Genomic DNA, 226512 nt, shown 5'->3' on the forward strand with positions numbered 1-226512 from the left:
GTTGACCTCGGTTCCGGACGAGCCGTACAGCGTCCCAGCCGTCGCGACCGTCGCGGCGGCGAACGCGGCGAAGTCCGCCGAGGGGTGGAGCTTGCCGCCGGTCAGCGTCTGGTACCAGATCCGGCCGGCGCGCTCCCAGGCGTGCCCTCCGATCGCGGTGGCGGCGAGGTAGAACGCGTGGTTCGGGATGCCGGAGTTGATGTGCACCCCGCCCTCGTCACTGCTCGTGTTGTCGTAGTGGGCCATGTCGGCGGGCTGGGGGTCCTTGCCGAGCTGCGGGTCGTCGTAGGCGGTGCCGGGCGCCTTCATCGACCGCAGCGCCACGCCGTTCACGTGCGGGGCGAGCAGGCCCTGCCCGATCAGCCAGTCGGCCTGGTCGGCGGTCTGGCCGAGGTGCCACTGCTTGACCAGCGAGCCGAACACGTCGGAGACCGACTCGTTCAGCGCGCCGGACTGGCCGTGGTACTCCAGCGCGGCGGTGTACTGCGTGACGCCGTGGGTGAGCTCGTGCCCGGTGACGTCGAGCGGGCCGGTGAACTCGGTGAACAGCGTCCCGTCGCCGTCGCCGTAGACCATCTGCTGGCCGTTCCAGAACGCGTTGTCGTACTTGTCCCCGTAGTGGACGGTGGAGACCATCCCCAGCCCGGCGCCGTCGATGGAGTCGCGCTGGTAGGCGGCCTCGTAGAAGCTGAACACGACGCCCAGCCAGTCGTAGGCCTGGTTGACGACGGCGTCGGCGGTCGGGGCGGCGCCCTCGGTGCGGACGGTCCGGCCGGGCAGCGACTCGTCGTGGCCGGCGTCGTTGATGGTGCGGTGGGGGACGTTGTCGTGCGTGGCGGTGGGGGCGGTGACCGGCCGCACCCGGCGCTCGGTCCGGTGGGTGGAGCTGAGCACCAGGCTGCGCCGGGCGGACTCGCGCAGCGCGGGGTCGTGGGCGTCTCTGGCGATGTGGTCGAGGATGTGCGGGGGCACGATGGTGCATCTCATGGTCCAACGCTGCCATCCCCGAAGTGACTTGTACCACATCTTCGGCGACAGTCACCCGGCCTAATTCGGTCACTAAGTGTCATGATCTCGTTTCGGAGCGCCGTGGTGCGCCGGGTTCGCGCGGAGTGTGTGGAGATCGGGTGTTGTCGTGCGAGGGCACGTCCCGACGTGGGCGACAATGGGCGGGTGACCCTCTACCGCGACGAAGGCATCGTCCTGCGCACCCAGAAACTGGGCGAGGCCGATCGCATCGTGACCGTGCTGACCCGGCGCACCGGCCGGATCCGCGCGGCGGCGAAGGGGGTGCGCAAGACCAAATCCCGGTTCGGGGCGCGGCTGGAACCCTTCACGCACGTCGATCTCCAGCTCTACGAGCGGCGCTCGCTCGACCTGATCACCCAGGCCGAGACGCTGCGCCCGTACGGCGAGCGGCTGGTCGCCGACTACCCCCGGTACACCGCCGGGACGGCCATGCTGGAGACCGCCGAGAAGCTGACCAGCGCCGAGCGCGAGCCCGCGCTGCGGCAGTTCCTGCTGCTGGTCGGCGGCCTGCGCACGCTGGCGGACGGCTCGCACGACCCGCGCCTGGTGCTGGACGCCTTCCTGCTGCGGTCGCTGTCGGTGGCGGGCTGGGCCCCGGCGCTGGACGAGTGCGGCCGCTGCGGCGACCGCGGCCAGCTGCGCGGGTTCTCCATCGCGGGCGGCGGCGCGATGTGCGCCCGCTGCCGCCAGCCCGGCACGGCCACGCCCGCCCCGCCGACCTTCGCGCTGATGCTGGCGCTGCTGCGCGGCGAGTGGGACTACGCCGACGACTCCGAGCAGCGGCACCGGGTGGAGTGCAGCGGCCTCGTCGCCGCCTACCTCCAGTGGCACCTGGAGCACGGCATCCGCTCGCTCCGCCACGTCGAACGCGACACCGCCCCCCGCGACCCCGCCCCCCGCGACCCCGCGCCGCGCGACACCGCCCCCCGCGACGCCGCGCCGCGTGACGCTGCGCCGCGTGACGCCGGGCCGCGTGTCGCCGGGCCGCGCGAGGGCGGGGCGTGTGACTCCGGGGCACGTCGTCCTTCCGCGGACGCCCACCAGCACGCCCGTGACCACGCCGACGACCACGGACCCGAGGATCTCGCCGGGAGCGGCGGGACGAGCGACAGGGAGACAGTTTGAGCAGGGCCGCCGTTCAGCCGCCGTACCCCCACCCGACCGGGGTGCGCCCGCCCGCGATCCCGAGCGAGCTGGTGCCGCGGCACGTGGCGATCGTGATGGACGGCAACGGGCGCTGGGCCAAGCAGCGCGGGCTGCCCCGCACCGAGGGGCACAAGCGCGGCGAGGACTCGCTGTTCGACGTGATCATGGGCGCGATCGAGCTGGGCGTGCCGTACCTGTCGGCGTACGCGTTCTCCACCGAGAACTGGCGGCGGTCGCCGGACGAGGTGCGCTTCCTGATGGGCTTCAACCGGGACGTGATCCGCCGGCGCCGCGACCAGCTCCACTCGATGGGCGTGCGGGTGCGCTGGGCCGGGCGGCGGCCCCGGCTCTGGCGCAGCGTGATCAAGGAGCTGGAGGACGCCGAGGCGATGACCCGGCACAACGACGTCCTCACCCTCCAGTTCTGCGTGAACTACGGCGGCCGGGCCGAGATCGTGGACGCCGCCGCGCAGCTCGCCCGGGACGTCCGGGACGGCAAGGTCAACCCCGACAAGATCAGCGAGAAGACGTTCGCGCGGTACCTCGACGAGCCGGGCATCCCGGACGTGGACCTGTTCCTGCGGTCGTCCGGGGAGCAGCGCACGTCGAACTTCCTGCTCTGGCAGTCGGCGTACGCGGAGATGGTCTTCCTCGACACGCTCTGGCCGGACTTCGACCGCCGCCACTTCTGGCACGCCTGCGAGGTCTACGCCAGCCGCGACCGCCGCTACGGCGGCGCCGAGCCGAACCCCGTGCCGGTCGCGCCGTCCGCCTGATCCCGCGATCCGCCGCGTCACCCCGGTGGCGCGGCGGTACGACTGTACTCCATAATCCCTACCTGTTTGATTGACATTCTGGCGGCCGAGGGCTAGCGTCGAGCCATGGCGTACCGTCTGCTGGACCTGCCGACCGCCCGTCCCGCCCGGGCCCGCCACGCCGCTCGCGCGGCCCGCGTCGAACCCGTCGCCGGACGGATCGGCGCGGCGGTCACCGGCGTCCGGCTGTGCGGCGGCCTCGACGACGGGACGGCCCGCCTCCTGCGCCGCGCGCTGCTGCGGCACAAGGTGCTGTTCTTCCGGGGCCAGGGCCACCTCTGCGGCTCCGACCAGACCGCGCTGGCCGCGATCTTCGGCGAGCCGTCGGCGCCGGTCGTCCAGCCGGGTTGCGCGGTGTCCCGGTACGCGGGGGGCGGGGGCTGGCACACGGACGGCAGCGACACGATGCGTCCGCCGGGAGTGTCGGTGCTGCACGCGCTGAGCGTCCCGCCGTTCGGTGGCGACACCGTGTGGGCGAACACCGCCGCCGCCTACGACGGCCTGCCGGTCGAGCTGCGCGAGATCGCCGACCGGCTGTGGATCGAGCACGCCGGTCCGGACGGCGTCCTGGAGCATCCGCTGGCGACCGTCCACCCGGAGACGGGGGAGCGCGTGCTGCTGCTCGGCGCCCACGCCCGGCGCGTCGCGGGTCTCAGCGCCGAGGCGGACGCCGGCGCGCTGATCAGGCTCTTCCAGGACCACGTCACCGCGCTGGAGAACACCGTCCGCTGGCGGTGGCGGCCGGGCGACGTCGTCGTCTGGGACAACCGCTCCACCCAGCACCGGGACGTCCGCGACGTCGGCGAGGACGGCGCGGGCGAGCGGCGGCTCCGCCTCGTGACCTGCGCCGGCAGCGTCCCGCTTCCCCTCCTGCCGCGGTCCTGAACGGCCGGTCCCCGCCGCAGGGGCGGCGGGGACCGGCGGGCGGAGCGGTCAGACGAGCGCCGCGTCCAGCGTGATCTTCGTTCCGGCCAGCGCCTTGCTGACCGGGCAGTTGGCCTTGGCGTCCTGCGCGGCCTTCTCGAAGTCCGCCGCGGCCAGTCCGGGCACGCTCGCCCGGACGGTCAGGTGGATCCCGGTGATGCCCTCACCGGGCTGGAAGGTGACCTCCGCCTTGGTGTCCACCTTCTCCGGCGGCGTCCCGGCCCCGGCGAGGCCGTGCGAGAGCGCCATCGAGTAGCAGGTGGAGTGCGCGGCGGCGATGAGCTCCTCGGGGCTGGTGCGCCCGTTCGGCTCCTCGGCCCGGGACGGCCAGCTGACCTCGTACGTGCCGATCTTGGACGAGTCCAGCGACACCGTCCCCTGGCCGCCCATCAGCGGCCCTTCCCAGTGCGCGTTCGCGATACGAGTGGTAGCCATGGTCCGATTCTGCCAACCCGGCGCGGGACGTTCGTCAGCGGACGAGCTTCCCGGCGGTGGTCCAGTCGGTGACGATCGCCTTCTGGGCGGCGGCGAGCGTGATCTGCCCGGCGCAGAGGGCCTTGTAGAGCTTGAACTCGACCTGGTCCTTGGGGTTGGGCGAGCCGCCGGGCTCGGGCCAGAGGTTCTTGGGGTCGGTGGGGTTGCCGCCGATGGACAGCGGGATGAAGTGGTCCTCCTCGTAGGAGGCCGGGCTCGTGTCCTTGTAGCCGTACTCGGCGATCTGCTGCTTCTTGAGCGCGTTGGTGTAGGACACCGGCGGGCGGATCTTCTTGGTGTAGCCCGCGACGCAGACGGTCTGCTGGATGTTGGCCTGCGTGACGTCCGGGTTGGTCGCGCCGGGCGTGCACTTCGGGTCGGGGCGGGTGGTGGCCGGGTCCGTGCTGGTGGCGTGGCACGAGCCCGGCGCGCGTGTCGTCGGGAGGGACGTCGGGCTGCCGGAGCCTCCACTCGTCGGCTTCTTCGTCCGGTGGGAGGTGTCCGAGCCGGTCGTGCCGGCGTTCTGGCTACCGCCGCCGCCGCAGGCGGTCGCGGTGGCGAGGACGGCCGCGCAGGCGGTGAGCAGGATGGGGTTCGTGCGCCGGTTGAGGTTCATGTGGGTCTCCTTGGGAGAGACTTCGTTGGTTTTCTGATTTGACGCAGTTGACCACTATGACTCCTTCCTGTGCCCACGGCCATGACCGAATTGGTCTTTATTGCAGACCGAAGGGAAAGCCCCGTGCCCTGGTGAGGGGGCACGGGGCTTCCGGAACCGGCCGCGCGGACCGCGACCGCGGCGCGCGCTCGGCGGCTAGCTGACGTTCACGGCCGTCCAGGCGGCGGCGACCGCGTTGTACTGGGTGCTGCCCGCGCCGTAGAGGTCCTTGGCGGCGTTCAGCGTGGCGGCGCGCGCGGCCTTGTAGTCCGTGCTGGACGTCATGTACGTGGTCAGCGCGCGGTACCAGATGCGGGTCGCGGCGTCCCGGCCGATCCCGCTGACGGGCTTGCCGTCGAAGGTGGGGCTGTCGTAGGAGACGCCGTTGATCGTCTTGGGGCCGCTGCCCTCGGACAGCAGGTAGTAGAAGTGGTTCGCGACACCGGACGAGTAGTGCACGTCCAGGTTCTTGAGGTCGGCGGACCAGTTGTCGGGCGACTTGCCGTCCTTGCTCGGCCGGTCCATGAAGCGGAGCGCCGGCCTGCCGAAGCCGGGCAGCACGACCCGCTCGCCGACCAGGTAGTCGCCCGTCTCGGACGGGTTGTCCGCGTAGAACTCGACGGCCGCCGCCATGATGTCGGAGGTCGCCTCGTTCAGCCCGCCGGACTCCCCGCTGTAGGTGAGGTTCGCGGTCGCGCTCGTCACGCCGTGGGTCATCTCGTGCGCCGCGACGTCCAGCGCGGTCAGCGGCGCGAGCTGCTTGCCGTCACCGTCGCCGTAGGTCATGCAGAAGCACGAGTCGTCCCAGAACGCGTTCGCGTAGTTGTTGTCGTAGTGGACGCGGTTGGACGAGCCCTTGCCGTCGCCCTTGATGCCGGTGCGGCCGAAGACCTCCTTGTAGAAGTCCCAGGTCTCGTTGGTGCCGTACTGCGCGTCCACGCCCGCCGAGGCGCGGTTGGCGTTCGTCCCGTCGCCGAAGTGCGTGGTGGACGAGGTGAACACGTTCGTCGGCGCGCGCCACAGGCAGAACGTCAGGATGCAGAAATCGGACTGGTTCTGCGCGTCGCCGGTGAGCGTGCCCCCGCGCGTCGGGTCCTTCATCTGGTAGGACGACCCCGACTTGGTGAGCTGGAGCGGGACCGTCCCGGAGTACAGGCCCTTGCCGTCGCCCGCGTCGGTCTTGATGGTCTCCTCGCGGAACAGCACCCTGCCGGTCAGCGCGTCCACCGAGGTGTAGACGCGGCTCGGCGTGCCGTCGGCCTTCTTCCCCTCCGTCCTGAACCGCCAGGCGAGGTGCGGCTGATGGTCGGCGGTGCGCGCCTCGACGACCAGCGCGCCGTCGTCGCGCAGCTTGTAGTGCTTCGCGGCGGCGGACTTCTTCGCCTTCGAGGCCGGCACCTTGGGCGCGGTCGGGCTCGGCGCGGACCGCAGGGTCCCGCTCGTCCCCTCGTACGCGCCGGACCGGCTCTGGTGGACGACCACGTCGCCGCCGAGCACGGGCAGGTTCCGGAAGGTGCGGACCATGCGGGTGTGGGACGTCCCGTCCCGGTCCACCGCCACGCCGACGACCGTGAACTTCTGGTCCGGCGCCGCCTTCAGATCGGCCGCGTGCGCGCCGGTCAGCCCGAGCGCGCGCGCCGCGGCGACGGACGGCGCGGGCGCGGTGGGAGCGGGGGCGGCCGAGGCGGCGGACGGGACGGCGGCGGCGACCGGCGCGGCGAGCAGCGCGACGCCGGCCACCAGGCGGGGGGAGGTTCTCATGAACGCCCTCTCATGCGAGCGCCATGGCTCCCCCGTGGGGCCCGATCGGCGGGCCCGCCCTGGCTATGGGGACATTTATGACATGAGAGGTATTCGGTTTACTTGGTGAAAATTGTCAAAAAGTGGGACGAATGTTCCCCACCTGTCGCCCGTTACCGTGCGTCGGCGGCCGTGCATTCCGCGCAGCGGCCGAAGACCTCGACGGTGTGGGTGATGTCGCTGAAGCCGTGCTCGGCGGCGATCGCGTCGGCCCAGCGCTCCACCGCCGGACCGGCCACCTCGACCGTCCGGCCGCAGTCGCGGCAGACCAGGTGGTGGTGGTGCTCCTCCGAGCGGCAGGCGCGGTAGACGGCCTCGCCCTCGGAGGTGCGCAGCACGTCCACCTCGCCCGCGTCGCTCAGCGCCTGCAGCGCGCGGTAGACCGTGGTGAGGCCGATCTTCGAACCGTCCGCGCGCAGGTCGGCGTAGATGTCCTGGGCGCTGCGGAACTGCTCGCACCCCGAGAGCGCCTCCCGCACCGCGTTCCGCCGGGACGTCGTGCCCCCCTTGGTCATCCTCCGAGCACCTCCGCCTCGGCCTCCACGTGGGCGCGCGCCGCCGCGCCCCCTGCCGTCCCGCGCGCCGCGGCTCCCGCCGCCGCGACCGGGTCGCCGTCCGCCGTCAGGCCCGCCGGGCCGGGTGCGTCCGCGTCACCGCCCGCCGGAACGGGCGCGTCCGCCCGGCGGCGGCGCAGCGCCGCGCCCGCGACGACCGCGACCAGGAACACCGCCAGGGCGACCAGCACGATCGCCGGGCCCGGCTGGAGATCGTACTGGAACGACCCCAGCAGCCCCGACACCGCCGACAGTACACCGATCACCATCGCGCCCAGCATCGTGGCGCGGAAGCCCCGCGCCACCTGCTGCGCCGCCGCCACCGGGACGATCATCAGCGCGCCGACGAGCAGCAGCCCGACCGCGCGCATCGCGATCACCACGGTCACCGCGGCGGTCACCGCGATCAGCACCGACAGGAACCGCACCGGCAGCCCGGACGCGCGCGCGAGCTCCTCGTCCTGGCACAGCAGGAACAGGTCGCGGCCGAAGACGGCCACGATCGCGAGCACCGCGACCGCCAGCCCGGCGACCACGTACAGGTCGCCCATCGTCACGCTGCTGATCGAGCCGAACAGGTAGGACTGGAGGCTCGTGCCGCCGCTCTGCGCCTGGGTGAGCAGCGCGCCGCCCGCGAGGCCGCCGTAGAACAGCAGCGCGAGCGCCACGTCCCCGCCGCTGCGGCTGCGCGCCCGCAGCAGCTCGATCGCGAGCGCGCCGAGCACGGTCACGACCAGCGCGCCGAGGATCGGGGACGTGCCGGTGAGCAGCCCGAGCCCGATCCCGGTCAGCGCGATGTGCCCGATGCCGTCGCCGAGCAGCGACAGCTTGCGCTGCACGATGAACGTGCCGATCGCGGGCGCGGTCAGCCCGATCAGGATCGCCATGACCAGCGCGATCCGCATGAAGTCGTAGGACAGCACGTCGCTCATGCGGCACTCCCCGCGGGCTGCTCCAGCGTCTCCCGCCGCCCGGAAGGGGCCGGCTCGCGGAGCCGGGTCTCTGCGGCGATCCGGCCGTTCTCCAGCCGGACGGTCCGGGTGATCAGCGGCTCCAGCGGCCCGAGCTCGTGCAGGACGAGCAGCGCCGTGCGCCCCTCGGCGGCGAGCGTGCCGAGCGTCCGGGCGAGGGCCCGCTGGTTGTCGGCGTCCACCCCGGCGTTCGGCTCGTCCATGACGATCACGTCGGGCTCGCCCGCCAGCGCGCGGGCGATGAGCACCCGCTGCTGCTGGCCGCCCGACAGCAGGTGCGCCGAGTCGCGGGCGCGGTCCGCGAGGCCGACGGCGTCGAGGGCGCGGTCCACGGCGGCGCGGTCGGCGGCCGACGCGAGGCGCCAGCGGGACTGCCGCGCCGTGCGTCCGGACGCGACCACCTCCCGGACCGTCGCCGGGACGCCGCCACCCATCGGCAGCCGCTGCGGGACGTACCCGACGCGCGCCCAGTCGCGGAACCGGGCGGGCGTCGCGCCGTAGATCTCGGTCCGGCCGCCGCTCAGCGGCAGCAGCCCGAGCAGCGCCCGGACCAGCGTCGACTTGCCCGAGCCGTTCGGGCCGGTCAGGGCCAGGACGTCGCCGTCCTCGACCCGCAGGTCGATGCCGGACAGCACCTCCCGGCCGTCCAGGCGGACGCGTCCGCCGGTCATCGCGAAGGGGGGTGGGCTCACGGGAGAGGGGGACGAGGTCACGAGCACTCCAGGGCGGGACGGAGGGTGTCGAGGTCGCGGCGCAGCACCGAGAGGTAGTCGTCGGACGAGCCGGGCTTCACTCCCTCGACCGGATCGAGGACGGCGGTCCGCACCCCGGCCTCCCGGGCCAGCGCGCCGGCGACCTTGGGGCTGACCAGCGTCTCGGTGAAGACGGTGGTCGCGCCGCTCCGCCTCACCTGGTCGGTCAGCTGCGCGAGCCGCTTCGGCGACGGCTCGGCGTTCGGGTCCACGCCCGCGATCGGGACCTGGGTGAGGCCGTAGTGGTCGGCCAGGTACCCGAACGCGGCGTGCGAGGTGACGATCGTCCGGCGCTTGCAGGTCTTCAGGCCGGTCTGGAACGCCGCGTCGAGATCGCCGAGCTGCTTCACCAGCGCGTCCGTGCGGGTCCTGTAGCCGGCGGCGTTCTTGGAATCGACCTGCGCCAGCCGGTCGCCGACGCCCTTGGCGATGGCCGCCATGCGGCCGGGGTCGACCCAGACGTGCGGGTCGTAGTCGGTGTGGTGGCCGCCCTCCTCCTCGCCGAGGTCGCGGGCGGGGAGGGTCTTCACGACGGACACGGCGTCGAACGCCTTGTGCTTGGCGCGCTTGGCCACCGCGTCGTCCACGGCGGGCTGGACGCCCCGGACGTACAGGGTCAGCCCGGCGCCCTCCACGTCGGCGATCTGGCGGGGGGTGAGCTCCAGGTCGTGCGGCTCGGCGCCCGGCCTGGTCAGCGTCTCGACCTTCACGTGGTCGCCGCCGATCTTCTGGGCCAGCCACGCCATCGGGTAGAAGCCCGCGACGACCCGGGTCCGGCCGCCGCCTCCGGCGTCGCCGGAGCCGCAGGCGGACAGGCCGAGCGCGCCGGCGAGGGCGACGGCCGCGAGGGGCAGCGAGGAGGAGCGCATCGTGAACACAGCACAAGTCTGGACAAAATGAAAACGGTTGTCAAAACCGTCATCGCGGATGTGGCGGACGCAACAGGCGCACCGGACCCGGCGCACCGGACGCGGCGGGCCGGGCCGTGCTGGTCGGGTCGCGCGGGGCGGGTCGCGCGGGGCGGGTCGCGCAGGGCGGCGGCCTAGAGCACCTCCTCGTAGGCGCCCGGCTCGTCGATCGCCATCGCCGCGAGCGGGATCAGCCGGGTCCGGACGGCGGGGGCGCCCAGCGCGCGGCGGTAGAAGCCCGCGCCGTCCCACTCGGTGATGAGCGCCCACAGCTCCGGGTCGTCCACGGTACGGGCGAGCCGTCCGGCGCGGTGGCCCGTCCCGGCGGCGAGGTCGGACAGGAGGGCCGCCATCTCGGCGGCGAAGCTCTCGGCGCGCTCGGCCGGGACGCGGAACCGGGTGATCGCGATCATCTCGCCATCCTCCCAGCACGCCGAACCAAAGATCGGGTAATTCCCGGCGCGTCCCGCTGCCCGGCCCCGTCCCGGCCGGATCATGAAGACCGTGCGCCCGTGATCATCGGGCGTCCACCGGGGGAGAGGGATACGACGTGCGACCAGCCACCGCGCGGTTCGCCGTGCTCGGACTCGCGCCGCTGACCGCCGCGCCACTGCCGGCCGTGCAAGCGCCCGCGGCCCACACCGTGACCGCCCACGCGGCGCCCGCCGGCGTGCGGCCGGGTCCGCGCGTCACGCCGCCGGGGACCGACCCGTCCGCCGCGCAGGCCGCGCCCGGCGGGAGGCGCGTGGTGGCGTACCGCGGGCTGCGGGTGCCGGTCCCGCAGGGGTGGGAGGTGCATCGGCTGGACGCCGAGCCCGGCGCGTGCGTCCGGTTCGACCGCCGCGCGATCTACCTCGGGACGCCGCAGGAGCAGACGTCCTGCCCCGCGCGGGTGATCGGCGGGGCCGAGGCCGTGTGGGTCCAGCCGTCCGGGCCGTTGACGCCGTCCGCGTCGCCCTCGATGGGCCGCCACAAGGCCCCCGTCCGGGCCGACCAGCTGGCGACGCTGGCCCTGCCCGCGCGGGACGACGGCACCGTCCGCGTCCGGCTCCCGGAGGCGGGCGTCACGATCACCGGCGTCTACGGGGAGCACCCGGACGACCTGCGCGGCGTCCTGCGGGCGACCCGGCTCAGCGACACCTGGGCGCCCGACCCGGCGCCGGCGAAGCCCCAGGCTCCCGCTCCGGCTCCACCGGCGCACCAGGCGCCTGCCCCGGCTCCACCGGCGCACCAGGCTCCTGCTCCGGTCCCGTCGGGGCAGCAGGCGCCTGCCCCGGCGTCAGGGCAGCGGTGGGTGCCCCCGGCCGGGTGGACGCACGACCCCGCGCCGCGTCCCGCGTACGTCCTGCCCGCCACCGACCGGTACGCCGACAGCGGGGCGCCGTCCGAACCCGGCGCGCCGGGGGAGCGAGCGTCGCGGGAACGGGCGTCAGGCGGTCAGGCGGCCCTCGCGACCAGCCCGCCCGAAAAGCCGGGCGAAGGACCGGGGGACGAGAGCGACGGGGCGGGGACGACCGACGACACGGCACCGACGGGAGCCACGGCGAAGCCCGGCTGGGTCTCCGGCCCCGGATTCGACGCGTGCGCGGCGCCGTCGCTCAAGGCCATGCGGGCGTGGCGCGACACGTACGCGGTCACGAACATCTACATCGGCGGGATCTCGCGCGGGTGCGCCCAGCCGAACCTGGACGCCAGCTGGGTCAAGGCCGTCCGGACGATGGGATACCGGCTGATCCCCACGTACGTGGGCCCGCAGGCCCCGTGCACCCGGCACAAGGCGCGCTTCGACCGCAAGAAGCCCGAGAAGGCCGCCCGCGCCGCAGCGGCCGACGCCGTCGCTCGTGCGCGCGCGCTCGGCATCCCCAAGAACAAGCCGATCTACTACGACCTGGAGGGGTACCGCACCCGCTACGCCTGGTGCCGTACGGCAGTGCTGCAGTTCCTCCAGGCGTGGACGCTGTCCGTGACGGCACGCGGCTACCGCCCGGGTGTCTACAGCAGCGTCCGGTCGGGCATCCGCGACCTCGGCCGGGCGGAGGGCATCGTCAAGCCGCGCTCGATCTGGTACGCCCAGTGGGACCGTAAAACGGACGTCTACGGCAGCCCTTCGCTCTCCGACTCCTGGTGGCCTCCGCACCACCGGATCAAGCAGTACCGGGGCGGCCACAAGGAGACCCACGGGGGCGTGACGCTCTCGGTGGACAGCGACGCGGTGGACGGCCGGGTCTATTGACCGGGTATCGACCCGGTCTCGGGCGGCGGGATATCCCGTTCGGGCGCGGTGACCGGTGCCCTAAGCTGGGGAGGGCTGCCCGGAGCACCGCTCCGTGAGCATCGCAGCAGCTTGAGCACGGAACCAACGGGGATCACGCTCGTCGCCCTCCGCACCGCGCGGCAGGGCGCGTCACGAACAATCCCGCCGACCGCCAGCCGGATGGAGAAACCATGGCACGCCGTTCCGACGTGATGGACACGATCATCAATCTCAGCAAGCGACGGGGCCTGGTGTTCCCGTCCAGCGAGATCTACGGCGGCCTGCGCGCCTCGTGGGACTACGGCCCGCTCGGCGTCGAGCTGAAGAACAACGTCAAGCGGCAGTGGTGGAAGTCGATGGTGCAGGGCCGCGACGACGTCGTGGGTCTCGACTCGTCGGTGATCCTGGCCCGCGAGGTCTGGGAGGCGAGCGGCCACGTCCGCGAGTTCGTCGACCCGCTGACCGAGTGCCAGTCCTGCCACAAGCGTTTCCGCGCCGACCACCTGACCGAGGCGTACGAGGAGAAGCACGGCCAGGAGCCGCCGAACGGCCTGGCCGACATCACCTGCCCGAACTGCGGCGTCAAGGGCGCGTTCACCGAGCCGAAGATGTTCAACGGCATGCTCCGCACCTACCTCGGCGCGGTCGAGGACGAGTCGGGCCTGGCCTACCTGCGTCCGGAGACCGCGCAGGGCATCTTCATCAACTACCTGAACGTGCAGCAGTCCGCCCGGCGCAAGATCCCGTTCGGCATCGGCCAGATCGGCAAGTCGTTCCGCAACGAGATCACCCCGGGCAACTTCATCTTCCGCACCCGCGAGTTCGAGCAGATGGAGATGGAGTTCTTCGTCAAGCCGGGCAGCGACGAGGAGTGGCACCAGTACTGGATCGACGAGCGGTTCGCCTGGTACACCGACCTCGGCATCCGCAAGGACAACCTGCGGCTGTTCGAGCACCCGGCGGACAAGCTGTCCCACTACTCCAAGCGGACGGTCGACATCGAGTACCGGTTCGGCTTCTCCGGCAAGGAGTGGGGCGAGCTGGAGGGCGTCGCGAACCGCACCGACTTCGACCTGACCACGCACGCGAAGGCGTCCGGCACGGACCTGTCGTTCTTCGACCAGGAGGCCGGCGAGCGGTTCGTCCCGTACGTGATCGAGCCCGCGGCCGGTGTGGACCGCTGCACCCTGACGTTCATGATGGACGCCTACGCCGAGGACGAGGCCCCGAACGCCAAGGGCAAGCTGGAGAAGCGCACCGTCATGCGCCTCGACCGGCGGCTCGCCCCGGTGAAGGTCGCGGTGCTGCCGCTGTCCCGGAACGCCGACCTGTCGCCGAAGGCCCGCGACCTGGCCGCGCGGCTCCGCAAGAACTGGAACGTCGACTTCGACGACGCGGGCGCGATCGGCCGCCGCTACCGCCGCCAGGACGAGATCGGCACCCCGTTCTGCGTCACCGTCGACTTCGACACGCTGGAGGACGACGCGGTGACCGTCCGCGAGCGGGACTCGATGAGCCAGGAGCGCATCTCGCTGAGCCAGGTCGAGTCCTTCCTCGCCGCGCAGCTCGTCGGCTGCTAGGCCGCTCGGCCAGCCCGGGCCGCTCGGCCAGCCCGGGCCGCTCGGCCGGACCGAGTCGCACGACAGGACCGAGCCGCAGGCCAGGGAAAGGGGCCGTCTCCCGAGGGAGACGGCCCCTTTCACGTGGCGCGCCGCGGACGAGAGCGGGGTGGACGCGCCGGCTGAAGGCTCGGAGGCGGGAAGGCTGGGACGGGCGCGGGCTAGGAGGCGGCCACCCACAGCTGGAGGCTGTAGCTGCCCGAGCCGGGGGAGCTCTCGCCCTGGAGCTGGTAGGCCGCGGTCACCGTCGCGGTGGACGGGCACAGGAAGTTGCTGCCCGAGGAGATCTTGTTGACGGTGGCGTTGCTGAGCTTGATCTGCGCCTGCGCGACGGTGGTGTCGGGACGGTTGGCGTTGTTGGCGTTGTAGCCGTTGCCGGTCACGCTGCCGCCGTAGTAGCAGGTGATCCCGCCGAGGATGCTCGCGTCGGCGCGCACCTTGAACCCGGCGATGGTGACGGTGGCGTCGCGTCCGCCCGTGTGGCTCGCGTCGTAGGTGACGTTGCCGCCGGTCCAGGGCAGGTTCTGCGCGGTCACGGCGACGGTGCCGCCGCCGCCCGGGCAGGCCGGGCCGGGGTTGTTGGTGAACGACGCCGAGGCGATCTTCAGGTTGGTGCCGTCGGAGTTGACCGAGCCGAGCATCGTCGACTGGTTGCAGGAGCCGCCGCCCAGCGAGGTGCTGACCGTGGCGGTGCCGAGCAGCGAGCCCTTGACGTTGCCCGAGAAGAGGGGGCCGGTCGCCGACCCGGAGTGGATGCCGGTTCCGGCCGCCGTCGCCGCCGTGGCGGAGCCGACGACGAGCGCGGCCGCGGCCGCGCCCAAGGCGAAAGTTGTACGGATTTGCGCCACCGGATACTCCTTTGTCCGGTTACGGGGTGGGCAACGCGAAAGTAACTTCATCTCCGCCGCCCGAAAAGAAGTCTGACCGAGGTTGTTATGGCCGGAATGTGACATTCCTTCATGTTCATCGCCGGGTTACGGTAGGGGTTTGGGCGTTTTCGTGACACGTACGTTGAACGGTCCAGCCAGGCCGCGGCCCAGGCCCCGGTCGCGCCCGCCTACACGGGACAAAGCGAAGGCCGGGGCGGACGCGAGGTCCGCCCCGGCCTTCCGCCGGTTCTCAGGGATCCGAGGTCAGGCGAGCGGCGGCTCCTGCTCGCGCTGCTCGGCCTGGATCACCTGCATCACCGCGTTGATCAGCGCGAGGTGCGTGAACGCCTGCGGGAAGTTGCCGAGGTGCCGTCCGGTGTGGGGGTCGATCTCCTCGGCGTACAGCTGCAGCGGGCTCGCGTAGCTCAGCAGCTTCTCGCACAGGGCCTTGGCCCGTTCCAGCTCACCGATCATCACCAGCGCGCTGACCAGCCAGAACGAGCAGATCGTGAAGGTGCCCTCCTCCGAGTCGAAACCGTCGTCGGTCTCGCTCGCCCGGTACCGCAGCACCAGGTCGTCCTCGGACAGCTCGTCGGCGATGGCGAGCACCGTCTCGCGCACCCGCTTGTCGTCGGGCGGCAGGAAGCCCAGCAGGGGGATCAGCAGCGCCGAGGCGTCCAGCGAGGTGGCGCCGTAGTGCGCGACGAACACGCCCCGGTCGTCCAGCGCGTGCGCGAGGACGTCGGAGTGGATCGTGTCGGCGGCCTCCTGCCAGCGCCGCGCCCGGTCGTGGTCGCCGCGGATGCGGGCGAGCCGCGCGCCGCGGTCGGCCGCGACCCAGCAGAACACCTTGGACGAGGTGAAGTGCTGCGGCTCGCCGCGCACCTCCCACATCCCGGCGTCCGGCTGCCGCCAGTTGTCCAGGGCGTCCTCGACCTGCTTGACGACGATCTTCCAGAGCCGGTCGTCCAGCCGGTCGCGCTTGCGCACGAACATGTAGATCGACCCGATGATCGCGCCCCACACGTCGTGCTGGTTCTGCACGTACGCCTCGTTGCCGATGCGCACGGGACGGGCCCCGTCGTAGCCGCTCAGGTGGTCCAGCGTGGCCTCGGGCAGCTCCTCCCGGCCGTCCAGGCCGTACATGATCTGGAGCTTGCCCTCGGCGGCCTCGGCGACGTCGGTGATGAAGTAGAAGAAGTCGTTGGCCTCCCAGTCGTAGCCCAGCGTGTAGAACGCCCACAGGGCCATCGTGGAGTCGCGGATCCAGGTGAAGCGGTAGTCCCAGTTGCGCTCGCCGCCGGGCGTCTCGGGGAGCGAGGTGGTCGCCGCCGCCGCGACCGCCCCGGACGGCGCGAACGTCAGCCCCTTCAGCGTCAGCGCGCTGCGCTGCAGGTGGCTGCGCCACGGGTGGTCGGGGAACCGGCCCCGGTCCAGCCAGTGCTGCCAGTGGTGGACGGTCCAGACCAGCCGGTCCTGGGCCTCCTCGTAGGTGGTGGGAGGCTGGTGCTCGCTCCAGGACAGCGCGACGAACCGGGCGTCGCCCTGCTTGAGCAGCGTCCGGGACGTGGCGAGCGAGCCCTCGAAGCCCACGTTCATGTCGGTGGTCAGCCGCAGCGCCACGCCGTTGCCGCGGGCGATGGCCTCGTGGTAGCCGACGCCGGAGTGCTCCCAGCGGGCCGGGGTCTGGCCGTAGTCGAACACCGGCATGCAGTCGAGCCGGACCTGCGCCTGCCCGTTGACGCAGCGCACCATGCGCAGCAGCACGTGGTCGGCGTCGTAGTCGGTGGGGGCCCTGCGGTGGGTGTGGGACCGCTCGGTCTCGTGGTGCCAGGGGCCCATGAGCAGGGCGTCGGTCACCACCACCCAGCCCCCGTGGACCCACCACGTGGTCTCCATCACCATCGTGCCCGGGATGTACCGCTGCGCGGCGGGCACCTCCACGCCCGCCGGACCGACGCGGAAGTAGCCCGCGTCGCGATCCAGGATGGAGCCGAACACGCTGGGCGAGTCCATCTTGGGCAGGCACATCCACTCGATGTTCCCGCTGGGCGCGACCAGCGCGGTCGTCTCGCAGTCCGACAGGAACCCGTAGTCGGCGATCGGAGCGAACGGCTCTCCCGCCCGACCACCGGCGACCTTCGGCCTCACGGCCTCACCTCCTCTGTGATCCATCATTCCCTCCTCTCGGCAATGGCCCGGCCATGGGCCGGGCCGGTGCGGCCGTGGGATTCCCCACCGGAGAGGTCTGGCATGTCGTCATTGGTATAGGCCATTACAGCGGTGCTGACCTGCGAAAACGCCCCCGGGGGCGGCGGGCGGCGAGCGAGCGGCGCCTCCGCGGGTACAGTCCCCGCAAACAGGGCGAAGCTTCTACTGCCTGGACAAACGCGATCTTGCACCATGTCGCGGGCGCCACGGGCGGGGGAGACCCCGCCCTGTCGTTGGGTGGAACCCGGAGCGAGAAGGAGCTCCCCGTGCCGAAGTTCGTGTACGACTTCACTGAGGGCAACAAGGACCTCAAGGATCTGCTGGGAGGCAAGGGCGCCAACCTGGCCGAGATGACGAATCTCGGGCTGCCCGTGCCGCCCGGCTTCACGATCACCACCGAGTCCTGCCGGCACTACCTCGAGCACGGCACCCTCCCCGAGGGGCTCGAGACCGAGATCGACGAGCACCTCGCCGCGCTGGAGAGCGCGATGGGCAAGAAGCTCGGCCAGCCGGACGACCCGCTCCTGGTGAGCGTCCGGTCCGGGGCGAAGTTCTCCATGCCGGGCATGATGGAGACCGTCCTCAACATCGGGCTGAACGACGAGTCCGTGGCCGGCCTGGCGGCGCAGGCGGGCGACGAGCGGTTCGCCTGGGACTCCTACCGCCGGCTGATCCAGATGTTCGGCAAGACCGTCCTCGACATCGACGGCGACCTGTTCGAGGACGCCATCGAGGACGCCAAGCGCGCCAAGGGCGTGACGAACGACGTGGACCTCGACGCCGAGGACTTCCGCGGCCTCGTCGGCACGTTCAAGCAGATCGTCGAGCGGGAGACCGGCGACGGCTTCCCGACCGACCCGCGCGAGCAGATGAACCGGGCCATGCTCGCCGTGTTCGACTCCTGGAACGCCCCGCGCGCCGTCCTCTACCGGCGGCAGGAGCGCATCCCGGTCGACCTCGGCACCGCCGTGAACGTCTGCGCGATGGTCTTCGGCAACCTCGGCATGGACTCCGGCACCGGCGTCGCCTTCACCCGCGACCCCGCGTCCGGCCACCAGGGCATCTACGGCGACTACCTGCAGAACGCGCAGGGCGAGGACGTCGTGGCGGGCATCCGCAACACCGTCCCGCTGACCGAGCTGGAGGCCATCGACAAGAGCTCCTACGACCAGCTGCTCCAGATCATGGAGACGCTGGAGAACCACTACCGCGACATGTGCGACATCGAGTTCACGATCGAGCGCGGCAAGCTGTGGATGCTCCAGACCCGAGTAGGCAAGCGGACCGCCGCCGCGGCGTTCCGCATCGCCTGCCAGCTGCTCGACCAGGGGCTCATCGACGACGACGAGGCCACCTCCCGCATCACCGGCGACCAGCTCGCCCAGCTCATGTTCCCGCGGTTCGACGCGTCCGCCGCCAAGGACGCCGAGAGGCTCACCAAGGGCATGAACGCGTCCCCGGGCGCGGCCGTCGGCAAGGCCGTGTTCACCAGCGACGCCGCCGTCGCCGCCGCCGAGCGCGGCGAGGACGTCATCCTCGTCCGGCGCGAGACCAACCCCGACGACCTGGCGGGCATGGTCGCCGCGCGCGGCGTGCTCACCTCCCGCGGCGGCAAGACCTCGCACGCCGCCGTCGTCGCCCGCGGCATGGGCAAGACCTGCGTCTGCGGCGCCGAGGAGCTCGACGTGGACGTCAAGGCCGGCCGGTTCACCGCGCCGGGCGGCACCGTCGTCTCCGAGGGCGACGTGATCTCCATCGACGGCACCAGCGGCCTGGTCTACCTCGGCGAGGTGCCGGTCGAGGACTCGCCGGTCGTCCAGTACTTCGAGGGGCGGCTCGCCCCGTCCGAGGGCGACGAGCTGGTGACCGCCGTGGACCGCGTCATGGCTCACGCGGACGCCAGGGCCCGGATGAGCGTCCGCGCGAACGCCGACAACCCCGAGGACGCCGCGCGCGCCCGCCGGTTCGGCGCGCAGGGCATCGGCCTGTGCCGGACCGAGCACATGTTCCTCGGCGACCGGCGGCAGCTCGTCGAGAAGCTGATCCTCGCCGAGACCGGCGAGGAGCGGCAGGACGCCCTCGACGCCCTGGAGCCGCTGCAGCGCGCGGACTTCGAAGGGATCTTCGAGGCCATGGACGGGCTGCCGGTCACGATCCGGCTCATCGACCCCCCGCTGCACGAGTTCCTCCCCGACCTCACCGAGCTGTCGGTGAAGGTGGCCCTGGCCGGTGCGGACGCCGATCCGCAGGACCGCCGCCTGCTGGAGGCCGTCACCCGCCTGCACGAGCAGAACCCTATGCTCGGACTGCGCGGAGTGCGGCTCGGTTTGGCGATTCCAGGGCTTTTCGGGATGCAGGTCCGGGCGATCGCCGAGGCGGCCGCCGCGCGCCGGTCCGCCGGCGGCGACCCGCGCCCGGAGATCATGATCCCGCTCGTCGGCGCGGTGCAGGAGCTGGAGGCCGTCCGCGAGGAGGCCGAGGGCATCCTGAAGGCGGTCGCCGAGGACACCGGCGTGGACGTCCCGGCGCTGATCGGCACCATGATCGAGGTCCCGCGGGCCGCGCTCACCGCCGGGCAGATCGCCGAGGCCGCCGAGTTCTTCTCCTTCGGCACCAACGACCTCACGCAGATGACCTGGGGCTTCTCCCGGGACGACGTGGAGGCCGCGTTCTTCTCCCGCTACCTCGAACTGGGCATCTTCGGGGTGTCGCCGTTCGAGACGCTGGACCGCGAGGGCGTGGGGCGGCTCGTCCGCATCGCCGCCGAGGAGGGGCGCGCGACGCGTCCGGGGCTGAAGCTCGGCATCTGCGGAGAGCACGGCGGCGACCCGGACTCGGTGCACTTCTGCCACGAGGTCGGGCTCGACTACGTGTCCTGCTCGCCGTTCCGCGTCCCGGTCGCGCGGTTGGAGGCCGGGCGCGCCGCGATCGCCTCCGGGGGCAGCGACAGCCGGTGATTTTGTGTCCGGTCCGTCCGGGTTTATTACCGGGCGGGCCGGGCGAACCGTTCGCGTCTCCGCCGTCGTCTAACTAGCGTGTCAGGTGCGATGACGATGGAACTGGACGTGCCGGAGAACGAGCCGGAGACCGAACCGGTGGACGAGGCCGAGGCCCCCGAAGAGCGGGCCGGACGCGAGGACGGACGCGGGCGCGAGGGCGGAACCGGGCGCAGGCGCGGGCGCGGGCGTCGCAGGCCGCCCCGGCCGCGCTGGTTCGTGATCACGGTCGGGGTCGTCGGCGCGCTCCTCGGCATCGCCGTGCTGACCCCGCTCGCGGTCGGTTTCCGGGTCTGGTACCAGGCCCGGCAGGACGAGCGGCCCCGCTCGGACGCGATCATCGTGCTGGGCGCGGCGCAGTACAACGGCGTCCCGTCGCCGACCCTCAAGTGGCGGCTCCAGCACGCCCTGGACCTCTACCGGCACGGCGTCGCGCCGCGCATCGTCACGGTCGGCGGCAAGGCCCCCGGCGACAACTTCACCGAGGCCGACTCCGGCCGCCGCTGGCTGATCCGGGAGGGCGGCCTCCCGGCCGACAAGGTGATCTCCGTCCCGGTCGGCCGCGACACGCTGCAGAGCCTCAAGGCCGTCGGCGCCGAGTACCGGCGGCTCGGCCTGCACTCGGGCGTGATCGTCACCGACCCGTGGCACGAGCTGCGCGCCAAGCGGATGGCGTCCGACAACGGCATCGACCCCGCCGGCTCGCCGACGCGCAGCGGCCCGAGCGTCCAGACCCGTGACACCCAGTTCCACTACATCGTCCGCGAGACCGGCGGGTACCTCTCCTACGTCCTGTTCGGCAAGAGCGTCCACACGCCGGACGAGACCATCAAGAGCGTCGTCCCGGACAACTCCGGCACGCCGGCCACCCCGCCGAAGCACTGACGGGCCCGTCCTAGCGAGGCGCGGGCGCCTGCGGGAAGGGCGGCTGCGAAGGGAACTCCCGACCTTGCGCGTGCTGGCCCTGCGCGTGCTGGCCCTGCGCGTGCTGGCCTTGCGCGTGCTGGCCTTGCGCGGGGGAGGGCTGGCCTTGCGGGGGCTGAGCGTGTGCGGGGGCGGGCTGGACGGGCGCGGGTTGGACGGGCGGGGACTGCTGGGCGGCCAGGAACGCGGGCTGGTGTTCGGCCGGGACGCCGTAGTGCTCCAGGAACGCGCGCAGCTCGCCGGACGCGGCGGGGTTCGCGACGACGCGGGCGACGAGGTCCTTGACGTCCACCTCCGCGCCGGACGCGTCCCGCAGCGTGGCGGGGCCCTGCCAGGACAGGACCCAGCGCGCCTTGCCGGTCTCCACCAGCACGCCCTGCACCGCGCGGACCAGCACGTTCTCGACCAAGGCGCGGTCATCGCCGGTGCCTTGCCAGCCGAGCCGGCGCAGCCCGGCGGCGAGTTCGGCGAAGCGTCCCGCGGACACGGCGGCGAACGCTCCGCCGAGCGTCGGCGCCGGCGCGCCGTTGATCCGCTGCGCGGCCACCAGCAGGTCGCTGACGGCCTCGGCGTTGCCCGCGTTGTACAGCGCGCGGGCGGTCAGCTCCTCCCAGGGGACGGCGGGCAGCGCGCGCGCCTCCTCCGACCAGAGCTCCGCCTCGATGGCGCGCTCGGCCCCGGCGGGATCGCGCAGCACCGTCCACGCCGACCGGTCGTCCACGCGGACGGGGCTCTCGGGCAGCCGGGCGATCGCGGCGAGCCGGTCCGGCAGGCTCGGGTGGGAGTCGTACGCGGACGTCTCGGCGCTGTTCGCCTCGTTCAGGAACCGCTCGCGCTGGCCGTCCAGCAGGCGGCGCAGGCCCCCGTACAGCTCGGTCGGGCGGGCCTTGGCCGCGCCGATCATCGGCAGGTACTCCGACCCGTACGCCTGCCAGGCCGCGCCCGCGATGTGCACCTTCGTGAGCGCCTCGGACGCGGCGCGCCGGCCCGCGATCCGCACGGCGAACTCGTCCGCCTCCAGCTCCTGCCGCCGGGACACCGCCTCGGAGATCCGGAAGTACAGCTTGGCGTACCAGATGAACAGCCGCTGGACGAAGGGGTGGTTGCCGAGCCCGCCGATCGTCCGGACGAGCGCCACGCGCCCCCGGTAGGTCGGCTGGCCGAGCCGGGTGTGCGAGCCGCTGTAGTGCCCCAGCTCGTGCCCGAGGACCGACGCCAGCTCCGACCGGGTCAGCAGGCTGAGCAGCGGCAGCCCGACGAACATCCGGCGGCGCTTGGCCCGCAGGCCGAGCCAGGACGTCTCCTCCATGACGGCGGCGTTCACGTCCGGGACGATCCGGATCTCGTCCGGCGGCGCGGTGCCGACGGCCGCGGCGAGGGCGGTGACCTCGCGCCAGAGCTCCGGCTCCTCGTCCGGGCCGACGATCCGGCCGTAGTCGTCCGCGCCGTCCTGCTTGCGGCCGACCATGAACAGCGCGCGCAGCAGCGCGAGCGCCGCCACGGTCAGCACGATCACGCCCTTGAGCGCGGCGAGGTGCGACGGATGGGTCAGGAAGAGCGCGTCGGCGGCGACGGTCACCGCGATGACGAGCCCGACGAGGACGTAGAAGCCGGCGAGGAGGGTGAGCGCGAGCACGGCGCGCAGCGTGGTGGTCATGTGCCGGACCCTGGCAGCCTGGTGGTCATTTTCCCTGGCCTTGGTGATGTGGGGGAGTTGTTTGCTTCGGCGGGATCTCGGGTCTGGTGCGTACGCTGGGAGGAGATGAGCGTATACATCGACAGTGACCGCGCGCGCCGGGCCCCCGAGCCGCCCAAGCGCCGCGACCGTACCGCTTTCGAACGCGACCGGGCGCGGGTGCTGCACAGCGCGGCGCTGCGCCGGCTCGCCGCCAAGACGCAGGTCGCCTCGCCGGGCGAGCCCGAACCGTCCGGCAACCTGCAGATCCTCCGCACGCGGCTGACCCACTCGCTGGAGTGCGCCCAGGTCGGGCGGGAGCTCGGCCGGTCCCTGGGCTGCGATCCCGACCTGGTCGAGACCGCGTGCCTGTCGCACGACATCGGCCATCCGCCGTTCGGCCACAACGGCGAGGCCGCGCTGGACGTCGTCGCCGCCGGGTGCGGCGGCTTCGAGGGCAACGCCCAGAGCCTGCGCGTCCTGACCAGGCTGGAACCGAAGTCCTTCGCCCCGGACGGCTCCAGCGTCGGCCTGAACCTGACCCGCGCGGCGCTCGACGCCGCGATGAAGTATCCGTGGCCACAGTCGGACGCCGTCAACGGCAAGTACGGCATCTACCCCGACGACGTCGAGTACGCGCGCTGGGTGCGCGAGGGCGCCCCCGAGGGCCGCGCCTGCTTCGAGGCGCAGGTCATGGACTGGGCCGACGACGTCGCCTACTCCGTCCACGACCTGGAGGACGCGCTGGTCGCCGGGCACATCGACTTCGCCCTGCTCGCCGATCCCGCCGAGCGGCGCCTCGTGTGCGAGACGGCCGCCAAGCTGTACTGCAAGGGCACTCCGTCCGCGCCGAAACGCGGCATGGGCGGCGGCGCCGGACGCGCGGCGGCGGGTCCCGCGGATCGGGTGACGGGCGGCGTCACGGACGGCGAGGCCGAACGCGGTGTCGAACCGGTCGTCGCGGACGTGGCCGAGCTGGAGGAGCGCTTCACGGACCTGCTCGCCGAGCCGTACTGGCCGGACCGATACGACGGCTCCATGCGCACGCTCGCCGCGCTGAAGAACCTGACCAGTTCCCTGATCGGACGGTTCTGCGTCGCGGCCGAGCGGGAGACGCGCGCCGCCTACGGGGACCGTCCGCTCACCCGGTACGCGGCCGACCTGATCGTCCCGCGCGCGCAGCGGCTGGAGTGCGCCGTCCTCAAGGGCATCACCGCGCACCACGTGTGGATCAGCCACGAGACCGAGCGCGCCCGCCAGCGCGAGCTGATCATGGAGCTGGGGGACCGGATGGCGGCCGGGGCGCCCGGCACCCTGGACCCGATCTTCCGCGAGGCGTTCGAGGCCGCGTCCGACGACGCCGGACGGCTGCGCGCGGTCGTGGACCAGATCGCCTCGCTCACCGACACCTCGGCCGTGGCCCGGCACCGCGCCCTTGTCTCGAACAGGGAGTCGGCGTAGTGAGGTAGGGACGGCCCGTGTCCGCAAGCCCACGCGAGGAGGCCCTGCCATGCCCCTGGAGACGTTCGTCATCGTCGGAGCGAGCCTCGCCGGAGCCAAGGCCGCGGAGACGCTGCGGCAGGAGGGCTTCGAGGGCAGGGTCGTGCTGGTCGGCGAGGAGGTCGAGCGGCCGTACGAGCGTCCGCCCCTGTCGAAGGGGTTCCTGCTGGGGAACGACTCGCGGGAGTCGGCGCACGTCCATTCGGCGGAGTGGTACGAGGCGCACCGGGTGGAGCTGCGCGTGGGGACGGCGGCGACGTCGCTGGACCGCGCCGCGCACGAGGCCGTCCTGGCGAGCGGCGAGCGCCTCAGGTACGACCGGCTGCTGCTGGCCACGGGCGCGTCGCCGCGCCGGCTGGCCGTGCCGGGCGCCAAGCTCCAGGGCATCCACTACCTGCGGACGCTGCAGGACGCGGCGGTCCTGCGCGAGGCGCTGTCGCCGGGCGGACGGCGCGTCGTGGTCGCCGGGGCGGGCTGGATCGGGCTGGAGACGGCGGCGGCGGCCCGCACCTACGGCAACGACGTCACGGTGATCGAGCCCGACCCGTGTCCGCTGCACCGGCACGTCGGCCCGGAGATCGGCGGCGTGTTCGCCGACCTGCACCGCAGGCACGGCGTGAACCTCCGCTTCGACCAGGGCGTGGCCGGTTTCTGGGGCGCGGGTCAGGTGTCGGCGGTCGTGACGTCCGGCGGCGCGGAGATCCCGGCGGACGTGGTGATCGTCGGCATCGGGGCGCGCCCGAACACCGACCTCGCCGACGACGCGGGCCTGGAGGTCTCCGACGGCGTCCTCGTGGACGCGAGCCTCCGCACGTCCGACCCGGACATCTACGCCGCCGGCGACGTGGCCGCCTTCTACCACCCGGTGCTGGGACGGCGGGTCCGCGTGGAGCACTGGGCGAACGCCCTGGACGGAGGCCAGGTGGCGGCGCGCGCCATGCTCGGGCAGGACGTCGTCCACAGTTCGCTGCCGTACTTCTTCACCGACCAGTACGAGCTCAGCATGGAGATGTCGGGGCTGGCGTCACCCGGCGACTACGACGAGATCGTCTATCGGGGGGAGGTCGATTCCCTGGAGTTCATCGCCTTCTGGCTCGACGCGGGCCGCGTGGTGGCCGCCATGAACGTCAACGTCTGGGACGTCACCGACGACCTCCGCCGCCTCATCGCCGGGGCGGTCCGCCCCGATCCCGCGCGCCTCACCGACCCCAAGACCCCGCTCGCCGAGCTGGCCTGAGCCGCCCCCTCGGCGCGCCCGGAATTCGGGCGGCGCGCGCCCGGAGTTCGGGCGGTGCGCCCGGAATTCGGGTGGCGCGGTGCCCGGAAATCGGGCGGTGCGGACGGGGCGGATCGGATGATCTTGGTCATAAGGTGTGGGGGTGACCGCACTCGCCTCCGCCGTCCTGCCCGGCCTGCGTTCCGCGCGGCGCGCGGTGACCGTCGCGTTCCTCGTGCACGGGCTCGCCGCCGCGGCGTGGGTGGCGCGGATCCCGCAGATCAAGGAGCACCTCGGGCTCAGCGCGGGGACGCTCGGGCTGGCCCTGCTGGGATCGCCGATCGGCGTCGTGCTCGCCACCCGCGTCGCGGGACCGGCGGTCGCGCGCTTCGGCAGCCGGGCGACCGTGCTCGTGGCGGGGACGTCGGCGGCGCTGGCCCCGGTGGCGCTCGGCCTCTCGGTGAACCTGCCGATGCTGGTCGGCGCGCTGGTCCTGCTGGGCGCGTCCCTCGGCCTGATGGACGTCGCCATGAACGCGCAGGGCGTCGCGGTCGAGCGCGGGTACGGGCGTCCGATCATGTCCGGGCTGCACGGGGTGTACAGCATCGGGACGCTGGTGGCGGCGGTCGTCGGGTCCGCCGCCGCGCACGCCCACGTGCCCGTGGCCGTCCACCTGACCGTGCTGGGCGTCCTGTTCGCGACCCTGCTCCTGGTCGGCGCGCGCACCCTCCTGGACCGTTCCAGCGAGCATCTCGACGAGGAACCCGCCCCCACCGCGCTCTCCGCCCCACTTGCCGAGCCGGAGCCCGCCGACATCGAGAATCCGGAAGCCGGGCCAGGCGAGACCGCCTCCGTCTCGGGCACCGCCTCGTCCGGGGGAGGCGGTGCGAGCGCGGCCTCGTCTGAGCACGGGGCTGTGGCGGCGTCCGGGCGCCCGGGTTCCGGTGCGGCGTCACCCGGCGGCGGGGGTTCGGGTGCGGCGGCGTCCAGCGGGATGGGGGCCGGGATGTTGCTGGCTCTGCTCGGGGTGATCGGGCTCTGCTCCTTCGTCGGGGAGGGGGCGATGGCGGACTGGAGCGCGGTCTACCTGAAGGAGTCGCTCGGGGCCGGAGCCGGGTTCGCGGGGCTGGGGTACGCCGGATGCGCGGTCGCCATGACCATCGGACGGCTCGCGGGGGACCGCGTGGTCGGACGGTTCGGGGCCGTCCGGGTGCTGCGCATCGGGTCGCTGGTGGCCTGCGCGGGGCTCGGCGGCGGGCTCGCGGTGGGCGCGCCGTGGGCGGCTGTCACCGGATTCACGTTGTTCGGTTTCGGCGTCGCCGTCGTGGCGCCGGTCACGTTCAGCGCGGCGGGCAACCTGCCGGGGATTCCGGCCGCGCACGGCATCGCCCGCGTGACCGCGATCGGCTACCTCGGCCTGCTGGGCGGGCCTCCGGTGATCGGACTCATCGCGCAGGCGGTCGGGCTGCCGTGGGCGCTGGCCGTCCCGGCGGCGCTGTCGGGCATGATCGTCCTGCTCGCGGGGGCGACCCGGGCCGCCGATCGTTGACCTTCTGTGATCACCGTCTCCGCACCTCAGCGGGGCCGGTCGGGTAATGTTCCGGCAAGTGAGCACCTTGCAGCGGTCAAGGCCCGCGAAAGTGGCCCTGGCCGTGCGTCCCTACCGGCCGTTCCTGAGCGAACTGCTCAGTTTCGGCTTCGTGGGGTTCGTCGGCACGGTGATCACGATCGGCGGCGCGAACCTGCTGCGGGCCTGGCTCGGCGGTTCCCCGGTGACGAGCGTGGTCATCCCGACGCTCGTGTCGACCGTGACGTCTTACGTCGCCAACCGGTACTGGACGTTCCGGCACCGCGACAGCGACGGCTCCGGCCGCGAGTTCTTCGTCTTCTTCGCCCTCAACGGCATCGGCATGCTGATCCAGGTGCTGTGCACGGGCTTCGTCTACTACTCGCTGCACCTGCACGGCGGCATCGCCTACAACCTCGGCCTGCTCGCCGGCCTCGGCCTCGGCTCGTGGTTCCGCTACTGGTCGTACCGCAAGTGGGTGTTCACCCCCGCGACCGCCTGACCCCGGTCCCGCCGGGCGCCTCGGCCGTCCTCGAACCCCTTCCGGAGCGCCGGGAGGGGTTTTCCCGCGGGCTAACTCTACTAAAAAGGTAGGGAAAGTTGCGAAACGCCGGGACGCCGGTTACGGTCATGCCGCGCGCCCCGAACCCCCGAGGGCGCACGTCGGGAAAGAGGCACCACCCATGAGGCTGCGACCGTTCGTCCTGCTGGGATCCGCGCTGCTGGCGGCCACGTCCGCCGTGGCCGGCTGCGGCGGGGACTCCGGCTCCGGCGGCGACGCGGCGTTCGACCCGAAGACCTGCCGGGGCGGCACGCTGACCGTGCTGAACCAGGGCGGGCTCGGCAAGTTCGACCCGGCCACCCTCTACACCTCGGGCGGCGGCGCGCTGCCGTCCCTGGTCTACCGGACGCTCACCACCCGCAAGCGCGTCCCCGGCCAGGACGGCACCAAGCCCGCCCCGGACCTCGCCACCGACCTCGGCACCCCCGGCGACAACGCCAGGACCTGGAAGTACACGCTGCGGGACGGCCTGAAGTTCGAGGACGGCACCCCCATCACGTCCAAGGACGTCAAGTACGGCATCGAGCGCTCGTTCTCGCCGGACCTGCCCGGCGGCGCGCCCTACCTGCACGACTGGCTCGTGGACGGCACCGGCTACAAGGGCCCCTACAAGGGCGGCGACCTGAAGTCGATCGAGACCCCGGACGACAAGACGATCATCTTCCGGCTCCGCGCGCCGCACGGCGACTTCCCCTACCTGGCGACGGCGACCCAGTTCGCGCCCGTCCCGAAGGCCAAGGACACCGGCGTCAGGTACCAGAACGCGCCCGTCTCCAGCGGCCCGTACCGGGTCGAGAAGTACGAGGTCGGAAAGAAGCTGGTGCTCGTCCGGAACCCGTCGTGGTCGCGGGCCGTGGACGACCAGCGGCTCGCCTGCCCGGACCGGATCGAGGTCACCTCCGGCCTGGACGCCACCGTGATCAACCAGCGGCTGGCCGGCGGCACCGGCGCGGACGCGAAGGCGATCACGACCGACACGTCCGTCGGGCCGGAGCAGCTCGCCCGCATCGGCGGCGACCCGAACCTCGCCAAGCGCGTCGCGCGCGGCGTGTTCGGCGAGACCAAGTACCTGGCGTTCGACACCACGAAGAAGCCGTTCAACGACCCGCGGGTCCGGCAGGCCGTCGCGTACGCGGTGAACCGGCAGTCGGTCGTCAACGCGATCGGCGGCAGCGAGCTGGCGTCCCCGGCGACCACGTTCCTGCCGGACGGCAAGGCGTTCGGCCAGCAGCCGTACGACTACTTCCCGGCGGGCGCGACCGGGAACCCGGCCAAGGCCAAGGAGCTGCTCGCCCAGGCCGGGTACGGCAACGGCCTCACCGTCGAGCTCGCCTACCCGAACGCCGACACCGACGGCATCGGCCCGAAGGTCGCGCCCGCGATCCAGGACGCGCTGAAGCAGGCCGGGATCACCGTGAAGCCGAAGTCGTTCAGCGACGACGACTACCGCGACATCTCCGGCAAGCCCGCCACGCAGCCCGCGCTCAGCCTCCAGACCTGGGGCGCGGACTGGCCCGCCGGCGGTCCGTTCCTCATCCCGATCTTCGACGGACGGCAGATCCTCACCAGCGGCGGCAACTTCAACCTCGCGCAGCTGAACGACCCGGCGGTGAACAGCGAGATCGACCGGATCAACACGATCACCGACCCCGCGCAGGCCGCGCCGCGCTGGGGCGCGCTGGACGCCGCCATCGGCAGGCAGGCCCTGGTCGTCCCGCTGTACCACCCGAAGACCGTCGCGCTGTTCGGCAAGGGCGTGAAGAACACCTACGTGGACGAGTGGCGCGGCTGGTACGACGTCTCGTCCGTCTCGGTGAAGTGACCGCGCGGCCGTGACCCTGCTCGACACCGAACCCGCCGCCGGGCCGGACGCCCCTCCGGCCCGGCGCGTCGGGGCCTGGCGGCGGCTGCGCGCCGACCGCTCCGCCCTCGCCGCACTCGTCCTGGTCGGCCTGCTGGTCCTCGTCGCGCTCGCCGCGCCGCTGCTCACCGCCCTGGAGGGCCAGGACCCGGCCACCTTCCACAGCCAGCTGCTCGACTCGGCGCGCGGCGGCGTCCCGCACGGCTCGCTCGGCGGGATCAGCGCCGACCACTGGCTCGGCGTCGAACCCGGCACCGGCCGGGACGTGTTCGCCCGCGTCGTCTACGGCGCGCGCGTCTCGCTCGGCGTGGCGCTCGCCGCGACCGTCCTGGAGCTGGTGATCGGCATCGCGGTCGGGCTCGCCGCCGGGCTCGGCGGACGGCGCCTGGACGCGGTGTCCAGCCGCGCGATCGAGATCGCGATCGCGTTCCCGTCGCTGCTGCTGGCACTCGCGCTGATGGCGATCGTCCCGCCGTCGGTGCCGAGGCCGGTCCTGGTCGCGCTCGCGATCACGGCCGTGAACTGGGGCAACGTCGCCCGCGTGACGCGCGCCCAGGCGTTGTCGCTGCGCACCCGCGAGTACGTGGACGCCGCGCGCCTCGCCGGAGCCGGACCCCTGCGGATCGCGCTGCGCGAGATCCTGCCCGGCCTCGCCACCCCCGTCATGGTGCTCGCCGCGCTCAAGGTCCCGAGCAACATCGTCAGCGAGGCGGGCCTGTCGTTCCTCGGCGCGGGCGTCCGGCCGCCGACGCCGTCCTGGGGGCAGATGCTCTCCACCTCCACGACCTGGTTCCGGACCGATCCGGCGTACGTGCTGATCCCGGGCGGCCTGCTGCTGGTCACCCTGCTGGCCTTCGCCCTGTTCGCCGACGGCGTCCGCCGCGCCCTGGACCCCCGGAGCATCCGCGTATGAGACCGCATGTGAGAGCGCATTCGAGGCCGCGTCCGCGGGCCGTCCCCGTCACTGGCTCCGTCCCCGGCCTCGGCACCGGCCCTGGAAGGACGGGCGCGTGATCTGGTTCCTGATCCGGCGCGTCCTCGCGACCGTCGCGGTGCTGCTCGTCATGTCGGCGATCGTGTACGGGCTGTTCTACCTGATGCCCGGCGACCCGGCCGTGCTGGCGTGCGGCAAGCGCTGCGGACCCGACCAGCTCGTCGTCACCCGGCACAAGCTCGGTCTCGACCAGGCCGTGTACCTCCAGTACTGGCACTTCCTGGAGGGCCTGGTCGCCGGCCGCGACTACTCGTCCGGGCCGGACGTGAGCCACTGCGCCGCGCCCTGCCTCGGCTACTCCTTCCAGTCCGACCAGCCGGTGACGAGCCTGCTGCTGGACCGGCTGCCGGTGTCGGCGTCGCTCACGCTCGGAGCGCTCGTCCTGGCGCTGCTGCTCGGTGTCGGCGCGGGCCTGCTGTCGGCGCTGCGGCGCGGGACGTTCGTGGAGCGCCTGCTCACGGGCGTGACGCTGCTCGGCTTCTCGACGCCGGTGTTCCTGATCGGGCTGATCCTGCTGCTGGTGTTCTGCGCCTGGCTGAAGGTGCTGCCGTTCCCGAGCTACGTCCCGCTGACCGAGAACCCGGCCGAATGGGCGCGCAACCTCGTCCTGCCGTGGTGCTCGCTCGCGCTCATCGAGGCGGCGCTGTTCGCGCGGATCACCCGCGCGGGCACCCTGGAGACCCTCGCTGAGGACCACATCCGGACGTTCCGGGCGTACGGCGTGCCCGAGCGGCAGATCGTCCGGCGGCACGCCCTGCGCGGCGCGCTCGCCCCCGTCGCCACCATCACCGCCGTCGAGCTCGCCACGATCATCGTGTCCGCGATGCTCACCGAGAGCATGTTCGGCCTGCCCGGCATCGGCAAGCTGGCCGTCGAGGCCACCACCAGCGTGGACCTGCCCGTCATCACCGGCGTGACGCTGCTCGCCGGGACCGCCGTCGTGCTCGCCAACACCGTCGCGGACCTCCTGCACGCCGCCATCGACCCGAGAGCGAAACTCGCATGACCCCCGTCCTTTCGGTCCGCGACCTGCGGGTCCGGTTCGGCGACCGCGAGGCGGTCGGCGGCGTCTCCTTCGACCTGGAGGCCGGCCGCGCGCTCGGCGTCGTCGGCGAGTCCGGCTCCGGGAAGAGCAGCCTCGCGCTCGCCCTGGCCCGGCTGCACGTCGGCGCGGACGTCACCGGCGAGATCCTGGTGGACGGCACGGACGTGCTCGCCGCGTCCGACGCCGAGCTGCGGCGGCTGCGCGGCGGCCGGATCGCCATGGTGTTCCAGGACCCGCTCTCGTCCCTCGACCCGCACCTGCGCGTCGGCGACCAGATCGCCGAGGTCTACCGCGTCCACACCGGCGCGACCCGCCGCGCCGCCGCCGCGAAGGCCGTCGAGGTCCTGGACCGCGTCGGCATCCCGGACGCCGCCCGCCGCGCCCGCGCCCACCCGCACGAGTTCTCCGGCGGCATGGTCCAGCGCGCGCTGATCGCGATGGCCCTCGCCCTCGAACCGCGCGTCCTGGTCGCCGACGAGCCGACGACCGCGCTCGACGTCACCGTCCAGGCCCGGCTCCTCGCCCTGCTGGACGAGCTGCGCGACGCCACCGGCATGGCGCTGCTCCTGGTCAGCCACGACTTCGGCGTCGTCGCCGAGACGTCCGACGACGTCCTGGTCATGCACGCCGGACGCGCGGTCGAGCAGGGGCCGGTCGCGTCCGTCCTGCGCGCGCCGTCGGACGCCTACACGCGGGCCCTCCTCCAATCCGTCCCCCGGCTGGACGGCCCGCGCGCCGAAACGGCGAAGCCCTCGGAAGGGACGCGGGAACCGCTGCTCCGCGTCACCGACCTGCGCCGGGAGTTCCGGTCGGGGCCTCCGCTGCGGAGGCGGTCCGTCCCGGCCGTGGACGGCGTGTCACTGGAGATCGCGCCCGGCGAGGCGCTCGGTGTCGTGGGGGAGAGCGGCAGCGGCAAGACGACCCTCGCGCGCCTGATCGTCCGCCTGCTCGCGCCGTCCTCGGGGCGGATCGAGTTCGCCGGACGCGACGTCACCGGGCTCACGGCCCGCGAACTGCGCCCGCTGCGCCGCGACCTGCAGATGGTGTTCCAGGACCCCCTGGCCTCCCTCAACCCGCGCCGCACGGTCGGCGACAGCATCGCCGACCCGTTGCGCGTCCTCGGCGAGCCCGGCGCCGAGCGCACCGCGCGCGACCTGATGGACCGCGTCGGCCTCGACCCGGACCGCTACGACGCCTACCCGCACGAGTTCTCCGGCGGGCAGCGCCAGCGCGCCGGCATCGCCCGCGCGCTCGCGCCCGGCCCGCGCCTGCTGGTCTGCGACGAGCCCGTCACGTCCCTGGACGTCTCGACGCAGGCCCAGATCCTCGCCCTGCTCGCCGAACTCCGCGCCGAACGCGACCTGTCCCTGCTGTTCGTCTCGCACGACCTCGCCGTCGTCCGCCAGGTCAGCGACCGCGTGGCGGTCATGCGCGCCGGACGCGTCGTCGAGATCGGCGACGTCGACACGGTCTACACCTGTCCCAAGGCCCCCTACACGCGCGAACTCCTAGCCGCCGTCCCCAAACTGATCGCCCTGGACCCCGTTCCCTAACGAGCGGAAGTGGGGTGAGTGCGGCGTCCGGGATTGCGCGTTGTGAGTGAGGAAGGGTGCGTGAGGGTCAGAGCTCGCCGCGGACCATGCGGACGAGGCGGTCGAGGACCTGGCCGTCGCTGACACGCAGACCGTCGTGCTCCCATTCGTTGGTGACCCAGGCGCGGGCCTTGCCGACGGACGCGATCGTCTCCATGGAAAGGCCGAAATCCACGTACATGTCGTCGTGGTAGACGGCGGCGGCGAGCGGGACGTCGTTGCCGCGCAACCGGGCCGGGTCGTACAGGACGGGCCAGTCGTCCCGCTCGGCCAGCAGGTCGGCGGCCTCGCGCAGCGGCGCGAGGGACGGGTCGTCCGCGACCATCCAGGGATAGATCATCTCGCCGGTGAACAGCAGCGGATCGGGGCCGTCCGGGTCCGGGGCGAAGGCGGGGAACTCGGCGCGGACGCGCTGCGCCGCCCAGCGGGTCGCGCTCTTGCCCTGCCCGTAGATCGCCTCGTGCAGGACGATGTGGACGGGCGCGTCCGTGTGGCTCAGATGCGTCCCGACCTCCTCCAGGAAGGCCGGGGACAGCTCGGGGCCGCCGTCCGCGAAGGCGAGTTCGAGCAGGTAGTGTAGGTGGTCCGCGCCCACGCCCATGCCGAGCATGAGGCCGAGCGACTGGAAGCCCTCGACCGTGAGGCGGCGCCCGTTCGGCAGCCGCTCGTCGTGCTCCGCGAGGCGGCGGGCGATGTCGCGGACGAGGTCCACGTCGTCCGGATAGCGCTCGTAGAACGCCGCGTTCTTCGCGGCCACGCGCGGATACGTCCGGCGGTAGACGTCCTCGGCGGTGGCGGCCAGGCCCGGCGTCCCGCCCGTGACGAGCGCCTCCCGGACGCCCTCGGGCGCGAACGACAGGTAGGTGTAGGTGCAGAAGCCCCCATAGCTCTGGCCGAGGACCGTCCACGGGACGTCCCCGAGCAGCTCGCGCCGGATCAGCTCCGCGTCCAGGACGATCGAGTCCGCGCGGAACCGGGCGAGGTAACGCGCCTGCTCCTCCGGCCCGCCGAGCGCCGCCACCCGGCGCGCCGTCACCGGCGTGGACAGCCCGGTGCCGCGCTGGTCCAGCAGCAGGACGCGGTAGTCCGACAGCGCCCGGTTCAGCCAGCCCTCGCGCCCCGACGGCCGCGGCGCCCCGTACCCCGGCCCGCCCTGAAGGAACAGCAGCCACGGCAGGTCGTCCCGGCCGGCGTTCGCGGTCGCGACGACCTCACGCGCGAACACCTCGATCCGCGCCCCGTCCGGGTCGTCGTGATCGAGCGGCACGAGGAAGCGGTGGCCGGTGACGACGGTCCCGGCCTGGCGGAACGAACCCATGCCCCGACCCTAAATCTCCCCGGCCCCCACCCGAAACGCCACCCCGCCCGTCCGCGCCTCGAACACTCCGCCGCGCCCGCCCCGAGCACCCCTGAAGCCCAACGCCCACGCCAATCACGCGACCCGCCGACCACTCCCGCCCAGCGCGCCGACCACTCCCGCCCAGCGCGCCGACCACTCCCGCCCAGCGCGCCAACCACCCCTGTCCGGTGCGCCAGGCGTGCCCGTGCGGCGCGTGAGCTGCGCCTCTCCAACGCGTCAGCCACGCCCACCCGGGCGCGTCAGCCATGTCGGCGCGGCGCTTCAACCGGGTCTGGTGCGACGCGCCGATCACGCACGTGCGGCACGTTCTCCCTGCTCGTGCGGCGCGTCCTCCCTGCTCGTGCGGCGTGTTCTCCTTGCTCGTGCGGCGCGTACTTCGCGCCGTGGAGCGCGTGCGTCCGCGCCTGGCGCGTGGGCCGGCGAGGCGGCAGGCGCGGACGGATGCGCTGGCGGCGGCGGTCGGGGCGTCGGCTCAGCGGCCGGCGGGGACGAGCTTCTCGACCTCGGAACGGGCCTCGGCGAGGACGCTCGCGATGGCGGTGCCCGGACGCTGGGAGAAGATCACGTGATCGACGCCCGCCTCGGCGAGGCGTCCGGCGGCGTCCACGGCCTGGGACGCGGAACCGCCGTCCGGCAGGATCGTCAGGGCGGTCTTCTCGATCTCCGCGTAGTCGCGCCCCTCGCGCTCGCAGTGCTCGCGGAGCACGCTGAGCTTGTGGGGGAGCTGGTCGCCGTCGAAGATGTTGCAGGCGTCGGCGTACTTCGCGACGAACCGCAGCGTCTTCTTCTCGCCCATGCCGCCGACCAGGATCGGCGGGTGCGGACGGCGCACCGACTGCGGCGAGTTCAGCGGACGCTCCGCCGAGATGCGCGTCCCCTCGAACGCCGCCTCGTCGCCCTTCCACATCTGGTGGGCGAGCCGGAGGGTGTCCTCCAGCAGCTCGAACCGCTCGGCGGTCGGCGGGAAGTGCAGGCCGAGACCGCGCGCCTCCTCGTCGTTCCACGCCGCGCCGACGCCCAGCCAGGCGCGTCCGCCGGACAGGACGTCCAGCGTCGTGACCGTCTTGATCAGGAGGCTCGGCGCCCGGTAGCTCACGCCGGTCACCATCGTGCCGAGCGTGATGTGCTCGGTGAGGGCGGCCGCGTAGGCGAGCGCCGAGTAGCCCTCCAGCATGGGGTCCTCGGCGGGGCCGACCGAGTGGATCTGGAAGAGGTGGTCCATCACCCACAGCGAGTCCAGCCCGCCCTGGTCGGCGTCGCGGACGATCCGCGCGAACTCGGGCGCGATCCGCTCGGAGCCGCCGGGGAAGGTGAAGCTGGGTACCTGAAGTCCGATGCGCATGGGACGAGTCTCGGACCTGGAGCGCGCTCCAGGTCAAGCTCCGGAGTTGACCTGGAGCGGACTCCAGGTGAAATCCTGACCGGGTGAGTTCCTACTCCCCGGCCGAGACCGCCGAGAAGAGCGGCTTCAGCATCGACACTCTCAGGTACTACGAGAAGATCGGCCTGCTGGGCGGGATCGCGCGCAACGCGTCCGGACGGCGGGTGTTCAGCGACGACGACCTCAACTGGCTCGGCATGCTGCGCTGCCTGCGCGAGACCGGCATGCCCATCGCCGAGATGCTCCGCTACTCCGAACTCGCCCGCGGCGGCGAGGAGACCTTCGCCGAACGCCTCGAACTCCTCCAGGAGCACGACCGCCGCGTCGAGGCCCAGATCCGCCTCCTCCGCTCCCAGCAGAAGAAGATCAAATGGAAGATCTCCTTCTACAGCGGCCAGGAACCCGACGAGCCCTGATCGATCCCCTCGCGCCGCCTCGCCGGACGCTCGCGCTGCCGGGCGCGAAATGCCCGCCGCCGGCCCGGATCAGGCCGGACGCCAGGAGGGATCGCGGCCGAGGAGGGCGAGGAGGCGGTCGCGCGGATCGCGGCCGTCCGACGGCACGGACGGGGCGAAGGCCGCACCCGGCGCGCGGGATTCCGGATCGTCCGGAACGACCGCGGCGACCTTGAGGGACGCCGTGACCAGCTCCTCGTCGGGCTCCCAGGGCAGGCCGAGGGTGGCGGCGACGTCCCAGGCGTGCACGACCACGTCGACCACGTGGAAGGTGATCGCCAGCGCGCCGGGGAACCCGCCGCCGTCCCGTACCTCGGGCAGCGCGAAGTCCCGCGTGAGGACGCCGTCGTCGGCGAACGCCTCGGTCACCAGACGCCCGGACGCCACGACCGCCGCGTGCGGGTCGTCGCCGAGCGACCCGCTCCGCCACACCGCGAGACTGCCGCCCTCGCCCCGCGCCGCCGCCGCGAACCCGATGTCCTGGCTGACCTGGTGCCGCAGCAGGCCGTGCAGCGTCCAGTCCGGACAGGGCGTCGGACGGGCGAGGTCGGCCGGTTCGATCTTGGAGGTCAGGGAGGCGAAGAAGTCGAGCGCCCGGCGGTCCAGGTCGCGGAAATCCGAGGAGAGCAGTTCGGTCAGCACGTCCATGCCCCCACCGTAGGAAGCGGCAAAGGCCCATGTACAGATCCAATATCGCCCCGCCTGACTGAGCCAATCTAGACTCCTCCGGTGGACCTGCACATCACGCTGAACGACCGCCGCGATCTCACCGGCAGCCTGTACCGGCAGATCAGGGACGCCGTCCTGGACGGCCGCCTCCGCGCGGGCGACGCGCTCCCGCCCACCCGCGAGCTCGCCCGCCGCCTCTCGGTCTCCCGAGGCACGGTCACGGTCGCCTACGAGCGGCTCGCCGCCGAGGGCTACCTGACGGCACGCGTCGGTGCCGGCACCTTCGTCAGCGAATCCGCCGTCCCACCCCCGCGCCGCCGCCCCTCCGCATCCCCCACACCCCCAGCGCCCGCTAAACCGAGCGCGTCCGCTTCACCGAGTGCGTCCGCTTCACCGAGCACGTCCGCTACGCCCACTGCATTTGGTGCGCCCACCGCGCCGGGTGCGCTCCCAGCGCACCCCGCATCGGCCACGCCCCACGCATCCAGCGCGCCCGGCACGCCCGGCACGCCCGGCGCCTACGGCACGCAAGGCGCTTACGGCACGCAAGGCGCTTACGGCACGCAAGGCGCCTGCGGGACGCAGGGCGCGTCCGGCACGCCGGGTGCGCCACCTGTGGCAAGCACCCCCGGCACCGCTGGCCCGACTGGAGCACAGGACGTGGCCTGCGCGTCTGGCGCACCGATCGCGTCTCACGCGATCGGCGGCTCTGGCGGCGCCGGTGCATCGGCCGTGTCAGGCACATCCAGCGCGTCTGGTGCTTCGGGTGCGTCCGGCGCGTTGAGCGGCCCTGGGGCCTTCGGCGTGGCGGGTTCGGCTGGAGCGGTCGACGGGGTCGGTTCGGGGGAGGGGGCCGGTGGTTCCGGGGAAGGAGGGGCGTCGCCGCTTCGGCCGCGTCAGGTGTGGACGGATCTGCGGGCCTGGCCGTATCGCCTGCACGACGTCCCGTACGACCTGCGCGCCGGCCTTCCGGACACGCGCCTCTTCCCTTACCAGGCCTGGCGGCGGTTGATGGCGGCCGAGCTTCGCCCCAAGGACCATGACATCGGCGATCCCGGAGGGTTGCCCGTCCTGCGCGAGGCGATCGCGCGGCACGCCGCGGTGTCGCGCTCGGTGCGCGCGACACCGGACGACGTGATCGTGACGTCCGGCATCCAGCAGGCGCTCGACCTGGTCGGACGCGTCCTGCTCGAACCCGGCGCGCACGTCGCCGTCGAGGATCCCGGCTACCCGCCCGCGCAACTGCTGTTCCGTTCGCAGGGCATGCGCGTGACCGGCGTCCCCGTGGACGCCGAGGGCCTGCGCGTCGACGCCCTCCCGGACGACGTCCGCGCCGTCTACCTCACGCCGTCCCACCAGTTCCCGCTGGGCATGCCGATGTCGCTGGCGCGCCGCCACGCCCTGCTCGACTGGGCCCGCAGCCGCGACGTCGTGATCGTCGAGGACGACTACGACACCGAGTTCCGCTACGGCGGCCGCCCGATCGAGCCGCTCCAGTCCCTGGACGAGGACGGCCGCGTGCTCTACCTCGGCACGTTCTCCAAGCTGATGCGCCCGGTGCTGCGCCTCGGCTACCTGGTCGCCCCGCCCGCCCTGCGCGACGCGTTCCGGATGGCCCGCTACATCACGTCCTGGCACGGGGACCCGCCCGTCCAGGCCGCGCTGGCGCGGTTCATCGACGAGGGCCTCCTCGCACGCCATATCCGCCGCTCGCGCCGCGCCTACCAGGAGCGCCACGAACGCATCGCCGAATCCCTCGGCTCCGACTTCGCCGACAGCCTCACCCCCATCCCGTCCGCCGCCGGCCTCCACCTGAGCGCGACGCTATCCGGCCCCTCCGACAAACAGGCCGTCCGCGCCGCCGAGGCCGAGGGCGTCGCCCTCTTCCCGCTCTCGGAGTTCGCCGTCACCCAGCCCCCGATGAACGGCCTGATCTTCGGCTACGGCGCCATCACCCTGGACGAGATCCCCGAAGCCCTCCGCCGTCTCCGCGGCGTCCTCGCCTGAGCCGGCCCACCGGCAGGGCTCGGCAGGACGGCGGTCCAGGTGATCCGGCGAGGGGCGGGGTGCGGCAAGCGGCACGGAATGTCCGGGCGCGCGCCTAGACTCGTTCGCTGTGGCAGGCCGGATTCGCAATGAGGACATAGCGCTCGTACGCGAGCGGTCATCGATCGACGCCGTGATCGGCGAGTACCTCCAGTTGCGGAGCGCGGGCGGGGGCAACCTCAAGGGGTTGTGCCCCTTTCACGACGAGAAGTCACCTTCGTTCAACGTCACGCCGGCTCGCGGGCTCTGGTACTGCTTCGGCTGCGGGGCGGGCGGGGACGTGATCAAGTTCGTCCAGGAGATCGATCACCTCACCTTCACCGAGGCCGTCGAGCGGCTGGCCGCCAAGGCGGGCATCCAGCTCCGGTACGAGGAGGGCGGCGCGTTCGAGCCCCGGCGGGAGTCCGGGCAGCGGGCGCGCCTGGTCGAGGCGCACCGGGCGGCGGCGGAGTTCTTCGCCGAGAACCTGCGCGCCCCCGAGGGCATGATCGGACGGCAGTTCCTGTCCGGCCGGGGCTTCGAGGCCGCCGACGCCGAGCGGTTCGGGGTCGGGTTCGCGCCGCGCGAGTGGGAGGGCCTGGTCCGTCACCTGCGCGGACGCGGGTTCGCCGACGCCGAGCTGATCGCCGGTGGCCTCGCCAAGGAGGGCCGCCGCGGCCCGATGGACCGGTTCCGCGGCCGCCTGATGTGGCCCATCCGCGACCTGTCCGGCGACGTCGTCGGGTTCGGCGCGCGCAAGCTCTACGAGGACGACGACGGCCCGAAGTACCTGAACACCCCCGAGACGCCGATCTTCCACAAGTCGAACGTCCTGTACGGGGCGGACCTGGCGAAGAAGGACATCGCGCGGTCCCGGCAGGCGGTCGTCGTGGAGGGCTACACCGACGTGATGGCCTGCCACCTGTCCGGCGTGCCGACGGCCGTCGCGACCTGCGGGACGTCCTTCGGGGACGAGCACATCAAGATCCTGCGCCGGCTGCTGATGGACCAGGACGAGTTCCGCGGCGAGGTGATCTTCACCTTCGACGGGGACGCCGCCGGGCAGAAGGCCGCGCTGCGCGCGTTCGAGGGCGAGCAGAAGTTCGTCACGCAGACCTTCGTGGCCGTCCAGCCGGACGGCCTCGACCCCTGTGACCTGCGCGTCCAGCAGGGCGAGGCGGCCGTGCGCGACCTGGTCGCCTCCCGCGCGCCGCTGTTCGAGTTCGTCGTCCGGTCCAAGATCGGCGAGCACGACCTGAACACCGCCGAGGGACGGCTCGCCGCGCTCGACGCCGCCGCGCCGGTCGTCGCCCGCATCAAGGACCGCGCGCTCCGGCAGATGTACGCGGTCAGCCTCGACCGCTGGCTCGGCATCATGGACGAGCGGTTCGTGCTCCAGCGCGTCCGCGACCTGGCCCAGCGCGAGCACGCCCGCCGCAACGGCCAGGGCCGTCCGGGCGGTCCCGGGCAGGGCGGCGGCGGAGGCGACGGCCAGCGCGGCTACGGCTCCGGGCCGGGCGGACGCTCCGGATACGCCAACGGCGGCCAGGCGGGCGGACGCCAGGGCTTCGGCGGCGGCGCGTCCGGCCAGTACGGTCGCGGAGGCCAGGGCGGACCGGGTGGCCAGTACGGTCAGGCCGGCCGCCAGTACGGACCGGGCGGCGGCCAGTACGGCGGGGGCGCGGGCGGTCAGTACGGCGGCGCCGGGGGCGAGCACGGGCCGTCCGGGCAGGGACCGGGACGGGACGAGGCGGCCCCGGATTCGGGACGGCCCGAAATGCCGACCTACGATCCGCACGATCCCGACGTCGTGCTGGAGCGCGAGCTGTTGAAGCTGGTCGTGCAGCGTCCCGCCGTGGTCGGGCCGGAGTTCGACCTGGTTCCGGGCGAGGCGTTTCTGGTGCCGGCGTTCGCGACCGTCCGGGGCGTCGTCGGGGCGGTCGGCGGGGTCGCGTCGGCGGCGGATCCGGCCGAGTGGATCTCCCGGCTGCTGGAGCAGGGCGCGAACACCCAGGTCAGGGACCTGATCACCATGCTCGGAGTCGAGCCGACACAGTCCGCGTCCGAATCGGATGACCGTTATGCGGCGGCACTGCTGGCCCGAATCCAGGAACGCCTGCTCACCCGGCAGATCGCGGACGTCAAGTCTAAACTCGGACGGCTGAATCCGGCCGAGCAGGCCGAGGAATACCATCGGCTCTTCGGTGATCTTGTCGCGCTTGAGCAGCAGAGACGGGTGTTGCGGGAGCGCGGGCTTGGATAGCGGTAAGTCAAGAGACCGCAAAATGGGTCCTGTGATCTAGGCCCTCCATAACGCAGACTGTCCCCGTGGGCCCTTCGGTGCTGCCAAGCGAGGCGCCATCGGTTGACCAGGTGGCGGACCTCGTCGCACGTGGCAGAGAGCGCGGCGGTGTGACCGTCGATGACGTCGCTGCCGCACTCGACCGCTCGGACTTGCCGGACGACTCGCTCGAGCGGGTCGTCCGAATGCTCGCGGAACAGGGGGTCGAGGTCCTGGAGTCTCCGCAGGAGACCGAGGACGTCGCGCGAGCAGACGAGGCAGATCTCGGCAAGCGGGCGCCAACGAGCGACCTGGTGCGCATCTACCTGAGAGAGATCGGTCGCGTTCCGCTCCTCACGGCAGAAGATGAAGTCGAACTGGCGAAATCGATCGAGGCGGGTCTTTTCGCCGAGGAGAAACTGGCGCACACCGCCATCCTCTCCCCGGCGCAACGGCACGACCTCGAACTGCTCGCCCGGGAGGGAATCCGGGCGAAGCAACGTCTGATCGAGGCGAACCTGCGGTTGGTCGTCTCGATCGCCAAGCGCTACGTGGGCCGGGGAATGCTGTTCCTCGACCTGATTCAGGAGGGAAATCTCGGACTCATCCGCGCCGTCGAGAAATTCGACTACACCAAGGGGTTCAAGTTCTCGACCTACGCCACCTGGTGGATCCGCCAGGCGATCACGAGGGCGATCGCCGATCAAGCCCGGACCATCCGGATTCCGGTGCACATGGTGGAGACGATCAACAAGCTGGTGCGCGTCCAGCGCCAGCTCCACCAGGACCTCGGTCGTGAACCGATCCCCGAGGAGATCGGTCAGGAGATGGGCCTGACCGCCACCCGGGTCGTGGAGATCCAGCGGATCGCCCAGGAACCGGTGTCGCTCCAGTCCCCGATCGGCGAGGAGGACTCCGACCTCGGCGACTTCATCGAGGACTCGGACGCCGTCGTCCCGATCGAGGCCGCCGCGTTCATCCTCCTGCAGGACCAGCTGGAGGACATCCTCGGCACCCTGTCGGAACGGGAGCAGCGCATCATCCAGCTGCGCTTCGGCCTGACGGACGGCCATCCCCGGACCCTGGAGGAGGTCGGCCGGGAGTTCGGCGTCACGCGCGAACGCATCCGGCAGATCGAGTCCAAGACCCTGGCCAAGCTCCGTCACCCCTCCCGCGCCCAGATGCTGCGCGAATATCTCGACTAGTCCAGACCGCGCCTCCACCCCGGCGCACGGCCGTCCGGGCCGCGTCCTCCCCCGAGGACGCGGCCCGGACGCCCGTGCGAAGGGCCCCAGCCCACCCGCGCAAGAGTTATCCACAGAACGCCAGTCGACTTCCGTCCCACACCGCGAACCCCCGAAACTGACGGATGAGTCGGTGACTGCCCGAAACATGGTGAATTGTCGGCGGAGGTGCGGACTGGCCGCGCGTGTCGGAGAGGGACGGTAGCGTTTGGTGCCATGCTGATCGTGACGACTGACGCGCTGGCCGGGTACGCGATTCGCGGGATGCTCGGCGAGGTGCTGGGGGTGGCCGTCCAGTCCGATCAGGCGGCCGCGCCGGGGGACGGGTCCAGCGGGACGTTCCGCATGAGCACCGGGGAGCAGGTCGGGGCGGGGCTGCTCGCCGCGCGGCGGCAGGCGGTCGAGCGGCTGGCCGAGGACGCCCGCCGCAAGGGCGCGAACGCCGTGGTCGGCATGCGTCTGGACGCCGTCGCGCTCGGCCCCGGCGGAGGGCACGAGGTGTGCGCGTACGGGACGGCCGTGTGGGTCGAGCCCGTCCAGAACGTGCAGAACCAGCCGCAGCAACCGCAGCAGTACCAGCAGGGCGGCCCGGTGCCTCCGTACCCTGGCGAGCCCGCTCCCGGCGGCCCGCCGATGGCGGCCCGCAACCTCACCATCGGCCTCCGCGACCCTGGCCGCTGAGCACGCAGGCTCGTCCCTGACCAACGCACGCTGAGCGCGTTGGGCGCGCAGGTTCTCGTCTGACCATGGGCGCTGAACGGGCGGTTCGTACTGGTCACGGGGCGCTGGGCGCGCGGGCTTCTGGTTGAACGCGGCGCACTGGTCAGGTTCTTCGACGACACCATGGCCATGCCTGCCGTCCTGCGGGGCGGGGGCGCTCGGCTTGTCGGCGTGGTGCCCACACTTTCGCCTCGGTCCGCCTTGTTCTTTGCGCTCGGTAGGTCTGGGGCCGGCCCGAGGGGGCTGGTGGCGGGGTGTCTTGAGGGGCTGGGGAGGTTCCTGGGGTGGGTGGGGTGTGGGTTTTGGTCGAGTGGGGAGAAGCTGGGCGAAGTTGTCTGGGTTAGGTGGGGGATGGCCGGGGAGGGGTGGTTTTGCTCACTGTCCTGGGCGTGACTTGACGGCCTCTGGTTAGGTTCAGCTAATTTAGGCAAGCCTTACCAAAAGCCGTCCTGGAGTCCTCATGCGTCCCACCCCCGTGCTCGCTCTCGCGGGCGTCACCGCCCTCTCGGCGTCCCTGCTCGCGGCGTGCGGCGGTGGTGACGACGGCGGCGACGGCAAGGCCGGCGGCGGCGCGATCAAGGTGACCGCGTCCGACAACGCCTGCGACGTGGCGAAGAAGGACCTGGCGGCGGGCAAGATCACCTTCAAGGTGGCCAACAAGGGCTCGCAGGCCAACGAGTTCGAGATCCTCCGTCCGGACGGCAAGATCATCGCCGAGCGGGAGAACATCGGGCCCGGCACCACGGTCAACTTCGTGGTGAACCTCGCCGCCGGGGACTACAAGGCGCTGTGCAGCGCGGGGCAGACCGGCAAGGGCCCCACCCAGGACCTCAAGGTCACCGGGTCGGGCGGCACGGCCGGGTCCGCCGACCCGCGCCTCACCCAGGCCGCGTCCGAGTACAAGGCGTTCGTCCTCGCGCAGGTGGACGACACGGTCGTCAAGGCCCAGAAGTTTGCCGACGCCGTAAAGGCGGGCGACGTGGAGAAGGCCAAGCAGCTCTACGCGCCGTCCCGGATGGGCTGGGAGACGATCGAGCCGGTCGCGGAGAAGTTCGGCGACATCGACCCGCGGATCGACGCCCGCGAGGCCGACCTGAAGCCGGCCGAGAAGGCGAACTGGTCCGGCTGGCACCTGCTGGAGAAGGCGCTCTGGAAGGACGGCTCGGTCAAGGGCAGGGAGCAGTACGCCGACCGCCTGATGGCCGACCTGAAGAACCTCAAGGGCCAGATGGCGACGCTGACGCTCGACCCGGTCAACGACATGGCGCACGGCGCGAAGGAGCTGCTGGACGAGGTCGCCACCGGCAAGGTCACCGGTGAGGAGGAGGCGTTCAGCCACACCGACCTCTGGGACTTCAAGGGCAACGTGGACGGCGCGAAGAAGGTCTACGACCTGCTCCGCCCGGTCGTCCAGCAGAAGGACGCGCAGCTCGCCAAGGACCTCGACGACAACTTCGCCGCGGTCGAGAAGCTGCTCGGCAAGTACGCCAAGGGCGACGGTTACGTGTCCTACGACACCGTCGGCCCGAACGACCGCAAGGCGCTCGGCGACGCGGTGAACGCTCTCGGCGAGCCCCTGTCGAAGCTCGCGGGAGTGGTGGCCAAGTGACCCCGGCGGAAGGGCAGGGCGGGAGCCGGCTTTCCCGGCGGCGGATGCTCGGCTTCGGCGGCGCGAGCCTGCTCGTCGGCGCGGCGGCGGGCGTCGGGATCGAGCGCGTCGCGTCCGCGACCGACGACGGCAAGCAGGCCACCGCGTCCGCGATCCCGTTCTACGGCCCGCACCAGGCGGGCATCGCGACGCCCGTCCAGGACCGGCTGCACTTCGCCGCGTTCGACGTCGTCACCGACGACCGCGCCAAGCTCGTCCGGATGCTCAAGGACTGGACGGCCGCGGCCGCCGCCATGACGGCTGGGAAGCCCGTGGGCGCCGGCGCGGTCGGCGGCCCCGACGTGTCCCCGCCGGACGACACCGGCGAGGCGCTCGGGCTGCCGCCGTCCCGGCTGACGCTGACGGTCGGCTTCGGCCCGACGCTGTTCGAGAAGGACGGCAAGGACCGTTTCGGCATCAAGGCCAAGCGTCCGGCCGCGCTGGTCGATCTGCCGCAGTTCCCCGGGGACAGGCTCGACCCGAACCGCTGCGGCGGCGACATCGTCGTCCAGGCCTGCGCGGACGATCCGCAGGTCGCGGTGCACGCGATCCGCAACCTGGCGCGCATCGGGTTCGGCGTGGTCGCGGTCCGCTGGTCGCAGTTGGGGTTCGGCAAGACGTCCTCCACGACCCCGGACGCGCAGACCCCGCGCAACATGTTCGGCTTCAAGGACGGCACCCGCAACGTCGCCGGCACCGAGACGTCCGCGCTCGACAAGCACATCTGGGCGGACAAGGCGGACGGTTCGGACTGGATGGCGGGCGGCACCTACCTCGTCGCGCGCCGCATCCGCATGCACATCGAGACGTGGGACCGCACGTCCCTCGGCGAGCAGCAGGACGTGATCGGCCGGGACAAGAACGAGGGCGCGCCGATCGGCCAGAAGCGCGAGCACGACGAGGTCGACCTCGCCAAGCTGAAGCCGACCGCGCACGTGCGGCTCGCGCACCCGGACTCGAACGGCGGCGTCCGGATCCTGCGCCGCGGCTACTCGTTCACGGACGGTTCCGACGGCCTCGGACGGCTCGACGCGGGCCTGTTCTTCATCGCCTTCCAGCGCGACCCGCGCACCGGTTTCATCCGCATTCAGAACAATTTGGCGACAGATGCGATGAATGAGTACATCCAGCATGTCGGGTCGGGCGTCTACGCCTGCCCGCCGGGCGTCCGCGAGGGCGGCCACTGGGGCGAGACCCTGTTCGGCTGATCAAGGAACCTGCTGCTCACAACACGCGAACGGCATTCGGTAGTGCGTCCTTCCGGAACAGCACACATCCCCTCCGGGTTGTCGGGTAGGACGGGCGCGCACCCGGACCGAACCCGAAGCGGCCGGAAGCCGGTATTCGTGGGAACGGATAGCATCGCGAAAGCGTCGAGGAACGTCGCGACGCGGGCGGCGGCGCCGCCCGTGACGGGGGCGTCGAGTCCGAGGAAGTGGTTCGGCATGGGTGTTCGGCTCGCCGGGGGAGACGTCGTCCCCCTTTCCGGGCCCCGTTCCGGTCGTGCGCCCTCCGCCCTTTCGGTCGGCTTCGACTGGACGCCCCCCGCGACGTCCCGCGCCGACTTCGAGCTCGACGCCTCGGCCCTCATGCTCGACGCCTCCGGCGCCGTCCTGTCCGAAGATCACTTCATCTACTTCAACAACCCGCGCAGCCCGGACGGCGCGGTCGAGCACCGCGGCCCCGCCGCGGACGCCCCCGGCGAGACCATCGACGTGGACCTCGCCGCCGTCCCGGACCGCTGCGCCCGCATCGCCTTCCCCATCTCGATCTTCGACGCCGCCAACCGCGCCCAGCACTTCGGCCACGTCGGCGCCGTCTCCATCCAAATCACCACGCCGTCGGCAGCCATCGCGCCGCAGGACGACGCCTCGCAGGACGACGCCTCGCACGACGACGCCTCGCAGGACGGCGCCGAGCTGGCCCGCTTCGACCTACCTCCCGACCCGAACGAGCGCGAGCGCGCCACGGCCGTCCTGATGGGCGAGCTGGACCGGCGCGGCGACGGCTGGACGTTCCGCGCGGTCGGCCGCGGCTACCCCGGCGGCCTGCGCGAACTCGTCACCGACCACGGCCTCCCGACCCGATGAGCGCCCTCCCCGATCGGCCGAGGACCGCCGTCCCGACGTGCGCGGGGCGTGCCGTTCCGACGTGCGCGGGGCGCGCCTTTCCGACGTGCGCGGGGCGCGCCTTTCCGACCTGCGCGGGGCGCGCCGTCACGATGAGCCTTTTCGTCCACCGACCCTCGACACGGAAACCGGGCCCATGATCCTTCGCACTTTCGGCTGGTCCGTCGCCATCACGGCGGTGGCCCTGCTCGTCGCGCTGGCCTACCAGGGGCCCGAGGCGCTCGCCCTGGTGGCGATCCTCGCCGTTCTGGAGATCTCGCTGTCGTTCGACAACGCCGTGGTGAACGCCAAGGTGCTCGACCGCATGTCGCCGTTCTGGCAGAAGATCTTCCTGACCGTCGGCATCGCGATCGCGGTGTTCGGCATGCGGCTGCTGTTCCCCCTGGTCATCGTCGCGCTGACGGCGAAGCTGAGCCCGGTCCGGGCGTTCGACCTCGCGCTGTCGGAACCGCACCGGTACGAGGCGATCATGCGGGACGCCTATCCGATGATCGCCGGGTTCGGCGGCGCGTTCCTGCTGATGCTCTTCCTGAACTGGGTGTTCGAGGACCGCGAGCTGCGCTGGCTCGTCCCGCTCGAACGCGCCCTGGCCCGGCTCGGCCGCCTCGACCAGCTGCCCGTCGTGATCACCGGCGGCGTGCTGGCGGCGGTCTCCGGCCTGGTCGCCGACGATCCGGCGGAGGTCATGATCGCCGGCGTGCTCGGCATGATCACCTACATCCTGGTGGACGGCCTCGGCGAGATGTTCTCGGACGCGAGCGACGACGAGGACGACGACGAGGGCGAGGGCGAGGGCGAGGGCGAGGGGAACGCCGGGAACGGCACCGCCGCCGCGATCGTCCGCCGCGGCGGCCCGAGCAGCGCCGCGCTCGCCGTCGGCAAGGCCGGCTTCTTCCTGTTCCTCTACCTGGAGGTCCTGGACGCGTCGTTCTCGTTCGACGGCGTGATCGGCGCGTTCGCGATCAGCACCGACCCGATCGTCATCGCGCTCGGCCTCGGCGTCGGCGCGATGTACATCCGGTCCCTGACGGTCTACCTCGTCCGCAAGGGCACCCTGCACGAGTACGTCTACCTGGAGCATGGCGCGCACTGGGCGATCGGCGCGCTGTCGGTCTGCATGATGATCAGCATCGGGCACGAGCTGCCCGACTGGCTCACCGGCGGCATCGGCGCGGGCCTGATCCTCGTCTCCTTCGCCTCCTCGGTGATCCGCAACCGCCGCGAGGCCGATGGCGGAGCCGTCGTCGAAGCCGGCGGCAGAACGAACCGCGAGGTCGCCGGCGACACCGCAGCGTCCACGGAGGCGGTCGAGGCGGGGGAGGACGACCCGTCCGCCCGCGTGGCGCCGTCACCGGGCGTCCGCGACCGCTGACAGCGCTCAATCACGGACGGGACGCTTCAGACGAAGACAAGCTACGCGCTGTAAAGGGTCGTCGGGACGCCTTCCAGCGGTCACAATCGCGGTAACGCACCGGCCGGGAGGACATGCGACACCGATGAGCTCCCGTCTCACCGGCGACGAGACCGCGCTGTGGCAGGCCGCGGCGCGCGTCCTGGACGCCAACTGGACGGGGACGGCCACCGTCCCCTCACCGGGCCTGTACCCCCACCAGTGGAGCCTGGACTCGGCGTTCGTCGCCCTGGGACTCGCCCGGCACCGCCGCGACCGCGCCGAACGCGAGCTGACGTCGCTGTTCCGCGGCCAGTGGGCGGACGGCCTGCTCCCGCACCTGGTGTTCGACGACACCCTCGCCCGGCACGCGTACTTCCCGGGGCCCGAGATGTGGCACGGAGACCACCGTCCGCGCGCTCCGCACGGCGTCCGGACGTCCGGCCTCACGCAACCGCCCCTGCACGCGTTCGCGGCGCTCCGCCTGCACGAGTCCGCGCCTCCGTCCGAGGCGGAGCACAGCCTCGACTTCCTGCGCGGCCTCTACCCGTGCCTCGCCGCCCAGCACCGCTACCTGGCCGAGGCCCGCGACCTCTCCGGCTCCGGGCTCGCCGCCATCTGCCACCCCTGGGAATCGGGCATGGACAACAGTCCCGCATGGGACCGTCCGCTCGGAGCCCTCCGCCTGCCGCCCGCCGCGTACTCGCCGGGCCGCACCCCGCGCGACCTGCCCACGGGCGAGGACTACGACCGCTACGTCCACCTGGTCGCCCTCCTGCGCGCGCACGACTACGAGCCCGCCTACATCCGCGACGACCACCCGTTCGCCGTCGAGGACCCCCTCTTCAACGCCGCGTACCTGGCGTCCGAACACGCCCTGGCCGAGATCGCCGCCCTCGTCGGCGCGGACCCGGCGCCCCATCGGGAGCGGTCCGCCCGCGTCCACGCCGCCCTCCTGGACCGCCTCTGGGACCACGAACAGGGCTGCTTCCGCGCCCGCGACCTGCGCGACGACCGGCTCCTCCCGGTCGTCACCGTCGCCGCGTTCGCCCCGCTCCTCGACCCCGACCTGCCGCCCGGGACCGTCCGCCGGCTGGTCGACCTGCTGCTGTCGGCCCGCTTCGCCGGAGCCGCCGGCTACCCCGTCCCCACCTGCGACATCCAGGCCCCCGCCTTCGACCGCAGCGGCTACTGGCGCGGCCCCACCTGGATCAACACCAACTGGCTCCTCTGGCACGGCGCCCTCGGTCACGGCCTCACCGTCGTCGCCGACCTGCTGTACGGCTCCACGCTCCGCCTCGTCCGCCAGTCGGGCTTCCGCGAGTACTTCGACCCCTTCGACGGCACCGGACGCGGCAGCCACGACTACAGCTGGTCCGCCGCGCTCGTCCTGGACCTGCTCGCCGCCCGGCGCGCCCCGAGGGCCGCCTGAGGAGCGGCTACGCTGAGGATCATGCGCCTCCCGAGGTCGACCCGAGCCCTCCCCAGGGACGTCCGCGCCGCCCTGGACCTCCCGCGCGGCGACCGCGTCCTCGCCACCGCGCCCACCCGCGGCGGCTCCCACGTCGTCGCGACGGCCCGCGCCCTCTACGTCCCCACCGAGGACGGCCTGACCCGCGTCCCCTGGGAGCAGGTCGACCAGGCCTCCTGGAAGGACGGCTGGCTCCACGTCCAGGAGACCCTCGGCGGCCCGGAGCACCACGTCCGCCTGACCGACCCGGGCTCGGTCCCCGAGACCGTCCGCGAACGCGTCACCTCGACGGTCGCGGTCTCCCACCACGCCGAACTGCCCGGCGGAGGCGGCGTCCGCATCGCGGGCCGCCGCCCGCCCGGCGGCGGCGCCGTCCGCTGGACGTTCGTCTTCGACCCGGGCCTGGACCCGTCCGACCCGGGCCTGCGCGCCCGGGCCGAACAGATCCTCGAGGACCTCCGCCGCCGGACCGGCCTCTAGAAGTCCGCGCTCCGCCGTCCGGCGGCGTCCTCGACGACCGCGTCCCGCAGCGGATCACCCTGCGGCCCGCCCGCGTCGTCACCGCCGGCGACCCTGCCGATCGTCCCGCCGCGCTCCCGGGCCGCCGCGACGACCCGCTCCCGGGCGCCCGACGCCCGCTCCCGGACGACCCCGGCCGCATTCTGCACCGCCGGAGTCCCGGCCACCCGCTGCGACGTCCGCCTGATCTGCTCATACCGCTCGCGCCCGGCCTTGGCGCCCAGCACGTAACCCACCGCGGCCCCGACCGCGAACGCAACCCGATACCTCATCCGACCCCCAACTGGACACGTCGAATCGTCCCCGACCCCTACCCGCCCACGCCGACCTCACCCACCCCGTCCATAAGGATGCGCGAACCACTCCCCGGATGCGCTAATGTATTCCTGTCGCCAGGGAGCGAAACCCCCGGAGACCAGGGACAATCCCGCGTAGCTCAATCGGCAGAGCAGCCGGCTGTTAACCGGCAGGTTATTGGTTCGAGTCCAATCGCGGGAGCAAGACTCTCCCAGTAGAGACACAGGTCAGGGCCGTTAGCTATGCCGCTAACGGCCCTGATGCTTGTAGTGAGTACCAAAGTGAGTACTTGGCGGTCTAGGGCTGGCTTGGGAAGATCACGTCCATGGCTTGCGCGCCGTCTTGGATCACGGGCCGGATCTGCTGTCGGTAGACCTTCTCGGTCACCTGCGTTCCACTGTGCCCGACCAACAGCGCGATCTTGTCCAGGGGCATCCCGCTGTCCGACAGCAGGGACACGAAGCTGTGCCGCAGCTCCCGGACCGTCCACTCTTCCGGCTCAAGTCCGGCCGGCCCGACGATCTCGCGTCTGAACGCGCGGAGCACCGTCATGGCGTCGCGCACCTTCCCGTTCTCGTCGGGGAAGACGAGGGCTTCGGGCGCCGGCGTCTTCGGAAGGAAGCTCATCCAGAGGTCGCGGAGCGCCTCCACGCAGCGCTGCGGAAGCTTGAGCGTGCGGCGTGACTTCTTGGTCTTGGTGTCGCCGTGTGCCCGGACGGAGCGCCACACGTAGATAGCGAACTCGTCATGCCCCCAACCGGCTTCGTGGACGGGCACCCACTTGCCGGACTCCTTGTCGTAGGCCACAACATGCGACCATCCGAGCTTGCGGAGTTCCTCGGTGCGCGCGCCGGTCAGGAGCGCCAGTACGACGTACTGGCGCATGTCCGACCGCGCGCGCTCGGCGGACCTGAGCAACTGCATGGCCTGTGCGAAGTTGAGCGCCTTCGACGGGCGGCCGGGCCGCTTGCCGGTGGGCACCTCGCACAGGTCCACGACGTTCCGGGTCACGCGATCGTCCCGCTTCATCACGCGAGCGATGGATCGTCTGAGTACCGACCGGACCTCACGAAGCGACTTGGTGGACAGGTGCTCGGCGCGGCCCTCTAGCCAGCGCTCGCAGTCGTCCACGGTGAACTCCAAGACGGGCTTGTCGCCGAGTTGGGGCACGATGTGGTGTTCCGCAAGGCTGCGTGCGTTGGTGGTGGTTGACGAGTCGCGTCCCATGAGCCCGTACCGCAGGAAGCCGGCCACAGCTTCGGCGATGGTGATTTCGGCCGTCGTGGCGGGTGCCTGCTTCTCTGCTTCGCGCTCCTCCCGCTTCTTGAGCATCTGTTCCAGCTTCTTTTGCGCCGCGGTCTGCGTCTTCCCACGCCCGCGCACGATGATGGGGCGCCCATCGGGCTTGTAGCCGATGGTCTTGGACGCCACCCACCGGCGCCGCGAGGGCTCCCAGCTAAGTCCGCCTTCGCCTGGGGAACGTCGCTTCGGGCTCACGCGGCCTCGGCTTCCTGAACGAGCGTCGCGATGTACTCCGCGACGGCGGTTCCGGGGATGCGGCGGGAGCGTCCGCGCCGCACCGAGCGAAGCCGTCCGGCGCGCAGCTCTCGATAGATCAGGCTTCGGCTGAGTCCGGTCATCTTCATGACGTCGGGCACGGTGTAGAGCCGCATCTCGGGCGGGACGTCGGGCATGGGCGTCGCCATGGTGGGTCCTCCGTGGGGTTCGGTCGGTCGGTTGGGTGGGGTGCCGGCGGCGTGCTTGGTGGTGTGTGCGCCGGCGTTCGGGCGCTTGGGGAGGGGGATCCGTACCAAGCGTCCCGAGGTCGTTTCCGCTGGTCAGCCCTGGGACGGATTGATGTGGTGGGACGCTTTGATCCGTCCCAGGGCTGGTTTGGGTGCGTGGTCGGGGTCGGTCGGTGGGACGGTTCAATCCGTCCCAGTGGCGGTATCCGTCCCAGGGCTGACCTGGGCGGGGACGTTCGGGACGCTTGGGGCGGTTACCCCTGGGAGAGGGACCACGGTGCCCTCCGAGCGTGCGGCCGGCGGGATGGGTTCGGGCGGGCAGTACCGCGCCCACGCCTCGCGGAAGTCCGCGCGCAGGTAGCCCTTGGCCTGCTGGCCGTTGGGGAACCGGATGTTGCTGGATCGGATCTCGTATTCGCGGAGCATGGCGCCGAGCCGATGCGGGGTCAGCCCGGACGGCCCGAAGTCGGCCCAGGGCGATTCGGGGGCGTTCTTCAGCCGGTCCAGCAGGACGGCGGTGGGTAGGGCGGTGTCGGTGCCGAACGCGGCGCGGCAGTCGGTCAGCGCGCGTAGCCGCGGGGACATGTCGTCGGTGTCGTCGGCTTGGGAGGTGAGGGCCAGGACGGCGGCGCGGGCGCGGTCGGGCCAGGGGCCGGCGGCGTGGTCGGCGACGACCACGAGCGGTTCCCAGGTGTCGGCGGCGCGGTCTTCCACGGGCATGGGCGGCTCGGCGTTCTCCAGGGTTTTCAGGTCGGGGCGCAGCCAGCGCGCCAGGTCGGTGGCGAGTCGTTGGAGTGCGGGCCGGTCGCGGCGGTGGCGGTAGGGGGCGACGGTTTCGCCGGGGGCACGGCGCCGCATCCGGATCACGATGGCGCGGTCTTCGATGGTGTCGGGCATGGCGCCGATGCCGGCCAGGGCGGCCATGGCGAAGGTGGGGATGGACTCGACGCGTCCGGTGTTGGCGTCGTAGCGCTTGGCGGGCCGGTTGCGCTGGTGTCCGGCGTTCAGCAGCCCGCGCAGATCCTCGTTGCCTTCGGCTTTGGCGCCGAACAGGGTGTCGGCCTCGTCCACGAGAAGCGTGGGCGGGTCGTCGCTGATCGACCGGTACACCGCCGCCGGGGAGGAGTTGACGGTGATGAACGGGTTGTGGCAGGTGCCTTCGACCACGTCCAGCAGGCGGGACTTGCCGCACCGCTTCTCGGGCGCGCGGATGACCAGTCGCGGCGCGTGCGGCCACGCCGGTTGGGCGTGGGTGGCCGCGATCCATAGCGTGACGGCGTCGGCGGCGTGTTCGCTGGGCAGGATGACGTACTTGGTGAGGGCGGCGCGGAGCGCGTCCAGCAGCGCGGCGCCGTCGATCGGCTCGGCGTGCTCGGTGTCGGGGTCGGTGGCGGGTTGGTCGGCCGGTGCGGGGTTCATGCGGCCTGCTTCCGGGTGATGGTGCGGGGACGGGCGGCGCCGGCGGTGAGGCCGGCGGTGATGGTGGCGCGGGCTTCGGTCGGGGTGAACGGGGCGGGTCCGTTGCTGAACAGCGCGTGCGCGGCGTCCCACAGCACGCCGCGGGCGACGTCGGCGGGCAGCGCGCCGGCGCCGACGAGCCGCCCGAGGTTGTAGGCGGCTTTGTTCAGCGCCCAGTTGCGTCCGCCGGGACGGGCCGCGGTGACCCGCGCCGTCTCCCCCTTGAGTGCCTCAATCAGGTAGCGGTCCAGGTCCGCTACGTCGGTGGTGGGGGTGTTGGCACCCAAGGGGGGAGGGGCGGGGCTCGGCGCGGTCAGCAGGTGCGTCAGCCAGTCCGGCAGGGGCGCGGGCGGCACGTCGTGAACGACGCGGTAGGTGCCGGCGCCGTCCGGGAGATCGACGCGGCTTCCGGCGGCGACGACGTATCCGCCGTGCGCGCGGGTGTCGATCAGCCAGCCCAAGCCGGTGCGGTGCCGTCCGGTCGTGTTGCGCAGATGGACGCCGGGCGGAGCGGTGAAGTACAGGTGGAGCCCGCCGCGGCGGGTCTGGACGGTGTAGGTCTCGGACGGGAACGGTTGGCCGTGGCGTTCGCACAGCACGGCCAGCACGTCCGCGCCCTCGTGCACGCCAGGCAGCGCCCAGGGCTTGGGCGGAGTTTCGCCGGGCTTGGGCGTGTCCAGGTCGATGACGATCAGCCCGGACGGGCCGCACGCGACCGCGGTGTTGAACTCGCCGCGCGCCCAGAACGAGCGGATGCGGTCGGGGTCGGTGGTGGCGTGGGTCTCCCACCTGGTGAAGTGCGGCAGGGGCCGCTTGTCGCCGGGGCGCAGTGGGAACACCCGCCAGCCGCGTGCGGCGCACGCCAGCGCCGCCGCGGCGGCTGCCGGTCGGTCGGTTCGCGTGCTCATGCGGCCCTCTCTCGCTGCTCGGCAATGTCGCGTTCGGCGGTCAGCAGGTCTTCCAGGCACGTCTTGTGGCAGGGGCGCCCGTCCTGGTCGCGGCAGAACGCGCCGCGCCCGCACAGGCGGCAGGGCAGCAGGTGCCCGCCGCCCCAGTGCACGGGGTCGTGTCGCCAGTTCAGGCCGATGCGTTGCGGGGTGGGGCGGCTCATGCGGCCCTCCCGAGGTTGCTGCGGTCGGTGGTGAGCCGGTCGGCCAGGACGGTCAGGGCGGCGGCGGCCTGCGGGGGGACGACGCCGTTGCCCAGCAGGCGCAGTTGCTGGTTGCGGGTCAGGCCGGGCACGCCGGTGACCCAGCCTTCTTGCAGGCCCATGAGCCATTCCACGAACCGCGGGCTCAGCCGGGGTTTGCCGCCTCGTCCGGGCTCAGTGGGATCAGGAGCTGTTCGCCCCGTGAGGTGCTCCCAGCGGGTGACGGCGGGCTGGTATCGGCCGAAGCTGCCAGGTGCGGCAGGGTGACCAGGATCGTCAGCGGCGGGGCTCCGATCCCGACGCCGTGCTGGTGGCGCATCCGTTCCCGGCGTGCTCTCCAGACCGCGGGGTCCTTGCCGTCGTCGTGGGCCGAGGTGGTCGGGGTCGGGAGCAGGTGCTCCACCTCGTCGGCCAGTGTCGGGCCGTGCCCGCCCGCCTTGCGCTTGTCGGGGTGCTGGCTGCCGCCGTTCACCGCAAGCTGCGCGGTCGGGGTCTTCAGCAACCAGGAACCAGCGTTCCCGACGATGCGGGGCGCCGACGTCGGACGCGCGAACACATCCCCATTCCGCAGCGAACCCCAGGCGGGCAAGGTCGGACAGGACGATGTCGAGTCCGGGACGCCGGGCAACGATGGCTGCGACGTTCTCCAGGACGAGGTAGCGGGGTCGAACTGCGCGCACGGCGTCGGCGATGCGGTACCAGAGTCCACTTCGGTTCCCTTCGCGGAGACCGGCCCGCGGGCCGGCGCCGGACAGGTCCTGGCAGGGGAACCCGGCGCACAGCACGTCCACCGGGGGCAGGCGGGTGAAGTCGGCGGTGGTCAGGTCGCCGAGGTTGGTCGCGGCGGGGAAACGGTGGGCCAGGACGGCGGCGGCGCCGGGGTCGGGGTCGGCCACCCATACCGGGTGCCCGGTTCCGAGCACGTCCGCGGCGGCCAGGTCCAGCCCGCCGTAGCCCGAGCACAGCGACCCCAGACTGAGCGGGCCGCTCATGCGGCCTCACCGGTCCGCGGGATGACGATGCCTTCGGGGGTGAGGGTGAACTCGTGGGCGTGCTCGCAGATCCACAGGTCGCCGTCGTGGTCGGGGTCGAAGGTGGCCCAGCAGGTGACCGGGGACAGGCAGGTCGGGCAGTCCGGGCCGTCGTCGGTGGGCCAGTAGGTGACCGGCGTGCGGGTCTCGGCGCCGCAGGCGCGGCATCGCCAGATGTGCCGCTCGGGAATCCACGCGACGGGTTCGCTGTACTGGTGGAACTCGTACCCGGTCCATCGGGTGTGCTGGTTGCTGTCGCAGTAGGCGCAGTCGGCGCCGTCCGGGATCGGCCATTGGTCGGTCGGCGGCATGTCGGGGATGTGATGCGTCATGATGGGGAGTGCCTCCCTCTGGTAGGGCTCGGCGGGCCGTTGGTTCGTTGAAGTCCGTGGTCGGTTGGGGGGTGGCGGTCCCGGCGGCGTGCTTGGTGGCTAGTGCGCCGGGACCGCCTTTTTTGCGTCTGGGCTAGCTGCTCTCGGGCAGTTCGCCGTTGGGCCGGAGCAGCCGGCCGCGGTCGGGCTCGGCGTCGGCGGCGTGGTCGTCGGGGGCGGCGGTGGGGTCGGTGTCGAGTAGGTAGAGGTCGAAGTAGCGGCGGGCGCCGCCGCCGCGGCGGTTGGGGTAGGCGGACGAGATCTCGCCGGTCTGGCAGCGTCCGCCGGACAGCTCCGGCAACAGCCGGGTCAAAAGGTCGGCGACGGCGCCGGCGTCGTCGTCCATCCCGGACAGCCGGACCTTGACCACGCGGACGGTGGGCGGGGTGCGTGGGGTGGTCATCGGTCCTCCAGTCGGCGGGGGTGGGTGGCGCGGTCGGTGGCTTTGCGGTCGCGTTTGCGTTGGCGTTCCTTGGCCAGTTCGGAGCGGACGGACAGGACGGTGCGGTGTGCGGTGCGGGAGCCGAGTCGCTGGGCGCGGCCGGTGCCGCCGCATCGGGGGCAGGGGCCGAACCGGCGGCGGTTGCTGCCGGGCTTGCGGCCGGTGCCGCTACAGCGGCGGCAGGGCCGGAACGGGTAGACATAGACGCTGACGGCCCACAGCGCGAGGGCGGCCATCGCGAGCAGCAGCAGGTTGATCACGGGCGCCCTCCGTCTACTGGTGGGGTCGGGGGCAGTCGTTGATGCCCTTGTCGTAGCCGAGGTGGTAGCCCTGCCGGTAGCCGCCGGTGTGGCCCTCGCTCCAGCCCACGCGGTAGCCGTCCTGGTGGCCCATCTCGTGGCCGGACTGGTAGCCCTCCGCCCAGGCCAGGCAGGCGAAGCGGGTGCAGTCGCCGGCGCCGCGGCAGATGGCGGGGTCGTGGGCGGGGCGGGCGGTGGTGGTCTTGCGCGGGGTGCTGGCGGAGGTTTGCGCCTGCTGCTTGGGCTGGTTGGCCTGCCGGCGCTTGGCCTGCTTGCGGCGGCGGTCTTCGGCGGCCTTGCGGCGGGCGGCTTCGGCCTTGCGCTTTTTGAAGTCGGTGGTGACATGGCAGGTGTGGTTCAGCCCGCGCGGCTTGCCGCAGGTGCGGCAGGTGGTGGTGACGGTCGCGCGCGGCTTGAGTCGGGTCTTGCCGGGCTTGGTGCGGCGGTTCAGGCGGGTGACGCAGGTGTGGGTCAGCCCGCGGGGCTTGCCGCACCGTCCGCACTTGAACACCTGGATCTTCAGGGCCATGGGGTCTCCTGTTGATGGGTCGGGAGCCGGGGGCCGCTACCCGCTACCGGGCAGGTCAGCGGGGGTAGGCGGGTAGCGGCAGGTCGCGGCCGGTCGGGTTTGCGCAGGTCGGGCAGGTAGCGGCGCCGCTACCGGGTAGCGGGCCGGGTCAGCTGGCGGCGGCGGTGTCGGCGGCGGCTTGGACGGCTTGCTTGCGGCATCCCTTGCGGGTCACGCCGGCGCGCTTGACGTCCACGCTCGGCACGCCGAGGTCTCGGCACTGCGCCGAGATCGCATCGGCGGTGACGTCGGCCCACCGGTCGCCGATCTGGCCGGCGAGCCGGTCGGCGAGTTCGTTCCAATGCAGACCGGGATCGCTGCCGAACACGGCCAGGACGTCGGCCAGGACGTCGCGGTCGGGGGTGGTGGTGTCCTGCCCGGCGGCGTAGCCGGTCAGGGTGCCGGCGCGCTCACGGAGCTGGCGGGCGGCGGTGAGGATCTTCTCGGCGTCGCCGTGGTCGGCCAGGTGGGTGCGGACGGTCGGGGTGTGGTCGGTGGCGCCGTACAGGTACCCGACGCCCAGGTAGGGCTTGCCGACCGGCAGTGCGGAGGCGTCGAACCCTTCGGAGTAGGCGTCACCACCGAGGATCGCGTCAGAGACGTTGCGGTTGCCGCAGCGCAGCGCGAACCGGACGGCGTGGTTGTCGCGGTACCGGTTGAACAGCCGCTGCACGTCACCGGCGCCGACACCGGACGGCTTCTGCGACGACGACAGCAGGATCACACCGGAGGACGGGCCGACCGCCAGGATGAACGACAGCAACTCGGCGACCTGCTTGTTGTCGTCCTGGTCAGGGAGTTCGAAGTAGTTCTGGAACTCCTCCATGACCAGCATCCAGATGAACAGCCGCTTGGGGTACTTGCGGCACAGTTCCTCGGTCAACTTCCCCTCGGGGCACTCCTCCGGGGACAGGGTGGACAGGAATTCGTTGGTGTCGATGATGTGCCGCTTGATCTCGGCGAGCGCGTCGATGAGCTGGCGGACCGGGTCGCCGGCGCGGTTGGGCACGGTGCCGCGGATGAAGTGGTAGGCGACCATGGCGAACTTGTTCCAGTCCGGGGAGTTCTTGCCGTCCACCACGCTGATCCGCACGCGGGCGTCCAGCGCGGCGTACAGGGCCAGCAGCCGCGCGGCGAACGTCTTGCCCTTGCGGGGCTGGGCACCGATCAGGATCGAGATCCACAGCAGGGACAGGGTGACCTTGCGGGAGTGCTCGTCCAGCCCGAACGGCGCCGGCTGCCAGATGTTGCGGGGCTTGCAGTCCAGCAGCGGCGTCTTGCCCGCCGGGATCGCGAGCGGGTCGCGGTCCATCACGGTCAGGGTGTGCCGGCGGTGGCTGGACGGGTCGTGGGTGAGGTACACCTGCGAGGGGGCGACGTCCAGCCCGGACGCCAGTTCCTTCTTGGCGTTGACCGCGGCATCGAACCCCTTGCCGTGCGGCAGTACCACCTTGACCTGCGAGCCCTGACCTTCCTTGGTGCGGGACATGGTGGTCTCGAAGGTGACCTGTTGGTTGGGCTTGTCGGGGTGCCCGAGCCCGGCGGCGTAGTAGGCGCGCAAGACCACGTCGTGGTTCAGCAGCCGGAACCGCGGGACCGTCATCGCCGGGACGATGATCGGGTGGTCCTCCGGACGGCCCAGGTGCGCCAGCCACGGCACCCCGACCGCCGCCACCGCGGCCCACGCCCACCACGGCGCCACGCTCACCATGACCAGCAGCGCGGCCAGCACCCCGAACGCCTGCCCGGCCAGAATCAGGCCGCGCACCCGGCGGGTCTCCTTCACCTCCCGGTGCAGCCGGTACCACTCGCGCGAGTCGCCGGACGCGACCGCCAGCGACCGCAGGTAGTCCTGCTCGCTCACCCACCACCACGCGAGCTGGCGGTTGCCCAGCCGCCACACCCCGACCACGCTCCACAGCAGGGCCAGCACCCCGTAGCGGGGGGTGCGGACGGCGTGGAAGGCGATCCGGTGCGCGAACCGTCGGGTGTGCCGGGCGATCGCCTCCCCGACACCGCCGAGCGTGCGCAGGTTCTCCGGGATGACCGGGTAGGCGTCGCCGTCCGGGTCGTCCAGCAGGTACCCAATCCCGTCGTCCACCGGCTCGGGACCGGCGCCGGGCTCAGGGTCCAACTGCACTTCGAACGAGGTGTCGATGTCGGCGGCGCGCGCGTCCTCGTCCTTGTGGACGGGCGCGTCGTCGTCGGCCGGGCGAAGCGGGATCACTTCGGCGTCGAATCGCCGCTGCGGCGCGGACGAAGCGTCGGCGGGGTCGTGGGGGCGGACGGTGTGGTCCAGGTCGTCATCGGACGGGTCGCGGTTCGGGGTGTCGGGGTTCGGGGTGTTCATGCGGCCTGTCCTTCCGTGGCCGTGGTGGGGTCGGACGGGGACGCGGCGGAGTCCGCCGGTGCGGGGTTGGACTTCAGGTGGGTGAGCAGGGCGCCGACGCGGGCGTTGCCGGCGGTGTGACCGGCCTGCCGCAACTGGGCGGCCAGGCTGTCGCGGGTGAGCGGTTCACCCCGCGCAGCCAACTCGGCCGCGATCTGCTGGCCCAGCGGGATCAGGTTGGTCACGTCCACCGGGGCGGGCGCGGAGGTCCGGGACGAACGCCGGGACCGTCCGCCGGACGGAGCTGTGCGCGTCCGGCGCGCCGTCCGCCTGGTGGCGTTGGACGGTCCAGCCGACGGGGAGGCAAACGGGGTGGACGCGGAGGCGGACGGTCCGGGCTCGGACGGGGTGGACGGTCCGGCCTCGATGGCGGGACGCTCCCCGGACGGGAGCACGGACGGCGCGGCGGACGGTCCGGAGGCGGCTAGCGCGCGCCGTCCGGGCGCCACCGGGGCTTCGTCCAGCACCCAAGCGCGAAAGCCGCGGGTCGTGCTGCCGGGTGCCATGCCGAACCGCAGCAGCCACAGCGCCATGCCGCGGGCGGCGGCCAGCGGTGAGGACTGGTCAGCGTCGCGTCCGGCCAGTGCACGCTGCCTAACCACGGCAATCAGCCGATCGGACGCGGCGGCATACAGCGCGGCGGGCATCACCCACGCGGCCACCGACTTGGCCGAACCGGGATCGGCCGACAGGGCGTTCATGCACAGCGAACCCAGCACGCACGCCAGGTTCAGCGCACGTTCGGCCACCGCCGGCCGTCCGAGCCGAGCCTGAGCCAGGGCCAGCAGCGCGAAGATGACCGCGGCGGCGTCCAGCCCGAGCGCCTCCAGCAGCGACGCGGCGTGCTCGTGCTTTTGCGCGTGGACGAACGAGTACTGCGCCCGGTAGGACACATACCCCTGCGCGGTCGCCAGCAGAAGCAGCAGGACGCTTGCCACCGCCAGCAACCGGCCGCCCGCCCGATCGGCGGACGCCTGCGCGGGCGCCTCGGCGGCCTCGGCAACGTCCGCGGTGCGACGGCGGGTCAACCAGCCCGGCAGATACCGCAGGTTGAACACCTGAACCGGACGGCCGTGCCGGTCGGAGGTGGCGCCGGCGGCATCGGCCCGCCAACCGCCGGTGCCCTGGTCGGGGTGTCCGAACTCCGGCGGCGGGGTGAAGACGGTCATGACTGCCCTCCGGGGCGACCGGTGGCCAGGGCCCGCAGGCCGGTGACCGAACCGAACAGGGTGATCGGGGCGAGCGGGACCGCCAGGAAGCCGGTCGCGGCGAACCACGCCAGGCAGGCGATCAGGCAGGCCAGGGCGAAGCAGACACTCGCGGTCAGCACGGTGCGCGTCACGACGCCACCCCCGCCGCCCGGCTGACCGCGAACGCGGGCCGCTCGACGGTGACCAGCCACCATCCGCCCTCCCGCAGCGACCGGTGAAGCATCCGCGCGGCGACCGTCGTCACCGCCAGCACCGCCGCGACGGTCAGGGCGAACACCGGCACCGGGTGCGCGATCAGCAGCACCGCACCGGCACCGGCCAGGCGGATCGGGGACGAGCACAGCCAGCCCAGCAGCGCGGCCAGCGCGGTGCCAATGAGGATGAGCGCGGTCATGCGGCCTCTCCCAGGTCGGAGCGGACGGGGGTGCGAGCCCAGTCGGGCACCGTCAGCGGGGCGTGGGTCTCGTGGTCGATGTCGGCGGCCATCACCGCCCGGCAGCAGGACGGGCACCGAAAGTGCACCGGGCCGCCGTCCAGCGGCGTGCGGCAGGACGGGCACAACACCCCCGCCGGCCGCGGGGAGACCGGCCGCGAGCAGGCGGTGCGCACCGGGTCGGGGTCGTTGGGGTTCGTGGTCGGTCGGAGCGTGGCGGTTCCGGCGGCGTGCTTGGTGGCTAGTGCGCCGGGGACCACGGTCAGGGATCGCATGGTCGGAGTCCTTCCTGTCGGTCCAGGTCGGTGTGTGCGAGTAGCGCGGCGGAGGTCGCGCCGGGAATGAGGTGCGGGTGGGCGGCGAGGGCGTCTACGGCGGTCAGGTCGTCGGGGCGGACCCGGATCCCGCCCAGGTCGCAGAACCAGCGCAGCCACACCGGTTCCATCCCGCCGGCGCAGCGGTACTCGGTGGCCGGGAGGCGCCCGGCGGCGTAGTCGGCGGTGCGGGTGGCCAGATCCTGAACCTGGTTGATGTGCAGCCAGCGCGCGTTTCGGGTCTCGCGCGGCGACGGGCTCAGAGTCCCGGCGACCTCGGCGACGAACACCTGCCAGTGGTGGCCGATACCGCGCGGGCCGGGCGTGCGGCGGCACCGGTTGGCACGCCACCCGCCGGTCACCAGCTCCAGGCTGGTGACGGACAACCCGAGTTCCTCTTCGACCTCGGCGGCGGCAGCGTCGGTGTAACCGTCGTGCGCGTCGAACACGTGCCCGGCCACCGGCGCCGTGCCGGCGGGGAAAGTCGCACGGTCGAACATCAAGAACCCCGCCGGGCCAGTGATGATCACTCCCACGCTGGCGTTGTCGCACCTCGGCGGACTGGAGTCGGTGGTCATGCCGCGTTCTCCCAGCTCTCCGCACAGTCCAGGCAGACGCCCAACGAGCGCGGGATCACGTAACCGACGTCGATGCGGCATTCGGGGCAGGTCCGGCGGGCGGCCATGGCCTTGCCCAGCGCGGCACGCTGCCGCGGGCTGGCGGTCCGCTTGGGCAGCGCCAACCGCGCGTCGTACAGGTACGCCTCCCGCACGCCGCGGGTGCGGCCGGAGTGCCACATCACTTGGGCGACGACGGCCTGTCCGCCGGGCCGCAGTCCGCGCGCCGCGAGCTGGCGGCGGGTCAGCAGGTGACCGGGCGCCATCCGCCACGGGTAGGTGGGCACCCCGTAGCGGGCGCCGGTCGGGTCGTAGAAGCGGGTCACGCCCCTGCGCTGGCGGCTCACCACGCACCGCCCGCGCGGCGCGCGCTGTGCGGGGTGCGGACGCGGCCGGTGCGGCTGTGCGCGGTCACGGTCAGCGCGTCCGGGGTCAGGTGCGGGGCGGCGGTGACCGTCACCGCGCCCGACCGGGACTCGGCGGTCACTTCGCCGGGCTCCGCGGCGTGCGCCGTGATCGCGCCGGAAACGGTGGTCAGGTCGGCGCGGGGACCGTTCAGGGCGTCCATCTGGATGGCGCCGGATTTGGTGACGGCCTGAATCTCGCTGGCCCAGCCGAGCCACACGGCACCGGAGGTGCTCGACACGTTGCCTCGCACGGCGGAGGTCACCCGCACCGCACCCGAAACGGTCTTGGCGATCAAGTACCGGGTGTGGTCGTCGGGCTTGGTGCCGGTCAGGCTGCCCGAGGTCGAATCGAACTTGATGCCCTCGTAGCAGCCGGTGACGTCCAGGTCGGCCGACTCGGTGGAAGCGACCGCACCGGAACCGGCCGGAAGCCGAGCCGTCACCGTCAGCATGCCGGACGGACCCGCGGTCAGCTCCGACACCGGAACGCCGTTGACGGTGATCTCGGTCAGGTCGAACACTTCACCGTGGAACGACACCCCGCCCACCTGGAAACCGGTCGCAACGCGCCCGGCGGACTGCGTGATGCGCACCGACCCGTCCGGCACGGGCACGGTCCGCCCCGTGCTGACGGCGGGGACCTTGACCAGCAGGCGGGCCGGGTCGGGCAGGAACTCGATCCGGGCGTCTCGGACCGCGGCGGCAAGCGCCGGGTCGTCGCCGGTCGCGGTCACCGTCACCTCGGCGAACCGCCGGCCCGGCTCGGTGACGGTGGTGATGCGGCCGTGCGGCAGGTCCACCGCCAGCAGCACCGGACCCGCCTGACCGGCGGTCAACGTGCGGGAAGTCATGGGATGGAACTCCTTCACTGGAAGGGGAAGCGGGACGGGTCAGGCCGCGGCCGGCGTCGCGGACACCGGGACGGCGGGGAGCTGGCGGACGTCACGGCGCAGCGCGGTCAACTCCCGCACCGACAACCCCGCCCACACGCCGTACGAGGGCCGCACGCGCAGCGCGTAGTCCAGGCACTCGGCCCAGACCGGGCACCCCTCGCACACCTCGCGGGCCACGTCCATCCGGGCCTGCCGCTCGGCGACCGGCTCGGGAACGAACGCGTCCGGGCCGGTGTGCAGCTCCGGGTCCCACCGGCACGCGGCGCCTTCGGCCAGCGCGTCCAGCAGGTCCCCCAGACGCAGCCGGGACGGACCAACGGTCATGACGAACTCCTTGGGGAAGGTGGTCGGTTGGGGGTGGCGGTCCCGGCGGCGTGCTTGGTGGCCAGTGCGCCGGGAGCGCGACGGACGACGGTCGGCGGTCACTTGTGCTCGGACCCGACCGCGGAGAAGAACGTGGTCGCCGAGTGCAGCGCCTTGTTGACGGTCCGACCGGCCGACTCGGGCGCGTTGAACACGTAGAACAGCAGCGCGATCACGACCAGCGTGCCCAGCAGGTTGCTCTTGTCGCGGATCATCTGGTCCTCCAGAACCGAGGGGTTCGCCGGACGAACCTCTCTGATGAGGTGCGCACCAATCTAGAATTGGTGCACACCACTGTCAAGGGGGTGGCGCCGGTTGGCTCCCTGGGGTTACGGGGAGCTTGCCGCCACTCCATGAAAACGCCCTCTGGCCTGCGTAAATAGCTAGGCAGGGTTAACCTGTGCGAGTTAACCCCTGTTGCTCCCCTACGGCCTTGCGGCATCCTCGGTGGCAGGTGTGAGCAGCCGGACGGAGTTGAAGTCCTATGCCTCTCGGCTTGAAGCGGGCGCGTCTCGCACGGGGCTGGTCACAGAACCGTCTACGCGGCGAGATAGAGCGCTATGTGGTGGCCCATCCGCAAATCGTCATTGCGAGTGCGGCCAGCTTGAAGGTCTACATTTCCGAATGGGAGAATGGACGCCGACGGGTCACCGAGCCCTACGCCTCGATCTTGCGCGCGCTCTTGGGATGGACCGATGAGGAACTACTTGAAGACGCCACGTCCATTGAAGCTGACGGTTACGACGAACTGATTCGTCAGATCGACGCTGCGCACGCAGTCAGCAAGTCCCTAGTAACCACGTTTACTACGCAAACCGAACTGTTGCGCACGCAGGATCGGATGGTCGGCGCGTCCAGCATTGTAGATCCGATGAACGCCCATCTTGCGGCCATCCAAGAGGCGCTGACGTTTGCAGTCTTGCCGGACGCTCGACGTCCGCTAGCGCGAGAATTGGCCGGCGCCGCGACTCTTGCCGCGTGGCAAGCCCTCGACGTAGGTGCTGCCGACCGAGCGTGGCGGCATTACGAGATGGGCAAGCAGGCGGCCAGGGAAGCGGATGACGTCCTGTACTTAGCTCACGCAATGGGGGAACAGTCGTTTGTGTTGGCTGACGCCGGCCGTCCCGAACTTGCCGTGAACTTGGTAGAGGAAGCGCTTCGGACTGGCGGTGCGCGGCTTTCGGCGAGACTGCGGGCCTGGCTTTTGGCTGCGGAAGCAGAGTTGCGGGCGCTCGCGCGCGATCCTCAAGGCGCGCGTCGCGCCCTGGAGGATGCAGCGCAAGCCATGCCGGCCACCAGTGATCCCCGTGACCCGGACATCGCAAGTGTCTTCTTGAACACTGAACACTTCGACCGCTGGACTGGTCACACGATGGTTCTGCTTGGGGATGACGAAGCAATTTCGTCCCAGTACGCTGTCCTCGAAGCCATGGATCCGACTTTCGTCCGGGCGCGCGCTGGCCTGCATTGTGACTTGGCTGAGGCTCATTTGATACGCGGAGAGAACGCGGAAGCGGCTCGTCAGGTTCGCGAGGCGAAGCTACTGGCCAACAGGACGGGATCTGTGCGCTATCGCCGAAGGATCTCCCGACTTGGGAACGCGGTCCAGGGTTAACGTGTCACTGGCCGAACGCCAGCACGTGAAGCAGCGCGACTAGTGTTCCGGACCCCATCAGGTCACCCTTTTTAAGAAGTCGGTGGACGTCGGTCAGGGGAATCCATGCCACCTGTCCCGACTCCTCGACGTCTGTAGGGTCGCCGACTCGCGTTGCTCCGCGGCCTACGAAAATCTCGTGCGGAGAATCAACCATGCCAACCATCGGCTCGTACGTGACGACATGGTCAAGCGAATTGGGGCGCCATCCCGTTTCTTCCTCTACTTCCCGAAGGGCTGTCTGCTTTGGATCCTCGCCCTGATCAACAATCCCGCCGGGAAGCTCCCATCCCCAACGCCTAGGTACAAAGCGGTAGCGCCAAAGCATAAGGACGCGGTTCTTGTCATCTATGACCGCGGCGATTGAGACTCGTTGGAGATGAACAACATGGTGTTCAAAAGGTTCCATGTCCGGGGGCTCAACCTCGGCTAGGCCGAGCCGCACCCACTTGTTATCGTAAAGAGTACGTTCTCCGTGAATCTTCCAGGACTCCAGCTTTCGATCTTCTACTAGGCGTTCGTAGTCGTCCGCCACGTAGTAGCCGCTTCCGTGTGTGACGCGCAGGGTCCCGTCCGCCACGAGCTTGCCGAGTACTTGGCGGACGGTCGTCCGGCCGGCGCCGAGGTCCTGCGCTAGAGACCGCTCGGGAGGTAGTCGCTTTCCCGGTTGCCACTCTCCCGATGCGATGTGGTCGCGGATTGCCCGCTCGACACCGTCTGCGACTTCACCCATTAGGCGTCAGCCCTCCGTTCGCGATGCTCCCGCCTACTGTAGGCCGCCGTGCACATGCACGGGGACCGCGCGCCAGAGGCGCAGCTTCCCGAGGCGCCGCAGGCAGGCTTGCGCGACCTACTCGAGGCCCTCGCGCTGGCCTCCGGAGATCGGACCAGCTTCGTGGGCATCCCTAGCACGGCGCCTTACGGTGCCTAAAGATGCATCGGCGACGTTCAGTGAGTACCAGAGTGAGTAACAACGCCCTGGGACTTCGGTGGACCTCCGTGGACGTCAGGAGACGTCGCGAGGGGCTCTAACGGACAGAGATTGGGCAAGAAACCCAAGTGTGTCCCATTCGAGTCCAATCGCGGGAGCCATGCCGCTCAGCGGTCCCGCCTCAGGCCCCCTCCGTTCAGGAGCAGGGGCCTGGTGTCGTTCTGGGGCCTCCTCGCCGCCGCCTAACCCTGCGCTGCTCGTGGGCGATGACGTCCGTGTGTGCTCCAGGTTGATCGCTGTCTGTGATCTCTGAGCGCGCACGGTCTGGAGGGTCGGCAGATGCCGACGGCGGCCCGGGCTCGGGAGCAACTGGACTTCACGGCTCTTCGGGACGATTGGTGCCGTTGGTTGTTGCGGGCGATGAATCTTTGTTCGGACGGCCTTGCCGCGCTGACCTGGGTTGAACGCGTGGTCGGTGGGTTGGCAAGTGGACGGGCCGTTTGTGGACGTACTACAACTTGCGCACCATCGGGTTAGTGGGCAGGCCGCGGGGGAGCGTGTTGCATGGCTCCCGATTGCCCAAAACACCCCGCCTGTCTTGAGGTCGTGGTGTTTCGATGTCGCATTGGGTCCGGCCCCACTATCGCAATGGGCGGTATGTGAGCGGCTACTGGAGGAGGAACCCGGGGCGTAAGGCGGCCGTTGTCGGCGTTAGTGTCACTGTGGCCGTAGGCGGTGTGAGTTTGGCCGAGGCGGGACCCTCCTCGGTGAAGGCGGGGCCGCCGGCGGCTTCTCGGGTGGCCGGGAGCGCGCTGGCGAAGGATGCGCAGGCGGGAATGGCGCGGGCCAGGGCGGCGCTGGAGGCCGGGCACTACGGCACGAAGCTTTCGATGAGGTACGACACCGACTGTGCCGGGCACTCGGAGGGACGGGCGCCCGACTTCTTCCGGGAGAATCCGTGTAGGCGCATGGTGCGGGGGTTCGTGCAACTCGGTGAGCTCGATAAGGATCTCGTGCTGGTCGCCATATCGTGGGTGGAGATGCAGGACGCCACCTCCGCTCAGGGTTACAAGGCTCTCGTCGATGCGAACGCCGGCAAGGTGACTGAGCTTTCGCGGGAGACGAAGCCGTTCGAGGCGATCTCGTTCGAGAACCGGACCTTCATGACCGGGCTCAAAGGCGCCTTCGTGTGGAACGTCGAGGTCAAGCCTCAGTTCTCCACGGTTTCGGACGCGGTGGTCAACGGGATTCTCGAGGATTCGCGGCAGGGGTGAGAGGGGATCGGCAGGAATCTCGACAGCGGGCCGGTCGCCTGTCCGGAGGTTTCGGCCGGGGATTTCCGGCGGGACTTCTCCCGGCCGTTACGAGACGGCCGTCCACGGGCTGCGGCTGCGGTCGCTGGTGGGGTTCCGGGGGTGGGCTCTGCCGGTGGCGCTGGTCGCCTGTCCGCGGTGAGCCCGCCCCGGGATGGTCAGTTGGCCAGGTCGGGTTTCCCGAAGGGCACGGCGTACCCGGACGGGAGCTGGCTGAGCAGGTGGTTGACCTCGCCGCCGGAGACCGATTCGCTCAGCGTGCTGAGGACGGCGGCGGCGTCCTGTTCCGGGTTCGAGGTGCTCAGGCGGGCGTAGAACTCGGCCAGCCCGTAGCCCTGGACGGGACGGTCCGGCGTGGTGTCGACCGCCTCGCCCAGCTCGTCCGGCAGTTGCGCGGCCAGGTGGGACGCGTCGGCCGGCGGGATGCGCTCGGACAGGACGCCCAAGACGTTCCGCGCGACCTCGGCGGCCTGCCCCTGGTCGGCGTAGCCGCCGCGGCGGCGGACCTCGGCGAGGAATTCGTCGCTTCTCATGGTGACCTCCTTTCAGATCGTCGGCCCTACCACCGGGAGAGCCTTCTAAACACGGAGCGTGACTCGCCGGCCGGAGCAGCCGCGACGCTCCGGTCCCAGGCGGGGCTGCCTCGGGCGCCCGCTCGCAGGAGCGGGGTTCCTCAATGGAAACGTCCGCGGGGCGAATTCGGCTTGCCGGCGGCGGGAATTCGCCGGTTCGCGGGCAGGGTTCGGGATATCGCGCGGGCGATATGGTGAGCGCGGACGTGTGGGGAGGTGGGGACGGGTGTCGTTGCAGGACCGGCTGGTCGCCGTCGCGACGCGGCTGTTCGCCGAGAAGGGCTACGAGGGGACGTCCGTCCAGGAGATCGTGGAGGCGGCGGGCGTCACCAAGGGCGCGATGTACCACTACTACGGGTCCAAGGACGAGCTGCTCTACGAGATCTACCACCGGCTGCTCGGCATGCAGACCAAGCGGCTGGAGCAGATCGCGGACGGGCCCGGCACGGTCGAGGAGCGGGTTCGGGCCGCGGCCGTGGACGTGCTGAACACCTCGTTCGACAACCTGGAGGACCTGCGCGTCTTCTTCCGCTCGACGCACCTGCTGTCGCCGGAGCGGCAGGCGGCCGTGCGGTCGGAGCGGCGGCGCTACCACGAGCGGTTCCGGGCGCTGGTCGAGGAGGGCCAGGCCGACGGGACGTTCCGGGCGGAGACGCCCGCCGACATCGTGGTCAACTTCTTCTTCGGCACCGTCCACCAGATCGGCGCGTGGTACCGGCCCGGCGGGCGGCTGAAGGCCGAGGAGGTCAGCGAGCACTACGTGGGGCTGTTCCTCGACGGCCTCCTGGCCAGCCGTTCCTAGAACCTCCGCCACCCGTTCCTAGAACCTCCGGCCACCCGTTCCGGGGCCCTAGAGCTTCTCGATCTTCAGGTCGGACGCGGCGTGCCGGGCGCGCAGCGGCTTCTTGTCGAACTTGCCGACGGTCGTCTTGGGCACCTCGTCCAGGAACGTCCAGTACTCCGGGACCTGCCACTTCGCGATCCGGCCGCGGAGGTACTCGGCGAGTTCGGCGGCGGTGGCCGCGGCGTCCTCCCGCAGGACGACGCAGGCGAGCGGACGCTCGTCCCAGCGCGGGTCCGGGACGCCGATGACCGCGGCCTCGGCGACGGCCGGGTGCGACATGAGGTGGTCCTCCAGCTCGACCGAGGAGATCCACTCGCCGCCCGACTTGATGACGTCCTTCACGCGGTCGGTGATCTGGAAGAAGCCGCGCCGGTCGATCGTGCCGACGTCGCCGGTGCGGAGCCAGCCGTCGTGGAACTTCTCCGGCGCGTCCACCAGGTGGTAGGAGCCGGTGATCCACGGTCCGCGGACCTCGATCTCGCCGACCGACTCGCCGTCCCACGGCAGCTCGCGGCCCTCGGGGTCGGTGATGCGCATCTGGACGCCGGGCGCGACGCGGCCGGACTTCATCCGCCAGTCGATGTCCTCGGCCGAGCCGGGTTCGACGCCCGGCGGCGGGAACGCCATGCCGCCGAGCGGGCTGGTCTCGGTCATGCCCCAGCCCTGGACGATCCGCAGGCCGTAGCGCTCCTGCGCGCGTTCCAGCAGGGCGCGCGGCGCGGCGGCTCCGCCGGAGTTCGCGAGGCGCAGCGACGACAGGTCGATCTCGTGCCGGTCGCCGTAGTCGAGGATCGCGTGCCAGATCGTCGGGACGGCGGAGGCGACCGTCGTCCGCTCGGACGCGATGAACGCCGTCAGGTGCTCGGGCTGGAGGAACCGGTCGGGCATGTGCAGGGTCGCGCCGGACAGCAGCGACGCGTACGGCAGGCCCCACGCGTTGACGTGGAACATCGGGACGATCGCGAGCACCCGGTCGTCCTCGCGCGGGCCGACCAGCGACGAGGAGTTCGCCGCGAGGGCGTGCAGGAACGTCGAGCGGTGCGAGTACACGACGCCCTTCGGGTCGCCCGTCGTGCCGGACGTGTAGCACATCGCCGCGGCCGAGCGCTCGTCCAGTTCAGGCCAGGCGAAGCCGGGCTCCTCGGCGGCGAGCAGCTCTCGGTACCGCAGGACGGGCCGTCCGAGCGCGGACGCGTCGCCGTCGCCGACGACGATGAGGTGCCGGACGGTCGGCACGCGGTCCATGATCCGCGCGAGCAGCGGGACGAGCGAGTCGTCCACGATGATCACCGAGTCCTCGGCGTGGTTCACGATGTGCGCGAGCTGCTCGGGGAACAGCCGGATGTTGAGCGTGTGCAGCACCGCGCCCATGGACGGCACGGCCAGATACGCCTCGAAATGTTCCTGGTTGTTCCACGCGAAGGTCGCGACGCGGTCGCCCGGCCGGACGCCGAGACGCGCCAGCGCCGCGGCGAGCCGTTCGGCGTTCGCGGCGATCTCGGCGAAGCCCGCCCGCCGCGCCGGCCTCTCGCCGCCCGTCCAGGTCACGCACTGGCTGTCGGCGTAGATCGACCGCCCGTGCCGCATGAGCGCGGCGATGGTGAGCGGGAAGTCCTGCATGGTACTGGGGATCACGGCCCATCCTCCCGGTGATACCGACCGGCCGGTATGTGTGCTCGATATCACCATACCGACCAGTTGGTATGCAATATCGGTCCACCCCTTGCCTCGCCGCGTCTGCGGATTTACGGTGTCCGCACTTCCGGCCGTCCACCACGCATCACACATCGGGGATCGTTCGCTCGTTTCGGGGGAATCGACCGTCCGCACCGAAAAGGCCGCTTGTCCGTTTCGGGGGACTCCAGCCCAGGGAGCTGAGATGTCCGTCTCCTCACCCACCGGCGACGGTGTCGCCGGCAAACCGTCGACCCGTCCACGCCGGAGCCCGCTCGTCCGCCTCTGGCGGCGCGACCTGGCCCACTACCCCGAGTCCGCGCGGCGCTACGCCTACCTGGCGATCGTCGTCGCGACCACCGTCGTCCTGTACTACCTGCTGTACATCCAGTACGCCGTGGCGACGTCGATCATGGCGCACTACGGCATGACCTTCGGTTTCTTCATCTCGATCTCGGTCGTGGGCAACGCGGTCGGCGCGTTCGCCTCGCTCGTCGCGGGGCTCGCGGACCGCTGGGGACGGGCGAACATGGTCGTCTACGGCCTGCTCCTCGCCGGGATCGTCGTGCTCGTCCTGCCGCACGCCCCGAACAAGGGGACCTACCTGGCGCTGTTCGCCGCGCTCAGCTTCGTCGAGGGCATCGTCCTGGTCGCGACGCCCGCGCTGATCAGGGACTTCTCGCCGCAGCTCGGCCGCGCGACCGCCATGGGCTACTGGACGATGGGACCGGTCGTCGGCAGCCTCGTCGTCACGACCGTCACCAGCCACACGCTCGACTCGTCCACCTGGGAGGACGAGCTGACCTACGCCGGCATCACCGCGCTCGCGGTGTTCGTCGTCGCGCTGTTCGGGCTGCGCGAGCTGTCACCCCGGCTGCGCGACCAGATCATGGTCAGCCTGCGCGACCGCGCGCTGGTCGAGGCGCGGGCGCGCGGCCTCGACCCGGAGCGCGCGCTCAAGGGCCACTGGCGCCAGATGCTCCGCCTGGACGTCATCGGATCGGCCTTCGCGATCAGCGTCTACCTGCTGCTCTACTACGCCGCGGTCGGGAACTTCGTGATCTACTTCTCGGCCACTTTCGGCTACAGCGAGCAGCGGACGAACGGTCTCGCGAACTGGTACTGGGCGGCCAACGCGATCGCGCTCGTCGTCACGGGACTGGTTTCGGACGCGCTGAAAGTCCGTAAGCCGCTCATGCTCCTCGGAGGCGTCGCGTCCGTCGTCGCGAGCGGCGTGTTCGCGATGCTCGCGACGCATCCGCACACCGGCTACTACACCTTCGCCTGGCTGTTCGTCGGGATCGGCGTCTTCGGCGGCCTCACCTACGCGCCGTGGATGGCGGCGTTCACCGAGACCGTCGAGAAGCACAACCCGGCCGCGACCGCTACCGGCCTCGCCGTGTGGGGCTGGATCCTGCGGCTGGTCGTCGCCGCGTCCGCCGCGTTCATCCCGGTCGTCGTGACGTCGGTGACGCCGATCGTCGACCACGGCGCGGAGGTCAAGGCCGCGCAGGCGCAGGCCGCGCCAGCCCTGGCGATCGTGCAGGCGCACCCGGCGATCTTCGCCGAACTGGCGAAGTACCCGCCCGGGTCCGTCCCGCCGGAGGTCCAGGCGCGCGCCGCGAAGGAGGTCGGCATCGCCGGGCTCGCGACCGTCCAGAAGGCGCAGCCGCAGCTCAAGACGCTCAAGGAGCACGGACCGTCGGTCCAGAAGGCCGCCGCGCACGGCCCGAAGCAGTGGCGGACGTGGTGGTGGGTCTGCGTCGCGGGCCAGGTGGTCTTCCTGCCGTTCATCTTCGTCGTCACCGGCCGCTGGAGCCCCCGCCGCGCCCGCGAGGACGCCGAGGCCCACGACCGCGCTCTCGCCGCCGAACTGTCCGCCCTCGGGAAGGACGGTTAAGGACAGGGACGGTCAGTAACGCGCAACGGGACCGACACCGCCGAGCAGCAGCCCGGGCGGGCACCGAGGACGCATCGCGACGCACGACGATCGGCCGGACGGCACCGTCCGGGCCGATCGGCGCGATCACCTGGGACCCGTCCGGGCTGCTCCTCGGCCTCCGGAAGATCGGCGCATCGAGTGACGTCCAGGGCGCGGTGCGCGAAATCCGGAAAGGCCGAAGTCGGCGTTCGGCCTGGCCGCATTCGGGACGTCCGTCCGGCGGGGGCGGAGCCGGGGCGTTCGATCTGGGGTGACGTGCCCCGACTTCGCCGTCCCGGGTCGCCGCGAGCGGCCCAAGTTCACGTTTCCTAACGGTTACGGTGTGTGTCGGGTGACATCGGCTGGGGGAGAGGTGGTGGCAGGGGTCTCGACGGAAGAGGCAGTCATGGGGCTACGACCTTGCGGCGCGCGCATCGCCGCCCTGACCGTCACCACTCTCGTCGCCGGATGCGGCGGCGGAAGTCACGCGTTCACACCTCCGCCGCTGCCGCTGACCTCGGAGACGATCGTGACGCCGACACCGGTGGACGCGCCGTCGAGCGCGACGTCCACCCCGTCGAGCGCGACGTCCACGCCGTCGAGCGGGACGCCGGTGCCGGCGACCTCACCGTCGTGCGGCGCGACCACGCCGTCGACCACGCCGCCTACGCCGCCGAGCAGGACACCTTCGCCGTCGATCTCGCCGACGAGCGGCACGCCCATCCCGTCGACCCCGCCGACGGGAGTCGCGCCCACGCCGTCCACGCCGTCGAAGCCGGGCGCGGCGCCCGCGCCGTCGCCGCACCCGAAGAACGGCAGGAACCTGGCGGCGTGCCGCGAGGGCGACTGCGAGGTGCAGGTGCGCGCCGGCGACCAGATCGAACTGTCCCCGCGGTTCCAGGCGGGGCCGCTCGTCATCACCACGGTCGGGCCGAACCACCTGTCGCTGCGCTGGACGTTCGAGGGCGGCGGCACCGGCGCTGGAGACACCGGACCGCAGGGAACGATCACGTTCGGCAGCGGCGGGGCGATGCTGACCGTCCGGATCGAGTCGATCGGCCCCGACAGCGCGATTATCCGGCTCTCGCCGGGCGGCTCGTTCTGACAGCACGCCTCCGGAACGGCACGCCTCCGGAAGCGCGGCCCCGGAACGGCGCGGCCCCGGAAGCGCGGCCCCGGAACGGCGCGGCCCCGTACGGCCGCCGCCGGGCCGGGGCCGCCGGCCGTCAGATGCGGAAGATGACGCCCATCTCGCTGGGGCGCATACCGAGCATCATGCTGCTCGTCGAGCCCCAGGGCGCGCGCACGATCGGATGGGCGGCGCAGGTTCCGTTGGTGTAGATCTCGATGGACGCGCCGCTGTCGTTGTCGAAGAACTCCCGGACGGTCCTCTCGTCGATCGGGATCGGCACGCAGGCGCGGCCGCCCTGCGCCGCGATCAGGGACTCGCTGATGGTGTTCCCCTCGTCGTCCATCTGGTAGACGACGAGCCTGCGGACGCCGTCGTCGGGTCGCGAGGCGGCGTGCGCGGACGCCGAGGGCAGCAGGAATCCGGCGGCCAGGCCGAGCGTGGCGGTCGCGGCCGAGAGCGGACGACGCATGGAAACCCCCCGAGAGATCATCCACCCATCCTCGGCCGTGGCGGCCCGGATCCCGGACGATCAGCGCCGGAGCCGGGCCGGGCGTTTACCGTTCGCGTCCCGGAAGAAAACCGAAACGATCACTTATCCGCCACCCAGGTGCTCAGCTCGATGTCCGGACCCTCGCGTCGCGGACGCCGGACGGGCTCGTCGTCGGTGAGCCGGAAACCGGCGGCCCGGGCGACGCGCTGGCTCGGGACGTTCTCCGGCGCGATCCGCAGCACGATCCGCTCCGGCGCGATCGTCTCGCGGACGTGCTCGGTCATGAGCCGGACGGCCCGGCTCGCCAGGCCCCGCCCCTGGTGCTGGGGGCCGATGCCGTACGCGAGCTCGACCGTGGTGACCGGTTCGTCCGTCCTGCGGACGTAGAGGACCTCGCCGAGCGGCTCCCGCCCGTCGGTCGTGACCGCGAGCTGGAGGACGCGTCCCGTCTCGCGCTCACGATGGCTCTTCTCCACATAGGCGCGGGCGGCGTCCAGGTCGAATGGGGAGGCCAGGGGCGTCCAGCGGGCGAACTGGGGGTTGTCGAACAGCGCGACCATGGCGGGAAGGTCGGCCTCGCTCCACGGACGCAGCTCCAGGCCGAATCCGACAACAAGGGAAGAGGGGTACTCATCGGTCATCGCCCGATCTTCCCAGCCCGCGGCCGGTTGCGCCGAACAGAACTTGGGCTGGACGCCCGCGTGCGTTAGTGTGCCGCCCGCATGATCTCGTGGACGCGCCGCGAAGGCCGTCCAGCCGCTCCCCCGCGCACGGATCGTGATACCGCATGCCTGCCCCGAGGCTTCTCCTCATCGTTCCGGCCACGCTCGCCACAACGCTCGCCGCCGCCGGAACCGGCTTGACTCTTCACCGCGTCCTCCCCACGAATCGATTCGACTGGGAGCTGACGAACGACCTGAGAGCCGTGACCGTCCCGTTCGTCCTCACGGCCGTCTTCGCCGCCGCGCTCCTGGCCGCCTGGACGCGCCGCACCACGACCTCCGTGCTCCTGAGCCTCACCCCGGCGGTCACCCATATCGTCCGGCTCGTCACTTCGCTGAGCTTTCCCTGGTCGCATTTCGCCGTCAGGTACCTCTACCGCTACCCGCTCGGCGGTTCGGACATGGTGGCCTCCGACGGCGGCGTGACGTGGGCCGAAGCGACGACGATGGCGGCGATCGGCGCGGGCGTCGTGGCGGCCATGGCCGGAGTGCTCGCGTCGGCCACCCGGAACCGCCCACGTCTCCTTCTTGTCGGCCTGCCGGTAATGGTGGGCTTGGCTGCCGTTGCGAACGACATCGCGCAATCTCTCGTCCCCGAGAAGTACCTCGGAGTGGGCTGGTGGGGCCTTCCGCAACATCTCAGCGGGACGCTGATCGTCCTCGCGCTCGGCTCGGCTCTACTCCTCCTGGCGCGCGCTCCCCGCGTTCGGCGCATTCGCCGCGGTGGCGCGCCGGTGGCGGCGCTCGTGCAAGGAGCGGGCGCGATTCTGCTGCTGTTTCCGCTGGCGCAAGAGCTGTGGAGGATCCGTCCGCTGTTCGTCCGCCGCCTTTTGGGCGAGCACATCACCCAGGGCATCGGCATCGCGGAGGGCTTTACGCCGCCTAGATGGGAGGGCATCGCCGACGCGCTCTCGTCTCTGGCCGCGACGACCCTTCAGTTGACGATCGTGCTTGCGGCGGTCACTGCTGTGACGTGCGTGTGGCCGGAGCGTAGGGAGGACGGGCGGTGAGGCGGCGGCTGGAGATGTTCGGTGCGGTGTCGGCCTGGCTCGTCGCGGCCGTCGCCCTCGGGCTCGAACTGTGGCGGGTCGTGTCGGCGGGCGGGGACTGGTGGGCGGCGGAGGAGGTCGATCGGCTGGCGGCGCCGCTGGTCGTGTTCGCGGTGCTCGCTGCCGCGGCCGTCGCCTCGCTGGCGCGTTGGTACTCGGCGGCCGCGCTGTGCGCCGCGCCCGCGTTGACGCAGGTGCTCGCGTTCGTGGCGGCGTGGAACGTGCGGCTCGACCGGCCGTTCGGGTATCTGCCGATGAACCCGACGCGTCCGGTGGACAGGTGGAGCACCGCGCTGACGCTGATCGCCGCCGCGATGGGACTGGTCGCGGCCGTCCCGCACCTCGGCCAAGGGCGCGGACGGCCCCGCGCGGTCCTGGTCTCGCTGCCCGGGCTGGTGGTGCTCGCCATGGTGGCGGACCACGTGGCGGCGTCGCACTCGCCACTGGCCAGGGTGGCCGGCATGTGGTGGAAGGTGCGGCACTATGGCTGGATCGCCCTGGGGGCGTACTGCGCTGTGGCGGTGTTGCTTTTTGTGGCGCGGAAGCGGGAGTTCGACAGGGTTCTCGCGGTGCGTATTGCCGGAACCGTGGGGTTGCTCGCTCCTCTTTGTCTGCTTCTCTGGGAACGCCGGCCCGACTTCCTGCGGATCAACGTCCGGGATTCCCACGAGATCTATGGGCTGTTCATAGAGGGCGACAGCCTATGGAGCGGACCGGCGTGGTTTCTCAGCGCCGCGGGCGGGATGGTGCTGTGGACGACGCTCGTGCTCGCGGCGCTGATCGGCGTCTGCGGCTGGTCACGGGAGTGAGGACCAGAAGGCGCACCGGTGGTCTGCGGCGAATCCCGTGGAGGGACGGGGCGCGGGCGGCACGAGGGACAGGATCCGCTGGGTTCCGGGGCGGAAGGCGGGCCAGCGGGACTGCGGGAGGCGTCCGGCGGCGAACGCCGTCCAGTCGGTCTTCATGGCGTCGGCGAGCTTCTGCTGGTCGGGGGTGAGCGTGCCGGGGATGGGCGCGGCCAGGCCGAAGAGGTACTGGAGTTCGGAGGCGTGCGCGGCGCCGTAGGGGTAACCGACCGGCGGGAGGAAACGCTGCGGCGCGTTCTCGTCGGCGAACTCGTAGCCGCGGACGGGCACGTACTTCGCCAGGATCTTCTCGGTCGCCAGCGTCGTGCAGGAGTAGCGCGCGTCGGTGACGACGGTGGTCAGGGCCAGCGCCGGGCTGGGGTAGGCGCTCAGCGGGTAGTGCGCGGCGATGGTGGCGGCGGTCTGGGCGGGGACGTTCAGGGCCGAGGTGATCCACCACTGGTAGTTCGCGGCGGTGACCGGCGGCGCGCCCAGCAGGAGGCGGAGCGCGAGTTGCAGGCGCCATTCGTCATGGGTCGTCCCGATGGCCACCGGGACGCGGGCGAAACGGCCCGCGGCGAACGCGGTCGTGAGGGGTTCGGGGATGACGCGCCCGTCGATGTCGGGCACGTATTCGAGCCGGTTCTGCTTGGCGAGGACGGTGGCGACCGGCACCGCGCGCAGGCAGGACGCGTTCTGGTCGGGGCAGCCGACGCTCGCCGCGAACGCCTTGCCCTCCGCCTCGGCCGCGGCCTTCGTGGGAAGGGCCACGTTGTAGGTGCCGCTCTGGACGATGGCGCGCCGGACGAGGCCTCGCGAGCCCGGCGAGACCAGGTGCGACAGGACGCTCAGCCCGCCCGCCGACTCGCCGAAGACCGTGACGCCGCGGGCGTCGCCGCCGAACCGTCCGATGTCGGACGCGACCCAGCGCAGCGCCGCCTGCTGGTCCATCAGCCCGTAGTTTCCGGACGGTCCGCCCGGACGGTCGGCGAGACCGGAACTCGCGAGGAAGCCGAGCGCCCCGAGCCGGTAGTTGATCGTGACGACGATGGCGCCGCGTGCGGCGAGGGCGGTGGGGTCGAACCCGTCGCTGCTTCCGGCGACGAGCGCGCCGCCGTGGATCCACACCATGACGGGCAGCCGTCCCGGACGGGGGCGCGCGGGTGCGTAGACGTTGAGGTAGAGGCAGTCCTCGGAGGTCGAGGCCGAGCCGAAGGGGGTCTCGGCCTGGGCGCAGTGCGGCGCGAAGGCCGTGGCCTGCCGCACCCCGCGCCAGTGCGGCGCGGGGGCGGGCGGCCTCCAGCGCAGCGCCCCGACCGGTGGCGCGGCGTACGGGATGCCGAGGAACTCGCGGGTCCTGCCGACGGTCTTGCCCTGGACGAGACCGCCGGTCGTCCGCACGATCGGTCTGCCGGACGCCGCGTCACCGCCGGCCGTCCGCATCAGTGGTCTGCCGGACGCCGTGTCGGCGACGGTCCCGGCGTTCGCGGCACCCGCGCCCGACGCGACCAGCGCCGCTCCGGCCAGTAGGACGGCTCCGATTCGACCCGACACGTGCACGGCGCCCTCCGGGAGCTTGCGCGGGATCCGGTTGTCGTGATCCGACACTAGCCCGGAGGCGGGTGATCGGGGAGGTGCCGAGAAGGCCGCCTGTGGCCGGAGCGGCGGTCAGTCTTCGGGGGTGTGGGGGGTGCCGCCCGCGAGGGTTTCGGCCAGGAGGGTCTCTTCGGTCGAGCCTCGACGCCAGTAGCCCATGAACTCGACGGCTTCGCGCGGCATGGAGCGCTCCCGGACGAGGTGGCGGCGCATGGTCCGGACGGCGGCGGCCTCGCCCGCGATCCAGGCGTAGTCGACGGGCGGGCAGTTCCGGACGGCCTCGCAGAGCGGTTCGTCGCGGTTCCGGACCAGCCAGGTGACGTCGCCGGGCAGGTCCTGGCGGTCGCCGTCGTGGGCTATCTGCACGTAGACGTGCGCGGACACGGACGGATCGAGGGATTCCAGGTTCGCGCCGATGGCCGGAAGGGCCGACTCGTCCCCGGCGAGGAGGATCGTCCGGGCGGAGGGCGGGGGCGCGAACTCGACGCCGCCGCTGTCGGGGGCGGTCGGGCCGAGGGCGAGGAGCCGGTCGCCCGGACGGGCCGCGCGCGCCCAGCGGGACGCGGGGCCGAGGTCGCCGTGCAGGGCGAAGTCGACGTCCACCTCGCCGGGCCGCTGGGCGCGGACGGTGAAGGTCCGCATGACGGCGCGTTCGGACGGGTCGAGCGCGCGCCACGCGGCGAACCAGTCGTCGTCCGGGACGTCCGGCATGACCGGGCGGTCCTGGTGCGGGTGCGGGAAGAACAGCTTGAAGCGCTGGTCGCGTCCGCCGGAGACGAACTCGTCCACGTCGGGGGCGGTGAGGGTGATGCGCGTCATGGACGGGCCGAGGCGCGTCGCGCGCACGACCGACATGTCGAAGAACCGGAACATCAGGCGACCTTCCGCGCGGTGCGGATCGTCTCGGCGAGCTTCTCGATGATCGGCGCGCAGCCCGCGTAGGAGAACCGGGGCTCCGGCTCCCAGGCGAACACCTGGTTCGCCTTGACGGCGGGCAGCTCGCCCCAGGACGGCTTGGACCCGAGGTCCTTCGGCTGGAGCGCCTGCGTGCGGGCGTCGAGCAGGATGACGTCGGCCTTGTACTTGCCGGCGTTCTCCCAGCTCAGCGACTCGAAGTAGCCGGCCTGGTCGAGCTTGGCGGGGACCACGACGCCGACGCCCTGGTCCTTGAAGAACTGGAGGTCGGCGTTCTTGGCGGGCGACGAGGCGTAGAACAGGTCGGGACTCGCGGACGCGGCGAGCACCTTCACGCCCTTGTTCGCGGCGACGGCCTGGCGCAGGGACGCGACGGCCTTGTCGAACCGGTCCTTGGCGGCGACGTTGGTGGGGGACTTCAGGTCCGCGCCGAGCGCGGCGGCGAGCGCGGCGTAGTGCTCGATCGGGGTGGTGAGCGTCGTGTCGCCCGCCTGGATGCCGACGCTCGGCGCCAGCTTGAAGATCTTGTCCCTGCTCGCGGCGGGAACGTAGAAGAGGTCCGGCTTGACGAACATGTGGTCCACGAGCAGCTCGGGCCGCAGCGCCGCGTACTTCTCGATGTTGAACTCGCCGTAGGCGTTGCCGATGATCTCGACCTTGCTGATGTCCACGTCGCCGACCTGGGGGTCGCGGCTGCCGTCCTTGCGCTTGGCCGGTCCGTAGACGCCGACGATCCGGTCGGTCACGCCGTAGTCCCAGAGCGCGGCGGCGGCGCCGACGTAGGCGACGACGCGGCGCGGGCGGGACTTCGCCTCCGCCTTCCGCCCCCGGTCGTCGGTGAAGGACCACGCGCCGCCGTCGTCGGCCTTCGCGCCGCCGTCTTTGCCGCCGCCGCACGCGGCGAGGACGGCCCCGAGGGCGAGCGCGCCGCCCGCGCCGAGCAGGCCGCGCCGGGACAGGCGGGAGGAGGCGAGGTTCGTCATGTCGTGCGTTCTCCGAGGTCAAGGGGTTGCGGGGACGCCTATCGGCCCGATAGGCAGGGCTTAGGTTAACCTAACCTAAGTTTTTGTCCAGGCCCGGAGGAGACGTCTCGTGAGTCCGCCCCCCTCGTCCCGCGCGCGGCGGTTCGCCCTCGCCGCCGTCCTGCTGGCGGCCGTCCTCGCGCTGAGCCTCGCGGTCGGGGCGCGCCCGCTCGGTCCGGCCGAGGTGTGGCGCGGCCTCACCGAGCCCGGGACGGACGCCTACACGGTCGTCCACCAGATGCGGCTGCCGCGCACGCTGCTCGGCCTCGTCGTCGGCGTGGCGCTCGGCCTCGCCGGGACGCTGATGCAGTCGCTCACCCGCAACCCGCTCGCCGACCCCGGACTGCTCGGGATCAACGTCGGCGCGGCGGCGGCGGTGGTCACGGCGATCTCGTTCCTCGGGGTCACCTCGTTCGCCGGATACGTCTGGTTCGCGTTCGCGGGGGCGGGCGTCGTCGCCGTCCTGCTGTACGGGATCGGCGGCGGACGCGGCGCGACGCCGGCGCGGCTCACCCTCGCCGGAGCGGCCGTCAACGCCGCGCTGTACTCGTACGTCAGCGCCGTCGAGCTGCTCGACACGGCCTCGCTCGACCGGATGCGGTTCTGGACGGTCGGCAGCCTCGCCGCCGCGCAGCCCTCGACCGTGGCGAAGGTCACGCCGTTCGTGCTGGCCGGCGGCGTGCTCGCGCTGCTGCTCGCGCGCCCGCTGAACGCGCTCGCGATGGGCGACGACACCGCGCGGGCGCTCGGCGCGCGGCCGTCGCTCGTGCGCGGCGCCGGGATCGTCGCGGTCGCGCTGCTGTGCGGCGCGGCGACCGCCGCGTGCGGCCCGGTCGTGTTCCTCGGCCTGATGGTGCCGCACCTCGTCCGCGCGATCACCGGCCCCGACCTGCGGCTCCTCCTCCCGTACAGCGCGCTCGCCGCGCCCGTGCTCATGCTCGTCGCGGACGTCGCGGGGCGCGTCGTCGCGCGTCCGGGCGAGGTGCAGGTCGGCGTGCTGACCGTCGTGCTCGGCGGGCCGTTCTTCCTCGCCCACGCCCGGCGGCGGAAGGCGGCGGCGCTGTGAAGCCCCCTAGGGCGGGCGGCATGCCGGCGGCGAGGACAGGCGGCGTCTCGCCGGTCAGCACGGGTGGCGTCTCTACGGTCAGGACGGGTGGCGTCTCGCCGGTCAGGATGGGCGGCGTCTCGCTCAGGGTCAGCTCGCGCGCGGTGCTCGTCTCCGCCGCGTGCGTGCTGGTCGCGTGCGTCGTCAGCGTCTTCGCGATCGGCGGCGGCGACTACCCGCTGAGTTTCGGCGAGGTCGTGAACGCGCTTTTCGGACGCGCCGACCCGTCCACCGACTTCATCGTCAACCAGCTCCGGCTGCCGCGCACCGTGACGGCGCTCGCGGTCGGCGCGGCGCTCGGGCTCGCGGGCGCGCTGTTCCAGTCGCTGTCGAGGAACCCGCTCGGCAGCCCCGACCTGCTCGGATTCACGCAGGGCTCGTCGGCGGGCGTGCTGGTCGCGACCGTCCTGCTGGGCGGGAGCAGCCTCGGCCTCGCGGTCGGCGCGGTGGCCGGCGGGGTGGCGACCGGCGTCGTCATCGTCCTGCTCGTCGGACGGAGCGGCGCGCACGGGCAGCGGCTCGTCCTCGTCGGCGTCGGGGTCGCGGCGATCCTCACCGGCGTGAACGGCTACCTGCTGACGAAGGCGCAGATCACCGACGCCGCGCGGGCCGTCCTGTGGCTGACCGGAAGCCTCGACGGGAGCGACTGGAAGCAGGCCGTCCCGGTGCTGGTGATGCTGGCGATCGCGGTCGCCGTCACCGTCGCGTGCGGACGCGCGACGCGGACGCTGGAAATGGGCGACGAGGCCGCGCGCGCACTCGGCGTCCCGGTGGACCGCGTGCGCGGCCTCCTGCTCGCGGTCGCCGTGCTGCTCGCCTCGCTCGCGGCCGCCGCCGCCGGGCCGGTGTCGTTCGTCGCGCTCACCGCGCCGCAGCTCGCGCGCCGCCTGACCCGCGCGTCCGGTCCGAACGCGCTGCCCGCCGCGTGCCTCGGCGCGGCGCTGCTCGCCGCCGCCGACCTCGCCGGGCAGCGCCTCGTCCCCGGCCACCAGCTCCCCGTCGGCGTCGTCACCGGACTGCTCGGCGGCGGCTACCTCATCTGGCTGCTCTCCACCGAACGAAAGGCAGGACGCCTGTGACCAGCGCGAAGACGCCCGCGACCACCTCGACGGCGGCGACCACCTCGAGGGTGGCGGGCACCTCGACGGCGGCGGGCGCCGCGAGGCTCGCCGCTTCCGGGCTCACCTTGGCCTATGACCGGCGCGTCATCGCCCGCGACCTGGACGTCGCCGTCCCGGACGCGTCGTTCACCGTCGTCGTCGGGCCGAACGCGTGCGGGAAGTCCACGCTCCTGCGCGCGCTCGCCCGCGTGCTGCGTCCGGCCGCCGGGACGGTCACGCTCGACGGCGAGAAGATCGCGTCCTGGCCCGCGCGCAAGCTCGCCCGGACGCTCGGCCTGCTGCCGCAGTCGTCCATCGCGCCGGAGGGCATCACCGTCTCGGACCTGGTCGCGCGCGGCCGGTACCCGCACCAGGGGCTGCTGCGCCAGTGGACGCGCGAGGACGAGCGCGTCGTCGCCGAGTCGATGGAGGCGACGGGCGTGGCCGCGCTCGCGTCCCGCGGCGTGGACGAGCTGTCCGGCGGCCAGCGGCAGCGGGTCTGGATCGCGATGGCGCTGGCCCAGCAGACGCCCCTCCTGCTGCTGGACGAGCCGACCACGTTCCTCGACATCGCGCACCAGATCGAGGTGCTCGACCTGTGCGCGCGGCTGCACGCCGAGGGACGGACGATCGTGGCCGTCCTGCACGACCTGAACCAGGCCGCCCGCTACGCCACCCACCTGATCGCCATGCGGGAGGGGCGGATCGTGGCCGAGGGCCCGCCCGCCGAGGTCGTCACCGCGGACCGCGTCGAGGAGGTTTTCGGCCTGCGCTGCCGGGTCATCGACGACCCGGAGACGGGGACGCCGCTGGTCGTCCCGGCCGCGTCCGGTGCGAGGCGTTCGTCGGCGGATGTCGGGAAGGTCACGCAAATCTGACTTGTCCGGCACGGCCCATATGGTTGTACGGTTACAACGGTTATAGACCTACAACCAGTTGGAGTCCGCGTGCCCGACACCGGCCCGGAGCCGAGCCACCGGCGCAAGCTGCTGGTGCTGGCGATCTGCTGCATGAGCCTGCTGATCGTCAGCCTCGACAACACCGTCCTCAACGTCGCGATCCCGGCCATGCAGCGCGACTTCCACGCGAGCATGTCCGGGCTGCAGTGGACCATCGACGCCTACCTGATCGTCCTCGCCGGACTGATGATCACCTCGGGCTCGACCGCGGACCGGCTCGGCCGCCGCCGCGTCTTCCAGGTCGGGCTGACCCTGTTCACCGCGGGCTCGCTGCTGTGCAGCCTCGCGCCCGGCCTCGGCTGGCTGATCGCCGCGCGGGTGGTGCAGGCGGTTGGCGGGTCCATGCTCAACCCGGTGGCCATGTCGATCATCACCAACACCTTCACCGAGCCGCGCGAGCGGGCCCGCGCGATCGGCGTCTGGGGCGGCGTCGTCGGGATCAGCATGGCCGCCGGGCCGCTGGTCGGCGGCCTGCTGGTCGACTCGGTCGGCTGGCGCGCGATCTTCTGGCTGAACCTGCCGATCGGCCTGGCCGCGCTCGCGCTGACCCGGATGTTCGTGCCCGAGTCGCGCGCGCCGCACCCGCGCCGTCCGGACCCGGTCGGCCAGCTCCTCATGATCGCCACGCTCGGCACCCTCACCTACGCGATCATCGAGGGGTCCGCGCTCGGCTGGACGTCCCCGGTGGTGCTCGGCTGCGGCGCGGTCGCCGCCGCCGCGCTCGCGCTGTTCGTCCGGCACGCGCTGCGCGTGCCCGAGCCGCTGATCGACGTGCGGTTCTTCCGCAGCCTGCCGTTCTCCGGCGCGACCCTCGTCGCGATCTGCGCCTTCTCCGCGCTCGCCGGGTTCCTCTTCCTCAACTCGATCTACCTGCAGAGCGTCCGCGGCCTGACCGCGCTGCACGCCGGGCTCTACCTGCTGCCCATGGCCGCGTTCGCGGGCGTCGTCGCGCCGCTGTCCGGACGGCTCACCGGAGCGCGCGGCCCGCGCCTGCCGCTCCAGCTCGCCGGGGTGACGATGCTGGCCAGCGCCCTGCTGTTCGCCGCGTTCGACGGCGAGACCCGGAACGCCACGCTGTTCGCCGCCTACGCGCTGTTCGGCTTCGGATTCGGCATGGTGAACTCGCCGATCACCAACACCGCCGTGTCCGGGATGCCGCGCGCGCAGGCCGGGGTCGCCGCCGCCGTCGCGTCCACGAGCCGCCAGATCGGGCAGGCGCTCGGCGTCGCGGTGTTCGGCGCGGTCGTCGGTGTCGCGGGCGCGTCCACCCACCATGCGGGTTCGGGGCACGCGGGCCTCGCCGGGGGCGACTTCGTCGCCGCCGCGCGCCCGGCGTACTGGATCATGGCGGGGTGCGCGGCGGCCGTGCTGCTCCTCGGTACCATCACGACCGGACGCCGCGCCGTCCGCACCGCGGAGCGCACCGCCGCGGCCACCGCCACCGACACGCCGAGGAGCCCGGTGAGGACCCCATGACCAGCGACCCGCCCGCCGCCGGAACGGCCGCCGCGTCCGCCCCCGGCGCGGCCGTTCCCAGCGCGGACGTTCCGGGCGCGGACGTTCCGGGCGCGGACGTTGCTGGCGCGGGCGTTCCGGGCGCGGACGTTGCTGGCGCGGGCGTTCCGGGCGCGGACGTTGCTGGCGCGGGCGTTCCGGGCGCGGACGTTGCTGGCGCGGACGTTCCCGGCGCGGACGCCGCTGCGGGCGTCGCGGCGGGCGCCGGGGAGAGGAGCGAGCCCGTGTGGCGCGCCTGGACCAAGCTCCAGGTGCTGCTGCGCGTGCACGGCGACCGCCGCCGCGAGGTGACCGAAGCGCTCGGCATGAGCTTCTCCCGGGTCAAGGCGCTGCGCCGCGTCGCCGCGCGCGGCCCGATCGCCCTGCGCGACCTGGCGGACATGCTGCTCACCGACCGTCCGTACACCACCCTCCTGGTGGACGACCTGGCCGGGCGCGGCCTCGTCGAGCGCATCCCGAACCCCGCCGACCGGCGGTCCAAGCTCGTCCGCGCGACCGACGCGGGCCTCGCCGCCGCCGCCGAGGCCGACCGCATCCTCGGGACCCCGCCGCCCGCGATGTACGACCTGCCCGAGGACGACCTCGCCGCCCTCGACCGCATCCTCGACCGGCTCATGGCCGACTCCGCGTCCGGCGACCGCCCGTCGCCGCCGCCGTCCCCCTGGGCCGCCGAGTTCTGACCCACCCACGGTGCCCCCACGCCATACCGCGCTGCCCCCGGCGGCACCCACGCAGCGTTCCGCGGCGCCCGCGCTGCCCCGCGGTACCCGCGCGGCGTTCCCACGGCGTTCCCACGGCGCCCGCGCGGCGTTTCGCGGTGCACGCGCGGGGCGTTTCGCGGTGCACGCGCGGGGCGTTTCGCGCTGTTGTGCAGCGTCCGCGCGTGTTCTGCGGTGCACGCGCCTGGCGTTCTGCGGCGTTTCCACGGCGTTCCGCGCTGATCCGCGGCGTCTCTGCGGCGTCGGGTCAGCGGATGTCGAAGTTGGGGAAGTCGGGGCGCGCGACCGTCCGGCGACAGCGCCAACACCGCGGCAGGTCGGCGCCGGCGGGAAGGCGGGGGTCAGGACGGGCGGTTGTGGCCGGCGTCGGCGTCCATCCGGGCCCAGTCGGCGTCCCACAGGGCGTCGCGGTAGCGGTCGCAGCGGCGGCGGACGGCCAGGTAGATCCCGAGGACGGGCAGCACGACGGCCAGGCCGGCGCCGGTCGCGGCGTAGACGGTGTCGGTGACGGTGCGGCCGTGCGGGCGCGGCGGCGTCGTGGCGGCGCCCTTGACGTCGATCCAGATCGGGTGGCGCGACCCGGCCTTGGCGTTCTTCCAGGCCGTCAGCGTGCCGACGCGGCTGCTGCCGTCCGGCGCGAGCCACCGCGCGCGCAGCGTCTCGTGCACGTACCGGTCGCCCGCCGAGCCGTCGCCGATCGCCTCGGCCGTCGCGACCGTCCGGTACCGGACGGATCTCTCGGCGTGCTCGGCCTTGACGCCCGTCGTGTACGACCAGCTCGCGCACGACAGCGCGGCCAGCGGCGCGGCGAACAGCGCCAGCACGAGCAGCAGGTAGCCGATCGCGCGCTGGACGCGGTCGACCGGGCGGCGCAGCTCGCTCGGCAGCAGCCCCGCTCTTCGCGCGCACCGGCACAGCCTGGTGCCGGCCGCCTGCCTCGTGTCGCCGCCCGCGGCGGCGTGGCGCCGCGCTCCGGAACGGAACCAGCTCATCGTCGTCACCTCCCCGGGAGAACCCGGCAAGAGGCCCTTGGCCATCCTTTGCCAGGATATTCCCGAGTACGGTCCGAGGCACAGTCTCGGATCGTTTTCGGGAGGTCCGTTAGGGACGTCCCGTCCCCCGGAACCCTCCCGGCACGGGCTTCCCGGCCGGTCCGGACGCGGCGAAGCCTTTCTGACTCCACTCCGTTACGGACCGTCCGAATGCGGTCATGATCCGGAAACTCCGCGCGCGGACTCGTCCGCCCGGACCAGCGAGAGCAGTTCGGCGAGGCCGCCGGCGGTGGCCTTCGAGAAGGTGTCGAGATCGGGCATCGCGTCGAAGTCGCCGGTGATGCCGAAGTAGAGCGTCCCGCAGTAGGAGATGATCGCCGTCGCGACGCGGATGCCCCCGGCCAGCGGGACGTACGGGTGCAGCTCCAGGAGCCGCCGTCCCATCACGTACAGGGGGAAGTCGGGGCCCGGCACGTTCGTCGTCACCGTCTGGACGAGCCCCTGCCGCAGCCTCACCGGCAGCCGGGCCGCCAGCGACAGCAGCGCCGGGGCCACGGCCGTGTCGGTGAGCCGGGTGAGCGTGCGGGTGCCCGCCGCCTGCTCGCTGCGCTTCACGTCCTCGGTCTGCTCGCGGATCCGGCGCAGGCGCTCCAGCGGGTCGTCCACGCCGACGGGCAGGTTCACGAACACGGCGGCGACGCGGTTGTTCATCTCGCCGCGCTGGCTCTGCTCGCGCACCGACACCGGCACCGCCGACCGGACGACCGCGTCCGGCCCGAGGTCGCCGCGCGCGTTCAGCAGGTCCCGGAACCCGGCGGTCACGGCCGCGAGGACCACGTCGTTGACCGTCCCGCCGAGGGCGCCCTTGACCGCCTTCGCCTCCTCCAGCGGGGCGGTCTGCCAGCACCAGCGGCGGTGCGGGCCGATCGGGCCGTTAAGCGACCCCGCCGCCGGGCGCGCGAACCGCGCCGTGGCCCGGCCCGCGCCGAGCGCGAACGCCCCGAGCCGGCGCAGGTCGCGCGCGACGCCGAGCTCGCGCGCCACGTCCGCGCCCTGCGTGACGGGCCGGGTGACCGCGCGCCGCGCCGCGTCGGCGAGCAGGTCGAACCTGGACGGCTCGGGCGCGGGCGCCCAGGGTTCCGGCTCGTCGGGCGGACGGTAGTCGGGCGACAGGTCGAACATGACGGTCGCGAGGTCCATGCCGGCGACGCCGTCCACCATGCAGTGGTGGACCTTGGCGATCAGCGCCCAGCGGTCGTCCGCGAGGCCCTCCACCAGCCAGATCTCCCACAGCGGCTTGTCGGGGTCGAGGCGCTGGCCGAGCACCCGCCCGGCGAGGTTGCGCAGCTGCTCGTCGGTGCCGGGAGCGGGGACGGCCGTGTGCCGCACGTGGTAGAGGATGTTGAAGTGCGGGTCGTCCGCCCAGACCGGGCGTCCCAGGTGCAGCGGGACGCTCCGGACGCGCTGCCGGTAGCGCGGCACGAGCGGCAGCCGCGCCACGATCTGCCGGATCAGGTCCCCGTAAGACGGCGCGGGACCTTCGAACACGACCACCGATGCGACATGCAGCGGGGTGTTCTCGTCCTCCAGGAGGTAGAAGCTCGCGTCGAGCCCGGACATGTGATGCACCGTCGCCTCACAGTCTTCTGTTGTGCTGCCAGGGGTGCGTTAAAGGCTTCCCGCTGAAGCGCCGTCCAACCGGCTTTCCCCTGTCCGCACCGGGCACCTCGGAACGATCAAGCGACCGCGGCGCGGACGTCCTGCTGCGGCGCCGGTCAGGCGGCCGCGGTGCGGGTGCGGGTGCGGGTGCGGTTGCGGCGGCGCGTGCGGCGCGACCGCGACGGCGCGGCGCGCGGCGTGGTGTGCTCGCGGACGAAGGCGCCCACCTCGTGCAGCGCCGCCAGCCCCTCCGGGACGAGGTCGGCGAACACCTGGAACACGTGGACCTGGTTCTCCCAGACCTGGAGGCGGCACGGGACGCCCGCGGCGGTGAGGCGCTCGGCCATCAGCTCGGCGTCCGGGAGGAGCATCTCGCTGGAGCTGACCTGGATGAGCGTGGGCGGCAGCGCGGCGAGCTCGCCGTTCACCGGGGAGACGGCCGGGTCGGGGACGCCCTCGGTGAGCAGCGCCGCGAGCCGCCGGACGCGGCGGGCGGGCAGGTAGGCGTCCAGCCGCGCGTTGGCGTGCTCGACCTTGGCGGTGTGGTCGAGGTCGGTGAGCGGCGCGAGCGCGACCAGCGCGGCCGGGCGCGGCAGCCCCTCCGCGATCGCGCGCATCGTCGCCGCGAACGTGAGGAACCCGCCCGCCGAGTCGCCCGCGACGACGATCTTGTCGGCGGCGAAGCCCTGGTCGAGCAGCCAGCGGTACGCCTGGACGCAGTCCTCGACGGAGACGGCGAGCGGCGCCTCCGGAAGCTGCCGGTAGGCGACCGACAGGACGGGCGCGCCGGACGCCGCCGCGATCCGCGCGATCATCCGGCGGTGCGTGCGCAGCCCGCAGGAGAAGAACCCGCCGCCGTGGAAGTACAGCACCGCCCGGTCGGACGGCGCGCCCGGCGCGCGCACCCATTCGGCGCGGAAGCCGTCGAACGGCACCGGCTCGACGTCGGCCCAGCGCGGCGCGGGGAGCGCCAGCGGCGCGGCGAGGTCGATCGCGAACGCCGGGCGCAGGCCGTGCCGGGACAGCGGCCACACCGACAGCAGCGGGCCGACCGTCAGCCTCAGCCCGCGCGCGGTCAGCCGGGACCGGACGGTCGTGCCGGGCCGGGACTCCACGAGAGGGTCCATCACGTCTCCCCACGGTGCGCGGACGCGGTCGCCCTGTGACGGGGCGGTCGCCCTGTGACGGGGCGGTCGCCCCGTGACCGGACGGCCGGTCGGGCCCCCTGGTGACCAAGCGGTCATTCGGGTGACCTCGCGTCAACCTCGCACCGTGCCGATCACCGTGTCAAGGGGATCGCGCGTGGCGAACGTGACGTTTGGCCGAGCCTTGTCACATGACTACTAAGTTCGACGGGCGGGAGTGTGTTCCAGTTCACTACCCGGTGCCCCTTAGGGGGTGCGCGCGCTTTCTGAGGGGGTCCGGTCCTCCGCGCGGACGGTCCGCACCGCGAGCGCGAGGACCGCGCCGAGCACGCACAGCCCGGCGGTGATCCAGAAGATCTCCTGGTACTCGGTGCGCAGCGCGTCCTTCACGGCGGCCTTGTACGCGGCGAACTTCTTGGTGAACCCCTCGTCGAACGGGAGCGGCATCTCCAGCCGCGCCGTCAGCACCCCGAACCGGTAGAAACCCCACCCGGACAGCGCCGCGATGCCGAGCAGCATCCCCATCATCCGCGCGACGACCACCGCCGCCGACGCCACCCCGTGCCGCGCCGCCGGGACGAACCGCAGCACCGCCGACGACACCGGCGCGATCACCAGCCCGAGGCCCAGGCCGGTGACGACCAGGTCGGCGTCCACGCGGGGGATCGGGCCGTACGACGCGTCCGAGGCGTCCGCGGGCCAGGTCGCGATCAGGACGAAACCGAGCGCCGCGACCGCCATCCCCGCGACCATCGGCCGGCGCTCCCCGAACCGGTGCGCGAACCAGCCGCCGCCGACGGCCGCGATCGGCAGCGCGACCAGGAAACGCGTCAGCAGCAGCGCGCCGCCGACGTCGTCCTTGCCGAGCAGCGTCCGCGCCATCAGGACGACGTCCACCAGCGTGACCATGAGCGCCGCCCCGGACAGCAGGCTCACGCCCAGCGTCGCCAGCAGCGGCCCGCGCCGCACGCCCGAGAGATCGAACAACCGCGTCCGCGCCCGGATCTCCCACAGGACGAACACGACGAGCGCCACGATCCCCGCCGGAAGCAGCGCCCACCCCCACGGCGGCAGCGCCGAACGCTGCGGATCCGGGTTGTACAGGCCCACGACCAGCAGTCCCAGCCCGAGCGCCAGCAGGACGCCGCCCACGACGTCCACGCCCTGCGCCCGCTCCCGGGGCCGTCCGCCGGGCACGGAGAGGTGCACCGCGACCATCGCGACCAGCGTGAGCGGCACGTTGATCCAGAAGATCGCCCGCCAGCCGAGCGCCGCCGCGACGCCCACGCCGTAGAGCGGGCCGAGCACGCTGCCGAGCTCCTGCGCCGCGCCGACCGCGCCGAGCACGACCGACCGGTTCCGCTCGGGCCACAGGTCCCCGGCGAGCGCCATGGTCACCGGCAGCAGCGCGCCGCCCGCGACGCCCTGCACGACCCGTCCGGACGTCAGCGCCCACACGGCCGCCGTCCCGTCCAGGGACACCGGCCACTTCCCGGCCACCGCCGTGACCAGCGACCCGACCGCGAACAGCAGCAGGCACCCCTGCAGGACGGCCCGCCGCCCGAACCGGTCCGAGAGCTGCCCGAGCAGCGGCATCGCCGCCACGTACCCGAGCAGGAACCCGGTGATCACCGGCGTGATCCGCTCCAGCCGGTTCACCGGGACGCTCAGGTCCGTCACGATCGTCACCAGCACGGTGGAGATCACGTAGGCGTCCAGCGAGGCCAGCAGGACCACCGCCGCGCCGACGCCGATCGCGGTGCGCCGCCTGCCCTCGGCCGCCGCCGGGGGACGTCCGGCCGTCACGGTCACTGCGGCGCGCTGATCTTGTAGGCCTGGTCGTAGGCGGTGAAGTCGATCGTCGCCGACCCGCCCTTCGGCATCGTCCCCTTCACCCGGACGAGCCGGTGCGACGCCTTGTCGATCCACAGCTGCCCGGGCAGGTCGGCGTCGATGCCCGGCACGATCTTCCCGATGGACGCCTTCGGCAGCGTCCCGGCGACCCGGTAGCAGTCCTTCCCGTCGACCTTCTCCTCGGCCTGCGCCTTCGGGTCGGAGATCGACGACAGCATCTTCGCGACGCCCCGGTCCGGATCGAGGACGGCCGAGGTGTCGTACATCGTCCCGGCCAGGAGCTTGGGCACCTTGCGCCAGCTCTTCCCGGTCACGCCCTTGATGTACACCGAGTCACCGACCGCGACCAGCCGCATCTCCCCGACGGCCCCGGACTGGGCCATCTGCACGGTGCCCTCGCCGTCCCCGTTGCGCAGCAGCTTCAGGTCGCCCCCGTGCACCACCAGCCCCGGGTCGCCCTCGGTCCGCAGCGTCACCGCGACGCTCGCGACCTTCCCCATGGCGTCCGCCGACTGCTTCACCACCTGCGCCGCGTCGAAATGCGCGGTGGGCTCCTTCGAGCCGCCCCCGCCCTTGCATCCCGCCAGAACCAGCAGGCCGAGCACCACGACCGCGAACCGCCGCACAACCTTGGACATAGCCCGGACCCTACCGACCGGTCACCACCCCCGTCACTCGGTACCAGGTATGATCCGGCCCCACCCCAGAGGACTACGGTGGCCGCCCCACCGCTCCCGCCGCTAAGATGAGCCCCGACACGCCCCCAGCACCGCACCAGCACGCCACCGGGGGTGGCTCCAGGGGCGGTAGCTCAGCCGGTCAGAGCAGGGGACTCATAATCCCTGGGTCGCGGGTTCGAGTCCCGCCCGCCCTACCTGATCATCACCCACTGACCTGCGCAAACGCAGAATCGGCCTGGACATTCCAAGATCATGGGCACACCATGGGCACACCAGGTTTTCCGGGAGTCCTGGGGGAGCGGCAAGCCACGACCGGAAGGGCGAGATCGTGGCAAGCATCGAACGCCGCCCCAACGCTTTGGGCCGAGTCACTTGGCGCGTCCGCTGGCGTGCAGGCGGCATCCGTACCGGCCGAACCGACAGCGAGACCTGCGACTCCGAGAAGGCCGCCCGAGATTTCGCCGCCCTGGTGCAGTTGGCGGGGGAGCGGCGTCCGGAGGGCTACCCCAAAGGCTGCCGGGGCCACCGGCTGCTGCTCGCCGAGCCCGACCCCGACCCCGACCCTGCGCCGGAGCAGATGAGCTTCGGTGAGGTCGTGCTGGAGTATCTGGCCACTTTGGTGGACGCCGACCGCCGCACCGTGGCCGACTACCGCCGTCTCTACGCCGCGCATGTGGAGCCCGCCATCGTCCTGCTGCCCGGCGGCCGCGCCGTCGGCCCGCTCGGCGGATTGCCGATCGGCCAGGCGGCCGCCCTGGACATCCTGGCAGGGCTGGGTCGGCTACATGCGGACCAAGGTCTACGGCCGGACGCCGCCCAAGCACTACTCGGCTAATTAGCGTCCCCGATGCCATCGGCCAGGACGACGCTGCCGCCCCGCTCAATCCGGTCGCCGACGCGCTCACACCTGACTGGCCCGGCCCGCCTCATCCTGGAGTTCGAATACAACGGCGACGGCGGACCAGGTCTGGTACCGCCTTCTGCTACTCATCACCGCTCCTGCCCCCTTGCGCCTGGCCAACGACCACCGTCGATTCGCCCAGTGACCACCTCACCGCCCAGACCGCACGACTGGGAGGACCAATGATCGAGTTCAAACGGCGGGGCAAGCCTCCTCGGCCGCTCCCGGCCGATGCGTAGGTCGAACGCAGCGAATTGCGGCAGGGTGTGGTCGTGGCCCGGTGGATCGAGAATCCCGAGCAGGGACCCGATGACATCGTGGTCAAGGCGCCCTGCTGTGACCGCCTGTTCCACCTCCAGTACGAGTACGCCGGAGCCAACCTCTACCTGCTTCTGTGCATCTTCTGCCAGATCGCCTACGAGGTTCAGGTCATCGACGACGGCGACGGCGGCTTCAGCGCCGTCCTGACCGTCGAGGACATCCCCTTCATCACCACCCGACGCCGAGTCGCTGACGGCAGCAGGGACAGGTCAACCACCCAGTGCTGATCTCGAAGCGCGCCACGGTCACCGATCTTTGAGTGCAGTGGGCTGTTCCCCGCCGGCTGCTGCCGCCTGCGGTTACTCACCGGGGGCGTTGACGTGCGCGTTGTTACGGCGACCGCGGGGGATATGGACCTCGGACCGGTGGGCAATGCCATCCGCACAGCTCGTCTGGGCATGTGGCTGGACGTAGGTCGGTCTCGCGCACCGCATGCACGTTTCACGGTCCACGGTGTCGCGGTGGGGAGGCGAGGAAAATCTGCCTGGGTATCCGGACCCAGCGTCGTTTGGTGGCTGTGCGGGATGTGCCTCCGTCGATTGGTGGGACTCGCCGCTGAGTGGCTGTGGGACGCGGCTGGAATTGATGGATGACCCGGTGTGCCGACCACGTTTGCTGAAGTCCCTGGTCGTGACCGCCGCCGCTTCGACAGTGCCCGCCGGTCTGGTGAGCGGCACCGCTCGCGCCGCCACGCCCGGCGGTAACAGCGCCCCTAGGGGATGCCTTGCGAAGCCTGCTGCTGGGTACCTCGGTCCGGGCCGGACCGGCCCGTCCACCATCGTGCACGCCCGCGCTTTGCTAGGGAAAGCCACTACGGCGTTCAGTTGCTGCTCCGCCGACCTGGGCCGGGACCTGCCCGCGAAGATCGTCGGTACGCAGCAGCTCGTCACCGTGGCCGACGACCCGCTGGCCTCCGGGCTCCTCGCCCACACCTACATCCTGGCCGCCCGGCTGCTGATCAAGCTGGATGAGATTGATTTGGGGCTGCTGGCCGCCGACCGGGCGCACCCGTTCGCGACCTGCGCCGAGGACGCGGTGCTGGTCGGCGAGGCGGCCCGGAACAAGGCTGCGCTGGTCCGCAAGGCCGGATGGCACGACTACGACGCCGCGATCGCGCAGGCCGCCGCCCATCTCACCGTGCCGATTCCCGGGCTCGGGCCGAGCGGGTCTGCTGCTGATGAGGCCTTTTCTGAACGATCTATTTCAGATCTTCGTCGTGGGTTGCGATCCCGGCGTCGTAAAGGACGTCGCGCGTCTGCATTGATCGGGCAGGAGATCGCCAATGAGCAGTGAGGCGCAACCGCCGCAACAGGAGGCTCAGCCTTCGCAGCAAGCCGATAGTGGACCGCCATGGCTGAGGATCACACTGGCCTTGGTCGCTGCTGCGACCGCGATCGCGATTGCCTTGATCCCCGTCCTGACTTCCTTGCTGAGCGGTAAAAACGACAGCGGTGACCGTCATCCCACCGCGCAGTCGGCCACCTGTCCGCTCGCCGAGTCCTCCACCACCGCCTCAGTGGTCTCTCACCAGTCCGCCAGCTACCCCGACCTGCGTCTTCAACAGATGAGCTACAAGCTCACCTATGGGCACCACGAGGCTGCCCCCCATGTCGACGCGCCAGCCATGCGGCTGGAGCCCGCCGGGCAGATTACCGGCGGAGTGCCAGCCGATCAGACGCTCTACCCCTTCTTGTGGGCAGACCCGCACACTCGCGACAACACCCCTCAGCACCACCCGGGCCCAGGCCGCTATTTCTGGCACCAGAACACTCCCATCCAGCCCGATTCACGCGGCTGCTGGAACCTACCCGAAAGCCCGCTGGGCTACTCCGACGCCCAGGGGCTGACTTTCCGCTTCTATTTCGGTCTGGTTCCCCGCACGCAGGAGCCCTGCCTGCGGAAACTGCTCAGTTCCCGGAGCGCGGAGCAAAACGGTCTAGACGGCGAGGCCTTGTCCGCCTGCAGCGTCACCTTGCTCGGCTATGGGATCATCCCCACCTAGTAGCGGTGCTGATCCGGCAACTCGTTCTTGCATCAAGGCCTAGCCGATCAGAGCCGACCACCGCACGGTCGAGAAGCCGCTGGGAGAGGGCGTGATCGAGCTCGCCGATGTCGGGCGGCGGAGTTGGAGGCAGTTGCCGGGTTGGCGATGCGTCCGTCGGGGGCGTGGAGCAGGTGCCGATAGCGGTCGTGGATGGCTGCGGCGAGGTCGGGTATCAGCAGGCTGGTGCAGTACAGGGTGGCGGCGTCGGTGCCTGCTGGGGGCGGGCCTCCGAAATTCCCAGTCCAGGAGGAACGGGGTGCGGGTGGTGAGGTTGGTCCAGCGCAGGTCGCCGCGCTGGGGTAACCACCGCCCCACTCGGGTCGGGAAGTCGGGCCCGTAGGTTCGGTGCTGGGCGCCGGAGATCTGCTGCTGGATGCGGGGGACCCGTTCGGTCGGGTGCCCGGCGAGAGTGGTCAGGCCGCAGGCACTTCCATGCGCTAGAGGAGCACCCTGCCAAGCTCCACGCCGATCTCTCGCACTACTTCCCAGGCCGCGATCCGGTCATCGCGTGGAGAGTGGGAGATCCCGCTGATCGAATTCGCCGCCCTGTATGGCTGGCTTCCCGAGGAAGCGGCAACCAAAGCGGCACAGGTCGGACACAAGCAGGGACGGCACTGGTCCCAGCGGGACTGGATGATCGCCGCGCTACAGCCCGAGCGTAACCCCTGACAGCGCCAGCGTCGCGGTTAAGACGGTGAAGCTGCGCTGGCTGAGGAATGAACTACTTCTTCCTCGGCCAGCGTCGCCACGAGAACTTTCGGCGAGCACTCGGCTGTGGAAGATCATCCTCGTGTAGCTGGGCTTCATAAGCTTTAGCGGCCTCGTAGAGAGGATCCGCGAGTTTAGTCCGAAGATGACTAATGCGTGCCTCCGCTCGCGACCGTCGAGCATCGTCAGCCTCGCTCTTCCTGTCAGCCGTGAGTACTTTCATGAATTCGCTGAGCTCCCGACAAAACCGTTGGCGGTCCTCGATAATCTTCTGCTTCCGCTCGGGAGGGAGAACCTGGAACATGAGCTCTCCCATCTCACGTCGACGTTGTTCGGCCTGCTGTTCCGAGTCCGCGCGCGAGAGGGCCTTCCGTGGCGGCGCCGGTGGGCCGGGGGGCGGGGTTGGACGGGCGGGAGGATCGCCGTTCAGGAGCTCGTTGGCCTCCCTGGTCGCCTCCACCATCATTCGCTCGCGCTCCAACTGCGTTCGGCCCCACGGATTCTCGGCTCGCTCCTTGGCCAGCTCTGCGGCGCGGCGGCGTTCCTGGTACTCGCCCCAGGCCTCCTCGGCGGCGGCCAACTCCTCACCAACGGCGTCTGCCTCGCCTACGTCTGTGAAGCCGCCGATGCCGAACACCTGCCATGTCTGCCCGCTGTACGGCCCCGGGACTCCGTCGCTGAGATGCGATCCCTCGAAAGGGCGCGGCCTTCCGGTGCCGCGCCCGTCCTCTGGAGTTACTTCATTCATGCTCACGTAGTAGCACGTCCCTAGGTCGCTCAGCAGACCCAATGTGCTTTCCATCGCCCGCCTCGCCCTAACTCGTCGGCCTCGGCCCATCTGATCCGCGGAAAAAAGGGGGGTGAGGGATAGTGACGACCCGCGACGGCGGCAGCGTCGGCATCCGGATCCAGCCGACGATTAACACGTCGGAGTTCGGGCAGCAGATCCGCGCCCGCCTAAACGCAACCTTCGACCGGACCGGCCGTACCCTCGGCCGGCCCCTGGGCGCTCGCTCGCTGACGGTGCGGGTTCGGGGTTCTCCGGCAGCTCGCCCGGTCGGCGCGCGAGTCGTTCCGCGGGTCAATGCAGGACCTCCCGGCGGTCCGTGTCGATGTCCGGCTGAACGAGGCGTCGTACGAGCGGGGCCGGCGCAAGTCCCTAGATCCGTCCAGCACCATCCGACATTCTCAAGAGATGCCTCCTCCGCGGGACCGGTCTGCCTACCTCCATGACGAAGACCGGCCGATCAAATCGTGGGCACGTCTCGCGTTACTCCGGTGGTCACACAGTCGGCGTGCCATGCCTCGCTCCGCCAGTCGCACCGCGACCCGAGCTCCCAGAGTCTGCGCGCGTAGGTGGTTCCGCAAGATCACATTCACACCGTGGAAGTCACAGAACTCGCAGCTCGTAAGGTCCGGCACCAGCGTGCCGACGCCCTCGTCGAGCAGGCGGAAGCTCTGATCAAGCAGTAGGTCGGCATTGGCGACGTCGACTTCCAGCGGGAAGATCAAGGCCCTGACGTCCCACTTTCCTGGGTCTGCACGCGGCTGGGCGATGGGTCAGTCACGGCTACCTCCGGTCGGCGAAATCTGCATCCCCGCCCCGGCTGCATCCGGGCCGTCCTCTCATAAGGAGAACGCGTGCTCGCCAGCATCATCCGTACCGTCGTTCCCGTCTTCATCGGCGTGATCCTCGCCCAGTCGCCCGGATCGGCCTCGACCTGCCGGGCGGCGCGGTCACCGACATCGTTCACCGTGGCCGTCACCACCGCCTACTACTTCGCCGGGCGGCTCGTCGAGCAGCACCGGCCCACCATCGGTCGGATCCTGCTGTCGCTTGGCCTGGTCTCGTCTTCCCCGGTCTACGTCCGCGAGTAGGCTCCTGTTCGTCGGCAGGGTGGGGAAGCCCCGCCGGCACACGAACGCCCCGTCCTCACGCTTCGGCTTCCGTTCTAGCGGTCGTTGCAACACCCCATCCCGAGGGGTGCGATGGGTTTCGAGATCCGGGACCGAACGATCAATGTCGGGGCGAGGGGCCTCGGGCGCGAGCGGGCGGAATACTTCCGGCTCATGCAGCTGGGGTACTCCAACATCGCCGCGTGCAGGATCGTCGGCATCAACCTGCGGACGGGCAGGGAGTGGCGTAACGGAAGAACGCAAGTAGGCCGGGTGGTGGCGCCTGTCATGGGACAGGCGCCACCACCCGGCCCTTTGTGGTCTGCGAGTGAATCCTCCCGCTATCTGCGGCAGGACGACCGGGTCCACATCGCCGATCGGCTCCGCGAAGGGGCGTCGCTGCGGACGATCGCCGCCGAGCTGGGGCGCAGTCCTTCCACGATCAGCCGCGAGGTCCGACGTAACCGGACCGAAGGAACGCCAAACGGCCGGCACTATCGTCCGCACACCGCCCAGGCCCGCGCCGACCGGCGTCGAGCACGCCCCAAGAGCACCAAGCTCGCAACCAACCCGGAGCTGCACGGCATAGTCCAGTCCTGGCTGGAGATGAGATGGAGTCCAGAGCAGATCAGCCAGTCGCTTCCTTGCCGCTTTCCCGACCGTCCGGACTTGCGCGTGAGCCACGAGACCATCTACCGGGCCCTCTATGTCCAAGGCCGTGGTGAGCTGCGCCGCGAGCTGGTCCGAGCGCTGCGCACCGGGCGCATCCACCGCAAGCCGCGGCGCCGTGCCCAACAGCGCCAGCCCCGCTTCACCACCCCGATGGTGATGATCAGCGAGCGTCCGCCCGAAGCCGCGGACCGCGCCGTTCCGGGCCACTGGGAAGGCGATCTGATCATTGGAAAGAACCACGGCTCCCAGATCGGCACGCTGGTCGAACGCGCCTCCCGCTACGTGATGCTCCTCCACTTGCCCGCCGACCGCACCGCCGAGACGGTCGAAGCCGCGCTGATCGACACCATGAGCCGCCTGCCGGCCCACCTGCGGCGCTCTCTGACGTGGGACCAAGGCTCAGAACTCGGACTGCATCACCGGATCACCACGGCCATCGACATGCCGATCTACTTCTGCGATCCGCACTCGCCCTGGCAGCGCGGCTCCAACGAGAACACCAACGGGCTGCTGCGCCAGTACTTCCCCCGCGGCACGGACCTGTCGGTCGCCACTCGCGAGGGCCTGGACGCCGTCGCTGCCGAACTGAACTCCAGACCACGAAAGACGCTCGGCTGGGAGACCCCAGCCGAGCGTCTCGCTAAGCTCCTGGCACCAGCCAGTTGATCACCGGTGTTGCGACGACCCCTTGAATGCGCCCGGCGATGAGGGCGGGGCGTTTTCACGTGTCAGCGTCAGGTGAACATCTTGATGCGCTTGCGCACCTTGTCCAGCCCGGTTCCCTGGTCAACGGTCGGCAAGGTCCAGGAGGTAATCGAGTGGTCGCCGGGGTCGACGTACAGCAGCCGTCCACCTTTCGCCGGGATGTCGAGCGTGACGATTCCGACTTCGGGCGAACCCGGCTGCAGAGGCTCATCGACGCCGAATCCGTTTGCCGCACCGGCCCAGGGAGCGGTGCTGTTGCCGTCCATCTCAGTGATCGTCTGGCTGGCTCCACGCCACTGGAACCCGCCACCGCCGGCACCGCCCGCTGTGCTGTCTGGCTCCTGCACCGCCTCCGCTTTGATTGCCAGGGCGATGAACCAGCCGTTCTCCGGACCGTCCCCGTCCTTGTACGGGCCCTTGCTGTAGAGCAGCCCGACCGGGGTGACGCGGAGCTTCTTGAAGTTGTGGCCCGTAACCTCGGCTGGCTCGCCCCACTTCAGGGACTTGGGGGACGGCTTCTGAGCCGTTTCCCCAGGCGTTGGGGCGGCGTTGGTGGGTTGGTCCGCGTGCTTGGATCCGCCGCCGCAAGCGGCGAGGCCGAGGAGGAGGATCGCCGTCGTTGCGGAGGCGGCAATGGTGCGGTGAAGTGCAGGCAAGGGGCGCTCCGTGTGCGTCGGTGTGAGGCGCAGATAGGACGTCTCGGCCGAATGGCCGGTTGACGACCCGGCTTGACCGCATAGTCCTCCGTGCCGCGAGCTTCGATCAAGGACGGGTGGCGTAGGCGCGTGAGCTGTCGATGCCGGTGATGGCCTCCATTGAGATGCTCGATTCCCGTGTGGAAAGCGTGGGCTGCGAGCCCCGGATCGGCCGGTTCCTGACCTCGTTCTCCCTGCCCAGCGGAGCCCCGACCTACAAGTAGCCTTCAAGACTTCGGCGAGTGGAGAAGCTCGACCGGCAACGACGCCCTCGTCCTCCCGAGCCGGGAGGACGAGGGCGTTTTCGGCGTTCAGAGGTCAGCCCCTCCCATACGAGCTGCACCATGTCCGCAGCGCAGCGCCGAGGTGAGCGGTCGCGCTGATGCAGGTGTGTTTTTTGGCGGGGCGGGGGCCGGAGAAGCCCGCAGGGCCCCGGGGATGCCCGGAGCCCTGCGTTCGCCTTGGGGCGCGCCCAAATAATTGCCTATTTCAGAACCGAGTGATTCGCTCATGCGCGGGTCGCTGGGGTGGGGCAGGCCCCGGTCTCGGTGTTTGCGCTACTGGTGTGAGTACGGTTCGTGGTGAGGCCGGTGCGGTGATGGGGCTTGCCCTTGGAGGCATGATTCGAGCCCGGTGTGTCTGTTCTGGTCTGGAGCACATTCGTTCCCGTGTGGTTCGCCAAAGGCGCGGGCGGGGTTGTCGGCGCGGAGGGATGACCGCCGCCGCGTCCGGGTTGGCGGGTGGAGTGTCGCTGGGCTTGCCGGCGGGGGCTGGGGGTCAGGCGCGGGGGGGCGATGGCGAACAGTGACTCGGCCCGGGTGATCTGCAGCAGTCGCCGGACTCGGGGGCTGGGGGTTGCCAGCAGCATCAGGCGGTGCTGGGCGCGGGCGTGGTGGTCGGCGTGCCGCAGGACGCCCAGGCCGCGGCAGTCGATGAAGGTGACCGCTGACAGGTCCACAGTGATCTGGTCCCGGGAAGGTCCCGCAGGGCTTGCAGGCATCGTTCCAGTGCGGGAGCGGTGGCCAGGTCCAGCTCTCCGGCCACGGTGCACATGCCCGACCATCTCCGCGCTCACGGCGTCCTCAGCTCCTCGGCGAGGGAACAGGATCCGGCGCGGGGACGCCGGTGGGCGCCTGATCACCGATCGTGACAACAGCCTGGATACACGGTCTGTTCCGGCGTCACCAAAAGCGCAGGTCACCCACGCAGACCCGTTCGGCGACCGGGCACTGCGCCCCCAGAACGAACGCCTTCACCCGCCCGCGCCGCCCCCAGCCCGCCGACGCCGCCGCGCCCGCGTCTTGCACCGCGGCCGGCATGCCGGGAGGGTGTGCCGGTGGTCAGGGCGCTTGGAGTAGCTGCTGGGTGAGGTCGGCGAGTGGCTGGTCGAGGTCGCCGATGTCGGGGTGGCGGCGGAGTTGGAGGCAGATGCCGAGTTGGGCGATGCGTCCGTCGGGAATGGCGAGTAGGTGCCGGTAGCGGTCGTGGATGGTTGCGGCGAGGTCGGGGACTAGCAGGCTGGTGCAGTAGAGGGTGGCGGCGTCGGTGCCTGCTGGGGCGAGTCCCCAGAATTCCCAGTCCAGCAGGAACGGGGTGCGGGTGGTGAGGTTGGTCCAGCGCAGGTCGCCGTGTTGGGGCACCCACCGCTCCACCTGGGTGGGGATGTCGGGGCCGTAAACCTGGCGTAGGGCGTTGGTGATCTGGTGGTGGGTGCGGGGGATGCGGTCGGTGGGATGGTTGGCGAGCGCGGTCAGGGCGCGGTCGAGGGTGTCCCACCAGCTCGGGGTGAGGTCGATGCTGCGGGCGCGGTCGGGGGTGAGGGCTTCGTGGGGGGGAGCAGACCGGTTCGTCCACCAGTTCCCAGACCTCGGTGCGGACGGTGTGGTCGCAGCCGTCGAAGGCGGCCAGGACGGTGTCGTAGCGCTCCAGGGCGGGCCGGTTCAGGCCGGGCAGTTTGGGGGGCGCTGATCGGTCCATCCCACAGCAGTCCGTGCGCTCGAGGGCTGGGGACGGCCAGGACGCGCAGCCAGAAGGGGGCGCGGTCGGTGCGGCTGGTGACGGGGCCGCTGAGGGTGCGGTCGCCGACGCCGCGCACGCGCGCGGCCCGGCCGAGTTCAGGCCGAGCCGGTTCAGCGCCTGGGCGAACTGTGCGTCCATCCACGCGGCGCGGGCGGCTGCGGGCCGTGCGGTCGGTGTGGTGGGCGAGTGGTTCATTCGTGCTCCGTGCGGCGTGGATGCAGGGTTTCGCAGTTCAGCACCACGCGGTGGCGGACGTTGTCGCGTTGGTAGACCGGTAGTGCGGGACCGGTCAGCTGGTCGCCGGGGTGTAGCCATCCGCTGTGTCCGGCGCGGTAGGACAGCAGGACCGATCCGTCGCTGAGCGTATAGCGGGCGGGGAAGAAGAGCCCGTCACTGGCGTCGAGAACTGAGGGGCCTCGCGTTTTCCGGACAGCTTCTTGATGGGTGTCCTACGCGGCCTGCTGCCGGTCCAGGTACTCGGTGTGGACCTCCCATGGAGTCCGGTACCCGTTCGCGGAGTGGATCCTGCGTCGATTATAGAAGCTTTCGATATAGCGCATGACCGCACGGTATGCTTTGGCTCGTGTGGCGAACACCATGTGGTGAAGCCACTCGTTCTTCAACGCTCCGAAAAATGACTCGGCGAGCGCGTTATCCCAGCACACTCCCGTTCGCCCCACCGACCGGCGCATCCCGTACTCCTCCAGTCGCCTGCCGAACTCGGCACTGGTGTAATTCGAGCCGCGATCAGAGTGGAACACACACCCCGGAGCGATGTCGATGTTGCGGGCCGCCGCGTCCAGTGCGTCGGTGAGTAGTGAGCTCTTGAAGTGGTCGGCCATCGCCCATCCAACCACCATCTTGGAGTGGCAGTCGATGACGGTCGCCAGATAAGCGAATCCCTCCCAGGTGGGGATGTAGGTGACGTCAGCGACGAGTTTGGTGCCGGGTGCTTGGGCGGTGAAGTCGCGGCGGACCAGGTCGGGGATGGCGTCCAGGCCGTCGGTGGGCAGGGTGGTGACCTGCCGCCATGGCCTCGGCTGCACAGGCACCAGGCCCAGGTCACGCACGAGAAGTCGCACCAACTCCAGCGACACCTCTTCCCCCGATCGGACCAGCACCGCGTGCACCCGCCGGTACCCGTAGGTCTGGTGATTGGCTTCGAAGACCGCCTTGATCATGACCTTCAGCCGCATCCTGCGTTCGGCGGTATCCGACAGCGGCCGCGCCCGCCATTCGTAGAACCCTGAACGGGACACTTGAAGCCATGAGCACATGTCAACGATGCTGTGGTTGGCCTTCTCCGCGTCGATGAACTCGTACTTGGCGGTTACGGGTGTTCCCTGGCGAAGAAGGCCGCGGCTTTTTCAGGAAGGCGTTCTCCTCCCGCAGCTTCCGGACCTCACGCACGCTCGAGCTGAAGCTCTCTTTCGCTCCTGCGCTCACTCGGAACTGCCGCGTCCTGCGCGCCGGCGTCGTGCGTCAGCCGGTATTCCTTCACCCAGGATCCGAGGGTGGTCTCATGCAGGTCCAGTTCCTGGGCCACATGGGTGATCGGGCGTGGTCCGTCCAGCACCATGCGGACAGCCTCGTCCTTGAACTCCTGCGAAAAGCTCCGCCGTTTACGCCTTGCCAATGACCTTCCTTCCGGTTCATCCACAATCCTAGCTATGGACCTGTCCGGAAGATCCGAGGCACCTCAGTGTTGCCAAATGTGAGTTACCGACTGCGCTGGTGAGTGCCCTGCTACTTCGCTGGCGAATCCGCGTACGGACGAGCCGCTGGATCTTCTCCAGGCATTCCTCGACTTCCGCGGCGTACCGCTCCGATGTGCGCGGGACCACAGCGGACGATCGGCGGCCCCTGCCGGATGGCGAGGCCCACAGGCGGTACCTGTGTGAACCGATGTGACCACGCGCCATCCCCGGCGTCTCGAAACGCAACGGCCTCGCCTGTACCACCTCGCGGTATACCGGTTATTTCTACCCTGCCGAAAGCAGGTATGGATCTGCAAATATGAGATCTCCGGATCTAGGAGCGTGTCCATGCATGACGTTTCGATCATCGAAGACCATCCCGCGACTCTCATTGGCCTGAAGTCCGTGATCGGCGAGAACCAAGAACTGGCTCTCGTGCTGAGCGTTCGGTCGGTCGAGGCCTTCGAGGCCGAAAGCCGCGGGATGCGACCCCATGTGGTGCTGCTGGACCTGGGTCTGCCGGACGGTTTGGAAGGGCCGGAAGCGGTCCGGCATCTGAGTGTAAGGGGCCACATCGTCCTGGTCATGTCCGCACATGAAGAAGAGATGCCGGTACTCGAGGCGATCGAAGCGGGAGCCAAGGGCTACCTTACCAAGGAAGCGTCGCCATCGGAGATCGTCCGCGCAGTCTGCGCTGTAGCTGTCGGCGATACCTATTTCTCCGCAACCGTCGCCGGGTATCTACTGCGCGACCGCACTCACCTGACGCCGCGCCAGACCGAGGTGCTTAGGCTCATGGCCAGTGGAGAAACGTCAGCGGATATAGCACGGGAACTCCATATCGCCAAGAGCACAGTTGAAGGCTATCTGGCTAAAATTGGAGAGGTGACCGGCCGTCGGCGGCGGACTGACAAGACCCGGCTGGCCTACGAGATGGGGATGTTTGCCTTCCGCGGGAAGCGGGGCCGACCATCATGATGTTCGCTGTGCTCACCGCGGTCGCCAGGATGCTGCTGTGGCCTTTCGCCAGGATCTGCATCCCTGATGCACGGATCGACCCGCGCAAAGATGCCGGGGTCATCATCGCAGCGAACCATCGCAGCCTGCTCGACATCTTCGTTGGGCTGGTTGCGTTTCGGAGATGGAGGGTCCGGCCAGGTGTCCTGATCCGAGGCGACTACTTCGATCACCGGCTGCTGGGGCCGGTTCTTCGAGCGATCGGCGGGATTCCCGCAGGGCGTGGTTACGGGGCGCAGGCGATGACCTCGGCCAGAGAAGTACTGCGCGCAGGGGGGGTATTGGTTCTGGCCCCTGAAGGCCGCATCACCCATGGCGGTGAACGCACGGACGGCATCGCCGACCTCAAACCGGGTGTCGGCCGCCTCTCGGCGGAGTTGGGCAGCCCTATCCTGCTGGTCGGACTCTCCAATTCAGATCGGGTGTGGCCGCTGGGTGCACGCCTGCCGCGCCTTCCCCGGCCCTTCTGTCAGAGGCCGACCGTGCGACTCCGCACGGAGTGGCTCGTCATGCCCGAGGGGTCTGACCCGGCCGAAATCCTCGTGAGTGTGAGCCGCGGCCTTTCCCAGCTCCTCCAGGAGAGGTAGATCTACCCACCTGAAAACCCTGATTTCTCGGCTGCCGTCGAGCAAACAAGATTGAAACCATCGAGTCAACGGAATCGCTGCTACGCGAAGCGGGGACTCGATGGCTTTCATTGTTGGCGTGTGCGGAATCGATCGGCACTTGACGTCGGACGCCTCTCAAATGAGATGCGCAGGGTGGTCGAAATCTCCCTCTGCAACGGACATTGCAGATGTTCGTCTGATCCCGATCGCTGATCTGCTCAATGGAACTAACAGGCCCAGCCTGACACGTCAGATCGCCTCCTACGTCTTGGACCGGGACGTTCGCGATCGGGTTCGCGATCGGGTTCTCCATGCGCTGGGCCCGGACACCAGAGTGGTTGTCGGCCACTCGCTGGGGTCCGTGGCGGCCTATGAGGCGCTGTGTGCACTCCAGCACCAGGTGAGCGTATTCATCACGCTCGGTTCGCCCTTGGGTTTCAGGAGAGCGATCTTCGATCGGCTCACCTCGCATGACTGGCCCGGAGAGCTGGGCCGCTGGGTGAACGTCGCCGACCGCAAGGATCCTGTGGCCATGCGGCGCCGGCTGCGGCCCCTGTTCGGCGACGGCACCCAGGTGGAGGACCTGGTCGTCAACAACGGTCCGCAACCTCACGCGATGAGGTCGTATCTCAAGGCCGACGCGGTCCGCTCCGTGATCAGCCAGGCAATGGCCAGGCGGCATATGGAGGACCAAGGTGAGTGATTTCTTCCAGGTGTTGCGAGAAATCGTGCGCACAGTCCGTGCTGGCAGCGAGAGCACGGCGCGAACTATTCGCACTGCCTGCCTGATCATGGCTTTTGCTTCTAGCATCATCAGCGTAATCGCGGCAGCCGTCTGGGCTATCAAGATCTTGGCTTAGGTCGCATGTTCATCGAACGGACTCGTCGCTGGCTCATCACCGCAGTCCTCGCCTGGCGGTCGGCGGTCATCCCGACCGCCTTCAGTCAGGCGATCGGCCTCCAAGGCGACGTCATCTGGGCATACCTACCCGTCACACTTTTTCTGGCCATCCTTAATGCAGTTCTAGCCCTTGCCGTATTCAAAGGCTGGCTACTGCCGGGCAAACGGTTCGTTTATGCCGATGCGTTCTTCACCGTGGCGCTGAACGTGTTCACCGTTGCGCTGATACCACCTCACACCTACCTCCTGAACTACCACGACACCTTCTGGCTCTATGGACTGGGCACCGTGGGCTTGGCCTCGCTGATCCTCGGCGTCCGGCCGGCATGCCTGGTCACCGCGGCAGGGTTCGTTCTGCAGGTATGGCTGGCCCTGAGCAACCACGCACCGCTTACCGGCCGCAACTGGCTGGTGATCGCGGTGAGAGACGGATGGCTGGCGAACGGGCTGGTCATGCCGGCGGTCATCGCACGGCACGCCTATGCCGGCGCCCGTGTTGCGGATACAGAAGGAAGGTGTGCCGGAGCCGCCGATGAGCGCTTGCGGCATTTGAGCACCATGCACGACACCGCACTGCAGACACTCTGCCAAATCGTCTGGCGCAGCAGCCCGGACACCTCGCCTCGACCGTCTCGGCTCAACGACATTCGCGCGCTCGCGACAGCAGGACTCGAAGCACTACATGACCAAGCCCGCCAGGAGCGGGTGGCCGATCTGGCAGATGCGCTGCACCGACTGGTCGAAGACTTCGGCCGTCGCGAGCTGCAGGTCACGCTGCTCAACTCCGCTCCCATCGCCGGTCTCAGCACGGGCCAGGTAAACAACCTGACCGGGGCGGTCCGCGAAGCCCTGACCAACACGTTGCGGCATGCCGGTGCCGCAACTTCCACCATCACCGTCACCGCTGCCGATGAGAACGTCGAAGTAACAGTCTGTGATGCTGGGCGGGGCTTTGATCCAGCGGCTCCGACCCGGGGATATGGAATCGAGAACTCGATCAGGCGACGAATCGCCGGTAACGGCGGCACCGTGGCAATACGATCAGTCCCCGGTCAGGGCACCGAGATCAAGTTGCGGGTCCCGGCATCGCACCACCCTGATTTCGACACCCTGACCAAACGATCCCTCGAATGGGCCGTGATCGCCGCACTCGCCTACCGCATCGTGCTGAGTCCCCTCCAGGCCCTCAGTGCCGTCGCCTACAACAAGCTCACCCTGCCCCTCACCTTCTGGGCAGCACTCGCCGCAGTGCTGGCAGCCGATCTCCTGGTACTCGTCGGCATCTCAGCAGGCCACCTCCAGGGACTACTCAAGTCCAGGCTGTACTTCCTCGGCGACGTCGCTGTCACAGCAGGGCTGAACATCTGGGCTGCATCGATCCTGCCCCGTGGAACCGAAGGCCTCCCTGGCCGCGAGCTGCTGTGGGGCTACGCCCTCGGCGTGGTCGTCTACTGGACGATCATTCGCGGCCCCGCAGTCGGCGCCGCACTCACCATCGCCGGCGGCGCCCTGCTGGCCGCGATGCTCGCCGCCAACGGCACCCGCCTCGAAGGCGTCTCCACCAGCCAAACCATGGGCAGGCAGGCCTATCTGACGCTGGCATTCTCCACAGCCTGGCTGCTGGTGTTCCTCGCCCGGCGCTCCTCAGCCCAGGCCGTCGAGCAGGGACATCGCACGGGAGAGACGGAGGAACGCCTACAGATCCTCACCACCGTCCACGACGCAGTCCTCGCCACCTTTACCCAGATCGTCGGCTGCTGCGACAACGACCAGGCCGCGAATCCATTGACCACTATCCGAGGCCTCGCCATGGCGCAGATCGGCACCATTGCCCAGGCCCTGGATCCTCATCCCCACAGCGGCAACGACCTCGTCGACCAACTCCACCGGCTCACCAACGAGTTCCGCAGGCTTGGCCTCCGGGTGGAACTCGTCATCACCGAACTCACCACGAGCCCCACCACTGACACCGTCGCCGCATTGATCGACGCCGCGCGAGCAGCACTGCTCAACACCTGGCAGCACGCAGACGTCACCCACGCCGTACTCCGGGCCGCCAGCACAGACGACACCACAGAAATCGTCATTCGCGACCACGGGCGAGGCTTTGACCCGGCAGCGACCCCACAAGGAACAGGCATCAAAACCTCAATCAGTCAGCGCATCACCCAAATCGGCGGCACCATCGACCTGTGGTCAATGCCCGGCCAAGGAACCAGGGTGCGGCTCCGCGTCAGAACATGACTCGCCGATCTCTCCACCGGAGCGGAGCTCTTGGAACTGGCCGCCAACCGGGGTTGAAGCGGCACATGCCGATGAAGTGCACGGTGAGCCGGGCCGCGCTCGCCGCCCGGTTGCCCCACTCGTGCTCCCGTCCCGCGGGGTCGGCTGATACTGGCTTGACGTGCCTTACGCGGTTTCGAAGGAGTAGTCGTGGCTCGTGACGGTCGACCCCGGCGAGCGCTCAGCCGGCCGGCGGTCTGGCTTTTCGGGCTGACTGTGCTGGTCGGAGCGATCGAGGGCCCGCCTCCCTCGCAGACCGAGAACGGCCTTCGCTTGAGCGGCATGTCATCAACGTCGCCCGTGCAGGACCGCGATCGAAGGAGGGTGCGGTTCGGGTCGTAACGGCGTTCACGCCGACTACGGGAACGAATAAGGTGTGGTTCCTTCTGAAGGAGGAGGCTGATCACGCGGTGAGGTCGTAGTCGTCCTGGCGGCGCGCGTGGTGAACACGGTGGTGTTCCTGGGCGAGGTGTTTGTGCCAGTAGGCGGGGAAGTGTCCGTTGGCGACTACTGTGCGGAGCTTCGGCACGGCTTCTACTCCTTCCAGTCCCCATCTGGCACCGCCAATGTCGAGCCGGTCGGCCACGATGTGACGGACGGCGCCCTCGACGGCGCCGGTGGCGGTCGGCCATCCCTTGTCCAGCGCCTGGTCGTAGCGTAGGAACGCGGCGTGGTTGGTCAGGTAGCGGATGCAGGCGTTGATCCCGCCCCGGTGGTGTTGGTCGAGCGTGGCGGCTTTGGTGTCGAGGGTGGCGATGACCTGGTCGGTGTTTCCGGCCAGCAGCGGCAGAGCATGGGCGGCGACCCAGTCCTCGGCCGCGCCATCGCCCGGCCGGTGCAGGTTCCATGCCCCAGCCCAGAGCTTTTCGATCACGTGGACGAAATCGATCACGATATGGATCGGTGCCTTGCGTCGGGCGGCCTCGGCGCGGATCAGGTCGAGCTGGTGCTGGGCTCCGTCGATCAGCACGATCCAGGTGCGGGCTTGGGTGGGATCGCGGGATTCGGCGTGGTCGAAGGCTTGGGCGATCACCTCGTCCGGTTCGGCGATAACCGAGCCGCTTAACCATTTCCTTCTGGCGTGCGGTCCGGGCCGCGGCCGCCTGGTCCCGTGCCGTCCACCGGGAACGGCGATCACGTCGTGGGGACGGCGGGGCGCCGGGATCGTGTCATAGACCGCCGCGAGAGTGGCCATACGCTTTCGGGCGGGCTTCTGCCCTGCGGCAAGGCGAGTGCGGACGGTGCGCGTCGCGCAGGCGGCGGCCTTGGTGGTGGCCGGGCGCAGAGCCTCGGGCCGCATCACGTGGGACGGGCGCCTCGAGGCTTGGGCATGGCGACCGTGAGACCGAGGAGGTCTAGGAGTTTCGCGGTAAGGACGAGGCGGCGGCCGGCGATCTTGATGATGGGGAGCTGGCCGCGCTTGGCGGCCTCGTAGGCGCATGACCTGGAGACCCCGAGAAGGCGGGCTGTCTCCGGGATGGTTAGCGTCGGGCGTTCGGCGGGGTCGGGGAGTGCCACGGGAGGATGATGGTTGCTGCGACGCGTCGGCACTTCGGCTCCTCCGGTCGGGCGAGGTCCTATGGTGATTCAGCCAAACTGGCCTCACACCTACCCAACATGTGGGAGCGGAGGTCGTTCGTCGGCGTCGGGTCGGCATGCAGGTGATCGTCGGTGTGGCCAATTGGGAACACGGGCGGTTCGGGGCGTCCGGGAGCGGTGCAGAACGTCTGCCTTGTCTGGCCTCCGGGGACTAGAATTGCCCAAGAACCAGTTCAACAGGCTTGTCGCGGTGGGTTCGAGTCCCGCCCGCCCTACCTGATCATCATCCACTGACCTGCGCGAACGCTCAGCGATCAGTGGCTTTTCAAGCGGCGGGCGTGGACCTCCTGGTCGAGGCGCCAGGTCCGCCCACCGTCGGATGACCGCTGGTTGCGCCAGTGGAAGGTGTCGGCGGTGATGTCGCCGAACGTCCAGCGGACGAGGTCGCTCCCGGCCGCGCGCTCCATGACGATCTCGTCGCCGATCCGCCGGGCGAACATGTGCAGCAGGTCGCCGCGGGCGGTGCCGTGGAAGGTGAACCGCCACAGCTGGAGGCGCGGGTCCCAGATCCGCACGCACAGGCCGCACTCCTGGTCGGGGGTGCGGCCCGTGGCGGGCACGTCCTCGCGGCCGGGCCAGCGCCAGACGTCCAGGACGGCCCGGCCCTCCAGGGCGTAGCCGAACTCCCATTCGCCGCTGATCGTGCGGGACGGCGAGCCGTCGGCCGGGTGGTAGGTGATCCGGGTCGTCCACTGCCCGGCGAGGCGTCCGAACTGCTCGATCTCGGTCGGGTGGTGGGCACTGGGACCGTCGGAAAGCAGCGTCTTCATGCGTGCGCCTCCCGGGACGCGAGCGGGGACAGGACCGAGCCGAGGAGGCCGACGGCGCGGGCGGCGTCCACCGCGTCCGGGTCGGGGACGGCGATGTCGAGCCCGACCACTCGTCCGGTGCCGACCAGTTCGGTGAGTTGTGCGGGGTCGTGGGCCAGGAACGCATCGAGGTCGAGATGGAGCCAGAGGCGGTCCCGGCGGACGGCGGCGTCGCTGCTGTGGAACACGTCGTCGGTGGCGATCAGCGTTCCCGCCCCTGGCCAGTGGCTGAGCAGTAGTTCGCCCCGGCCCGTGGCGAGGGCCAGTGCCATGCCGTCGGCCGAAGCCAAGGACGTGCCGGACGCCCGGACGTCCTGGTGCGTGGCGAGGTGGACCAGACCGCAGCGGCCGGCGTGTCGCGCGCCGAGCAGCGATCCCAGCAGGACGCTGCGATCACCGCCCAGGACGACCGGGAACCGCAGGGCCGCGAGCGCCGACCGGACGGCGGCGCCGAGCCGGAGCGCGTGCTCGCGGAGCGTCACCCCGTTGCGGATGCGGGTGGCCGGTTGCGGGTCGAACTCGTACGGCGGACGTTCCAGTTCCACCGTCCGCTCCGGGCGGAGCCGTTCCTCCAGTCCCGCCGACAGCAGTGCTCGCGGTCCGCGCCATGCCTCGGGCTCGCGTCCCGGTGCCGGAGGCGCCTGGCCGAGGTTCCAGGGGGCAGCGATGAGCTCGACGGCGGCAGCCAAGGCCGCCTCCTTTCAGCGGGAAGCAATCCAACCGGATAACATCAGTACATCGGTTGGACGGGTCGGCGCAAAACGGCGCGCGCGAGCAGGAAGGCGGTCACGCGTGACGGAAACCATCCAGGCGCATGCCTTCAGGCCTCGTGACCTGGTCGGCGGGCACGTCGTCATCGATCTGCTGAACACGGTGACGGCCCGCAACGCCGATCCGGTCGACCGGCTCGACGGCTACCCGCGCCTGCTGGAGTGGGCCGCCCTCACCGAGCACTTCGATCCCGACGCGCTCGTCGCCCTGGAACGGCTCGCCGAGGCCGACCCCGCCGGCGCCGCGCGAGCCCTGGATCGCACCCGCGAGCTGCGGGAAGATCTGCACGATCTCGTCACGGCCCTCGTCCGCCAGGACGATCCGGCCCCCGCGGAGGCCGTCCGCCGCGTCGAGAGGCGATGGAAGCACGCCGCCGCCGGCGCGCACCTGACCGTCCGGGAGAACACGGCGGAGTTGCAGATCGACGTCGCGACCTCGGGGCTCGACTACCTCGGCCACAGGCTCGTCCTGGAGGCGTTCGACCTGCTGCGGTCGCTGCCGCCGGAACGCACGCGCGTCTGCCCCGGAGTTCGTTGCGGCTGGGTGTTCATCGACAGCTCCCGAGGCGGACGCCGCCGCTGGTGCGACATGGCCACCTGCGGGAACTCCGCCAAGGGTCGAACCCACTACCAGCGCAAACGCCAGTCGACGGCGCTCGTGAAGCCTGAGTGAGAAGGGCTTCGGCGATCTGCGTCCGGGCGTAGCGCTGGGGGGCGGCTTTAGGCTCCTGTCGTGACTGACAGGGAAACCATGGAAGAGACGCCGGCGGCGAGGGCCGACCGCTTTCGTGCGGAGGCCGCCGCACGGGGGTTTTCGTCCGCCGAGGTGGAGGCGTACATACGCACCGCTCGTCCGGCCATCTATCTTGCGTCGGACGGCCCCGGCCCGGTCGTGGCGCTGACCGGCGGGGACCCGCTTTTGCCGGACGGCGCCCCCGCGCCGGCGGCGGCGTTCGTCGCGGCCGTCGACTGCGCGGCCCTGCCGCCCGGGGTGACGGACCTGCCGCTGCCCACCGAGGGCCGGCTGCTGTTCTTCGCCGACCCGGATCCGGGGAGCGGGGCGGTAGCCGCCGACGCCGTCCGGTACGTGCCGGCCGGGACGCCTTTGTCGGAGCGTCCGGTCGACCCGGACGACGGTCCGGGCACCTACCGCCGGGCGCGCCTGGACTTCTGCTTCCACCAGTGGTCGTGGCCGTGGCGCGAGGAGGACGACGACGAGGAGTCGGAGCAGGCGGCCGAGCTGGAGTCCGCCTGGTCGCATGTGGTCGGCTGGCGTCCTCACTGGCGCTTCCAGCTCGGCGGCGAGCCGGTCGTGTTCAACTGGGACCCGGTCGAGGTGGCCCGGGACGAGGTGCCGCTGCCGGCCGCGGGCGGCGACGAGTGGACGCTGCTGGCCACCTGGCGCGGCGAGGACGACTGCGAAGAGCTGGAAGCGGGCCTGTTCCACTGGGTGATCCGCCGCGCCGACCTGGCCGCTCTCCGCTTCGACCGGGTGTACGTCTACGTCGACGCCTTCTGAGACCGAGGCGTCCGAGTTGGCCGCGTCGGCGCTGAGAGCGGCGGCGGTCGCGGGCGGCGTGCCTTTCGGCGGTCGCGGGTGGCGTGCCTTTCGGCGGGCGCGGCGAGGTGGGCGTCGCCGCGGCCGTCGCGTAGGCGGATGTGCTCGCGGTGTCGTCAGGCGGGGACGGCCCGGGCCTCGGCGAGCAGCGCGTCGAGGACGTGCAGCGCCCGCCATGCCCGGGTCATCCCGAACAGCGCCGAGAACCGCACGACGGCCCGGAGGTCGTCCGGTGTCGCGCCGGCGCCGAGCGCGCGCGTCGTGTGCGCGCGGAAGCTCTCCTGGAGGGTCTGGTACAGCACGTCCACGGTCATCGTGGCGAACGCGCGCTCCCGCACGCTGAGCATCTCCATCCCGCCCCGCATCCGGGACTGCAGCTCCATGTACTCGGCGAAGCCCCCGTCCAGGTCGCGGACGGCCTGGAGCATCGGCGAGGGAAGCGGGCTTCCCGTCCCGTCGGCGTTCACCTCGTGCCCCGCGCCGGTCGGGGCCGCGCCGAGCTCCCGCTCGACCTCGACGAGCCGGTCGAGGGCGGCGGCCGCCGCCGGGTAGCCGCTGTCGTAGGAGATGAAGCGGAGAAGTTCGCGCACGTCGTCGGGGGAGGCGCCGTTCTCGTAGGCGAGCCTCACGTGCCGTTCGAACGGGGACCCGAGGGTCTGCTCGCACACGTCGGCGACGAGGCACAGCAGCGCCTTCTCCCGCCGGGACAGCTCCGGCAGCCCGTCCCAGAGCAGGCGGTCGGTCGCGTCGGCCATCTCGGCGAACACCGGGTCCTGGATCTGCGGTCCCATCGCTCGTCCTTCCTAGGTGAACAGCTGTAGTGCTACGACTGTAGGGCAACAGGCGCGCCCCTACAATGGGCGGCCATGGAGAAGATCTCGGCGTCCCGGGGCCGCAACCCGCGCGGCCAGGGGGCGCGCCTGAGGGAGGACATCCTCGCCGTCACCCTCCGCCTGCTGGACGAGCTGGGCGACGACCAGGCGCTGTCGCTGCGCGCGGTGTCGCGCGAGCTCGGCATCGCGGCGACGTCGGTCTACATCCACTTCGCCGACCGGGACCGGCTCGTCCTCGCGACGCTGGAACGCGCGCACCACGACCTCATGCGCGCCGTCGACCAGGCGGAGGAGGAGCAGGCGGGCCCGGTCGCCAAGCTCCGCGCGCGGGTGCTCCTGCTCGGGCGGTGGGTCCGGCGGCATCCCGGCCTCTACAAGGTCATGCACGAGAGCACGCTCAACCAGCGCGAGTCGATGGCGTTCAAGCGGGCCCTGGCCGAGGGCACCACCGCCGCCGTCCAGCGCTGCATGGACGCAGGCCTGGCGCCGTCCGGCGACGCGGCCGAGGTCTCCCTGGACCTGCGCTCCGCCGTCCACGGCGCCATCTCCATGCGCGTCAACCAGCCGGACCACCCGTGGCCGCCGTTCGAGGACCAGGTCGACCGCTTCCTCGCCAAGCTCGTGGGCGTCACGCCCGGCGACTGACCACACCGAAGCACCGCCGTGGCGGCCTCGGACTTCTGCCCCTGACTCCGCTGCTTCGATGAGGAGATGGACGCTTCCGCGTCCTGAGAACCTCTCCCTCCCGGGTTGCGGGTGTCGTTACCGGACGGGCTCGGTCAGCTCGTCCAGGTCGGCGGGGGCGTAGCGGTCGGCGAAGGTGAACGCGCGCGGGGACGGCCCGTCCGCGCGCAGCAGTTCGAGGCGCTCGACGGCCTCCGCGATGGTCGGAACGTCTCCCGCGGGGACCCACCAGAGCACCGAGTGCGCCGCGGCGGGCCGGGTGAACCACTCGCGGCGGCGGCGCAGCAGCTCGAGGTGCCCGCTGCGGTACGCGAACTCCCACAGGGCCTCGACCGACTCCCACATCGAGAAGTTGACGATGACGTCCTCGCCGGCCGGGCGCAGTCCGGTGGCGTCGTTCGAGCCCTCCTCCACCAGCCGCCAGACGAAGCCGGGGGCGGCGTCGGCGAGCGCGTTGATCGGGTCCAGCAGCGCGACGAAGTCGGCGGTGCGCGGGTCGTCCAGGGGGAAGCGGAGGGTGGCCACGTTCAACTGGGCAAGGTGGAAGCCGGTCATGCCGTCACCCCACCACGCCCCTCGCTTCTATGTCAATGATTGTTGGTTTTAGAAGGTTCCAGGACGACGCAGCACCGTCCCGGCCGCGCGTCCATCCGCGCCCGCAGCCCGTCCACGCCCTCCAGCACCCCTTCGAGCAGAGCGAGGTTCATCCCGCACACCAGCGGGGGGAACCGCTCCGCCAGCACGTGGAACGGGCAGTTCATCAGCCGGACGACGCCGTCCTCCCCGGCCGACGGCGCGTACCCGCGGCGTTCCAGCGCCTCGCGCACCGCCGGCACATCTCGCGGCTCGGGGATCTGCACCGCGCGCCCGGCGCGGCGGGCCGCCGTCCGCACCTCGTCGTCGAGGCCGGCCGCCTCGGCCGCCTCCGCCAGCACCCCCGCCGCGGTCGGGTAGTCGCGCGGCGGCACCGAGACCACCAGCTCGGCCGCCACCGGCCGGTACACCTTCGCCGGACGTCCCGCCCCGGGCCCGGCCCGTCCCGTCAGGCGCCGCGTCCCCACCTCCAGCAGCCCCACGGCGACGAGCTTGTCCAGATGGAACGCGGCCAGCGTCCGCTGGACCCCGGCCGCCTCCGCCGCCTCGTCCCGCCCGACCTCGCGGCCCTGCGCCGCCACGTACTCGTACAAGCGGCGGCGCACCGGATCCCGGAGCGCGGCGACCGCCTCGATGTCCTCCACGTCCGCGAGTCTAGGGACCCCACCGACCCCGGCCGGTCACCGGAAACCGCACGAGAGACACGAGGGCGTGGCGAGCGCGTGGACGACGATCCTGCGTGGTTCGACGTTGGCTTCCAGGAAGTCCACCGCGCCGGATTCCTGGACGACCTGGCGGCCGGAACGCGGGGGCGGCGTCTACCACCAGTGCAGAGGCTCACCTTGTTCGTCGTAGACGTTGCCGAAGGACCAGCCGCTTCCCGTGGCCTGCGACCACGCGTCCATGACCGCCTCGACGCGGGGAAAGCCGACCCGGGCCGCCACGGTGACGACCACGAACCGCTGGTGAGGCGGGAACTCGACCAGCCCGCCCTCCGCGGCGAACGCTTCCCGCAACGCGTCGATCTGGTCCATGCGGAACGGGCCGCGCTCGGCGAACGACTGGATGGCCAGGTTCCCGCCCCGCTCGATGACCGACACCCGGCCGTCCCGATCGACCTCGACGACGTCTCCAGCGGCGCATCCATCGACCAGCGCGGGAGTCGCCTCCAGGCGGTAGCGCCCGTCGGAGACGCGCACCACGGGCACCGGTTCACGGACCGGCGGCCCCGAAGCGCTCTCGGCCAAGAGGTTGAGGTGATGGTGGCCTCGCCCGTCCGTCGTCACTGGGCGATTTTATCGATCAACGAAGCCGTCATGGCCCGGTGATGCACGGGTGCCTGGGTCAGGCTGTGCGGTCCGGGGAAGGGGGAACCTGTCCCGGGCCGCGCCCGCCGTTTTCCTTTCGACCACGGAGAAGAGCCTTGACCGACATCCAGAAACCGATGCCCGCCGTCGCCTACCGCAAGAGCCTGCCGGTGGACGACGAGGAGAGCCTCATCGACGTCGAGCTGCCCGTCCCGCGGCCGGGGCCGCACGACCTGCTCGTGCGCGTCGAGGCCGTCGCCGTCAACCCCGTGGACTTCAAGGTCCGCCAGAACACCGACCCGCACGGCGAGCCCAAGGTGCTGGGCTGGGACGCCGCGGGCACCGTCGTCGCGACCGGGGACCGGGTGGCGCTCTTCGAGGTCGGCGACGAGGTCTACTACGCCGGCGCGATCGACCGGCCCGGCGCCGACTCCCGCTTCCACGCCGTCGACGAGCGCGTCGTCGCCCGCAAGCCCGCCACCCTCTCCTTCGCCGAGGCCGCCGCGCTGCCGTTGACCTCGCTGACCGCGTGGGAGGGGCTGTTCGAGCAGTTGGGGCTGCGCCATGCGCCGTTCGACCAGACCGGGGCCCTGCTGGTGACCGCCGCCGCCGGGGGCGTCGGCGCGATGGTGACGCAGCTGATCCTCACCCGGATGGCCCGGCTCGTGGACCGCGGCGTCCTCACCACCACCGCCACCCGCGACCTCGGCGCCATCAACGCCGCACACCTCCGCGAAGCCCATCGCATCCTCGAATCGGGCACCGCCATCGGAAAGATCACCCTCACCGGCTTCTGACCACCCGCGACCGCGTGGCCCGCACGCGGCTCGACGCGGGTGACCCCGGAGGCCGGCCTGAGGGAGAGGCGTCGCCGCACACGCCGCGACCCGCGTTCGCGGTGCACATGCCGGGTTTGCTGTCGCGGTGGACCAGCGCGGGCGTTGCAGCCGGGCGGATCGCGACAGTGGGTCCGCGGCGCGAGGTGATCTCGATCCGTGTCTTCCGCGCCGCCCCCATCGTGCCGGTGTCAGGTCCGGCTGGTGACGGCCCGGGAGGTCACCGACCGGGACTGGTAGCCGCCGTCCTCGACGGCCTGGACGATCTGGTCCCGAACGGGGCGGGGCCGGGTCGGCAGGAGCGCGGTCAGGTCGGTGCCGTCGGCCTGGAGGTATCCGGCGTTGAGGTTGGAGAACAGCGAGAGCGTGTGGGTGATCTGGTAGGGCTCCAGGCCGCTGCCGGCCAGTGCCTCGCGCGCGGTGGACAGGGAGATCGGCTGGTAGCCGACCGGACGGTCCAGCGCGTCGCTCAGCACCTCGGCGATGTCCTGACCACCGATCGCCTCGACACCCTCCAGTTCGTAGGTCCTGCCCGCGTGGCGGCTGCCGCGGCCGGCGGCGAGGTCGTGCTGGATCTCCGCCGCGACCCGGACGGCGACCTCCGCCAGGTCCTGCTTCGCCACGACGGACACCCGTCCCGCGCCGAACGCGGCGGCGAAGACGCCGGTCTCGGCGGCCGACGAGGCGGCGGCCGCGGCCAACCCGACCGGAACCTCGGCGTAGAGGCCGTTGCGCAGGATCGTCACATCGAACGAGGCCCCGGCGAGTCGCGCTTCGGTCCAGCGGTGCGGCAGCGCGATCGTCAACAGGTCGCCCGAACCCGCCAGGCTGGTGTAGACGACATGCCGGACGCTCGCGGCCTCCGCCGCGTCCACCACGGCGCCGTGGCGGGCGAGCACGACGTCGTCCTCGGCGTATCCGGCCGAGACGAACACCAGGACGTCCACGCCCCGGAAGCCGTCGCTGAGCGACGCCGGGTCGTCGAAGTCGATCCGGCGTGCGGTCATCCCGTCACCCGAGCGGGTGCCGCCGACCACGTCCAGGCCGTCCTCGCCGGAGAGGCCGCGGAAGATCAGGCCGCCGAGCCCGCCGGAGATGCCGGTGACGAGAATCATTTGACGCTCCTTGATGTTGGTGCAGGGTGGAACGCGACCGATCATCCGCGCCGGACTGCGGCACCGTAAGGAGGCACTCTCGTGTCAGTCACGAACAGGGCGGTAATCCCACAGGTCAACGGCCCTGTTCCCACCGGACCATGTGGCGATGACGACTGCGGGATACGCGATGTGCTCGACCGGCTCGGTGATCGGTGGACCGTGCTCGTCCTGGTCGAGCTGTCCAAGGGGGTGCGCCGCTTCCGGGAGCTGGAAAGGGCGATCCCGGGAATCTCGCAGCGGATGCTCACGCTGACGACGAAACGGCTGTGCCGTGACGGGCTGGTCGAACGGACCGTCTATCCGACCATCCCGCCGCAGACCGACTACCGGCTCACTCCGACAGGTAGGAGCCTGGCGGACATGGTGTCCGCCTTGGCCGACTGGTCCCGCGACCACATGGACGCCATCGCCGCCGCCCGCAGCCGCTGGGACCAAGAGCACGCTTAGACCCCGGACAGGTCACTGGCCACACCCGCTCGGCCTGCGAGGACGCTGAGTACAGGAATCGGCGGTAGCCCTCTGGCGGGGCGGGGGGAGGAGCGCAGAAACGAAGTGCCACGCTGCGTAGCCTCGGCTCGGCGCCGCTCATCCAGGTCGGGAGGTCTTGGACCGCGCGCGCAGCAGGCGTCCTGTGCCCCCGCTGCTGCTGGACGGATCGGACGGCCGTCGCGGCGGGCTCGGGGCGAGGACGACCGGCCCCAGTCATCCGCGAACTCCTCACCTCCCGGCACCAGCGAGGCGCCGCTCGCTGGTGGCAGTGGGCTCCCCGCGCTGCGGCCGGCCAGGTTCGGCTGGGAATGTGTCGTCGCCTGCCTCGAAACCGCCGTCAGTTTGGTGCTGGCGGTGGCTTTTCGGTGGTGCCGGGTGTGGTGAGGGGTGTGAGGCGGGTCGCGGCCAGGACGGTGGGGAACACCGGGATGCGGCGGGTCAGGCCGGTGATCGACAGTTTGCGCTGGAGCCGGGTGTTGGCGGCGGCCAGCGCCAGGGTGCCACCGTGGGTGTCGGCGCGGCGCATCGCCTGGACGAACACCGCCAGGCCGTTGGCGTCGGCGAAGTGCAGGCCGGACAGGTCCAGGATGAGGTGCGCGCCGACGGTGTTCGTCTGGGCGTGTCGGCAGGCGTGGTCGGCGATGGGGTGGGTGAGGCGGTCCAGCTCGCCGTGCAACGCGATCACGGTGAACGCGCCGAGCGTGCTGGTCCGGGCGCTCAGCAGCTCCCCGACCGGTTTCCTTCCCGCAGGCAGTGCGGGCGGCCCCGCGGTCCGGTGCTCGGCGGGTGACGCGGTCGGTTGCTGTGGGGGCGATGCGCCGGCGGCGGTGGTGTCCGTCCGGTCGGGATGGGCGCCGTCCGCGTCCCCACGGGCCGGGAGCGGAGCGGCGTCACCCGGATCGGCGGGAGTCTGATCGGCGGTTGGAAGGGGTGTGGTGGCGTCCATGACGGCGGTCATCGCGTCGATCAGTTCGGGGTGCAGCCAGCTCGCGACGCCGGTCAGGCCGCCGGCCTCCAGGACTCGGGCGACCCGGCCGCGCGCTCCGGCCACCGCGTAGGCCACGCCCAGCTCCTGGGCGGCGTTGGCGGCGGTGACCAGCGAGGAGATTCCGGCGGCGTCCAGGAACCGCAACCCGGCCAGGTCCACCACCAGCGCCACCGGACCGATGCCGCGGCCCTGCGACCCGCGCGCGGCGCTCTCCCGGGCGGCCTGGTCGACGAGCAGGATGAGCCGGCGGGTCAGCCGACGGGAGTTGGACGCGTCGACCTCACCGGCCAGGGCGACCAGCAGATGCCGGCCCCGGCGGGAGACCTGCCAGTCCAGCGGCGCGCCCGCGCCACGCACATACGACACCGCACACCTTGCCCCTCGGTCCGGGACGCGATGACACGCCGGTGAATCCGAGCCCGGTCCTGGTCCCACCGGCTGCACGAGGCAGTGAACAACGACGGACGAATGTCACCTGAAATAGTTTTCGGTAGTCTGGCTTCAGGTTAGCGGCCGCGGCTCCGGTGCCAACTCAGGTCACCAAACCGTGGCCGTTTAGGGAGGTGGGCCCGATCACGGCAACCCCATCCGGCGAACGCGTGCCCGCCGACGCAGAGCGCGGACTCGACGGTGCAGCGCGCGGGTCCGGCAGTGCGGACCAAGTCTCCGTTGATGGACAGGGCAAGCCCTGGACGTTCCTGACCAACCACGCCCGGGTGCTGGTCCACATCGCCCGCAACCCGCACGCCCGGGTCCGCGACGTCGCCGTGGACGTCGGCATCACCGAACGCACCGCGCAGAGCATCCTCAACGACCTGGAAAAGGCCGCCTACCTCACCCGCGTGCGAGTCGGGCGCCGCAACCACTACACCATCCACCCCGACCGTCCCTTCCGCCACCCGACCGAGGCCCGGCAGAGCATCGCCGGCCTCATCGAACTGCTCACCGACCCGCAGCCCCCGCCGGACCCTCCGGACGCGTCGTCAGACGAGCCCGACCCCACCGTCCCGAACCCGACCTGAACCCCCCTCGCAGAGCGGGACGACCCGCGCGACGAAGCACCATCGGTGATCAGCATCGCGCGGACCGCGACGAACGGGCCGTCCAGCACGACCTTGCGCGGCGCCTCCTGGAGGCCGTCCCCACACGACGTCAGAGGGACGGGCGCTTGGAGGATGCGCGGCCACCGACCGCCGCGCCTTCTCTGCGTGGTGTCTTTTAGCTGGGGCGCGGCGTCGGACCACACACGGGCCGCTCGTCTTTGGGGGCGCGGCGCCGGGCGCGTAGACGCCGCACCGAGCGGTCAGCGTGCCCTGTTGGTCATGTGGGGCTGAGTGTGTTCTTTCGCGTGGGGGACGATGTGGTCTTGGGCGTCGAGGTGCCAGGGGGTTCCGTCGCGGGTGGTGCCGGCGATTCCGGGGAGGTTGTGGCGTCTGACGAGGTCGAGCGTCCGGTCGTCGGAGACCGCGCCCGCGAGGAGCGTGCGCGCCGGGCTCCAGGTGGTGGACCACAGGAGGCGCCTGGTCATCTGCGCCCAGCCGAGGGGCGGGCCGAGCATGATCCACAGGTCGGCCGGGGCGGCGGCGAACCGGGTGGCCTGGCGGAGCCATGAGGCGGCCGTCTCGGGCCAGGTGAGCTTCAACGCGATGTCGCCTCCGGCCGACTCCCAGGCTCCGGCGACGGTTCGGGCGGCGGCGAGGGCGAGCGGGGGCCGGCCCGAGCCGATCGCGAGTGTCCGCGCGCCCCGGGCGCGGGCCAGCGCGACGAGCGTCGCCACCTCGGCGTCGGTGATCGGGCATTCCGCCGGCGATGCCGCGTGTGCGCGCAGGAGCGGGCTGCTCAGTGCGTCCATGGTTCCCCTCGTTCCCGGGCGCTCTTCCACGCCTGGTAGCGGTCCTTGCAGCAGACTCCGCAAGGCCGGTAGCCGGCCGCGAGCGCGGTCGCCTCGTCGGCGAAGAACACGCGATTGGCCACATACCCGCCGCGTGCGATCGCACGGAGCGCCGACGGGCAGTCGAGGCGCCCGTAGATCTTCTCCGCGCGGTTGCCGCCCCAGGCGCCCCTGACGGGTGACGCCTCGGGACGGCCGTCCGCGCCGGTGAGGATGTAGCTCTTCGCGGTGTTCACGCCGCGTCGTGGAAGACGAGGGCGAGCGTGTGCCGCTCGCCCGAACGGATCGCGGAGACGCCGTGCCGGACGGGCGCGGCCGACCAGCCCCGAGCCGACTTCACCGGACGATCGCGCGTGGTGAAGACGTAGCCGTGCCCGTGCGGCAGGAGCGTCGCCGTGCCGCGGGACTGGGCGCGGGGCCGCTGTTCCACCAGCAAGAACTCGCCGCCCGTGTGGTCCACACCCGGCTCGTTCAGGTTGACGACGACCTGGAGCGGGAACACGAGGTCGCCGTAGAGATCGCGGTGGAGCGCGTTCCAGTCTCCCTCGCCGTACTTCAGCAGGATCGCCGTCGACTTGGTCTGGCCGGCCTCGTGGCACATGTGCAGCCACTCGTCCAGGGTGTCAGGCCAGGGCGCCGGCCGGCCGAGCCTCGTCCACCAGTCCCGGGCGATCGGCAGCAGCCGGGGGTAGAGCGCCTGCTTCAGCCGCTCGACCGGTTCCGGGTAGGGCGCCCGGAAGTACCGGTACTGGCCCTCGCCGAAACGGTGGCGGCCCATGTCGACGGTGCTGCGGAACATCTCGTCGCGCTCGTACAGGTCGCGGAGCTCGGCGGTCTCCTCGGACGTCAGGAGCCGGGGGAGGAGCGCTCCTCCGTACTCGTCGAGCTCGGCGGCCACCGCCGGCCAGTCGGCCGACTCGACGCGGGCGAGCCAGGGATCGGCCGACCGGATCGTCTCGGCCCTCATGCCGCCGCCTCCAGTTCGAGCAGGGTCGTCTTGGCCTGGAGTCCGCCGATGTAGCCGCCGAGGGATCCGTCGGTGCGGAGCACGCGGTGGCAGGGGACGACGACCGGGAGGGGATTGGTCGCGCAGGCCGTCCCGACGGCGCGAACCGCCTTCGGGCTGCCGACCATCTCGGCCATCTCCTTGTAGCTGCGCGTCTGGCCGTAGCCGATGTCCGGCAGGCGCTTCTGGACGAGCTGCCGGAACCCGCGCGACAGCGACAGGTCCAACGGCAGGTCGAAGCGCTGCCGGCGGCGCTCGAAGTACTCCTCCAGCTCGCGGGCCGCGGCGTCCAGGCGCTTCGGGGCCCGCAGGACGCGCGGGCTGATCGTCTCCGAGAGCGCCTGGAGGACGCGGTCGTGGCCCTCGACCTCGTAGGCGACCCGGACGAGTCCTCTCGGGGTGGCCGCGAGCAGCAGTTCTCCTACCGGACTGTCCACGGTCGTGTAGGCCACGTCGAGCAGGTCCTCCGCCTGGGCGGCGGCTTCGAGCCGTCGGTGCAGCATCGCCAGCTTCTCCGCGCCGATGGGCGCCGAGAGGGCCTTGAGGAGGTCGTCGCCTTGCGTGTCGCTCATGATCGTGCCCCTTTCGCGATCGCGCCCGGATAGTTCTTCCTGAGGTTCTTGAGGCCGTCCGCCGAGGCACGTCTGGTGGCCTCGACCGTGCCGCCGAGCACCGCCGCGATCTCCGCGTACGACATTCCGGCGAGGTAGCGGAAGGTGATCGCCTGCCGCTGCTTCTCGGGGAGGTCGCCGACCAGGGCCCACACCTCCGCGCCGTCCGCCTCAAGGGCCGGCGCCTCCGGGAGTTCCGGCACCGGCAGCGGGTTCCGCCGGGCGGCGCGGTGGACGTCGATCGCCTTGCGGCGCGCGATCGTCACCAGCCACGCCTCGACGTTCGCGGTCTCCGGCAGGTCCGGATACGCGCGGAGCGCGGCGAGGAAGGTCTCCGACCACGCGTCGTCCGCGTCGTGCACTCCGACCAGCGCGCGGCAGACCCGCAGAACGGTGCCTCCGTGCTGGACGACCACTGCCTCGAAGGGTTGCTTCATCTTCATCCCGTTGACTACGGCGACGGCGCGTCCTTCACGCGATTCCACTAGAACAGTCGTCCCGCGCTCACCGGGGCGGGCTCCTCCAACTCCAGCAGGGCCCGCTTCCGCTCCAGCCCGCCGGCATACCCCGTGAGCTTGCCGTTCGCGCCGAGAACCCGGTGGCACGGCACGAAGACGCACAGCGGATTCGCGGCGACCGCCTGGCCCACGCGGTAGGCGAGCGCCTTGTCGCCGAGCCGTTCCGCGATCGCGCCGTAGGTCGTGGTCTCGCCGAACGGCACTTCCGCGACGACGCTCCACACGGAGTGCTGGAAGGCGTCGCCGTCCGCGTCCAACGGAAGGTCGAACGCGCGGCGTCCACCGGACAGGTACTCCCCGAGCTGCGTCGCCGCGTCGCCGAGCAGCGCGTCATGCTCGACGGCGACCCGCTCACCGAAGCTCTCTCGGGCGGGCCTGCGGAGGTGGCGCGGGAAGTAGAGACCGGTGATCATGTTGCCGCTCGCGACGAGCGTGATCTGTCCGAGCGTTGTCTCCACCAGCGCGTGGCGTACGTTCATCCCTGTTCCCCCTCGGTCTCCGCCTGGAAGACGCCCCGGAGGCCGAGAACGTGAGATGTGTCCCCGCTCACACTCGCGTCGCGTCGATCGCCGGAGGGCCTGGCGCGGGCGGCACGGGCCGCCTCGTCAGTGGTGAGGCTTTTGCCTGCGTTTGTGGCCTTTGGCTTTTCGACCGCGTGAGACGCGGCCCTGCCGGGGTACGGGGGAGGGGCGGCGGGAGCCAGGGGGAGGAGTGATGGTTCGTAAGAAGGTCGAAGGCAACGAACAGCAGCGCCGGGCGGCGGCACGGGAGGCGCACCGGGCCGGCGAGGCGCCCAGCGCCCGCAAGCAGACCACCGGGGCGTCCAAACAGCGCAGCCACCTGACCGGGCGGAACTCGCTGACGCACGAGGAGAAGGTGACCTCGCCGCATCGGGGCAAGCAGCAGTGGGAGGCCGGTCAGGCCGACGGGACCCGTCCGGCCGCCCCAGAGGAGACCCGGACCTTCCACGGACGCGGCCGGCCCGGCTACTCCGAGCGGCATGAGCGGGTGTTCCAGGCCGTGGCGGACGCCGAGGCGGAGCACGATGGTCAGGGCGTCGATCTCGACGAGACGGCACGGCGGGTCGGGCTGCCCAAGGACGAGACCCGCACGCTGCTGCACGACCTGATGACGGTCCACGGGCTGGTGACGGAGCTCGCCGGCGCGGACGACCCGGACCTCGGCCCGAGATACGAGGTAAAACCCCGCATGTGAAGCACCCGTCCGATCCGGCGCCCCAGCCTGCGGGCCGCGGCGAAAGCCTCATCCTTTCATCAGGCCACGCATTGATGCTCTGGGGCGAAAAGCGCACAAGTACTGAGCACCCTCAGGACGGGGTGGGACACTGGATCCATGACCTCTGAGTCGCTTGCGTTCACAGGGGACGCGCGCGAGGTGTTGGAAAAGTTTCGCCGAGCGGCCATCAGCCAGTCGGTGGATGAGATGAACCGGGTGTACGCGCCCGACGCGGTGCATGAATTCCCCTTCACACGACCGGGAGTGCCGCCTCGTCTCGAAGGGCGCGAGGCGATCGTGACGTTCATGGCGGCGAGCTGGAGCGCGGGCCCGCTGAAATACGAGCGCTACCGCACTCTCGCGGTCCACGACACCGGCGACCCGAACACGATCGTCGTCGAGCAGGAGGCCTTGGGCACGAGCTCGACGATCGGGGCGTTCGCTCTGCCCAACATCGTCGTCCTGACCGTCCGCGAAGGGCAGATCGTTCACCTACGGGACTACGTCAACATCGTGGCCGCCGCCGCAGCGCGAGGCGTGACCTTGGAGGTCTGAAGCCGGTCAGGAAACACCGTGCGAGTTTCCCCAGGAATCGTGCGCCACCCACTGCTGGAAACCGTGCGGCTGTGGAACGTCACCCTTCCCGCGGATCTGCTCGCCGCCGCCTGCGCTGTGGCCGGGCGTGCGGTTTCTGGTCAGTGGACGCGTGCGGCTACGCGCTGGATGGCTTGGACGGCGATGGCGGGCTGGTCCACGTAAATGTAGTGCTGGCTGTTCGTGGCGGTGCTCAGCGTGCTCCGGCTGGAGACCTTGAGCCACTTGTGCTGCCCAGCCGACCAATCCCGCTCAAGGCGAGGACCGTACGTGGGAACGGCCGCGAGGTACTTCTTTCCATGCTGGATCACCTCCACCGGAATGTTCCCCGCTGAGCGGACTTCTCCGTCGGTGAGGGTGAGCATTTCCGGGTTGTTCCCCTGGCTGACCGCCAAGCTCTGCGCGCGCAGTTCGGAGGCGGGGCCGGTCGCGGACTGGGGGATCGCCTTCTTCATGTCGGCGACCGAGGTCGGGGAGGTCGCGTCCATCAGGACCAGCCCCTTGACCTTGTCCTGGTGGTCGGGAGCGTACCTCGCGGCGATCATCCCGCCGAGCGAGTGCCCGGCCAGGACGACCGACCGGCCGCGGGCGATCCGGTTGAGCACCGCGGTCAGGACCTTTCCCACATCGGAGACGGTCTGCGGGCCGCTCGGCTTCTCGCTCTTGCCCTCGCCCAGCCGGTCGTAGACGCAGACCCAGTTCTTCTCGCCCAGGGTCTTCTGAAGCGCGGACATCTTGTCCAGACCGTCGCCGAGGCCGGGCAGCAGAACGATGACCGGCTTGCCTTTCGTCGCGTCACCCGTACAGGACACGTTGACCGACCGACCCATGACTTCGATTTTCTTGGTGCCCACGAGAAGGCCGTCCTTGAGCGAGTCGGAGTCGTCCTCGCAAGCGGTGAGACCTGCACCGGCCATCGCGCAGCAGGCGGCGATCACAGCGCTTCTCTTGAATATGCGGTTCACGAGGTCCTCCAGCGAAGAATTGTGCCGACGGGAATGGCGCGATCAAGTGGAGGACGCTATCGACCGGACCAACCGTCGATCATCACCGCACGGTGGACATTCTCGGTAGCTCGGACGGGGGACAGGGCCAGGCGGCGCACGGTCGGACGTCATGCCCTCGCCTGGGGCGGTGGTCGCCGCGCCCCAGCCGGCTGCCTGGACGCGGTCGCGAACGCCCGGCTTGGTGAGGGCGGGGGTGGGCGGAGGTGGCGACGGAGCGGGGAAGTGCCGCCGGACGGCGTGACCAGCAGCTTCTCCAAGGAGGCGTATCTGAGCATCGTCGATCAAACGATCAAAAAACGATCATTTGATCGAAATGTGTTGACTTGATCGTTTGATCGTCTTAATTTTCGGTCGCCCGCACATGAAGGACGGCCCCATGAGGATCCGATCGATCGTCAAGCAGCTCTCCGTCTCACGAGCGAACCGCGGGTTCGCCGCGGCCCTCGCCGCACTCGCGGCCACGGCCTTCACCGCAGCACCGGCCACGGCCTTCACGGCAGCACCGGCGACGGCCTTCACGGCAGCACCGGCGACGGCGGCCGGCGGCACCGTCTACCTGGACTGCTCGCGCTCCACCAACGGCAACGGCTCCCAGACCAGCCCTTACAACAACCTGGCCGCCGTCAACGCCCTGACCTTCCAGCCCGGCGACACCCTGGCCCTCGCCTCCGGCACCACCTGCACCGGCACGCTGGCCCCGAAGGGGAGCGGCACCGCCGACGCGCCCATCAGCATCGCGCCCTACGGCAGCGGCGCCGCGCCGGTCATCAACGGCAACGGCGCCGAGAACGCGCTCAGCCTCACCGACCAGGACAACTGGACGATCGGCGCGATCAAGCTCACCAACCCGGCGAGCGCCCTCGCCCAGCGCGAAGGGCTGCTGATCCAGGCCACCGACGGCCGCGTCCACAGCGGCTACGACATCGACGGCCTGATCGTCGACGACGTCGCCGGCCAGACGAACAAGGCGACCCAGGCCGCGCAGTTCTCCAACTCCGCCTGCATCCGCACCGGCGCGGTCAACGCCGGCTCGGTCCTGAACGACGTCCACGTCCACGACACCCGCGTCAGCAACTGCGGCGGAGGCGGGATCAAGGTCCGCGTCGGCTCGGCCGGCGCCCGGGGCTCCGGCGTGCTGATCGAGCACAACACCGTCAGCGCGGTCGGCGGCGACGGCATCATCGCCTCCTACGCCGAGGCGCCGATGATCCAGTACAACACCGCTGCCGGGCTCGGCACCGGCGCCCACCCCTGGACGGGCGGCAACTTCGCCGGCATCTGGGTGCTCGGGGACCACGACCCGACCATGCAGCACAACGTGGTGTACGGCAGCATCATGTCCGCCTACGACAGCGAGGCGTTCGACTGCGACTGGGGCAACACCGGCACCTGCCTGGTGCAGTACAACTACACGCACGACAACGCCGGCGGGATCTTCCTGAACTGCGACGGCTGCGGCACCTCCGGCGCGCCCACCGAGGTCGTCCGCTACAACGTCTTCCAGCAGGACTGCCGCATGATCAGCAACGGGAACGCGGCGAAGTTGCTGTTCTACAACAACGTCGTCTACTGCCCCGGCAAGAAGCTCGACATCCACGTGCCGACCACCAGCACGCTGGAGAACAACATCTGGACCGGCACCTCCGACTCGACCCTGCCCACCGGGACGGGCGTCTCCTGGCTGTGGAACGTCTTCCAGGGCGTCCCGCGCCCGACCGCCAACGGCATCGTCGGCGACCCCCAGTTCGTCGACCCCGGCACCGGCGGCGACACCCTCACCTCCGTCGACGGCTACAAGCTCAGGTCCACCTCGCCCGCCCTGAACAACGGCGGCGTGGTGAGCGGCAACGGCGGCCGGGACTACTGGGGCAACCCCGTCTCCTCCACCGCCAAGCCCCACCGCGGCGCCTACAACGGCCCCGGCCTCTAACCGCACCTCCGTCCGGCCTCCCGCACTCCATGTAACGAAATCCACCGCCCGCCCGCTCGTCCCCAACGAGAACCATCGCCCACTCCCTTCCCCTCGTCCCCAGGGAGCTCGCAGATGACCTGGTACCGGCGGCTCATCCACATCGCGTGCGCGGTGGCGCTCGCAGCGGCGGCGCTGTCGGCGACGGCCTCCACCCCGGCCGTCGCCGACAGCACGGCGGCCAACACCAACGCCCCGATCGGCGTCAAGCCGATGATGGGCTTCAACAACTGGGCGCGGTTCACCTGCGCGGCCCAGGCCCGGCTGGACGGCACCCGCGCCGGGTACTCGTTCCAGCAGTTCATGCAGGATCAGGCGACCGCCATGAGGGACACCGGCCTGGTCGCCGCCGGGTACACCAACCTCACCGTGGACGACTGCTGGATGCAACGCACCAGCGCGGGCTACCTGCACGGCGCGTCCACCTGGGGCGGGTCCGGCCAGCCCGGATTCGACTACGAACTGACCGGCTACGCGTCCTACCTGCACGGCCTGGGCATGGAGGCGGGCCTCTACAGCACTTCTGGCGTCAACACGTGCCAGGGCGTCCCGGCCGGCGTCATGGGACACGAGCAGAGCGACGCCGACTCCCTGGCGGCCTGGGGCATCGACTCCCTCAAGCTGGACAACTGCGGCACCACGCTCGGCAACCGCCAGCAGGAGTTCACCACCATGGCGAAGGCGCTGAACACCGCCACCGCCACCGACCCGCGCAAGATCCTTTTCAACGAGTCGGCGCCCGCCGGGGTCGGCCCGGCGAGCAGCGCCAAGTACCAGACGATGGACTGGGTGCGCGGACTGGGGCAGATGTGGCGGGTCAGCCCCGACATCGCCGTCTGGCACGGCACCAACACCTCCGCCTGGGACTGGCCGCACGGCGGTGACTACTACGAGGGCGGTGTCCTGCAGAACTTCACCGACACCGTCGCCCTGGCGCGCTACAACGGCCCCGGGAACCACAACGACGCCGACCAGCTCCTGATCGGTGACAACGGCCAGCTCACGCCGGCCGAGCAGCGCAGCCAGTTCGCGCTGTGGTCGGCCATGGGATCCCCGCTGGTGATCAGCACCGACGTGCGCAGGATGGCGGCCGATCCCGCCGCCTACGCGCCGCAGTTGGCGATCCTGAAGAACGGCGACATCATCGCCGTCGACCAGGACACCACCGCCGGCGGCTACCTCGCGTCCCGGCAGGGCGCCGGCAACGCCTCCGGCATCGACGTCGTCGTCAAACCGCTGGCGGACGGATCGCGCGCCGTGGTCGTCCTCAACAAGAACAGCACCGCCACCACCTACACGCTGAACCTCGCGCGGGCCGGCTTCGCCAACCTCGGCTGCGCCCGCACCGCCAAGAATCTCTGGACCCACACCTCCAGTACGGTCACCGGTTCCCTCACCGTCACCATCGGCTCGCACGATAACGCGATGTACACCATCGCTCCGGGCGGCTGCGGCGGGGCGGTCCCCGTCGGGCAGATCCAGTCCGCCCAGCCCGCCTTCCAGGCCTCCGCCTACTGCCTGGACGCCTACAACGGCGCGAGCAACGGCACGACCGTCGGCCTGTACACCTGCACCGGCAACGACAACCAGCAGTGGCAGCGCCAGAGCAATGGCCAGATCGCCTCGCTCGCCGACCCGAGCCTGTGCATCTCGGGCGAGACCACCGGCCTGAAGCTGCGCGGCTGCGCCGGCGGCGACCCCAAGCAGGTCTGGACGTACAACCGGGCCGGCCAGCTCAAGGCCGACGGCCGGTGCGCCGACATCTCCGGCGGCGCCCTGACCGACGTGAACGCCCCGGTCATCACCTACGCGTGCGGAGACCACCAGCCGAACCAGACGTGGTCCGCGCCGTTCGCGACCCCGCCCGCCGCATGACGCCAGGCACCACGCCGCCGGAAGACGTCTGAGCGATCACTCCGGCCCGTCCCCTCCTCCGCCGTACGGAACGAAAGGCGCACACCGGTGCCTAACCTGAGCCGCAGAAAGTTCATGGCCCTGTCCGCGACCGCCGCCGGGGCGGTCGTCGCCGGCCCCACCACGCCCGGGCCGCAGGCGCGAGCGGCCACCGCCGACGCCGCGGACGCCGAGACCGCCGCGGCCACGGCGGGCACCGGGACGATCGCCGACGTCAAGCACGTGGTGATCCTGATGCAGGAGAACCGGAGCTTCGACCACTACTTCGGCACGCTCAAGGGCGTCCGCGGCTTCGCCGACCGCAGCACCATCCAGCTGCCCGGCGGGTACAGCGTGTTCGACCAGCCGAACGGTTCGGGCCGCCAGTACCCGTGGCAGTTCAGCTCCACCAAGCCCGCCGGCGGGGCCGACCCCGAGCGCCTGGCCCAGTGCAACGGCGACCTCGCGCACGCGTGGTCCGACCAGCACAAAGCCTGGAACAACGGCCGGCTGGACTCGTGGGTGGCCGCCAAGGGCAACGTCCGCACGCTCGGCCACCTCACCCGGGCCGACATCCCCTTCCACTACGCCCTGGCCGACAACTGGACGATCTGCGACGCCTACTTCTGCTCGGGCCTCACCGCCACCGGCCCCAACCGCACCTACCTGTGGAGCGGCATGATCGATCCGGGCGGCACCGCGGGCGGCCCGGCCTACGACGGCGGGGACGAGTCGGGCCTGCGCTGGCAGACCTACGCCGAGGCGCTGGAGAAGGCCGGGGTGAGCTGGAAGGTCTACCAGAACGCCGCCGACAACTACGGCGACAACGCCCTGGCGTACTTCAGCCAGTTCGCCTCCGCCGCCCCGGGCAGCCCGCTCGCGGTGAAGGGCATGGGCTCGGTCCCGAAGGCCACCGGCAGGACGCCGGACGACATCGCCGCCGCGATCCGGTCCGACGTGCAGAAGGGGACGCTGCCGCAGGTGTCCTGGATCGTGCCCGACCAGGCGTCCTCCGAGCACCCCTACGCCACGCCCGCCGACGGCGCGCACTTCGTCCACCTCGTCATCGACGCGCTCAACGCCGACCCGGACGTCTTCGACTCCACGGTGCTGCTGCTGAACTACGACGAGAACGACGGGTTCTTCGACCACGTCCCGCCGCCCGCGGCGCCGGCCGGGACCGCCGGGGAGTTCTACAACGGCACCAACATCGGCCTCGGCTTCCGCGTCCCGCTGATCGCGATCTCCCCGTGGAGCCGCGGCGGGTGGGTCAGCTCCGAGGTCGCCGACCACACCTCGGTGCTGCGCTTCCTGGAGAAGTGGACCGCGGCCCTCGGCAAGCCCGCCACCTGCCCGAACATCAGCGCGTGGCGGCGCCGGGTGTGCGGGGACCTGACCGGCATGTTCGACTTCGCCAACCCGGTGTACGGGCTGCCGAGCCTGCCCGACACGTCCGCGACGATCGGCCTGGCCACCTGCAGCCCCCTGCCCAACCCGGCCCCGGTCGACAACAGGCTGCCGTCTCAGGAGAGCGGCACGCGTCCCGCCCGCGCCCTGCCCTACCAGCCCGGCGCCAACCTCGACCGCCTGGAGTTCGGCGCCAACGGAGCGATCAAGGTCTGGATCGCGATGGCCGACCAGGGGACGGCGGCCACGAGCGCGGCGCACTTCGCCACCTACGCCAACGCCTACCGCAGCGGCGGGCCCTGGCAGTACACCGTGGACGCCGGCACCGCCACCAGCGACTTCTACAACTGCGGCACCGGCTACGGCGGCGGCAAGTACGACCTGACCGTCGTCGGACCCAACCGCTTCCTGCGCCGCTTCCAGGGCGACGCGACCCGGCCGGGCAAGGACCTCACCGTCACCGCGTCCTACGGCATCAGCGCGTCCACCGGCAAGCTGGCCATCGCCTTCACGATGGCCAACGCCGGGATGAGCGACGTCACCCTCACCATCACCGCCAACGCCTACCGCTCCGACGGCCCGTGGACCTACCGCGTCCCCGCCGGGCAGAGCGTCAAGGACGAGTTCAACGCCGTCGCCCTCGCCGACGGCTGGTACGACTTCACCGTGACCGCCGGCTCCGACGCCACCTGGTCCCAGCGGTTCACCGGCCACCTGGAGACCGGCCACCCCAGCGTCAGCGGCTGACCTGCCCCCCGCCGTCGCGCCGGCCGAGACCGGTGAGCGCCACCGAGAGCGGCGAACGCCGGCTGAGAGCGGTGAGCGCCGGCCGAGAACGGTGAGCGCCGGCCGAGAGCGGCGAACAGTCGACGAGCCTCCGTCTCCCGTGAAGGCGCTGGTCGCCACCGGGAGGCGGCGGCTGTGGTTAGCTCTGCTGGCGTGAATGACTCGCAGGTGCCGGTGCAGCCATCGGATCTGAGTACCTACGCCCGCATCCGGAACGCCGCGTTGCAGGGGTTCGCCGACAAGGGCGTCGCCGCGACGACGATCCGCGACGTGGCGTCCGCCGCCGGGGTGTCGCCGGGACTGGTGCAGCACCACTTCGGCACCAAGGCCGGGCTGCGGAAGGCCGTCAACGACTACGTGATCGCCGTCGCCGTGGAGACCTTCCGCGGCCTCGTCCGGGACGACGACGCCGGCGACGGTGACCGTGGCACCGGTGACGGTGGCAACGGCGACGGTGGCGACGGCGACGGCGCCCGGGTCTGGGGCGCGATGGGCGACACGGTGACGGCCTGGGTCGGCGACAACGCGGTCGCCCTGCGGTACCTGGCGCGGGCGCTCGCCGAAGGGGACGGGGAGGCCGCGAGGATCTTCGACGCGCTGATCGAGATCGCCCGCTCCGGCTGGCTGGCCCCGCTCGACCGCGCCGGGCGGCTCCGCGCCGACGCCGACCGGGACTGGGCCGCGATCCACGTGGTGGTCTTCAACCTCGCCTGCGTGTTCCTCGAACCGGCGATCAGCCGCCACCTCCCCGAGCCGTTCTTCAGCGCGGATCAGCTGCGACGGTGGAACGCCGCGACCACCGAGCTGTACCGGCGGGCCCTGACCACCTGACCGATACACTTGTATTGGAAGAAATACGTTCGTATCGTGTCGCCCATGACTCGGTTCCTGCGGCTCTGGAAGGACGGCGCCGGCGCGGCCGTCGACGGCTCGGTGCACGTCAGCATGAACGACTATCTGGTGCGCGGGTTCCGCGACGTCCCGCGCGTCGCCATGGCCGGGCTCCGCTTCCGGCGGGCCTGGCCGGAGACCGAGGGCGCGCTCGGGCTGTGGTTCGCCACCACGGGCGACGGACGCCGCCAGATCTCGGTGTCGGTCTGGCGCGAACCGGCCGACCTCCAGCGGTTCGTCCGGTCGCCGGGCCACCGGCGCGTGGTGCGCGACTTCCGGGACGCGGGCGTCCTCCTCAACACCACCTGGACCGCCGAACGGTTCGACCGCCGGCTCATCTGGCGCCAGGCGGAGGACCGCCTCACCGGCCGCCTGGCCGACGTCCCGCATCACTAGACGGCCGCGCAGACCGCGATCGTCGCGTTCGACAGGGGACGGGTCAGGAGGCGGCTCCGGCCGGGGCATCGGCGGGACGGGCCGGAAGGCGCTGGTCGAGCGGCGAGGTCGCGGCCAGGGCGCGGTCCAGGTCGGCGATGAGGTCGTCGGCGTCCTCCAGGCCGATGGAGAGCCGGACCAGGCTCGCGGCCGGGCGGGCGTCCGGCGGGACGGGGCGGTGGGTCAGCGCCGCGGGATGCTGGATCAGCGAGTCGACGCCGCCCAGCGAGACCGCGTGGGTGAAGAGCCTGGTCGCCGAGGTGACGCGCTCGGCCTGCTCGTAGCCGCCGCGGAGGTCCATGGAGATCATCGCGCCGGTCCCGGACATCTGCCGTCCGAGCAGCCCCAGCGGGTCGCCGTCGAGTCCGGGGTAGTGGACCCGCGCGACGCCCGGGTGGGTCGTCAGCCACGCGACGATGCGCCGGGCGTTCGCCTGCTGGGCCCGGACCCGGACCGGCAGCGTCGCGAGTCCGCGGTGCAGGAGGTAGGCGGCCAGGGGGTGGAGCAGGCCGCCGGTGACGGCGCGGACCCGGCGCAGCGCGGCCGCCTCCTGGTGGCCGCAGGCGATGACGCCGGCGATGACGTCGCCGTGTCCGCCCAGGTACTTGGTCGCGCTGTGCAGGACCATCGCCGCGCCGAGGTCGAGGGGATTCTGCAGGACGGGAGTGGCGAAGGTGTTGTCCACCAGGACGGGGACGCCCCGGGCGGCCTCGACGACGGCGCGGATGTCCACCATGTCCAGGGTCGGGTTGGCGGGCGTCTCGAGCACGATCATCGCGGTGTCGGGGCGGACGGACGCGGCGACCCGCGAGGCGGAGCAGTAGGTCACCTCCGCGCCGAGGAGTCCCGAGGCGAGCAGGTGGTCGGTGCCTCCGTACAGGGGACGCACCGCCAGGACGTGGCGGCGGCCGCTCTCCTTCAGCGTCGCCAAGACCGCCGCGGTCATCGCCGCCATGCCGGAGGAGAACGCCACGGCCGCCTCCGCGTGCTCCATCCCGGCCAGCGCCGACTCGAACCGGGCCACGGTCGGGTTCCACAGCCGCGCGTAGACCGCTCCGCCCTCGGGAACCGGCGTCCCTCCGCCGGCCATGGCCTCGTAGGACAGGCCCCCGGCCTCGATGCCGGGAAGCGGGTTGGTCGTGGAGAGGTCGATCGGCGGCGCGTGGACGCCGAGGTCCGCCAGATCCTCGCGTCCGGCGTGGACGGCGACCGAGTCGGGGTGCAGAGGCCACGAAGTCATGACGGAAGGGTGGGATGTTCCGCAATCCACCGCAAGACTCGTCGCAGGAAATGCGATCATTCGGGAAAACCCGTGCAGGTTCTTCAAAAGGAGTGCTCGTGGCCGGGCGGCAGCCGAAGAAACCACAACCCGTTCCGGCGCCCCTGGACGGCACGGATCTGGCGATCCTCGCCGCCCTCGTGGACGACGGGCGGATGACCAACGCCGCGCTCGCGGCCCGGGTGGGCATCGCCGAGTCGACCTGCGCCTACCGCGTGCGCGCGCTGCGGGACTCCGGGATCGTCACGAAGATCACCGCCCGGCTCGACCTCGGCGCGCTCGGGCATCCGATCCAGGCCGTCATCAAGGTGCGTCTGGGGAGCCACAACCGCGAGCACGTCCGCACCCTGTACGACCGGCTGGTCGAGGTGCCGGGCGCCCTGTCGGTGCTCCACGTCGGCGGCGACGACGACTTCCTCCTGCACGTCGCCGTGGCCAGCCCGCAGGAGCTACGGGATCTGATCCTGGAGCACGTGACCGTCCACCCGATGGTCCGGCAGACCGAGACGCAGCTCGTGTTCGAGGTGCGGGACGGACGCGGCGTGCTGGGCCGCTGAACCCCGCGGACGCCGGCCCGGCGCGCGGTCCGCGCCGGTCCGGGGTCGGAGCCGGGCCGGGATCAGAACCGAGGTCAGAGCCGGGCCGGGGTCAGAACCGGGGTCGGAGCCGGGCCGGGGTCAGAACCGAGGTCAGAGCCGGGCCGGGGGATCAGAGCCGCGTTCGCGGCCCTCGCCGGCCGCAGATGCGGAACCGGTCGGGAAGGGCTAGCCGCACCAGCGCACCCTGTCGGTGCTGCTGGAGATCCAGGACTGGTTGACCCAGCCCCACGCGTGCCGTCCCTCGTGGCCCGGGTACGTCTCGTCGCCCTGCGTGTAGAGCCAGACCGGGGTGGCGCCGCCCCAGTAGGGTCCCTCTCCCCACACGTCGGTCTGCGTCTTGCACTGGAACCAGCTCGTGGTGCTGTCGAGCCACCCGCACTGCTGGTAGGACTGGTCGTCCGGCTCGCAGTAGACCGGCGCGTGGGACGCGTTGCTGCACCACCAGCGGGAGCCGGAGCCGTAGCAGGAACCGATGGCGGCGGTCGTGACGCCGGCCGGGGCGGCGCGGACGGGTCCTTGGCGGGTGGCGGGTGCCGCGGTCGTCGCGGTGGTGGCGGCGGCGGTCCCCGCCGGTCCCGCTGCGATCGCGGCGATGACGGGCAGGGCCGCCAGGAGCGCGGCGCCGGACGTTCGGACGGTCATGGCTCTCTCCCCGGGACGGGTCGGGGGCCGGCGCTCGGTGGCCGACCCACAACCAGGACGCCCGGGGCCGTCCGGCGTGTACGCGCTCGCGGCGGCCGGGACCGGACAGCGCCGCTTGCCCGTGGTCCGCGTGGTGGCCTCGATCGGCCATCCGCGCTGGGGATCACAGGTGGCGGATGGTCGGGATGCCGGCCGGCCACCGGTCGGCGAGGTCCCGCTCGGCGGGGGCGACGTCCCTAGTTGGTGCCGGGCCAGACCAGGCCGTCGGGGGTCCAGGTGACGCCCTTGTTGCGGCAGAGGCAGAAGGGGTGGCCGATCGGGTCGGTGTAGATGCGCCAGCCGTAGCCCTCGGCGTTGATGAAGTCCTTGCGGAGCGTCGCGCCGAGGGTGAGGACGCGGCTCTGCTCGGCCTCGATGTCGTCCACCTCGAAGTCGAGGTGGAACTGCTTGGGGTGCTCGGTGTCCGGCCACTGCGGGGCGCGGTAGTCGTCCACCCGGAAGAAGGCGAGCTCGATGTCGCCGAACTTGATGCCGGCCCAGTCGGCGCTGCTGCCCTCCTTGACCGGGCGTCCGGTCACCTCGGCGTAGAAGGCGGCCAGTTGCAGCGTGTCCGGGCAGTCGATGATGAAGTCGGTGAGTCGAAGCATCCAGCGATCCTGGCACACCGGCCGCGGGCTCGGCGCCGCCCGGCCGGGGGCGGCACGTTCGCACGCGGTGCGGAGGCGGCGCCGTGCACGCGGCGAGATCCCCGGCCGGCCCGGCCCCATGGCATCCCCGGCCGGCCCGGCCCCACGGCATCCGCGGCCGGCCCGGCCCCACCGCGTCCGGGGCGGAGCCTCGCGCTCAGCTCCTCTTCCTCGGCGTCCGGGCGCGGTTCGGCATGTACTGCTCGCGGGTGGCGTTCGCCTGCGCCCTGATCGTGGCGAGGACGTGCGGTGGGACGTGGCGGGCGCGGAAGTGCTCGACCATCCGGCTCAGCACGGCGTCGGCCTGGTCGGGCTCGCCCGCCTTCGCGTGGACGGCGGCCAGGCGGCGCATCGCCGCGTTGAGGGTGATGTCGTTCAGCCCGTGCGGACCCATGGACGCGTCGATCGCGGCCGAGAGCTGCGCGGACGCGTCCTTGGTGTCCGGCGGGCGGACCCGGATGCGGCCGCCGGTGATGTGCTGGTAACTCCGTCCGGCGTTGGCGCCCTGGGCGAGGTGCGAGTAGACGGCCAGCGGATGCCCGGCGAACCGGCTCGACAGCTCGCTCAGCGCGTCGTTGCCGGCCTGGAGGGACGGCGAGTCCGAGCCGAGCAGCCCGACGACGGTTCCGGCCTCGTCGCCCATGAGCAGCTCACCGGCGTCCTGGTCGGCGGGGGTGATCGGGAGGCGGACCCGGCCGGGCAGGGTGTTCGACACGACGCGCGAGCCGTCCGGCGCGGTGTAGACGGCGCGCACCCGGTAGAGACCGGGGTCGGTGAAGTACGGGCCGTCCGCGCCGGATCCGAGGTAGGCCGATGCGTACACGGCGGGCTGCGACACGGTGAGGCGGGTCATCGTGGCGCCGTCGTGGCCGGAGCAGACCCGGAACAGGGGCCGGAACAGCCGGGTGCCGCCGGACGGCGCGGTGATGGCGAAGCGCAGGTTCTGGGCGGCCGGGGACAGGTCCGAATGGACGGACACGTCCCGCCCGTCCCGGCTGAGCCTCGCCTCGACGAGGACCGGCTCGCCGAACAGGAACGGCCGCGCCGACAGGGTGAGGACGAGCCCGGAGTCGTCGGCGAGCGGCTCGGACATCGCCGCCGTGACCCGGTCGTCGGCGAGCTTGGCCGACGAGCCCGCGACGAAGAAGTCGGCCCCGCCCGGGACGATCGCGTCGTAGTAGGCGTGCCGCAGGTGCGCCAGCTCGTCGTCGCTGAACCGGAACCGGAACCGCGCCCAGTAGGCGCCGGTGCCGCTGGACGTCGCGTCCCGGTAGAGGTGCGGGTAGTTCATCCAGGACAGGTCGCCGTAGCCGTCGAACGGGCCGAGCCGCGCGCCCACCCGCGCCTTGTCCCAGGAGTGGACGAGGTTGAAGGTGTGCCCCAGCTCGTGCACGTAGGTGTGCGGCTCCTCGTAGGTGCCGAGCTCCCCGGCCGCGTCCTCCGCGTCGTGGAAGACGGCCATGCCCTGCCGGTTCCGGCCGATCCGGTCGAACATCGTCCCGACCACGCCGGTGTCCACGTACCTGCTGGCGACGAACGTCCACATCCGCCACTGCGGGGAGTCGGCGTACCCGGCGAAGTGCGCGACCATCGCGGTGTGCAGCTCGGCGGTGGACCACAGCAGGTCCGCGCCGGACTCGTCCGCGCCGATCTGGTCGGTGGCGGCCGAGGGGCGCATCTCGATCCCCGCCTCGGCGAACGCCGAGACCACCGAGATCCGCCGGTTCGCGTAGCCGGGCGGGACGGGCCGCCGGGACGTGTCGTACGACGCGAAGGCGGCCCTGCCCGCCATCGTGTCGGTCTCCAGTTCCACGGTGCGGAAGTAGCGCGACTCGAAGGTCAGCGTGTCGGGATAGTCGGTCCCCATGGGCCGGTTCACGTCGAGCATCGCGGGGGACGCGGGCTCGGTCGCGGCGACCCGCGGGACGACGATCCGCACGTGGTAGACGCCGATGTCGCTGGACCAGGACGGGATTCCCTTGATGACCAGGCCGTTCGGCGATCCGGACACCTCGGGCTTGCACTTGAACGACGCGGCGTAACTGCGGGTCCCGCCGCTGACGTCGAAGAAGTCGCCGCTCACCAGCTGGGTGGAGGTGGGGCCGTCCAGGTCGAGGCGGATCGTGGCCTCGTAGCGGGGACCCGCCGGGGACGTCGCGGCGCTGCCCGTCCACCGGCCGCTGACCGGGCGGTACTGCGTGGTGTACGGGGCGGGGATCCGCGCGAGCTGGGGCAGCAGGGACGTCAGCTCACCGGTGCTCTCGGGCCCGGTTTCCCAGTTGAACACGCAGCCGGCGGAGCCCTTCACGAACAGCGTCCGGCGCGCGCCGCCGTCCGCGTCCGGCAGCGGGAGGACGTGGTCGAAGTCCGAGCTCCATTCGGGGGCGAGCCGGGGCCAGCCGGCGGTCGGCTGGACGCCCTCCAGGATCGTGACGTCGCGGGTGCAGCCCGCCGCCCAGTCGATGGTGGCGACCCGGTCGCGCTTGAAGACGTGGGTCCGCCACGGCGCGCCCTCGGCGACCGAGTCCATCAGCAGCGCGTCGATCTGGTCGCGGTAGCCCGCCGGGAGCAGCGTGTTCAGCGTGGGACCGCCGTGCGAGAAGTCGAGCGCGTACTTCTCGGCGAGCGTGCCCCTCGTCCAGTGGAAGTGCAGCAGCCAGTTGAGCTTGAACAGCAGCATCTGGCCGGAGCCCTGGTCGAGCGGCAGCGCGACCGCGCCTTCGGAGACGTCCTTGTACGGCAGGTCGATGTACCGGAAGTCGCCCCAGTCGCAGTCCTGGATCGGTCCCTCGGTGACCGTGCCGTCCGCCGCGGTGACGGCGACGCGGTCGCCGCGCACGAACATGGCCCGCCACGGCGCGGCCGGGTGGACGATCGCCGCACTGAACCCGGTGTTCTTGATCCGCATGAAGCCCACGGCGGCCTCCCGCTCGCCCTGGTCCCGGCCCTCGCGCCGGGACTCAGCGCACTGTCCCCTTCCGCGCGTCCGCGCTCAACCCGCCGCCGGACGCCGGCACAGCGGCGGACCGAATAGTGCGCGCCCGGAACTCGTCCGCCGGGCGCTCCGGCCCGTGAGCCGGGACGGCAGTGACGCCGGTGGCGCCGGGAAGGCCCGACGGCGGCGGGCCGCTACCGGCCACGGCGCCCCCGGGCATCGTCCGTGCACGCCCCGGACCGTCCCTGCGCGCAGTTCCTACGCGCCGGGCGACTCTCGCGCGCCCGGTGGGGGCGCCGGTGGGGTCAGTCTGCGAGCCACTTCCCGTCGCGCATGAGGTCGCGGCCGGGGAGCTCGTCGGCCTCGCGCCACGCCTGGATCCGCTCCGGCCGGACGCGGAAGTACAGGTACTTCCCGGCCTCCTTGCGCGGGTCGAACTCCGCCCGGACGGCGAACTCGTCGCCCAGCTCCGCCGGGACCTCGGTCGCGGGGACGACCTCCTCCAGCACCGCGTCCATCAGGACGACGTCCCGCGTCGGGCCGAACCCGAGCCGCAGCCGTCCACCGGACCGGAGGTTGCGCGCCGTCGCGCTGTTCGCGAGCGTCGCGAACAGCACGTGCGTCCCGTCCCACATGAACGACAGGGGGACCAGGTACGGCGTCCCGGCGGGGTCGGCCGTGGCGACCCACACGTCGACGTCGTGCTCCAACCGGTGGCGCGTGTCGTCGTCACGCTGCCGCCTGCTGCGGGGTGGGGGAGTCGTCATGTGCGCCTTCCTGTCCTGCCCGATCTGCTCACCGGGGCCGAGCTGCGGCGATTAGACCACACGCCGCCGACGAAACGTTCGCTGCACCAGCTCGGCGGCGGCCTCGGGCCAGGTCGGGTGGTCGAAGGTGAAGCCCGCGTCCGCGAGGCGGCCGGGCACGACGCGGCGGCTCTTCAGCAGGAGCTCGGTGTCGGAGCGCAGGGCCAGCGCGCCGAGCTCGGCCATCCACGCCGTGGACGGGAGGCCGATCGGCACGCCCCGGGCTTCGCGCAGGTCCCTCATGAAGGCGCGGTAGGGAAGCGGGTTCGGCGCGGCGATGTTGACCGGTCCGTCGAGGTCGTCCCGCTCGATCAGGAAGAGGACGGACCGGACGAAGTCGTGCTCGTGGATCCAGGACACGTACTGCGCGCCGCCCGCGACCGGGCCGCCGAGGCCGAGCCGGACCATGCCGAGCAGGTGCGCGAAGATCCCGCCCTTGTCGGGGCTCATCACCATCGCCGTGCGCAGCGCCACCCGGCGGGTGCGCGGCGTGTCGGCGCGGCGCTGGGCGGCCTCCCAGTTCCGCGCGATGCGGACGCTGTACTCCCAGTAGCGCGGGACGCCGGGCTCGTGCCCGCCGATCTCGCCGGTCGCCTCGTCGTTCGGCGCGTCGAACCGGTGCGCGTAGATCGTCGCGGTGCTCGCCTGGAGCCACACCTTCGGCGGGGCGGACGCGCGGGCGATCGCCGCGCCGACGACCTCGGTCGAGCGGACCCGCGAGTCCATCATGTCCTGGAGGTTGGCGGGGGTGTAGCGGCAGCTGACGCTGCGTCCGGCGAGATTGACGACGACGTCCGCGCCGTCGATCTCGTCCGCCCAGGGGCCGAGGGTGCGGCCGTCCCAGGCGATCTCGCGCGGTCCGTCCGGACGCCGCGTCAGGATCGCGACGTCGTGTCCGGCCGCCGTCAGCGCGCGGTCCAGAAGGGCTCCGACCTGCCCGGTCCCGCCGGGGATGACCACCTTCATGAGCGCACCCTAGCCCCGCTTTGAACGCGTTCAACAGAGCTGCGCCGCCGGTGTGCGCGGACTCACTGCGACCGGTGCCCGGGGCGCACGGCTCAGGGGGACCCCGAGGGCGGGTCGGGGACGGGTCGTCCCCGAGGCGGACGGAGCCGTGCCCGAACGGCCGAAGAGGCGCGGCCGGGGCCCGGCTGATGATCATTCGCATGAGCGGAATTCGACCCGGCGGGGCCCCGAGGGCTCCGCTGATCATGAGACTGGCCCGGCGGAACGTCCGGCACGACCGGCTCGGGTTCGCGGCCTGCTTCGCCGCGGTGGCGGCCGCGGTGGTGCTCGTCGGCGGGAACGCGCTGCTCGTCGCGTCCGCCGCGCCGCACGAGGAACTGGACGGCGTCACCGGTCTCCTCATCCTCTCGGCGTTCGTGTCCGCGTTCGTCGCGGTGTTCGTCGTGGCGGGGATGCTCGGGCTGCACGCGTCCCGGCGGAGGCGGACGTGGGGACTGCTGCGCTCGATCGGCATGACCGGACGGCAGTTGCGCGCGCTCGTGCTCACCGAGGCGCTGGCGCTGGCCTTGGCGGCGAGCGTCGCCGGGTCGGTGCTGGCCGTCCCGTATGCGGGGATCGTGGCGTGGTTCGTGCGGGAGGTCGGGCTCGCGCCGACGGGCGTCCCGGTGGTGATCACGCCCGTCCCGTTCGTCCTCGCGCTGGCGGCCGGGCCCGCGGTCATGCTCGTGGCCGCGCTGGGCGCGGCGCGGCGGGCGGCGCGGATGCGGCCGCTGGAGGTGCTGCGGGAGACGCACGTCGAGAAGCGGATCATGCCGTGGCCGCGGGCCGCGTTCGGCGCGACGGCGCTGCTCCTCGGGCTCTGGCTGACGTCCGAGACGTCGCGGATGCCGTACAAGGACGCCGAGGCCGCGGTCTTCGGGACGGCGATGCTCCTGTGCGCGGGCGTCGGCGCGCTCGGCCCCGCGCTGCTGCACGGTCTGGCGCGGGGGCTGGGCGCCGTGCTCGTCCGGATCGACCGGGTGCCGGGACGGCTCGCCGGTTCCGCGCTGCTCGCCGCGCCCGGACGGGCCTGGCCGATGGTCGCGCCCGTCATGCTGACGATGGCGCTGGCCTGCACGTTCCTGTTCGCGGTGAGCACCGAGGACGCGTTCAAGGGGGTGAGCAGGCACGGCCCGGCCGCGTGGGTCGCGCCGCTGATGGTCGGGTCGGCCGCCGTCTTCACGGTGCTCGCCGTCGTGAACGCCTCGGCCGTGGCGATGGCGGACCGGCGGGACGGCCTGCTGCTGCTCCGGCAGCTCGGCGCGCTGCCCGCCCAGCTCGTCCGGACGGTGTGCTGGGAGTCGCTGCTCGCCACGGGCGTCGGCGCGCTGCTCGGAACCGTGATCGCCGTGGTCTCCCTGCTCCCGCTGGGGAAGTCCATGACCGGCCACGCCTGGTTCGCCTGGTCGCCGGTCCAGTACGCGGGCCTGCTGGCGACCTGCGTCGTCGGCGGCCTGGCGGGTGGCCTGGGGGCCACGCGGAAGGCCCGCCGGGGACCGCTGGTCCCGGTGGCGATGCCGCGCTAGCCGATTCGCAGGGCATGGGGGCCGGGGGCTCCCATGCTCTCGTCGGTTCCAAGAGGCGACTTTGGTCGGGTCGGGCACGACCAACGGTCGCAACCAGGCGCGACTACGCTCTGTAGCGTCCAGGGCATGAGACGAGTGCTGCCGGCCGTATGCCTGTTCTTCCTGTCGCCGATCGTGGGGGAGATGCTGCTCGGCGCGACCTCGATCGACGCGATCGGGCTGATACCGATGATGGCGCTGCTGTACGGCGGCGGGACGCTGCTGATCCGCGAGGTCGTCCGGCGGACCCGGCGCGGCTGGTGCTCGATCCTCCTCCTCGGCGCCGCGTACGCGCTGCTGGAGGAGGGCCTGCTCGACCAGATGATCTTCAACGGGCACTACTCGGGGAACTACGACATGGTCCACGTGACCTACGTGCCGTTCCTCGGGACGGGCGTGTTCGGGCTGCTGTCGGTGCTGGCCGTCCACGGCGTGTGGAGCGTGACCGTCCCGATCGCGCTGATGGAGGGGATGGTCCCGGACCGCGCGGACGAACCGTGGCTCGGACGCGCCGGACTCGCCGTCACCGCCGCCCTGTTCGGCCTCGGCATCGTGATCGTCGGCGGCGGGACGTACTCCGACACGCACTTCATGGCGCCGTGGCCCGAGCTCGCCGGGACGGCGGCGGCGATCGTCCTGCTGGTGGTCGCGGTGTTCCGGATCCGGCGGCCGGGGCCGGGCCGCGCCGACCGGAACGCGCCGCGCCCGCTCGTCGCCGGAGCGGCCTCGCTCGTCCTGACCAGCGCGTTCATGATCGTTTTGCAGGCGAACTGGTGGGGCGTCGGCGCGGCGCTGGCGGTCGCGGTCGTGGCGCTCGCGCTCGGCCTTTACTGGTCGCGGGCGCGCGGCTGGGGGCGGCCGCACGTGTTCGCGCTCGCGGCCGGAGCGACGCTGACCTACGTGTGGGACGGTTTCGGGCAGACCCCGGACGAGGGCTCCGGCGGTGCGATCAACCTGGCCGGGCACGTCCTGCTCGCCGTCGCGTCCGCCGTCTTCCTCTACGTCGCGGCCAAGCGCGTGCGGAAGAGGTCCGGCGCCGAGCGGCTCGGATCCGGCACCGCGTGACGCAGTTGCGGTGCCGCGGGTCAGTTGCGGTGCCGCGGGTCAGTTGCGGTGCGGAGGGTCAGATGCGGTGGCGCGCGATGAGCTGGGCGGCGATGACGTTGCGCTGGATCTCGTTGGTGCCCTCGCCGACGATCATCAGCGGGGCGTCCCGGAAGTACCGCTCGACGTCGTACTCCTTCGAGTAGCCGTAGCCGCCGTGCACGCGGATCGCGTCCAGCGCGACCTGCATCGCCGTCTCGGACGCGAACAGCTTCGCCATGCCCGCCTCCATGTCGGCGCGGTCGCCCGCGTCGAGCCGCTCGGCGGCGTCGAGGGTGAGCAGGCGCGCGGCGCGCATCCGCGTGGCCATGTCGGCGAGCAGGTTGCCGATCGACTGGTGCTTCCAGATCGGCTTGCCGAACGACTCGCGTTCCTGCGCGTAGCGGATCGCGTCGTCGAGCGCCGCCTGCCCCACGCCGAGCGCCCGCGCGGCGACCTGCACGCGGCCGACCTCCAGGCCGCGCATCATCTGCGTCCAGCCCTGGTTCGGCGTCCCGCCGAGGACGGCGCCGGCGGGCACCCGCCGTCCCTCGAAGACCAGCTCGCACGCCTCGATGCCGCGGTAGCCGAGCTTCGGCAGCTTCCTGGAGACGGTCAGGCCCTCGCCGGGCTCGACCAGCAGGACGCTCATGCCGCGGTGCGCGGGCGACGCGTCCCGGTCGGTGACGCACAGCAGCCCGATCAGGCCCGAGTGCGCCGCGTTGGAGATCCAGGTCTTGGCGCCGGTGACCACCCAGTGGTCCCCGTCCCGGACGGCGTGGGTGCGCATCGCCTGCAGGTCGCTGCCGCCGCCCGGCTCGGTGAGCGCCATCGTCGCGCGGACCGAGCCGTCCGCCAGCCTCGGCAGGTACCGTTCGCGCTGCTCGGCCGTGCCGAACGTCCGGATCAGGTAGGTGATGACCGAGTGGCCGCCGATCGCGCCCGCCAGGCTCATCCAGCCGCGCGCCAGCTCCTCGGTGACCCGCGCGAAGCACGCCATGCTCACCTCGGTGCCGCCGTGCTCGGCGGGCGCGAGCAGGCCGAAGAACCCGAGGTCCTTCATGGCCTCGACGAACTCGGCGGGGTAGACGTCGTCCTCCTCGAACTCGCGGACGCGCGGGCGGACCCGCTCGTCCACGAACTCCGCGACCAGCTCGACCAGCCGCGCCTCGTCCTCGCTGAGCGCCATCCGCCGACCCCTTCCCGTCCGGCGCGACGCCTCCCGCCCGGCGGGACGCCGCCGGACCCGCGCGCCGATCAGGTAGCGTACGCGCCCCGGTCGTCCCGGGCCGTCCCGGCGGCGGGGTTCCGGCGCTCAGGAGCGCTTGCCGTCGGTGAGCCACCAGAACCCGGCGAGCAGCGCGCCGGGAGGGGCGAACGTCCACAGCCACCACGGGCTCTCCCAGTGCAGGCCGGTGACGCAGACCGCCGCCCAGACCGTCACGTTCACCATGTTGACGACCAGCCACGCGGCGGTCAGGAAGCGCAGCACCGGACGGTCCGGGCCGAACCACGAGACGGTCGCCGCGCGCGGCGCGAAGCGGGACGCCGGGGAGGCGTCGCCGGCTGGACGCGGCGCCTCCGGGGCGGCGAAGGCCTGCGGGGTCTGCTGGTCGGCGGACGGGTGCGGGGTCTGCTCGTCGGTGATGGCCATGGTGGTCGCTCCTCGGAATCTCGGCCGGCCCGCCGATGCGGGGGCGTCTGGTTCCATCCTGCGATTCGCGGCCGTCCGGAGGAGGGGGCCCTGACCGCCGGTTCGGGTGGACCTAGGCCCCCTTGCCGGTGGGATCGGCAGCAGCGTCCCGGGAGCGCCGGGCGAAAGGCCAGAAGACGTGACGAGGGGTCAGGGGGCGTGGGCGAGGGGTCAGGGGGCGTGGACGAGGGGTCAGGGGGCGTAGGCGAGGGCGGCGGGGAGCTCGGCGAAGGTGTCGGTGAGCAGGGTCGTCAGCCCGGCGCGACCGCCCTCGCCCTCGCGGGCCGTCCAGGTGAGCGCGGCGGTGCGCCAGGCGGAGACGACGATCTCGACGGCCAGCCGGAGCCGCACGTCGGACGGGTCGACGGCGCGGCGCGCGCTGACCTGGTCGATCATCGCCCGCGTCGTCTCGTGGCAGTAGCGCAGGCTGTGCGCCTCCAGCGCGGGGACGGTGTCGCACAGGTGGCGCGCGGTGAGGAACCGGCGGTCCCAGTCCGGACCCATCGTGGCGAGCGTGTCGTGCAGGGCCGCGTGCAGGAGGTCCACCAGCGGGCCCTCGGTGTCGAGCTCGGCGACGCGTTCGAGGTACGCCGACCACAGGTCGCTGTCGGCGGCGAGCGCCACGTCCTCCTTGGACGGGTAGGTGCGGAAGAACGTCCGCTTGGAGATCTCCACCTCGTCGCACAGGTCGTCGAGCGTGGTCGCGTCGTAGCCGCGCTCGACGAACAGCCGGAGCGCGGTCTCGGCCAGGGCGAGGCGGGTGCGCCGCTTCTTGCGTTCGCGCAAGGGCAGGTCGCGGAGGTCCTCGGGCACGCCGGCCAGCCTACCACCAGGACGCATTCGCCCTTTGACAGCTTTTGCCACCGAGTGGCACTATCCCCTCGGTGGCCATCGGGCCGCCCTCGAACCCACGACTCGGAGTGCGTCCAGTGCCCAGCAGCCCGACCGAAACCGCCCGGCGGTCCCGCCCGGCGATCACCCTCGCGGTGGTGCTCGCCGCGTTCGTCACGGTGCCGATGTCGATCTCCGGGGCGGCGGTCGCGCTGCCCGGCGTCGGCACCGCGCTGCACGCCTCCGGCGCCCCGCTCCAGTGGGTGATGAACGCCTACAACCTGACCTTCGCCGCGTTCCTGCTGGTCGCGGGTTCGGCGGCGGACCTGCTCGGCCGCCGCCGGGTCTTCGCGCTCGGCGCGGCGCTGTTCGCGGCCGGCTCGGTCGCCGCCGCGCTCGCGCCCGGCATCGGGACGCTCGACGCGGCCCGCGCGCTGGCGGGAATCGGCGGCGCCGGGGTCTTCGCGAGCGGCGGCGCGATCCTCGCCACCGCGTTCGACGGGGCCGCGCGCACCCGCGCGTTCGCGGCCATGGGCAGCGCCGCCGGGCTCGGCCTGGCCGCCGGGCCGACGCTGTCCGGCTGGCTCGTGGGCGGGCTCGGCTGGCGCGCGACGTTCGCGCTCCACGCCGCCCTGCTGATCGCCGCGCTCTCCGGCGTCGGGTTCGTGCCCGAGTCGCGGGCCCCGCGCCGTCCCCGGATGGACGTCCTCGGCGCGGTCCTGTTCGTCGCCGCGCTCGGCGCGCTGGTGCTCGGCGCGGTGCAGGGGCCGCAGTGGGGCTGGACGGGCCCGGCCGTGCTCGGGCTGCTCGCCGGCGGCGTCGTGCTGCTCGCGCTGTTCGCCGCGCACCAGGCCCGGACCGCCGACCCGCTGCTCGACCTGACGCTCGTCCGGGACCGCCGGTTCCTCGCGCTCTGCCTCGTCCCGGTCGTCACGACGTTCGGATTCGTGACGCTGCTGACCTACCTGCCGACCTACCTCGTCGGCGCGGGCGGCATGTCCGCCGGACGCGCCGGGACGGTCATGCTGCTGCTCACCGGTCCCGTCCTCGCCGCGCCGCCGGTCGCCGGTTGGCTGGTCACGCGCGGCGTGTCCGCGCGGCTGCTGCTCGGGCTCTCGCTGCTGCTGTTCGCGGGCGGGGACGCCTGGCTCACCGTGATCGAGCCCGGCTCGTCCGCGTGGGTGATCGCGCCGCCGCTGCTGGCGGTCGGCCTCGGCGCGGGCCTGTCGTTCGGCATCAACGACGGCCTCGCGCTGAGCCTGGTCGAGCCCGGCCGCGCGGGCATGGCCGCCGGGTTCCTCAACACCATGCGCGTCGGCAGCGAGGCCATCGTGATCGCGGTGTTCGGGGCCGTCCTGGTCAGCCTCGTCGGCACCCGCGTCCCGTCCCACGCCCTCGCCGCGCGCGTCGCCTCCGGGGACCTGACCGGCGGCGACCGCACCCACCTGGCCGGCGCCTTCACGCACGCCCTGCACGTCAGCCTGTGGGCGCTCGCCGCCGTCAGCCTGCTCGGCACCGTGATCGTCCACACCGCGCTGGCCCGGCCCCGGCGGACCACCGCGCCCACCCCGGCCCCGGCCCCCGACCCCGCGGCGGTCGAGACCCGCTGATCCGCCGGACGGGAGGGCCGGGCCTAGAGCGCGAGTTTGAAGCCCTCGTGGCTGCTCACGAAGCCGATCGAGCCGTAGAAGCGGTGCGCGTCGCGGCGGCGCTTGTGGCTGGTGAGCTGCACGAGGACGCATCCGCGGGCGCGGGCGCGCTCGGTCACGTCCGCCATCAGCGTCCGGCCGAGGCCGGAGCCGCGCCGGTCCGCGCGGACGCGCACCGCCTCGACCAGCGCCCGCTCGCCGCCGCCCCGGCCGAGGCCGGGAACGTAGGTCGCCTGGAGGCAGCCGACGACGGCGCCGTCCGGTCCGTCCTCGACCAGGACCAGCATCTCGTTGCGCGGATCGGCGTCGATGGCGGCGAAGGCGCGCTCGTGGCGGTCGGTCACCTCGACCGCCGCGGGGTCGGTGACGGCGTCCTCGTCGGCGAGCAGGGCCAGGATCGCGGGCAGGTCGGCGCGCGTCGCGGCGCGTACCGCGTGGGTGGGGGCAGGGGCCATGGCCGCGAGCCTAGCGGTCGGCCCAACAGGGGTTTCCCTACCTTCCGCGCGGTCACGGTTCCGGGCGCGACGGCCCGGGCAAAGGCTTCGTGTGAGTGACCGGAAGGACTGTCCCGGCTGCGACGGAGTCGGGGAACAGCGACTGGGGCCGTTTCGGTTCGCCTGCTTCTTCTGCCGGGGAGCGGGATGCGTCGGGGAGGACGGTGGGACGACCAGCGGGATCGACCCGGCCCCCGCGCGGGCGTACACGCCGGTGTGGGAGCAGCCGGGGTCGGAGATCATGCCGGGGTGCCAGGCGTGCCTGGGCGTCGGGCGCGTCATCAGCCTCGGCGGGGACGTCCGGGGCGGCCGTCCGTCGAAGCTGACCGAGGCGCCCTGCCCCGTCTGCGCCGAACGCTGACGCGGCCGCGCGGAACGCCGCTGCGGCCGCGCCGAACGCCGCTGCGGCGGCGGGCGTGGGAGCGGGAGCGGTCCGGCGGAAGTAACCAAGCGAGCGCTAGGGTGGCGGGTGAGATCACCGAGCGAGCTTGGGGGTTCCGTGAGGGCGTACCGGATCGTCGGCTGGCGGGAACCCCCGCGCCTGGTGGACGCGGACGTCCCCGAGCCCGGGCCCGGCCAGGTGCTCGTGCGCGTCGCCGGGTGCGGGCTGTGCCACTCGGACCTCACGATGGCGGGCATCTCCGCCGAGATCGGCGAGGCGATCGGCTGGCGCGTTCCGTTCACGCTCGGGCACGAGACGGCCGGGCGCGTCGCCGAGGTCGGCGCGGGCGTGACCGCCGTGCGGCCGGGCGACCCCGTGGCGCTGGTGTCGCCCGCGTCCTGCGGGACGTGCCGGCTCTGCGCGCGCGGCCTGGACGCGTCGTGCCCGGACGGCCTGGCCGGACGCGGTTACGGCCGGGACGGCGGCCTCGCCGAGTTCGTCCTCGCGGGGAGCGTCCGCGAGCTGGTGCCGCTGCGCGGGCTCGACCCCGCGACGGCCGGGCCGCTCACCGACGCGGGCGCGACCGCGTACCACGCCGTCCGGCGGGTGCTGCCGCGCCTGCACCCGGACGGCACGGCCGTCGTGATCGGCGCGGGCGGGCTCGGCGCGTTCGCCGTGCAGTTCCTCCGGGCGCTCGGCGGCGCGCGCGTCGTCGCGATCGACACGAACCCGGCGCGCCTCGACCACGCCCGCGAGCTCGGCGCGGACGACGCGCTGCCCGGCGTGGACGGCGGCACCGCCGCGCGGGTCGCGGAGCTGACCGGCGGCCGGGGCGCGGACGCCGTGCTCGACTTCGTCGGCGCGGACGCCACGATCGCGGCGGGCGTCGCGATGGTCGGCCCGGCCGGGGCGTTCGGGCTGGTCGGCGCGGCGGGCGGCGGCCTGCGCGCGCCGTGGTCCGGGACGCTGCCCCGCGACGGCGAGGTGTTCGCGTTCCAGGGATCGTCCATCGCCGACGTCCGGGAGGTCGTCGCGCTGGCGGAACGCGGGGCGATCCGCAACGACGTGGAGGTCTTCCCGCTGGACCGCGTCGAGGACGCCTACGCCGCACTCGACAAGGGGAGTCTGCGCGGCCGTGCGGTGGTGCGGCCCTAGCCCGGCGGGTCGGCCGGGTGCGGGGCGACCGGGAGCGGGGCCGCGAGGCGGTTCTCGCACATGTCGACGAGCACCCGGTAGGCGGGCTCGCCCATCAGCGCGACCAGCTCCGGGCGGTAGGTGACGTACAGCGGGTCGGGCGCGTCGTGCGCCGAGCGCGCGCTGGTGCACCACCAGTGCAGGTCGTGCCCGCCGGGTCCCCACGTCCGCCGCTCGTACTCGGTGATCGTCACGACGAGGACGCGGGTGTCGTCCGGACGGTCGCGCCACTCGAACGTCCGCCGGACGGGAAGCTGCCAGCACACGTCGGGCTTGTACTCCAGCGGCTCGCGGCCGTCCCGGAGGGCCTGCGCGTGCAGCGCGCACCCGGCGCCGCCCTCGAAGCCGGGCCGGTTCAGGAAGACGCACGCGCCGTTGAGGATGCGCGTGCGCCGCCCGCCGTCCGGGGTGGACGCCGTGAACCCGTCGCGGGTGCCGGTCCGGTGGTACTGCCAGACGTCCGGGGTGAGCCGCGCGGCGTGCCCGCTGACGCGCTTCTCGTCGTCCTCGTCGCTGAAGTGGGCGCCGAGCGAGCAGCAGCCGTCGTCGGCGCGCCCGGCGACGATGCCCTGGCAGCCGCGCGCGAACAGGCAGTTCCAGCGGGAGGTCAGCCAGGTCAGGTCGCAGCGGTACACCTGCCCGGCGTCCGCCGGGTCGGTGAACTCGATCCAGGCGCGCGGGAAGTCGGCGGCGGCCTCGTCGTTCATCCGTCCACGTTCTCGCATGTCAGGGGGCCACCGCCAGTGCCAAAGGCAACGGAACGGTCGCCAAGGGCAACGGAACGGTCAAACGCGGCCCCATGGCGGCCAGCGCGGCGGCCCGGCGGTAGCCCGTGCGGTGGCCCGGGCGGGCGGCCCGTGCGGCGGCCTGGGCGCGTTCAGTCGACGCAGGGGATGCCGCCGCCCTTGACCGCGCCGCCCTGCGCGCCGGTCGTCGGCAGCGTCGCGGTCGGCTCGGGCGCCGGCTTCCGGCCGCCGGACGACGCGACGGACGGCACGATCGCCCCCGGACCCAGCACCACCCGGACGCCGCCCGCCGGAAGCGACGCGTCGGAAACGGCCTTCACCCCGAACAGGGCGGCGATTCTCTTCGCGTCGGACCCGGCCGACGCGCCGTACCGGACGGTCGTGCGCGCGGTCGGCGCGGTGTTCCCGACCTTCCCGGTCGCGTAGCCGCCGCGGGACAGCGCGCCCGCGACCTTGGCCGCGAGCCCGGCGCGCCCGCCGCCGTTCAGCACGTCCACGGTCGTCTTCGCGCCGCCGCCGCTACCGCTGCCGCCGCTGCCGTCGCCGCTCGATGCGGGCGCAGGGGACTGCTTCGGCGGGTTCAGCGTGTCGTGCACCATCGTCCGGATCTTGTCGGGGTCGACCAGGTTCACCGACTGCCGGTTCCGCGTCCCGAAACCCTCGATCGGCAGCGTGTGGAACTCGACGTTCCCGCCGGTCAGGCTCTTGGCCTGCTGCGCGAAGCCGAGGACGTCCCAGCCGGAGTCCATCACGACGTCCTTCCTGGCGACCTTCAGCAGGCCCTGCATCCGGCCGAGGTCGCCGAAGATCCCCTCCTGCTTGAGCTGGTGCGTGACCGAGGCGAGGAACGCCTGCTGGCGGTGCGTCCGGTCGAGGTCGCCGTTGGTCAGGCCGTGCCGCTGCCGGACGAACGCGAGCGCCTGCGCCCCGTCGAGGTGCTGGCGTCCGGCGGGGAAGTCCGCCCCGGAGTAGCGGTCCCGGACCGGATGCTTGAGGCAGACGTCCACGCCGCCGAGCGTGGTGGCGAGGTCGTAGAACCCGGCGAGGTTGATCTCGGCGAAGTGGTCGATCGGCACGCCGAGCAGCTTGCGGACGGTCGAGATCGTCGCCTTCCGCGCGGCCTCCCGCCCGTCGTGCTCCAGCCGGTGCCGGTCGTGCTCGCCCCGCGCCATCAGCCTGTCCTCGGTGAACGCCTTCGTGACGCCGTAGGCCTCCTTGATCTTGCCGCGCTGCTGCGGCCCGACCGCGTCGGCGTAGTCCACGTAGTCGTCGCGCGGGATGGAGAACGCGGTCGCCTTGCCGCCGTCGTTCGGGACGTGCAGCAGGATCAGCGTGTTCGTGTTGTAGCCGCCCACGCCCTCCTCGTTCACGCCGCGCGCGCTGCCCGCGTGCAGCTGCCTGAGGATCGCGTTCGGCAGCGGGTCGCCGTTCTGGTCCTTCCGCGAGTCGAGCCCGATGAGCAGGATGTTCGTCGCGCCGTCGGTGGACTTCGGCCCGTTCCCGATCGCGTGCGAGGAGCCCAGGCCGCGCAGGTTGTCCAGGACCAGGTACGCCAGCCCGCTCGCCACCAGGATCGCGGCGGCGACCACGCAGGCGACCGCGTACGCCAGCCCGCCGAGCACCCGGCGGACCCCTCCGGGCGCGGATCGGTGCCGCTCCGGCGCGCGGCGGCGCGGCGGCCCGGGCGCGACCGTCCGCCCGCGCGTCCCCCCGCCCCCCGGCGCCCCACCGCCCGGCGCCCCACCGCCCGGCGCCCCGCCGCCGGACGCCCTGCCGCCGGACGAACGTCCGCCTGCGCCGCTTGACGAACGGCCGCCTCCGTTGCCGCCGGGCGGGCGGCCCGCGGGGCGGCCTCGGTGCGTGGTCGGTCCCACTGTTCCCCTTCCGGTCGGCTCAGCGCGTCCGCGTGCTCGTCGCCCGCACCACGGCCACCGCCACGACCAGCAGCGTCGCCGCCGCCATCGCGACGAACCCCTGGCTCAGCCAGCGGCCCGCGGCGGTCGCGAGGCCCACGCCGCCGCTCGCCGACCGGGCGTCCCCGAGCAGCCCCGCCACCGCCGCCGCGACCGCGTAGGCGATCGGCGGCATCGGCAGGACGAGCCGGACCCGCCGCACGTTCACCAGCGCCACGGCCAGCACGGACCCGGCGACGAGGCTCACGCCGAGCACGAGGCCGGGGCCGCCGCGTCCGAGGCCGTCCACCAGCGCTCCGGCGAGCGTGACGCCGCCGAGCAGCGCGCCCGCGCCGAACCCGGTCAGCATCGGATCGATCCGTTCACGTGGCTTCCTCATCGCAAGGTGGGTGCGCCGGCCTGCCGCCCAGCCTGCCAACACTTAAGCGTAAGCGCAAACAATGAAATGATCATTCTGTCGGACGGACCGCCGCGCGCACCCCGGAAACGGCGAAACCCGGCCGGAACCGCGCGGGTCCGGCCGGGCTTCGCCGGCAGTCGGCAGTCAGCGGCCAGCTCTGAGCTCTCAGCTCTCGGCGGGTCAGCTCAGCCCGAAGGCGCGGATCACCTCCTGCTTCACCGTGTTGCCCGCGTCGTCCCGCGCGGTGGCGCGGAGCGAGACGAACCCGCCTGGCGTCCTCGGGTAGGAGACGCGGCCGGTCCAGGTCGCGCCGCGGTGGTCGAGCCGCACGGCCTGCCACGTCCTGCCGTCGTCGAACGACACCTCCAGCGTGGCGCCGGTGGTCTTCTTGCCCGTCCCGACCGCGTCCGGCTGCTGCCAGGTGCTGAGCGCGATCGAGCCGTGCGAGCCCGCGCGGACGTTGCCGCTCACGTCCGTGCCGACGGCGTAGCCGAGCTGGAGCATCGGCAGCAGTGCCTTGTCGTCGCTCCCTGTGGACGTGAACTCCCACGCGCTGCGCGTGGCGGTCGAGAGCCGCCGGGACGTGTTCGCGGTGTCCTGCTCGAACCGGTACGCCGCCGGCCCGTCCACGTGCGGGACGGCCCGCTGGATCGCCTGCGAGGTGGACGACGCGACCAGCTTGCCGTTCTGGAACAGCCGGGACGCGATCCGCCCCCGCTCGTCACCGCCGGTCGTGTACGTGCCGCCGTCCGTCGGGACGTTCACCTGGAAGAAGTCGCCGGTCCGGAACGGACCCCAGTAGCCCTGGCCGAGGCGCGGCCGGGTGACCGGGTCGAACCAGGCCAGCGTGGACGCGCCGGGGGAGTAGGAGCGGCGCTCGAAGCGCTGGCTCCAGCCCGCCGGGTCCTCCGCGTCGGCGTACCAGGTGTTGCCGGGCTCGGTGGACACGTAGCTCACGCGCGTCCGGCCGAGGCCCTGCGGGTCGACCGGGCCGATGCACGGCGGCCACTGGTAGTCGCGGCAGTCGGACCGGGACTCGAAGGCGACCTGCTTCGGGTCGCCGGTGAACCGCTCGTCGATCCGCGCCAGTCCGCGCTCGCGGACGTCCCAGCCGAGCCCCGGCGGGATGCCGCCGGGGTAGGACCGGCTCAGGTCGTACTTGTAGGGGGCGAACTCGGTGGCCGAGCCGACCAGCCGGGCGTGCCTGCGCGCACCGGCGAGCAGCTTCGCGCCCTCGGCCTGCGTCACCGACGCGGCGGGCACCGCGGACGGCAGGACGTTGGTGAACCGCCCCGGACGGTCGTTCGCGACCAGCAGGAGCGCGGCCCCGGCGTTCTTCGCGGCGTCGGCCGCCTCGGTCGGCGTCACCTTGTCGCTGCGCGTGATCACCACGGCCGCGCCCTTGGCCTGGACGCCCTTGTAGTCGTCCGCGCCGCCGTTCCCGGCGGACACGATCGGCAGGTCCACCCGTCCGTCGAGGCGGACCGAGCCCTGGAAGTACAGCGGGTCGAGGGCGCCGACCCCGGCGGTCCCGGAGACGTTCAAATACGGCTTGGTGAGCCGGTACCGGACGGCGAAGTCGTACGCGCCGCCCGCGACCTTGCCGGTGGGCAGGGCGTACAGGTCGTCCAGCGAGTTCGGGAAGGAGTAGGACGTGCTGAACGCCGCGAACTGCCCGCCGATGCCGGAGTCGTGGTACGCGCCGATGCGCCGGTAGTCGGGGACGGCCTGCTTCGGCGTCCGGACGGTCAGCCGGGCGGCCTTGCCCGCGTCGAGCTTGAGCGTCGTGTTCTTCGTCAGCTTCAGGTGCGGTTCGCTGAGGAACGCGACGCCCGTCGAGCCGGGACCGCGGTCGCCGGGGACCGCGACGTAGCCGCTGATCCAGTAGACGCCGGGGGCGAGCCGCTGCTCGGGCACCGCGCCGGTCGCCGGGTCGGCCGTGATCGGCTGGACGAACTGGTCGCCGTACCGGTACAGCGACAGCTCGCCGCCGACCGGCCTGCCGTCGCGGCCGGTGAGCTTGACGTCCAGGTCGTACCGCTCGTCCTCCTTGACCAGGCCGACGGCCGTGTGCGCGACGACCTTGCCGTCCGCGCCGGTGGCGTCCACCTGGCCGGAGAAGTTCCCGGTGCCGGGCGCGTCGTCCGCGTCGGCGGTGACGTTCACCTCGGCGGTGCCGTGCGCCGGGACGGTGACCTGGTCCGCCGACAGCTTGTAGAGGCCGCCGGCCTCCTTGCCGTCCGGGCCGGTCGCGTGGGTGCTCAGCTTGAGGGTCTGCGCGGTGTCACCGGTGTTGGTGAAGGTGACGGGCTTGGTGACCGGGTCCGCGCCGGTGTGCGGCCAGGAGTGGAAGCCGAAGAACTGCGAGCCGGTCGCGGACACGTCGCCGACCGCGCCGGGCAGCCAGAGCCGTCCGGTGCCGATGTCGAACGCGGAGGTGCCCTTCAGCTCGGTCGAGGTGGACATCAGGGCGGCCTTGAGCTGCGGGGCCTTCCAGTCCGGGTGCTGCTGGGCGAGGATCGCCGCCGCGCCCGCGACGTGCGGCGTCGCCATGGACGTGCCGCTCATCCGGACGTAGGTCCCGGAGCCGGGCGAGTCCTTGGACCGCGCCGCGGTGATGTCCACGCCCGGCGCGGCGAGGTCCGGCTTCATGCCGTGGTCGCCGCCGCGCGGGCCCATGCTGGAGAAGTAGGCGCGCTCGTCGCCCGAGTCGACGGCGCCGACCGTCAGCGCCGAGTCGGCGGTGCCGGGGCTGCTGACCGTGCCCGCGCCGGCGGTGCCGGAGTTGCCCGCCGCGATGACGAACAGCGCGCCGGTCCGCGCGCTGATGCTGTCGACCGCCTGCGCCATCGGGTCGCCCGCGACCGTGACGCTCGGGTCGCCGAGGCTCATGCTGACGACGCGGGCCCTGGACGCGGCCCACTCCATGCCCGCGATGATCCACGAGTCCTGGCCGTAGCCGTCGTCGCCGAGCACCTTGCCCATGACGACCTTCGCCTCGGGCGCGACGCCGGACTGCTTGCCGTCCGAGGCCGCGCCGGTCCCGACGATCGTGGACGACACGTGCGTGCCGTGCCCCACCTTGTCGGTGATGTCCTCGCCCGGGACGAACGAGGTGCTGCCGTCGGCGACGCGTCCGGCCATGTCGGGGTGCGAGACGTCCAGGCCGCTGTCGAGCACGGCGACGGTCGCGCCCGCGCCCTTCTGGCCCTTGCGCCACACCTCGGGCGCGCCGATCTGCGGATTGCCGACCTCGTCGGACGCCTTGACCTTGCCGTCCAGCCAGACCTTGCCGAGCCCGGCGGACAGCGCGCGCGGCGCGACGCCCTTCGCGGCCGGGGCGATCGACGCCCAGAACCCCGCGATCTGCCCCTTGCCGACCTGGAGCGCGGCGGCGTTGATGCTCGGCAGGTCGCGCTTCTTCGTCGCGCCCGCCGGGACGGACCGGGCGGTCCGGGCGCCGTAGGACGCGATCAGCGGCAGGCCGGCGCCCGACTCGTCCGTGTACCCGAACCGGACGAGCTTGCTGACGTTGAACAGCTCCCGGTCGAGCTGGCCCTGCGACAGCAGCGGTTTGGCGGCGTCCGGGAGGACGTAGGTGTCCTTCCCGACCGTCTGGATCTCGGCCCCGCCGGACGATCCGGGGGCCGGGGCGACGGTCGCGACGGTCCTGCCGTCCGAGGTGGAGCCGACGGTCACGACGTCGCCGGTGATCAGCGTGACGCTCGCCTTGGCGGCGGCGTCCTTCGGGGCGGTGGGAGCGGGCCGCGTCGAGGGGGCGGCGTGGGACGGCGCGGCGGCGAGCGCGGGTGGCGCGACGCCGACCCCGAGGGCGACCGCCACCGGCAGCAGGGCCGCCGGGAGGCCGCGGGAGGGAGATCTCATGAGGGGTACCTCCGGGGCTACGGGTGATCACCCCGAGGATCATGGCGGCGCCCCGTCACCCTCAATACGAAGATCATGGCGGTTTCACGCCATGGCGTGTTCCCGTCACCGCGCCGCCCCGGCCCTGGCGTGGACGCGCCACCCGGCCTGCCATGCTGGGCCGCGTGTTCGGACTGACCCCCGACGAGACGTTCGCCTACCGCGAGCTGATCGCCGTCCCCGCCGCGTCCGCGGGCGAGCTGGCCGCGCGGCTGCGGCTCCCCGTCGCCGAGACCCGGGCGCTGCTGACCACCCTGGAGCGGCGCGGCCTCGCCTCGCACGACAGCCAGGACCTGACCCGGTTCGTCGCCGCGCCGCCCGCCGCCGCGCTCGGCGCGCTGCTCGCCGAGCAGCGGAACGAGATCAAGCGCGCGGAGCTCCAGATCGACGCGCTGCAGGAGGTCTACCAGGCCGCCTCCGCGCGGCGCGGGATCTCCGGCCTGATCGACGTCGTCCAGGGGCAGCGGCAGGTGGCCGAGCGGTTCCGGCTGCTCCAGATGGGCGCCGAGAGCGAGGTGCTCGCGTTCGTGAAGGCCCCGGCGACGGCGGTGAGCGCGGCGGAGAACACCGCCGAGCAGCAGGCGCTCGCGCGCGGCGTCCGGTACCGCGTGGTCGCCGAGCGCGCCGCGCTGGAGGAGCAGGGCGGGCTCCAAGCGGCGCTCGCGACCATCCCGGACGGCGAGCGGGTCCGGCTCGTCGGCGAGGTCCCGCTCAAGCTGATCATCGTGGACCGGCGGTCCGCGTTCCTGCCGATCCTCGCCACCCCCGGCCCGGACGGCGCGGGCGCGGTCGTCGTCCACCGGTCCGCGCTGCTGGACGCCCTGCTCGCGCTGTTCGAGGCCGAGTGGATGCGCGCCACGCCCGTCCGCACCGAAGGCGATCCCGAGACCGCCGCCGACGGCCCGCTCGACGAGACGGACGCCCGGCTCCTCGAACTGCTCCTCGCGGGCTACACCGACGACGCGGTCGCCAAGCAGCTCGGGATCTCGCTGCGGACCGTCCAGCGTCGCGTCGCCGCGCTGATGGGCCTGGCCAGGGTGCAGACGCGCATGCAGCTCGGCTGGCACGCCGCGACCCAGGGCTGGCTCCGCCCCGACCCCGCGCCCCGCGGCGACTGACCGGACCCACCCCGCGGCGACTGACCGGACCCACCCCGCGGCGACTGGCCGGCCCCACCCCGCGGCGACTGGCCGGACCCACCCCGCGGCGACTGACCGGACCCGCTCGGCCCGGCGAAGATCACGCGGATCAGTCGGTGCCGAACTCCATCGCGGCGCTGTCGAGGAGCTCCTCGTCGGCGGGCGCGGTGCCGCGCGAGGCGATGGCGTCCGCGCCGCCCTCGTCCATCGGGCCGATGAGCGCGGTGCCCGCACTGACCCCGGCGTGCAGCGCGGCCGGGTGGGACGCGCCGACCACGCCGAGCGAGGCGTACTGCTCCAGCCGGGCGCGCGAGTCGGCGATGTCGAGGTTGCGCATGGTGAGCTGGCCGATCCGGTCCACCGGGCCGAACGCCGAGTCCTCGGTGCGCTCCATGGACAGCTTGTCCGGGTGGTAGCTGAGCGCCGGGCCGGTGGTGTTCAGGACCGAGTAGTCCTCGCCGCGCCGCAGCCGCAGCGTGACCTCGCCGGTCACGGCCGAGCCGACCCACCGCTGGAGCGCCTCGCGGAGCATGAGCGCCTGCGGGTCGAGCCAGCGGCCCTCGTACATGAGCCGGCCGAGCCGCCGTCCCTCGGCGTGGTAGGTCGCGATGGTGTCCTCGTTGTGGACGGCGTTGACCAGCCGCTCGTAGGCGGCGTGCAGCAGCGCCATGCCGGGGGCCTCGTAGATGCCGCGGCTCTTGGCCTCGATGACCCGGTTCTCGATCTGGTCGGACATGCCGAGCCCGTGCCGTCCGCCGATCGCGTTGGCCTCCAGCACCAGGTCCACGGCGGAGGCGAACTCCTTGCCGTTGATCGTGACCGGGCGGCCCTGCTCGAAGCCGACGGAGACGTCCTCGGCGGGGATCTCGACGGCGGGGTCCCAGAACTTCACGCCCATGATCGGCTCGACCGTCTCGACGCCGGCGTCCAGGTGCTCCAGGGCCTTGGCCTCGTGCGTCGCGCCCCAGATGTTGGCGTCGGTGGAGTAGGCCTTCTCGGCGCTGGCCCGGTAGGGCAGGTCGCGCTCCAGCAGCCACTGCGACATCTCCTGCCGGCCGCCGAGCTCGGCGACGAACCGGGCGTCCAGCCACGGCTTGTAGATCCGCAGCTCGGGGTTGGCGAGCAGGCCGTAGCGGTAGAACCGCTCGATGTCGTTGCCCTTGAAGGTGGAGCCGTCGCCCCAGATCTGCACGTCGTCCTCGAGCATCGCGCGGACCAGCAGGGTGCCGGTCACCGCGCGGCCGAGCGGCGTGGTGTTGAAGTAGGCGCGGCCGGCGGAGCGGATGTGGAACGCGCCGCAGGCCAGCGCGGCCAGGCCCTCCTCGACCAGCGCGGCGCGGCAGTCGACCAGGCGCGCGACCTCGGCGCCGTAGAGGGACGCGCGGCCGGGCACGGAGGCGACGTCGGGCTCGTCGTACTGGCCCAGTTCGGCCGTGTACGCGCAGGGCACCGCGCCGTTCTCGCGCATCCACGCGACCGCGACAGAGGTGTCGAGACCGCCGGAGAAGGCGATCCCGACGCGTTCACCGACGGGCAGGGAGGAGAGCACCTTGGACATAGGAAGAGTATGCACTCTCCTGCATGAACATTCAATGCCCGCCGGGAATCTCCCCTCCTGTTTTTCCGAAACCCCTGTTCCGGGCCCTAAACCCCGCTCCAGAGCAGGGGCCGCACCGCGCCCGAGGTGAAGACGGTCGTCCCGGTGGCGTCCAGGGCCGCGCTCATGGCGTGCCGCGGCGTGCCGAGCAGCTTCAGCCGGGTCCGGGACGCCGCGTCCCACACCCGGACGGTGCCCTGGCGCGAGGACCCGCCGTCGTCGCCCGCGCTCACGAGCCGCCTGCCGTCCCCCGAGAACGCCACGCCCGAGACGCTCTTGTGGCCGTCCAGCCGGGCCAGCTCGGCGTGCGTCCGGACGTCCCAGAGCCGCACCACGTTCCCGCCGGTGCCGCCGTACTCGCCGACCGCCAGCGTCCGGCCGTCGGGGGAGAACGCCAGGCCGGTCGCGCCGGGGGTGCCGAGCTCGAACCTCCGCTCGCCGGTGACACCGTCGTAGACCCGCGCGTACTGGTCGGCCCCCACGGTGGCGACCGTCCGGCCGTCCCGGGTGAACGCGACGGCGTACAGCTCGCCGGGGAACTTGTCGTCGCCGCGCTTGAGCCTGGTCACGAGGCGGCCGGCGGCGTCCCAGAGGAACGCGCCGTCCTCGGTGGCGGCGGCGATCCGGCCGCGCGAGGAGAACGCGACGCCCATCGCCCGCTTCCTCGCGTCCTTCAGGGTGAGCGGGGACGCGCCCGTCCGGACGTCGAAGATCCGGACCGCGCCGTCCGAGCAGGCCGCGGCGAGGCGCGCGGAGTCGGGGGAGAACGCGACGCAGTTCGCCCCCTCCTTGCCGCAGGGGAACCGGTACAGCACCTTCGCGGACGCGGCGTCGTAGACCACGACCGCGACGTCGCCGGCGGCCATCGTCCATCCGGCGGCGGCCAGGTACCGGCCGTCCGGCGAGAACGCCGTCGAACGCCACTCGTAGATCCGGTCCGGGCCGTCCAGGAGCCGGTACCGGCCGCCGGACGGCTCCGTCTCGTCGATCCCGGCCGCCTTCTTCAGCGCGCCGGACGCCGACCGCGCGGGCGAGCCGCCGCCGAATTCCGCCCAGCCGAGCGTGGCCGCGCCACCCGCGACGAGCGTCCCGGCGACCGCCGCCAGGACCGTCCGCCGCCGCACCTGCTGCTGCGTCGGTCCCGGCTTGCGGGGGAGCGGCGGCACCGTCACCGGCTGCACCGGCGCGCCCGGCGCCGCGGCCGGGGCCGGGCGCCCCACCGCCTGAGGTCCCACCGCCTGAGGCCCGGGCGCCTGAGGCCCGGGCGTCTGAGGCCGCGCCGCCTGAGGGCCGGGCGCTTGAGGCCGCGCCGTCTGAGGGCCGGGCGCGTGAGGCGCCGCTGCCTGAGGTCCGGGCGCTGCGGGCGGCACGACTGCGGGTGACGTCGGGACCGCGGCGACGACGGGTTCGGGCGGGGCGGTGCGGAGCGTGGCGAGGAGGTGGGCCGGGGTCGGGCGGTCCGCCGGGTCCTTGCTGAGGCAGCGGGCGATGACCGCGGCGAGGGGCGGGTCCACGCCGTCGAGGTCGGGGTCGCCGCTCACCACGCGGTGGACGATCGCGCCGGGGCTGGACGCCTCGAACGGCCCGCGTCCGGTCGCGGCGAAGGCGAGGACGCCGCCGAAGGAGAACACGTCGCTGGGCGGGCCCACCTCGTCCGCCTCGATCTGCTCGGGCGACATGTAGGCGAGCGTGCCGATGACGGCGCCGGTGGCGGTCATCACGCTCGCGTCGAGCGCCCGCGCGATGCCGAAGTCGATGATGCGCGGGCCGTCCTCGGCGACGATGATGTTGCCCGGCTTCAGGTCCCGGTGGACGAGCCCGCACGCGTGGATCGCGGCGAGCCCCTCGGCGAGGCCAGCGCCGAGCGCCCGGACGCGCTCGGGCGGCAGCGCGCCCCGCTCGGCGACGAGCTCCCGGAGCGACGGCCCCGGCACGTACGCGGTCGCCATCCACGGCGCCGCCGCCTCCGGGTCGGCGTCCACGACGGACGCGGTGTAGAAGTCGTTCACCTTGCGCGCGGCCTCGACCTCGCGGGCGAAGCGGGCGCGGAAGTTCGGGTCGGCGGCGTGCTCGGCGCGGATCACCTTGACCGCGAGCCGGCGTCCGGCCGGGGTTTCGGCCAGGTAGACGCGGCCCATGCCGCCCGCGCCCAGGCGCGCCGTCACGCGATACGGGCCGACCTTTTCCGGATCTTCCGGTCCCAACGACTCCATGCAAAGGGACGATAGCGTTCCTTTGTAACCGAGGGCCGCCGGGGGATCGCGGGGACCGCGTGAACGGCGGGGGAGGCGGGGGAGTTCACGGGGACTTCACGTGTCGTTGCGCCAGGGGTCCGGGAGGCGGGTCTACCTTCGCGGGGCAGTCGTCCCTGATCCGGAGGCCCTGATGCGCCGGAAGTCCCTCCCCCTTCCCCTCCTCGGCACGGCCGCCGCCGTGCTCGCGGTCTCGTCCGCCGCGTACGCGGCCGGGGCCGGGGGCGCGAACAAGCCGCTGACCGACCACCTCGTCGGCCGCCAGGCGGACGGTTCCGTCCTCACCTCGAACAACCAGTACGTCACGCCCGCCGGGGTCAGCGTCGAGCAGTCCGGACGGCCGATGGACCTGGCCGTCCGCCCGGACGGCAAGACCGCCGTCGATCTGACCAAGTCGGGCAACGGCCTGTTCACAGTGGTCGACCTCGTCGGCCACAAGGTGCTCCAGCAGTACACGCCGCCGAAGGGCGTCGGCAGCGGCAACGTCGGCGTGACCGGCCTGCTGTACTCGCGCGACGGCAACACGCTGTGGGCGACCCAGTCCAAGAACATCCTGCGCTTCACGGTCGCGGCGGATGGGAAGCTCAGCGCGCCGGTCAGCATCGCGATCCCCGCCGACGCGTCCGTGCCGAAGGGCCCGGACGGCAGCGCCGCGCAGCCCCTTCCGACCGGCCTCGCCTGGGCGCCGGACGGTCAGCACATCGTCGTGGTGTTCAGCGGCTGGGACCGGATCGCCGTCCTCGACCCGGCGACCAACACGTTCGGTGCACCGACGAAGGTCGGGGTCGCGCCGCGCGACGTGGTCGTGGTCGGGCAGCACGCGTTCGTCAGCAACGAGGGCGGCCGGGTCCCGACCGCGCGCGACCACACCAACCTCAGCTACGACTCGCCCGTGGTCGCCGACCGCCGCGACGGCCGCGCGAACAGCGGTACGGTCTCCGAGGTGGACCTGGCGTCCGGGAAGGTCGTGCGGCACTACAAGGTCGGGCTCGACCCGTCCAGCCTGCTGGCGCACGGCACCGAGGTGCTCGTCACCAACTCCAGCGACGACACCGTGTCGGTGATCGACTCCCGGCGCGGACGCGTCGTCCGGACGTTCAACGTCAATCCGCTGCCCGGCCAGCCCTACGGCAGCTCGCCGAACGCGCTGGAGTTCCTCGACGCCACGCACCTGGCGGTCAGCCTCGGCCGGGACAACGCGGTCGCCGTCTACGAGTACGCGGGCGGCCACCGCGAGCCCGCGTTCGACGGCCTGATCCCGACCGGCTGGTACCCCGGAACGCTCCACTGGGACGCCGCGCTCGGCAAGCTCGTCGTGGCGAGCCAGGCGGGCGTCGGCGCGCTCGGCCCGGACCGGACGATCAGCGAGGGCCCCGGCACCACCCCGGCCACCGGACGCCAGGTGTACGCCGACGTCGGCACGGTCGGCCTCATCGACCGGCCGTCCCCGAAGGAGATGGCGGCCTACACCTCCAAGGTGTTCGCGAACAACCAGTGGTTCGGGCTGCGCGAGCGCAACCGGAGGGGCTCGCGGCACGAGGCGCCGGTCGCGGTGCCGGTGCGCACCGGCTCGCCGTCCAAGATCAAGCACGTGTTCGTGATCGTCCGCGAGAACCGCACCTACGACCAGGTGCTCGGGGACGACCCGCGCGGCAACGGCAAGGCCGACCTCGCGCAGTTCGGCGCGAAGGTCACGCCGAACGCGCACGCGCTCGCCCGGCAGTTCCCGCTGATCGACAACCTGTACTCCGACGGCACGAACTCCGCGTCCGGGCACACCTGGCTGGACGCCGCTTTCGTCAACGACTACCTGGAGCGGTCGTACGCCAACTACGTCCGCGACTACGGCCAGCCGGACGCCATGGTGTACCCGAAGTCCGGGTTCCTCTGGGACAACGCGCGGGCGCACGGCCTGGACGCCAAGGTGTGGGGCGAGTACGCCGAGTGGTTCAACACCAAGGACGGCAAGGACTGCCCCGGCACCTGGCAGCAGTGGTACCAGGACTCGAAGATCCTTGAGGGCAAGGCCCAGGGCGACCTGCACCTCCCCATGGGCACCTGCACGACGAAGACCGACGTGCCGTCGCTCGGCAAGATCCTCTCGCCGGACTTCCCGAACTTCCAGACGATCATCCCGGACCAGTACCGCGCCGACATCTTCCAGCGCGACCTCGCCGCGTACGAGAAGAGCGGCAGGCTCCCGGCGCTGAACATGCTCTGGGTGATGGACGACCACACCAACGGCGTCAGCCCCGGCTACCCGACGCCGTCCGCGATGGTCGCCGACAACGACCTGGCCACCGGCCGGATCATCGACTCGATCTCGCACTCGACGTTCTGGAAGGACAGCGCCGTCTTCGTCATCGAGGACGACTCCCAGAACGGCGTGGACCACGTGGACGGGCACCGCAACGTCACGATGATCGCGAGCCCGTACGCCAGGCGCGGCGCGGTCGACCACACCTACTACAGCCAGCTCAACGTCACCCGGACGATCGAGCAGATCCTCGGCCTGCCGCCGATGAACCAGCTCGACCTCGCCGCGGTGCCGATGTTCGACTCGTTCACCGACCAGCCGGACTTCACGCCCTACTCGGCCGTGCCGAACCAGATCCCGCTCGACACGATGAACAAGTCGGCGGCGCAGGTGAGCGACCCGGTGGAGAAGGCGTGGCTGGCCTGGTCGCAGAAGCAGGACTTCGCGTCCGAGGACAACCTCGCCTTCGCCCCGTTCAACCGGCTGACCTGGTACGCCAGCACGGGCTGGAAGCGTCCGTACCCGGGCGACACCAAGGTCATGACGCCGGACGAGGTGCTCGCCAGGTTCCCGCAGGACACCCCGCAGAGCACGGGCGACACCGACCTGCCGCGCAACCGGGCGCAGGTTCCGCACCATGGCTGACGCCTCCGCAGCACCCGGTGCGGCACACGGTGCGGCACCCGTGGCGGCGGCCGTCGAGGCGCGCGGACTGACCAGGCGCTTCGGCGAGACCGTCGCCGTGGCCGGGCTCGACCTCACGGTCGGGCCCGGCCGGGTGCACGGCCTCGTCGGGCCGAACGGGGCCGGCAAGACCACGCTGCTGTCGATGCTGCTCGGCCTCGTCCGCCCGGACGCCGGGACCCTGCGCCTGTTCGGGCGGACGCACGCCGAGCACGGCGCGCGCGCCCGCGACGGCGTCGCCGGGTTCGTCGAGGCCCCGCGCTTCTACCCGTACCTGACCGGCCGCGCGAACCTCGAACTGCTCGCCGGGCTGGACGGCGGCGACGCCCGCTCCCGGATCGCGTCCGCGCTGGACGTCGCGGGCCTCGGCGACGCGGTGCGGGCGAAGGTCGGCGGCTACTCGGTCGGGATGCGGCAGCGGCTCGGCATCGCCGCGTCGCTGCTGCGCGACCCGCGCCTGCTGATCCTGGACGAGCCGACCAGCGGCCTCGACCCGGCCGGCATGCGCGACGTCGCCGCGCTCGTCGGACGGCTCGCCGCCGACGGCGTCGCGGTCCTGCTGAGCAGCCACGACATGGACGAGGTCGAGGACCTCTGCGACGACGTGACCATCCTGAACGCGGGCCGCGCCGCGTTCGACGGGACGATGGCCGAGCTGCGCGAGCGCGCGCCCGCGCCGGAGTTCCGGCTGACCACCGGCGACGACCCGGCCGCGCTCGACCTGGCGTCCGGGATGCCGGAACTGGAGGTCTCCCAGGACGGCGACGGCGGCCCGCTGTCGGTGCGCGCGACCCGCGAGCGGCTGGACGAGTACGTGGTCGGCCTCGGCCGCGCCGGGATCCCCGTCCGGACGCTGACGCAGCGCACCTCGGCGCTGAAGTCGCTGTTCTTCGACCTCACGGGCGGCGAACCGGCCGAGCCCGCCGCCGCCCCGACTCTGGAGAAGGTGCCGGGATGACCGCACTGGACGTCCGTCCCGCCGGGGCCGCCGCGGCGGCGCGCGGCGGGACGCTGGTCGTGTACCGGTGGGAGACCGCCAAGCTCGTCCGGCAGGTCCGGACGCGGCTGGTCGCGCTCGCCTGCGTCGTCGCGCCGTTCCTGTTCGTCGCGGCGCTGGAGGTGCAGACCACGACGCCGCAGGACACCCTGTTCGGCCGGTGGGTGCACGACAGCGGGTTCGCCGTCCCGCTGGTGGTGCTCGGCTTCGCCGGGCAGTGGGCGCTGCCCGCGCTGACCAGCGTCGTCGCCGGGGACATCTTCGCCTGCGAGGACCGGCACGGCACCTGGCGGACGATCCTGACGCGCTCCCGGTCGCGCGGGCAGATCTTCGCGGGCAAGACGCTCGCGGCGCTGACCTACGCGATCGCCGTGACCGTCCTGCTCGGCGCGTCCAGCCTGCTGGCGGGCGTGCTCGTGGTCGGCCACCAGCCGCTCGTCGGGCTGTCCGGGACGCTGCTCGCACCGGGCCGCGCCACCGCGCTCGTCCTGGCGAGCTGGGCGTCGGTGCTGCCGCCGGTGCTCGGCTTCACCGGCCTCGGCCTGCTGCTGTCGGTCGCGGGCCGCAACGGCGCGCTCGGCATCGGCGGCCCGGTCGTCATCGGCCTGGTGATGCAGCTCGGCTCGATGGTCGACCTGCCCGTCCCCGTCCGGACGCTGCTGCTCAGCACGCCGTTCGGCACCTGGCACGGCCTGTTCGCCGACCCGCCGTTCCGCGGCCCGCTGCTGTGGGGCGCGGCCGTCAGCGCGGGCTACCTCGTCCTGTGCGTCGGCGGCGCGTACGCGCTGCTCCGCCGCCGTGACATCACCGGAGGATGACCGCCGTGCGCCGCGCCCTCGCCCTCGTCCTGACCGCCGCCGCCCTGCTCGCCGCGGCCGGATGCGACACGACCGGGATCACCCGCGACCGGGTGGACGCCGCCGTCGCCCCGACCTTCGCCCACCTGTACGTCCTGCAGCAGCGGCTGCGTGGACGCGAGGTCACGGTCGCGTCGGTGAAGGCCCGCGCCGACTGCGCCCGCGGCACCGGCCCGAACGCCGCCACCAAGGGCGCGGGCGACGACTGGACGTGCACCCTGTCCTGGTTCAACGCGGGCCCCGCGATCACCGCGACCGCGAACTACCAGCTGCACGTCCAGCCGAACGGCTGCTACACCGCCGACGGCGACGGCCCGTCCGACCTGAACGGCACGCCCACCCTCACCGCCGCGGACGGCGCGAACGTCACCAACCCCCTCTGGCGCTTCGACGGCTGCTTCGACATCTCCTGACCTCACCCCGCGGCCGGCGCCTTGAGGCCCTGTGGACGGCGGGGCGGGACGAACGGTGAGGACGGACGGCCGCCGTCAGGGTTTGCGGCCGACGCCGCAGAACTCGTCGATCGGGGTGATCTCGCCGATGTCGGCGGCGGGCGGGTGCCACAGGGGGCACGAGACGACGCCGGGCGGGAGCAGCTCGAAGCCCTCGAAGAAGCCCTCGATCTGCGCCGGGCTCCGCAGCACGTACGGAGGCTCGGCGGACGCGTTCCAGATCTCGGCGGCCTTGGCGGTCGCCGGATCCACGACGTTCGTCGCGTCGTACACGGCGAGGTAGCTGCCGCTCGGCAGCGCGGCGGTCAGCCGCCGGACGATCGCCCGCGCCTCGTCGTAGTCGGTGATGTGGCCGAGGATGCCCATCAGCAGCAGCGCGACCGGCTGCTCGAAGTCCAGGGTGTCGGCCGCGCCCGCGATGATCCGCTCCGGCTCGCGCAGGTCGGCGTCCAGGTAGGCCGTGCGCCCCTCGCGCGAGCTGGTCAGCAGGGCGCGCGCGTGCGCGAGGACGAGCGGGTCGTTGTCCACGTACACCACGCGGACGCTCGGCGCGGCGCGCTGCGCGACCTGGTGGACGTTGTCGGCGGTCGGCAGCCCCGTGCCGACGTCCAGGAACTGCCGGACGCCGAGGTCGGCGGCCAGGTGGTGCACCGCGCGCTTGAGGAAGTCGCGGGTGGCGCGGGCCATCAGCGCCATGTCCGGGATCACCTTGAGGATGTCGTCGCCGACCTGCCGGTCCACGGGGAAGTGGTCCTTGCCGCCGAGCCAGTAGTTCCAGATCCGAGCGGTCTGCGGCACATCGTGCTGGATCGCGGGGGTCTCGTCCGTCACGGTCGGTTCCTCACTCGAGGGAGCGTCACCGGCGGTCCTTCACGCCGTCCGGAACCATCCAACATGGCGTGATCGAGTTTGGGAAGCGGCCGGCCCGACCGACCGTTCGCCGGTGGAATGTCCGACCGGCGTCGTACGGTGGGCGGGTCACGGAAGGGGTCGGCCAGTGAAGCTGCTCACCGCAACCAACCTTTCTCAGGGCTACCGCGACAACGACTTCGCCTGGTGCGTGGAGGGCGAGCTCGTCCACATCGGCGTGGTCTGCGACCGCGACGCGGGCGATCCGGACGGCGGCTGCGGCTGCGCCCGGGCGTTCGCCGGGCTCAACTCGCACCGCGCCACCACCACCGCCATGGTCCGCGACGTGCCCGGATTCACCGAGGCCGACTACGTCGAGGCGATCCGCAGCAGCCTGGAGCAGCAGGGCTACGACGGCTCGCACGCCGAGCACGAGGCGGCGGGGCTGCGCACGCTCGTCCGCGACTGGCCCGTCGGGGCCATCGTCGAGCGCCGGCTGGACGAGATCGTCGTCCGGCAGGTCGTCCAGCCGTAGTTCCGGGGGAGCGCCCGGCGGGGGAGGCCGCGTCCGGGAGGGGGCTTCGAGAGGGGGTCTCGGAAGGGCGAGGGGGTCAGGGGAGGCAGGCGCGGACGCCGCCGGTGCCGCCGGCGGTGAACTGGGCGATGCGCTGGGCCGCGGTGCCGTGGTCGCCCGAGCGGGTCCACGGGGCCCCGTCGCCGATCCGCTGGAACGCGGCGACGATCTCCTCGGCGTCGCCGCGGTCGAACCGCAGCTCGCCGTCGCGGGCCGCGCCGTGCAGCGCCGCGCCCGCGAGGCAGTCCGCCTGGAGCTCGGTGCGGTCGGAGACCAGCGCGGCCGGCATCCGGTGCTGGACGGCGTGCCCCCACTCGTGCGCGATGACCATGTAGACCCAGGCGTCGCCGCGCCCGTAGCCGCCGCGCATGAGGTGCTCGTCCCAGGCGAGGTAGTCGCCGTCGGGGCAGTACGCGGCGTTGTCCTGTTCGAGCCGGCGGTCGCCGCACCGGGGCGCGGTGGCCGGGTGGGCGCCGTCGTAGGGGCCGAGCACGCCGGGCGGGTCGTAGCGTCCGCCGAAGGCCGCGGTCCAGTGCCGCCGCCAGAAGCCGTCCACGACGTCCTGGGCGTCCTGGAGGTCCTTCTGGAAGGTGGTGTCGTCGAAGGCGTCCGTGCGCGGGCGGTCCATGGTGCGGGCGGTGGCAGACGGCCGGTCCGCGGCAGGGCCGGTCGCGGCGTCACGGCCGCTCGGGCCGGAGCCGCGGTCGGCGTTCTGGCCGGTCGCGGGGGCTTTGGCCGCGCCTGGACGCTGAGGCGGCCGGACGCCGGGAGTCTCCTCGACGGAGCCGAACGTGGCCTGCACGCTCGGCGGTGACGACGAGACCGGGAAGTCGCCCGTGGGCGTGCCGGGCATGAGCGACCCGGCGCTCGGGGCGACGGGCGCCTCGCCGGGCGTCGCCGTGAACGCGGACGCGGCGGACGGGACCGCCAGCGCGCCGCCGGTCGCGAGGGTCGCGCCGAGCGCCAGGATGGCCAGCGACCGCCCGCCGACCGGCAGGTGGGCGGGGATCGGCGACCAGTGGGGGAGGTGCATCGCCGCCTCCAGGATTCCGGGTGACGGAACCATCGGACGGCAATCCCGGCTCCGGCCGCATCCTTCTCGGCGCAACCGTCACGGCGGGGTGATCGGCCTCTCCCCTCTTGGTTACAGTGAGTGCTGGATTTGACGCTCTCCGTAAAGGCTCGTTATCTGGTCGTTCGCGGTCGGACCGTACGAACGGAGGACGACCGGCGCGCCGAGCGCGTTCTCGACGTCCGCCACCGGATCGCCGAGCGGCTCGATGACCGGACGCGCGCGGAGCAGCCGGTCCGTGAGCGCCGCCTGCCGGTCCAGGTCGCGGTCGCGTCCCGGTTCGGAGGGCAACCGGCGCACGGTCTCGCCGTCCAGCGCGTAGGCCCGGCAGATGCCCAGGTCGGGACGGTTCCGGGCGACGTCGAGATGGGTGAGCGCCAGGCCGTCCACGCCTCCGGCGGCCCGGACGGCGTAGTCGAGCGCCACGGCGTCCAGGTGCCCGACGCGGAACGCGCCCTGCCACGGGCCGGCGCCGTTGTGCGGGTCGGGCAGGTCGGACGTCAGCGCCGGGTCCTCGGTCACGAACGGGCCGGGCCCGTGGCGCGTCGCGTAGGCGCGCAGCACGCCCAGCCGATATCCCTCCTCACCCGCCTCCGCGAGCAGCGTCTCCGCGTTCGCGAACGTCGTCGTGGACCACGTCGTGTACGGGTGGAAACCGTGCCATTCGTCCAGTAGGACGCCCTGCGCGCCCTCGAACACGACGCGTTCCGATCGCAGGACGCGCGGCAGGTACCCGTCGTCCACGATCCGCACGCTCGCCGCGAACGCGAGGAACGCCGTCATGCAGTCATCGACGCTCGGCACCGCCTCGCCGCGAGGGTCGCGTGTGCTTGGATCGGCCGGGAACTCGGCGCGGTACCAGTCGTGGACGGCCGTGAGGCGGCGGCGCAGGCGTGCGGGCGCGAGGCAGTCCCCGGCGCGCGGAGCGAGGTCGGGATGGGCGAGGGCGAACGCGGCCGTCTCGCCGACGCCCATCCCGCACGAGCCGTGCCGGGCCGCGCCGCGCGCCGCCTCCCGCGCGCGGTTGGCGGCCCGGTGGTACGGCGTCGTGAGCGGCGCGTCCCAGTTCACGGTCAGCCGCGCGAACGCGTCGCGCACGCCGAGCGCGCGCAGGTGCTCGTGCTCGGCGGCGAGCGACAGCGGATCGACCATCATGAACCGGGACAGGTGCGTCCGGACGCCGGGCACGAACGTCCCCGAGCCGAACTGCGCGAACGTGTGGTGCCGCCCGTCCGAGGCCACCACGTTGTGCGCGGCCTGCGCACCCCCGTTGAACCGGACGACCGTGTGCACCCCGCCTTCCCCGCCCCACCGCAGCCCGCCAGTCCCACCCGCGCCCCCCGTTCCATGCGCGCCCCCCGTTCCACGCGCGGCCCCTGTTTCCCGCGCGGCCCCTGTCCCACGCGCGGCCCCTGTTTCGCGCGCGGCCCCTGTTTCGCGCGTGGCCCCTGTCCCACGCGCGGCCCCTGTTCCATGTGCGGTCCCTGTCCCGTGCGCGGCCTCCGTTCCACGCGTGGTCCCTGTTTCGCGCGTGGTCCCTGTTTCGCGCGCGGAACGGGCGGCCCGGGTGCAGAGTCCGTGGACCACGGCGCCCTTTCCGGCGTCGCCGAAGCCGAGGTCGACGACGATGACGTGGCGCATCAGAGCCGCCGGTTGCCCGAGCCGCGGCCCGGACGCCGGAGCGCGGACGGCGGGCCCGACACCGCGACCGCCCTCCGCCGCCGGCGCAGCGGGGTGAGCGCCTTCGACACGGCCGGGCCCGCGTCCGAGCCGAACTCGTCCAGGTCGGCGAGGCCCTGGTCGAGGTCGATGGCGTCCTCGCCGAGGCCGACGGTGAGCGCGATCGTCTCGCAGACCGCGTCCAGGTCGTCCAGGAAGAGGACGTTCTGGCCGAACTGCTCGCGCCAGAAGTCGCGCAGGCGGGCGTCGCCGGTGTGGTAGGCGCCGTCCGGGATGATGAAGTAGACGTCCCAGACGCGCTTCAGCTCCTCCAGGAGCGCGGGGAGCGGCAGGTCCGCGCGCAGGTCGTCGCCGATCACGTCGCGGACCTGGGACCGCCGGACGGCCGGGTAGGCCAGCTCGTCCCCGATCATGAACAGGTAGCCGCGCTTCCCGCGCTTCTCGTAGCAGTCGATCGCGGTGTGCCGGGCCATGAAGTACATGGCCAGCTCGTAGGACTCCTTCATCTGGCCGCCGCCCCCGCCCTCCAGCAGGATCCTGCCGAGGTCGTCGTCCATCCGGTTGTCGGACTCGAACTGCCCGACCTGGAGCGGCGCGCGGTCGCAGTGCGCGTCGCCGATCGCGCCGAACATGATCTGCGGGTGCGCGGCGTAGCCCTTGCGCAGCAGCAGTCCGAGCAGGTCGGGCAGCCGCGTCTGGAGCGTGCGCGGCACCGTGCCCATCGAGCCGGTGACGTCGAACAGGACCGAGATCGCGAGGGACTCGGGGTGCTCGTCGGAGTCGCGCGCCTCGCGCACTCCGGCGTCCTTCGGATCCAGGTCGGGGTGGACGGCGGTCGCGCCGCCGTCGCTGTACTGGAACGCGCTGATGCCGTTCGCGGCCTGGTAGGCGCGATTGGCGTCGTAGACGTTGGTGGACCAGTTGCCACTACCCATGGCTGCCTCCTACGGGCATGGTGAACGGACGGAACGTACGGGGGCCGTAAAGCCGGTCGAGCAGCTCGTCGAGTTCGGCGAGCAGCCGCCAGGCGTCGCGCGGACGCCGGTGCGGCGAGGGGAGGGCGCAGCCCGCGGCGAAGCGGCGCATCGGCTCGGGGGCGCGGTCGCCGAGGAGCCGGGCCATGCAGCGGGACGCCATGAACACGTCCGTCGCGGGGACGGCGGGCTCGCGGGCCGGGACCTCGGGCGGGTACAGGCCGGCGTGCCGGTCGACCAGCGCGGGGACGCGTCCGCCGGGACGGGTGACCGAGTAGCACCAGTCGACCAGGACGAGCCCGTGCTTCTCGGGATGGATCAGCACGTGCTCGGGCACGACCGCGCCGTGCACGACGCCCGCGCGGTGGGCGAAACCGAGCGCTACCAGGAGCCGCCGCCACATCCATGCCGCGTCGCGCGGGTGCAGGCCGTCCGGGTAGGCGGCGGCGACGTCGGCGAAGGTGACGAAGCCGTCGAGCGGCGCGAGGACGTTGACGCGGCGCGTCTCGCCACCGTCCGGGTCGCGGTGCCGGAAGGCGGTGACCAGCTTGGGCGCGTACGGGCGGAACTTCGGGTCGCCCTTGAGGCGCAGCGTCCGCAGCGCCTCCTCTTCGCGGGCCATGAGGTCGTTGTCGGCGGGGTCGCGCGGCATCTTGAGGACGACGCGCCGTCCGCCGTCCTCGGCGGCGAAGAGCTCGGCGAGGTCGCCGCTCGCGACGGTCTCGCCCAGGCGGAACCGGTGCGGTCCGACCTCGATGACCGGGGTCGCCGCGGCGTTGTAGGCGTGCCACAGCTCGGAGAGGCGGGCGAAGTGCCGGGACGAGCCGTCCCGCGTGGCGTCCGGGTGGACGAGCCGGGCCAGCCGCCGGTACAGCCGCGCGGCCTCTCCCGCGTCCGGGCCGAACACGTCGGCGGCCGTGGCGGCGCGCTCCAGCAGCGCCACCGCCTCCTCGCGCGTCCGCAACGCCTCGGCCGCTTGGCGCGTCCGCAACGCCTCGGCCGCTTGGCGCGTCGGCGGCGCCACCGCCTCCTCGCGGGTCATCTGATCTCCTCCTCGCGGCTGGGCCTGAGCAGGGCGGGGTGCAGCAGGCGCGCGTCGCCCGCGCGGTAGAGCTTGGGCTTGGGGCCGCCGCGCCGTCCCTCGCGGTCGGCGGTGGTTCCGGTGGCCTCGACGAACCCGGGGACGGACAGGACCTTCCGGTGGAAGTTGCCCGCGTGCAGCTCCTCGCCCCAGACCGTCTCGTAGACGGCGCGCAGCTCGGGGATCGTGAACTCGGGCGGGCAGAACGCGGTGGCGAGCGGCGTGTACTCGAGCTTGCCGCGCGCGCGTTCCAGGCCGTCCGCGAGGATGCGCGCGTGGTCGAACGCGAGCTTGCGCGTGGTGCCGGGGTGCTGCGTCCCGGCCTCGCTGAGGCCCAGCTCGTCCACCCGGACCCAGGCGGCCTCGGCGGCGTCGCCGCCGGCGCGCGGGTCGGGCAGTTCGGGCGCGAACGCCAGGTAGGCGACGGAGATCACGCGCATCCGCGGGTCGCGGCCGGGCGCGCCGTAGGTCGCGAGCTGCTCCAGGTGCAGGCGCGCCATCGGGCCGCCGGGCTCGGCCGGGTCGAGGCCGGTCTCCTCGGCCAGCTCGCGGCGCGCGGCGGCGGGGAGGTCCTCGGCGTCGCGGACGCCCCGGACGAACCCGCCCGGCAGCGCCCACATCCCGCTGAACGGGGCCTGGCCGCGCCGGACGAGCAGGACGTTCAGCCCGCCGTCCCGGACGGTCAGCGCCACGACGTCCACCGTCACCGAGACGGGGTCGTAGTCGCGCGGATCGTAGGCGGCGAGGAAGTCGCGCTCGTCCTGGGGCGGCTCGGCCGGGGTCATCGTTCTCCCTCTGAGTCTTTCTCGACTTGAGTCAATCTCGACTTGAGAAGAACATAGCGCGCGAAGCGTCCGGCGTCCAGGGTGATTTGAGGTGGACGACGGCCGTGCCCTACCCTCGACCTGGATCGATAAGGTTAGGTTTACCTAACCGCTGACTCTTCCTATGGACGGCGGTGAGCGGCGCGATGCTGCGCAGGCGGATGGCGGTGCTGGCGCTCGCCGCGCTCGCGCTCGCCCTCGCCGTCCTGGCCAGCCTCGCGCTCGGCAGCCGCTCGATCGCCCCCGGCCACGTCTGGGACGCGCTCCTCCACAAAGGCGGCACCGACGAGGACCTGATCGTCCGCTCGCTGCGCGTGCCGCGCACGGTCGTCGGCCTCGCCGCCGGGGCCGCGCTCGCCGTCGCGGGCGTGCTCATGCAGGCGCTCACCCGCAACCCGCTCGCCGACCCGCGGATCATGGGCGTGACCTCCGGCGCGTCGCTCGGCGTGGTCATCGCGATCAGTGTGTTCGGAGTGACCTCGCTGCCGTCCTACCTGTGGTTCGGCGTCGTCGGCGCCGCCCTCGCGGGCGCGCTGGTGTACGCGCTGTCCGCGCGGACCCGCGACGGCGCGTCCCCGGTCACCCTCGCGCTCGCCGGGACCGCCCTGGACGCCTCGCTCACCGGCGTCGTCGTCGGCGTCCTGACGGTGAACCAGCAGACCTTCGACACGTTCCGCTTCTGGGCCGTCGGATCGCTCGCCGGACGCCCGCCCCAGGTCGCGAGCTGGGTGCTGCCCTTCGTGGTCCTCGGCGTGCTCGTCGCGTTCGCGTCCGCGCGCGGCTTGGACGCGCTCGCGCTCGGCGACGACGTCGCGCGCGGCCTCGGGCGCAACGTCGGACGCGTCCGGCTGAGCGCCGCCGTCGCCGCGATCCTGCTCACCGGCGCCGCCGTCGCCGCCGCCGGGCCGATCGGCTTCGTCGGCCTCGCCGTCCCGCACCTCGCCCGCTTCCTCGTCGGAGCCGACCACCGCTGGACGCTCGCCGTCTCGCTCCTGCTCGGCCCGACCCTCCTGCTCGCCGCCGACGTCATCGGCCGCCTCGTCGTCCCGCCCGCCGAAGTGCGCGCCGGCGTCGTCACCGCCCTGCTCGGCGCGCCCTTCCTGCTCCTGCTCGTCCGCCGCGCCAGGACGGTGACCGCGTGACCGCCGTCCATCCCGCCCGCCCGCACACCACCCCCCGGACGACCGCGCGCCCGGCGGTCGCCCGGTCCTGCCGGACGGTGACGAGATGACCGCCGTGCGGCATCCGGCGGCGGGGACGCTGGTGGTGGGGTTCGGGCCGGTCGCGTTCGCCGTCCGGCGGCGGGCGCTCGTGTTCGGAATCGTGCTGGCCGTGCTCACCGCAGTGGCGGCGCTGGCGGCGCTCGCCATCGGGAGCACGTTCGTCGCGCCCGGTGACGTGCTGCGCGCGCTCGCCGGGAACGGTCCAGCGACGCTGGTCGTGCAGGACCTGCGCCTGCCGCGCGTCGAGGTCGGTCTCGCCGTCGGCGCGCTGCTCGGCGTGTCCGGGGCGCTGCTCCAGTCCGTCACGCGCAACCCGCTCGCCGCCCCGGACGTCATGGGCGTCACGCAGGGCGCGGGCCTCGCCGCGACGGCCGTGATGGCGTCCGGCCTGGGCACGAGCTGGCTCGGCCCCGCCGCGCTCGCGGGCGGGCTCGCCGCCGCTGCCGCCGTGTTCGCGTTCGCCGGACGCACCGGCCTGACCGCCAACCGCTTCGTCCTGTCCGGGATCGCCGTCGCGCTCGCGCTCAAGGCGCTCATCGAGGTCTTCATCGTCGGCGCGGACCCGGCGGACGGCGAGCGCGCCCGCGTCTGGCTGTCCGGCAGCCTCGCCGGGCTCGGCCAGCGCGAGACGCTCACGCTGCTCGTCCCGCTGCTGGTGCTGTCGCCCGTCCTGCTGTGGGCGGGCCGCGCGCTCGACACCGCCGGGCTGGACGACGACCTCGCGCGCGGGCTCGGCGTCCGGGTCGGCGCGCGGCGGCTGCTGCTCGGCCTGGTCGCCGTCGTCCTCGCGGCGCTCGCGGTGTCCCAGGCGGGGGCCGTGGACTTCGTCGCGCTCGCCGCCCCGCAGCTCGCCCGGCGGCTGCTGCGCGCGGACCGTCCGCCGCTGCTCTGCGCGGCGCTCACCGGCGCGCTGCTCACCGTCGTCGCCGACCTGATCGCCCGGACCGCCTTCGCGCCCGTCCAGCTCCCGGTCGGCGTGCTCACCGCCGCGCTCGGCGGCCCCTACCTGCTCTGGCTGCTCGTCCGGAGGAAGAACGCATGACCGACACGCCGGAGAAGACCGCAGCGCCCGAGAAAACCGCAGCGCCCGAGAAGACCGCAGCGCCCGAGAAGACCGGAGCGCCCGTGAAAGCCGCCGCCAGGACCGCCGCGCCCGTCCGCCCGCCGGTCACGCTCGCCGCGCGCGACCTGACCGTCGGGTACGGCGACCGGACGATCCTGTCCGGGCTCGACCTGGAGCTGCCCGGCGGCGCGTTCACCGTGATCATCGGGCCGAACGCGTGCGGGAAGTCCACGCTGCTGCGCACCCTCGCCCGGCTGCTCGCCCCGCGCGGCGGCGCGGCCCTCATCGACGGCGCGGACGTGCACGGCATCAACACCCGCGAGCTGGCGCGCCGCCTCGGCGTCCTGCCGCAGTCGCCGGTCACGCCCGAGGGCCTCACCGTCGCCGACCTCGTCGCGCGCGGGCGCCAGCCGCACCAGCGCTGGTTCCGGCAGTGGAGCGCCGCCGACACCGAGGCGGTCGAGCGGGCGCTGGAGCTGACCGACCTCACCGCCCTGCGGGACCGTCCGGTGGACGCGCTGTCCGGCGGCCAGCGGCAGCGGGTCTGGATCGCGCTCACCCTCGCGCAGGACACCGACGCCCTGCTGCTGGACGAGCCGACCACCTACCTCGACCTCGCCCACCAGATCGAGGTGCTCGATCTGCTGCGGCGGCTGAACCGCGACGGGGGCCACTCGGTCGTGGCCGTCCTGCACGACCTGAACCAGGCGTGCCGGTACGCCGACCACCTGGTCGTCATGAAGGGCGGCGCGGTCGTGCGGCAGGGCGCCCCCGCCGACGTGATGGACGAGCCGTGCCTGTCCGAGGTGTTCGGCCTCGGCGGAGTGGTCGTCCCGTGCCCGGTCACGGGCGCGCCCATGGTCGTGCCGGACGCCCCGGCCTGAGTGAAGGAGAACGTCACGTGAGACTGGTGAAGGGACTGGCGGTCGCCGCCGCCGCGGCGCTGGCGCTGAGCGCGTGCGGCGGGTCGGGCGGCTCGTCGGCGTCCGGGGCGACGCACGTGGTCAAGCACGCGATGGGGGAGACCAAGGTCTCCGACCATCCGAAGAAGATCGTCGTGCTGGACACCGACAAGCTCGACACGCTCGCGACCCTCGGCCTCACGCCGGTCGGCGCGACCGTCCCGGACCAGCAGGCCGGGATGCCGAAGTACCTCGGCGACGGGTTCGGCAAGGTGAAGAGCGTCGGCACCACCCAGCAGCCGGACGTCGAGGCCATCGCCGCGCTGAAGCCCGACCTCATCCTCGGCTCGAAGTTCCGGATGGAGAAGTACTACGCGCAGCTCTCCAAGATCGCCCCGACCGTGTTCACCGACAAGGTCGGCGTCACCTGGAAGCAGAACTTCCTGCTGGACGCCGAGGCCGTCGGCGAGAAGGCCGAGGGGCAGCAGAAGCTCAAGGCGTACGAGGACCGCGCGGCGCAGGTCGGCAGGTCGTTCGGCGATCCGGCGAAGCTGAAGGTCAGCGTCATCCGCTTCATGCCGGACGAGATCCGGCAGTACGGGCCCGACTCGTTCTCCGGGATCGTCCTGCACGACGCGGGGCTGTCCCGTCCGGACGCGCAGCTGCTGAAGGACAAGTCCGACAAGCGCTTCGCGCCGCTGAGCCCCGAGCGCATCGACCAGGCGGACGGCGACTTCGTGTTCGTCGCCGCCTACGGCGCGAAGGCCGCGAACGAGCAGGCCAAGGTCACGGCCGGTCCGCTCTGGCAGCGCCTCGGCGCGGTCAAGGCCGGGCACGCTCAGGTCGTGGACGACGAGATCTGGATGACGGGCATCGGCCCGACCGCCGCGAACAAGATCCTCGACGACCTCACCAAGTACCTCGGCCCGCTGGCCAAGAAGTAACCGGCTCAGGCGGCCGCGAGCAGGGCGTTCAGTCCTTCGGGGCCCGGGACGGGGCGAGCGGCAGGCGCAGCACGAAGCTCGCGCCGCCGAGCGCACTGTCGCCCAGCGTCAGGGACCCGCCGTACGTGCGGGCGATCTCGCGGGCGATGGGCAGGCCGAGGCCCGTCCCGCCGGGATCGCGGGCCTGGGAGACCGGACCCCGCGCGTACCGGCTGAAGATCCTCTCGCGCTGCTCGGGCGCGACGCCCTCCCCGTCGTCGTTCACCTCCAGCCGGACGGTCGCGTCCCCGACGGCCGGGTCCGCGCCCTCGACCGCCACCACGACCTCGACGGTGGATTCGGCGTGCCGTTCGGCGTTGCTGACCAGGTTGTTCAGCAGCCGGGCCAGCCGGATCGGGTTCGCGCGGACGAGCGCGCCGTCCTGGAGCTTGGTCGTGACGGGCACGCGGCCGTGGCGGTGGGCGACCTCGCCGCGCACCGCCTCGGCCAGGTCGACCAGTTCCACGGGCGCGGGCGCGCTCGTCGTCAGCCGGGACAGTTCGAGCAGGTCGGCGACGATGGCGTCGAGACGTTCGGCCTGCGCCAGGGCCGCCTGGACGCCTTCCCGCGCGGGACCCTCGGGCAGCTCGGCGAGGGCGAGGTCCAGTTCGGCGGTGAGCGCGGTGATGGGCTGGCGCAAGTCGTGCGAGGCGTCCGAGAGGAAGCGGCGCTGCCGGGTGTTCGCCTCGTCCAGGCGGTCGAGCGTGTCGTTGACCGTCTCGGCGAGGCGCTGGAGCTCGCCGCCGCCGCTGTACATCACCGGCACGCGCCGACCGGACTCGTCGAGCCCGTACCGCACCATGTCGGCGCGGATCGCCATCACCGGACGCAGCGCCGTGCCGATCAGCCACCACACCCAGCCCGCGATGAGGGCGAGCGCCACCAGGTAGAGCAGCGCCATCCCGGCGCGCAGCGGCCAGTTCGGCTCCTGGCCCGGGACGCGCGCGGCGGCGTAGACCATCACGTTGTCGCCGTAGGCGGAGTTCGCGAGATGGACGCCGCGGACCGTGACGCACGGTTTCAGGAACCGCGGGCAACGCGTGCGGTCCGTCCACACGAGGACGTCCGGGTCGGAGACCAGCGCGGGCTTGCCCTGCAACTCCCTGGACGCCGCCAGGACCCGTCCCTGCGGGTCCACGATCTGGAGGAGCCGCACTCCGCGCGCCTGGTCGGGAATGGGGCCGGGCAGCCGCTCCTTGACGACCCGGGCGGCGACCTCGCGGGCGGCATCCCCGGTCCCGCGGTAGACCCGCTCCCGCTCCAGGTTCGTGATCAGTATGGTGACCAGCGTCAACGTCACGCCGAGCACGACGGCCGCGACGAGCACCGTCAGGACGGTGGCCCGGCCCCGGACCGACACCCAGAGCCGCGCCCACCACCGGTCGATCCGTCCCATCGCCCGCCCCGCGTCCGAGGCCGAAGTCCTCGTCACCGTCGCCGCAGGCTCAGTCCTGCCGTCCCGCCGAGTCCGGTGTGCGGCCGTAGGAGTCCGGGGTGCGGCCCTCGGAGACCGGCATGCGGCCGTCGAGATCCGTCACCTGGCTCGCGGGCAGGAACGGACGGCACCGGCAGTTGGGCGGTGGCGGCGCGCAGGGGATCGGGCCGACGTTCACGCTCGCCCGCGCCCGGTCCACCACCGCGGACTTGCGGTACTCGTACAGCGTCGCGGTGTTGGTGGCCCTGGGCGGGTTCACGCAGCGCGGATAGGAGACCTTGACGACGTAGCTGATCGTGCACTTCTGCCCGCCGGCCAGGTAACCCGCGCCGGGAAGCAGCTCGTCGCTCTTCCGCGCGAAGAAGCCCTTGACGGGCGTGCACGCCGGACGCGGTCCGCTCACCTTGGTCTCGGTGATCGCCACGACCTTGCCCTTGCCGAACACCCGGGCCACGTCGTCGGTGACGCGGGGACGCGCGGGCATGTTGCCGTAGGGGTTCCTGACCGTGACCGTGTAAGGGAAGGCGTAGGTCACGCGCTTGCGGGACGACGAGACCCGCTTCCCCTTGCCCGCCTTCTTGGTGATGGCGGTGTCCCGGCAGCCGAAGAACCGGGTGATCGCCGCCGTGCCCTTCGGATCCCCGTCGCTGACGATCACGACCTTGTCGACCGGTTCGTCGAAGACGACGTCCACGACGCTGCTGGGAGCGAAATCGTTGGGACCGGGATCGATGACGCCGGTGGTGTCGGCGATGTCGAGTCCGCCGCCGCCGGTCGACACCTTGGGATTGTCGCCGCCCCGCGGAATGCCCTTGGGCACGACGGGCTTGCCGTTGTGGTAGCCGACGATATGCAGATGCTCGTAGGCGTCCAGGTCGACCACGCTGAAGAACAGGCGCTGCGCGTAACCGAGGTCGTAGGTGGCCGTCAGCGGCTCGTGCTGGTTGTCGGGCAGCAGCGCCTGCCCCTGCCAGTGGGGGTCCAGGGAACCGCCGTGGCCGGCCGGGTAGTTGATGGTCTCCCAGGCGCCGGGTTCCACATGCGCGCCCGAAAGCGACGCGTCCGGGTAACCGGCGTCGTACGCCGGAAGCCTCGTCGAACTCGAAGAGCTGCTGCCGTTGACGCCGTTGTAGCTGAAGATCGTGTGCAGCGCGTCGCCGCAGCCGAGCCGATCCACGAACGACGCGTTGGCCGCCCGAGCCCGCGCACCGCTCGTTCCTGCGGCCGTCCCCGCCTCGGCGGGCAGCGCGACCACCGAGACGGCCCCGACCACCACCGCCAGACAAGCCGCCCCGCGCGTGCTCGCACCCCGGCTGACTCTGCCGCCCATACGTCCCCCTCACACCCCGGTACCCGGCCATGATCCTGGGCGTCCGGGAAGCGAAGCTGGAGACGAGCGCGGTCCTGGGAAGTCTTTGCGTTGTCCTGGACCTTCACTGCCTCGACAACGCGATTCCCCTAAGCGGGACGGTGCAGCCCGTCCTTGACCTGCTGGACGAGCCGGTGCCAGTCGGCGGCTGCGAGCGCGAGGACGGGGCCGGCGGGGTCCTTGCTGTCGCGAACGGCCAGCCCGAAGTTCAGGCTGGTGACTTCGACGCATGCGCCGTTCTGGGTGCTACGGCTGCTCTTGCGCCAAAGAGCGTGAGCGAGGCCCATGGCGCGATCTCCTAGGCCGGACGGTGCTGGTCGCTCTTAATCTGGTGGACGAGCCGGTGCCAGTCGGCGAAGGCGAGTGTGAGGATGGGCCCGGTGGGATTCTTGCTGTCGCGGACGGCCACCATGCGTGGAAGGTGAGCGACTGCGACGCAGGCACCGTTCTGCTGGCTGCGTTTGCTGGTGCGCCAGGCTGCGTGGGGCAGGCCTGAGATGTTCATCCCGCGTCCCCTCCGACGGTTAACGAAGCTCGCGGATCGCTGCCTTCAGCATATCGCGGGTGCGGTCGGGGCTGAGCGCCACGGCTCTCAGGTGGTTGAAGGCAGTGGCGTACTGGGTGACCTCCTCGGGCTTGTCTACCCAAAGGTTGCCTCCGATGGTCTCCATGTAGACGACGTCCACGTCCGCCGGGTCCGGAAAGCCGAGCACGACGAACGAGCCTGTGGTGCCGGGATGCGCGCCGACGCGGCTCTCCACAACCTGGAGGGTCGTCTTGCCGTGGCTGACTTCGAGGAGGTGCTCGAGCTGGGCCTTCATCACCGAAGGCCCACCTACCAGGCGACGGATGGCGGATTCGTCGAGGATCGCCCACAGTTGAGGGCGGTCCAGCCTGGCAAGTATCTGCTGGCGCATGATTCGAACTTCCAAGCGCCTCTGGATCTCTTCCTGCTCGAGTTCCAGAGGGCCGCCCCGGAAAAGCTCCCGCGCGTACTCCTCGGTCTGGAGAAGACCAGGGATGACGGCGAGCTCGAAGGTGTTGATTACGGAGGCTTCGGACTCCATGCCCACGTAGAACTCGTACTTGCTGGGCAGGACGTCCCGGTACGAGTACCACCACCCCCGCTTACGCGCTTCCTTGGCGAGCTGGACGAGCGCCTCTCGTTCGGCAGGATCCTTCACGCCATAGACGTCCACAAGGAGCCGAACGTCGTTGGGGTGAGGGCCCGACCGCCCGGTCTCGATGCGGAAGACCTTGGTGTGATGCCAGTCGAGCCGCTCGGCGACCTGTTCCTGTGTGAGACCTGCACGTTCTCGGAGTTGCTTGAGTTCGGCGATGAGCTGGCGACGTCGCGCGGTTGGGCTGTGGCCTGCCACGAAGTACCTCCAGTACGAGGCAGTTTACAGGGATGCACTATGCAGCCCTGCAATCTCATGCTATGCATAGTGGTGTGTAGTGGAAGCATGACAGAGCGTGAGGCGAGGCGCGGCGAGATCGGCGTACTCGGCGTCTCGGGGAACCTGGGGGCCGACGACCGCAGAAGCGGGCTGGTGGTGTCTGCGCAGCAGCTCATCTGTGTGCACTGCACAACGCAAGCGGCCCCGGCGGGTGCGGGCACACCCGCCGGGGCCTTGACCGACTGGAAAGGAGTCGGACATGGACAACCTACCGGTGGCGGTGGGCGGCGTGCCTCCAGGAATCGGCGACGTGACGGCGGTGCGGTTGCGGCTGCTCGTGGACCTGATGGTCGAACTGCACGCGCTCGGGCGCGGAGTCTCGCTGACGATGGCCGCGCACGGGCAGCCCGTCCTCTACGTCCGGGTGCGGGACGGGGCGCGGGCGCTCGCGGTGCTCAGCATGCAGGGAGCGGGCGGCGCGTGGCTGTTCTGCTGGGGCGGCGGGCACGTGGCCACGGCGGACGGGACGGCCCGGGCCGCGCACCAGATCGCGGCGGGCGCTCGGTGATGACCTGGAACACCGTCGAAGCACGCCGGATGTCACCCCAGCGGGACGGGCGCCTGGACGTGCGGGCGGTGCGAGACCAGGTGCGTGAATGGGTCGGTCCGCGCGAGTCGGTGGACGCCGACGACCTGGACCTCGTCGTGACCGAGATCGTCACCAACGCGGTGCGGCATACCGCGTCGGGACGTGCCGGGGGAGGAGTGGACGTCACCGTCCGGACGTCGGACGGCGACAAGGGCCGCGTCCGGGTGGAGATCGCGGACGATGGCGGGGCTGCGTGTGCGCCGCATTTCTCGGCGGACGGGCGAACCGGCGAGTGGTCGGACGAGTCGGGGCGGGGGCTGGTGATCGTGGCGGGGCTTGCCAGGCGCGCCGGGGCGGAACCTGATTCGTCCGGGCGGTGGGTTGTCTGGTTCGAGATGTGAGGGCGGGGACGCGGTGGCACCGCGTCCCCGCTCGTCAGTGGTGGCGGCCGGCGTTCGGCGGGTAGTCGTCTTCGTCCGGTTGCTGGTCGGCGCTGCGGTGGCGGCTGGAGCCCTGGCTGTAGCGGTCGTCCTGCGGGACGTTGTAGCCGCCGCTGGCGTGCCGTCCGGACGGGGAGTCGTGCGGCGCGGCGTAGGGGCCCGTCGCCTGCGGGGGCGTCTGGTAGCCACCCGTCTGCTGGTTGCGGCCTCCGGTGGCGTAGCGGCCGGACGGTCCCGGAGCGGCGGGCGGACGGTCGTCCGCCGATGCGCGCGGGTCCGAGGGGCGGCCGTAGCCCAGGCCGATGACGTCCTCGTCGTCCTGGTAGTAGCCGCGTCCCGCCTGGGAGCCGTAGGTTTCCTGGTACGCCTGGCGCTGCGGCGGGACCTCGAACGGGTCGTGGCCCGGAGGCGTCTGGTAGGCGGGACGGTCGTACGGCCGGCGCTCGTACGGCTGCTCGTAGTACGGCGTCTCGAAGGACGCCCGGTTCGGAGGCGGCGGCGGGGCGGGCGCGGCCATCCTCGGGTTGCTGGACATGGGGCCGGTCGCGCCCGGCGTCATCGGCGCGCCGGTCGGGGCGGGGACCGGGTACGGGACGGAGATCCGGGCGGGCGGCGGCTGCTCCAGCAGCAGCTTGAGCTGGCTGCGGCGGCGCCCGTAGACGAGGTAGAGGAGCATGCCGCCGGCCATCCAGATGCCGAAGTAGGCCCAGGTGCGCAGCTCCAGGTTCAGCATCAGCCAGGCCACGAGGACGATCGTCACGATCGCGGTGAGGCGGGCGGCCGGGACGCGGAACGGGCGGTGCAGGTCGGGACGGTCGCGGCGCATCCGCAGGACGGACGCGGAGACGAACAGGAACGCGAACATCGTCCCGATGACGACCATGTGCTCCAGCGTCAGCACGTTGATGGTCTGCGACATCAGGACGGCCGCCGCCCCGGCGACCAGCGTCGCGCGGGACGGGACGCGGTACTTGCCGACCGCCGAGATCGAGCGGGGGAGCAGGCCGTCGCGGGACATGGAGAACAGGACGCGGGTGAGGCTGATCAGCACCACCAGGATGACGGTGGTGAGGCCGAGCACCGCGCCGACGTCCACGATCTTGCCCATGGAGCTCGCGCCGACCATCCCGAAGGCGTTGGAGAGCGCCGGCTTGTTCGGGTCGAGGCGGCTGTAGGAGACCATGCCGAGCATCGCGACCGCGACGCCGAGGTACAGCACGACGGCGATGCACAGCGAGGCGATCATGCCGCGGGGGACGCGGTGCGGGGCGTCGTCGGTCTCCTCGGCGGCGGTCGCGATCAGGTCGAAGCCGATGTAGGCGAACACGATCGCGGGGGTCGCGGCGAGGATGCCCCAGATCCCGAACACGTGCGGCGAGCCGCCGGTGATCGCGCCGGTCAGGGCGTCCAGGACGGTCTGCGCGCTGTCGTCCGGCGCGGCCTTGGCGGGCGGGACGAACGGCGTCAGGTTGTGCGGCGCGAAGAACTTCAGCCCGGTCGCGATCAGCAGCACGATGACGATGAGCTTGGCCAGCACCATGAACCACAGCGTCCGGATGCTCATCCGGCTGCCGATCGCGAGCATCGCGACGATCAGCACGAGGATGCCGAGCGCGAAGACGTCGAACCCCTTCTCCTGCCCGATGACGCCGCCGAGCGCGCCCGGTATCGGCACGGAGAAGTCGTGCAGCATCTGCGTCGCGAACAGGGACCAGGCCCGCGCGAGCACCGACGCCGCGAGCAGCAGCTCCAGGATCAGCGACCAGCCGACGACCCACGCCCAGACCTCGCCGAACGCGACGTAGGAGAAGGAGTAGGCGCTGCCCGCGACCGGGATGATCGAGGACAGCTCGGCGTAGGACAGCGCGGCCAGCAGGCACACGATCCCGGCCACCACGAACGAGACGATCACCGCCGGCCCGGCGGTCTGCGCGGCGAGCTGGCCGGAGATCTTGAAGATCCCGGAGCCGACCATCACGCCGAGGCCGAGCACGATCAGATCGCGGGTGCGGTACACCACCCGCAGGCGGTGCCGGCCGCCGTGCACCTCACCGGTCGCACGCTCTACCGGCAGCCGCCGGAACATGTTGTTGGACATGCGGAAGTCCCAGGTCTTAGGCGATGTTTCCCCAGGGCCCGGCCCGCGCCGCTGTTCGCGAGACAGCACTGCTGAAGTCCCTAAGAATTCACCACGAACAGGTAAAACCGCAACGATTTCCCTGAGATTCGTGGGACGTGGCGGACACCGGACACCGCGTGAACGGAGGCGGGACGGGCCGTGCGCCTCCGCCGCGCAAGCGCCGGACGGCCCTCACGAGCCGTCCGGGGTCGGTCGGGATGCTGGCATTCGGGCGAGATCGGTGACACGGTGGGTGACGCCGGTTCCGGAGGAGGTCCCGTGTCGTTCCCCGCCGCGTCGAATCGCAGCGCACGCCGCCTGTTCACGAGCCGCCCGGGCGTCCGCCGGGGTGCCGCCGCCACCGCCGCCGCGGTGGCCGTCGCCGCGCTGGCCGTCCCCGGCCGCGCCGCCGCCGCCCCGTCCGCGCCCGTGCCCGCGCCGCGCCCGCCGGACGGCAAGCAGGCCGTCGCGACCGGATACGGCGGCGCCGTCTCCAGCGTCGACCTCGACGCCAGCCGCAGCGCGCTGGAGGTCCTGCGGCACGGCGGCAACGCGTTCGACGCGGCCGTCGCCGCCACCGCGACCCTCGGCGTCACCGAGCCCTACGTCTCGGCCATCGGAGGCGGCGGCTACTTCACCTACTACGACGCCCGCAGCCGCCGCGTCTACACGATCGACGGACGCGAGAAGGCCCCGAAGGCGATGAAGGAGACCTCTTTCATCGACCCGGCGACGGGCAAGCCGTTGCCGTTCGACCAGGCCGTGACCAGCGGACTGTCCGTCGGCGTGCCCGGCACGGTCGCGCAGTGGGACACCGGCCTGCGCCGGTTCGGCACGCGCTCCATGGCCTCGCTGCTCCAGCCCGCCATCCGCGTCGCCGAGCACGGCTTCACCGTGGACCAGGAGTTCCAGGACCAGACCGCCGTGAACGAGGCGCGGTTCCGCGACATCGTCCCGACCCGCGAGCTGTTCCTGCCGGGCGGGAAGCTGCCGCAGGTCGGCTCCACCTTCCGCAACCCCGACCTCGCGCGGACGTACCGGGAGCTCGCCCGGCGCGGACCGTCCTGGCTGTACGGCGGGGAGCTGGGCAGGGAGATCGTCCGGACCGTCCAGCACCCGCCGAAGGACCCGAAGGCGGCGCGCAACGTCCGGCCGGGCCTCATGACGAACGCCGACCCGCCCGCCTACAGGCCGGTGTGGCGCGACCCGACGCACGTGAACTACCGCGGCCTGGACGTGTACGGCATGGCGCCGTCCTCGTCCGGCGGGACCACCGTGGGCGAGGCACTGAACATCCTCGGCAACTTCCACCTCAGCCCGAAGGACCCGGTCACCGCGCTGCACTACTACCTGGAGGCGTCCAAGCTCGCCTACGCCGACCGGGGCCGGTACGTCGGCGACCCCGACAAGGTGAGCGTCCCGGTCAGGGAGCTGCTGTCGCAGGGCTTCGCCCGCGAGCGCGCCTGCCTCATCAAGCCGGACGCCGCCGCGCAGGCGCCCGTCGCCCCCGGCGACCCGGACGGGAACTACCCGCCGTGCAAGCCGCCGGGCAACACGACCCGCGCGCTCGCCATGGAGGGCCCGCAGACCACGCACCTGGTCGTCGCGGACCGGTGGGGGGACGTCGCGTCCTACACGCTGTCGATCGAGCAGTTCGGCGGCAGCGCGCTGACCGTCCCCGGACGCGGCTTCCTGCTCAACAACGAGCTGACCGACTTCGACTTCCAGCCGCCCGCCCCCGGCCAGGCGCCCGACCCGAACCTGCCCGGACCGGAGAAGCGGCCGCGCAGCAGCATGTCCCCGACGATCGTGCTCCGGGACGGCCGCCCGCTGCTCGCGGTCGGCACCCCCGGCGGCTCGACGATCATCACGACCGTGCTGCAGATCCTGCTGAACCGGATCGACCTCGGCATGAGCCTGCCCGCCGCGCTCGCCGCGCCCCGCGCCACCCAGCGCAACACGCCGCAGGTGTTCGCCGAGCAGGCGTTCATCGACCGGTACGGACGCGCGCTCGCGGCGAAGGGCCACCGGCTGGAGGTGTTCCCCGGTCCGCCGGTCGGCCAGATCGGTGCGGCGGCCGGACTGGAGTTCCTCGCGCCGGGGCTGGTGCAGGCCGTCGCGGAGCCCGTCCGCAGGCACGGCGGCAGCGCGCTGGTGGTTTGGCCGCAACGCTGACGGAATGTCCGGAACGCCGACCGGTGCACGCGCGGCTACGCCCGGGCCCACGGGGAAGGAGACGGTCATGGCCGACGCATATGTGCAGGTGACCACGACCACCGACTCGCGAGCGGAGGCGGCGGAGCTCGCCCGGTCCGCCGTCTCCGACCGGCTCGCCGCCTGCGCCCAGCTCGTGGGGCCGATCGCCAGCACCTACTGGTGGGAGGGCCGGATCGAGTCGGCCGAGGAGTGGATGGTCGTGTTCAAGACCACCGTCGACCGGTTCGACGAGCTGGCCAGCCTGATCACCGACGAGCACTCCTACGACACCCCGGAGATCATCGCCACCCCCGTGGTCGCGGGCAGCCTCGACTACCTGACCTGGGTCGCCGAGCAGACCGGCCCGCCCGAACCCGACCCCGAAGAGGCCTGACCCCTGCCCCGGACCCGGAGGGTGACGGCCGTCCCCACCCCGGTCCCGGAGGGGGACGGACGTCCCGGGCGCGGTCGCCGATCGGTGTGAGTCCCGCCATATCCGGGAAATAAGTAGTTACTTGCCGGATCGGTCGTGGTTTCCTCGTGGGCGTGTGAGCGGCGCCGGCCGGCGCGAGAACCGTCCGGGAAAGGGGCAGCCGATGGACATCGACGCGCGCTCGGGGGAGCAGCCCGGCCTCGCGGGGCCGGCGGACGACCACGGCCTGTTCGGTCCGGGCTCGGTCACCTGGCGGGTGATGGGCGAGCCGGTGCTGGTCGTCGGCGGGATCCGCGCGCTGCTGCTCCAGGCCCTGCACCCGCACTCGATGTGGGGCACCGCCCAGAACTCCGAGCTCATGGACCCGGCGACCGCCTGGGCCCGGCTCGGACGCACGGTCGAGTTCGTCCGGGTGCGCACCTGGGGCAGCCGGGACGAGGTCGAGCGGGTCGGGCGGCGCATCCGCAAGCTGCACTCCAAGCTCAGCGGCGTCGACATGCGCACCGGCGAGCCGTTCCGCGTGGACGAGCCGGAGAACCTGCTCTGGGTCCACATGGGCGAGGTCGACTCCTACCTCGACATCGCGCGCCGCTCCGGCGTCCCGCTGAGCCGCGCCGACGCCGACCGGTTCGTGGACGAGCAGCGCCGGGCCGCCGCCGTCGTCGGGCTCGACCCCGCCGGCGTCCCGTCGTCGGTCGCCGAGATGCGCGACTACTACGCGGACATGCGGCACCGGGTCTGGGCCTGCGACGAGGCGAAGGAGGGCTTCCGGCGGATGTTCAACCCGGCGCTTCCGAGCAGGCTCGTGCCGCTGAAGCTCGCCGCCCCGGCCGTCGGCGTCCTCGTGGTCTCCACGCTCCCGCGCTGGGCGCGCCGCAAGTACGGCCTGCCGGGCCTCCCGACGTCCGACCTGGCGGCCACCCTCACCCTCAAGGGCCTCTACCGGACGACCCGGGTCGTCCCCGAGCGGTACCGCTACGGCCCCGACGCCCGCCGCGCCCGCGAGCTCACCCGCGAACACGCGTCCGCCCCGGCCTCCTGGCCCCTCGCGTCCTAGCCGAGGCCCGGCGGTGGCGGCCCGTCCGCGTTCAGGTCGCGGGTGCCCCGGTGGGGGAGCAGGCAGGCCGGGACGACCAGGGCCGCGCCGAGGGCCAGGGCCACCCAGAAGGTCACGGAGAACGCGTCGGCGAGGTGCGGGGCGAGCAGCGGGCGGATCCGGGCGGGGATGTCGCCGCCGACGCCGCCCCCGGGCGCCCTGCCGGCGGCGGGCAGCCGCTCGGTGAGCTCGCGGGACAGGACGACCGCGAGCAGCGCCGCGCCGAACGAGCCGCCGAGCTGGAGGATGATGTTGAGCGCGCTCGACGCGCGCGGCACGGCGGCGCGGTCCAGCGTGGCGACCGCCGCCGACATGGACGGCATCATCGTCGCGCCGATGCCGAGGCCCCGGACGAACATCGCGCCGCCGAGCAGCGCGAACGACGTGCCGGCGTGGAGCTGGGTGAACGGGATCGTCCCGAGCGTCAGCACCACGGCCCCGAACGGGACGACGCGTCCCGCCCCGAACCGGTCGGTGAGCATCCCGGCGAGCGGCATGGACAGGGCCGCGCCGATGCCCTGCGGGGCCATCAGCAGCCCGGCGGTGAGCGCGCCCTCACCGCGTCCGACCTGGTAGTACAGCGGGATCAGCAGCGTCGAACCCAGCATGACCGTGCCGACCAGGAACGCGACGACCGACGCGGTCGCGTACGTCCGGTCGCGGTAGAGCCGGACGTCGATCAGCGCGCGGTCGCCGCGCCGCGCGGCGTGCGCGACGAACGCCGCGACGAGCAGGGCCCCGGCGGTCAGCCACGCGATCGTGGCCGGGTGGCCGAAGCCGCCGCTCCCGCTCGCCCGGGACAGCCCGTAGATCAGCAGCACGAATCCCGGCGACAGCAGCACCAGGCCGCGCAGGTCGAGCGCCGCGCCGTCCTCCCGGGGCCGTCCCGGCGGGATCTTCCACCAGGCCAGCAGCAGCGCCGCCGCGCCGACCGGCAGGTTCACGAAGAAGATCCACCGCCAGTCCGCGCGCTGGACGAGCCAGCCGCCGACGACCGGCCCGAACACCGGACCGAGCAGCATCGGGACGCCGACGATGCTCATCACGCGGCCCATCCGGCGCGGCCCGGCGGCCATGGTCAGGATGGCCATCCCGGTCGGCATCAGCATCCCGCCGCCGAGGCCCTGCACGACCCGGAACGCGATCAGGGTCTCGATGCTCCACGCCGACCCCGCCAGCGCCGAGCCGAGCACGAACAGCGCGATCGAGGTCGTCCAGACCCGGCGCGCGCCGAACCGGTCGATGGCCCAGCCGGTCAGCGGGATGACGGTCGCGAGCGCGAGCAGGTAGCCGGTGACGACCCACTGGATGGTGGCGAGCCCGGCGTGGAAGTCGGTGCCGAGCGTGCGCAGCGCGACGTTGACGATGGTGGTGTCGAGGATCACCATCACCGTGCCGCAGACCACCACCAGGCCGAGCACGATCACGTCGCGGTCGAGCCGGTCGTCGGCCATGGCGGTCCCCTTGCCGGGCTCGGACGCCCCCGCACCCGTCGAAGTTCGAGCTCTTCGCAGCACACCACGGGCCATGGCGAACTTCAAGGCGAGGCGGAACCGGTCCGGACGACCCCCTGGACCTGGCGAGGGCGGGGATCAGCCTCGGTGCACGAGGCGGCCGACGGCGGTCATCAGCCTCGGCGCATGAGGCGGCCGACCGCGGCCATCAGCTCGGTCGACATCTCGTCGGACTTGCCTTCGTGCGCGCCCTCGGCGACGCAGTGCCGGACGTGCCCGTCCAGCAGGCCCAGCGCGACCTTGTCCAGCGCGGCCTGGATCGCGCTGATCTGGGTCAGGATGTCGATGCAGTACCGGTCGTCCTCGACCATGCGCTCGATGCCGCGCACCTGGCCCTCGATCCGGCGCAGCCGCGTCTGGAGCTGGTCCTTGGTGGCGGTGTAGCCGCGGGTCGGGGTCTCGCTGGTCGCCATCGTCGTCCTCACAGTCGCCGGCGTGCGGGGGCTCGGCCACGATACCCCCGGGGGAAACCCCCCAGGGGGTATCTTATACGCTCGCCGGAGCTGCTCCCGGAACGTCCGCGATCACGGCGGGCGGCGCTCCGGGGTGAGGGTGCGGGCGTCAGCGCGGCGGGACGTTCCAGGACGTGATGACCGGCCGGTCGTGCTCGTCGCCGAGGGCGGAGACGGTGCCGGTGCCGAGCGCGAACAGGCGTCCCTCGGACGGGGCCAGGCCCAGCCAGCGGGCGGTGAGCACGCGCAGCACGTGCCCGTGCGCGACGAGGACGACGTCGCCCTCGGCCAGCAGCGGCCGGACGCGTTCGAGCACGCGGTCGGCGCGCTTGCCGACCTGCTCGACGCTCTCGCCCGGATGGTCGGCGTCGCCCGGGACGATCCCGTCGTCCCACAGGTACCAGCCGGGCCGGGACTCGCGGATCTCGGCGCTGGTGATGCCCTCGTAGCCGCCGTAGTCCCACTCCCACAGGTCGGGATCGGTCTCGTCCACGGTCAGCCCGGCCAGCTCGGCGGTGCGGCGGGCCCGCTCGGCGGGGCTGGAGACGACCCGCACGGGACGCACGTCCGCCAGGGACGGGGCGAGGGCCCGCGCCTGCTCCTCGCCCCGCCCGGTCAGCGGGACGTCGGTGCGTCCCGTGTGCCGGCGGTCCCGGCTCCACTCGGTCTCGCCGTGCCGCACGATGATCAGTTCCCCCATGGGGGACACCCTACGGGTCAGGCGGAGGCGAGCCAGAGGTCGGGTCCGAACACCTCGTAGTGGATCGCCGACGCCGGTACGCCCCGCTCGACCAGCTGCGCCCGGACGGCCCGCATGAACGGCAGCGGTCCGCAGAGGTAGGCGCGCAGGCCGTCCGGCAGCGCGACGCCGGACAGGTCGACCCGGCCGGTGCGCTCGGCCGGCCAGGGGCGCTCGGGGGCCTCGTACCAGGTGAGGTCCGTGCCGGCGGCGAGCTTGCCGATCAGCCCGGCGCGCTCGTCCCGCAGCGGGTGGGTGCCGTGCGTCCGGTCGCCGTGGACGGCGATCACCGGGGCGGAGTGGCCGCGCTCGACCAGCTCCTTGAGCATCGCCACGATCGGCGTGCAGCCGATGCCCGCCGAGGCGAGCAGCAGCGGGCCGTCGTGGCCGTCGAGGACCAGGTCGCCGTAGGGGGCCGACAGCTCCAGCACGTCCCCGGCCCGGACGGTGTCGTGCAGGCGGTTGGAGACCTCGCCGGCCGGGTCGCCCTGCTCGCGCTTGACGGTGATCGTCCGCTCCCGCGCGCCGGGCGCGTCGGTGAGGCTGTACTGCCGGATCTGCCGCGCGCCGTCCGCGAGCGGGACGCGCACCGACACGTACTGCCCGGCGCGGAACGGCGCGACGGGCTCGCCGTCGGCCGGACGCAGCCGGAACGTCGCGGTGGTGGCGGTCTCCTCGACGCGCTCGGCGACCGTCCACCGGCGCCAGGAGTCCCCGGCGATCGCGCCGCGCTCGGCGTACAGCCGCCGCTCGGTCTCGATCAGCGCGTTCGCCATCAGCCAGTAGACCTCCGACCAGGCTGCGGCGACCTCCTCGGTGACCGCGTCGCCCAGCACCTCGACGATCGCCGCGAACAGGTGCTCGTAGACGACCTCGTACTGCTCGGGCGCGATGCCGAGGGACGCGTGCTTGTGCGCGATCCGGGCGAGCATCGCGTCCGGGCGGACGTCCGGGCGCTCGACCAGCGCGGTCGCGAACGCCGCGATCGACCCGGCCAGCGCCTGCCGCTGCGTCCCGGCCGCCTGGTTGCCCCGGTTGAACAGGTCCCGCAGCAGCTCGGGATGCGCGGCGAACAGCCGCTGGTAGAAGACGTCGGTGATGGTGCCGATCGCGCCGCCGACGACGGGCAGGGTCGCGCGGACGACCTCGGTGGACCGGGGGGAGAGCATGGCGCCTCCAAATTGGTATTTGATCTACTGATTCAACGGCGGACGCGGCGCGGGGGAGTTTCGGGGGAGTTGATCACCCGGCGGGCGGACGCCCGACGAGTCCGAGCAGGACGGGTCCGGTCGGGGCCGCGACCAGGTCGGCGAGCGTCACCCCGTCCAGCGAGGAGTAGAACGCCTCCTGCGCCTGCCGGAGCGCGGACCGCAGGCGGCACGCCTGCCGCAGCGGGCACGGCACGTCGCCCTCGCACTCGACGACGTCGCCGGCGCCCTCCAGCTCGCGGACGAGCCGTCCGACGGTCACGCCGCGTCCGGCCTCGGTGAGGGCGAGCCCGCCGCCGCGTCCGCGCCGGGTCTCGACCATGCCGAGGCGTTGCAGCCGCGCCACCACCTTGGCGAGGTGGTTGTACGGCACGCGCATGTCCGCCGCGACCCGCCGGGCCGTGCTCGGCTCCGGATCGGTCGCGGCCAGGCACATCACCACGCGCAGCGCGAGGTCGGTCGCCTTGGTCAGCCGCATGGTCTCAGCGTAGGAGAACTCGCATCTGAGATGCGCCTTTTGAGCCGTGGGTGTCGTCACACGACCGCGGGAGGAGCGGGCGCGAAAGGAGACGGTGCGGGAGGAGCGGGCGCGGAAGGAGACGGTGCGGAAGGAGACGGGGTGGCGCGGAAGGGGACGGCCCGCGTCCGGACGCCTTGTGGGGAGGCGACCGGACGCGGGCCGTCGGTCCGGGGTGGAGCGGCGTCAGGCGAGGACGGACTCCAGCGAGACGTGGCTCATGCCGTGCGCCTCGGCGACCTGGCCGTAGACCAGGCTGCCCGCGTGGGTGTTGAGGCCGAGGGCGAGCGCGTGGTCGGCGAGGAGGGCGTCCTTCCAGCCCTTGTTCGCGATCGACACCGCGTAGGGGAGCGTCACGTTCGTGAGGGCGTAGGTGGAGGTGTTCGGCACCGAGCCCGGCATGTTCGCCACGCAGTAGAAGACCGAGCCGTGCACCTGGAAGGTCGGGTCGGCGTGCGTGGTCGGGCGGGAGTCCTCGAAGCAGCCGCCCTGGTCGATCGCGATGTCCACCAGCACCGAGCCGGCCTTCATGTGCGCGACCAGGTCGTTGGAGACCAGCTTGGGGGCCTTCGCGCCGGGGATCAGCACCGCGCCGATGACCAGGTCGGCCGCGCGGCACTCCTGCTCCAGCGTGTAGGCGTTGGAGACCAGGGTCTTCAGCCGGCCCTGGTAGATCGCGTCGATGTGCCGGAGCCGGTCGACGTTGACGTCGAGGATGGTGACGTCCGCGCCCATGCCGACCGCGATCTGCGCCGCGTTCAGCCCGGACACGCCGCCGCCGATGACGACGACCTTGGCCGGGGCGACGCCCGGCACGCCGCCGGGCAGCACGCCGCGCCCGCCGTTGAACTTCATCAGGTTGTACGCGCCGACCTGCGGGGCGAGCCGGCCCGCGACCTCCGACATCGGGGCGAGCAGCGGCAGCGACCGGTCCGGCAGCTGGACGGTCTCGTACGCGATCGCGGTGACGCCCCGGTCGAGCAGCGCGTCGGTGCACTCGCGGGACGCGGCGAGGTGCAGGTAGGTGAACAGGGTCTGGCCCTCGCGCATCCGGTGGTACTCGGCCGCGATCGGCTCCTTGACCTTGAGGATCAGGTCGCCCTCGGCCCAGACCTCGTCGGCGCTCTCCAGGATCTTCGCCCCGGCCGAGGTGTAGTCGTCGTCGAGGATCGCCGAGCCCTCCCCGGCCCCGCGCTCGACGAACACCTCGTGCCCGTTCCGGGTCAGCTCGTGCACCCCGGCCGGGGTGATGGCGACCCGGTACTCATGGTTCTTGATCTCGCGAGGAACGCCGACCTTCATGTTGCCCTCCGTCAACGCTGACAGGTTGTGACCAGCTGGTACGCCTCAAGGGTGGGGGTAGCCGCCACCCTGGTGCCATGTCCAGTCTGTATAGTCATTCCCGAATCAGCTGACAGTATGTAAAGGGCGGCCTCGCCGCGATCAAGGCTGATCAGAGGCGCGCGCCCGCGGGCGGGAGCCACTCGTCGGCGATCGCCACGGTGAGCCTCTCCAGCAGCGGGCCCGCGGCGTTCGGCGTCCGGGCCAGCGCGGGGTCGATGTCGGTGAGGGCGTAGACGGCCTGGATCCGGGCGCGGCGCAGCCGCTCGCCGGTGAGCCCGCGCCGTCCGGCGACGGCCACGGCCGGGACGCCCGCGCGCGCCGCGGCCCGCGCCACCGAGGCGGCCACCCCGCCGCGCAGCGTGCCCGTGTCGATCGTCTCGGCGCCGGTCACGACCAGCCGCGCGCCGCGCGCCCGGCCCGCGAAGTCCACCAGGTCCAGGACGGCCCCGGGCCCCGGCTCGACGGTCGCGCCGAGCAGCGCCAGCGCCGCGAACCCGGCCCCGCCCGCCGCGCCCGCGCCGGGCAGGTCGCGCGCCCGCCTGCGGGTCACCGACTCGGCGAGGTCGGCCCACCGCACGAGCCCCGCTTCGAGGATCCGCGCCTGCGTCCGCCCGAGACCGTGCGCCAGGACCCCGCCGGACAGGACGGACACGACCGCCCCGGTCCGTCCCAGCAGCGGACGGCTCGTGTCACCGATCAGCGTGATCGTGATTCCGGACAGATCCGGGAGTCCGCGCAGGTCGAGCGCGTGCAGGGACCGCAGCGCGGCCCCGCCGAGCGGCAGCTCGCGGCCGATCCCGTCGAGCAGCCGCCCGCCGAGCCCCTGGAAGAGGCCGGCGCCTCCGTCCGGGGCGGCGCAGGCCCCGGCCGACAGCACGATGCGCCGCGCCCCGAGCCGGACGGCGTGCCCGATCAGCTGCCCGACGCCGAGCGAGGTGGCCGACAGCGGGCGCGGCGGGCCGTCCGGCAGCCGCCGCGGCCCCGCGGCCTCGCCGATCTCCACGACCGCGCACCGCCCGTCGAACGCCAGCGACGCGGTGACGGGCCGTCCGGCCGGCCCGCAGACCTTCAGCTCCACCCGGCGGAACCCGGCCGCGACGGCGGCCTCCGCGGTGCCGTCCCCGCCGCCGGACACCGGCAGCTCCACGACCGGCACGTCCGGCCGCGCGAGCCGCAGCCCGGCGGCGAGCCGCCGGGCGACCTCGGCGGCCGGCAGCGCGCCCCGGAACCGGTCGGGCGCGAGCAGCACGTGACCGCGCGGAGGAGGCTCGCCGGGAGGTTCGGGCAGGGACACGGGCAGCCACGCCTTTCACGCCGGGGGAACAGCGCTTCGGTTAGTTCCCTACCCCCTGCTCACGCCAGGACGCCACTATTTGACGCCGAGCAGTTCCTGGATCGGGTGCAGCCCGAAGTAGACGAGGAACACCAGCGTGATCACCCAGATCAGCCAGTGCGTCTCCCGGATCCTCCCCTGCGCCAGCTTGATCAGCGTGTACGCCACCAGCCCGGCGCCGATCCCGTTGGTGATGGAGAAGGTGAAGGGCATGAAGACGATGGTCAGGAAGGCCGGGATCGCGATGTCCAGGTCGTCCCAGGTGACCTTCGCGACCTGCGTCATCATCAGGGCGCCGACCAGGACGAGGGCGGGGGCGGCGGCCTGGGCCGGGACGACCGAGGCGAGCGGGGTGAGGAAGAGCGTGACGGCGAACAGGGCGCCGGTGGCGATGTTGGCCAGGCCCGTGCGGGCGCCCTCGCCGACGCCCGCGGCGGACTCGACGAACACGGTGTTGGCGGACGAGCTGGTCAGGCCGCCGAGCGCGGCGGACAGGCCGTCCACGGTGAGGATGCGGCCGAGACCGGGGACCTCGCCCTTCTCGTCCACCAGGCCCGCCTCGTCGGAGAGGCCGAGGATCGTGCCCATCGCGTCGAAGAAGCCGGACAGGACGAGGGTGAACAGGACGACGAGCGCGGTGATGAACCCGGCCCGGCCGAAGCCGCCGAAGATGTCGACGTTGAACAGCAGACCGAAGTCGGGCGCGGCGAACAGCTTGTCGGGGACGTCCGGGACCACCACGCCCCAGCCGTCCTTGGGCACGCTGGCGTTCGACTGGATGACCACCGCGAGGACGGTCGCGGCGACGATGCCGATGAGGATCGCGCCCGGCACCCTCCGCACGTAGAGCACGACCATCAGGATCAGCGCGACGGCGAACACCACGGCGGGCCAGCCCATCAGCTTGCCGCCGGTGCCGAGAGCGAGCGGCGGGCTCACCGGGCTGGAGCTGATGAACTTGGCGTCGTAGAGGCCGACGAGCGCGATGAACGCGCCGATGCCGACGGCGATGGCGTGCTTGAGCGCGAGCGGGATCGCGTTCATGATCCGCTCCCGGACGCCGGTGACCGCGAGCAGCACGATCACCACGCCCTCGATCACCACCAGGCCCATCGCCTGCGGCCAGGTCATCACCGGCGCGGCCTGGAACGCCACGACCGCGTTGATGCCGAGCCCGGCGGCGACCGCCATCGGCGCGTTGCCGACCAGGCCCATGATGATCGTGCCGATCGTCGCCGACAGCGCGGTCATGGAGGTGAGCTGCGCGCCGGAGAGCTGCTCGTGGTTGATGTCCTTCGCCCCGCCCAGGATGATCGGGTTGAGCAGGATGATGTAGGCCATCGCGAAGAACGTGGTGACGCCGCCGCGCATCTCGCGCGCGACGGTCGTGCCGCGCCCGGAGAGGTCGAAGAAGCGGTCCAGCGGGCCGCGCGGGCCCGGCGGCGGCGTGGCGTGGACGGCGTCGGCGGATGCTTGCGACATCAGGCGTGCTCCGGTGCGGGGATCGGGCGGGGATGGTTGCGGTGCGCGCGGTGCGGATGGCCGTGCGGCGTGCACAGATTAGCCGTCCCCTTGTTACGGGCAGGTCACTGACCGGCCTCCGGGCGGGTCGGATCGGGCCTGGTCAGGACCCCCGGTAGGTGGTGTAGCCGTACGGGCCGAGCGCCAGCGGGACGTGGTGCCGCTCCCCGGCCGCGGTCACGAGGAAGATCACGGTGATCTCCGGGTAGTACGACCGGACGTCCCGCGCGGCGAAGTAGCGGCCCGACCCGAACCGCAGCCGGTAGGTGCCCGGCACGATCTCCGGAACCGGCTCCGAGTCCGGTGGCGAGGCCAGCTCCCAGCGGCCGTTCTCGTCGGTCTCGCCCTCCTGGACGAGCCGCCAGGAGTCGGCGTCGTAGTGGTCGAGCCGGACCGGGACGCCGGCCGCGGGCGTCCCGGCGCCGGTGTCGAGGACATGGGTGGACACGGTCATGGCCGCAAGTACAGCAGCAGCGGGCCGTCCGGCCGAAAGGACGCGCGGAGGCGGTCACGGGCCGTGACCGCCCGCCCGGCGGGGCGGCGCGGTCCGGGTCGTCCGCTATAGCCTGCCTGATGCGAAAGGCCGGTGCGAAAGGGACGGTCGGGATCCGCCGAATCACGACCTGACCGGGCGCGATCCGGGCACACTGGATGATCGACACGTTTTCTTCTCCACGCGGCGTGCGGACGCACGAGGCGAGGGGGACCTGGCAGGCGGGTGGTTGGAAACATGGACCGGGAGACACTGGGGCAGCGGATCCGGGCGCTGCGCATCCGGCAGGGCATGAGCCAGGCCCAGCTCGCGTACCCCGAGCTGTCCGACAGCTACATCTCGCTGATCGAGAGCGACAAGCGGGTGCCCGCGCCGAGCGTGGTGGACCTGCTCGCGACCAAGCTGAGCTGCTCGCCGACCTACCTGGTCAGCGGCGTCGGCGAGGACGTGGTGGACGAGCTGCGCGTCACCCTCGACTACGCCGAGATCGCGCTGCGCAACGGCGCGGCGGCCGAGGCGCGGGCCCGGTTCGCCGACGTCCTCGCCAGCCCGGACGCGGTCGCGCTGCCCGACATGCTGCACCAGGCCCGGTGGGGGCACGCGCTCGCGCTGGAGGCGTCCGGCGATCTGGAGCGGGCGATCGAGGAGCTGCGCGCGCTGAGCGCCCGCGCGTCCGCCGAGCACGACCCCGAGCAGTGGACGCGCGTCCACGTCGCGCTGAGCCGCTGCCTGCGCGAGCGCGGCGACATCAGCGAGGGCGTCCGCGTCGCCGAGGACGCGCTGCGGCAGCTCGCCGCGACCGGCGCCGACACCACCGACTCGGCCGTCCACCTGGGCGCGGCGCTGCTGGCGGCGTTCATCGAGCGCGGCGACCTCGTCCGGGCGCGGCAGCTCGCCGCGCAGCTCGTCGAGCGCGCCGACCGCGGCGCGGGACCGGCCGCGCGCGTCGCCGCCTACTGGGAGGCCGCGTTCGTCGCCGAGGTCCGCGGCGCCTACGAGGAGGGCGTCGAGCTGGCCGAGCGCGCGCTGCAGATCGCCGGGGAGTTCGGCGAGATCGACGGCGCCCCGGACGGCGATCTGCGCAACCTCGCCCGGCTCCGGGTCAACTACGCCGGGCTGTTGCTGCGCGCCCGGCCCGAGCAGGCCGGCCGCGCCCGCGACCTGCTCGTCCGCGTGCGCGGCGAGATCAACACGAGCGCGGCGGGCGAGCTGGACGTCGCGTGGTGCCTGACCGAGCTGGCCCGCGCCGAGTCCGCGCTCGGCCGCCCGGCCGAGGCCGTCGCGCGCGCCGAGGAGGCCCTCGACCTGCTCGGGGACGCGCCGCGCCGGGCCACGGCCGTCGCGCTGACCGTCCTCGGCGAGGCGTGCGTCCGGCTGGGGGACCGGGAGCGGGCGACCGCGTCGCTGTCCCGCGCCGCCGGCTGCCTGGAGCGGATGGAGTCGTCCCGGCACGCCGCGCAGACCTGGTTCGACCTCGCCGAGCTGCTCGCCGAGAACGGCTCCCCGGACGACGACCGGATCGCGGCCTACGGGCGCGCCCTGGCCTGCGCCGGAGTCTGACCGGACGGTGATCCGCCGATCTTGATCCTGGATGTCGCGTTCCCGGCATAATGTCGCGCGGCGATCGACGGTCGGGGGAGGTCCGGGATGTTCGGAGTGGTGCGGCCCTGCCGCCACGTGCTGCGCGGAAGCCTGTTCGAGGACTGGATGGCGCACCTGTGCGGGCTGTGCCTGACCCTGCGCCGCGAGCACGGGCAGGCCGCCCGCCTCGTCACCAACTACGACGGCCTGATCGTCTCGGTGCTGGTCGAGGCGCAGGCCCCGGAGACCTCGCCGCGCCGCGCGGCCGGGCCCTGCGCGCTGCGCGGGATGCGCGGCGCGCAGGTCGTGAAGGCGCAGGCCGAGGGCGCGCGGCTCGCCGCCGCGGCGTCCCTGCTGCTCGCGGCCGGCAAGACGCGCGACCACCTGGCGGACGGCGACGGACCGTACTCGCGCCGGCTCGTCGCGGCCGCCGCGTCCCGGATGGCCGACCGGTGGGACGCGGCGGGCGAGCGGACCGGCGCGGCGCTCGGGTTCGACCCGTCCGTCCTGCGCGACGCGGTCGCCCGGCAGCCGGAGCTGGAGCGCGCGGGCGGGCTCGGGCTGCTGGAGCTGACCGAGCCGACCGAGACCGCGACCGCCGCCGTGTTCGCGCACACCGCGGTGATCGCGGGGCGGGAGGCCAACGCCGAGGCGCTCGCCGAGGCGGGCCGGTTCTTCGGGCGCCTCGCGCACCTGGTCGACGCCGTCGAGGACATCGGCCGGGACGCCGCGTCCGGCGCGTTCAACCCGCTGCTCGCGACCGGCACGTCCCCGGCCGAGGCCCGCCGCCACTGCGACGACGCGCTGCACGGCCTTCGGCTGGCGCTGGCGGACGTCGAGATGGAGAAGCCGCAGCTCGTCCGGGCGCTGCTGAACCGCGAGCTGCGGCGCACGGTGGACCGCGTCTTCGATCCGTATCCCGAGGCGCGGAGCAGGCACAAGCACGCGAAGTCGTGCAAGGCGCCGAAGTCGGCCCACGGCCAGTACCCGCCGCCGCCCGGCGGGCAGCCCTACCCGCCGCAAGGCCAGCCCTACCCGCAAGGCCAGCCGTATCCGCCGCAGGGCCAGCCGTATCCGCAGGTCCAGTACCCGCAGGGACCGTACGGTCAGCAGCCGCCGCCCGGCTACGGCCAGGGTTACGGCCCGCCGCCCGGCCAGCCGCCCCACGGCGGGGGAGGCGGCGGGGGTGGATGGTTCCCGCCGGGCGGAGCCGGGTTCGGCGGAGGCGGCGGGCGCGGGCCGAGGCCGCCGCGCGCGGGCTGGCCGATCCCGTGCTTCACCGGCACGCTCGTCTGCCTGACCTGCGGCGTCTTCCAGCCCGAGTGGAGCGAGCACGCGGGGCGGCCGTGCACCGACCGCTGCTGGTGCTGCCGGAACTGCGACTGCGACTGCGGCGACTGCGGCTGCACCGACTGCTCGGGCTGCGGCGACTGCTGCAACTGCTGCGACAACGGATGCTGCGACTGCTGCGACTGCGGGTGCGACTGCTGACCACTCTTGACCAAGCGATCGCTTGGTGACACGCTCGGGGCGTGCCGCACGCGACCTTCGCCGCGACGCTGCTCGCGCGCTCCGGGGACCCCCGTCCGGGCCTGCTCTTCGAGGACGAGGCGCACAGCTGGGCCGAGGTGGTCCGCGCGGCCCGCGCCAGGGCGGCGCTCGCTCCCGAGCTGTGCGCCGTGCCGTCCGGGCGTCCCCGGCACCTCGGGGTGCTGCTGGAGAACGTCCCCGAGTACGTGTACTGGATCGGGGCCGCCGCGCTCTCGGGCAGCACGCTCGTCGGCGTCAACCCGACCCGGCGCGGGGCCGGGCTCGCCGCCGACATCCGGCACACCGACTGCGACGCGATCCTCACCGACGCCGCGCACGCCCCGCTGCTGGACGGACTCGACCTCGGCATCCCCGTCCACCGGGTCGACTCGGACGCCTACCGCGCGATGCTCCCCGCCGACCCGCCCGAGGACGATCCGGACGTCGCGCCGTCCGACCGGCTGCTTCTCCTGTTCACGTCCGGCTCGACGGGCGCGCCCAAGGCCGTCGTCTGCGGGCAGGGACGCCTCGCCGACATCGGGTCCTCCGCGTCCAACCTGGGGATCGGCCCGGACTCCGTCACCTACGTCGCGATGCCGCTGTTCCACGGCAACGCGGTCATGGCGAACCTCGCGATGGCCACGCACGAGGGCGCGACCGTGGCGCTGCGCCGCAAGTTCTCCGCCTCCGGGTTCCTGCCGGACGTCCGCCGCTACGGCGTCACCTACTTCAACTACGTCGGACGCGCCCTCGCCTACATCCTCGCCACGCCGGAACGCCCGGACGACGCCGACAACACGCTCCGGTCCGCCTTCGGAACCGAGGCGTCCGCCCAGGACATGGCGCGGTTCGGCGAGCGCTTCGGCTGCCGGATCATCGAGGGCTACGGCTCCAGCGAGGGCGCGATCTCGATCAACAAGACCCCGGACACGCCGCCCGACGCGCTCGGCCTCCCGCGTCCCGGCATCGAGGTGGCGATCATGGCCCCGGACACCGGGGCCGAGTGCCCGCCCGCCCGGTTCGCCCCGGACGGCGGCCTCCTCAACCCCGGCGAGGCCATCGGCGAGATCGTCGGCCTCAACGTCGCGAAGGCGTTCGAGGGCTACTACAACAACCCCGAGGCCGACGCCGAACGCCTCCGCGGCGGCCTCTACTGGAGCGGCGACCTCGGCTACCGCGACGCCGACGGCTACTTCTACTTCGCCGGGCGCGGCGCCGACCGGCTCCGCGTGGACAGCGAGAACTTCGCCGCCGCGCCGGTCGAGCGCGTCCTCGCCCGCTGGGACCCGGTCGTCATGTGCGCGGTCTACCCCGTCCCCGACCCCCGGACGGGCGACCAGGTCATGGCCGCCCTCGAACTGGACGGACGCCCCTTCGACCCCGAGGGCTTCGCCGCGTTCCTCGCCGCCCAGCCGGACCTCGGGACGAAGTGGGCCCCGCGCTTCGTCCGCGTCGTCGAGGCGATGCCGCTCACAGCAACCGGCAAACTCGACAAACGCCCCCTCCGCCGCGACCGCTGGACCGCAGGCGACATCTGGTGGCGTCCGGGCCGGGATCTCGCCTACGAGCCCCTGGATCCGGCGAAAGCCGAGGCCATCCGCGCCGAGTTCGCCCGGAACGGACGCTCCCACGTCCTCACCACGCTCTGAACGGTCCCCGGACGATCACGGAGATCGTCCGATCGACGACCCGGGACACGGTCATGGCGGAGCGTCAGTAGGGTGGTGAAGGTCCCTCACCGTTCGACTCTGGAGACATCCGGCCCGCCATGAAGACCTCCAACTCGCGCCGGTTCGGCGTGCTCGCCGCGCTGGTCACGGTGCTGACCGCGGGCTTCGGCGCGCTGCTGGCCACGCCGGCCCTGGCGCACACCCGGCTGGTGAGCAGCACGCCGGGCAAGGACGCCTCCGCCGCCTCGGTCGGCGAGGTGAAGCTGGTGTTCAGCGACCAGATCAGCTTCGCGAAGGTCCTGGTCAAGGACAGGGCGGGCAAGCAGTACCAGTCCGGCGAGGCTCAGCGGGACGGCACCACGGTGACGCAGAAGGTCGCCGGGCCGCTCCCGGCCGGGGACTACACCGTCGCGTACGCCGTCGTCGGCGCGGACGGGCACCGGATCGAGAACTCCGACCTGACGTTCACCGCCACGCAGGGCGGTGGTGACCAGGCGAACGGCGGGCTTCCGGCCGGGGCCGACACCCCGACCGCCGAACCCACCGCCGCGTCCCCCGGCGATCAGGTCGCGGGAACCAACCAGGAGAAGGCGCCCAGGGCGGAGGCGAAGAAGTCCTCGTCCGGGACGGCCCGCTGGGTGATGATCGGTGTCGGCGCGCTCGTCGGGATCGGGATCGGCGTCCTCATCGTGTCGCGCGCCAAGCGCAAGCACCCGTCGTCCGGTGAGTAGGGAACCGTGAACGCGAGCACCCTCCGGATCGTCCGCGCGGCCCTGGTCGCGGCGGTCGCGGCCGTCGTCGCGCTCGTCGCGGCGCTCGTGCTGGGCGGCGCCGTCACCGAGAAGATCATCCCCGGGCTGGGCGACGCGGGCGCGCTGACCCGGTGGGGCCTGCCGTTCTCCCGGATGGTCATGGACCTGGCCGCCGCGCTGACCGTGGGGGCGCTGATCGCCGCGACGGCGCTGCTGCCGGTGACCGGCGCGGGCGGTTCGGGGCGGCCGAGCCTGTCCCCGGCGTCGCTCGGCTACCTGCGCGGCGCGTCCTGGCTGGCCGCCCTCTGGGCCGCCGCCGCGGCCGCGAACCTGGTGTTCACCGTCTCCGACGTCCTCGGGCAGCCGGTCGGCGACATCGTCACCGGCAGCGAGCTCAGCTCCTACGTCGGCCAGCTTCCGCAGGGCACCGCCCTGATGATGGTCGTGCTGATCACGGTCGTGGTCGCGCTGCTGGCCCGCACCACGACCACCCCCGCCGCCGCGTTCGGGCTGCTCGCGCTCGCCCTGATCGCGCTGCTGCCCGCGCCGCTGACCGGGCACTCGGCGTCCGCCGCGAACCACTCGGTCGCGGTCACCGGCGTCGCGCTGCACGTCGCGGCCGTCGCGCCGTGGGTCGGCGGGCTGGCGATCCTGGCCGCGCACGCGCTGGCCGGACGCGACCGGCTCGGCCTGATGGCGTCCCGGTTCAGCCGGATGGCGCTGTGGTGCTACGTGATCGTCGGCGCGTCCGGGCTGGTCAACGTGATCGCCCGGCTGCCCGACCCGGCCCAGCTCGTCAGCACCGACTACGGCCGGCTCGCGCTCGGCAAGATCGTCGCGTTCGCGGTGCTCGGCTGGTTCGGCTGGTGGCACCGGGAGCGGACGCTGCCGAGGATCGAGGGCCGCGAGGAGCGGGCGTTCGCGAAGTTCGCCGCCGTCGAGGCCGCCGTCATGGCCGCCACGATCGGCCTCGCCGTCGCGCTCGCGCGCACCGCGCCGCCCGCGCCCGCCGGGGTGGAGAGCTCGGTCAAGTCGCTGATCGGCTACGACCTGCCGCCGAAGGTCACCCCGGCCCGGCTCGCCGGGCTCTGGCAGTTCGACCTGTTCTTCGCGGCGCTCGTGCTCGTGCTCGGCTTCGTCTACGTCGCCGGGGTCGTCCGGCTGCGGCGGCGCGGCGACTCCTGGCCCCTCGGCCGGACGGTCTCCTGGTTCGTCGGCCTGCTGACGATCGTCGCGGTCACCGAGACCGGCGTCGCCAAGTACGCGCCGATCCTGTTCAGCGTCCACATGGTCCAGCACATGGTGCTGTCCATGCTCACGCCGATCTTCCTGGTCGTGGGCGCGCCGGTGACGCTCGCGCTGCGCGCGCTGAAGCCCGCGAAGGTGCGCGGCGACCGGGGGCCGCGCGAGTGGCTGACGGCGCTGCTGCACTCGCGGTTCGTGTCGTTCGTCGCGCACCCCGGCGTCGCGACGATCATCTTCGTGGCGTCCACGTTCGCGCTGTACTTCACGCCGCTGTTCGAGTCGGCGATGCGCAACCACCTCGGGCACATCGCGATGATGGTGCACTTCCTGGCGTCCGGGTCGCTGTTCTACTGGGTGCTGATCGGCGTCGACCCGGCCCCGCACAAGCTGCCCTACCCCGGACGGCTGATCCTGCTGTTCGTCACGATGCCGTTCCACGCGTTCTTCGGCATCGCGCTGATGAACCTCGGCGCGCCGATCGCGAACTCCTGGTACACCGCCGTCCACCCGGACTGGGGCACCACCATCCTGAAGGACCAGCACACCGGCGGCGCGATCGCGTGGGGCTTCGGCGAGATCCCAACGTTCATCGTGCTGATCTTCCTGGCCTTCCAGTGGTTCTTCGACGACCAGCGCCGCGCCCGCCGCGAGGACCGGCACGCCGACCGCGCCGCCGCGCGCGGGGAGCGGTCCGCGTCCGACGACGAGCTCGCCGCCTACAACGAGCGGCTCGCGAAGCTCGCCCGCAGGGAGGAGGAGCGCGACGGCTGACCCCCGTCCGGGAGTGCCGCCGTCCTGCGGTGGCGCGGCCCTGCGGTGGCGGAGCCCTGCGGTGGCGGAGCCCTGTTCCCGGGGCGGGCCCGGCACCCCCCGAGCGGGGGAGGCGCGCAGGTCACCGGGTCTGTAAGGATCGTCGCGTGGTTCGACTTCTGCGCGCGGTGACCGACCGGACGACCTGGCGGCGCTGGGCCTATCTGGTGATGGGCGCGGCGCTGCTGATGCCGTACTGGTTCCTGCTGATGCTCCTGGCGGGGCTGTCCCCGCTGGACGGTCCCTGGACGGGCCTGGCGGTGGTGCTGCTGCCCGTCCCGGCGGCGGTCGTGACCGGCATGGTCGCCGCGGTGCGCCAGATGGAGGGCACGGCCGTCAAGGAGCTGGTCGGCGGGCCGATCACGAGGATGAACGTGCCGGTCGCCCGGACGCTGCGGGCCCGCCTCGGCACCGGGCTGTGGTTCAGCATGCACCTGCACGTCGGGGTCGTGATCGGCGCGGCGAGCCTGGCGCTGCCGCCCTTCGCGGCGGTGCTGCTGATCTTCCCGGTGCTCGGCGGGGGCGTCGTCGGGGACGAGCGCAGCCCGCTGCACGGCTGGAAGCACAGCCCCTACCAGTGGCTCGCGCCGCCCGCCGGGCTGGCCTGCGTGGTCGCGCTGCTCGGGCTGATCGTGGTCGCGGGCCGGGTGCTCGCCGCGCTCGCGCCCCGCTTCCTCGGCCCGACGCCCGAGGAGCGGGTCGTCGAGCTGGAGGAGCGTGCCGCCAAGCTCGCCGAGCGCAACCGGCTGGCCCGCGAGCTGCACGACTCGGTCGGGCACGCGCTGAGCGTGGTGACGCTCCAGGCGGGCGCGGCGGCGCGGGTGCTCGACCGGGATCCGGCGTTCGCCCGCGAGGCGCTCACCGCGATCGAGGAGTGCGCCCGCGCCGCGCTGGCCGACCTCGACCACGTCCTCGGCCTGCTGCGCGAGGACAAGGCCCGGACGACCCCGCAGCCGACGCTCGCCGACCTCGGACGGCTCGTCGAGCAGACCAAGCTCGCGGGTGTGAAGCTGGACCACACCGTGGACCCGGACGTCGCGGGCGTCCCGGCGGCGGTGTCGCGGGAGGCGTACCGGATCGTCCAGGAGGGGCTGACGAACGCGCTGCGGCACGCCGGGAAGGTGCCGGTGACGCTGCGCATCACCGTCGCGGACGACCGGCTGCGCGTGGTGGTGGCGAACCCGCTGGGCGGGGCGCCGAGCCGTCCGCGGGTCGGCGGGGGCCGGGGGCTCGGCGGCATCCGCGAGCGGGTGACCGTCCTGCGCGGAGACATGGCGGTTGGTCCGAACGAGTGCGAATGGCGCATGGAAGTCTCCTTGCCGCTAATGTCCGGGGCGTGACGACCAAGGTTCTCCTCGTGGACGACGAGCGGCTGATCCGCGCCGGGCTGGCCGCGATCATCAACGCCGAGCCCGACCTGACCGTGGTGGGGGAGGCGGGCGACGGCGCGGAGGTGCCGGACGCCGTCGCCCGGACCGCCCCGGACGTGGTCCTGATGGACGTCCGGATGCCCCGGCTGGACGGCATCCAGGCGACCCGCGGACTGCTCGCCGCGGGCGGCACGCCGCCGAAGATCATCGTGGTGACCACGTTCGAGAACGACGAGTACGTCTACGACGCGCTCAAGGCGGGCGCGGACGGCTTCCTGCTCAAGCGGACCCGCCCGGAGGAGATCCTCCAGGCGATCCGGACCGTGGTGCTCGGCGAGAGCCTGCTGTTCCCGGCCGCGATCCGCGCGCTGGCCGCCGAGCACGCGCCGGGCGGCGGGGCCGCCGCCGCGGACTGGCACGGCCGGCTGACCGAGCGCGAGGCCGACGTCCTGCGGCTGATGGCGCGGGGCCGCTCCAACGCCGAGATCGCGGGCGAGCTGTTCGTGAGCCCGCAGACGGTGAAGACGCACGTCGGCAACGTCCTGGCGAAGCTCCAGGCCCGCGACCGGACGCAGGCCGTGATCCTCGCCTACGAGACCGGCTTCATCTCCCCGGGCGCGTAGCGGAGCGCCGGCGTCAGGAGTCGGCAGAGCGCCGCCGTCAGGAGCCGGGCAGTTCGCCCAGCGTGACGTTCACGGTCTTCTTCGCGCCGTCGGCGCCCTGGACGTCCACCTTGGCGGTGTCGCCGGGCTTGAGCTTGGCGAGGGCCTCGGTCAGCTCGGTCTGGCTCGGCGTCGGGGTGCCGTTGATCGCGAGGATGAGATCGCCCGCCCTGATCCCGGCCTTCTCCGCGCCGGAGCCCTTGGTCACGCTGACGACGCCGACCGCGGACTGCTGGAGGCTGTTCGGGTCCAGGATCGTCCGGACGACCACGCCGAGCGCGGCGCGTCCGGAGTTGGTGACCTTGCCGTCCTTGATCAGCTGCGGCGCGATGCTCTTCACCGTGGCGCTGGGCGTGGCGAACCCGATGCCGACCGCGGCGCCGCCCATCTGCGGGTCGGACGCGGCGGCGGTCGGGATGCCGATCACCTCGCCGGTCATGGTGACCAGCGCGCCGCCGGAGTTGCCGGGGTTGATCGCGGCGCTGGTCTGGATGGCGTCGCCGATGGTCGCGCCGGGGAACGCGCCCTCGCGCTTGGTCGAGACCTCCCGGTTGAGCTGCGACACGATGCCCTGCGTCACGCTCCCGGACAGGCCGAGCGGGTTGCCCATCGCCAGCACCATCTGGCCGATCTTGAGCTTGGTCGAGTCGCCGAACGCGGCCGGACGCAGCGACCCGCCGCTCACCTTCACGACCGCGATGTCGTCGGGGGCGAACGCGCCGACGAGCGACGCGTCCAGCGGCCGGCCGCCGGACGCCGCCGACACCTGGATCTTGCGCGCGCCCGCCACCACGTGCGCGTTGGTGACGATGTCGCCGGCGGTGTCGTAGACGACCCCGGACCCCTCGCCGGAGTCCGTCGTGATCCGCACCACCGACGGCAGGACGGTCTCGACGACCTTCTCGTACTGCGCCTCGACCTGGGCGGCGGCGTTCCCCGCCGGGACCGTCGCGGGCGAGCTGGGCGCGGCGGCGTTCACGCCCGCCTTCGCGCTGTACTTCCCCCCGTTGCCGCCGCCACCGCCGTTGCCGCTGCCGCCGCCGCTGCACGAGGCGAGCAGGAGAGTGCCCGCCGTCACGAGCGCGCCCGTCCGGATCCTGCCGTTGATCTGCATCGGTACCAACCTCCCGGAGGGGTTGTCCCCCGAAAGTCCGCGCGCATGACCGCGCGCGGTCCGTCCGGTACGGAGAGTTGATCTTCGGCTGCCCGGCGCTTGACGGGAAGGATCGTGGAGTGCGGCTTATACCTCGTTTACCTGCGGTTCGTTAGAAATAAGTGCAGACAGGCAAGCATTTCGTCGATCGGGGGATCATGGACGCCGCCACACTGTCCGAACTGCGCCGGCCTCGTTCCTACCCGGCCGTGTCGGTGCTCATGCCGACGCACCGCACGACGCCGGAGAACAAGCAGGACCCCATCAGGCTGCGCAACCTGCTGGCCGAGGTGAGGCGCCGCCTCAGGGACGACCCGCAGGTGCCGTCCCAGGAGGCCGAGGCGCTCTACGAGCGGCTGGAGCGGGCGGCCGGCGACGTGGACCTGGCGTACGCCGCCGACGGCCTGGTGCTGTTCGCCGCGCCGGGCGGCGAGGTCCACACCTTCACCATCGACCAGACGGTGGACGAGCGCGTCATCCTGGACACCACCTTCGCCACCCGCGACCTCGTCGCCGCCTACACGCGCCGAACCCGCTACTGGCTGCTCGTCCTGTCGGACAAGGAGATCCGGCTGTGGGACGGCCGGGGCGAGTCGCTGACGCAGGTCGAGCGCGACGGCTTCCCCATGGCCCCGAACCCGCTGGACGAGGAGGGCGTCGGCAGGGCGTCGCCGCGCGGCGCGCGGCACGGGGACCGCCCGCACCGGCTGTTCATCCGCAAGGCGGTCGAGGCGCTGGAGAAGATCAACGCCCACGACCGGCGGCCGGTGATCATCGCGGGGGTCACCCGGCACCAGGCGTTCTTCGACGAGGAGGCGGGCGGCAAGCTGACCGTCGCGGGCCGCATCGACGGCGCGTACCACCAGGCGACCGCGCCGGTCCTGATGGACCTCGCCCGGCCCGTCCTGCACGCCTACGAGGACCTGCGCGAGGTCGCGGTGCTCACCGAGCTGGAGGCCGCGCGCGGCCTGAACCGGTACGCCGCCGGGATCAGCCAGGTGCTGCCGCTGGTCGAGGAGGGGCGCGGCGAGCACCTGGTCGTCGAGCGCTGCTACCACGTGCCCGGCCTGCGCGGCCGCAACGGCACGGTCGACCCGCTGGACGACACCAGCCCAGGCCGGGTCGTCGGCGAGGGCGTCGTGGACGACGTCGTGGACAACCTCATCGAGGCCCAGCTGAACTACGGCGGCGAGGTCACCTTCGTCTCCGACGGGTTCCTGATCGACCACGACCGCATCGCCCTCGTGACCAGGTTCTGACCGGCGGCCCCCGCTACGAGGTCCCGCAGCGCGGGTCGTACCAGGCGACCCACCGTCCGACGCCGTAGCCGCCCTCGCGCGGCAGCCAGCCCGCCGGGCGGTGCGGCCAGGTGCGGTCGAGCGCCGCCCCGGACGGCCCGCGCGGCACGACCACCGTGCACACCCCGTGCGGCGCGGACTGGTGGCGCGCGTCGATCCAGCCGATGCGCGTCCACCAGACCGGGTCGATCAGTTTCGTGCGCCCCGTCCAGTGCACCGAGTAGTCGATGACGACACCGCCGCGCTCGGACGCGGCGGGCAGCGGCGGCACCGGCCGCACGCGCTCGCCGTCGCCGGCGATGTGCACCAGGGCCGCCGCGTTGACCGCGGCGAGCGCGGTCGCGACCGTCCGCGCGCCACCGAGCCAGCGGGCCGCGAGCAGCCCGATGAGCAGCCCGTACGCGGCGAACGTCGCGACCGCCAGCCGGAAGTCCGTCCGGTCCTGCGTGAGGAACGACGTCTCCGGGAAGTCGAACCCGATGAACTGGTGGGTGCGCAGCCGCTCGCCGGCGTAGACGAGCACGACCGCGCCCGTCCCGGCGGCGACGAGGCCCCCGGCGGCGGCTGCCCGCAGCGCGTCCCGCGCCGTCGCCCGGAACAGGACGGCCAGCGCGATGAGGACGTACGCGAGCGCCAGGCACGCCAGGTAGCGGCCGTAGACGAAGTTCCCGACGCGGTGCTCGTCCGGCAGCGCCGCCTCCGACGCGTACGCGATGCCGAACGTCGTCGTCAGGAGGATGCCGGCCATCAGGCGGGCGTCCTTGCGGGCGAGGGCGGCGAACGTCGCGGCGAGCCCGATCCCGGCCAGCCCCCACGTGCCGACGACCAGGTACCAGACCTGCCCGAACATGCCGGAGATCGTCCACGCCTGGCCGGACACGCTCAGCAGGCGGTCGTGCAGGAGCGCCGCCAGGTCCCGCGTCCCGCTCGGATAGAGCGCGTGCCGGAGGGCGTCGTTCACGGCGGACGCCGCCAGATACCCGCCGGCCACCGCGACCAGCCCCGCCCACATCGCGCGCCGCCGCGTCGCCAGCAGCGCCAGCACGTGGACGGCCAGCACCACCTCGCCGCGCGAATGCGTGAAGTAGGCGTACACCGCGACGAGGCTCGCCGCCGCGCCGTCCACCGCCCGGCCCGTCCGGACGAACCGGTCGAGGAGCAGCAGCCAGCCGAGCAGGAGCGCCGGCAGGACCGCGTCCGTCAGCGCGAACAGGCCGAAGAACGTCGTCGCGGGGAGCAGCGCCGCCGCGAACGACAGCGGCAGCGCCGCGTTCCGGCCGAGGCCGAACCGTCGCAGGGCCGCGTACCCGAGCGGGAACAGCGCCGCCCCGGCCAGCGCGTTGATCGCGATCACGGCGGCGTAGACCGTCGCCGGAGACTGCGAGAACCAGTGTGCCGGGGCGAGCAGCAGCGGGTAACCGGCCTGGTAGAACGTGTTGTGCGAGAGGTCCGCGCCGGGGCCGCCGGCGAGCCAGCGCGCGGCGGCGAGGTAGCCGGTCTCGTCCGGGTCGGCGACCGGGCCGGTGCGGGCGCGGGCCAGCCAGAGGCGCAGCAGCACCTGCGCGGCGCAGCCGAGCAGCAGCGGCCACGGCAGCGAGCGGCGGCGGCGCGCGGCCGGCACGGCGGACGGGGCCGGGGGAGCGATCACCTGTGACATGACCCCAACGTCCCGGCGGAGCGTTGTGATCATGTTCGGGCGATGTCCGGATTTCGTGACACAGCGCGGGTGGTGATCGACATGCCCGGATAATGGCCGGGTGGCGAGCATCCTCTTCGTGGAAGACGACCCGTCCGCGCGCGCGGCGCTGGAGCTGGCCCTGACGCGCCTCGGGCACAGGGTCACCGCCCGCGCGACCGGCGAGGACGGCCTCGACGCGCTGCGCGCCCGCCGCCCCGAGATCGCCGTGCTGGACGTCATGCTCCCCGGCATCGACGGCATCGAGGTCTGCCGCCGCGTCCGCCGCGACGACACCCTCCCGGTGATCCTGCTCACCGCGCGCGGCGACGACCTCGACGTGGTGCTCGGCCTGGAGGCGGGCGCGGACGACTACGTCATCAAGCCCGTCGAGCCGCGCGTCCTGGACGCCCGGATCCGCGCCGTCCTGCGCCGCGCCGAGCAGTCCCACACCGACCGGTCCGCCTACGGCGACCTGGTCGTGGACCGCTCCGCCCTCAAGGTCACCAAGGCCGGCCGGGACGTCCGGCTCACCCCGACCGAGCTGCGCCTGCTGCTGGAGCTGACCCGCCGCCCCGGCCAGGCGATGACCCGCCAGCACCTGCTCGCCGCGGTCTGGGAGCACACCTACCCCGGCGACTCGCGGCTCGTGGACGCCTGCGTCCAGCGCGTCCGCGCCAAGATCGAGGACGAGCCCGCCGACCCGCGGCTCATCCAGACCGTCCGCGGCTTCGGCTACCGCTTCACCGCCCCATGAGTCCCGCGCCGAGGTTCTTGCCGGGGCACGTGCCGAGGCTCCCGGCGGCGCTGGTGGCGAGGCGCTGGGCGAACCGGCCCGCGCGGCTGCGGCCGATGGGCCTGCGCACCCGGCTGACCGCCGCGTTCCTCGCGGTGGCGCTGCTCGCGGCGCTGGTGGCGTCCGGGATCTCCTACGTGCTGGTCCGGCGGGCGCTGCTGCAACGCTCGCAGGACGCGCAGCTCATCGAGTTCCGGCAGGTCCTCCAGCGGACCGTCCCGGTCAACCGGCCGCCCGGCACGACCGGGACGGTCGCCGAGCAGATCCAGAGCGGGCTGCGGGCCAAGGGCCGAGTCGTCTGGACGGCGCCGGTCGCCGCGTCCACGGTCAAGCGGGGAACGCCCCGGCCGCCCCGTCCGAGCGGCGCGTTCCCGCCGGTCGGCGACGCGTTCGTCCAGCGGACGCTGCGCGGCCTGGTGTTCCAGCGGGTCCGCTGGCGCGGGCACGTCTACCTGCTCGTCGGGGCCACGGCGCGGGGCATGGAGATGTGGCGCGACGCGCCGATCCTCGTCGTCATGACGGTCAGCCTGCGGCACGAGGAGCAGGAGCTCGCCTCGTTCACCCGCGCGCTCGTGATCGCCGACGGCCTGGCGGTGCTGGCGGCGCTCGCCATGGCGCTGGCCGCGACGCGCGGCGTGCTGCGCCCGGTCCGCGGCCTCGGCCGGGCGGCCCGCGCGCTCGGCGCCGGCGACTTCTCCACCCGCGTCAGCGAGCGCGGCCGGGACGAGCTGACCGACCTCGCCCGCACCTTCAACCGGACGGCCGAGGCGCTGGAGCGGATGGTCGGCGAGCTGCGCGCCAAGGACGCCGCGTCCCGCCGCTTCGTCGCGGACGTGTCGCACGAGCTGCGCACCCCGCTCACCTCGATGGTCGCGATGACCGAGGTGCTCGCCGACGACGGCGACGCGGCCGCGCGGCTGGTCGCGGCCGAGACCCGGCGGCTCGGCGACCTGGTCGAGCACCTGATCGAGATCAGCCGGTTCGACGCGGGCGCCGCCTCGCTCGTGCTGGACGACGTGCTGCTCGCCGAGGCGGTCGCCGCGACCCTGGACGCGCGCGGCTGGACCGGCGAGGCCGCCGTGGAAGGGCCCGCCGACCTGGTCGTCCGGCTCGACCCGCGGCGGCTCGACGTGATCGTCGCGAACCTCGTCGGCAACGCCCTGCGGCACGGGCGGCCGCCGGTGCGGGTGTCCTTCCGGCCCGAGCGCGGGGGCGTGGAGCTCACCGTCGCCGACGCGGGCCCCGGCATCCCGGACGACGTGCTCCCGCTCGTGTTCCACCGGTTCGTCAAGGCGGAGGAGGCCCGGACGCGCAGCGACGGCAGCGGCCTCGGCCTGTCCATCGCGCGGGAGAACGCCCTCCTGCACGGCGGCACCCTCGAAGCCGGCAACGCCCCCGGCGGCGGAGCGGTCTTCACCCTGTGGCTGCCCTCGGCGCGTGAGGAGGCGACCGAATGAGAAGACGCGGAGCGACCAGGCACGGAGTGAGCAGGCGCGGGGTGAGCGGACGCGGAGCGAGCAGGCGCGGAGTGAGGAGGCTGGGCGTGCTCGCGGCCGGGCTGGCGGTGCTGGCGGCGGCGGTGACCGGATGCGGCGTCCGGCCGACGGAGGTGGTGGGCGCGGGCGACGCGCCGCAGCCGACCGGCCAGCCCAACCCGATCGCGATCTACCTGGTCAAGGACGGCCGCCTGGTGCGGACGGCCAGGCCCGGCCTGCTGAGCGCGCCCTACCTCGGCCTCCAGCAGCTCTCCGTCCGCCTGGTGGACAGCGAGGTCCAGCAGGGCCTCACGACGACGATCCCGGCGGGCGTCGACCTGTCGGCCGCCTACCTCGACGGCTCCGGGGTGCTGACGGTCCACGTCAACCAGGCGGACGTGAACTGGCCGCGGATCACGCTCGGGCAGGTCGTCTGCACGGCGAACGCGGCTCCCAACGTCAAGCAGGTCCGCCTCGACTACCCGGTGACCGTGGAGATCCCGCCGAAGGCGTCCGCGGCGAGCGCGCCCCCGAGGTGGGAACTGGAGGGCAAGCTCAAGCAGGCGGGGCTGCGGTACGACTGCGGCCAGTTCGCCGACCTCATGGCCCGCTGATCAGCCCTTGTTCAGCCACTGCGTCGCGGTCTCGCCGAGCGCCGACCGGACGGCCAGGATCACCGTCCCGAGGATCAGCAGCGGCACGATGACCATGTGCTCGACCTTGCCGTTCGTCCGCGGCACGACGGGGACCTCGAACCGCCACGGCATCGGCCACAGCACGGGACACCCCTGGGGTGTCAGGCAGTCGCCGATGATGTGCGCGATGCAGCCGACGCCTATCGCCCAGCCGACGAAGCTCATGTCCAGGTCGTGCATCCACCAGACGGCGATCGCGGCGAGCGCGCAGTCGGCCAGCGCGGACTGCGGCTCCTTGCCCTCGAAGTCCAGCCCGATGCCGCGCAGCCCGAAGCCGACGATGATGAACAGCACCGCCCACCACGCGTAGTGCTGGTGGGTGGCGAGCCAGTCCACGCCCCAGCCCATCGCGACCGCGAACAGGATGGAGTGCGTGCCGTGCCGGTGCCCGCCGGTCGCCTTCCCGACCCACTTGCAGAAGTGCTGCGAGATCGGGCCGAGCGTGTTGGCGATGCGCCCGTTGTGGTGGTCGATGTCGGGCAGCAGCGCCGCGCCCGCGCACACGACCGTCCCGGCGGCGAGCTGCTTGGTGTCCAGGTGCGGGATCGCGTACTGGTGCAGCAGGTCCGTCCGCTCCAGCAGGGGGACGGCCGCCAGCCACGCCAACGCCCCGCTCAACGCGTGCGTGTGCCCCATCATGCGCGCATCCCCGCCCGTCCGTCCGGCTTGCTCGGTACGGCGGGACCCTATCCCGGTAATGATCGTTTTCGCGGACGGCGCGCCGAAGGCCGGAGCCGTCCGTTCAGTCCAGGATGACCGCGCCGCCGTGACCTGTCACGACACGCGCGTGGCCGGTTCCGGAGCCGCCGTCCCGACCGCGGCGGCGCGCGCCGCGTCCGCTTCCGCCGCATCCGTTTTCGCCGCGTCCTGACGGGCGCGTGCGGCCATCACCTGGCCGACGTGGGCCTCGGCCCAGTCCGCGACGGCCTGGATGGGCGCGCGCAGCGAGTGCCCGAGCGGCGTCAGCTCGTACTCCACGCGCGGCGGGACCTCGGCGAACACCCGGCGGACGAGCAGGCCGTCATGTTCCATCCCGCGCAGCGTGTGGGTAAGGACCTTGGGGGTGACTCCGCCGATCCGGTCGCGGAGCTGGGTGAACCGGCGCGGTCCGTCCAGCAGGGACAGGACGATCAGCACCGACCACTTGTCGCCGATCCGGTCGAGCACCAGGCGGGTCGGGCAGTCCGGGTCGAAGGCGTCCCCGGGACGCAGTGAGTCCTTCATGGTTTCCACAGGGTACCTATGGTTCGTTGTAGTAACCAGTATCCGATGGATACCGTGCATCCGACGAAGGGAGAACAGCATGAGGATCCTGCTGATCGGTGCCACCGGAATGGTCGGTTCGCGCGTCGCGGCCGAGGCACGCGCGCGGGGCCACGAGGTCACCGGGGTGAGCCGCAGCGGCAAGGACGGCACGGCCAGGGCGCAGGCGAGCGACGCCGACGCCGTCGCCGGGCTCGCGCGCGGCCACGACGCGATCGTCCTCGCCGTGGCACCGCCGCGGGACGGCTCGGAGCCCGTCGCGCCGCTGCTCGCCGACGGCCGCGGCGTCCTGGAGGCCGCCCGCAGGTCCGGGGTGAGGCGCCTGGTCATCGTGGGCGGGGCGGGCAGCCTGGAGGTCGCGCCCGGCAAGCGGCTGGTGGACACGCCGGACTTCCCGGCGCTCTACAAGAACGAGGCCCTCGCGCAGGGCGAGCTCCTGGAGGTCGTCCGGAAGGAGGCGGGCGACCTGGACTGGACGTACATCTCCCCGGCCGCCGTCATCCAGCCCGGCGAGCGCACCGGGACGTTCCGCCTCGGCGGCGACCGGCTCCTCGCCGACGCGGACGGCAACAGCGAGATCAGCGCCGAGGACTACGCGGTCGCCCTCGTGGACGAGCTGGAGGACCCGAAGGCCGTCGGCCGCCGCATCACGGTCGCCTACTGACCCCGTCCGGCCGCCGTCCCCGGGGGCGGACGGCGGCCCGGGCGAGCGGGCGGACGGACGGGCGCAGCGGCCTCCGTCAGCGGATGAAGACGGCGAACTCGGCCAGCTCGCCCGTGAGGCCCGGCGGCAGGGCGGCCAGCGCCGACAGCTCCTCGGCCGACATGAAGCCGCCGGTGTCGGCGCGCACGCGCTCGATCCGTCCGGCCAGCTCCGGCGTGATGCCGGGCAGCATGGTCAGCGCCTCGGCGGGGGCGTGGTTGACGTCCACCAGGCCGCCGTCGTTGTACTGCCGGGGCAGGTCGGGACGGCCGATCCGCAGCTCCCGCGCGAGCCCCGGGTCCTGCGCGGCGAGGTCGCGGGCCTTGGCGCGCAGCAGCCGCTGCTGCCGCACGCGCTCCACGACCGCCTCGTTGCCGATGCCCGACAGGCCGTCCGGGTCGAACACCTGGCGGCGCACCAGGAACGCGTGCGCGCACCCGATGATCGCCAGCACGAACATCACCACGCCCGCGACGCGCTGCGCGCCCGTGTCGGTCGGGATCGCCGGCGCGACGAGCATCAGCCCCGCGAACAGCCCGCCGTACACGAGCGTCGCCCAGACCAGGTGCATCTTGCGCCGCCACAGCGCCGCCGCCGCGAACGTGAACGGCGTCGCGTACCCCAGCGTCAGGAACGGCAGCGCCGCCCAGGTCACGCTCAGCGCCGCCCGTCCGGGCGGCATGCTGTCCGACGGGACTCGGGGCGGTTCGAACGGCGCTGGAGCGTTCATGGGGGAGCTCTTCCCGGCCGGGGGCGGATTCCTCTGGGGACGGCGTCCCGTCTTGCCGTGCTTCCCGGAATTCGCTTACGGGAGCGTCAGAATCTCGTGGCCGTCTTCGGTCACCAGGAGCGTGTGCTCGAACTGCGCCGTCCGCTTGCGGTCCTTGGTGAGGACGGTCCAGCCGTCCGGCCACATGTCCCACTCGTGCGTGCCGAGCGTCAGCATGGGCTCGATGGTGAACGTCATGCCCGGCTGCATCACCGTCGTGGCGTTCGGGTCGTCGTAGTGCGGGATCACCAGGCCCGAGTGGAACGTGGTGCCGATGCCGTGCCCGGTGAAGTCGCGGACGACGCCGTACCCGAACCGCTTGGCGTAGGACTCGATGACCCGCCCGATCACGTTGATCGCGCGTCCCGGCCGGACGGCGCGGATGCCGCGCATCATCGCCTCGCGGGTGCGTTCCACCAGTAGCCGGGACTCCTCGTCCACCTCGCCGACCAGGAACGTCGCGTCGGTGTCGCCGTGCACGCCGTCGATGAACGCGGTGATGTCGACGTTGATGATGTCGCCGTCGCGCAGGACGGTGTCGTCCGGGATGCCGTGGCAGATGACCTCGTTGATCGAGGTGCACAGCGACTTGGGGTAGCCGCGGTAGCCCAGCGTGGACGGGTAGGCGCCGTGCTCGATCAGGTACTCGTGCCCGATGACGTCCAGCTCGTCGGTGGTGACGCCCGGCCGGACGTGCCGGCCGACCTCCTCCAGCGCCTGCGCGGCGATCCGGGACGCCACCCGCATCCGCTCGATGATCTCGGGGGTCTTGACGTCCGGCTCCCCGGTCTTCGGGCTCTTCCTGCCCACGTACTCGGGGCGTCGGATGTTCGCGGGTACCTTGCGCATGGGCGAGACGTGGCCGGGCCGGAGGAGGTGGGTCGTCATAGTCAGCGAGTGTAGTCAGCCGTAACGGGGGACGACTCCGGAGACGTGATCGAGAAGGAGGGGGACATGGCCCCGAGCAACGACAACGACGACGCGTGGTGGTTCTGCCTGAAGCACCTGCGCGTGGAGCACGGCCCCGGCTGCCCGGACAAGGACCGCATGGGCCCCTACACCACCGAGGCGCAGGCCGCCGGCGCCCTGGAGGAGGCCCGAGCGCGCAACGAGGCCTGGGACGCCCAGAACGACGACTGACCGCCGGCCTCAGACCACCGCGTAGGCGCGCACGGGGAAGGTCCCCATGCCCTGGACCGGCGCGGGCGCGGCGTGGAAGCGGAAGCCGCCGGCGGGCAGCCGGTCCAGCCCGGTCAGGTGCTCCACGATCGGGATGCCCGCCGCCAGCAGCCGCGTGTGCGCCGGACGCGCCGGGTCGGCCATGTCGTCGATGTTGACCGCGTCGATCCCGGCCAGCGCGGCGCCGCCCGCGACCAGGGCGTCCACCGCGTCGGCCGCGACGAACGGGTGGTCGGACGCGCCGTAGCCGGGCGTCGCGAAGCGCCGGTCCCAGCCGGTGCGGACGAGGACGGCGCGTCCGGCCACGTCCAGCCCGGCGAGGTCGGCGGCGGTGAGGGCGCGCCGCCCGGCGGGCAGCGGGACGACCAGGCCCGGCAGGTCGGCGGTCCGCTCCAGCGGCAGCGCGGCCAGGTCGTCGGCGTCCCCGTGGTAGTGGAACGGGCTGTCCAGGTAGGTGCCGGTGTTGGCGACCATGGTGATCTCGCCGATCTGGAACGCCACGTCCGGGCCGAACCGCTCCCGCGACGCCGCGCGCGTGGTGTGGTCGGTGATCCGGGGGCCGGGCAGGCCGGGGTAGGTGGTCATGCCCGCCGTGATGCGGTGGGTGAGGTCGATCAGCGCCATGGCCGCATTCTCGCAGGCCCGGCGGCGCGCGACGTCAGTCGACGACGGGGCCGGTCACGGCGTCGAGGAGGCGGGCGAGGCGGTCGCGCAGGCCGCGCCGGGGGCGGCCGGGGTCCTGGCCGGCGGCGGCGCTGACCAGGTGCTGCGCGCCGTCGAAGGTGACCAGGGGGTCGGCGGCCGGGACGGTCAGGGCCTCGTGCGCGAGGCCCTCCAGGTCGCGGTCGCCGCCGTCCATGGCGAGGATCGTCGCGCCGACGCGGCGGGCGTCGTCGACGCGCTCCAGCAGCGGGACGGGCGCCTCGTCCTCGGCGACGACGAGCAGCGTCTCGCCGCGGCGGGCCTCCTCCAGCCGGTCCAGCCCGACCGCGAGGTGCGCGGGCGCGCCCGGCGGCGGCGACCAGCGGACGAGGGTGGGGGAGAGGCCGGGGAGGGCGTTCAGGCTGCTCTCGTCGTCGAGGTGGGCGGCGAGGTGCCAGGGCTCGTCCTCGGGCGTGCCGACCAGCAGCAGCCCGCCGGGGGTGCGCGCGCTGCCGCGCAGCGCCCGGCCGAACTCCCCGGTGCGTTCCAGCCAGCCCGTCGCGGCCAGCACCTCGCGCAGCATCATGACGTGCTCGGCGTCCATGCCGTCCATCGTGGCCCAAGAGCCGGTGGGGACGCGCGGTTTCCGAGGTGAGGAGTCCGGACCGGCCGGGTCCGGGCGCGGCGGCCCGCCGGCGGTTTGGCAGACTCGACGCCATGACTGATCAGCCGAAGAAGAGCCCCCACGACCTGCCCGACGTCTCCGGCCTGAGCATCGGGATCCTCGGGGGCACCGGGGACCAGGGGAAGGGCCTGGCCCGCCGGTTCGCGCTCGCCGGGCACAAGGTCACGATCGGCTCGCGCAGCGCCGAGCGGGCCGAGCGGGCGGCCGCCGACCTCGGCGCGGAGCTGGGCGTGCTCGGCGCGGCGAACGCCGAGGCCGCGTCCGGCGCGGACGTGGTGATCGTGGCCGTCCCCTACGAGGGCCACAGAAGCCTGCTGGAGAGCCTGCGCGACGTCCTCGCGGGCAAGATCGTGGTGGACTGCGTGAACCCGCTCGGGTTCGACAAGAAGGGCGCCTACGCGCTGCCCGTGGAGGAGGGCAGCGCCGCCGAGCAGGCCGCCGCCGTATTGCAGAACACCGAGGGCGTGCGCGTCGTCGCGGCGTTCCACCACGTGTCGGCCGTCCTGCTGCTGGACCCCGAGGTGGACGAGACGGAGCTGGACGTCCTCGTCCTCGGCGACGACCGCGAGGCCACCGACATCGTGCAGGCCCTCGCCGGACGCATCCCCGGAATGCGCGGCGTGTACGGCGGGCGGCTCCGCAACGCGCACCAGGTCGAGGCGTTCACCGCGAACCTCATCTCCATCAACCGCCGCTACAAGGCGCACGCGGGGCTGCGCGTCACCGACGTCTGACCGGCTGGCGGCCCGCGGCGTTCCGCCCCCTACGCTGCGCGCCGTACGAAGCAGCCGTAGGTAGCGGCCCGTCGAAACGGCTGTACGCGGCAGTCGTAGGTAGCGGCCCGTCGAAGCGGCCGTATGCAGCGGCCGTATGCAGTGCGCCGTCCGTAGCGGAGCGCCGGTGCTTCGCCCGCTCGACCGAGCGCGACACCGGCGCCCCGGCACTCGGCCGGCGCCGGGACCGTCGCGGTGTGACCGATTTCGCGAGAGTCACCGGAGCGGTAGCTGACCCGTGGCCGTCCAAGTGCTGACGTGGACGGCGTGGCCGACTCCGATCCACCCGGCGCGGAGCCCGGGGTGGAAACCGGCGCGGCGCGGGCATTCCGGTCCATGATGCGGTGGTTCCGCCGCAGCCGTACCGCGTCCTATGATCGCCGTACGACAGGGCAGGTGAAGATGAGGCAGATCCGGTCGGCCGATCCGTGGAGCGCCTTCCTGCGTCCGCCCGGACGCCAGTTCGAGACCTACGGCGGCGGCGGGCCGCGCGCGGCGGCCGAGCCCGGCGCCGACCGGGTGGGCGCCGGGCGCGACGGCGACCCGGACGAACCGGACCTCTCCGAAGCCTGCCGGCGGGTCCTGGCCCGGCTCGCCGAGAGCGGCCGGCCGCAGTCCCTGGAGCAGTTGCAGCACGGCACCGGTCTCGGCCTGCTGGAGATCGCCGACGCCGTGGAGTCCCTGCGCGACCGCGGGCTGGTGACGGTGGAACGCGAGATCGACGAGATCGTGCGCCTCGCGCCGCCCGCCGACCGGTGACCGCCCGCCGAGCGGCAACGGCCCGCCGGCCGGGGACGGCCCGCCGAGGGGACGCCGGGGGAGGCCGGTGACCGGGTACCTGATCACGGTCGTGCTCGCCTGCCTGGTCGGCGTCGCCGAGCTGGTCAGCCGGTACCGGGACCGTCCGATCACGCTGGTCCGGGTGCCGAGCACCTGGGCGTACGTGCTGATCAACGGCGCGGCGGGCGCGGGCTCGCTGCTGCTCATCCGCACGTTCCACTGGGAGTTCGGGGTCGACTCGCCGAGCATGCTCGGCGCGACGCAGGTGCTGGTCGCGAGCCTCGGGTCGATGATGGTCTTCCGCAGCGCGGTGTTCACCGTCCGGGTCGGGGACGAGGACGTCGCGGTCGGGCCGTCCACCCTGCTGGCCTCGCTGCTCGCCGCCGCCGACCGGGGCGTGGACCGGGTGCAGGCGCGCAGCCGCGCGGCGGACGTCGGCCGCATCATGGAGGGCGTCTCGTTCCCCCGCGCGAAGCTCGCGCTGCCGACGTACTGCCTCGGCCTGCTCCAGAACGTCTCGGCCGAGGACCAGGCCGACCTGCGCACCGCCGTGGACGCGCTCGCGGGCAGCGACATGTCCGACGGCCAGAAGACGCTGAACCTCGGCCTGCTGCTGATGAACGTCGCAGGCCCGGACGTCCTGGAGGCGGCGGTCCGCACGCTCAGCAAGGAGATCCGCGACGAGGGGCAGGGCGCCGCCGTCCCGGAGCAGCGCGCGCCCGGGAACGGGCAGGGCCCCGCCGGAGCCCGCGCGGAAACGGGCGCCGACAGGGCCTGAGAGACGCCGCCGGGGTCTACTTGTAGCTGTACTCGGCGGTCGGGAACGCGCCCGCCACGACCTCTTCGGCGTACTCGCGCGCCGCGTCGCCGAGGACGGAGTACAGGTCGGCGTACTTCTTGACGAACTTGGCGGTGTGCGGGGTGAGCCCGGCCATGTCCTGCCAGACCAGCACCTGCGCGTCGGTGCCCTCGCCCGCGCCGATCCCGATCGTCGGGATGGACAGCGCGGCGGTGACCCGGCGGGCCAGCTCGTCCGGCACGCACTCCAGGACGACCGAGAACGCGCCCGCGGCCTCCAGCGCCTTGGCGTCGGCCATGAGCTGCTCGCCGTCCTCGCCGCGGCCCTGCACCCGGTAGCCGCCGAAGGCGTTCACCGACTGCGGGGTGAGGCCGAGGTGGCCCATGACCGGGATCCCGGCCGCGACCATGGCCTCGACCTGCGGCAGGACGCGGCGTCCGCCCTCGACCTTGATGGCCTGGACGTTCGCCTCCTTCATGAACCGGGCCGCGCTGGCGAGCGCCTCGGCGACGCCCGACTGGTACGACCCGAAGGGCAGGTCGGCGACGACGAGCGCCCGCTTGGCGCCGCGCACGACGGCGGCGGCGAGCGGGACGAGGTCGTCCACGGTGACGGGGATGGTGGAGTCGTAGCCGTAGACGACCATCGCGGCGGAGTCGCCGACGAGCAGGACGGGGATGCCCGCCTCGTCGAAGACGCGCGCGCTGAGGGCGTCGTAGGCGGTGAGCATGGGCCACTTCTCGTGCCGCGCCTTGGCGGCGGCGATGTCGCGTACCGTCACCCGGCGGGTTCCCTGGCCGCCGTAGAGGGCGGTCGGCTGGGCGGCTCCCTGCGGTCGGGCGGGGGACGTCGGCGTGGAAGCGGACACGTCAGAAGACACGGTGTACCTCCAGTCTCGAGGCGCCACGGTGGCGTACCCGGACGGGACCGATGATCCCACCAGAACAACCGCCACGGAACCCCCCGCGATTCCCCGCAGGGGCGTCGCCCGCGTCACGTCCGGGCCCTCCCCGCACCCCGGCCGGGCCCTCCCCGCGTCACGTCCGGGGCCGACCCGCGTCGTGTCGGGGGCTCGGCCCGCACCCCCGCCGGGGTTTCGAAACGCTACGGTTGCGTATCTCAATTATCCGGCGTACGCTCATTGCGCAACGCTTCCGTAGCGCAATCTGATTCCCCCGCCTGAAACCGATCCCGAGGAGTTCCGTGGATCCCCAGACCATCCAGCGGCGACGCTGGTACGTCCTCGGCGTGCTGACCGTCAGTCTGCTCGTCGTGGTCCTGGACAACACCATCCTGAACGTCGCCCTGAAGACCATCGCCGACCCGCACGAGGGGCTCGGCGCGACCCAGAGCCAGCTGGAGTGGTCGATCAACTCCTACACGCTGGTGTTCGCCGGGCTGCTGTTCACCTTCGGGGTGCTCGGCGACCGGCTCGGCCGCAAGCGGGTGCTGCTCGCCGGCATGGCGATCTTCGGCCTGGCCTCGCTGGCCTCGGCCTACGCCCAGTCGCCGACCCAGCTGATCTGGGCCCGCGCGCTGATGGGCCTCGGCGGCGCGGCGGTCATGCCGCAGACGCTGTCCATCATCACCAACGTGTTCGAGCCGAAGGAGCGCCCGCGCGCCATCGCCCTGTGGGCGGGCGCGGTCGGCCTCGGCGTCGCGATCGGCCCGATCACCGGCGGCCTGCTGCTGGCCCACTTCTGGTGGGGCTCGGTCTTCCTGATCAACGTCCCGGTCATCGTCGCGGGCGCGGCGGCGATCGTGTTCCTGGTCCCCGAGTCGCGCAA

Annotated in this window: 217 protein-coding genes, 2 tRNA genes and 4 pseudogenes (2 of these 223 cut by a window edge); 103 read left to right on the forward strand and 120 right to left on the reverse strand. The window is 72.3% G+C overall.

The annotated features are described in order from the left end of the window. Positions 1-987, reverse strand: the 5' portion of a protein-coding gene (locus ACFPCY_RS04430) for a M4 family metallopeptidase (RefSeq protein ID WP_378252248.1). It extends 42 nt beyond the left edge of the window; 987 of the gene's 1029 nt are visible here — the first part of the coding sequence; it begins with the start codon at positions 985-987; the stop codon falls past the left edge of the window. Between the two features lie 186 nt (positions 988-1173). Between ACFPCY_RS04430 and recO the strand changes: the two are divergent. From recO to ACFPCY_RS04445, 3 genes and pseudogenes are all read left to right on the forward strand, one after another. Beyond that, a pseudogene (gene recO / locus ACFPCY_RS04435) lies at positions 1174-1899 on the forward strand (DNA repair protein RecO); the annotation flags it as partial. Positions 1900-2150: 251 nt separating this feature from the next. Continuing rightward, positions 2151-2951 (forward strand): isoprenyl transferase, encoded by an 801-nt coding sequence (locus ACFPCY_RS04440; RefSeq protein WP_378252249.1) that lies wholly within the window; start codon positions 2151-2153, stop codon positions 2949-2951. A gap of 105 nt (positions 2952-3056) precedes the next feature. After that, the gene (locus ACFPCY_RS04445) at positions 3057-3875 is read left to right on the forward strand and encodes a TauD/TfdA dioxygenase family protein (protein WP_378252250.1); all 819 of its coding nucleotides are present in this window, start codon (positions 3057-3059) and stop codon (positions 3873-3875) included. Positions 3876-3923: 48 nt separating this feature from the next. Here the strand turns inward: ACFPCY_RS04445 and ACFPCY_RS04450 are convergent, their stop codons facing one another. From ACFPCY_RS04450 to ACFPCY_RS04485, 8 genes are all read right to left on the reverse strand, one after another. Beyond that, positions 3924-4349, reverse strand: coding sequence for an OsmC family protein (locus tag ACFPCY_RS04450; RefSeq protein ID WP_253877850.1), 426 nt, complete (start codon positions 4347-4349; stop codon positions 3924-3926). A gap of 34 nt (positions 4350-4383) precedes the next feature. Beyond that, a complete protein-coding gene (locus tag ACFPCY_RS04455; RefSeq protein ID WP_378252251.1) occupies positions 4384-5004 on the reverse strand; it encodes a hypothetical protein in 621 nt (206 codons plus the stop codon). A 195-nt stretch (positions 5005-5199) separates the two neighbouring features. Continuing rightward, a complete protein-coding gene (locus ACFPCY_RS04460) occupies positions 5200-6804 on the reverse strand; it encodes a M4 family metallopeptidase (RefSeq protein WP_378252252.1) in 1605 nt (534 codons plus the stop codon). 152 nt (positions 6805-6956) lie between these two features. Continuing rightward, positions 6957-7358, reverse strand: a complete 402-nt coding sequence (locus ACFPCY_RS04465; RefSeq protein WP_378252253.1) for a Fur family transcriptional regulator — start codon at positions 7356-7358, stop codon at positions 6957-6959. Next, positions 7355-8329 (reverse strand): metal ABC transporter permease, encoded by a 975-nt coding sequence (locus ACFPCY_RS04470; protein WP_378252254.1) that lies wholly within the window; start codon positions 8327-8329, stop codon positions 7355-7357. The genes ACFPCY_RS04465 and ACFPCY_RS04470 overlap by 4 nt, the downstream gene beginning before the upstream one ends. Continuing rightward, positions 8326-9039 carry a metal ABC transporter ATP-binding protein gene (locus ACFPCY_RS04475; protein ID WP_378252582.1) on the reverse strand — a complete coding sequence of 238 codons (714 nt, stop codon included), beginning with the start codon at positions 9037-9039 and terminating at the stop codon, positions 8326-8328. Before ACFPCY_RS04475 ends, ACFPCY_RS04470 begins: the two co-directional genes overlap by 4 nt. A 38-nt stretch (positions 9040-9077) precedes the next feature. Then, positions 9078-9989: a metal ABC transporter substrate-binding protein gene (locus ACFPCY_RS04480; RefSeq protein WP_378252583.1), complete on the reverse strand. Its 912-nt coding sequence runs from the start codon at positions 9987-9989 to the stop codon at positions 9078-9080. 173 nt (positions 9990-10162) lie between these two features. Continuing rightward, complete coding sequence (locus tag ACFPCY_RS04485) at positions 10163-10441, reverse strand: antibiotic biosynthesis monooxygenase family protein (RefSeq protein ID WP_378252255.1); 279 nt, start codon at positions 10439-10441, stop codon at positions 10163-10165. A 137-nt stretch (positions 10442-10578) separates the two neighbouring features. On the opposite strand from ACFPCY_RS04485, the gene ACFPCY_RS04490 reads away from it, so the two are divergent. Both ACFPCY_RS04490 and ACFPCY_RS04495 read left to right on the forward strand, forming a co-directional pair. Then, positions 10579-12261 (forward strand): glycoside hydrolase domain-containing protein, encoded by a 1683-nt coding sequence (locus tag ACFPCY_RS04490; RefSeq protein WP_378252256.1) that lies wholly within the window; start codon positions 10579-10581, stop codon positions 12259-12261. Positions 12262-12473: 212 nt separating this feature from the next. Next, positions 12474-13862: a glycine--tRNA ligase gene (locus ACFPCY_RS04495; RefSeq protein WP_378252257.1), complete on the forward strand. Its 1389-nt coding sequence runs from the start codon at positions 12474-12476 to the stop codon at positions 13860-13862. A gap of 200 nt (positions 13863-14062) precedes the next feature. Here the strand turns inward: ACFPCY_RS04495 and ACFPCY_RS04500 are convergent, their stop codons facing one another. Beyond that, the gene (locus tag ACFPCY_RS04500) at positions 14063-14749 is read right to left on the reverse strand and encodes a hypothetical protein (RefSeq protein WP_378252258.1); all 687 of its coding nucleotides are present in this window, start codon (positions 14747-14749) and stop codon (positions 14063-14065) included. Positions 14750-15034: 285 nt separating this feature from the next. Next, complete coding sequence (locus ACFPCY_RS04505) at positions 15035-16921, reverse strand: glycoside hydrolase family 15 protein (RefSeq protein WP_378252259.1); 1887 nt, start codon at positions 16919-16921, stop codon at positions 15035-15037. Between the two features lie 326 nt (positions 16922-17247). Between ACFPCY_RS04505 and ppdK the strand changes: the two genes are divergently transcribed. Together ppdK and ACFPCY_RS04515 are read left to right on the forward strand one after the other, a co-directional pair. Next, the gene (gene ppdK, locus ACFPCY_RS04510; RefSeq protein WP_378252260.1) at positions 17248-19938 is read left to right on the forward strand and encodes a pyruvate, phosphate dikinase; all 2691 of its coding nucleotides are present in this window, start codon (positions 17248-17250) and stop codon (positions 19936-19938) included. Between the two features lie 90 nt (positions 19939-20028). Further along, positions 20029-20862: a YdcF family protein gene (locus ACFPCY_RS04515; protein WP_378252261.1), complete on the forward strand. Its 834-nt coding sequence runs from the start codon at positions 20029-20031 to the stop codon at positions 20860-20862. A gap of 10 nt (positions 20863-20872) precedes the next feature. Here ACFPCY_RS04515 and ACFPCY_RS04520 read toward each other — a convergent pair whose 3' ends face one another. Continuing rightward, positions 20873-22558: a M48 family metallopeptidase gene (locus ACFPCY_RS04520; protein WP_378252262.1), complete on the reverse strand. Its 1686-nt coding sequence runs from the start codon at positions 22556-22558 to the stop codon at positions 20873-20875. A 105-nt stretch (positions 22559-22663) separates the two neighbouring features. Here ACFPCY_RS04520 and ACFPCY_RS04525 point away from each other — a divergent pair, with 105 nt between their 5' ends. The 8 genes from ACFPCY_RS04525 to ACFPCY_RS04560 all read left to right on the forward strand — a co-directional run bounded on the left by ACFPCY_RS04525 (position 22664) and on the right by ACFPCY_RS04560 (position 32874). Beyond that, a complete protein-coding gene (locus tag ACFPCY_RS04525; protein WP_378252263.1) occupies positions 22664-24037 on the forward strand; it encodes a deoxyguanosinetriphosphate triphosphohydrolase in 1374 nt (457 codons plus the stop codon). A gap of 49 nt (positions 24038-24086) precedes the next feature. Next, the gene (locus ACFPCY_RS04530; RefSeq protein WP_378252264.1) at positions 24087-25313 is read left to right on the forward strand and encodes an NAD(P)/FAD-dependent oxidoreductase; all 1227 of its coding nucleotides are present in this window, start codon (positions 24087-24089) and stop codon (positions 25311-25313) included. A gap of 142 nt (positions 25314-25455) precedes the next feature. Beyond that, positions 25456-26841, forward strand: a complete 1386-nt coding sequence (locus ACFPCY_RS04535) for an MFS transporter (protein ID WP_378252265.1) — start codon at positions 25456-25458, stop codon at positions 26839-26841. Positions 26842-26899: 58 nt separating this feature from the next. Next, positions 26900-27361 (forward strand): GtrA family protein, encoded by a 462-nt coding sequence (locus ACFPCY_RS04540; protein ID WP_378252266.1) that lies wholly within the window; start codon positions 26900-26902, stop codon positions 27359-27361. A gap of 181 nt (positions 27362-27542) precedes the next feature. Beyond that, entirely contained in the window at positions 27543-29243 is a 1701-nt protein-coding gene (locus tag ACFPCY_RS04545) for an ABC transporter substrate-binding protein (RefSeq protein ID WP_378252267.1), read from the forward strand. A 10-nt stretch (positions 29244-29253) separates the two neighbouring features. Continuing rightward, complete coding sequence (locus tag ACFPCY_RS04550; protein WP_378252268.1) at positions 29254-30195, forward strand: ABC transporter permease; 942 nt, start codon at positions 29254-29256, stop codon at positions 30193-30195. A gap of 97 nt (positions 30196-30292) precedes the next feature. Further along, entirely contained in the window at positions 30293-31282 is a 990-nt protein-coding gene (locus tag ACFPCY_RS04555) for an ABC transporter permease (RefSeq protein WP_378252269.1), read from the forward strand. Further along, positions 31279-32874: a dipeptide ABC transporter ATP-binding protein gene (locus ACFPCY_RS04560; RefSeq protein ID WP_378252270.1), complete on the forward strand. Its 1596-nt coding sequence runs from the start codon at positions 31279-31281 to the stop codon at positions 32872-32874. The genes ACFPCY_RS04555 and ACFPCY_RS04560 overlap by 4 nt, the downstream gene beginning before the upstream one ends. Before the next feature lie 67 nt (positions 32875-32941). Here ACFPCY_RS04560 and ACFPCY_RS04565 read toward each other — a convergent pair whose 3' ends face one another. Beyond that, a complete protein-coding gene (locus ACFPCY_RS04565; protein WP_378252271.1) occupies positions 32942-34231 on the reverse strand; it encodes an alpha/beta fold hydrolase in 1290 nt (429 codons plus the stop codon). A gap of 514 nt (positions 34232-34745) precedes the next feature. Then, positions 34746-35615, reverse strand: coding sequence for a TIGR03560 family F420-dependent LLM class oxidoreductase (locus ACFPCY_RS04570; protein ID WP_378252272.1), 870 nt, complete (start codon positions 35613-35615; stop codon positions 34746-34748). An 83-nt stretch (positions 35616-35698) separates the two neighbouring features. Between ACFPCY_RS04570 and ACFPCY_RS04575 the strand changes: the two genes are divergently transcribed. Next, positions 35699-36070: a MerR family transcriptional regulator gene (locus tag ACFPCY_RS04575; RefSeq protein ID WP_378252273.1), complete on the forward strand. Its 372-nt coding sequence runs from the start codon at positions 35699-35701 to the stop codon at positions 36068-36070. Positions 36071-36139: 69 nt separating this feature from the next. On the opposite strand, the gene ACFPCY_RS04580 is transcribed toward ACFPCY_RS04575, so the two are convergent. Further along, positions 36140-36757, reverse strand: a complete 618-nt coding sequence (locus tag ACFPCY_RS04580) for a TIGR03086 family metal-binding protein (RefSeq protein ID WP_378252274.1) — start codon at positions 36755-36757, stop codon at positions 36140-36142. Positions 36758-36838: 81 nt separating this feature from the next. On the opposite strand from ACFPCY_RS04580, the pseudogene ACFPCY_RS04585 reads away from it, so the two are divergent. The 11 genes and pseudogenes from ACFPCY_RS04585 to ACFPCY_RS04635 form a co-directional block, all read left to right on the forward strand. Next, a pseudogene (locus ACFPCY_RS04585) lies at positions 36839-37054 on the forward strand (GntR family transcriptional regulator); the annotation flags it as partial. A 624-nt stretch (positions 37055-37678) separates the two neighbouring features. Further along, positions 37679-38785, forward strand: a complete 1107-nt coding sequence (gene pdxR, locus ACFPCY_RS04590) for a MocR-like pyridoxine biosynthesis transcription factor PdxR (protein WP_378252584.1) — start codon at positions 37679-37681, stop codon at positions 38783-38785. A 109-nt stretch (positions 38786-38894) separates the two neighbouring features. Further along, complete coding sequence (gene dnaG, locus ACFPCY_RS04595; RefSeq protein ID WP_378252275.1) at positions 38895-41066, forward strand: DNA primase; 2172 nt, start codon at positions 38895-38897, stop codon at positions 41064-41066. A 77-nt stretch (positions 41067-41143) separates the two neighbouring features. Further along, the gene (gene rpoD, locus ACFPCY_RS04600; RefSeq protein WP_378252585.1) at positions 41144-42289 is read left to right on the forward strand and encodes an RNA polymerase sigma factor RpoD; all 1146 of its coding nucleotides are present in this window, start codon (positions 41144-41146) and stop codon (positions 42287-42289) included. A gap of 255 nt (positions 42290-42544) precedes the next feature. After that, the gene (locus tag ACFPCY_RS04605; protein ID WP_378252276.1) at positions 42545-43009 is read left to right on the forward strand and encodes a YbjQ family protein; all 465 of its coding nucleotides are present in this window, start codon (positions 42545-42547) and stop codon (positions 43007-43009) included. A 499-nt stretch (positions 43010-43508) separates the two neighbouring features. Then, a complete protein-coding gene (efeO, locus tag ACFPCY_RS04610; protein ID WP_378252277.1) occupies positions 43509-44657 on the forward strand; it encodes an iron uptake system protein EfeO in 1149 nt (382 codons plus the stop codon). Further along, positions 44654-45904, forward strand: a complete 1251-nt coding sequence (gene efeB / locus ACFPCY_RS04615) for an iron uptake transporter deferrochelatase/peroxidase subunit (RefSeq protein WP_378252278.1) — start codon at positions 44654-44656, stop codon at positions 45902-45904. The genes efeO and efeB overlap by 4 nt, the downstream gene beginning before the upstream one ends. Before the next feature lie 237 nt (positions 45905-46141). Further along, entirely contained in the window at positions 46142-46786 is a 645-nt protein-coding gene (locus ACFPCY_RS04620) for a TerD family protein (protein WP_378252279.1), read from the forward strand. Between the two features lie 175 nt (positions 46787-46961). Beyond that, positions 46962-48197, forward strand: coding sequence for a DUF475 domain-containing protein (locus tag ACFPCY_RS04625; protein ID WP_378252280.1), 1236 nt, complete (start codon positions 46962-46964; stop codon positions 48195-48197). A 124-nt stretch (positions 48198-48321) separates the two neighbouring features. Further along, positions 48322-49647, forward strand: coding sequence for an MGH1-like glycoside hydrolase domain-containing protein (locus ACFPCY_RS04630; protein WP_378252281.1), 1326 nt, complete (start codon positions 48322-48324; stop codon positions 49645-49647). A 21-nt stretch (positions 49648-49668) separates the two neighbouring features. Then, on the forward strand, positions 49669-50166 hold the full coding sequence (locus ACFPCY_RS04635) for a hypothetical protein (protein ID WP_378252282.1): 498 nt from the start codon (positions 49669-49671) through the stop codon (positions 50164-50166). Here ACFPCY_RS04635 and ACFPCY_RS04640 read toward each other — a convergent pair. Beyond that, positions 50163-50477 (reverse strand): YtxH domain-containing protein, encoded by a 315-nt coding sequence (locus ACFPCY_RS04640; RefSeq protein ID WP_378252283.1) that lies wholly within the window; start codon positions 50475-50477, stop codon positions 50163-50165. The two genes, ACFPCY_RS04635 and ACFPCY_RS04640, sit on opposite strands and share 4 nt — an antisense overlap. 153 nt (positions 50478-50630) lie before the next feature. On the opposite strand from ACFPCY_RS04640, the gene ACFPCY_RS04645 reads away from it, so the two are divergent. Then, positions 50631-50703 (forward strand) — tRNA-Asn (locus ACFPCY_RS04645). A gap of 96 nt (positions 50704-50799) precedes the next feature. Here the strand turns inward: ACFPCY_RS04645 and ACFPCY_RS04650 are convergent. The 22 genes and pseudogenes from ACFPCY_RS04650 to ACFPCY_RS04755 form a co-directional block, all read right to left on the reverse strand. Further along, a complete protein-coding gene (locus ACFPCY_RS04650; RefSeq protein ID WP_378252284.1) occupies positions 50800-51933 on the reverse strand; it encodes a tyrosine-type recombinase/integrase in 1134 nt (377 codons plus the stop codon). Positions 51934-51995: 62 nt separating this feature from the next. Continuing rightward, a complete protein-coding gene (locus ACFPCY_RS04655) occupies positions 51996-52208 on the reverse strand; it encodes a helix-turn-helix domain-containing protein (protein WP_378252285.1) in 213 nt (70 codons plus the stop codon). Between the two features lie 222 nt (positions 52209-52430). Next, positions 52431-53666: a DUF3631 domain-containing protein gene (locus ACFPCY_RS04660; RefSeq protein WP_378252286.1), complete on the reverse strand. Its 1236-nt coding sequence runs from the start codon at positions 53664-53666 to the stop codon at positions 52431-52433. Then, positions 53663-54613 carry a bifunctional DNA primase/polymerase gene (locus ACFPCY_RS04665; protein WP_378252287.1) on the reverse strand — a complete coding sequence of 317 codons (951 nt, stop codon included), beginning with the start codon at positions 54611-54613 and terminating at the stop codon, positions 53663-53665. The genes ACFPCY_RS04660 and ACFPCY_RS04665 overlap by 4 nt, the downstream gene beginning before the upstream one ends. After that, a complete protein-coding gene (locus tag ACFPCY_RS04670; protein ID WP_378252288.1) occupies positions 54610-54816 on the reverse strand; it encodes a hypothetical protein in 207 nt (68 codons plus the stop codon). Before ACFPCY_RS04670 ends, ACFPCY_RS04665 begins: the two co-directional genes overlap by 4 nt. Next, the gene (locus ACFPCY_RS04675) at positions 54813-54977 is read right to left on the reverse strand and encodes a hypothetical protein (protein WP_378252595.1); all 165 of its coding nucleotides are present in this window, start codon (positions 54975-54977) and stop codon (positions 54813-54815) included. The genes ACFPCY_RS04670 and ACFPCY_RS04675 overlap by 4 nt, the downstream gene beginning before the upstream one ends. Positions 54978-55000: 23 nt before the next feature. Next, on the reverse strand, positions 55001-55357 hold the full coding sequence (locus tag ACFPCY_RS04680) for a hypothetical protein (protein WP_378252596.1): 357 nt from the start codon (positions 55355-55357) through the stop codon (positions 55001-55003). A 40-nt stretch (positions 55358-55397) separates the two neighbouring features. Continuing rightward, a pseudogene (locus tag ACFPCY_RS04685) lies at positions 55398-55847 on the reverse strand (DNA cytosine methyltransferase); the annotation flags it as partial. Beyond that, complete coding sequence (locus ACFPCY_RS04690) at positions 55844-56218, reverse strand: hypothetical protein (protein ID WP_378252289.1); 375 nt, start codon at positions 56216-56218, stop codon at positions 55844-55846. The gene ACFPCY_RS04690 and the pseudogene ACFPCY_RS04685, both read right to left, overlap by 4 nt. Positions 56219-56351: 133 nt before the next feature. Continuing rightward, positions 56352-56660, reverse strand: a complete 309-nt coding sequence (locus ACFPCY_RS04695) for a hypothetical protein (protein WP_378252290.1) — start codon at positions 56658-56660, stop codon at positions 56352-56354. Continuing rightward, on the reverse strand, positions 56657-56959 hold the full coding sequence (locus ACFPCY_RS04700; protein WP_378252291.1) for a hypothetical protein: 303 nt from the start codon (positions 56957-56959) through the stop codon (positions 56657-56659). Before ACFPCY_RS04700 ends, ACFPCY_RS04695 begins: the two co-directional genes overlap by 4 nt. 13 nt (positions 56960-56972) lie before the next feature. Further along, positions 56973-57527, reverse strand: a complete 555-nt coding sequence (locus tag ACFPCY_RS04705; protein ID WP_378252292.1) for a hypothetical protein — start codon at positions 57525-57527, stop codon at positions 56973-56975. Between the two features lie 148 nt (positions 57528-57675). Beyond that, positions 57676-59916: a hypothetical protein gene (locus ACFPCY_RS04710; protein WP_378252293.1), complete on the reverse strand. Its 2241-nt coding sequence runs from the start codon at positions 59914-59916 to the stop codon at positions 57676-57678. Then, positions 59913-61124, reverse strand: a complete 1212-nt coding sequence (locus ACFPCY_RS04715) for a hypothetical protein (RefSeq protein ID WP_378252294.1) — start codon at positions 61122-61124, stop codon at positions 59913-59915. Before ACFPCY_RS04715 ends, ACFPCY_RS04710 begins: the two co-directional genes overlap by 4 nt. After that, positions 61121-61297 (reverse strand): hypothetical protein, encoded by a 177-nt coding sequence (locus ACFPCY_RS04720; RefSeq protein ID WP_378252295.1) that lies wholly within the window; start codon positions 61295-61297, stop codon positions 61121-61123. Before ACFPCY_RS04720 ends, ACFPCY_RS04715 begins: the two co-directional genes overlap by 4 nt. Beyond that, on the reverse strand, positions 61294-61560 hold the full coding sequence (locus ACFPCY_RS04725) for a hypothetical protein (RefSeq protein WP_378252296.1): 267 nt from the start codon (positions 61558-61560) through the stop codon (positions 61294-61296). The genes ACFPCY_RS04720 and ACFPCY_RS04725 overlap by 4 nt, the downstream gene beginning before the upstream one ends. Then, positions 61557-61874 carry a hypothetical protein gene (locus tag ACFPCY_RS04730; protein ID WP_378252297.1) on the reverse strand — a complete coding sequence of 106 codons (318 nt, stop codon included), beginning with the start codon at positions 61872-61874 and terminating at the stop codon, positions 61557-61559. Before ACFPCY_RS04730 ends, ACFPCY_RS04725 begins: the two co-directional genes overlap by 4 nt. Then, positions 61862-62491 carry an NUDIX domain-containing protein gene (locus ACFPCY_RS04735; protein WP_378252298.1) on the reverse strand — a complete coding sequence of 210 codons (630 nt, stop codon included), beginning with the start codon at positions 62489-62491 and terminating at the stop codon, positions 61862-61864. Before ACFPCY_RS04735 ends, ACFPCY_RS04730 begins: the two co-directional genes overlap by 13 nt. Further along, on the reverse strand, positions 62488-62856 hold the full coding sequence (locus tag ACFPCY_RS04740) for an RRQRL motif-containing zinc-binding protein (protein WP_378252299.1): 369 nt from the start codon (positions 62854-62856) through the stop codon (positions 62488-62490). The genes ACFPCY_RS04735 and ACFPCY_RS04740 overlap by 4 nt, the downstream gene beginning before the upstream one ends. Before the next feature lie 17 nt (positions 62857-62873). Beyond that, positions 62874-63788 carry a DUF4097 family beta strand repeat-containing protein gene (locus ACFPCY_RS04745; protein ID WP_378252300.1) on the reverse strand — a complete coding sequence of 305 codons (915 nt, stop codon included), beginning with the start codon at positions 63786-63788 and terminating at the stop codon, positions 62874-62876. A 39-nt stretch (positions 63789-63827) separates the two neighbouring features. Further along, positions 63828-64154, reverse strand: a complete 327-nt coding sequence (locus ACFPCY_RS04750; RefSeq protein ID WP_378252301.1) for a WhiB family transcriptional regulator — start codon at positions 64152-64154, stop codon at positions 63828-63830. Between the two features lie 98 nt (positions 64155-64252). Then, positions 64253-64408, reverse strand: a complete 156-nt coding sequence (locus ACFPCY_RS04755) for a hypothetical protein (RefSeq protein ID WP_378252302.1) — start codon at positions 64406-64408, stop codon at positions 64253-64255. Between the two features lie 269 nt (positions 64409-64677). Here ACFPCY_RS04755 and ACFPCY_RS04760 point away from each other — a divergent pair, with 269 nt between their 5' ends. Continuing rightward, positions 64678-65808 (forward strand): XRE family transcriptional regulator, encoded by a 1131-nt coding sequence (locus tag ACFPCY_RS04760; protein WP_378252303.1) that lies wholly within the window; start codon positions 64678-64680, stop codon positions 65806-65808. Positions 65809-65812: 4 nt separating this feature from the next. On the opposite strand, the gene ACFPCY_RS04765 is transcribed toward ACFPCY_RS04760, so the two are convergent. After that, positions 65813-66580 (reverse strand): NUDIX domain-containing protein, encoded by a 768-nt coding sequence (locus ACFPCY_RS04765; RefSeq protein ID WP_378252304.1) that lies wholly within the window; start codon positions 66578-66580, stop codon positions 65813-65815. Between the two features lie 857 nt (positions 66581-67437). On the opposite strand from ACFPCY_RS04765, the gene ACFPCY_RS04770 reads away from it, so the two are divergent. After that, the gene (locus ACFPCY_RS04770) at positions 67438-68052 is read left to right on the forward strand and encodes a hypothetical protein (RefSeq protein ID WP_378252305.1); all 615 of its coding nucleotides are present in this window, start codon (positions 67438-67440) and stop codon (positions 68050-68052) included. Between the two features lie 197 nt (positions 68053-68249). Here the strand turns inward: ACFPCY_RS04770 and ACFPCY_RS04775 are convergent, their stop codons facing one another. Continuing rightward, complete coding sequence (locus ACFPCY_RS04775; RefSeq protein ID WP_378252306.1) at positions 68250-68624, reverse strand: DUF2267 domain-containing protein; 375 nt, start codon at positions 68622-68624, stop codon at positions 68250-68252. A 271-nt stretch (positions 68625-68895) separates the two neighbouring features. On the opposite strand from ACFPCY_RS04775, the gene ACFPCY_RS04780 reads away from it, so the two are divergent. Beyond that, entirely contained in the window at positions 68896-69465 is a 570-nt protein-coding gene (locus tag ACFPCY_RS04780; RefSeq protein ID WP_378252586.1) for a TetR/AcrR family transcriptional regulator, read from the forward strand. Between the two features lie 48 nt (positions 69466-69513). Here the strand turns inward: ACFPCY_RS04780 and ACFPCY_RS04785 are convergent, their stop codons facing one another. Further along, positions 69514-71142, reverse strand: coding sequence for a long-chain fatty acid--CoA ligase (locus ACFPCY_RS04785; RefSeq protein ID WP_378252307.1), 1629 nt, complete (start codon positions 71140-71142; stop codon positions 69514-69516). Positions 71143-71386: 244 nt separating this feature from the next. Between ACFPCY_RS04785 and ACFPCY_RS04790 the strand changes: the two genes are divergently transcribed. Continuing rightward, positions 71387-73081, forward strand: coding sequence for an MFS transporter (locus tag ACFPCY_RS04790; protein WP_378252308.1), 1695 nt, complete (start codon positions 71387-71389; stop codon positions 73079-73081). Between the two features lie 504 nt (positions 73082-73585). On the opposite strand, the gene ACFPCY_RS04795 is transcribed toward ACFPCY_RS04790, so the two are convergent. After that, a complete protein-coding gene (locus ACFPCY_RS04795) occupies positions 73586-73858 on the reverse strand; it encodes a hypothetical protein (RefSeq protein WP_378252309.1) in 273 nt (90 codons plus the stop codon). Positions 73859-73955: 97 nt separating this feature from the next. Here ACFPCY_RS04795 and ACFPCY_RS04800 point away from each other — a divergent pair, with 97 nt between their 5' ends. Continuing rightward, complete coding sequence (locus ACFPCY_RS04800; RefSeq protein ID WP_378252310.1) at positions 73956-74207, forward strand: hypothetical protein; 252 nt, start codon at positions 73956-73958, stop codon at positions 74205-74207. Between the two features lie 121 nt (positions 74208-74328). Here the strand turns inward: ACFPCY_RS04800 and ACFPCY_RS04805 are convergent, their stop codons facing one another. After that, positions 74329-74703, reverse strand: a complete 375-nt coding sequence (locus ACFPCY_RS04805; protein WP_378252311.1) for a hypothetical protein — start codon at positions 74701-74703, stop codon at positions 74329-74331. A gap of 119 nt (positions 74704-74822) precedes the next feature. Further along, on the reverse strand, positions 74823-75365 hold the full coding sequence (locus ACFPCY_RS04810) for a GNAT family N-acetyltransferase (RefSeq protein ID WP_378252312.1): 543 nt from the start codon (positions 75363-75365) through the stop codon (positions 74823-74825). Positions 75366-75511: 146 nt separating this feature from the next. On the opposite strand from ACFPCY_RS04810, the gene ACFPCY_RS04815 reads away from it, so the two are divergent. Both ACFPCY_RS04815 and ACFPCY_RS04820 read left to right on the forward strand, forming a co-directional pair. After that, positions 75512-76456 carry a hypothetical protein gene (locus ACFPCY_RS04815; RefSeq protein WP_378252313.1) on the forward strand — a complete coding sequence of 315 codons (945 nt, stop codon included), beginning with the start codon at positions 75512-75514 and terminating at the stop codon, positions 76454-76456. Then, positions 76453-77304 carry a hypothetical protein gene (locus ACFPCY_RS04820; RefSeq protein ID WP_378252314.1) on the forward strand — a complete coding sequence of 284 codons (852 nt, stop codon included), beginning with the start codon at positions 76453-76455 and terminating at the stop codon, positions 77302-77304. Before ACFPCY_RS04815 ends, ACFPCY_RS04820 begins: the two co-directional genes overlap by 4 nt. On the opposite strand, the gene ACFPCY_RS04825 is transcribed toward ACFPCY_RS04820, so the two are convergent. From ACFPCY_RS04825 to ACFPCY_RS04835, 3 genes are all read right to left on the reverse strand, one after another. Further along, the gene (locus ACFPCY_RS04825) at positions 77293-78894 is read right to left on the reverse strand and encodes a carboxylesterase/lipase family protein (RefSeq protein ID WP_378252315.1); all 1602 of its coding nucleotides are present in this window, start codon (positions 78892-78894) and stop codon (positions 77293-77295) included. The two genes, ACFPCY_RS04820 and ACFPCY_RS04825, sit on opposite strands and share 12 nt — an antisense overlap. A 114-nt stretch (positions 78895-79008) precedes the next feature. Then, a complete protein-coding gene (locus ACFPCY_RS04830; protein WP_378252316.1) occupies positions 79009-79809 on the reverse strand; it encodes a siderophore-interacting protein in 801 nt (266 codons plus the stop codon). Next, a complete protein-coding gene (locus tag ACFPCY_RS04835) occupies positions 79809-80834 on the reverse strand; it encodes an ABC transporter substrate-binding protein (protein WP_378252317.1) in 1026 nt (341 codons plus the stop codon). Before ACFPCY_RS04835 ends, ACFPCY_RS04830 begins: the two co-directional genes overlap by 1 nt. A gap of 109 nt (positions 80835-80943) precedes the next feature. Here ACFPCY_RS04835 and ACFPCY_RS04840 point away from each other — a divergent pair, with 109 nt between their 5' ends. From ACFPCY_RS04840 to ACFPCY_RS04860, 5 genes are all read left to right on the forward strand, one after another. Then, positions 80944-81939, forward strand: a complete 996-nt coding sequence (locus tag ACFPCY_RS04840) for a FecCD family ABC transporter permease (protein WP_378252318.1) — start codon at positions 80944-80946, stop codon at positions 81937-81939. Positions 81940-81959: 20 nt separating this feature from the next. Further along, complete coding sequence (locus ACFPCY_RS04845) at positions 81960-83057, forward strand: FecCD family ABC transporter permease (RefSeq protein WP_378252319.1); 1098 nt, start codon at positions 81960-81962, stop codon at positions 83055-83057. 50 nt (positions 83058-83107) lie between these two features. After that, positions 83108-83956 (forward strand): ABC transporter ATP-binding protein, encoded by an 849-nt coding sequence (locus ACFPCY_RS04850; RefSeq protein ID WP_378252587.1) that lies wholly within the window; start codon positions 83108-83110, stop codon positions 83954-83956. A gap of 69 nt (positions 83957-84025) precedes the next feature. Then, entirely contained in the window at positions 84026-85513 is a 1488-nt protein-coding gene (locus tag ACFPCY_RS04855; protein WP_378252320.1) for an MFS transporter, read from the forward strand. Further along, positions 85510-86232, forward strand: coding sequence for a MarR family winged helix-turn-helix transcriptional regulator (locus ACFPCY_RS04860; RefSeq protein ID WP_378252321.1), 723 nt, complete (start codon positions 85510-85512; stop codon positions 86230-86232). Before ACFPCY_RS04855 ends, ACFPCY_RS04860 begins: the two co-directional genes overlap by 4 nt. A gap of 380 nt (positions 86233-86612) precedes the next feature. Here the strand turns inward: ACFPCY_RS04860 and ACFPCY_RS04865 are convergent, their stop codons facing one another. From ACFPCY_RS04865 to ACFPCY_RS04885, 5 genes are all read right to left on the reverse strand, one after another. Further along, a complete protein-coding gene (locus tag ACFPCY_RS04865; protein WP_378252322.1) occupies positions 86613-87263 on the reverse strand; it encodes an Rv1733c family protein in 651 nt (216 codons plus the stop codon). A gap of 216 nt (positions 87264-87479) precedes the next feature. Then, the gene (locus ACFPCY_RS04870; RefSeq protein WP_378252323.1) at positions 87480-88883 is read right to left on the reverse strand and encodes a WS/DGAT/MGAT family O-acyltransferase; all 1404 of its coding nucleotides are present in this window, start codon (positions 88881-88883) and stop codon (positions 87480-87482) included. Between the two features lie 155 nt (positions 88884-89038). Next, positions 89039-90049 carry an alpha/beta hydrolase gene (locus tag ACFPCY_RS04875; RefSeq protein WP_378252324.1) on the reverse strand — a complete coding sequence of 337 codons (1011 nt, stop codon included), beginning with the start codon at positions 90047-90049 and terminating at the stop codon, positions 89039-89041. A gap of 264 nt (positions 90050-90313) precedes the next feature. Continuing rightward, positions 90314-91879 carry an MFS transporter gene (locus ACFPCY_RS04880; RefSeq protein WP_378252325.1) on the reverse strand — a complete coding sequence of 522 codons (1566 nt, stop codon included), beginning with the start codon at positions 91877-91879 and terminating at the stop codon, positions 90314-90316. After that, the gene (locus tag ACFPCY_RS04885; RefSeq protein ID WP_378252326.1) at positions 91876-92559 is read right to left on the reverse strand and encodes an LppX_LprAFG lipoprotein; all 684 of its coding nucleotides are present in this window, start codon (positions 92557-92559) and stop codon (positions 91876-91878) included. Before ACFPCY_RS04885 ends, ACFPCY_RS04880 begins: the two co-directional genes overlap by 4 nt. A 162-nt stretch (positions 92560-92721) precedes the next feature. On the opposite strand from ACFPCY_RS04885, the gene ACFPCY_RS04890 reads away from it, so the two are divergent. The 5 genes from ACFPCY_RS04890 to ACFPCY_RS04910 all read left to right on the forward strand — a co-directional run bounded on the left by ACFPCY_RS04890 (position 92722) and on the right by ACFPCY_RS04910 (position 95825). Next, positions 92722-92795 (forward strand) — tRNA-Ile (locus ACFPCY_RS04890). Positions 92796-92929: 134 nt separating this feature from the next. Next, positions 92930-93436: a hypothetical protein gene (locus ACFPCY_RS04895; RefSeq protein ID WP_378252327.1), complete on the forward strand. Its 507-nt coding sequence runs from the start codon at positions 92930-92932 to the stop codon at positions 93434-93436. A 338-nt stretch (positions 93437-93774) separates the two neighbouring features. Then, the gene (locus ACFPCY_RS04900; protein ID WP_378252328.1) at positions 93775-94050 is read left to right on the forward strand and encodes a hypothetical protein; all 276 of its coding nucleotides are present in this window, start codon (positions 93775-93777) and stop codon (positions 94048-94050) included. 358 nt (positions 94051-94408) lie between these two features. After that, a complete protein-coding gene (locus ACFPCY_RS04905) occupies positions 94409-95116 on the forward strand; it encodes a hypothetical protein (protein WP_378252329.1) in 708 nt (235 codons plus the stop codon). Beyond that, positions 95106-95825 carry a hypothetical protein gene (locus tag ACFPCY_RS04910; RefSeq protein ID WP_378252330.1) on the forward strand — a complete coding sequence of 240 codons (720 nt, stop codon included), beginning with the start codon at positions 95106-95108 and terminating at the stop codon, positions 95823-95825. The genes ACFPCY_RS04905 and ACFPCY_RS04910 overlap by 11 nt, the downstream gene beginning before the upstream one ends. A gap of 763 nt (positions 95826-96588) precedes the next feature. Here ACFPCY_RS04910 and ACFPCY_RS04915 read toward each other — a convergent pair. Next, complete coding sequence (locus ACFPCY_RS04915; protein ID WP_378252331.1) at positions 96589-97212, reverse strand: hypothetical protein; 624 nt, start codon at positions 97210-97212, stop codon at positions 96589-96591. A 1004-nt stretch (positions 97213-98216) separates the two neighbouring features. On the opposite strand from ACFPCY_RS04915, the gene ACFPCY_RS04920 reads away from it, so the two are divergent. Together ACFPCY_RS04920 and ACFPCY_RS04925 are read left to right on the forward strand one after the other, a co-directional pair. After that, positions 98217-98453, forward strand: coding sequence for a hypothetical protein (locus tag ACFPCY_RS04920; protein WP_378252332.1), 237 nt, complete (start codon positions 98217-98219; stop codon positions 98451-98453). Positions 98454-98564: 111 nt separating this feature from the next. Beyond that, positions 98565-99809 carry an IS30 family transposase gene (locus ACFPCY_RS04925; protein WP_465251208.1) on the forward strand — a complete coding sequence of 415 codons (1245 nt, stop codon included), beginning with the start codon at positions 98565-98567 and terminating at the stop codon, positions 99807-99809. A 68-nt stretch (positions 99810-99877) separates the two neighbouring features. Here ACFPCY_RS04925 and ACFPCY_RS04930 read toward each other — a convergent pair whose 3' ends face one another. The 4 genes and pseudogenes from ACFPCY_RS04930 to ACFPCY_RS04945 all read right to left on the reverse strand — a co-directional run bounded on the left by ACFPCY_RS04930 (position 99878) and on the right by ACFPCY_RS04945 (position 104141). Then, positions 99878-100504 (reverse strand): hypothetical protein, encoded by a 627-nt coding sequence (locus ACFPCY_RS04930; protein WP_378252333.1) that lies wholly within the window; start codon positions 100502-100504, stop codon positions 99878-99880. Positions 100505-101051: 547 nt separating this feature from the next. Next, positions 101052-101606 carry an STAS domain-containing protein gene (locus ACFPCY_RS04935; protein WP_378252589.1) on the reverse strand — a complete coding sequence of 185 codons (555 nt, stop codon included), beginning with the start codon at positions 101604-101606 and terminating at the stop codon, positions 101052-101054. A 277-nt stretch (positions 101607-101883) separates the two neighbouring features. Continuing rightward, positions 101884-102183, reverse strand: a complete 300-nt coding sequence (locus tag ACFPCY_RS04940) for a hypothetical protein (protein WP_378252334.1) — start codon at positions 102181-102183, stop codon at positions 101884-101886. 828 nt (positions 102184-103011) lie between these two features. Beyond that, positions 103012-104141 (reverse strand): annotated as a pseudogene (locus tag ACFPCY_RS04945) (IS3 family transposase). 466 nt (positions 104142-104607) lie between these two features. Here ACFPCY_RS04945 and ACFPCY_RS04950 point away from each other — a divergent pair. From ACFPCY_RS04950 to ACFPCY_RS04970, 5 genes are all read left to right on the forward strand, one after another. Then, positions 104608-105237: a response regulator gene (locus ACFPCY_RS04950; protein ID WP_378252335.1), complete on the forward strand. Its 630-nt coding sequence runs from the start codon at positions 104608-104610 to the stop codon at positions 105235-105237. An 8-nt stretch (positions 105238-105245) separates the two neighbouring features. Then, positions 105246-105863, forward strand: a complete 618-nt coding sequence (locus ACFPCY_RS04955) for a lysophospholipid acyltransferase family protein (RefSeq protein WP_378252336.1) — start codon at positions 105246-105248, stop codon at positions 105861-105863. Between the two features lie 160 nt (positions 105864-106023). After that, positions 106024-106587: an alpha/beta fold hydrolase gene (locus ACFPCY_RS04960; protein ID WP_378252590.1), complete on the forward strand. Its 564-nt coding sequence runs from the start codon at positions 106024-106026 to the stop codon at positions 106585-106587. Beyond that, a complete protein-coding gene (locus tag ACFPCY_RS04965) occupies positions 106580-106744 on the forward strand; it encodes a hypothetical protein (protein WP_378252337.1) in 165 nt (54 codons plus the stop codon). The genes ACFPCY_RS04960 and ACFPCY_RS04965 overlap by 8 nt, the downstream gene beginning before the upstream one ends. Positions 106745-106749: 5 nt before the next feature. Continuing rightward, on the forward strand, positions 106750-109029 hold the full coding sequence (locus tag ACFPCY_RS04970; protein WP_378252338.1) for a sensor histidine kinase: 2280 nt from the start codon (positions 106750-106752) through the stop codon (positions 109027-109029). Positions 109030-109471: 442 nt separating this feature from the next. Here the strand turns inward: ACFPCY_RS04970 and ACFPCY_RS04975 are convergent, their stop codons facing one another. From ACFPCY_RS04975 to ACFPCY_RS04990, 4 genes are all read right to left on the reverse strand, one after another. Beyond that, positions 109472-110371 carry a hypothetical protein gene (locus tag ACFPCY_RS04975; RefSeq protein WP_378252339.1) on the reverse strand — a complete coding sequence of 300 codons (900 nt, stop codon included), beginning with the start codon at positions 110369-110371 and terminating at the stop codon, positions 109472-109474. Then, positions 110368-110586: a helix-turn-helix domain-containing protein gene (locus ACFPCY_RS04980; protein ID WP_378252340.1), complete on the reverse strand. Its 219-nt coding sequence runs from the start codon at positions 110584-110586 to the stop codon at positions 110368-110370. Before ACFPCY_RS04980 ends, ACFPCY_RS04975 begins: the two co-directional genes overlap by 4 nt. A 335-nt stretch (positions 110587-110921) precedes the next feature. Then, on the reverse strand, positions 110922-111437 hold the full coding sequence (locus ACFPCY_RS04985) for a hypothetical protein (protein ID WP_378252341.1): 516 nt from the start codon (positions 111435-111437) through the stop codon (positions 110922-110924). Continuing rightward, positions 111434-112165 (reverse strand): arginase family protein, encoded by a 732-nt coding sequence (locus ACFPCY_RS04990; protein ID WP_378252342.1) that lies wholly within the window; start codon positions 112163-112165, stop codon positions 111434-111436. The genes ACFPCY_RS04985 and ACFPCY_RS04990 overlap by 4 nt, the downstream gene beginning before the upstream one ends. Positions 112166-112268: 103 nt before the next feature. On the opposite strand from ACFPCY_RS04990, the gene ACFPCY_RS04995 reads away from it, so the two are divergent. After that, positions 112269-112919: a CGNR zinc finger domain-containing protein gene (locus ACFPCY_RS04995; RefSeq protein WP_378252343.1), complete on the forward strand. Its 651-nt coding sequence runs from the start codon at positions 112269-112271 to the stop codon at positions 112917-112919. 60 nt (positions 112920-112979) lie between these two features. Next, a complete protein-coding gene (locus ACFPCY_RS05000; RefSeq protein ID WP_378252344.1) occupies positions 112980-113765 on the forward strand; it encodes a DUF1963 domain-containing protein in 786 nt (261 codons plus the stop codon). A 155-nt stretch (positions 113766-113920) separates the two neighbouring features. Here the strand turns inward: ACFPCY_RS05000 and ACFPCY_RS05005 are convergent, their stop codons facing one another. Further along, on the reverse strand, positions 113921-114595 hold the full coding sequence (locus ACFPCY_RS05005; protein ID WP_378252345.1) for a carboxymuconolactone decarboxylase family protein: 675 nt from the start codon (positions 114593-114595) through the stop codon (positions 113921-113923). A 75-nt stretch (positions 114596-114670) separates the two neighbouring features. On the opposite strand from ACFPCY_RS05005, the gene ACFPCY_RS05010 reads away from it, so the two are divergent. Next, positions 114671-115282 (forward strand): TetR/AcrR family transcriptional regulator, encoded by a 612-nt coding sequence (locus tag ACFPCY_RS05010; protein ID WP_378252346.1) that lies wholly within the window; start codon positions 114671-114673, stop codon positions 115280-115282. Positions 115283-115399: 117 nt separating this feature from the next. Here the strand turns inward: ACFPCY_RS05010 and ACFPCY_RS05015 are convergent, their stop codons facing one another. The 3 genes from ACFPCY_RS05015 to ACFPCY_RS05025 all read right to left on the reverse strand — a co-directional run bounded on the left by ACFPCY_RS05015 (position 115400) and on the right by ACFPCY_RS05025 (position 117201). Further along, on the reverse strand, positions 115400-115876 hold the full coding sequence (locus ACFPCY_RS05015) for a DUF3291 domain-containing protein (RefSeq protein WP_378252347.1): 477 nt from the start codon (positions 115874-115876) through the stop codon (positions 115400-115402). A 32-nt stretch (positions 115877-115908) separates the two neighbouring features. Then, complete coding sequence (locus ACFPCY_RS05020) at positions 115909-116559, reverse strand: helix-turn-helix transcriptional regulator (protein ID WP_378252348.1); 651 nt, start codon at positions 116557-116559, stop codon at positions 115909-115911. A 174-nt stretch (positions 116560-116733) separates the two neighbouring features. Further along, positions 116734-117201, reverse strand: coding sequence for a DUF4265 domain-containing protein (locus ACFPCY_RS05025; protein WP_378252349.1), 468 nt, complete (start codon positions 117199-117201; stop codon positions 116734-116736). Positions 117202-117338: 137 nt separating this feature from the next. Between ACFPCY_RS05025 and ACFPCY_RS05030 the strand changes: the two genes are divergently transcribed. After that, a complete protein-coding gene (locus tag ACFPCY_RS05030; RefSeq protein WP_378252350.1) occupies positions 117339-118019 on the forward strand; it encodes an alcohol dehydrogenase catalytic domain-containing protein in 681 nt (226 codons plus the stop codon). Between the two features lie 230 nt (positions 118020-118249). Here the strand turns inward: ACFPCY_RS05030 and ACFPCY_RS05035 are convergent, their stop codons facing one another. Beyond that, complete coding sequence (locus ACFPCY_RS05035) at positions 118250-119173, reverse strand: NAD(P)H-binding protein (RefSeq protein WP_378252351.1); 924 nt, start codon at positions 119171-119173, stop codon at positions 118250-118252. A gap of 171 nt (positions 119174-119344) precedes the next feature. On the opposite strand from ACFPCY_RS05035, the gene ACFPCY_RS05040 reads away from it, so the two are divergent. Beyond that, a complete protein-coding gene (locus tag ACFPCY_RS05040; protein WP_378252352.1) occupies positions 119345-119662 on the forward strand; it encodes a winged helix-turn-helix transcriptional regulator in 318 nt (105 codons plus the stop codon). A 379-nt stretch (positions 119663-120041) separates the two neighbouring features. Here ACFPCY_RS05040 and ACFPCY_RS05045 read toward each other — a convergent pair whose 3' ends face one another. After that, on the reverse strand, positions 120042-121058 hold the full coding sequence (locus ACFPCY_RS05045) for an STAS domain-containing protein (RefSeq protein WP_378252353.1): 1017 nt from the start codon (positions 121056-121058) through the stop codon (positions 120042-120044). Positions 121059-121291: 233 nt separating this feature from the next. Between ACFPCY_RS05045 and ACFPCY_RS05050 the strand changes: the two genes are divergently transcribed. Further along, positions 121292-121714, forward strand: coding sequence for a helix-turn-helix transcriptional regulator (locus tag ACFPCY_RS05050; RefSeq protein WP_378252354.1), 423 nt, complete (start codon positions 121292-121294; stop codon positions 121712-121714). Positions 121715-121995: 281 nt separating this feature from the next. Here the strand turns inward: ACFPCY_RS05050 and ACFPCY_RS05055 are convergent, their stop codons facing one another. Genes ACFPCY_RS05055 through ACFPCY_RS05080 form a run of 6 tightly spaced genes read right to left on the reverse strand, consistent with a single transcriptional unit; the run spans position 121996 to position 125197 of the window. Further along, the gene (locus tag ACFPCY_RS05055) at positions 121996-122544 is read right to left on the reverse strand and encodes a type 1 periplasmic-binding domain-containing protein (protein ID WP_378252355.1); all 549 of its coding nucleotides are present in this window, start codon (positions 122542-122544) and stop codon (positions 121996-121998) included. After that, positions 122532-122819, reverse strand: coding sequence for an Ada metal-binding domain-containing protein (locus ACFPCY_RS05060; protein ID WP_378252356.1), 288 nt, complete (start codon positions 122817-122819; stop codon positions 122532-122534). Before ACFPCY_RS05060 ends, ACFPCY_RS05055 begins: the two co-directional genes overlap by 13 nt. Beyond that, positions 122816-123550 (reverse strand): 2OG-Fe(II) oxygenase, encoded by a 735-nt coding sequence (locus ACFPCY_RS05065; protein ID WP_378252357.1) that lies wholly within the window; start codon positions 123548-123550, stop codon positions 122816-122818. Before ACFPCY_RS05065 ends, ACFPCY_RS05060 begins: the two co-directional genes overlap by 4 nt. Next, positions 123547-124161 (reverse strand): methylated-DNA--[protein]-cysteine S-methyltransferase, encoded by a 615-nt coding sequence (locus tag ACFPCY_RS05070; protein ID WP_378252358.1) that lies wholly within the window; start codon positions 124159-124161, stop codon positions 123547-123549. Before ACFPCY_RS05070 ends, ACFPCY_RS05065 begins: the two co-directional genes overlap by 4 nt. After that, positions 124158-124637, reverse strand: a complete 480-nt coding sequence (locus ACFPCY_RS05075) for an RNA polymerase sigma factor (RefSeq protein WP_378252359.1) — start codon at positions 124635-124637, stop codon at positions 124158-124160. The genes ACFPCY_RS05070 and ACFPCY_RS05075 overlap by 4 nt, the downstream gene beginning before the upstream one ends. 47 nt (positions 124638-124684) lie before the next feature. Beyond that, positions 124685-125197 carry a methylated-DNA--[protein]-cysteine S-methyltransferase gene (locus ACFPCY_RS05080; RefSeq protein WP_378252360.1) on the reverse strand — a complete coding sequence of 171 codons (513 nt, stop codon included), beginning with the start codon at positions 125195-125197 and terminating at the stop codon, positions 124685-124687. 235 nt (positions 125198-125432) lie between these two features. Between ACFPCY_RS05080 and ACFPCY_RS05085 the strand changes: the two genes are divergently transcribed. Then, the gene (locus tag ACFPCY_RS05085) at positions 125433-125933 is read left to right on the forward strand and encodes a hypothetical protein (protein ID WP_378252361.1); all 501 of its coding nucleotides are present in this window, start codon (positions 125433-125435) and stop codon (positions 125931-125933) included. Positions 125934-126071: 138 nt separating this feature from the next. Then, the gene (locus tag ACFPCY_RS05090; protein ID WP_378252362.1) at positions 126072-126509 is read left to right on the forward strand and encodes a nuclear transport factor 2 family protein; all 438 of its coding nucleotides are present in this window, start codon (positions 126072-126074) and stop codon (positions 126507-126509) included. A gap of 140 nt (positions 126510-126649) precedes the next feature. Here ACFPCY_RS05090 and ACFPCY_RS05095 read toward each other — a convergent pair whose 3' ends face one another. After that, positions 126650-127378: an alpha/beta fold hydrolase gene (locus tag ACFPCY_RS05095; RefSeq protein WP_378252363.1), complete on the reverse strand. Its 729-nt coding sequence runs from the start codon at positions 127376-127378 to the stop codon at positions 126650-126652. 553 nt (positions 127379-127931) lie between these two features. On the opposite strand from ACFPCY_RS05095, the gene ACFPCY_RS05100 reads away from it, so the two are divergent. From ACFPCY_RS05100 to ACFPCY_RS05120, 5 genes are all read left to right on the forward strand, one after another. Beyond that, positions 127932-129485 (forward strand): right-handed parallel beta-helix repeat-containing protein, encoded by a 1554-nt coding sequence (locus tag ACFPCY_RS05100; RefSeq protein WP_378252364.1) that lies wholly within the window; start codon positions 127932-127934, stop codon positions 129483-129485. A 114-nt stretch (positions 129486-129599) separates the two neighbouring features. Next, on the forward strand, positions 129600-131399 hold the full coding sequence (locus tag ACFPCY_RS05105) for a ricin-type beta-trefoil lectin domain protein (protein ID WP_378252365.1): 1800 nt from the start codon (positions 129600-129602) through the stop codon (positions 131397-131399). Between the two features lie 87 nt (positions 131400-131486). Then, the gene (locus ACFPCY_RS05110) at positions 131487-133571 is read left to right on the forward strand and encodes a phosphocholine-specific phospholipase C (RefSeq protein ID WP_378252366.1); all 2085 of its coding nucleotides are present in this window, start codon (positions 131487-131489) and stop codon (positions 133569-133571) included. Between the two features lie 207 nt (positions 133572-133778). Then, on the forward strand, positions 133779-134441 hold the full coding sequence (locus ACFPCY_RS05115; protein ID WP_378252367.1) for a TetR/AcrR family transcriptional regulator: 663 nt from the start codon (positions 133779-133781) through the stop codon (positions 134439-134441). 45 nt (positions 134442-134486) lie between these two features. Beyond that, entirely contained in the window at positions 134487-134897 is a 411-nt protein-coding gene (locus ACFPCY_RS05120) for a hypothetical protein (RefSeq protein ID WP_378252368.1), read from the forward strand. 43 nt (positions 134898-134940) lie between these two features. On the opposite strand, the gene ACFPCY_RS05125 is transcribed toward ACFPCY_RS05120, so the two are convergent. Further along, entirely contained in the window at positions 134941-136176 is a 1236-nt protein-coding gene (locus ACFPCY_RS05125; RefSeq protein ID WP_378252369.1) for a trans-sulfuration enzyme family protein, read from the reverse strand. A 98-nt stretch (positions 136177-136274) separates the two neighbouring features. Between ACFPCY_RS05125 and ACFPCY_RS05130 the strand changes: the two genes are divergently transcribed. Beyond that, positions 136275-136772 carry an Lrp/AsnC family transcriptional regulator gene (locus tag ACFPCY_RS05130; protein WP_378252370.1) on the forward strand — a complete coding sequence of 166 codons (498 nt, stop codon included), beginning with the start codon at positions 136275-136277 and terminating at the stop codon, positions 136770-136772. Positions 136773-136979: 207 nt separating this feature from the next. Here ACFPCY_RS05130 and ACFPCY_RS05135 read toward each other — a convergent pair whose 3' ends face one another. The 5 genes from ACFPCY_RS05135 to ACFPCY_RS05155 all read right to left on the reverse strand — a co-directional run bounded on the left by ACFPCY_RS05135 (position 136980) and on the right by ACFPCY_RS05155 (position 142849). Continuing rightward, positions 136980-137456: a hypothetical protein gene (locus tag ACFPCY_RS05135; RefSeq protein WP_378252371.1), complete on the reverse strand. Its 477-nt coding sequence runs from the start codon at positions 137454-137456 to the stop codon at positions 136980-136982. 236 nt (positions 137457-137692) lie between these two features. Continuing rightward, the gene (locus tag ACFPCY_RS05140; protein WP_378252372.1) at positions 137693-138103 is read right to left on the reverse strand and encodes a VOC family protein; all 411 of its coding nucleotides are present in this window, start codon (positions 138101-138103) and stop codon (positions 137693-137695) included. 196 nt (positions 138104-138299) lie between these two features. Beyond that, positions 138300-141059, reverse strand: coding sequence for a zinc metalloprotease (locus tag ACFPCY_RS05145; RefSeq protein WP_378252373.1), 2760 nt, complete (start codon positions 141057-141059; stop codon positions 138300-138302). Between the two features lie 323 nt (positions 141060-141382). Next, the gene (locus ACFPCY_RS05150) at positions 141383-141844 is read right to left on the reverse strand and encodes a pyridoxamine 5'-phosphate oxidase family protein (protein ID WP_378252374.1); all 462 of its coding nucleotides are present in this window, start codon (positions 141842-141844) and stop codon (positions 141383-141385) included. Between the two features lie 51 nt (positions 141845-141895). Then, complete coding sequence (locus tag ACFPCY_RS05155) at positions 141896-142849, reverse strand: TIGR01777 family oxidoreductase (RefSeq protein ID WP_378252375.1); 954 nt, start codon at positions 142847-142849, stop codon at positions 141896-141898. 200 nt (positions 142850-143049) lie between these two features. On the opposite strand from ACFPCY_RS05155, the gene ACFPCY_RS05160 reads away from it, so the two are divergent. Together ACFPCY_RS05160 and ACFPCY_RS05165 are read left to right on the forward strand one after the other, a co-directional pair. Beyond that, complete coding sequence (locus ACFPCY_RS05160; protein ID WP_378252376.1) at positions 143050-144414, forward strand: FtsX-like permease family protein; 1365 nt, start codon at positions 143050-143052, stop codon at positions 144412-144414. A gap of 126 nt (positions 144415-144540) precedes the next feature. Next, positions 144541-145518, forward strand: coding sequence for a hypothetical protein (locus tag ACFPCY_RS05165; protein ID WP_378252377.1), 978 nt, complete (start codon positions 144541-144543; stop codon positions 145516-145518). Between the two features lie 58 nt (positions 145519-145576). Here the strand turns inward: ACFPCY_RS05165 and ACFPCY_RS05170 are convergent, their stop codons facing one another. The 3 genes from ACFPCY_RS05170 to ACFPCY_RS05180 all read right to left on the reverse strand — a co-directional run bounded on the left by ACFPCY_RS05170 (position 145577) and on the right by ACFPCY_RS05180 (position 148042). Next, the gene (locus ACFPCY_RS05170) at positions 145577-146725 is read right to left on the reverse strand and encodes an acyl-CoA dehydrogenase family protein (protein WP_378252378.1); all 1149 of its coding nucleotides are present in this window, start codon (positions 146723-146725) and stop codon (positions 145577-145579) included. A gap of 126 nt (positions 146726-146851) precedes the next feature. Next, positions 146852-147190 (reverse strand): hypothetical protein, encoded by a 339-nt coding sequence (locus ACFPCY_RS05175; RefSeq protein ID WP_378252379.1) that lies wholly within the window; start codon positions 147188-147190, stop codon positions 146852-146854. 231 nt (positions 147191-147421) lie between these two features. Then, entirely contained in the window at positions 147422-148042 is a 621-nt protein-coding gene (locus tag ACFPCY_RS05180; RefSeq protein ID WP_378252380.1) for a TetR/AcrR family transcriptional regulator, read from the reverse strand. Between the two features lie 116 nt (positions 148043-148158). Between ACFPCY_RS05180 and ACFPCY_RS05185 the strand changes: the two genes are divergently transcribed. Continuing rightward, positions 148159-149670, forward strand: coding sequence for an MFS transporter (locus ACFPCY_RS05185; protein WP_378252381.1), 1512 nt, complete (start codon positions 148159-148161; stop codon positions 149668-149670). A gap of 23 nt (positions 149671-149693) precedes the next feature. On the opposite strand, the gene ACFPCY_RS05190 is transcribed toward ACFPCY_RS05185, so the two are convergent. Further along, positions 149694-150164, reverse strand: coding sequence for a GNAT family N-acetyltransferase (locus tag ACFPCY_RS05190; protein WP_378252383.1), 471 nt, complete (start codon positions 150162-150164; stop codon positions 149694-149696). Positions 150165-150255: 91 nt separating this feature from the next. Between ACFPCY_RS05190 and ACFPCY_RS05195 the strand changes: the two genes are divergently transcribed. Together ACFPCY_RS05195 and ACFPCY_RS05200 are read left to right on the forward strand one after the other, a co-directional pair. Further along, on the forward strand, positions 150256-150564 hold the full coding sequence (locus tag ACFPCY_RS05195; protein WP_378252384.1) for a hypothetical protein: 309 nt from the start codon (positions 150256-150258) through the stop codon (positions 150562-150564). A 138-nt stretch (positions 150565-150702) separates the two neighbouring features. After that, positions 150703-151740: an alcohol dehydrogenase catalytic domain-containing protein gene (locus ACFPCY_RS05200; protein ID WP_378252385.1), complete on the forward strand. Its 1038-nt coding sequence runs from the start codon at positions 150703-150705 to the stop codon at positions 151738-151740. Here ACFPCY_RS05200 and ACFPCY_RS05205 read toward each other — a convergent pair. The 4 genes from ACFPCY_RS05205 to ACFPCY_RS05220 all read right to left on the reverse strand — a co-directional run bounded on the left by ACFPCY_RS05205 (position 151737) and on the right by ACFPCY_RS05220 (position 158723). Then, the gene (locus ACFPCY_RS05205; RefSeq protein ID WP_378252386.1) at positions 151737-152486 is read right to left on the reverse strand and encodes a DUF3109 family protein; all 750 of its coding nucleotides are present in this window, start codon (positions 152484-152486) and stop codon (positions 151737-151739) included. The two genes, ACFPCY_RS05200 and ACFPCY_RS05205, sit on opposite strands and share 4 nt — an antisense overlap. 170 nt (positions 152487-152656) lie before the next feature. Then, positions 152657-154147, reverse strand: coding sequence for an LCP family protein (locus ACFPCY_RS05210; protein ID WP_378252387.1), 1491 nt, complete (start codon positions 154145-154147; stop codon positions 152657-152659). A 271-nt stretch (positions 154148-154418) separates the two neighbouring features. Further along, the gene (locus tag ACFPCY_RS05215; RefSeq protein WP_378252388.1) at positions 154419-154817 is read right to left on the reverse strand and encodes a DUF6542 domain-containing protein; all 399 of its coding nucleotides are present in this window, start codon (positions 154815-154817) and stop codon (positions 154419-154421) included. Positions 154818-155018: 201 nt separating this feature from the next. Beyond that, positions 155019-158723 (reverse strand): S8 family serine peptidase, encoded by a 3705-nt coding sequence (locus ACFPCY_RS05220; RefSeq protein WP_378252389.1) that lies wholly within the window; start codon positions 158721-158723, stop codon positions 155019-155021. A 164-nt stretch (positions 158724-158887) separates the two neighbouring features. Between ACFPCY_RS05220 and ACFPCY_RS05225 the strand changes: the two genes are divergently transcribed. Beyond that, positions 158888-159880, forward strand: coding sequence for a hypothetical protein (locus ACFPCY_RS05225; RefSeq protein ID WP_378252390.1), 993 nt, complete (start codon positions 158888-158890; stop codon positions 159878-159880). 130 nt (positions 159881-160010) lie between these two features. Here ACFPCY_RS05225 and argG read toward each other — a convergent pair whose 3' ends face one another. Together argG and ACFPCY_RS05235 are read right to left on the reverse strand one after the other, a co-directional pair. Beyond that, complete coding sequence (gene argG / locus ACFPCY_RS05230) at positions 160011-161459, reverse strand: argininosuccinate synthase (protein WP_378252391.1); 1449 nt, start codon at positions 161457-161459, stop codon at positions 160011-160013. Between the two features lie 86 nt (positions 161460-161545). After that, the gene (locus tag ACFPCY_RS05235; protein WP_378252392.1) at positions 161546-163711 is read right to left on the reverse strand and encodes a WD40 repeat domain-containing serine/threonine protein kinase; all 2166 of its coding nucleotides are present in this window, start codon (positions 163709-163711) and stop codon (positions 161546-161548) included. A 172-nt stretch (positions 163712-163883) separates the two neighbouring features. On the opposite strand from ACFPCY_RS05235, the gene ACFPCY_RS05240 reads away from it, so the two are divergent. The 4 genes from ACFPCY_RS05240 to ACFPCY_RS05255 are packed head-to-tail and all read left to right on the forward strand — an operon-like array spanning position 163884 to position 168958. Then, positions 163884-166652: a bifunctional YncE family protein/alkaline phosphatase family protein gene (locus ACFPCY_RS05240; RefSeq protein WP_378252393.1), complete on the forward strand. Its 2769-nt coding sequence runs from the start codon at positions 163884-163886 to the stop codon at positions 166650-166652. Further along, positions 166645-167649, forward strand: a complete 1005-nt coding sequence (locus tag ACFPCY_RS05245) for an ABC transporter ATP-binding protein (protein WP_378252394.1) — start codon at positions 166645-166647, stop codon at positions 167647-167649. Before ACFPCY_RS05240 ends, ACFPCY_RS05245 begins: the two co-directional genes overlap by 8 nt. After that, on the forward strand, positions 167646-168506 hold the full coding sequence (locus ACFPCY_RS05250; RefSeq protein ID WP_378252395.1) for an ABC transporter permease: 861 nt from the start codon (positions 167646-167648) through the stop codon (positions 168504-168506). The genes ACFPCY_RS05245 and ACFPCY_RS05250 overlap by 4 nt, the downstream gene beginning before the upstream one ends. After that, positions 168503-168958: a hypothetical protein gene (locus tag ACFPCY_RS05255; protein ID WP_378252396.1), complete on the forward strand. Its 456-nt coding sequence runs from the start codon at positions 168503-168505 to the stop codon at positions 168956-168958. Before ACFPCY_RS05250 ends, ACFPCY_RS05255 begins: the two co-directional genes overlap by 4 nt. 75 nt (positions 168959-169033) lie before the next feature. On the opposite strand, the gene ACFPCY_RS05260 is transcribed toward ACFPCY_RS05255, so the two are convergent. Continuing rightward, positions 169034-169828: an SAM-dependent methyltransferase gene (locus ACFPCY_RS05260; protein WP_378252397.1), complete on the reverse strand. Its 795-nt coding sequence runs from the start codon at positions 169826-169828 to the stop codon at positions 169034-169036. A 166-nt stretch (positions 169829-169994) separates the two neighbouring features. Between ACFPCY_RS05260 and ACFPCY_RS05265 the strand changes: the two genes are divergently transcribed. Continuing rightward, positions 169995-170381: a DUF7715 family protein gene (locus ACFPCY_RS05265; RefSeq protein WP_378252398.1), complete on the forward strand. Its 387-nt coding sequence runs from the start codon at positions 169995-169997 to the stop codon at positions 170379-170381. 76 nt (positions 170382-170457) lie between these two features. On the opposite strand, the gene ACFPCY_RS05270 is transcribed toward ACFPCY_RS05265, so the two are convergent. The 5 genes from ACFPCY_RS05270 to ACFPCY_RS05290 form a co-directional block, all read right to left on the reverse strand. Next, on the reverse strand, positions 170458-171486 hold the full coding sequence (locus ACFPCY_RS05270; RefSeq protein ID WP_378252399.1) for a neutral zinc metallopeptidase: 1029 nt from the start codon (positions 171484-171486) through the stop codon (positions 170458-170460). Positions 171487-171564: 78 nt separating this feature from the next. Next, positions 171565-172785 carry an adenylosuccinate synthetase gene (locus ACFPCY_RS05275; protein ID WP_378252400.1) on the reverse strand — a complete coding sequence of 407 codons (1221 nt, stop codon included), beginning with the start codon at positions 172783-172785 and terminating at the stop codon, positions 171565-171567. Between the two features lie 347 nt (positions 172786-173132). Then, positions 173133-174107, reverse strand: coding sequence for a hypothetical protein (locus ACFPCY_RS05280; protein WP_378252401.1), 975 nt, complete (start codon positions 174105-174107; stop codon positions 173133-173135). Then, complete coding sequence (locus ACFPCY_RS05285) at positions 174100-175188, reverse strand: molecular chaperone DnaJ (protein WP_378252402.1); 1089 nt, start codon at positions 175186-175188, stop codon at positions 174100-174102. Before ACFPCY_RS05285 ends, ACFPCY_RS05280 begins: the two co-directional genes overlap by 8 nt. After that, entirely contained in the window at positions 175185-176012 is an 828-nt protein-coding gene (locus tag ACFPCY_RS05290) for an NUDIX hydrolase (RefSeq protein ID WP_378252403.1), read from the reverse strand. The genes ACFPCY_RS05285 and ACFPCY_RS05290 overlap by 4 nt, the downstream gene beginning before the upstream one ends. Before the next feature lie 173 nt (positions 176013-176185). On the opposite strand from ACFPCY_RS05290, the gene ACFPCY_RS05295 reads away from it, so the two are divergent. The 4 genes from ACFPCY_RS05295 (at position 176186) to ACFPCY_RS05310 (ending at position 180183) form a co-directional block, all read left to right on the forward strand. After that, positions 176186-177193 carry a FecCD family ABC transporter permease gene (locus ACFPCY_RS05295; RefSeq protein WP_378252404.1) on the forward strand — a complete coding sequence of 336 codons (1008 nt, stop codon included), beginning with the start codon at positions 176186-176188 and terminating at the stop codon, positions 177191-177193. A gap of 85 nt (positions 177194-177278) precedes the next feature. Further along, positions 177279-178316, forward strand: a complete 1038-nt coding sequence (locus tag ACFPCY_RS05300) for a FecCD family ABC transporter permease (protein ID WP_378252405.1) — start codon at positions 177279-177281, stop codon at positions 178314-178316. Then, a complete protein-coding gene (locus tag ACFPCY_RS05305; RefSeq protein WP_378252406.1) occupies positions 178313-179221 on the forward strand; it encodes an ABC transporter ATP-binding protein in 909 nt (302 codons plus the stop codon). Before ACFPCY_RS05300 ends, ACFPCY_RS05305 begins: the two co-directional genes overlap by 4 nt. 17 nt (positions 179222-179238) lie before the next feature. Further along, positions 179239-180183 carry an ABC transporter substrate-binding protein gene (locus ACFPCY_RS05310; RefSeq protein ID WP_378252407.1) on the forward strand — a complete coding sequence of 315 codons (945 nt, stop codon included), beginning with the start codon at positions 179239-179241 and terminating at the stop codon, positions 180181-180183. Positions 180184-180211: 28 nt separating this feature from the next. Here ACFPCY_RS05310 and ACFPCY_RS05315 read toward each other — a convergent pair whose 3' ends face one another. The 5 genes from ACFPCY_RS05315 to ACFPCY_RS05335 all read right to left on the reverse strand — a co-directional run bounded on the left by ACFPCY_RS05315 (position 180212) and on the right by ACFPCY_RS05335 (position 184405). After that, positions 180212-181654, reverse strand: a complete 1443-nt coding sequence (locus tag ACFPCY_RS05315) for a sensor histidine kinase (protein ID WP_378252408.1) — start codon at positions 181652-181654, stop codon at positions 180212-180214. A gap of 13 nt (positions 181655-181667) precedes the next feature. Beyond that, complete coding sequence (locus ACFPCY_RS05320) at positions 181668-182987, reverse strand: hypothetical protein (protein WP_378252409.1); 1320 nt, start codon at positions 182985-182987, stop codon at positions 181668-181670. A 128-nt stretch (positions 182988-183115) separates the two neighbouring features. Next, on the reverse strand, positions 183116-183313 hold the full coding sequence (locus tag ACFPCY_RS05325) for a DUF397 domain-containing protein (RefSeq protein WP_378252410.1): 198 nt from the start codon (positions 183311-183313) through the stop codon (positions 183116-183118). An 11-nt stretch (positions 183314-183324) separates the two neighbouring features. Further along, on the reverse strand, positions 183325-183531 hold the full coding sequence (locus tag ACFPCY_RS05330) for a DUF397 domain-containing protein (protein ID WP_378252411.1): 207 nt from the start codon (positions 183529-183531) through the stop codon (positions 183325-183327). 19 nt (positions 183532-183550) lie between these two features. Then, entirely contained in the window at positions 183551-184405 is an 855-nt protein-coding gene (locus tag ACFPCY_RS05335; RefSeq protein ID WP_378252412.1) for a helix-turn-helix domain-containing protein, read from the reverse strand. A 280-nt stretch (positions 184406-184685) separates the two neighbouring features. Between ACFPCY_RS05335 and ACFPCY_RS05340 the strand changes: the two genes are divergently transcribed. Together ACFPCY_RS05340 and ACFPCY_RS05345 are read left to right on the forward strand one after the other, a co-directional pair. Then, positions 184686-184994: a hypothetical protein gene (locus ACFPCY_RS05340; RefSeq protein ID WP_378252413.1), complete on the forward strand. Its 309-nt coding sequence runs from the start codon at positions 184686-184688 to the stop codon at positions 184992-184994. Next, entirely contained in the window at positions 184994-185416 is a 423-nt protein-coding gene (locus ACFPCY_RS05345) for an ATP-binding protein (RefSeq protein WP_378252414.1), read from the forward strand. Before ACFPCY_RS05340 ends, ACFPCY_RS05345 begins: the two co-directional genes overlap by 1 nt. A gap of 34 nt (positions 185417-185450) precedes the next feature. Here ACFPCY_RS05345 and ACFPCY_RS05350 read toward each other — a convergent pair whose 3' ends face one another. Then, on the reverse strand, positions 185451-187553 hold the full coding sequence (locus ACFPCY_RS05350) for an amino acid permease (protein ID WP_378252415.1): 2103 nt from the start codon (positions 187551-187553) through the stop codon (positions 185451-185453). A 300-nt stretch (positions 187554-187853) separates the two neighbouring features. Between ACFPCY_RS05350 and ggt the strand changes: the two genes are divergently transcribed. The 3 genes from ggt (at position 187854) to ACFPCY_RS05365 (ending at position 191260) form a co-directional block, all read left to right on the forward strand. Beyond that, positions 187854-189749, forward strand: coding sequence for a gamma-glutamyltransferase (gene ggt, locus ACFPCY_RS05355; protein ID WP_378252416.1), 1896 nt, complete (start codon positions 187854-187856; stop codon positions 189747-189749). Positions 189750-189816: 67 nt separating this feature from the next. Next, positions 189817-190164, forward strand: a complete 348-nt coding sequence (gene cutA / locus ACFPCY_RS05360; RefSeq protein ID WP_378252417.1) for a divalent-cation tolerance protein CutA — start codon at positions 189817-189819, stop codon at positions 190162-190164. A gap of 202 nt (positions 190165-190366) precedes the next feature. After that, positions 190367-191260 carry an oxygenase MpaB family protein gene (locus ACFPCY_RS05365; RefSeq protein WP_378252418.1) on the forward strand — a complete coding sequence of 298 codons (894 nt, stop codon included), beginning with the start codon at positions 190367-190369 and terminating at the stop codon, positions 191258-191260. Here ACFPCY_RS05365 and ACFPCY_RS05370 read toward each other — a convergent pair. From ACFPCY_RS05370 to uraH, 9 genes are all read right to left on the reverse strand, one after another. Continuing rightward, positions 191257-192753 (reverse strand): DHA2 family efflux MFS transporter permease subunit, encoded by a 1497-nt coding sequence (locus ACFPCY_RS05370; RefSeq protein WP_378252419.1) that lies wholly within the window; start codon positions 192751-192753, stop codon positions 191257-191259. The genes ACFPCY_RS05365 and ACFPCY_RS05370 overlap by 4 nt on opposite strands. A 173-nt stretch (positions 192754-192926) precedes the next feature. Continuing rightward, positions 192927-193226 carry a metal-sensitive transcriptional regulator gene (locus tag ACFPCY_RS05375; RefSeq protein ID WP_378252420.1) on the reverse strand — a complete coding sequence of 100 codons (300 nt, stop codon included), beginning with the start codon at positions 193224-193226 and terminating at the stop codon, positions 192927-192929. Between the two features lie 148 nt (positions 193227-193374). Next, positions 193375-193965, reverse strand: coding sequence for a histidine phosphatase family protein (locus ACFPCY_RS05380; protein ID WP_378252421.1), 591 nt, complete (start codon positions 193963-193965; stop codon positions 193375-193377). 17 nt (positions 193966-193982) lie between these two features. After that, positions 193983-195173 (reverse strand): globin domain-containing protein, encoded by a 1191-nt coding sequence (locus tag ACFPCY_RS05385; protein WP_378252422.1) that lies wholly within the window; start codon positions 195171-195173, stop codon positions 193983-193985. Positions 195174-195246: 73 nt separating this feature from the next. Further along, a complete protein-coding gene (locus ACFPCY_RS05390; protein ID WP_378252423.1) occupies positions 195247-195690 on the reverse strand; it encodes an RrF2 family transcriptional regulator in 444 nt (147 codons plus the stop codon). A gap of 225 nt (positions 195691-195915) precedes the next feature. Further along, the gene (gene ald, locus ACFPCY_RS05395) at positions 195916-197031 is read right to left on the reverse strand and encodes an alanine dehydrogenase (RefSeq protein ID WP_378252424.1); all 1116 of its coding nucleotides are present in this window, start codon (positions 197029-197031) and stop codon (positions 195916-195918) included. A 151-nt stretch (positions 197032-197182) separates the two neighbouring features. Then, on the reverse strand, positions 197183-198367 hold the full coding sequence (locus tag ACFPCY_RS05400) for a glycerate kinase (protein WP_378252425.1): 1185 nt from the start codon (positions 198365-198367) through the stop codon (positions 197183-197185). Positions 198368-198442: 75 nt separating this feature from the next. After that, entirely contained in the window at positions 198443-199888 is a 1446-nt protein-coding gene (locus tag ACFPCY_RS05405; protein WP_378252426.1) for an NCS2 family permease, read from the reverse strand. Positions 199889-200030: 142 nt separating this feature from the next. Beyond that, positions 200031-200381, reverse strand: coding sequence for a hydroxyisourate hydrolase (gene uraH / locus ACFPCY_RS05410; RefSeq protein ID WP_378252427.1), 351 nt, complete (start codon positions 200379-200381; stop codon positions 200031-200033). Positions 200382-200657: 276 nt separating this feature from the next. On the opposite strand from uraH, the gene ACFPCY_RS05415 reads away from it, so the two are divergent. The 7 genes from ACFPCY_RS05415 (at position 200658) to ACFPCY_RS05445 (ending at position 210001) form a co-directional block, all read left to right on the forward strand. Further along, positions 200658-201980 (forward strand): helix-turn-helix domain-containing protein, encoded by a 1323-nt coding sequence (locus ACFPCY_RS05415; RefSeq protein ID WP_378252428.1) that lies wholly within the window; start codon positions 200658-200660, stop codon positions 201978-201980. Between the two features lie 87 nt (positions 201981-202067). Beyond that, positions 202068-203492 carry a DUF5685 family protein gene (locus tag ACFPCY_RS05420; RefSeq protein WP_378252429.1) on the forward strand — a complete coding sequence of 475 codons (1425 nt, stop codon included), beginning with the start codon at positions 202068-202070 and terminating at the stop codon, positions 203490-203492. Positions 203493-203533: 41 nt separating this feature from the next. After that, entirely contained in the window at positions 203534-205180 is a 1647-nt protein-coding gene (locus ACFPCY_RS05425) for an AMP-binding protein (protein WP_378252431.1), read from the forward strand. A 119-nt stretch (positions 205181-205299) separates the two neighbouring features. Beyond that, positions 205300-205932 carry a copper resistance CopC family protein gene (locus tag ACFPCY_RS05430; RefSeq protein ID WP_378252432.1) on the forward strand — a complete coding sequence of 211 codons (633 nt, stop codon included), beginning with the start codon at positions 205300-205302 and terminating at the stop codon, positions 205930-205932. A gap of 6 nt (positions 205933-205938) precedes the next feature. Then, positions 205939-207969: a bifunctional copper resistance protein CopD/cytochrome c oxidase assembly protein gene (locus ACFPCY_RS05435; RefSeq protein WP_378252433.1), complete on the forward strand. Its 2031-nt coding sequence runs from the start codon at positions 205939-205941 to the stop codon at positions 207967-207969. 146 nt (positions 207970-208115) lie between these two features. Then, a complete protein-coding gene (locus tag ACFPCY_RS05440) occupies positions 208116-209348 on the forward strand; it encodes a sensor histidine kinase (RefSeq protein ID WP_378252434.1) in 1233 nt (410 codons plus the stop codon). Beyond that, a complete protein-coding gene (locus ACFPCY_RS05445) occupies positions 209345-210001 on the forward strand; it encodes a response regulator (protein ID WP_378252435.1) in 657 nt (218 codons plus the stop codon). The genes ACFPCY_RS05440 and ACFPCY_RS05445 overlap by 4 nt, the downstream gene beginning before the upstream one ends. Before the next feature lie 37 nt (positions 210002-210038). On the opposite strand, the gene ACFPCY_RS05450 is transcribed toward ACFPCY_RS05445, so the two are convergent. Beyond that, positions 210039-211154: a S1C family serine protease gene (locus tag ACFPCY_RS05450; RefSeq protein ID WP_378252436.1), complete on the reverse strand. Its 1116-nt coding sequence runs from the start codon at positions 211152-211154 to the stop codon at positions 210039-210041. A 197-nt stretch (positions 211155-211351) separates the two neighbouring features. Here ACFPCY_RS05450 and ACFPCY_RS05455 point away from each other — a divergent pair, with 197 nt between their 5' ends. Continuing rightward, positions 211352-212452, forward strand: coding sequence for a baeRF3 domain-containing protein (locus tag ACFPCY_RS05455; protein ID WP_378252437.1), 1101 nt, complete (start codon positions 211352-211354; stop codon positions 212450-212452). Positions 212453-212465: 13 nt separating this feature from the next. On the opposite strand, the gene ACFPCY_RS05460 is transcribed toward ACFPCY_RS05455, so the two are convergent. Further along, a complete protein-coding gene (locus ACFPCY_RS05460) occupies positions 212466-214148 on the reverse strand; it encodes a hypothetical protein (RefSeq protein ID WP_378252438.1) in 1683 nt (560 codons plus the stop codon). Positions 214149-214248: 100 nt separating this feature from the next. Between ACFPCY_RS05460 and ACFPCY_RS05465 the strand changes: the two genes are divergently transcribed. The 3 genes from ACFPCY_RS05465 to ACFPCY_RS05475 all read left to right on the forward strand — a co-directional run bounded on the left by ACFPCY_RS05465 (position 214249) and on the right by ACFPCY_RS05475 (position 217051). Further along, the gene (locus ACFPCY_RS05465; RefSeq protein WP_122197577.1) at positions 214249-214923 is read left to right on the forward strand and encodes a response regulator transcription factor; all 675 of its coding nucleotides are present in this window, start codon (positions 214249-214251) and stop codon (positions 214921-214923) included. Between the two features lie 29 nt (positions 214924-214952). Continuing rightward, complete coding sequence (locus ACFPCY_RS05470) at positions 214953-216419, forward strand: sensor histidine kinase (protein ID WP_378252439.1); 1467 nt, start codon at positions 214953-214955, stop codon at positions 216417-216419. 86 nt (positions 216420-216505) lie between these two features. Then, entirely contained in the window at positions 216506-217051 is a 546-nt protein-coding gene (locus ACFPCY_RS05475) for a GerMN domain-containing protein (protein WP_378252440.1), read from the forward strand. Here ACFPCY_RS05475 and ACFPCY_RS05480 read toward each other — a convergent pair whose 3' ends face one another. Then, positions 217052-217771, reverse strand: coding sequence for a metal-dependent hydrolase (locus tag ACFPCY_RS05480; protein WP_378252441.1), 720 nt, complete (start codon positions 217769-217771; stop codon positions 217052-217054). 135 nt (positions 217772-217906) lie between these two features. Further along, positions 217907-218356 carry a winged helix-turn-helix transcriptional regulator gene (locus tag ACFPCY_RS05485; protein WP_378252442.1) on the reverse strand — a complete coding sequence of 150 codons (450 nt, stop codon included), beginning with the start codon at positions 218354-218356 and terminating at the stop codon, positions 217907-217909. 79 nt (positions 218357-218435) lie between these two features. On the opposite strand from ACFPCY_RS05485, the gene ACFPCY_RS05490 reads away from it, so the two are divergent. Next, the gene (locus ACFPCY_RS05490; RefSeq protein WP_378252443.1) at positions 218436-219059 is read left to right on the forward strand and encodes an NAD(P)-dependent oxidoreductase; all 624 of its coding nucleotides are present in this window, start codon (positions 218436-218438) and stop codon (positions 219057-219059) included. Between the two features lie 76 nt (positions 219060-219135). On the opposite strand, the gene ACFPCY_RS05495 is transcribed toward ACFPCY_RS05490, so the two are convergent. Together ACFPCY_RS05495 and map are read right to left on the reverse strand one after the other, a co-directional pair. Beyond that, positions 219136-219828, reverse strand: a complete 693-nt coding sequence (locus ACFPCY_RS05495) for a ComEA family DNA-binding protein (RefSeq protein WP_378252444.1) — start codon at positions 219826-219828, stop codon at positions 219136-219138. 75 nt (positions 219829-219903) lie between these two features. After that, entirely contained in the window at positions 219904-220755 is an 852-nt protein-coding gene (map, locus tag ACFPCY_RS05500; protein ID WP_378252445.1) for a type I methionyl aminopeptidase, read from the reverse strand. 66 nt (positions 220756-220821) lie between these two features. Here map and ACFPCY_RS05505 point away from each other — a divergent pair, with 66 nt between their 5' ends. Continuing rightward, on the forward strand, positions 220822-221007 hold the full coding sequence (locus tag ACFPCY_RS05505; protein ID WP_378252446.1) for a hypothetical protein: 186 nt from the start codon (positions 220822-220824) through the stop codon (positions 221005-221007). Between the two features lie 9 nt (positions 221008-221016). On the opposite strand, the gene ACFPCY_RS05510 is transcribed toward ACFPCY_RS05505, so the two are convergent. Both ACFPCY_RS05510 and ACFPCY_RS05515 read right to left on the reverse strand, forming a co-directional pair. After that, positions 221017-221670, reverse strand: a complete 654-nt coding sequence (locus ACFPCY_RS05510) for a cyclase family protein (RefSeq protein ID WP_378252447.1) — start codon at positions 221668-221670, stop codon at positions 221017-221019. A gap of 34 nt (positions 221671-221704) precedes the next feature. After that, positions 221705-222292, reverse strand: coding sequence for a hypothetical protein (locus tag ACFPCY_RS05515; RefSeq protein ID WP_378252448.1), 588 nt, complete (start codon positions 222290-222292; stop codon positions 221705-221707). Positions 222293-222405: 113 nt separating this feature from the next. Between ACFPCY_RS05515 and npdG the strand changes: the two genes are divergently transcribed. From npdG to ACFPCY_RS05530, 3 genes are all read left to right on the forward strand, one after another. After that, positions 222406-223107: an NADPH-dependent F420 reductase gene (gene npdG / locus ACFPCY_RS05520; protein ID WP_378252450.1), complete on the forward strand. Its 702-nt coding sequence runs from the start codon at positions 222406-222408 to the stop codon at positions 223105-223107. Between the two features lie 441 nt (positions 223108-223548). Further along, complete coding sequence (locus ACFPCY_RS05525; protein WP_378252451.1) at positions 223549-223905, forward strand: hypothetical protein; 357 nt, start codon at positions 223549-223551, stop codon at positions 223903-223905. Positions 223906-223972: 67 nt separating this feature from the next. Beyond that, complete coding sequence (locus ACFPCY_RS05530; RefSeq protein ID WP_378252452.1) at positions 223973-224704, forward strand: hypothetical protein; 732 nt, start codon at positions 223973-223975, stop codon at positions 224702-224704. Between the two features lie 16 nt (positions 224705-224720). On the opposite strand, the gene panB is transcribed toward ACFPCY_RS05530, so the two are convergent. Beyond that, entirely contained in the window at positions 224721-225593 is an 873-nt protein-coding gene (panB, locus tag ACFPCY_RS05535) for a 3-methyl-2-oxobutanoate hydroxymethyltransferase (protein ID WP_378252591.1), read from the reverse strand. A gap of 335 nt (positions 225594-225928) precedes the next feature. On the opposite strand from panB, the gene ACFPCY_RS05540 reads away from it, so the two are divergent. Continuing rightward, positions 225929-226512, forward strand: partial view of an MFS transporter gene (locus ACFPCY_RS05540; RefSeq protein WP_378252453.1) — the start only. It continues 1048 nt past the right edge of the window; the window shows 584 of its 1632 coding nt (coding positions 1-584); the start codon lies at positions 225929-225931; its stop codon lies beyond the right edge, outside the window.

This window comes from Actinomadura gamaensis (assembly GCF_042652125.1).
GTDB classification, from domain to species: Bacteria; Actinomycetota; Actinomycetes; order Streptosporangiales; family Streptosporangiaceae; genus Spirillospora; species Spirillospora gamaensis.

Coding starts and splice junctions, on each gene's coding strand:
- ACFPCY_RS04445 (WP_378252250.1), top strand. CDS start 3,057: ATGGCGTACCGTCTGCTGGACCTGCCGACCGCCCGTCCCGCCCGGGCC.
- ACFPCY_RS04450 (WP_253877850.1), bottom strand. CDS start 4,349: ATGGCTACCACTCGTATCGCGAACGCGCACTGGGAAGGGCCGCTGATG.
- ACFPCY_RS04455 (WP_378252251.1), bottom strand. CDS start 5,004: ATGAACCTCAACCGGCGCACGAACCCCATCCTGCTCACCGCCTGCGCG.
- ACFPCY_RS04460 (WP_378252252.1), bottom strand. CDS start 6,804: ATGAGAACCTCCCCCCGCCTGGTGGCCGGCGTCGCGCTGCTCGCCGCG.
- ACFPCY_RS04465 (WP_378252253.1), bottom strand. CDS start 7,358: ATGACCAAGGGGGGCACGACGTCCCGGCGGAACGCGGTGCGGGAGGCG.
- ACFPCY_RS04470 (WP_378252254.1), bottom strand. CDS start 8,329: ATGAGCGACGTGCTGTCCTACGACTTCATGCGGATCGCGCTGGTCATG.
- ACFPCY_RS04475 (WP_378252582.1), bottom strand. CDS start 9,039: ATGACCGGCGGACGCGTCCGCCTGGACGGCCGGGAGGTGCTGTCCGGC.
- ACFPCY_RS04480 (WP_378252583.1), bottom strand. CDS start 9,989: ATGCGCTCCTCCTCGCTGCCCCTCGCGGCCGTCGCCCTCGCCGGCGCG.
- ACFPCY_RS04485 (WP_378252255.1), bottom strand. CDS start 10,441: ATGATCGCGATCACCCGGTTCCGCGTCCCGGCCGAGCGCGCCGAGAGC.
- ACFPCY_RS04495 (WP_378252257.1), top strand. CDS start 12,474: ATGGCACGCCGTTCCGACGTGATGGACACGATCATCAATCTCAGCAAG.
- ACFPCY_RS04515 (WP_378252261.1), top strand. CDS start 20,029: ATGACGATGGAACTGGACGTGCCGGAGAACGAGCCGGAGACCGAACCG.
- ACFPCY_RS04520 (WP_378252262.1), bottom strand. CDS start 22,558: ATGACCACCACGCTGCGCGCCGTGCTCGCGCTCACCCTCCTCGCCGGC.
- ACFPCY_RS04525 (WP_378252263.1), top strand. CDS start 22,664: ATGAGCGTATACATCGACAGTGACCGCGCGCGCCGGGCCCCCGAGCCG.
- ACFPCY_RS04530 (WP_378252264.1), top strand. CDS start 24,087: ATGCCCCTGGAGACGTTCGTCATCGTCGGAGCGAGCCTCGCCGGAGCC.
- ACFPCY_RS04545 (WP_378252267.1), top strand. CDS start 27,543: ATGAGGCTGCGACCGTTCGTCCTGCTGGGATCCGCGCTGCTGGCGGCC.
- ACFPCY_RS04560 (WP_378252270.1), top strand. CDS start 31,279: ATGACCCCCGTCCTTTCGGTCCGCGACCTGCGGGTCCGGTTCGGCGAC.
- ACFPCY_RS04565 (WP_378252271.1), bottom strand. CDS start 34,231: ATGGGTTCGTTCCGCCAGGCCGGGACCGTCGTCACCGGCCACCGCTTC.
- ACFPCY_RS04570 (WP_378252272.1), bottom strand. CDS start 35,615: ATGCGCATCGGACTTCAGGTACCCAGCTTCACCTTCCCCGGCGGCTCC.
- ACFPCY_RS04580 (WP_378252274.1), bottom strand. CDS start 36,757: ATGGACGTGCTGACCGAACTGCTCTCCTCGGATTTCCGCGACCTGGAC.
- ACFPCY_RS04605 (WP_378252276.1), top strand. CDS start 42,545: ATGCTGATCGTGACGACTGACGCGCTGGCCGGGTACGCGATTCGCGGG.
- efeO (WP_378252277.1), top strand. CDS start 43,509: ATGCGTCCCACCCCCGTGCTCGCTCTCGCGGGCGTCACCGCCCTCTCG.
- ACFPCY_RS04620 (WP_378252279.1), top strand. CDS start 46,142: ATGGGTGTTCGGCTCGCCGGGGGAGACGTCGTCCCCCTTTCCGGGCCC.
- ACFPCY_RS04625 (WP_378252280.1), top strand. CDS start 46,962: ATGATCCTTCGCACTTTCGGCTGGTCCGTCGCCATCACGGCGGTGGCC.
- ACFPCY_RS04630 (WP_378252281.1), top strand. CDS start 48,322: ATGAGCTCCCGTCTCACCGGCGACGAGACCGCGCTGTGGCAGGCCGCG.
- ACFPCY_RS04635 (WP_378252282.1), top strand. CDS start 49,669: ATGCGCCTCCCGAGGTCGACCCGAGCCCTCCCCAGGGACGTCCGCGCC.
- ACFPCY_RS04640 (WP_378252283.1), bottom strand. CDS start 50,477: ATGAGGTATCGGGTTGCGTTCGCGGTCGGGGCCGCGGTGGGTTACGTG.
- ACFPCY_RS04655 (WP_378252285.1), bottom strand. CDS start 52,208: ATGGCGACGCCCATGCCCGACGTCCCGCCCGAGATGCGGCTCTACACC.
- ACFPCY_RS04660 (WP_378252286.1), bottom strand. CDS start 53,666: ATGAACCCCGCACCGGCCGACCAACCCGCCACCGACCCCGACACCGAG.
- ACFPCY_RS04665 (WP_378252287.1), bottom strand. CDS start 54,613: ATGAGCACGCGAACCGACCGACCGGCAGCCGCCGCGGCGGCGCTGGCG.
- ACFPCY_RS04670 (WP_378252288.1), bottom strand. CDS start 54,816: ATGAGCCGCCCCACCCCGCAACGCATCGGCCTGAACTGGCGACACGAC.
- ACFPCY_RS04675 (WP_378252595.1), bottom strand. CDS start 54,977: ATGGGCCTGCAAGAAGGCTGGGTCACCGGCGTGCCCGGCCTGACCCGC.
- ACFPCY_RS04690 (WP_378252289.1), bottom strand. CDS start 56,218: ATGACGCATCACATCCCCGACATGCCGCCGACCGACCAATGGCCGATC.
- ACFPCY_RS04695 (WP_378252290.1), bottom strand. CDS start 56,660: ATGACCACCCCACGCACCCCGCCCACCGTCCGCGTGGTCAAGGTCCGG.
- ACFPCY_RS04705 (WP_378252292.1), bottom strand. CDS start 57,527: ATGGCCCTGAAGATCCAGGTGTTCAAGTGCGGACGGTGCGGCAAGCCC.
- ACFPCY_RS04710 (WP_378252293.1), bottom strand. CDS start 59,916: ATGAACACCCCGAACCCCGACACCCCGAACCGCGACCCGTCCGATGAC.
- ACFPCY_RS04715 (WP_378252294.1), bottom strand. CDS start 61,124: ATGACCGTCTTCACCCCGCCGCCGGAGTTCGGACACCCCGACCAGGGC.
- ACFPCY_RS04725 (WP_378252296.1), bottom strand. CDS start 61,560: ATGACCGCGCTCATCCTCATTGGCACCGCGCTGGCCGCGCTGCTGGGC.
- ACFPCY_RS04730 (WP_378252297.1), bottom strand. CDS start 61,874: ATGCGATCCCTGACCGTGGTCCCCGGCGCACTAGCCACCAAGCACGCC.
- ACFPCY_RS04735 (WP_378252298.1), bottom strand. CDS start 62,491: ATGACCACCGACTCCAGTCCGCCGAGGTGCGACAACGCCAGCGTGGGA.
- ACFPCY_RS04745 (WP_378252300.1), bottom strand. CDS start 63,788: ATGACTTCCCGCACGTTGACCGCCGGTCAGGCGGGTCCGGTGCTGCTG.
- ACFPCY_RS04750 (WP_378252301.1), bottom strand. CDS start 64,154: ATGACCGTTGGTCCGTCCCGGCTGCGTCTGGGGGACCTGCTGGACGCG.
- ACFPCY_RS04755 (WP_378252302.1), bottom strand. CDS start 64,408: ATGATCCGCGACAAGAGCAACCTGCTGGGCACGCTGGTCGTGATCGCG.
- ACFPCY_RS04760 (WP_378252303.1), top strand. CDS start 64,678: ATGCCTCTCGGCTTGAAGCGGGCGCGTCTCGCACGGGGCTGGTCACAG.
- ACFPCY_RS04765 (WP_378252304.1), bottom strand. CDS start 66,580: ATGGGTGAAGTCGCAGACGGTGTCGAGCGGGCAATCCGCGACCACATC.
- ACFPCY_RS04775 (WP_378252306.1), bottom strand. CDS start 68,624: ATGAGAAGCGACGAATTCCTCGCCGAGGTCCGCCGCCGCGGCGGCTAC.
- ACFPCY_RS04790 (WP_378252308.1), top strand. CDS start 71,387: ATGTCCGTCTCCTCACCCACCGGCGACGGTGTCGCCGGCAAACCGTCG.
- ACFPCY_RS04805 (WP_378252311.1), bottom strand. CDS start 74,703: ATGCGTCGTCCGCTCTCGGCCGCGACCGCCACGCTCGGCCTGGCCGCC.
- ACFPCY_RS04810 (WP_378252312.1), bottom strand. CDS start 75,365: ATGACCGATGAGTACCCCTCTTCCCTTGTTGTCGGATTCGGCCTGGAG.
- ACFPCY_RS04815 (WP_378252313.1), top strand. CDS start 75,512: ATGCCTGCCCCGAGGCTTCTCCTCATCGTTCCGGCCACGCTCGCCACA.
- ACFPCY_RS04830 (WP_378252316.1), bottom strand. CDS start 79,809: ATGTTCCGGTTCTTCGACATGTCGGTCGTGCGCGCGACGCGCCTCGGC.
- ACFPCY_RS04835 (WP_378252317.1), bottom strand. CDS start 80,834: ATGACGAACCTCGCCTCCTCCCGCCTGTCCCGGCGCGGCCTGCTCGGC.
- ACFPCY_RS04845 (WP_378252319.1), top strand. CDS start 81,960: ATGCCGGCGGCGAGGACAGGCGGCGTCTCGCCGGTCAGCACGGGTGGC.
- ACFPCY_RS04860 (WP_378252321.1), top strand. CDS start 85,510: ATGACCAGCGACCCGCCCGCCGCCGGAACGGCCGCCGCGTCCGCCCCC.
- ACFPCY_RS04865 (WP_378252322.1), bottom strand. CDS start 87,263: ATGAGCTGGTTCCGTTCCGGAGCGCGGCGCCACGCCGCCGCGGGCGGC.
- ACFPCY_RS04870 (WP_378252323.1), bottom strand. CDS start 88,883: ATGTCCGGGCTCGACGCGAGCTTCTACCTCCTGGAGGACGAGAACACC.
- ACFPCY_RS04875 (WP_378252324.1), bottom strand. CDS start 90,049: ATGGACCCTCTCGTGGAGTCCCGGCCCGGCACGACCGTCCGGTCCCGG.
- ACFPCY_RS04885 (WP_378252326.1), bottom strand. CDS start 92,559: ATGTCCAAGGTTGTGCGGCGGTTCGCGGTCGTGGTGCTCGGCCTGCTG.
- ACFPCY_RS04905 (WP_378252329.1), top strand. CDS start 94,409: ATGGATGACCCGGTGTGCCGACCACGTTTGCTGAAGTCCCTGGTCGTG.
- ACFPCY_RS04910 (WP_378252330.1), top strand. CDS start 95,106: ATGAGCAGTGAGGCGCAACCGCCGCAACAGGAGGCTCAGCCTTCGCAG.
- ACFPCY_RS04925 (WP_465251208.1), top strand. CDS start 98,565: ATGGGTTTCGAGATCCGGGACCGAACGATCAATGTCGGGGCGAGGGGC.
- ACFPCY_RS04935 (WP_378252589.1), bottom strand. CDS start 101,606: ATGGTCGGGCATGTGCACCGTGGCCGGAGAGCTGGACCTGGCCACCGC.
- ACFPCY_RS04950 (WP_378252335.1), top strand. CDS start 104,608: ATGCATGACGTTTCGATCATCGAAGACCATCCCGCGACTCTCATTGGC.
- ACFPCY_RS04960 (WP_378252590.1), top strand. CDS start 106,024: ATGAGATGCGCAGGGTGGTCGAAATCTCCCTCTGCAACGGACATTGCA.
- ACFPCY_RS04970 (WP_378252338.1), top strand. CDS start 106,750: ATGTTCATCGAACGGACTCGTCGCTGGCTCATCACCGCAGTCCTCGCC.
- ACFPCY_RS04985 (WP_378252341.1), bottom strand. CDS start 111,437: ATGAAGACGCTGCTTTCCGACGGTCCCAGTGCCCACCACCCGACCGAG.
- ACFPCY_RS05005 (WP_378252345.1), bottom strand. CDS start 114,595: ATGGGACCGCAGATCCAGGACCCGGTGTTCGCCGAGATGGCCGACGCG.
- ACFPCY_RS05010 (WP_378252346.1), top strand. CDS start 114,671: ATGGAGAAGATCTCGGCGTCCCGGGGCCGCAACCCGCGCGGCCAGGGG.
- ACFPCY_RS05015 (WP_378252347.1), bottom strand. CDS start 115,876: ATGACCGGCTTCCACCTTGCCCAGTTGAACGTGGCCACCCTCCGCTTC.
- ACFPCY_RS05035 (WP_378252351.1), bottom strand. CDS start 119,173: ATGATTCTCGTCACCGGCATCTCCGGCGGGCTCGGCGGCCTGATCTTC.
- ACFPCY_RS05055 (WP_378252355.1), bottom strand. CDS start 122,544: ATGGACGCACTGAGCAGCCCGCTCCTGCGCGCACACGCGGCATCGCCG.
- ACFPCY_RS05065 (WP_378252357.1), bottom strand. CDS start 123,550: ATGAGGGCCGAGACGATCCGGTCGGCCGATCCCTGGCTCGCCCGCGTC.
- ACFPCY_RS05070 (WP_378252358.1), bottom strand. CDS start 124,161: ATGAGCGACACGCAAGGCGACGACCTCCTCAAGGCCCTCTCGGCGCCC.
- ACFPCY_RS05075 (WP_378252359.1), bottom strand. CDS start 124,637: ATGAAGCAACCCTTCGAGGCAGTGGTCGTCCAGCACGGAGGCACCGTT.
- ACFPCY_RS05080 (WP_378252360.1), bottom strand. CDS start 125,197: ATGAACGTACGCCACGCGCTGGTGGAGACAACGCTCGGACAGATCACG.
- ACFPCY_RS05085 (WP_378252361.1), top strand. CDS start 125,433: ATGGTTCGTAAGAAGGTCGAAGGCAACGAACAGCAGCGCCGGGCGGCG.
- ACFPCY_RS05090 (WP_378252362.1), top strand. CDS start 126,072: ATGACCTCTGAGTCGCTTGCGTTCACAGGGGACGCGCGCGAGGTGTTG.
- ACFPCY_RS05095 (WP_378252363.1), bottom strand. CDS start 127,378: ATGGGTCGGTCGGTCAACGTGTCCTGTACGGGTGACGCGACGAAAGGC.
- ACFPCY_RS05100 (WP_378252364.1), top strand. CDS start 127,932: ATGAGGATCCGATCGATCGTCAAGCAGCTCTCCGTCTCACGAGCGAAC.
- ACFPCY_RS05105 (WP_378252365.1), top strand. CDS start 129,600: ATGACCTGGTACCGGCGGCTCATCCACATCGCGTGCGCGGTGGCGCTC.
- ACFPCY_RS05120 (WP_378252368.1), top strand. CDS start 134,487: ATGACTCGGTTCCTGCGGCTCTGGAAGGACGGCGCCGGCGCGGCCGTC.
- ACFPCY_RS05125 (WP_378252369.1), bottom strand. CDS start 136,176: ATGACTTCGTGGCCTCTGCACCCCGACTCGGTCGCCGTCCACGCCGGA.
- ACFPCY_RS05135 (WP_378252371.1), bottom strand. CDS start 137,456: ATGACCGTCCGAACGTCCGGCGCCGCGCTCCTGGCGGCCCTGCCCGTC.
- ACFPCY_RS05140 (WP_378252372.1), bottom strand. CDS start 138,103: ATGCTTCGACTCACCGACTTCATCATCGACTGCCCGGACACGCTGCAA.
- ACFPCY_RS05150 (WP_378252374.1), bottom strand. CDS start 141,844: ATGACGACTCCCCCACCCCGCAGCAGGCGGCAGCGTGACGACGACACG.
- ACFPCY_RS05155 (WP_378252375.1), bottom strand. CDS start 142,849: ATGAAGGTGGTCATCCCCGGCGGGACCGGGCAGGTCGGAGCCCTTCTG.
- ACFPCY_RS05160 (WP_378252376.1), top strand. CDS start 143,050: ATGAGCGGAATTCGACCCGGCGGGGCCCCGAGGGCTCCGCTGATCATG.
- ACFPCY_RS05165 (WP_378252377.1), top strand. CDS start 144,541: ATGAGACGAGTGCTGCCGGCCGTATGCCTGTTCTTCCTGTCGCCGATC.
- ACFPCY_RS05170 (WP_378252378.1), bottom strand. CDS start 146,725: ATGGCGCTCAGCGAGGACGAGGCGCGGCTGGTCGAGCTGGTCGCGGAG.
- ACFPCY_RS05175 (WP_378252379.1), bottom strand. CDS start 147,190: ATGGCCATCACCGACGAGCAGACCCCGCACCCGTCCGCCGACCAGCAG.
- ACFPCY_RS05190 (WP_378252383.1), bottom strand. CDS start 150,164: ATGGCCCCTGCCCCCACCCACGCGGTACGCGCCGCGACGCGCGCCGAC.
- ACFPCY_RS05205 (WP_378252386.1), bottom strand. CDS start 152,486: ATGAACGACGAGGCCGCCGCCGACTTCCCGCGCGCCTGGATCGAGTTC.
- ACFPCY_RS05215 (WP_378252388.1), bottom strand. CDS start 154,817: ATGAGGAAGCCACGTGAACGGATCGATCCGATGCTGACCGGGTTCGGC.
- ACFPCY_RS05220 (WP_378252389.1), bottom strand. CDS start 158,723: ATGAGATCTCCCTCCCGCGGCCTCCCGGCGGCCCTGCTGCCGGTGGCG.
- argG (WP_378252391.1), bottom strand. CDS start 161,459: ATGTCCAAGGTGCTCTCCTCCCTGCCCGTCGGTGAACGCGTCGGGATC.
- ACFPCY_RS05235 (WP_378252392.1), bottom strand. CDS start 163,711: ATGGAGTCGTTGGGACCGGAAGATCCGGAAAAGGTCGGCCCGTATCGC.
- ACFPCY_RS05240 (WP_378252393.1), top strand. CDS start 163,884: ATGCGCCGGAAGTCCCTCCCCCTTCCCCTCCTCGGCACGGCCGCCGCC.
- ACFPCY_RS05245 (WP_378252394.1), top strand. CDS start 166,645: ATGGCTGACGCCTCCGCAGCACCCGGTGCGGCACACGGTGCGGCACCC.
- ACFPCY_RS05250 (WP_378252395.1), top strand. CDS start 167,646: ATGACCGCACTGGACGTCCGTCCCGCCGGGGCCGCCGCGGCGGCGCGC.
- ACFPCY_RS05255 (WP_378252396.1), top strand. CDS start 168,503: ATGACCGCCGTGCGCCGCGCCCTCGCCCTCGTCCTGACCGCCGCCGCC.
- ACFPCY_RS05270 (WP_378252399.1), bottom strand. CDS start 171,486: ATGGTTCCGTCACCCGGAATCCTGGAGGCGGCGATGCACCTCCCCCAC.
- ACFPCY_RS05280 (WP_378252401.1), bottom strand. CDS start 174,107: ATGGGTAGTGGCAACTGGTCCACCAACGTCTACGACGCCAATCGCGCC.
- ACFPCY_RS05285 (WP_378252402.1), bottom strand. CDS start 175,188: ATGACCCGCGAGGAGGCGGTGGCGCCGCCGACGCGCCAAGCGGCCGAG.
- ACFPCY_RS05290 (WP_378252403.1), bottom strand. CDS start 176,012: ATGACCCCGGCCGAGCCGCCCCAGGACGAGCGCGACTTCCTCGCCGCC.
- ACFPCY_RS05300 (WP_378252405.1), top strand. CDS start 177,279: ATGACCGCCGTGCGGCATCCGGCGGCGGGGACGCTGGTGGTGGGGTTC.
- ACFPCY_RS05305 (WP_378252406.1), top strand. CDS start 178,313: ATGACCGACACGCCGGAGAAGACCGCAGCGCCCGAGAAAACCGCAGCG.
- ACFPCY_RS05320 (WP_378252409.1), bottom strand. CDS start 182,987: ATGGGCGGCAGAGTCAGCCGGGGTGCGAGCACGCGCGGGGCGGCTTGT.
- ACFPCY_RS05325 (WP_378252410.1), bottom strand. CDS start 183,313: ATGGGCCTCGCTCACGCTCTTTGGCGCAAGAGCAGCCGTAGCACCCAG.
- ACFPCY_RS05330 (WP_378252411.1), bottom strand. CDS start 183,531: ATGAACATCTCAGGCCTGCCCCACGCAGCCTGGCGCACCAGCAAACGC.
- ACFPCY_RS05340 (WP_378252413.1), top strand. CDS start 184,686: ATGGACAACCTACCGGTGGCGGTGGGCGGCGTGCCTCCAGGAATCGGC.
- ACFPCY_RS05345 (WP_378252414.1), top strand. CDS start 184,994: ATGACCTGGAACACCGTCGAAGCACGCCGGATGTCACCCCAGCGGGAC.
- ACFPCY_RS05350 (WP_378252415.1), bottom strand. CDS start 187,553: ATGTCCAACAACATGTTCCGGCGGCTGCCGGTAGAGCGTGCGACCGGT.
- cutA (WP_378252417.1), top strand. CDS start 189,817: ATGGCCGACGCATATGTGCAGGTGACCACGACCACCGACTCGCGAGCG.
- ACFPCY_RS05365 (WP_378252418.1), top strand. CDS start 190,367: ATGGACATCGACGCGCGCTCGGGGGAGCAGCCCGGCCTCGCGGGGCCG.
- ACFPCY_RS05370 (WP_378252419.1), bottom strand. CDS start 192,753: ATGGCCGACGACCGGCTCGACCGCGACGTGATCGTGCTCGGCCTGGTG.
- ACFPCY_RS05375 (WP_378252420.1), bottom strand. CDS start 193,226: ATGGCGACCAGCGAGACCCCGACCCGCGGCTACACCGCCACCAAGGAC.
- ACFPCY_RS05380 (WP_378252421.1), bottom strand. CDS start 193,965: ATGGGGGAACTGATCATCGTGCGGCACGGCGAGACCGAGTGGAGCCGG.
- ACFPCY_RS05385 (WP_378252422.1), bottom strand. CDS start 195,173: ATGCTCTCCCCCCGGTCCACCGAGGTCGTCCGCGCGACCCTGCCCGTC.
- ACFPCY_RS05390 (WP_378252423.1), bottom strand. CDS start 195,690: ATGCGGCTGACCAAGGCGACCGACCTCGCGCTGCGCGTGGTGATGTGC.
- ald (WP_378252424.1), bottom strand. CDS start 197,031: ATGAAGGTCGGCGTTCCTCGCGAGATCAAGAACCATGAGTACCGGGTC.
- ACFPCY_RS05405 (WP_378252426.1), bottom strand. CDS start 199,888: ATGTCGCAAGCATCCGCCGACGCCGTCCACGCCACGCCGCCGCCGGGC.
- uraH (WP_378252427.1), bottom strand. CDS start 200,381: ATGACCGTGTCCACCCATGTCCTCGACACCGGCGCCGGGACGCCCGCG.
- ACFPCY_RS05415 (WP_378252428.1), top strand. CDS start 200,658: ATGGACCGGGAGACACTGGGGCAGCGGATCCGGGCGCTGCGCATCCGG.
- ACFPCY_RS05420 (WP_378252429.1), top strand. CDS start 202,068: ATGTTCGGAGTGGTGCGGCCCTGCCGCCACGTGCTGCGCGGAAGCCTG.
- ACFPCY_RS05430 (WP_378252432.1), top strand. CDS start 205,300: ATGAAGACCTCCAACTCGCGCCGGTTCGGCGTGCTCGCCGCGCTGGTC.
- ACFPCY_RS05450 (WP_378252436.1), bottom strand. CDS start 211,154: ATGCAGATCAACGGCAGGATCCGGACGGGCGCGCTCGTGACGGCGGGC.
- ACFPCY_RS05455 (WP_378252437.1), top strand. CDS start 211,352: ATGGACGCCGCCACACTGTCCGAACTGCGCCGGCCTCGTTCCTACCCG.
- ACFPCY_RS05460 (WP_378252438.1), bottom strand. CDS start 214,148: ATGTCACAGGTGATCGCTCCCCCGGCCCCGTCCGCCGTGCCGGCCGCG.
- ACFPCY_RS05480 (WP_378252441.1), bottom strand. CDS start 217,771: ATGATGGGGCACACGCACGCGTTGAGCGGGGCGTTGGCGTGGCTGGCG.
- ACFPCY_RS05485 (WP_378252442.1), bottom strand. CDS start 218,356: ATGAAGGACTCACTGCGTCCCGGGGACGCCTTCGACCCGGACTGCCCG.
- ACFPCY_RS05490 (WP_378252443.1), top strand. CDS start 218,436: ATGAGGATCCTGCTGATCGGTGCCACCGGAATGGTCGGTTCGCGCGTC.
- ACFPCY_RS05495 (WP_378252444.1), bottom strand. CDS start 219,828: ATGAACGCTCCAGCGCCGTTCGAACCGCCCCGAGTCCCGTCGGACAGC.
- map (WP_378252445.1), bottom strand. CDS start 220,755: ATGACGACCCACCTCCTCCGGCCCGGCCACGTCTCGCCCATGCGCAAG.
- ACFPCY_RS05505 (WP_378252446.1), top strand. CDS start 220,822: ATGGCCCCGAGCAACGACAACGACGACGCGTGGTGGTTCTGCCTGAAG.
- ACFPCY_RS05510 (WP_378252447.1), bottom strand. CDS start 221,670: ATGGCGCTGATCGACCTCACCCACCGCATCACGGCGGGCATGACCACC.
- ACFPCY_RS05515 (WP_378252448.1), bottom strand. CDS start 222,292: ATGGACGCCGAGCACGTCATGATGCTGCGCGAGGTGCTGGCCGCGACG.
- npdG (WP_378252450.1), top strand. CDS start 222,406: ATGACTGATCAGCCGAAGAAGAGCCCCCACGACCTGCCCGACGTCTCC.
- ACFPCY_RS05525 (WP_378252451.1), top strand. CDS start 223,549: ATGAGGCAGATCCGGTCGGCCGATCCGTGGAGCGCCTTCCTGCGTCCG.